Annotated in this window: 220 protein-coding genes, 1 pseudogene and 3 riboswitches (2 of these 224 running past the window's edge); of the genes and pseudogenes, 91 read left to right on the top strand and 130 right to left on the bottom strand. The window is 63.0% G+C overall.

Translation table 11 applies throughout. From position 1 onward, the window contains the following. Positions 1-37, top strand: partial view of a prolyl oligopeptidase family serine peptidase gene (locus tag V3587_RS13855; protein WP_283376783.1) — the final stretch only. Its footprint begins 2,015 nt before the window's first position; 37 of the gene's 2,052 nt are visible here — the last part of the coding sequence; its start codon lies beyond the left edge, outside the window; the stop codon is at positions 35-37. A gap of 4 nt (positions 38-41) precedes the next feature. On the opposite strand, the gene V3587_RS13850 is transcribed toward V3587_RS13855, so the two are convergent. Both V3587_RS13850 and ppk2 read right to left on the bottom strand, forming a co-directional pair. Beyond that, a complete protein-coding gene (locus V3587_RS13850; protein ID WP_095970438.1) occupies positions 42-875 on the bottom strand; it encodes an alpha/beta hydrolase family protein in 834 nt (277 codons plus the stop codon). A 51-nt stretch (positions 876-926) separates the two neighbouring features. Next, positions 927-1,841 carry a polyphosphate kinase 2 gene (ppk2, locus tag V3587_RS13845; protein ID WP_024487730.1) on the bottom strand — a complete coding sequence of 305 codons (915 nt, stop codon included), beginning with the start codon at positions 1,839-1,841 and terminating at the stop codon, positions 927-929. Between the two features lie 145 nt (positions 1,842-1,986). Between ppk2 and V3587_RS13840 the strand changes: the two genes are divergently transcribed. Next, on the top strand, positions 1,987-2,190 hold the full coding sequence (locus tag V3587_RS13840; protein ID WP_003941534.1) for a PspC domain-containing protein: 204 nt from the start codon (positions 1,987-1,989) through the stop codon (positions 2,188-2,190). A 94-nt stretch (positions 2,191-2,284) separates the two neighbouring features. Here V3587_RS13840 and V3587_RS13835 read toward each other — a convergent pair whose 3' ends face one another. The 6 genes from V3587_RS13835 to V3587_RS13810 all read right to left on the bottom strand — a co-directional run bounded on the left by V3587_RS13835 (position 2,285) and on the right by V3587_RS13810 (position 6,952). Next, complete coding sequence (locus V3587_RS13835) at positions 2,285-2,428, bottom strand: hypothetical protein (RefSeq protein ID WP_003941503.1); 144 nt, start codon at positions 2,426-2,428, stop codon at positions 2,285-2,287. A gap of 63 nt (positions 2,429-2,491) precedes the next feature. Continuing rightward, entirely contained in the window at positions 2,492-2,677 is a 186-nt protein-coding gene (locus V3587_RS13830) for a hypothetical protein (RefSeq protein WP_223304379.1), read from the bottom strand. A 212-nt stretch (positions 2,678-2,889) separates the two neighbouring features. Beyond that, positions 2,890-4,335 (bottom strand): wax ester/triacylglycerol synthase domain-containing protein, encoded by a 1,446-nt coding sequence (locus V3587_RS13825; protein ID WP_283376784.1) that lies wholly within the window; start codon positions 4,333-4,335, stop codon positions 2,890-2,892. A 136-nt stretch (positions 4,336-4,471) separates the two neighbouring features. After that, entirely contained in the window at positions 4,472-5,932 is a 1,461-nt protein-coding gene (locus V3587_RS13820) for a wax ester/triacylglycerol synthase domain-containing protein (protein WP_235171602.1), read from the bottom strand. 466 nt (positions 5,933-6,398) lie between these two features. Then, positions 6,399-6,593, bottom strand: coding sequence for a hypothetical protein (locus V3587_RS13815; RefSeq protein ID WP_031331808.1), 195 nt, complete (start codon positions 6,591-6,593; stop codon positions 6,399-6,401). A 236-nt stretch (positions 6,594-6,829) separates the two neighbouring features. Further along, on the bottom strand, positions 6,830-6,952 hold the full coding sequence (locus tag V3587_RS13810; RefSeq protein ID WP_257217655.1) for a hypothetical protein: 123 nt from the start codon (positions 6,950-6,952) through the stop codon (positions 6,830-6,832). Between the two features lie 584 nt (positions 6,953-7,536). Here V3587_RS13810 and V3587_RS13805 point away from each other — a divergent pair. After that, positions 7,537-8,373: a DUF559 domain-containing protein gene (locus V3587_RS13805; RefSeq protein WP_235171601.1), complete on the top strand. Its 837-nt coding sequence runs from the start codon at positions 7,537-7,539 to the stop codon at positions 8,371-8,373. 154 nt (positions 8,374-8,527) lie between these two features. Here V3587_RS13805 and groL read toward each other — a convergent pair whose 3' ends face one another. From groL to V3587_RS13790, 3 genes are all read right to left on the bottom strand, one after another. Next, positions 8,528-10,153 (bottom strand): chaperonin GroEL, encoded by a 1,626-nt coding sequence (groL, locus tag V3587_RS13800; protein WP_003941476.1) that lies wholly within the window; start codon positions 10,151-10,153, stop codon positions 8,528-8,530. A gap of 273 nt (positions 10,154-10,426) precedes the next feature. After that, positions 10,427-10,984, bottom strand: a complete 558-nt coding sequence (locus tag V3587_RS13795) for a DUF6764 family protein (protein WP_124567879.1) — start codon at positions 10,982-10,984, stop codon at positions 10,427-10,429. Positions 10,985-11,065: 81 nt separating this feature from the next. After that, positions 11,066-11,851, bottom strand: a complete 786-nt coding sequence (locus tag V3587_RS13790; RefSeq protein WP_003941506.1) for an HAD-IIA family hydrolase — start codon at positions 11,849-11,851, stop codon at positions 11,066-11,068. Positions 11,852-11,933: 82 nt separating this feature from the next. Between V3587_RS13790 and V3587_RS13785 the strand changes: the two genes are divergently transcribed. Together V3587_RS13785 and V3587_RS13780 are read left to right on the top strand one after the other, a co-directional pair. After that, the gene (locus V3587_RS13785) at positions 11,934-13,079 is read left to right on the top strand and encodes a PucR family transcriptional regulator (RefSeq protein WP_283376785.1); all 1,146 of its coding nucleotides are present in this window, start codon (positions 11,934-11,936) and stop codon (positions 13,077-13,079) included. Between the two features lie 156 nt (positions 13,080-13,235). After that, positions 13,236-14,489, top strand: a complete 1,254-nt coding sequence (locus tag V3587_RS13780) for an NAD(P)/FAD-dependent oxidoreductase (RefSeq protein WP_007733715.1) — start codon at positions 13,236-13,238, stop codon at positions 14,487-14,489. Here V3587_RS13780 and V3587_RS13775 read toward each other — a convergent pair. Further along, the gene (locus tag V3587_RS13775) at positions 14,461-15,852 is read right to left on the bottom strand and encodes an amino acid permease (RefSeq protein ID WP_116057054.1); all 1,392 of its coding nucleotides are present in this window, start codon (positions 15,850-15,852) and stop codon (positions 14,461-14,463) included. The genes V3587_RS13780 and V3587_RS13775 overlap by 29 nt on opposite strands. A gap of 189 nt (positions 15,853-16,041) precedes the next feature. On the opposite strand from V3587_RS13775, the gene V3587_RS13770 reads away from it, so the two are divergent. The 7 genes from V3587_RS13770 (at position 16,042) to V3587_RS13740 (ending at position 23,515) form a co-directional block, all read left to right on the top strand. Next, the gene (locus V3587_RS13770) at positions 16,042-16,512 is read left to right on the top strand and encodes an SRPBCC family protein (protein ID WP_003941500.1); all 471 of its coding nucleotides are present in this window, start codon (positions 16,042-16,044) and stop codon (positions 16,510-16,512) included. A gap of 34 nt (positions 16,513-16,546) precedes the next feature. After that, positions 16,547-16,999, top strand: a complete 453-nt coding sequence (locus tag V3587_RS13765; RefSeq protein WP_235171599.1) for a hypothetical protein — start codon at positions 16,547-16,549, stop codon at positions 16,997-16,999. Then, positions 16,989-18,008, top strand: coding sequence for a DNA polymerase III subunit beta family protein (locus V3587_RS13760; protein ID WP_283376786.1), 1,020 nt, complete (start codon positions 16,989-16,991; stop codon positions 18,006-18,008). Before V3587_RS13765 ends, V3587_RS13760 begins: the two co-directional genes overlap by 11 nt. Positions 18,009-18,080: 72 nt before the next feature. Next, complete coding sequence (locus tag V3587_RS13755; protein ID WP_003941540.1) at positions 18,081-18,794, top strand: phosphatidylserine decarboxylase; 714 nt, start codon at positions 18,081-18,083, stop codon at positions 18,792-18,794. Positions 18,795-18,853: 59 nt separating this feature from the next. Next, positions 18,854-19,684 carry a CDP-alcohol phosphatidyltransferase family protein gene (locus V3587_RS13750; protein WP_029254795.1) on the top strand — a complete coding sequence of 277 codons (831 nt, stop codon included), beginning with the start codon at positions 18,854-18,856 and terminating at the stop codon, positions 19,682-19,684. Between the two features lie 21 nt (positions 19,685-19,705). Continuing rightward, positions 19,706-21,883: an AAA family ATPase gene (locus V3587_RS13745; protein WP_283376787.1), complete on the top strand. Its 2,178-nt coding sequence runs from the start codon at positions 19,706-19,708 to the stop codon at positions 21,881-21,883. 9 nt (positions 21,884-21,892) lie between these two features. Next, the gene (locus V3587_RS13740) at positions 21,893-23,515 is read left to right on the top strand and encodes an amidohydrolase (RefSeq protein ID WP_283376788.1); all 1,623 of its coding nucleotides are present in this window, start codon (positions 21,893-21,895) and stop codon (positions 23,513-23,515) included. Positions 23,516-23,606: 91 nt separating this feature from the next. On the opposite strand, the gene V3587_RS13735 is transcribed toward V3587_RS13740, so the two are convergent. Continuing rightward, a complete protein-coding gene (locus V3587_RS13735; protein WP_095970446.1) occupies positions 23,607-24,515 on the bottom strand; it encodes an aminoglycoside phosphotransferase family protein in 909 nt (302 codons plus the stop codon). A 251-nt stretch (positions 24,516-24,766) separates the two neighbouring features. Between V3587_RS13735 and V3587_RS13730 the strand changes: the two genes are divergently transcribed. Continuing rightward, complete coding sequence (locus V3587_RS13730) at positions 24,767-26,005, top strand: HNH endonuclease signature motif containing protein (protein ID WP_283376789.1); 1,239 nt, start codon at positions 24,767-24,769, stop codon at positions 26,003-26,005. 88 nt (positions 26,006-26,093) lie between these two features. Here V3587_RS13730 and V3587_RS13725 read toward each other — a convergent pair whose 3' ends face one another. Genes V3587_RS13725 through V3587_RS13715 form a run of 3 tightly spaced genes read right to left on the bottom strand, consistent with a single transcriptional unit; the run spans position 26,094 to position 29,184 of the window. Further along, positions 26,094-27,113, bottom strand: coding sequence for a DUF2804 domain-containing protein (locus tag V3587_RS13725; protein WP_095970448.1), 1,020 nt, complete (start codon positions 27,111-27,113; stop codon positions 26,094-26,096). 2 nt (positions 27,114-27,115) lie between these two features. After that, entirely contained in the window at positions 27,116-27,868 is a 753-nt protein-coding gene (locus tag V3587_RS13720; RefSeq protein WP_095970449.1) for an isocitrate lyase/PEP mutase family protein, read from the bottom strand. A gap of 47 nt (positions 27,869-27,915) precedes the next feature. Beyond that, the gene (locus V3587_RS13715; protein ID WP_095970450.1) at positions 27,916-29,184 is read right to left on the bottom strand and encodes a cytochrome P450; all 1,269 of its coding nucleotides are present in this window, start codon (positions 29,182-29,184) and stop codon (positions 27,916-27,918) included. Positions 29,185-29,312: 128 nt separating this feature from the next. Between V3587_RS13715 and V3587_RS13710 the strand changes: the two genes are divergently transcribed. From V3587_RS13710 to V3587_RS13700, 3 genes are all read left to right on the top strand, one after another. After that, positions 29,313-29,948: a TetR/AcrR family transcriptional regulator gene (locus V3587_RS13710; RefSeq protein WP_003945046.1), complete on the top strand. Its 636-nt coding sequence runs from the start codon at positions 29,313-29,315 to the stop codon at positions 29,946-29,948. A gap of 9 nt (positions 29,949-29,957) precedes the next feature. Continuing rightward, positions 29,958-31,382, top strand: coding sequence for a hypothetical protein (locus V3587_RS13705; protein ID WP_283376790.1), 1,425 nt, complete (start codon positions 29,958-29,960; stop codon positions 31,380-31,382). 67 nt (positions 31,383-31,449) lie between these two features. Beyond that, positions 31,450-32,829 (top strand): hypothetical protein, encoded by a 1,380-nt coding sequence (locus tag V3587_RS13700; protein ID WP_283376791.1) that lies wholly within the window; start codon positions 31,450-31,452, stop codon positions 32,827-32,829. On the opposite strand, the gene V3587_RS13695 is transcribed toward V3587_RS13700, so the two are convergent. Next, positions 32,786-33,211 (bottom strand): NUDIX hydrolase, encoded by a 426-nt coding sequence (locus V3587_RS13695; protein WP_095970494.1) that lies wholly within the window; start codon positions 33,209-33,211, stop codon positions 32,786-32,788. The genes V3587_RS13700 and V3587_RS13695 overlap by 44 nt on opposite strands. Before the next feature lie 190 nt (positions 33,212-33,401). Here V3587_RS13695 and V3587_RS13690 point away from each other — a divergent pair, with 190 nt between their 5' ends. From V3587_RS13690 to mnhG, 6 genes are read left to right on the top strand one after another with little or no spacing between them, the layout of a single operon-like run. Continuing rightward, positions 33,402-36,239: a Na+/H+ antiporter subunit A gene (locus V3587_RS13690; protein WP_095970454.1), complete on the top strand. Its 2,838-nt coding sequence runs from the start codon at positions 33,402-33,404 to the stop codon at positions 36,237-36,239. After that, on the top strand, positions 36,236-36,868 hold the full coding sequence (locus V3587_RS13685; protein ID WP_095970455.1) for a Na(+)/H(+) antiporter subunit C: 633 nt from the start codon (positions 36,236-36,238) through the stop codon (positions 36,866-36,868). Before V3587_RS13690 ends, V3587_RS13685 begins: the two co-directional genes overlap by 4 nt. Next, on the top strand, positions 36,865-38,580 hold the full coding sequence (locus tag V3587_RS13680) for a Na+/H+ antiporter subunit D (RefSeq protein ID WP_283376792.1): 1,716 nt from the start codon (positions 36,865-36,867) through the stop codon (positions 38,578-38,580). Before V3587_RS13685 ends, V3587_RS13680 begins: the two co-directional genes overlap by 4 nt. After that, on the top strand, positions 38,577-39,149 hold the full coding sequence (locus V3587_RS13675) for a Na+/H+ antiporter subunit E (protein WP_283376793.1): 573 nt from the start codon (positions 38,577-38,579) through the stop codon (positions 39,147-39,149). The genes V3587_RS13680 and V3587_RS13675 overlap by 4 nt, the downstream gene beginning before the upstream one ends. Then, a complete protein-coding gene (locus V3587_RS13670) occupies positions 39,146-39,415 on the top strand; it encodes a monovalent cation/H+ antiporter complex subunit F (RefSeq protein ID WP_003945061.1) in 270 nt (89 codons plus the stop codon). The genes V3587_RS13675 and V3587_RS13670 overlap by 4 nt, the downstream gene beginning before the upstream one ends. Continuing rightward, positions 39,412-39,756, top strand: a complete 345-nt coding sequence (gene mnhG, locus V3587_RS13665; protein WP_372581417.1) for a monovalent cation/H(+) antiporter subunit G — start codon at positions 39,412-39,414, stop codon at positions 39,754-39,756. The genes V3587_RS13670 and mnhG overlap by 4 nt, the downstream gene beginning before the upstream one ends. On the opposite strand, the gene V3587_RS13660 is transcribed toward mnhG, so the two are convergent. From V3587_RS13660 to V3587_RS13640, 5 genes are all read right to left on the bottom strand, one after another. Then, entirely contained in the window at positions 39,722-41,089 is a 1,368-nt protein-coding gene (locus tag V3587_RS13660) for a phosphatase PAP2 family protein (protein ID WP_095970458.1), read from the bottom strand. The two genes, mnhG and V3587_RS13660, sit on opposite strands and share 35 nt — an antisense overlap. A 107-nt stretch (positions 41,090-41,196) precedes the next feature. After that, on the bottom strand, positions 41,197-42,321 hold the full coding sequence (locus V3587_RS13655; RefSeq protein ID WP_095970459.1) for a glutamate--cysteine ligase: 1,125 nt from the start codon (positions 42,319-42,321) through the stop codon (positions 41,197-41,199). A 90-nt stretch (positions 42,322-42,411) separates the two neighbouring features. Next, a complete protein-coding gene (sodC, locus tag V3587_RS13650; RefSeq protein ID WP_007730117.1) occupies positions 42,412-43,113 on the bottom strand; it encodes a superoxide dismutase[Cu-Zn] in 702 nt (233 codons plus the stop codon). 95 nt (positions 43,114-43,208) lie between these two features. Beyond that, on the bottom strand, positions 43,209-43,808 hold the full coding sequence (locus V3587_RS13645) for a LytR C-terminal domain-containing protein (protein WP_283376794.1): 600 nt from the start codon (positions 43,806-43,808) through the stop codon (positions 43,209-43,211). A 53-nt stretch (positions 43,809-43,861) separates the two neighbouring features. Continuing rightward, complete coding sequence (locus V3587_RS13640; RefSeq protein WP_007730120.1) at positions 43,862-44,212, bottom strand: DUF3263 domain-containing protein; 351 nt, start codon at positions 44,210-44,212, stop codon at positions 43,862-43,864. A 245-nt stretch (positions 44,213-44,457) separates the two neighbouring features. Here V3587_RS13640 and V3587_RS13635 point away from each other — a divergent pair, with 245 nt between their 5' ends. From V3587_RS13635 to V3587_RS13625, 3 genes are read left to right on the top strand one after another with little or no spacing between them, the layout of a single operon-like run. Further along, complete coding sequence (locus V3587_RS13635) at positions 44,458-45,057, top strand: peptide deformylase (protein ID WP_050655096.1); 600 nt, start codon at positions 44,458-44,460, stop codon at positions 45,055-45,057. A gap of 10 nt (positions 45,058-45,067) precedes the next feature. Further along, positions 45,068-46,009: an N-acetylglutamate synthase, CG3035 family gene (locus V3587_RS13630; protein WP_442973148.1), complete on the top strand. Its 942-nt coding sequence runs from the start codon at positions 45,068-45,070 to the stop codon at positions 46,007-46,009. A gap of 16 nt (positions 46,010-46,025) precedes the next feature. Continuing rightward, positions 46,026-46,829 carry an exodeoxyribonuclease III gene (locus V3587_RS13625; RefSeq protein WP_283376796.1) on the top strand — a complete coding sequence of 268 codons (804 nt, stop codon included), beginning with the start codon at positions 46,026-46,028 and terminating at the stop codon, positions 46,827-46,829. A 24-nt stretch (positions 46,830-46,853) separates the two neighbouring features. Here V3587_RS13625 and V3587_RS13620 read toward each other — a convergent pair whose 3' ends face one another. Then, complete coding sequence (locus tag V3587_RS13620; RefSeq protein ID WP_234036814.1) at positions 46,854-47,285, bottom strand: GNAT family N-acetyltransferase; 432 nt, start codon at positions 47,283-47,285, stop codon at positions 46,854-46,856. A 156-nt stretch (positions 47,286-47,441) separates the two neighbouring features. Between V3587_RS13620 and thiD the strand changes: the two genes are divergently transcribed. After that, positions 47,442-48,284, top strand: a complete 843-nt coding sequence (gene thiD / locus V3587_RS13615) for a bifunctional hydroxymethylpyrimidine kinase/phosphomethylpyrimidine kinase (protein ID WP_003945044.1) — start codon at positions 47,442-47,444, stop codon at positions 48,282-48,284. A gap of 4 nt (positions 48,285-48,288) precedes the next feature. Here the strand turns inward: thiD and V3587_RS13610 are convergent, their stop codons facing one another. The 7 genes from V3587_RS13610 to thiO all read right to left on the bottom strand — a co-directional run bounded on the left by V3587_RS13610 (position 48,289) and on the right by thiO (position 54,731). Then, entirely contained in the window at positions 48,289-49,140 is an 852-nt protein-coding gene (locus V3587_RS13610) for an adenylate/guanylate cyclase domain-containing protein (RefSeq protein WP_124567864.1), read from the bottom strand. A gap of 96 nt (positions 49,141-49,236) precedes the next feature. After that, positions 49,237-50,688 (bottom strand): M20/M25/M40 family metallo-hydrolase, encoded by a 1,452-nt coding sequence (locus V3587_RS13605; RefSeq protein WP_283376797.1) that lies wholly within the window; start codon positions 50,686-50,688, stop codon positions 49,237-49,239. A 132-nt stretch (positions 50,689-50,820) separates the two neighbouring features. After that, positions 50,821-51,591 (bottom strand): ABC transporter permease, encoded by a 771-nt coding sequence (locus tag V3587_RS13600; RefSeq protein WP_283376798.1) that lies wholly within the window; start codon positions 51,589-51,591, stop codon positions 50,821-50,823. Beyond that, positions 51,591-52,565, bottom strand: coding sequence for an ABC transporter ATP-binding protein (locus V3587_RS13595; protein ID WP_166810633.1), 975 nt, complete (start codon positions 52,563-52,565; stop codon positions 51,591-51,593). Before V3587_RS13595 ends, V3587_RS13600 begins: the two co-directional genes overlap by 1 nt. 129 nt (positions 52,566-52,694) lie before the next feature. Next, the gene (locus V3587_RS13590; RefSeq protein ID WP_166810632.1) at positions 52,695-53,447 is read right to left on the bottom strand and encodes a thiazole synthase; all 753 of its coding nucleotides are present in this window, start codon (positions 53,445-53,447) and stop codon (positions 52,695-52,697) included. Then, positions 53,440-53,655, bottom strand: coding sequence for a sulfur carrier protein ThiS (thiS, locus tag V3587_RS13585; RefSeq protein ID WP_003944402.1), 216 nt, complete (start codon positions 53,653-53,655; stop codon positions 53,440-53,442). Before thiS ends, V3587_RS13590 begins: the two co-directional genes overlap by 8 nt. Then, complete coding sequence (gene thiO, locus V3587_RS13580) at positions 53,652-54,731, bottom strand: glycine oxidase ThiO (RefSeq protein WP_095973703.1); 1,080 nt, start codon at positions 54,729-54,731, stop codon at positions 53,652-53,654. Before thiO ends, thiS begins: the two co-directional genes overlap by 4 nt. Then, a riboswitch (TPP riboswitch) is annotated at positions 54,731-54,878 on the bottom strand. Its footprint overlaps the gene before it by 1 nt. A gap of 26 nt (positions 54,879-54,904) precedes the next feature. Between thiO and thiE the strand changes: the two genes are divergently transcribed. Continuing rightward, positions 54,905-55,600, top strand: a complete 696-nt coding sequence (gene thiE, locus V3587_RS13575; RefSeq protein ID WP_095973704.1) for a thiamine phosphate synthase — start codon at positions 54,905-54,907, stop codon at positions 55,598-55,600. Between the two features lie 247 nt (positions 55,601-55,847). Beyond that, positions 55,848-55,979, top strand: a complete 132-nt coding sequence (locus V3587_RS13570) for a hypothetical protein (protein ID WP_003944354.1) — start codon at positions 55,848-55,850, stop codon at positions 55,977-55,979. Between the two features lie 227 nt (positions 55,980-56,206). On the opposite strand, the pseudogene V3587_RS13565 reads toward V3587_RS13570, so the two are convergent. Next, a pseudogene (locus tag V3587_RS13565) lies at positions 56,207-56,659 on the bottom strand (NUDIX hydrolase); the annotation flags it as partial. A 161-nt stretch (positions 56,660-56,820) separates the two neighbouring features. Between V3587_RS13565 and V3587_RS13560 the strand changes: the two are divergent. Genes V3587_RS13560 through V3587_RS13550 form a run of 3 tightly spaced genes read left to right on the top strand, consistent with a single transcriptional unit; the run spans position 56,821 to position 61,608 of the window. Beyond that, positions 56,821-58,182, top strand: coding sequence for a hypothetical protein (locus V3587_RS13560; protein WP_283376799.1), 1,362 nt, complete (start codon positions 56,821-56,823; stop codon positions 58,180-58,182). A gap of 14 nt (positions 58,183-58,196) precedes the next feature. Then, complete coding sequence (locus tag V3587_RS13555) at positions 58,197-59,183, top strand: glutamate ABC transporter substrate-binding protein (protein ID WP_283383811.1); 987 nt, start codon at positions 58,197-58,199, stop codon at positions 59,181-59,183. A gap of 7 nt (positions 59,184-59,190) precedes the next feature. Next, positions 59,191-61,608, top strand: a complete 2,418-nt coding sequence (locus V3587_RS13550; protein WP_283376800.1) for a serine/threonine-protein kinase — start codon at positions 59,191-59,193, stop codon at positions 61,606-61,608. Between the two features lie 15 nt (positions 61,609-61,623). Here the strand turns inward: V3587_RS13550 and V3587_RS13545 are convergent, their stop codons facing one another. From V3587_RS13545 to V3587_RS13520, 6 genes are all read right to left on the bottom strand, one after another. After that, positions 61,624-62,823 carry an acetate kinase gene (locus V3587_RS13545; protein WP_283376801.1) on the bottom strand — a complete coding sequence of 400 codons (1,200 nt, stop codon included), beginning with the start codon at positions 62,821-62,823 and terminating at the stop codon, positions 61,624-61,626. Further along, positions 62,820-64,904: a phosphate acetyltransferase gene (gene pta / locus V3587_RS13540; RefSeq protein ID WP_042452123.1), complete on the bottom strand. Its 2,085-nt coding sequence runs from the start codon at positions 64,902-64,904 to the stop codon at positions 62,820-62,822. The genes V3587_RS13545 and pta overlap by 4 nt, the downstream gene beginning before the upstream one ends. 146 nt (positions 64,905-65,050) lie before the next feature. Further along, positions 65,051-66,064 (bottom strand): glucose-6-phosphate dehydrogenase (coenzyme-F420), encoded by a 1,014-nt coding sequence (fgd, locus tag V3587_RS13535; protein ID WP_283376802.1) that lies wholly within the window; start codon positions 66,062-66,064, stop codon positions 65,051-65,053. Positions 66,065-66,159: 95 nt separating this feature from the next. Beyond that, positions 66,160-66,507: a YidH family protein gene (locus tag V3587_RS13530; protein WP_003944317.1), complete on the bottom strand. Its 348-nt coding sequence runs from the start codon at positions 66,505-66,507 to the stop codon at positions 66,160-66,162. Beyond that, positions 66,504-66,977, bottom strand: coding sequence for an RDD family protein (locus tag V3587_RS13525; RefSeq protein ID WP_003944375.1), 474 nt, complete (start codon positions 66,975-66,977; stop codon positions 66,504-66,506). Before V3587_RS13525 ends, V3587_RS13530 begins: the two co-directional genes overlap by 4 nt. After that, entirely contained in the window at positions 66,977-67,726 is a 750-nt protein-coding gene (locus V3587_RS13520; RefSeq protein ID WP_283376803.1) for a hypothetical protein, read from the bottom strand. The genes V3587_RS13525 and V3587_RS13520 overlap by 1 nt, the downstream gene beginning before the upstream one ends. Before the next feature lie 115 nt (positions 67,727-67,841). Between V3587_RS13520 and V3587_RS13515 the strand changes: the two genes are divergently transcribed. Further along, on the top strand, positions 67,842-68,783 hold the full coding sequence (locus V3587_RS13515; protein WP_003944347.1) for an alpha/beta hydrolase: 942 nt from the start codon (positions 67,842-67,844) through the stop codon (positions 68,781-68,783). Positions 68,784-68,813: 30 nt separating this feature from the next. Here the strand turns inward: V3587_RS13515 and V3587_RS13510 are convergent, their stop codons facing one another. From V3587_RS13510 to V3587_RS13440, 15 genes are all read right to left on the bottom strand, one after another. Beyond that, on the bottom strand, positions 68,814-69,179 hold the full coding sequence (locus tag V3587_RS13510) for a nucleoside deaminase (protein WP_283376804.1): 366 nt from the start codon (positions 69,177-69,179) through the stop codon (positions 68,814-68,816). Positions 69,180-69,206: 27 nt separating this feature from the next. Next, on the bottom strand, positions 69,207-70,349 hold the full coding sequence (locus V3587_RS13505) for an LLM class flavin-dependent oxidoreductase (protein ID WP_283376805.1): 1,143 nt from the start codon (positions 70,347-70,349) through the stop codon (positions 69,207-69,209). Then, positions 70,346-71,170, bottom strand: coding sequence for a DUF1684 domain-containing protein (locus V3587_RS13500; protein WP_283376806.1), 825 nt, complete (start codon positions 71,168-71,170; stop codon positions 70,346-70,348). The genes V3587_RS13505 and V3587_RS13500 overlap by 4 nt, the downstream gene beginning before the upstream one ends. Beyond that, positions 71,167-72,537: an NtaA/DmoA family FMN-dependent monooxygenase gene (locus V3587_RS13495; protein ID WP_283376807.1), complete on the bottom strand. Its 1,371-nt coding sequence runs from the start codon at positions 72,535-72,537 to the stop codon at positions 71,167-71,169. Before V3587_RS13495 ends, V3587_RS13500 begins: the two co-directional genes overlap by 4 nt. A gap of 24 nt (positions 72,538-72,561) precedes the next feature. Further along, complete coding sequence (locus tag V3587_RS13490) at positions 72,562-73,680, bottom strand: LLM class flavin-dependent oxidoreductase (RefSeq protein ID WP_283376808.1); 1,119 nt, start codon at positions 73,678-73,680, stop codon at positions 72,562-72,564. Further along, positions 73,667-75,289 (bottom strand): dipeptide ABC transporter ATP-binding protein, encoded by a 1,623-nt coding sequence (locus tag V3587_RS13485; RefSeq protein ID WP_283376809.1) that lies wholly within the window; start codon positions 75,287-75,289, stop codon positions 73,667-73,669. The genes V3587_RS13490 and V3587_RS13485 overlap by 14 nt, the downstream gene beginning before the upstream one ends. Then, entirely contained in the window at positions 75,286-76,176 is an 891-nt protein-coding gene (locus tag V3587_RS13480; RefSeq protein WP_200314180.1) for an ABC transporter permease, read from the bottom strand. Before V3587_RS13480 ends, V3587_RS13485 begins: the two co-directional genes overlap by 4 nt. Continuing rightward, on the bottom strand, positions 76,169-77,167 hold the full coding sequence (locus tag V3587_RS13475) for an ABC transporter permease (protein ID WP_095972401.1): 999 nt from the start codon (positions 77,165-77,167) through the stop codon (positions 76,169-76,171). The genes V3587_RS13480 and V3587_RS13475 overlap by 8 nt, the downstream gene beginning before the upstream one ends. Before the next feature lie 2 nt (positions 77,168-77,169). Then, positions 77,170-78,810, bottom strand: coding sequence for an ABC transporter substrate-binding protein (locus V3587_RS13470; RefSeq protein ID WP_283376810.1), 1,641 nt, complete (start codon positions 78,808-78,810; stop codon positions 77,170-77,172). 137 nt (positions 78,811-78,947) lie between these two features. Further along, the gene (locus V3587_RS13465; RefSeq protein ID WP_310504006.1) at positions 78,948-79,037 is read right to left on the bottom strand and encodes a putative leader peptide; all 90 of its coding nucleotides are present in this window, start codon (positions 79,035-79,037) and stop codon (positions 78,948-78,950) included. Between the two features lie 8 nt (positions 79,038-79,045). Further along, a riboswitch (SAM riboswitch) is annotated at positions 79,046-79,140 on the bottom strand. A 17-nt stretch (positions 79,141-79,157) separates the two neighbouring features. Further along, positions 79,158-79,748, bottom strand: a complete 591-nt coding sequence (locus V3587_RS13460) for a GNAT family N-acetyltransferase (RefSeq protein ID WP_283376811.1) — start codon at positions 79,746-79,748, stop codon at positions 79,158-79,160. Between the two features lie 8 nt (positions 79,749-79,756). After that, positions 79,757-80,866: an FAD-dependent oxidoreductase gene (locus tag V3587_RS13455; protein ID WP_095972403.1), complete on the bottom strand. Its 1,110-nt coding sequence runs from the start codon at positions 80,864-80,866 to the stop codon at positions 79,757-79,759. A gap of 10 nt (positions 80,867-80,876) precedes the next feature. Beyond that, the gene (locus tag V3587_RS13450) at positions 80,877-81,848 is read right to left on the bottom strand and encodes an ABC transporter substrate-binding protein (protein WP_095972404.1); all 972 of its coding nucleotides are present in this window, start codon (positions 81,846-81,848) and stop codon (positions 80,877-80,879) included. Between the two features lie 34 nt (positions 81,849-81,882). Continuing rightward, entirely contained in the window at positions 81,883-82,668 is a 786-nt protein-coding gene (locus V3587_RS13445; protein ID WP_050655070.1) for an amino acid ABC transporter ATP-binding protein, read from the bottom strand. Next, a complete protein-coding gene (locus V3587_RS13440) occupies positions 82,665-83,639 on the bottom strand; it encodes an amino acid ABC transporter permease (protein ID WP_095972405.1) in 975 nt (324 codons plus the stop codon). Before V3587_RS13440 ends, V3587_RS13445 begins: the two co-directional genes overlap by 4 nt. A 191-nt stretch (positions 83,640-83,830) precedes the next feature. Continuing rightward, positions 83,831-83,925, bottom strand: a riboswitch (SAM riboswitch). A gap of 199 nt (positions 83,926-84,124) precedes the next feature. Here V3587_RS13440 and V3587_RS13435 point away from each other — a divergent pair. The 8 genes from V3587_RS13435 to V3587_RS13400 all read left to right on the top strand — a co-directional run bounded on the left by V3587_RS13435 (position 84,125) and on the right by V3587_RS13400 (position 90,561). Further along, the gene (locus V3587_RS13435; protein WP_283376812.1) at positions 84,125-84,892 is read left to right on the top strand and encodes a sulfite exporter TauE/SafE family protein; all 768 of its coding nucleotides are present in this window, start codon (positions 84,125-84,127) and stop codon (positions 84,890-84,892) included. A gap of 37 nt (positions 84,893-84,929) precedes the next feature. Then, positions 84,930-85,745: an HAD-IIA family hydrolase gene (locus tag V3587_RS13430; RefSeq protein ID WP_003944345.1), complete on the top strand. Its 816-nt coding sequence runs from the start codon at positions 84,930-84,932 to the stop codon at positions 85,743-85,745. Between the two features lie 290 nt (positions 85,746-86,035). Continuing rightward, on the top strand, positions 86,036-86,593 hold the full coding sequence (locus V3587_RS13425) for an alternate-type signal peptide domain-containing protein (protein WP_047269467.1): 558 nt from the start codon (positions 86,036-86,038) through the stop codon (positions 86,591-86,593). 4 nt (positions 86,594-86,597) lie between these two features. Continuing rightward, positions 86,598-87,164 carry a hypothetical protein gene (locus V3587_RS13420; RefSeq protein ID WP_064443278.1) on the top strand — a complete coding sequence of 189 codons (567 nt, stop codon included), beginning with the start codon at positions 86,598-86,600 and terminating at the stop codon, positions 87,162-87,164. Continuing rightward, positions 87,161-87,805: a signal peptidase I gene (locus V3587_RS13415; protein WP_214514580.1), complete on the top strand. Its 645-nt coding sequence runs from the start codon at positions 87,161-87,163 to the stop codon at positions 87,803-87,805. Before V3587_RS13420 ends, V3587_RS13415 begins: the two co-directional genes overlap by 4 nt. Then, positions 87,789-88,391 (top strand): SipW-dependent-type signal peptide-containing protein, encoded by a 603-nt coding sequence (locus V3587_RS13410; protein ID WP_218694945.1) that lies wholly within the window; start codon positions 87,789-87,791, stop codon positions 88,389-88,391. Before V3587_RS13415 ends, V3587_RS13410 begins: the two co-directional genes overlap by 17 nt. A 5-nt stretch (positions 88,392-88,396) precedes the next feature. Beyond that, entirely contained in the window at positions 88,397-89,965 is a 1,569-nt protein-coding gene (locus V3587_RS13405) for a hypothetical protein (RefSeq protein WP_283376813.1), read from the top strand. Beyond that, positions 89,965-90,561 carry an alternate-type signal peptide domain-containing protein gene (locus V3587_RS13400; protein ID WP_047269470.1) on the top strand — a complete coding sequence of 199 codons (597 nt, stop codon included), beginning with the start codon at positions 89,965-89,967 and terminating at the stop codon, positions 90,559-90,561. The genes V3587_RS13405 and V3587_RS13400 overlap by 1 nt, the downstream gene beginning before the upstream one ends. 43 nt (positions 90,562-90,604) lie before the next feature. Here V3587_RS13400 and V3587_RS13395 read toward each other — a convergent pair whose 3' ends face one another. Genes V3587_RS13395 through V3587_RS13385 form a run of 3 tightly spaced genes read right to left on the bottom strand, consistent with a single transcriptional unit; the run spans position 90,605 to position 92,725 of the window. Then, entirely contained in the window at positions 90,605-91,828 is a 1,224-nt protein-coding gene (locus V3587_RS13395; RefSeq protein WP_172403504.1) for an O-succinylhomoserine sulfhydrylase, read from the bottom strand. Then, positions 91,825-92,253 (bottom strand): rhodanese-like domain-containing protein, encoded by a 429-nt coding sequence (locus tag V3587_RS13390; RefSeq protein ID WP_283376881.1) that lies wholly within the window; start codon positions 92,251-92,253, stop codon positions 91,825-91,827. The genes V3587_RS13395 and V3587_RS13390 overlap by 4 nt, the downstream gene beginning before the upstream one ends. 46 nt (positions 92,254-92,299) lie before the next feature. Beyond that, positions 92,300-92,725: an Rv0361 family membrane protein gene (locus V3587_RS13385; protein ID WP_095972415.1), complete on the bottom strand. Its 426-nt coding sequence runs from the start codon at positions 92,723-92,725 to the stop codon at positions 92,300-92,302. 230 nt (positions 92,726-92,955) lie between these two features. Here V3587_RS13385 and V3587_RS13380 point away from each other — a divergent pair, with 230 nt between their 5' ends. Together V3587_RS13380 and V3587_RS13375 are read left to right on the top strand one after the other, a co-directional pair. Beyond that, positions 92,956-94,353 (top strand): FAD-dependent oxidoreductase, encoded by a 1,398-nt coding sequence (locus tag V3587_RS13380; protein ID WP_003944405.1) that lies wholly within the window; start codon positions 92,956-92,958, stop codon positions 94,351-94,353. Positions 94,354-94,462: 109 nt separating this feature from the next. Continuing rightward, positions 94,463-95,302 (top strand): amidohydrolase family protein, encoded by an 840-nt coding sequence (locus tag V3587_RS13375; protein WP_234036705.1) that lies wholly within the window; start codon positions 94,463-94,465, stop codon positions 95,300-95,302. Here the strand turns inward: V3587_RS13375 and V3587_RS13370 are convergent. The 6 genes from V3587_RS13370 to V3587_RS13345 all read right to left on the bottom strand — a co-directional run bounded on the left by V3587_RS13370 (position 95,206) and on the right by V3587_RS13345 (position 99,670). Continuing rightward, positions 95,206-95,688 (bottom strand): DUF456 domain-containing protein, encoded by a 483-nt coding sequence (locus tag V3587_RS13370; RefSeq protein WP_050655057.1) that lies wholly within the window; start codon positions 95,686-95,688, stop codon positions 95,206-95,208. The two genes, V3587_RS13375 and V3587_RS13370, sit on opposite strands and share 97 nt — an antisense overlap. Then, positions 95,685-96,920, bottom strand: coding sequence for a formate-dependent phosphoribosylglycinamide formyltransferase (purT, locus tag V3587_RS13365; RefSeq protein ID WP_283376814.1), 1,236 nt, complete (start codon positions 96,918-96,920; stop codon positions 95,685-95,687). Before purT ends, V3587_RS13370 begins: the two co-directional genes overlap by 4 nt. 40 nt (positions 96,921-96,960) lie before the next feature. Then, complete coding sequence (locus tag V3587_RS13360) at positions 96,961-98,466, bottom strand: GGDEF domain-containing protein (RefSeq protein ID WP_235171567.1); 1,506 nt, start codon at positions 98,464-98,466, stop codon at positions 96,961-96,963. Between the two features lie 240 nt (positions 98,467-98,706). Next, positions 98,707-98,853, bottom strand: coding sequence for a hypothetical protein (locus tag V3587_RS13355; protein WP_003944356.1), 147 nt, complete (start codon positions 98,851-98,853; stop codon positions 98,707-98,709). Between the two features lie 361 nt (positions 98,854-99,214). Further along, positions 99,215-99,337, bottom strand: coding sequence for a hypothetical protein (locus V3587_RS13350; protein ID WP_019749478.1), 123 nt, complete (start codon positions 99,335-99,337; stop codon positions 99,215-99,217). A gap of 210 nt (positions 99,338-99,547) precedes the next feature. After that, positions 99,548-99,670 carry a hypothetical protein gene (locus V3587_RS13345; RefSeq protein ID WP_260395586.1) on the bottom strand — a complete coding sequence of 41 codons (123 nt, stop codon included), beginning with the start codon at positions 99,668-99,670 and terminating at the stop codon, positions 99,548-99,550. A 320-nt stretch (positions 99,671-99,990) separates the two neighbouring features. Here V3587_RS13345 and V3587_RS13340 point away from each other — a divergent pair, with 320 nt between their 5' ends. The 3 genes from V3587_RS13340 to V3587_RS13330 all read left to right on the top strand — a co-directional run bounded on the left by V3587_RS13340 (position 99,991) and on the right by V3587_RS13330 (position 104,995). Continuing rightward, positions 99,991-101,724: an ABC transporter ATP-binding protein gene (locus V3587_RS13340; RefSeq protein ID WP_283376815.1), complete on the top strand. Its 1,734-nt coding sequence runs from the start codon at positions 99,991-99,993 to the stop codon at positions 101,722-101,724. After that, a complete protein-coding gene (locus V3587_RS13335) occupies positions 101,721-103,787 on the top strand; it encodes an ABC transporter ATP-binding protein (protein WP_235171566.1) in 2,067 nt (688 codons plus the stop codon). Before V3587_RS13340 ends, V3587_RS13335 begins: the two co-directional genes overlap by 4 nt. Positions 103,788-103,894: 107 nt before the next feature. Beyond that, positions 103,895-104,995: a CaiB/BaiF CoA transferase family protein gene (locus V3587_RS13330; RefSeq protein ID WP_095972495.1), complete on the top strand. Its 1,101-nt coding sequence runs from the start codon at positions 103,895-103,897 to the stop codon at positions 104,993-104,995. Between the two features lie 60 nt (positions 104,996-105,055). On the opposite strand, the gene V3587_RS13325 is transcribed toward V3587_RS13330, so the two are convergent. Then, positions 105,056-106,159 (bottom strand): class I SAM-dependent methyltransferase, encoded by a 1,104-nt coding sequence (locus V3587_RS13325; RefSeq protein WP_095972422.1) that lies wholly within the window; start codon positions 106,157-106,159, stop codon positions 105,056-105,058. Positions 106,160-106,205: 46 nt separating this feature from the next. Next, positions 106,206-107,681, bottom strand: a complete 1,476-nt coding sequence (gene yczR / locus V3587_RS13320; protein ID WP_050655050.1) for a MocR-like transcription factor YczR — start codon at positions 107,679-107,681, stop codon at positions 106,206-106,208. A gap of 61 nt (positions 107,682-107,742) precedes the next feature. Between yczR and V3587_RS13315 the strand changes: the two genes are divergently transcribed. Together V3587_RS13315 and V3587_RS13310 are read left to right on the top strand one after the other, a co-directional pair. After that, complete coding sequence (locus tag V3587_RS13315; protein ID WP_095972496.1) at positions 107,743-107,973, top strand: hypothetical protein; 231 nt, start codon at positions 107,743-107,745, stop codon at positions 107,971-107,973. Between the two features lie 44 nt (positions 107,974-108,017). Beyond that, the gene (locus V3587_RS13310) at positions 108,018-108,488 is read left to right on the top strand and encodes a 5' nucleotidase, NT5C type (RefSeq protein WP_283376816.1); all 471 of its coding nucleotides are present in this window, start codon (positions 108,018-108,020) and stop codon (positions 108,486-108,488) included. A 51-nt stretch (positions 108,489-108,539) separates the two neighbouring features. Here the strand turns inward: V3587_RS13310 and V3587_RS13305 are convergent, their stop codons facing one another. Next, complete coding sequence (locus V3587_RS13305) at positions 108,540-109,829, bottom strand: adenylosuccinate synthase (RefSeq protein WP_095972424.1); 1,290 nt, start codon at positions 109,827-109,829, stop codon at positions 108,540-108,542. Positions 109,830-110,113: 284 nt separating this feature from the next. Between V3587_RS13305 and V3587_RS13300 the strand changes: the two genes are divergently transcribed. The 3 genes from V3587_RS13300 (at position 110,114) to V3587_RS13290 (ending at position 112,114) form a co-directional block, all read left to right on the top strand. After that, positions 110,114-110,788 (top strand): hypothetical protein, encoded by a 675-nt coding sequence (locus tag V3587_RS13300; protein ID WP_283376817.1) that lies wholly within the window; start codon positions 110,114-110,116, stop codon positions 110,786-110,788. Beyond that, positions 110,785-111,555: a site-2 protease family protein gene (locus tag V3587_RS13295; RefSeq protein ID WP_283376818.1), complete on the top strand. Its 771-nt coding sequence runs from the start codon at positions 110,785-110,787 to the stop codon at positions 111,553-111,555. Before V3587_RS13300 ends, V3587_RS13295 begins: the two co-directional genes overlap by 4 nt. Before the next feature lie 70 nt (positions 111,556-111,625). Then, a complete protein-coding gene (locus V3587_RS13290; RefSeq protein WP_007726792.1) occupies positions 111,626-112,114 on the top strand; it encodes a GNAT family N-acetyltransferase in 489 nt (162 codons plus the stop codon). Positions 112,115-112,198: 84 nt separating this feature from the next. On the opposite strand, the gene V3587_RS13285 is transcribed toward V3587_RS13290, so the two are convergent. Together V3587_RS13285 and V3587_RS13280 are read right to left on the bottom strand one after the other, a co-directional pair. After that, positions 112,199-113,437, bottom strand: coding sequence for an HNH endonuclease signature motif containing protein (locus V3587_RS13285; protein WP_283376819.1), 1,239 nt, complete (start codon positions 113,435-113,437; stop codon positions 112,199-112,201). A 92-nt stretch (positions 113,438-113,529) separates the two neighbouring features. After that, positions 113,530-114,027: a winged helix-turn-helix transcriptional regulator gene (locus V3587_RS13280; protein WP_003944415.1), complete on the bottom strand. Its 498-nt coding sequence runs from the start codon at positions 114,025-114,027 to the stop codon at positions 113,530-113,532. 58 nt (positions 114,028-114,085) lie between these two features. Here V3587_RS13280 and V3587_RS13275 point away from each other — a divergent pair, with 58 nt between their 5' ends. Next, entirely contained in the window at positions 114,086-115,501 is a 1,416-nt protein-coding gene (locus V3587_RS13275) for an MFS transporter (protein WP_283376820.1), read from the top strand. Then, a complete protein-coding gene (locus V3587_RS13270) occupies positions 115,498-116,667 on the top strand; it encodes a thiolase family protein (RefSeq protein WP_235171560.1) in 1,170 nt (389 codons plus the stop codon). The genes V3587_RS13275 and V3587_RS13270 overlap by 4 nt, the downstream gene beginning before the upstream one ends. A 30-nt stretch (positions 116,668-116,697) precedes the next feature. Here the strand turns inward: V3587_RS13270 and V3587_RS13265 are convergent, their stop codons facing one another. Beyond that, entirely contained in the window at positions 116,698-117,354 is a 657-nt protein-coding gene (locus V3587_RS13265; protein WP_124567306.1) for a class I SAM-dependent methyltransferase, read from the bottom strand. Between the two features lie 240 nt (positions 117,355-117,594). Here V3587_RS13265 and V3587_RS13260 point away from each other — a divergent pair, with 240 nt between their 5' ends. After that, entirely contained in the window at positions 117,595-118,536 is a 942-nt protein-coding gene (locus tag V3587_RS13260; RefSeq protein WP_124567307.1) for a DUF808 domain-containing protein, read from the top strand. Between the two features lie 4 nt (positions 118,537-118,540). Here V3587_RS13260 and V3587_RS13255 read toward each other — a convergent pair whose 3' ends face one another. Next, entirely contained in the window at positions 118,541-119,485 is a 945-nt protein-coding gene (locus V3587_RS13255) for a helix-turn-helix transcriptional regulator (RefSeq protein WP_283376821.1), read from the bottom strand. Between the two features lie 64 nt (positions 119,486-119,549). Here V3587_RS13255 and V3587_RS13250 point away from each other — a divergent pair, with 64 nt between their 5' ends. Further along, the gene (locus V3587_RS13250) at positions 119,550-120,014 is read left to right on the top strand and encodes a pyridoxamine 5'-phosphate oxidase family protein (RefSeq protein WP_172436671.1); all 465 of its coding nucleotides are present in this window, start codon (positions 119,550-119,552) and stop codon (positions 120,012-120,014) included. Here the strand turns inward: V3587_RS13250 and V3587_RS13245 are convergent. The 3 genes from V3587_RS13245 to V3587_RS13235 all read right to left on the bottom strand — a co-directional run bounded on the left by V3587_RS13245 (position 120,004) and on the right by V3587_RS13235 (position 122,573). After that, a complete protein-coding gene (locus V3587_RS13245) occupies positions 120,004-120,933 on the bottom strand; it encodes a cation diffusion facilitator family transporter (protein ID WP_124567309.1) in 930 nt (309 codons plus the stop codon). The two genes, V3587_RS13250 and V3587_RS13245, sit on opposite strands and share 11 nt — an antisense overlap. Before the next feature lie 91 nt (positions 120,934-121,024). Continuing rightward, on the bottom strand, positions 121,025-122,170 hold the full coding sequence (locus V3587_RS13240) for an FUSC family protein (protein ID WP_283376822.1): 1,146 nt from the start codon (positions 122,168-122,170) through the stop codon (positions 121,025-121,027). After that, positions 122,157-122,573 carry a DUF3151 domain-containing protein gene (locus tag V3587_RS13235; protein ID WP_003944361.1) on the bottom strand — a complete coding sequence of 139 codons (417 nt, stop codon included), beginning with the start codon at positions 122,571-122,573 and terminating at the stop codon, positions 122,157-122,159. Before V3587_RS13235 ends, V3587_RS13240 begins: the two co-directional genes overlap by 14 nt. 125 nt (positions 122,574-122,698) lie before the next feature. Between V3587_RS13235 and V3587_RS13230 the strand changes: the two genes are divergently transcribed. Continuing rightward, positions 122,699-123,589 carry an Rv0361 family membrane protein gene (locus V3587_RS13230; protein ID WP_283376823.1) on the top strand — a complete coding sequence of 297 codons (891 nt, stop codon included), beginning with the start codon at positions 122,699-122,701 and terminating at the stop codon, positions 123,587-123,589. Between the two features lie 98 nt (positions 123,590-123,687). Here the strand turns inward: V3587_RS13230 and fbaA are convergent, their stop codons facing one another. Beyond that, positions 123,688-124,725, bottom strand: a complete 1,038-nt coding sequence (gene fbaA / locus V3587_RS13225) for a class II fructose-bisphosphate aldolase (protein ID WP_095972438.1) — start codon at positions 124,723-124,725, stop codon at positions 123,688-123,690. A 203-nt stretch (positions 124,726-124,928) separates the two neighbouring features. Here fbaA and V3587_RS13220 point away from each other — a divergent pair, with 203 nt between their 5' ends. Then, the gene (locus tag V3587_RS13220) at positions 124,929-125,666 is read left to right on the top strand and encodes a VTT domain-containing protein (protein WP_003944390.1); all 738 of its coding nucleotides are present in this window, start codon (positions 124,929-124,931) and stop codon (positions 125,664-125,666) included. Between the two features lie 29 nt (positions 125,667-125,695). Beyond that, positions 125,696-126,358: a DedA family protein gene (locus tag V3587_RS13215; RefSeq protein WP_003944306.1), complete on the top strand. Its 663-nt coding sequence runs from the start codon at positions 125,696-125,698 to the stop codon at positions 126,356-126,358. 11 nt (positions 126,359-126,369) lie between these two features. On the opposite strand, the gene V3587_RS13210 is transcribed toward V3587_RS13215, so the two are convergent. After that, positions 126,370-127,497, bottom strand: a complete 1,128-nt coding sequence (locus tag V3587_RS13210; protein WP_283376824.1) for a GTP-binding protein — start codon at positions 127,495-127,497, stop codon at positions 126,370-126,372. Positions 127,498-127,541: 44 nt separating this feature from the next. Continuing rightward, complete coding sequence (locus tag V3587_RS13205; RefSeq protein ID WP_124567313.1) at positions 127,542-128,894, bottom strand: LLM class flavin-dependent oxidoreductase; 1,353 nt, start codon at positions 128,892-128,894, stop codon at positions 127,542-127,544. Between the two features lie 91 nt (positions 128,895-128,985). On the opposite strand from V3587_RS13205, the gene V3587_RS13200 reads away from it, so the two are divergent. After that, complete coding sequence (locus tag V3587_RS13200) at positions 128,986-129,981, top strand: GNAT family N-acetyltransferase (RefSeq protein ID WP_283376825.1); 996 nt, start codon at positions 128,986-128,988, stop codon at positions 129,979-129,981. Here the strand turns inward: V3587_RS13200 and V3587_RS13195 are convergent. The 5 genes from V3587_RS13195 to V3587_RS13175 form a co-directional block, all read right to left on the bottom strand. Beyond that, entirely contained in the window at positions 129,944-130,651 is a 708-nt protein-coding gene (locus V3587_RS13195) for an alpha/beta fold hydrolase (RefSeq protein WP_235171555.1), read from the bottom strand. The two genes, V3587_RS13200 and V3587_RS13195, sit on opposite strands and share 38 nt — an antisense overlap. Positions 130,652-130,662: 11 nt before the next feature. Next, complete coding sequence (locus V3587_RS13190) at positions 130,663-131,784, bottom strand: glycoside hydrolase family 76 protein (protein WP_003944321.1); 1,122 nt, start codon at positions 131,782-131,784, stop codon at positions 130,663-130,665. Between the two features lie 57 nt (positions 131,785-131,841). Beyond that, a complete protein-coding gene (locus V3587_RS13185) occupies positions 131,842-132,534 on the bottom strand; it encodes a TrmH family RNA methyltransferase (RefSeq protein ID WP_200314221.1) in 693 nt (230 codons plus the stop codon). Next, on the bottom strand, positions 132,534-133,133 hold the full coding sequence (locus V3587_RS13180) for a DUF6636 domain-containing protein (RefSeq protein ID WP_095972443.1): 600 nt from the start codon (positions 133,131-133,133) through the stop codon (positions 132,534-132,536). The genes V3587_RS13185 and V3587_RS13180 overlap by 1 nt, the downstream gene beginning before the upstream one ends. Positions 133,134-133,200: 67 nt before the next feature. Next, on the bottom strand, positions 133,201-133,983 hold the full coding sequence (locus V3587_RS13175; RefSeq protein ID WP_192712069.1) for an SDR family oxidoreductase: 783 nt from the start codon (positions 133,981-133,983) through the stop codon (positions 133,201-133,203). 34 nt (positions 133,984-134,017) lie between these two features. Between V3587_RS13175 and V3587_RS13170 the strand changes: the two genes are divergently transcribed. Then, positions 134,018-134,461, top strand: a complete 444-nt coding sequence (locus tag V3587_RS13170; RefSeq protein ID WP_283376826.1) for a hypothetical protein — start codon at positions 134,018-134,020, stop codon at positions 134,459-134,461. Between the two features lie 4 nt (positions 134,462-134,465). Here V3587_RS13170 and V3587_RS13165 read toward each other — a convergent pair whose 3' ends face one another. Next, positions 134,466-135,179: a lysoplasmalogenase gene (locus V3587_RS13165; protein ID WP_283376827.1), complete on the bottom strand. Its 714-nt coding sequence runs from the start codon at positions 135,177-135,179 to the stop codon at positions 134,466-134,468. A 49-nt stretch (positions 135,180-135,228) separates the two neighbouring features. Further along, entirely contained in the window at positions 135,229-135,909 is a 681-nt protein-coding gene (locus V3587_RS13160; protein ID WP_095972446.1) for a lysophospholipid acyltransferase family protein, read from the bottom strand. Positions 135,910-135,972: 63 nt separating this feature from the next. Between V3587_RS13160 and V3587_RS13155 the strand changes: the two genes are divergently transcribed. From V3587_RS13155 to V3587_RS13145, 3 genes are read left to right on the top strand one after another with little or no spacing between them, the layout of a single operon-like run. Continuing rightward, positions 135,973-136,536 (top strand): TetR/AcrR family transcriptional regulator, encoded by a 564-nt coding sequence (locus V3587_RS13155; protein ID WP_283376828.1) that lies wholly within the window; start codon positions 135,973-135,975, stop codon positions 136,534-136,536. A 33-nt stretch (positions 136,537-136,569) separates the two neighbouring features. Then, positions 136,570-137,013, top strand: coding sequence for a MarR family winged helix-turn-helix transcriptional regulator (locus tag V3587_RS13150; RefSeq protein WP_095972448.1), 444 nt, complete (start codon positions 136,570-136,572; stop codon positions 137,011-137,013). A gap of 23 nt (positions 137,014-137,036) precedes the next feature. After that, positions 137,037-138,293 carry an MFS transporter gene (locus V3587_RS13145; protein ID WP_003944384.1) on the top strand — a complete coding sequence of 419 codons (1,257 nt, stop codon included), beginning with the start codon at positions 137,037-137,039 and terminating at the stop codon, positions 138,291-138,293. Positions 138,294-138,344: 51 nt separating this feature from the next. Here the strand turns inward: V3587_RS13145 and pyrE are convergent, their stop codons facing one another. The 5 genes from pyrE to clpB form a co-directional block, all read right to left on the bottom strand. Then, the gene (gene pyrE, locus V3587_RS13140; protein ID WP_003944385.1) at positions 138,345-138,878 is read right to left on the bottom strand and encodes an orotate phosphoribosyltransferase; all 534 of its coding nucleotides are present in this window, start codon (positions 138,876-138,878) and stop codon (positions 138,345-138,347) included. A 50-nt stretch (positions 138,879-138,928) separates the two neighbouring features. Then, positions 138,929-139,729, bottom strand: a complete 801-nt coding sequence (locus V3587_RS13135) for an SDR family NAD(P)-dependent oxidoreductase (protein ID WP_095972449.1) — start codon at positions 139,727-139,729, stop codon at positions 138,929-138,931. Positions 139,730-139,774: 45 nt separating this feature from the next. Continuing rightward, positions 139,775-140,647, bottom strand: coding sequence for a hypothetical protein (locus V3587_RS13130; RefSeq protein ID WP_283376882.1), 873 nt, complete (start codon positions 140,645-140,647; stop codon positions 139,775-139,777). 86 nt (positions 140,648-140,733) lie between these two features. Further along, positions 140,734-141,687 carry a hypothetical protein gene (locus V3587_RS13125; RefSeq protein ID WP_283376829.1) on the bottom strand — a complete coding sequence of 318 codons (954 nt, stop codon included), beginning with the start codon at positions 141,685-141,687 and terminating at the stop codon, positions 140,734-140,736. 158 nt (positions 141,688-141,845) lie between these two features. Continuing rightward, complete coding sequence (gene clpB, locus V3587_RS13120) at positions 141,846-144,398, bottom strand: ATP-dependent chaperone ClpB (RefSeq protein ID WP_095972451.1); 2,553 nt, start codon at positions 144,396-144,398, stop codon at positions 141,846-141,848. A 182-nt stretch (positions 144,399-144,580) separates the two neighbouring features. Between clpB and V3587_RS13115 the strand changes: the two genes are divergently transcribed. Both V3587_RS13115 and V3587_RS13110 read left to right on the top strand, forming a co-directional pair. Continuing rightward, the gene (locus V3587_RS13115) at positions 144,581-145,777 is read left to right on the top strand and encodes an FAD-binding oxidoreductase (protein ID WP_283376830.1); all 1,197 of its coding nucleotides are present in this window, start codon (positions 144,581-144,583) and stop codon (positions 145,775-145,777) included. Between the two features lie 16 nt (positions 145,778-145,793). Further along, complete coding sequence (locus V3587_RS13110) at positions 145,794-146,540, top strand: FAD-binding oxidoreductase (RefSeq protein ID WP_019749427.1); 747 nt, start codon at positions 145,794-145,796, stop codon at positions 146,538-146,540. A 3-nt stretch (positions 146,541-146,543) separates the two neighbouring features. Here the strand turns inward: V3587_RS13110 and V3587_RS13105 are convergent, their stop codons facing one another. Continuing rightward, positions 146,544-147,704, bottom strand: coding sequence for a globin domain-containing protein (locus V3587_RS13105; RefSeq protein ID WP_029538575.1), 1,161 nt, complete (start codon positions 147,702-147,704; stop codon positions 146,544-146,546). Positions 147,705-147,939: 235 nt separating this feature from the next. Between V3587_RS13105 and V3587_RS13100 the strand changes: the two genes are divergently transcribed. Beyond that, positions 147,940-149,127 (top strand): nitric oxide synthase oxygenase, encoded by a 1,188-nt coding sequence (locus V3587_RS13100; RefSeq protein ID WP_019749425.1) that lies wholly within the window; start codon positions 147,940-147,942, stop codon positions 149,125-149,127. Between the two features lie 6 nt (positions 149,128-149,133). On the opposite strand, the gene V3587_RS13095 is transcribed toward V3587_RS13100, so the two are convergent. After that, positions 149,134-150,519, bottom strand: a complete 1,386-nt coding sequence (locus tag V3587_RS13095) for a CitMHS family transporter (RefSeq protein WP_411742232.1) — start codon at positions 150,517-150,519, stop codon at positions 149,134-149,136. A gap of 94 nt (positions 150,520-150,613) precedes the next feature. Beyond that, positions 150,614-151,621, bottom strand: coding sequence for a Bug family tripartite tricarboxylate transporter substrate binding protein (locus V3587_RS13090; protein ID WP_095972455.1), 1,008 nt, complete (start codon positions 151,619-151,621; stop codon positions 150,614-150,616). Between the two features lie 168 nt (positions 151,622-151,789). Between V3587_RS13090 and V3587_RS13085 the strand changes: the two genes are divergently transcribed. Further along, positions 151,790-153,472: a sensor histidine kinase gene (locus tag V3587_RS13085; protein ID WP_283376832.1), complete on the top strand. Its 1,683-nt coding sequence runs from the start codon at positions 151,790-151,792 to the stop codon at positions 153,470-153,472. Further along, positions 153,469-154,152: a response regulator gene (locus tag V3587_RS13080; protein ID WP_235171549.1), complete on the top strand. Its 684-nt coding sequence runs from the start codon at positions 153,469-153,471 to the stop codon at positions 154,150-154,152. Before V3587_RS13085 ends, V3587_RS13080 begins: the two co-directional genes overlap by 4 nt. Positions 154,153-154,176: 24 nt before the next feature. On the opposite strand, the gene V3587_RS13075 is transcribed toward V3587_RS13080, so the two are convergent. Continuing rightward, positions 154,177-155,751, bottom strand: a complete 1,575-nt coding sequence (locus V3587_RS13075; RefSeq protein ID WP_050656320.1) for an AMP-binding protein — start codon at positions 155,749-155,751, stop codon at positions 154,177-154,179. Between the two features lie 222 nt (positions 155,752-155,973). On the opposite strand from V3587_RS13075, the gene V3587_RS13070 reads away from it, so the two are divergent. The 5 genes from V3587_RS13070 (at position 155,974) to V3587_RS13050 (ending at position 161,025) form a co-directional block, all read left to right on the top strand. Further along, the gene (locus V3587_RS13070; RefSeq protein WP_235171548.1) at positions 155,974-156,543 is read left to right on the top strand and encodes a hypothetical protein; all 570 of its coding nucleotides are present in this window, start codon (positions 155,974-155,976) and stop codon (positions 156,541-156,543) included. Between the two features lie 126 nt (positions 156,544-156,669). Continuing rightward, positions 156,670-157,866: a Rieske 2Fe-2S domain-containing protein gene (locus tag V3587_RS13065; protein WP_019749418.1), complete on the top strand. Its 1,197-nt coding sequence runs from the start codon at positions 156,670-156,672 to the stop codon at positions 157,864-157,866. A 51-nt stretch (positions 157,867-157,917) separates the two neighbouring features. After that, positions 157,918-159,099, top strand: coding sequence for an acyl-CoA dehydrogenase family protein (locus tag V3587_RS13060; RefSeq protein ID WP_019749417.1), 1,182 nt, complete (start codon positions 157,918-157,920; stop codon positions 159,097-159,099). A gap of 39 nt (positions 159,100-159,138) precedes the next feature. Continuing rightward, a complete protein-coding gene (gene bphC, locus V3587_RS13055; protein WP_283376833.1) occupies positions 159,139-160,050 on the top strand; it encodes a biphenyl-2,3-diol 1,2-dioxygenase in 912 nt (303 codons plus the stop codon). Positions 160,051-160,242: 192 nt separating this feature from the next. Next, positions 160,243-161,025: an IclR family transcriptional regulator gene (locus V3587_RS13050; RefSeq protein ID WP_206029392.1), complete on the top strand. Its 783-nt coding sequence runs from the start codon at positions 160,243-160,245 to the stop codon at positions 161,023-161,025. 1 nt (position 161,026) lies between these two features. Here V3587_RS13050 and V3587_RS13045 read toward each other — a convergent pair whose 3' ends face one another. Further along, a complete protein-coding gene (locus V3587_RS13045) occupies positions 161,027-161,728 on the bottom strand; it encodes a PadR family transcriptional regulator (protein ID WP_019749414.1) in 702 nt (233 codons plus the stop codon). A gap of 226 nt (positions 161,729-161,954) precedes the next feature. On the opposite strand from V3587_RS13045, the gene V3587_RS13040 reads away from it, so the two are divergent. The 3 genes from V3587_RS13040 to V3587_RS13030 all read left to right on the top strand — a co-directional run bounded on the left by V3587_RS13040 (position 161,955) and on the right by V3587_RS13030 (position 163,199). After that, entirely contained in the window at positions 161,955-162,455 is a 501-nt protein-coding gene (locus tag V3587_RS13040) for a flavin reductase family protein (protein ID WP_019749413.1), read from the top strand. Positions 162,456-162,567: 112 nt separating this feature from the next. Beyond that, a complete protein-coding gene (locus V3587_RS13035; protein ID WP_095972459.1) occupies positions 162,568-162,954 on the top strand; it encodes a nuclear transport factor 2 family protein in 387 nt (128 codons plus the stop codon). Further along, positions 162,954-163,199 (top strand): hypothetical protein, encoded by a 246-nt coding sequence (locus V3587_RS13030; protein WP_019749411.1) that lies wholly within the window; start codon positions 162,954-162,956, stop codon positions 163,197-163,199. The genes V3587_RS13035 and V3587_RS13030 overlap by 1 nt, the downstream gene beginning before the upstream one ends. On the opposite strand, the gene V3587_RS13025 is transcribed toward V3587_RS13030, so the two are convergent. After that, positions 163,172-163,657: a flavodoxin family protein gene (locus V3587_RS13025; protein WP_019749410.1), complete on the bottom strand. Its 486-nt coding sequence runs from the start codon at positions 163,655-163,657 to the stop codon at positions 163,172-163,174. The genes V3587_RS13030 and V3587_RS13025 overlap by 28 nt on opposite strands. 119 nt (positions 163,658-163,776) lie before the next feature. Between V3587_RS13025 and V3587_RS13020 the strand changes: the two genes are divergently transcribed. After that, the gene (locus V3587_RS13020) at positions 163,777-164,211 is read left to right on the top strand and encodes a nucleotidyltransferase domain-containing protein (protein ID WP_283376834.1); all 435 of its coding nucleotides are present in this window, start codon (positions 163,777-163,779) and stop codon (positions 164,209-164,211) included. Next, complete coding sequence (locus V3587_RS13015) at positions 164,208-164,819, top strand: AAA family ATPase (protein ID WP_283376835.1); 612 nt, start codon at positions 164,208-164,210, stop codon at positions 164,817-164,819. Before V3587_RS13020 ends, V3587_RS13015 begins: the two co-directional genes overlap by 4 nt. 88 nt (positions 164,820-164,907) lie before the next feature. On the opposite strand, the gene V3587_RS13010 is transcribed toward V3587_RS13015, so the two are convergent. Further along, positions 164,908-166,179 carry a DICT sensory domain-containing protein gene (locus V3587_RS13010; protein ID WP_411742231.1) on the bottom strand — a complete coding sequence of 424 codons (1,272 nt, stop codon included), beginning with the start codon at positions 166,177-166,179 and terminating at the stop codon, positions 164,908-164,910. Positions 166,180-166,416: 237 nt separating this feature from the next. Beyond that, a complete protein-coding gene (locus V3587_RS13005) occupies positions 166,417-166,818 on the bottom strand; it encodes an STAS domain-containing protein (protein WP_283376836.1) in 402 nt (133 codons plus the stop codon). 330 nt (positions 166,819-167,148) lie between these two features. Here V3587_RS13005 and V3587_RS13000 point away from each other — a divergent pair, with 330 nt between their 5' ends. Further along, positions 167,149-168,582, top strand: a complete 1,434-nt coding sequence (locus V3587_RS13000) for an FAD-dependent oxidoreductase (RefSeq protein ID WP_283376837.1) — start codon at positions 167,149-167,151, stop codon at positions 168,580-168,582. A 21-nt stretch (positions 168,583-168,603) separates the two neighbouring features. Here the strand turns inward: V3587_RS13000 and V3587_RS12995 are convergent, their stop codons facing one another. The 5 genes from V3587_RS12995 to V3587_RS12975 all read right to left on the bottom strand — a co-directional run bounded on the left by V3587_RS12995 (position 168,604) and on the right by V3587_RS12975 (position 172,922). Continuing rightward, a complete protein-coding gene (locus V3587_RS12995) occupies positions 168,604-169,254 on the bottom strand; it encodes a uridine kinase (RefSeq protein WP_283376838.1) in 651 nt (216 codons plus the stop codon). Then, positions 169,251-169,553 (bottom strand): hypothetical protein, encoded by a 303-nt coding sequence (locus V3587_RS12990; RefSeq protein WP_019749398.1) that lies wholly within the window; start codon positions 169,551-169,553, stop codon positions 169,251-169,253. The genes V3587_RS12995 and V3587_RS12990 overlap by 4 nt, the downstream gene beginning before the upstream one ends. A 114-nt stretch (positions 169,554-169,667) precedes the next feature. Further along, positions 169,668-170,498, bottom strand: coding sequence for a mycofactocin-coupled SDR family oxidoreductase (locus V3587_RS12985; protein WP_283376839.1), 831 nt, complete (start codon positions 170,496-170,498; stop codon positions 169,668-169,670). Positions 170,499-170,502: 4 nt separating this feature from the next. Further along, entirely contained in the window at positions 170,503-171,300 is a 798-nt protein-coding gene (locus V3587_RS12980; RefSeq protein ID WP_019749396.1) for a mycofactocin-coupled SDR family oxidoreductase, read from the bottom strand. Continuing rightward, positions 171,297-172,922: a flavin-containing monooxygenase gene (locus tag V3587_RS12975; RefSeq protein WP_235171538.1), complete on the bottom strand. Its 1,626-nt coding sequence runs from the start codon at positions 172,920-172,922 to the stop codon at positions 171,297-171,299. The genes V3587_RS12980 and V3587_RS12975 overlap by 4 nt, the downstream gene beginning before the upstream one ends. A 270-nt stretch (positions 172,923-173,192) precedes the next feature. Between V3587_RS12975 and V3587_RS12970 the strand changes: the two genes are divergently transcribed. Then, positions 173,193-173,633: a hypothetical protein gene (locus V3587_RS12970; protein WP_124567334.1), complete on the top strand. Its 441-nt coding sequence runs from the start codon at positions 173,193-173,195 to the stop codon at positions 173,631-173,633. A gap of 7 nt (positions 173,634-173,640) precedes the next feature. On the opposite strand, the gene V3587_RS12965 is transcribed toward V3587_RS12970, so the two are convergent. Further along, positions 173,641-174,300 carry a response regulator gene (locus V3587_RS12965; RefSeq protein ID WP_200314274.1) on the bottom strand — a complete coding sequence of 220 codons (660 nt, stop codon included), beginning with the start codon at positions 174,298-174,300 and terminating at the stop codon, positions 173,641-173,643. Positions 174,301-174,476: 176 nt separating this feature from the next. Between V3587_RS12965 and V3587_RS12960 the strand changes: the two genes are divergently transcribed. Then, the gene (locus V3587_RS12960; RefSeq protein WP_283376840.1) at positions 174,477-174,938 is read left to right on the top strand and encodes a hypothetical protein; all 462 of its coding nucleotides are present in this window, start codon (positions 174,477-174,479) and stop codon (positions 174,936-174,938) included. Between the two features lie 91 nt (positions 174,939-175,029). On the opposite strand, the gene V3587_RS12955 is transcribed toward V3587_RS12960, so the two are convergent. The 9 genes from V3587_RS12955 to dnaK all read right to left on the bottom strand — a co-directional run bounded on the left by V3587_RS12955 (position 175,030) and on the right by dnaK (position 185,358). Beyond that, a complete protein-coding gene (locus tag V3587_RS12955) occupies positions 175,030-176,205 on the bottom strand; it encodes an NADH:flavin oxidoreductase (protein WP_200314276.1) in 1,176 nt (391 codons plus the stop codon). 132 nt (positions 176,206-176,337) lie between these two features. Next, positions 176,338-177,057: an ABC transporter ATP-binding protein gene (locus V3587_RS12950; protein ID WP_050656301.1), complete on the bottom strand. Its 720-nt coding sequence runs from the start codon at positions 177,055-177,057 to the stop codon at positions 176,338-176,340. Beyond that, complete coding sequence (locus tag V3587_RS12945; RefSeq protein ID WP_095972471.1) at positions 177,057-178,907, bottom strand: branched-chain amino acid ABC transporter ATP-binding protein/permease; 1,851 nt, start codon at positions 178,905-178,907, stop codon at positions 177,057-177,059. Before V3587_RS12945 ends, V3587_RS12950 begins: the two co-directional genes overlap by 1 nt. A 1-nt stretch (position 178,908) precedes the next feature. After that, positions 178,909-179,766, bottom strand: a complete 858-nt coding sequence (locus V3587_RS12940; RefSeq protein WP_283376841.1) for a branched-chain amino acid ABC transporter permease — start codon at positions 179,764-179,766, stop codon at positions 178,909-178,911. Then, entirely contained in the window at positions 179,763-180,977 is a 1,215-nt protein-coding gene (locus V3587_RS12935; RefSeq protein WP_095972473.1) for an ABC transporter substrate-binding protein, read from the bottom strand. Before V3587_RS12935 ends, V3587_RS12940 begins: the two co-directional genes overlap by 4 nt. Before the next feature lie 332 nt (positions 180,978-181,309). Continuing rightward, positions 181,310-181,720: a heat shock protein transcriptional repressor HspR gene (locus V3587_RS12930; protein ID WP_003944355.1), complete on the bottom strand. Its 411-nt coding sequence runs from the start codon at positions 181,718-181,720 to the stop codon at positions 181,310-181,312. Further along, positions 181,717-182,889: a molecular chaperone DnaJ gene (gene dnaJ / locus V3587_RS12925; RefSeq protein ID WP_283376842.1), complete on the bottom strand. Its 1,173-nt coding sequence runs from the start codon at positions 182,887-182,889 to the stop codon at positions 181,717-181,719. The genes V3587_RS12930 and dnaJ overlap by 4 nt, the downstream gene beginning before the upstream one ends. A gap of 22 nt (positions 182,890-182,911) precedes the next feature. Then, positions 182,912-183,508 carry a nucleotide exchange factor GrpE gene (gene grpE / locus V3587_RS12920; protein WP_095972475.1) on the bottom strand — a complete coding sequence of 199 codons (597 nt, stop codon included), beginning with the start codon at positions 183,506-183,508 and terminating at the stop codon, positions 182,912-182,914. Then, complete coding sequence (dnaK, locus tag V3587_RS12915; RefSeq protein WP_003944365.1) at positions 183,505-185,358, bottom strand: molecular chaperone DnaK; 1,854 nt, start codon at positions 185,356-185,358, stop codon at positions 183,505-183,507. The genes grpE and dnaK overlap by 4 nt, the downstream gene beginning before the upstream one ends. Positions 185,359-185,620: 262 nt before the next feature. Here dnaK and V3587_RS12910 point away from each other — a divergent pair, with 262 nt between their 5' ends. After that, complete coding sequence (locus tag V3587_RS12910) at positions 185,621-186,196, top strand: hypothetical protein (RefSeq protein ID WP_253253001.1); 576 nt, start codon at positions 185,621-185,623, stop codon at positions 186,194-186,196. Next, complete coding sequence (locus V3587_RS12905; RefSeq protein ID WP_283376843.1) at positions 186,193-187,197, top strand: TIGR03617 family F420-dependent LLM class oxidoreductase; 1,005 nt, start codon at positions 186,193-186,195, stop codon at positions 187,195-187,197. The genes V3587_RS12910 and V3587_RS12905 overlap by 4 nt, the downstream gene beginning before the upstream one ends. Before the next feature lie 33 nt (positions 187,198-187,230). Here the strand turns inward: V3587_RS12905 and V3587_RS12900 are convergent, their stop codons facing one another. From V3587_RS12900 to V3587_RS12875, 6 genes are all read right to left on the bottom strand, one after another. Next, complete coding sequence (locus V3587_RS12900; protein WP_283376844.1) at positions 187,231-188,304, bottom strand: hypothetical protein; 1,074 nt, start codon at positions 188,302-188,304, stop codon at positions 187,231-187,233. A 29-nt stretch (positions 188,305-188,333) separates the two neighbouring features. Then, positions 188,334-188,978 carry an FMN-dependent NADH-azoreductase gene (locus V3587_RS12895; RefSeq protein WP_283376845.1) on the bottom strand — a complete coding sequence of 215 codons (645 nt, stop codon included), beginning with the start codon at positions 188,976-188,978 and terminating at the stop codon, positions 188,334-188,336. A gap of 23 nt (positions 188,979-189,001) precedes the next feature. Next, a complete protein-coding gene (locus V3587_RS12890; protein WP_124567339.1) occupies positions 189,002-190,585 on the bottom strand; it encodes an MFS transporter in 1,584 nt (527 codons plus the stop codon). 104 nt (positions 190,586-190,689) lie between these two features. Then, on the bottom strand, positions 190,690-192,174 hold the full coding sequence (locus V3587_RS12885; RefSeq protein WP_095972479.1) for a dynamin family protein: 1,485 nt from the start codon (positions 192,172-192,174) through the stop codon (positions 190,690-190,692). After that, positions 192,171-194,039 (bottom strand): dynamin family protein, encoded by a 1,869-nt coding sequence (locus tag V3587_RS12880; RefSeq protein WP_283376846.1) that lies wholly within the window; start codon positions 194,037-194,039, stop codon positions 192,171-192,173. The genes V3587_RS12885 and V3587_RS12880 overlap by 4 nt, the downstream gene beginning before the upstream one ends. Positions 194,040-194,162: 123 nt before the next feature. Then, complete coding sequence (locus V3587_RS12875; RefSeq protein ID WP_283376847.1) at positions 194,163-196,448, bottom strand: IniB N-terminal domain-containing protein; 2,286 nt, start codon at positions 196,446-196,448, stop codon at positions 194,163-194,165. A 334-nt stretch (positions 196,449-196,782) separates the two neighbouring features. Between V3587_RS12875 and V3587_RS12870 the strand changes: the two genes are divergently transcribed. The 5 genes from V3587_RS12870 to V3587_RS12850 all read left to right on the top strand — a co-directional run bounded on the left by V3587_RS12870 (position 196,783) and on the right by V3587_RS12850 (position 205,298). After that, positions 196,783-198,516, top strand: coding sequence for an Hsp70 family protein (locus V3587_RS12870; protein WP_283376848.1), 1,734 nt, complete (start codon positions 196,783-196,785; stop codon positions 198,514-198,516). Between the two features lie 14 nt (positions 198,517-198,530). Next, positions 198,531-200,966 (top strand): LuxR C-terminal-related transcriptional regulator, encoded by a 2,436-nt coding sequence (locus V3587_RS12865; protein WP_283376849.1) that lies wholly within the window; start codon positions 198,531-198,533, stop codon positions 200,964-200,966. Between the two features lie 111 nt (positions 200,967-201,077). Further along, positions 201,078-202,322, top strand: a complete 1,245-nt coding sequence (locus V3587_RS12860) for a hypothetical protein (RefSeq protein ID WP_283376850.1) — start codon at positions 201,078-201,080, stop codon at positions 202,320-202,322. A 100-nt stretch (positions 202,323-202,422) separates the two neighbouring features. Continuing rightward, positions 202,423-203,763 carry a S1 family peptidase gene (locus V3587_RS12855; protein WP_283376851.1) on the top strand — a complete coding sequence of 447 codons (1,341 nt, stop codon included), beginning with the start codon at positions 202,423-202,425 and terminating at the stop codon, positions 203,761-203,763. Between the two features lie 224 nt (positions 203,764-203,987). Further along, positions 203,988-205,298, top strand: a complete 1,311-nt coding sequence (locus V3587_RS12850) for a S1 family peptidase (protein WP_095972486.1) — start codon at positions 203,988-203,990, stop codon at positions 205,296-205,298. Positions 205,299-205,409: 111 nt separating this feature from the next. On the opposite strand, the gene V3587_RS12845 is transcribed toward V3587_RS12850, so the two are convergent. Next, on the bottom strand, positions 205,410-206,060 hold the full coding sequence (locus V3587_RS12845) for a glycine zipper family protein (protein ID WP_050655717.1): 651 nt from the start codon (positions 206,058-206,060) through the stop codon (positions 205,410-205,412). Between the two features lie 359 nt (positions 206,061-206,419). On the opposite strand from V3587_RS12845, the gene V3587_RS12840 reads away from it, so the two are divergent. Beyond that, positions 206,420-209,590, top strand: a complete 3,171-nt coding sequence (locus V3587_RS12840; protein ID WP_124567348.1) for a (Fe-S)-binding protein — start codon at positions 206,420-206,422, stop codon at positions 209,588-209,590. A 72-nt stretch (positions 209,591-209,662) separates the two neighbouring features. On the opposite strand, the gene V3587_RS12835 is transcribed toward V3587_RS12840, so the two are convergent. The 3 genes from V3587_RS12835 to V3587_RS12825 form a co-directional block, all read right to left on the bottom strand. Beyond that, positions 209,663-210,127, bottom strand: coding sequence for a hypothetical protein (locus V3587_RS12835; protein ID WP_124567349.1), 465 nt, complete (start codon positions 210,125-210,127; stop codon positions 209,663-209,665). Between the two features lie 46 nt (positions 210,128-210,173). After that, the gene (locus V3587_RS12830) at positions 210,174-211,352 is read right to left on the bottom strand and encodes a DUF6745 domain-containing protein (protein ID WP_283376852.1); all 1,179 of its coding nucleotides are present in this window, start codon (positions 211,350-211,352) and stop codon (positions 210,174-210,176) included. 322 nt (positions 211,353-211,674) lie between these two features. After that, positions 211,675-213,615, bottom strand: coding sequence for a S9 family peptidase (locus V3587_RS12825; protein ID WP_283376853.1), 1,941 nt, complete (start codon positions 213,613-213,615; stop codon positions 211,675-211,677). Between the two features lie 76 nt (positions 213,616-213,691). On the opposite strand from V3587_RS12825, the gene V3587_RS12820 reads away from it, so the two are divergent. Together V3587_RS12820 and V3587_RS12815 are read left to right on the top strand one after the other, a co-directional pair. Beyond that, complete coding sequence (locus tag V3587_RS12820; protein WP_003943683.1) at positions 213,692-214,945, top strand: pyridoxal phosphate-dependent aminotransferase; 1,254 nt, start codon at positions 213,692-213,694, stop codon at positions 214,943-214,945. 508 nt (positions 214,946-215,453) lie between these two features. Further along, the gene (locus V3587_RS12815) at positions 215,454-216,716 is read left to right on the top strand and encodes a YibE/F family protein (protein WP_283376854.1); all 1,263 of its coding nucleotides are present in this window, start codon (positions 215,454-215,456) and stop codon (positions 216,714-216,716) included. A gap of 9 nt (positions 216,717-216,725) precedes the next feature. Here V3587_RS12815 and V3587_RS12810 read toward each other — a convergent pair whose 3' ends face one another. Together V3587_RS12810 and V3587_RS12805 are read right to left on the bottom strand one after the other, a co-directional pair. Beyond that, positions 216,726-218,393, bottom strand: coding sequence for an Hsp70 family protein (locus V3587_RS12810; protein ID WP_283376855.1), 1,668 nt, complete (start codon positions 218,391-218,393; stop codon positions 216,726-216,728). A gap of 149 nt (positions 218,394-218,542) precedes the next feature. Then, positions 218,543-219,862 carry a UDP-glucose dehydrogenase family protein gene (locus tag V3587_RS12805; protein WP_124567355.1) on the bottom strand — a complete coding sequence of 440 codons (1,320 nt, stop codon included), beginning with the start codon at positions 219,860-219,862 and terminating at the stop codon, positions 218,543-218,545. A gap of 108 nt (positions 219,863-219,970) precedes the next feature. Here V3587_RS12805 and V3587_RS12800 point away from each other — a divergent pair, with 108 nt between their 5' ends. Continuing rightward, entirely contained in the window at positions 219,971-220,495 is a 525-nt protein-coding gene (locus V3587_RS12800; protein ID WP_235171520.1) for an arsenate reductase/protein-tyrosine-phosphatase family protein, read from the top strand. Here the strand turns inward: V3587_RS12800 and V3587_RS12795 are convergent. The 9 genes from V3587_RS12795 to V3587_RS12755 all read right to left on the bottom strand — a co-directional run. Beyond that, the gene (locus V3587_RS12795; protein ID WP_235171519.1) at positions 220,467-221,891 is read right to left on the bottom strand and encodes a polysaccharide biosynthesis tyrosine autokinase; all 1,425 of its coding nucleotides are present in this window, start codon (positions 221,889-221,891) and stop codon (positions 220,467-220,469) included. The two genes, V3587_RS12800 and V3587_RS12795, sit on opposite strands and share 29 nt — an antisense overlap. A 130-nt stretch (positions 221,892-222,021) precedes the next feature. Continuing rightward, complete coding sequence (locus V3587_RS12790; protein WP_283376856.1) at positions 222,022-223,347, bottom strand: UDP-glucose dehydrogenase family protein; 1,326 nt, start codon at positions 223,345-223,347, stop codon at positions 222,022-222,024. A gap of 53 nt (positions 223,348-223,400) precedes the next feature. Then, positions 223,401-224,369, bottom strand: coding sequence for a GDP-L-fucose synthase family protein (locus V3587_RS12785; RefSeq protein ID WP_172436646.1), 969 nt, complete (start codon positions 224,367-224,369; stop codon positions 223,401-223,403). Then, a complete protein-coding gene (gene gmd, locus V3587_RS12780) occupies positions 224,366-225,397 on the bottom strand; it encodes a GDP-mannose 4,6-dehydratase (protein WP_095971940.1) in 1,032 nt (343 codons plus the stop codon). The genes V3587_RS12785 and gmd overlap by 4 nt, the downstream gene beginning before the upstream one ends. A 97-nt stretch (positions 225,398-225,494) precedes the next feature. Continuing rightward, the gene (locus tag V3587_RS12775) at positions 225,495-226,292 is read right to left on the bottom strand and encodes a WecB/TagA/CpsF family glycosyltransferase (protein WP_124567360.1); all 798 of its coding nucleotides are present in this window, start codon (positions 226,290-226,292) and stop codon (positions 225,495-225,497) included. 5 nt (positions 226,293-226,297) lie between these two features. Then, positions 226,298-227,464 carry a glycosyltransferase family 4 protein gene (locus V3587_RS12770; protein ID WP_166812191.1) on the bottom strand — a complete coding sequence of 389 codons (1,167 nt, stop codon included), beginning with the start codon at positions 227,462-227,464 and terminating at the stop codon, positions 226,298-226,300. Then, positions 227,461-228,357 carry a glycosyltransferase family 2 protein gene (locus V3587_RS12765; RefSeq protein ID WP_283376857.1) on the bottom strand — a complete coding sequence of 299 codons (897 nt, stop codon included), beginning with the start codon at positions 228,355-228,357 and terminating at the stop codon, positions 227,461-227,463. Before V3587_RS12765 ends, V3587_RS12770 begins: the two co-directional genes overlap by 4 nt. Further along, a complete protein-coding gene (locus V3587_RS12760; RefSeq protein ID WP_283376858.1) occupies positions 228,354-229,565 on the bottom strand; it encodes a hypothetical protein in 1,212 nt (403 codons plus the stop codon). The genes V3587_RS12765 and V3587_RS12760 overlap by 4 nt, the downstream gene beginning before the upstream one ends. Then, positions 229,562-230,686, bottom strand: partial view of a glycosyltransferase family 4 protein gene (locus V3587_RS12755; protein ID WP_317829739.1) — the 3' portion only. 87 nt of this gene lie beyond the right edge of the window; 1,125 of the gene's 1,212 nt are visible here — the last part of the coding sequence; its start codon lies beyond the right edge, outside the window; it ends in the stop codon at positions 229,562-229,564. The genes V3587_RS12760 and V3587_RS12755 overlap by 4 nt, the downstream gene beginning before the upstream one ends.

Genomic DNA, 230,686 nt, shown 5'->3' with positions numbered 1-230,686 from the left:
GCTGACCTACGAGTTCCTCTGGCAGAAACTCGGCTGATCTCTCAGCGGTCGCGCAACCACGCGACGACGCGCTCGCTCACAGCGGTGGGATTGCGTATCCAACCGTTGTGACCGAGTGGTTCGTCGATGTGCGTCATCGTCACTTGGGCCCCGGAGAGCTTGTCCACCAGGTTCTTTGCGGACCGGCGCGGAGCGAGATCGTCCCCTTCGATCGTGATCGACAGGACCGGCAAGGTCAGGCGAGCGATCCGCTCCTCGTAGTCGATATCCGCACCGACGGGTTCCATGCGACCGGTCCTGGCGAACCGGGCCCAATCGGTGATCAGTACCTTCGACTGTCGACCGAAGCCGCCGACGTTGACCCGGTCTCCCGGCCAGAAGCCGGCGATGTTGGCTGTCACCGACATCGCGGACGAACCCAGATAGAGTCCGGGCGCACGGATTCCGGGGAATCCGCGGTGATACGGCGATCCGGAGGCAACCAGGATCAGTCCGCCGAGCCGGCCCCGAATCCTGGACGCGTACATGACCCCGATCTGGCCGCCCATGCTGTGCCCCATCAGAAATGGTGTGCTGGCCGGAAACCGTTCACGCACCACCTCGAACGTCGCCGGACAATCGATCGAGACCAGTTCCTGATATCCGAAAACACTCGACGCGCTCGGGCGCGGTTTGCTGTCACCTTGGCCGCGCAGTTCACCGATGGCCGCATTGAAGCCGGCGTCGACCAGGGCCTGCGCCACCGGATCGTAGAACCCGGCGGGAACTCCGAGCCCGGGCAACATCACCACCACGGGTGCGTCGTCATTCGGTCCGGGAAACAGACGGATCGGGGTCACGGTGCCGTCGGGGAGTTGGATCGGTACGGTCTCCATTCAACTCACACTAACCACCCACGCCGCGGATGGGCAGAGCACACGCGCCGACTATTCGAGGCTTCCCACGATCAGCGGATCCGGAGTACCCACGATCTCGTAATCCTTGTTGTCGTAATCGAACTGACTGAGCACGTGACGCATCGCGTTTATCCGCGCGCGCTTCTTGTCATTGCTCTTGATGACGGTCCACGGAGCGGTGTCGGTATCGGTGAACCGGATCATCTCTTCCTTCGCCGCCGTGTACGCATCCCACTTGTCCAGAGAAGCGATGTCCATCGGCGAAAGCTTCCACTGCCGAACGGGATCGACCTGTCTGATCGCGAACCGCGTGCGCTGCTCCAGCGGGGAAACCGAGAACCAGAACTTGATCAAGCTGATGCCGTCGTCGACGAGCATCTGCTCGAACAACGGCACCTGGCGCAGAAAACGCTCGTGCTCCTCGTCGGTGCAGAAGCCCATGACCCGCTCGACCCCGGCCCGGTTGTACCAAGATCGATCGAACATCACCAGTTCCCCGGCAGCCGGAAGGTGCTGGACATATCGCTGGAAGTACCACTGCGTCGACTCGCGGGCCGACGGCTTCTCCAGCGCCACGACGCGAGCGCCTCGAGGATTGAGGTGCTCCATGAATCGTTTGATCGTTCCGCCCTTGCCGGCAGCGTCGCGTCCTTCGAACACGATGGCGTGCCGTGCGCCGGTTTCCTTCGACCAGTTCTGCAGCTTGAGGAGTTCGATCTGCAGCAGACGCTTGGACATTTCGTACTCGTCCCGAGGCATCCGTGCGTCGTACGGGTAGCCCTCCCGCCAAGTGTCGACCTCGAAACCGTCCGGCGACGTCAGCAGCACCGGATCGTCGTCGTCATTGTCGTCGACGGTGAAGGCGGCGGTGTCGGCCAGATCGACGGCGGTCGAGAGATCCGCGAAGGCGCTGAGGAACGGTCGGCGTTCTGCTAAATCGGTCACCGCCGACAAGTTAGTCTCCCGCAGCAACTGTTCGGTGAAGCTGGGATGAACTACCGGGGTATGACACGGCGGCCTCAAAAGATCAGGGTGCAGATGGGGGTCGTCCCCGATGGTGCGCGGCGCCATCTCGCTTCAGAATTGAAGCATGACATTCGAAAGCAACACACCTCGCCCCTTCACCCGTTCCAACGACAAGAAAATGTTCGCCGGAGTGTGCGGCGGAATTGCAGATTACTTCGGCGCCGACGTAAATCTTGTCCGTCTACTCGCGGTTATCGCCGCTATTTGCACGGGTGGAACCGCGGCTTTGGTATATCTCGCCGCCTGGATGCTCATGCCGTTAGGTTGAGAATTCCGGCAATTGACATGGCGAGAATTACGCGCCGACAAAAAGGTATTTCGGGGCCTACGCGCCAACACGAGCAGGCCCCGAAATCGACAATCTACTTGGCGGCCTTCAACTCTCCACCGCTGAGCGCAGCGAGGGCCTCGAGACCCTTGACGGCCAGGCCACTGACGCTGCCCAACCCCTGACCGATGATCGCACCGACTGAGCCGGCAGCGTCCATGACAGATCCTTCAAGCATGACGTTCTCCTTTAGATGTTCAGTGGTTCACTTGGGACGAGCAAATGACGCCGATCAGAAAACTCAGGGAACGACAGGCGGCGTAAAGCTGAGGGTGTCGAGAGATCCGAAGATTCCACCGGCGGTGTCAGCCAGTGAACCGAAGAGGTTTGCACCGACATTGTCCAAGCCCAGCAGCATTGTCAGCAAAGCCTGCATCGGTGCACCGTCCCCATTCGGACCACCGAGAATATCCATCAACGAACCCATGTTCAGCTCCTCGCGTAGGTGATTCTTTTTACCGTCGGTGACGATTATCGAACCAGTCCGGCGGTAGACACTCGACGTGTCGACAGTCACATTAATCCGCGAGATAACGACTCGATACCACTACGGACAATTACCTTAATTAGGACGAATTCGACAGAAATTTCCCGAACACAAATCGTCGATTCACCACAAGTTCCGACGCAAGTTACTCTTTATCGTTCGACTACCTCACGATTTTGGTCAGAAACTGCCTGCAGAAGCGTCGTGAACCCCACCCGCAACAGTTCGACATAGTGCTCGATATCCGGCATCGTCTCTCGCGAGACGATGACATTGAGCGTCAGAGAACCTCCACGCGCGGCAATGAGGAAGTGGCGCAGAATGTCTCCGTCGACCGGCGCCTGCCCGCCGAGAACTGCCACCGCCGGCGCACCTTCGAAAACATTGCCGTCGACCGATACCGGGACATTGCTGATCGTCGTGTTCTGAATGACCTTGTGCGAAGGGTCCAGCTTGTTGAGCCGACGCGAGAGACCGGTGAGTCTGAGCAGAGCCGCAGGCGAGGTTTCGATGCGTGTGCCGTAACGACGGACGGCTGGGTGCGAACTCCGCCCCTTTGCCATCAGCGCCGAATCCCTGATCAGTGTCAGCCGCTCGACCGGATCTTCGACGTCCGTGTGCAGATCGACCGTCAACAGCGCCAGTTGGTTGGCCGATTCCCATTCGGCTATCTGCCGCATCGATCGGGGAACCATCGCCGCCAACCCACTGGCCGACTTCTCGCCCTTTTCCGACAGGTATGCGTCGAGAGCACCGGCGACCACGGTCAGGAAGATGTCGTTGACCGTCACGTCCGGAACGGCCGCTCGGATCGCTTTGATGTCTGCGCCGTCCAGCGTCAGGAAATCGATCGTGATGTCTCCGCCCAGCACGCCGTTGAATCGGGTCGGTAGGCGGTCGGCCGAGTACGTAGGCAGCTCTCCGGCCTCTTCCGCCTCCCGAACCGTCTCGGCCGCAACCTTTGTCACGGACAGACCCCGGCCGAAACGGATCGCCTGGCCGGGCAGACCCACGACCGTGCGCCCGATCAAATCCAGCGACGAAAGCCCCGAACCGGCACGCTTCGTCTCCGGTTTCGGCGGACCGGAGAACAGAAGGTTGGTCAGATCGCGGATCGCCAGACCGTCACCGGCCCCGTGGTGGGTCTTGAGCATGATCAGCGTCAGATTGCCCGGCAGCTCGTCAATCCCGTGCACGCCGGTCATGACGTGCAACTCCCAAGGCGGCCGGGACAGGTCCATCGGCTCCCCGAGCGAGCGCCCGAGCAATTCACGAACCGGCGCCCACCCGGCAACAGGGGCACGATGGACGTGCACGTGATCATCGACGTCGAAATCGGCCGGGACCCAATAGGGATAGTCCAGATCCAGCGGAACTCGCTGGAGTCGACTCGTGAACAGTGGCCAGTACCCGAATCTTTCGGTGATCCACCGAACCGCGTCGTCGTGCGTCATCTCTGCGAGCGGATGGCCTGTCGTGTCGAAGAAGTAGGCGCAGACCATGTGGCTCAGATGTCCGCCGGACTCGTTGTAGACGAACTCCGCGTCTCGCGGTCCCATCTGAGATACCGCGGCTGGCAACGAGTTCCGAAAGATCATGCATGCCCCTCAATTCCGACGCTGAACGAATGTCCGAATTGTAGCGAGCTGACATGCAGATCCTCGGGGTTCTGCCCGGAATCGTTGGGTATCACCGGATCCAGCAATCGGAAAAGGTGCCTGCGATTCCGATCGATCAGGAGGCAACCTCTTGGTCAGGTGAATCCGCAGTCTGCATCGCGGCTGCCGCCGCCAAATCATCGAAACTTGCTCGCAGTAGTTCGATGTAATGGTGGAGATCGGGCATGGTCGCGGTATCCGCGATGACGTTGAGGGTCAGTCCCCCACCTGCTGCGGCGACCATGAAATGCCGCAGCCCATCCCCGTCGATGGGCGCTTGCACTGCAAGCACAGCCGCGCCCGGAGCGCCGGCAAGCGTCAACCCTTCGACCGAGAGTGGAATGTTACTCACCATCGTGTGCTGGTAACGCGGTCGATCGAGGCTGTGATCGTTCTGCTTGCGCGCATACGCCATCAATCTCATCAACGGCGCCGGCGTGGTCTCGACTGCGGCCCCGGCACGCCTGACCGCGGGATGGGACGTACGCGCCTTCTCCGACCGTGCCGAACTCGAAATGAGCGCCAACCTCTCCAACGGGGACTTGACCTGGGTGTGCATATCCACCAGCAGAGCCACCAACTGATTCGCCGATTCCCACGCTTCGACCTTGCGTACCGAGCGAGGAACCATCGCAATCAAAGAACCGCTTGGCGTTTCATCTTTTTCCGTGAGGTAACGCGTCAGAGCGCCTCCGACAACGGCGAGTAGAACGTCGTTGACAGTGGCACCAGGCACCGAATCCTTGATCTCACGGACCTGCTCCCCGGACATTGTCATCGGTTCCAGTGAGGCAGCTCCACTCACCTTGCCGTTGAATCGAATTGCAGGCCTCTCGTTGAGGCTCTCCACCCATTCTCCGGCCTTCTTCGCAGCGTCAGCATCTCGCTGAGCGCGTCGGTTGCCTGGTACCTGCCTTGCGAAGCGATATATTCGGCCGGGAAACCCCAGTAGCGACTTGGTGAATATCCTCGCTCGCACAAACGGCACAGACGGTTCGGACCCAGCCTGCTGCACCTTGCCCGAAAAGATAGTTTCGCCCAACGTCCTGATGGCGATACCGTCAGCTGCACTGTGGTGAGACTTGAGCACCACCGCCGTCAGTCGGCCCGGCAATTCTTCAAGTCCCTCCAAACCTACGAAGAAGTGCAGTTCCCACGGCGGACGGCGCAGGTCCATCTTGGTGGTCAACAACGCGCTCAACGGCTTTTGCAGTGCTGCCCATCCTGTGTCACTGATCTTGTTGACGTACACGTGCTTTCGGACGTCGAAGTCAGGGTCCGTCACCCAGTAGGGATGGTCCAGTCCCAACGGAGTCCGTTGGACTCGTTGAGTGAACATACGATCACATCCAAGGCGTGCGGTAACCCAGTCCACTGCCTGTTCTGCCGTGAATTCCGCGCTTGGGTGCAACGATGTCTCGAAGAAGTACACAGCGATCAAATGATTCAGGTGACCAGCGCCCTCGTGATAGATGAATTCGGCATCGCGTGGGTTCAGCTGCGCCATCCTTGCGCCTGACGTATTGGACGCGCCCATTGAACTCCTTGTATCGCGGCTGGTTGCCCGCACATTCGCCTGAGTGCAAAGCTTGTGACTATAAATCCGGTGATTGCAAAACCAATGGTCCCCGAAGCCACAAGGCTACGGGGACCAAAGTTTCAAGCAAGTGGAGGTTGTGCAGGTTCGCCTGACTGCTCCGCTACGATGATGTCCTCGACAACCGAACAATATGGTGCAGTCGCTGGAGTGATCACGGCTTCTGTGGAGGATCCTTGATGATCTTGCTTCCAGTGGAAGTGAGACCAAGCATGTTCGATACCCACGTGATCATTCCGGTTATATAGGTTTGCAGCATGACCGATTCCGTTCTTCTATGGCGTGGGGGAAGACGACAGCGCGTTGAAATACTTTACAAACGTGCCCACGAGATCGACCGATCCGAAATCGACGATCTTGGACAGGTAGTCCAGGAAGAGATCGAACATCTTTTCTCCTTCTCCTTCTACAGGCCGGCTACGGAGCCGAGGACCGATTGGACGCTGCCCGCCGCAGCTTCACCGAGCGCACCGCCCATGTTGAGGCTTCCGGTGATCGACACGAAGATTCCGTCAACGACCTTGACCAAGTAGAACAGTGGATCCACGAGGGATCCGACGTCAACGCTTGCGAGCGCACCTATCAAACTAGCTGTGTCCACCGTATTTCACACTCCTTGAGATTGATTTCGTTCACTGGGTAAAGCAATTCACTTCTCAGTCGACGTTCGGGAGCCACCCGAAGTCAACCGAGGCGATAAACGGGGTAAACAAAGCCATCCCGAGAATGTTTTTGATCAACCCCCCGGCCTCGCCCTCGAGAACATCCGCAATCGATCCCAGATCCATCATTCGCTCCTGTCATCAATAACATTGGAAGAAGAACTTGCAGGTTCCGTCAACTGAGGTCGATTGCCGAAACCAACGATCCGGTGACCCCGTCGATTCCCGGCATGAGCGAACCGGACCAGACGTTACCCAGCAGGTCGGTGAACAATGCCGCCGTTGTCTGCAGGAACATGACGATCATATTGAATCCCACGCTTTCGATTGGCCGCGAATACTCACGGAACATTTACATTGGAATGCTTGATGCAGCCCACAAAGAACCGGTCCAAGCAGCAATTAAAGAATCCCAGTCGAACTATGAAACCGAGACCCTCCGGGGTGGGTGCCCACTTCCGCGGCTGTGACTGACATCAAGGTAGTCCAATAGGATCCGGTTTGGGTGCCTTTTGCCCAAGAATTTCAGATGGACCTGAAACCTGTTCCATATTCGCAGGTCTAGCGTCCAAGACGCCTGAAAATCGTTCAAAATGGAATAGCAACCGGAATGCACGTCGTCCGAAAGGCTTAGTACTTGAGGGTATTCAGAACAGAATTATCCACCAAAAGAACTAGCGGTATCCGCACTTCACAGGTTAGCGGACGCGAACAATCGGGACGGAAATATCAAACACCCTTCAACGTTCGGATAGATGAAGCTTCTCGTTCCCCACCTTCTCGATACACGCGTTACGCCGTGAGGTTGTCCACACACACGCGGCCATCCACAAAGTGGCTTCTGAATCCGCGCCGTCAGGCGCTTGCCGCCACAGTGCATACGTGGAAGTTGTCACGAGAAACCAGTTGCTCCAGCAGGGCACTTCGAGCAGTTCGATCTCCCGTTCCACGCGATCAGGGCGACTCCATCGAATCCTGCCGTCGGTGTACTCCACCGAAGAACCTGGATACTTCGAGCGTTGCGTCGCGGTCACACTGTGGAAGCCCGAGGCCGTCCTCAGCCATACCAGCGCGGCCTGGCTGTGGGATCTCCTGCCGGAGGAACCACGCTTCGTCGAGGCCACCGTGGCTCCCAGCGTCCGAGCAGGCAGTCCGCAGTGGGTACGGCTTCACCGACGAACTGGAGTCTCGTCGGATGAGTGGATGGGTTTACCGATCGTGCCGATCGAGCAGTGCTTCATCGACGTCGCGACCACGTTGCCACGGCCCGAACTCGAGGCCTTCTTCGACGCGGCGGTATCGACCCGAGTGCCGTGGAAGTCGATAGCTCAACTGTGTGATGCGAGCCGCGGCAGGCACGGGATCCCCGCCGTACGCGAACAACTCCGCACCTGTTGCCCGCTCACTCGTTCGGAACCGGAGCGAGCAGTCGCCCGTGCGCTGACTGCGCGCAACGTCCATCTGGAGATCAACGCTCGGGTCGGACCCTACTTCGGCGACCTGGTCGACACGCGAGCCCGGGTGATCGTGGAGATCGACGGGCGCGAATTCCACACCGACCCCGCAACTTTCAACAACGATCGACGGCGTCAGAACGCACTCGTTCTCGACGGATGGATGGTGTTGCGTTACTCCGCCGCCACCGCGATGGCCCATCTCGACGCTGTGGCGGACGAAATCATCACAGTGGTCCGAAGACGCCGACACAACCGGGCGTAAGCGCGGGCGTAAACGCACACAGCATCGAGCGTGCAACGGGAAACCGCGATCGCGTCGCAGCAGTGGACAAAAATGCCCACATTCATCTCCAGACAAGCAAAAGCCCGGCCCACCGAATGGTGGGCCGGGCTCTAGGAGCTAGGTGGAGATGGACTCAGAAGTCCATGCCGCCCATGCCGCCGGTCGGATCGCCTGCAGGCGCTCCGGCCTTCTCGGGCTTGTCAGCGACAACGGCTTCGGTCGTCAGGAACAGAGCCGCGATGGACGCTGCGTTCTGCAGTGCCGAGCGGGTGACCTTGACCGGGTCGTTGATGCCTGCAGCGAGCAGGTCGCCGTACTCGTTGGTCGCAGCGTTGAGGCCGTGACCTGCGGGCAGGTTGGAGACCTTGTCCGCAACAACGCCGGGCTCGAGGCCTGCGTTGAATGCGATCTGCTTGAGCGGAGCGGACAGTGCAACGCGAACGATGTTCGCGCCGGTTGCCTCGTCACCTTCGAGCTTGAGGTCGTCCAGTGCGGGAGCTGCCTGGAGAAGTGCAACGCCACCACCGGCGACGATGCCCTCTTCGACGGCTGCCTTTGCGTTACGCACTGCATCTTCGATGCGGTGCTTGCGCTCCTTGAGCTCAACCTCGGTAGCAGCGCCGGCCTTGATGACTGCAACGCCGCCGGCCAGCTTGGCCAGACGTTCCTGCAGCTTCTCACGGTCGTAATCCGAATCGCTGTTCTCGATCTCGGCGCGGATCTGGCTGACACGACCGGCGATTGCGTCGGCGTCGCCGGCACCCTCGACGATGGTGGTCTCGTCCTTGGTGATGACGACCTTGCGTGCCTGGCCGAGGAGCTCGAGGCCTGCGGTCTCCAAGGAGAGTCCGACCTCTTCGCTGATGACCTCGCCACCGGTGAGGATGGCGATGTCGGCGAGCTGAGCCTTACGACGGTCACCGAAGCCGGGAGCCTTGACGGCAACAGACTTGAAGGTGCCACGGATCTTGTTGACCACGAGGGTGGAGAGAGCTTCGCCCTCGACGTCCTCGGCGATGATCAGGAGCGGCTTGCCGGACTGGATGACCTTCTCCAGCAGGGGCAGCAGGTCCTTGACCGTGGAGATCTTGGAGCTGACGAGCAGGATGTACGCGTCTTCGAGGACGGCTTCCTGACGCTCTGCATCGGTGGCGAAGTACGCCGAGATGTAGCCCTTGTCGAAGCGCATGCCCTCGGTGAGCTCGAGCTGCAGGCCGAAGGTGTTGGACTCCTCGACCGTGATGACGCCTTCCTTGCCGACCTTGTCCATAGCCTCGGCGATGAGCTCACCGATGGACGGGTCGCCGGCGGAAATACCGGCGGTAGCAGCGATCTGCTCCTTGGTGTCGATCTCCTTGGCGGTCTCGAGCAGGCGAGCTGTGACAGCCTCGACAGCCTTCTCGATGCCGCGCTTGAGGCCGAGCGGGTTCGCGCCGGCTGCGACGTTGCGCAGGCCTTCACGGACCAGAGCCTGTGCGAGAACGGTAGCGGTGGTGGTGCCGTCGCCAGCGACGTCGTCAGTCTTCTTGGCGACCTCCTTGACGAGCTCGGCGCCGATCTTCTCGTACGGGTCGTCGAGTTCGATCTCCTTGGCGATGGAAACACCATCGTTGGTGATCGTGGGGGCGCCCCACTTCTTTTCGAGAACGACGTTGCGACCCTTGGGGCCCAACGTCACCTTGACAGCGTCGGCGAGGGCGTTGAGGCCTCGCTCGAGGCCACGACGTGCCTCTTCGTCGAACGCGATGATCTTTGCCATTGCGAAGTGATCCTCCGGATAGGGGGTGACACACAAGGTGACCGCTCGTCGGGTCACCTCATCGGCACAAGGCGACCGTTTGACCAGTCACCTCGTTACACGGGCGACCGATTTGCCTGGTCACCCATCTACGCCTGTGGTCTAGTCAGTGCCCGCGACGGACGACCGGGGGTGTCTATGGTTCCCGGTCTCACTGCCTCGACCTGGCACTCACGGTTCGCGAGTGCCAACTGCATTTTTAGCACTCGAGCGTGCCGAGTGCAAGGTTGAGCCTCAGCCCGCGATGCAGAACTGTCCGTTACTCAAATTGACCGCAAACGAGAGCACTCCGACGCAGTCGACGCCGTTGGCATCGGCCGTAGCGCCCGCTCCGTAACCGGCGATGGCGAAGGTGACGTTGCCGTCAGCCGCCCCGGCCCGCGCGATCCCGCCGCCGAGCGCAAATGCCTGCGCCTGACCGTTACCGCGAGAAGCCCCCAGCGCGGTTCCGAAGCCGTTTGCATATGAATTGGAGTACCCGTTGTCGGCGGCGACGCTCACGGCGGTACCGCTCTCGGCAGCACCGGCCTGCGAACGGCCGGCTCCGACGGACTGCGCGCCGCAGCTCGCGGTCCCGGAGACCTGGATGTCATTGGCCGACGGCGGCGAGACACACGTGACGGGGGCTGCCGAAGCAGCTCCCGCACCGGTCAGCGCCAGCCCGGCGGCGAGCCCCATACCTACAGTCATCACAGCCCCTGTTCTCGCCAGGCGGCCCCCCAACCGACTACTGGAAATTCCGCTGACTCGAGAGGATGAGCGACGGAACCAGACTGACGAGATCAAGGGCATAGAAAACTCCTTCGTGGAACAAGTTCATTGGATTCGGGCGCGAGAGTACCCGCTCGAGTGAAGTCCGTCACCCCCGCCTGGTCAAGCCTCGAGGACGACCCCGAGAAGGGCCGGAAGATCCGCGACCGAATCGATGACATGATCAGGCTTCTGAACCGACAGGTCGAGCACTGTTTGCCGAAACTTGCCTGTGCGCACCAGAACTCCGGTCAAGCCGACTCGTTGGGAGGAAAGGACGTCCCCGATCAGATCGTCGCCGACCATCACCGTCGCCTCCGGTTCGACATGCATCAGCTCCGTGGCTGTCAGGAACCCCGTGAGAGACGGTTTACCCACTGCGGCGATATTTACACCTGCCACTTCCTCGAAGCCCGGCAAGTACGTTCCTGTATCGATCCGAAGGCCGTCTACGGTCTCCCACATCATGCCGCGGTGCATCGCGACGACGGGCACACCGGCGAGCAGAAGTTCGAGCACTCGGCTCAGCGCCTCGTGAGTGAACTCCGGGCCGGCGCCGCCGAGAATCACGACCTCCGGATCGGCGTCGTCGAATTCGATTCCCTCGAGATCGGCAGACACGTCACCGTGATTGAGGACCCATGCCCGCGCGTCCGGGTACGTCGCCCGCACGTACTCCCCCGTGAGCCTGGCGGCGGTCACTATCTGGCTCGCCTCGACCTCGATACCCGCATCGCACAATCCCTGCGCGATGAGCGTCGAACTGCGCGAGGTTGTGTTGGTCAGAAACCCACAGGCCAATCCGCGCCGCCGAACTTCGCGTACCGCTTCCCCTGCTCCCTCGATCGGCTGCCAGGACGTGAGCAGGACTCCGTCGATATCGAACAGAACACCTTCGATGTCGGCCATTGCACCAGCCTATATTCGCCATCGAGGTCCTGCCGAGGCGTCGTAACCCGAAATCCGTCGATCGCTCAGTAGGCTCCCACCCATGGACCTGCGCGACGACGACCTCTTCTCCGTTGCCGGTTCTCTGGCCGAATTGCTCGGCGCTCCCGTCACGATCGAGGACGAGAACTCGACTGTCCTCGCGTACTCCGGCGGCGAGCAGGCCGTGGACGAAGCTCGCATCGGCACGATCCTCGGCCGGCAGGTACCCAGTCGATTCCGCCAATTACTCTCCGATGCAGGAGTATTCGATCGCCTCCACCGAGAGAGCGACCCAATCTACGTCGACCTCGAAGACCCTGCGATCACGCCGCGACTGGTCATCGCAGTTCGCGAGAACGATCACCCCGTCGGCTCGATCTGGGTCGCACTCGCCGGAACACCGACGCCCACACAGGAATCGATACTTCGTTCCGCGGTATCCGTCGTGGCCGAGAGAATCGCCTCGGAGCGTGACCGGGTCGACAGCACACGCCGTCGCCAATCCCAGCGCGTCCAAGCTCTGATCGGCGGTGGCGAACCCGCATTCCGCGCCGCAGACGACTTGCGGTTGGCAGGCCCGCTCACCGTCGTCGCCGTCGGAACCGTAGCGGGACCACTGCCGGCGGGGTTGGTCGCGTCCTTGAGCTTGTACCTCGACACTCTGGCCGTCGACGCCGTTGCCGCTCAACTGTCCGAGACCATCTACCTTGTCATCGCGACCGACGAGACCAACGCTCGCCGATTGTCCGCCGACTTCCTCACCCGCGCCCGTGGCCGCGAATTCCTGGCAGTGGCCGTCGGTCGGACAGTGAAGTCTGCAAGCGAATCACATCTTTCGCGCTCGGACACCGACCATGTTCTCGGAGCGCTTCGTCATGGCCGGTCCGGCGGAACCGTCGCGGGAATGAGGGACACGTTGGCCTCCGTTCTCGCCCTGCACGTCGCCGACATCATCGACGGACTCGGCGACGCCACGCCGCTCGGAAGCCTCGAACGTCACGACTCTCAGCACGGCAGCGATCTGGTCGCGACGGCAAAGGCCTTTCTCGAGCACGGCGGTGACGTGGCGAATTCTTCTGCCGCACTGCATGTTCACCCCAACACGCTCCGCAACCGCCTGCGTCGAGGCAAGGAGATGTGCGCCGTCGACCTGACCGACGCCGACACCCGCTTGATTCTGATGCTGCAGTTCAAACTCGCTCGCTGAGCAGGCGTGGCGGCGCGTTGTGCGAATCCACAACGAGCCGACTCCGACGATGGCCGAACGGCCAGTCCTTTTGCCGCCTCCGCGATTCATGCTTGAGAGAAGAGCCGGATGTGACCGGCGTCTCGGTTCGAGCAGAGTCTGTAGAAGGAGTGCGTCATGGGAACTCGTCAGAGCCCCGATCGTGTGGTCGTGGTCGGTGCGGGTGTTGTCGGATTGTCGACGGCCTGGTTCTTGCAGGAACGTGGAGTCGAGGTCACCGTCGTCGATCGCGACGGCGTCGCAGCCGACGCGAGCTGGGGCAACGCCGGTTGGCTTGCCCCCGCATTGACGCTTCCGCTGCCCGAACCCGCAGTGCTCCAATACGGCTTGCGCGCGATGCTCAGCCCGTCGTCCCCGGTGTACGTGCCACTGACCACCGATCTGAAGCTGATTCGGTTCCTGGTCGGGTTCGCGCGCCACTGCACGCCGTCGAAGTGGCAGGAAGCGATGTCGGTCTACACCGAGGTCAACCGAACAGCCTTGGGCGCGTACGACGAACTCGCCGACGGTGGCGTCAAAGAGCTGACGCGCCTGGCCGATCCCTTCCTCGCCGCGTTTGCGTCCGAGAAGGACCGACAGACCTTGGTGGACGAGTTCCATCACGTCGAGGCCGCGGGCGGCGAGGTCGACTTCGACCTCCTCGACTACGACGCGATTCATTCGCTCGAGCCTTCACTCGGTCAGGGTGTGAAAGCCGGTTTGCGTCTGCGTAATCAGCGTTTCATCGATCCCCCGTTGTTCGTGAACTCGTTGGCGGACGCGGTTCGTGAACGTGGTGGAGAAATCGTCAGCGGTTTCGACGTCACGCAGATCGACGATCGGGTCGGCGGAGTCACTGTTCGCAGTGCACACGGTGATTCACGCGACGGTGACGCCGTGGTCATCTCGAGCGGTGCCCGCTTGAACAAGCTCGCAGCACCGTTCGGTGTGCGCAAACTGGTGCAGGCCGGACGCGGATACAGCTTCAGTGTCAAGCCCGAGCACCTCCCCAAGAACCCTGTGTATTTCCCCACCCAGCGCGTCGCATGCACTCCGTTGCACGATCGCTTCCGAGTGGCCGGAATGATGGAATTCCGCAGCCCTGACGCGCCGCTGGATCCGCGCCGCGTGCAGGCGATCATCGATGCGGCCAAGCCGATGCTCAGCGGCATCGACTGGACTGCGCGGGAAGAGGAATGGGTGGGATCACGACCGTGCACTACCGACGGCTTGCCGTTGATCGGAGCCACGAAGTCGCCGCGGGTGCACGTCGCCGGTGGTCACGGAATGTGGGGAATCGCCCTGGGTCCGTTGACCGGAAAGATGGTGGCCGACTCGATGACCGGCGCTCAGACGCCGACCGTCATGCGCCACTTCGATCCGCTGCGCTGACAGCCGGTTTCACCCACTTGTAGTACGCGCCCGTCAGCAGAACCAGCCATCCGGCACCGACGAGCAAAGCAACTCGGGTATCGGCGATGACGCCGAGCAACACGATGACAAAAGCCAGGAACACGATCGCGAAGATCTGACCGTACGGCCACAGCGGCACTGGAAACTTCAGTGCCGCTGTTTCGTCTGCACTCATCTGAGCGCGGGAACGGAACTGCGAGAGCAGGATCATGATCCAGACGAAAATGGTGGCGAAGGTCGCCAGCGAGGCGATGACGAGGAACACCTGGTCCGGGATCAGGTAGTTGAGCAGGACTCCCACCAACAGGGCAACGGTCATGATGACAACGGTCATCCACGGAACACCGTTGGCGGAGACTCTCTTCATCACCTGTGGAGCCTGGCCGGCGTGCGACATCCCGAACATCATGCGACCCGCACCGAAAACGTCGCTGTTGATGGCGGACAGGGCCGCGGTGATGACAACGATGTTGAGGATCGATGCGGCCGTTCCCAATCCGAGGTTCTCGAAGATCTGGACGAACGGGCTGTTGTCGGAGTTGATGGTCTGCCACGGAATGATCGCCATGATGACGGCGAGGGTGCAGATGTAGAAGAGAATGATGCGCACCGGGACCGTGTTGACGGCTTTCCTGATGGTCTGCGCCGGATCCTCGGCTTCGCCCGCGGTGATACCGATGATCTCGGTGCCACCGAACGCGAACATGACGATCGCGAAACACGCGACGAATCCGCCGAAGCCCGTCGCGAAGAACCCGCCGTCCGACCAGAGGTGGCTGATTCCGGCATCGGTGTCGTGAACGCCGAATCCGAACACGATGATCGCGATGCCGCCGGCGATCATCGCGATGATGGCGGTGATTTTCACGAGCGTGAACCAGAATTCCAGTTCGCCGAAAACCTTGACGCTCAACAGGTTTATCGCGCCGATGAAGAAGACCACAGCCAGAACCCAGATCCATCTCGGTACGTCCGGGAACCAGAATTGCATGTACAGGCCGAAGGCGGTGACGTCGGCAAGGCACACGATCACCATCTCGAACGTGTACGTCCACCCGGTCATGAAACCGGCGAGTGGTCCGAGGTGCTTGTTCGCGTACTCGCTGAACGAACCGGAAACCGGGTTACGGACCGCCATCTCGCCGAGCGCTCGCAACACCAGGTAGACCGCGATACCGCCGATCAGGTAGGCCAGGAGCACCGACGGGCCGGCTCGTTTGATGGCCTCGGCGCTGCCGTAGAACAGTCCGGTTCCGATGGCTGATCCGAGGGCGATGAAGCGGATATGGCGCGCTGTCAGCCCTCGCTTGAGGCCATCCTGCGTCGCGGCGTCGCTGTTCACTTCTCGGTACTCCAGTCGGATGGATCGTCATACGTGCGCGAACCATTGTCCGCTACCACCGCGCGTGTTCCCGCACGACCCTGTTGGACGGCCGTACAGTGACCTGACACACATGGTCCATTGACGGATCGCTTACGATCGACAAAAGTGTTTGTAACTTTACGTAGCATCAACTCGACTGGAGAGACTGTGTCCAACACCCTCGAAGCAAGCATCGACATCGACGCATCACCGCAGGACGTGTGGGCAATCGTCGCCGACCTGCAGCGCATGGGCGAATGGAGCCCCCAGTGCAAGGTGATGAAGGTGATCGGCGGGACCGTGCGTGAGGGTGCCAAGACGATCAACGTCAACCGCAAGGGCCTGCTGGTCTGGCCGACGTCGTCGAAGGTCGTTCGTTTCGAACCCAACAAGTCGGTGGCGTTCCGCATCGCGGAGAACCGCACGATCTGGTCCTACGAACTCGAGCCGACCGCTACCGGCACCAAAGTGACCGAGCGTCGCGAGGCTCCCACCGGAACGTCGAAGGTCTCGCAGTTCCTCGTCAAGACCGTCCTGGGCGGAAACGCCGACTTCGAGGTCGAGCTCGTCGAAGGCATGAATGCCACCTTGAAGCGTGTGAAGAGCGAGGCCGAGGCGGCTGCACGCACCTCTGCTTGACCCTCGACCTGGTCGAGGCATCAGGATCCGTTCCATGGATCCCGTGATGACACAGATAGCGCAGGCACAAGAATTGGCGAGCTCCGGCGATCGAGCCGGGGCTCGCTCTGCGTTCGAGAAGGTGTGGGAAGAGATCAGCGCCGCCCCCGATACGCTCCACATCGTCTCCCTCGCGCACTACATGGCCGACGTTCAAGACGATCCGGCTCAGGAGCTCTGCTGGGACCTGCGCGCCCTCGACGCTGCCGATTCGTTGACCGACGCGCGAGCCCAGGAACACCACGCATCGCTGCAGGTCGCCGGTTTCTATCCGTCGCTGCACCTCAACCTTGCTGCCGACTACCGCAAACTCGGACGAGACACCGAGGCCGTCGAGCATCTGACGAAGGCCGAGGCGTCGGTCGGCACACTCGCCGACGACGGTTACGGCCGGATGATCAGGGGCGCCATCGAGCGACTGCGTGCAGAATTGATCCGTGACCACTAGTTCCGCCCTCCTGACGATCGGCGAGATGTCCAGGGCGTCGGCGCTCCCGATCAGCGCCCTGCGGTTCTACGACAAGGAAGGCGTGCTTGTCCCGCATTCCGTCGATCCGCACACCGGTTACCGCTGGTACACCGACGACCAGCTCCGCAACGCACGTGTGATCGCCGGTATGCGACGCGTCGGTGTTCCGATCCGCGACATGATGGCCGTCCTGACCGGGCCGGAACCCCATTCGTGCCTGGACGTCCATCTGCGCAACCTCGAGGACGGTCTCGCCGACGCCCGCGCCGAACTGGGGCGAATTCACCGGCTGATCGATTCGCTACCTGCCTCCGGCGGCGTGGACATCGACTCGTGGGATCTACGACGCGCACTCGACGCCGTGCTGTTCGCAGTGAACGAGGAATCGGAGTTCCCGATACTTCGCGGCGTCCACCTCGACATTCACGACGGCGTCGCTGCGTTTGTCACCACTGATCAGTTCCGGCTCGCAGTCGCCGAGGTGAAAGTTCACTCCGCTCTGACGGTGTCCGCTGTCGTTCCCGTGCTCTTCGCGCGATTGTTACGCGATGTCGCCGGCGTCGTGACGCTGACTTTCTCCGCGCGCACGGTGACTGCGTCGTATCCGGGAGGTGAGGTGTCCAGCCCCCTGATCGAGGACGGAGAGTTCCCCGATCACCGAATCCTGCGCGAGCACCACAACGCCGTCGAACTGAGCGGCGACCACCTTGCCGCCCTGCTCAACGGCACCGAGGACAGTGCCGTCGTCAGCGTCGGCGAAGACGGTGGTGCCCGGGTGGATCCGGGCGGAACGGATCCCCGTGAGAAGTTCCGAGTACTGGTCGACCGGCAGCGACTGCGCGACGCCGCCGCAGCCCAACCGGGGCGGCAACTGGTGATCCGAGTAAGCGGTGCGACGCTCCCGCTGGCGATACGCACCGGCGACTGTGTCGGGTACTACTCGTACTTGATGCCACTACAGCCTGTAGGAGAGAAGGCGTTCACGTAATCTATGGATGCTCTACCACCCCGTACTGTCAGTGCGACCAGCAGAAGACCTACCGAGTAGTTAGAGGAGCCTGTGGCACGCCGACCCACACCCCCCGGAACCCCGCAACCCACCGGGATCGGACATATCGTCGATCTGGTTCGCCATGCGATTCCGCCACTTCATCCCGCCGGCCTGCCGTTCGTGCTGGCCCCGCTGGGAGTTGCAGCTCTGGGCCGCAACCGTAAGTGGGTGCGCCGAGCCGGTCTGACCACCGCCGCCGCATGCGCCACGTTCTTCCGTCACCCGCACCGGGTGCCGCCCAACCGCATCGGCGTCGTCGTCGCACCCGCCGACGGCGAGGTGGCGTTGGTCGACAACGCCGTTCCGCCCGCCGAGCTCAATCTCGGAAGCGAGCCGCGCCCGCGCGTCAGCATCTTCCTGTCGGTTCTCGACGTGCATGTCCAGCGCAGCCCTGTCGGTGGAACGGTCAAAGAGGTCGTTCACCAGGCAGGCAAGTTCCTCTCCGCAGATCTCGCCGACGCCAGCGAGGTCAACGAGCGCAACAGCATGCTGATCGAAACCGCCGATGGTCACGACGTTGCGGTTGTCCAGATCGCGGGACTGCTTGCACGCCGCATCGTCTGCTACGCCGGTGTCGGTGACGTCCTGCCGATCGGCGACACGTACGGACTGATCCGTTTCGGCTCACGCGTCGACACCTATTTCCCCGCCGGAACCACACTCCTGGTCGAGCCGGGACAACGCACGATCGGTGCTGAAACAGTTATCGCGCAACTGCCGTGAAGACGCCGAAGATGAAGTCAGCCGTGAAGAAGCCGGGAGCAGCCCAACCCGGCGCGAAGATGCCCAAACGCACCCAGGCGGTGCGGTTGCTGCCGTCCGTCATCACCATCCTGGCGCTGTGCGCCGGGCTGTCCGCCGTCAAATTCGCTCTCGACGGACAACCCGGTACCTCGCTCGCGATGATCGGCGCCGCTGCCGTCCTCGATTCACTCGACGGCCGCATCGCGCGACTGCTCGACGCCACCAGCAAGATCGGCGCCGAACTCGACTCACTGGCCGACTCCATCTCCTTCGGCGTCGCCCCGGCCCTGGTCCTGTACGTGACCTTGCTGGACGGCACCAGCATCGGCTGGATCATCGCGTTGATCTACGCGGTCAGCATCGTGTTGCGACTCGCACGTTTCAACACTCTGCTCGACGACGACGACGTCCCCGCGTACGCACGTGAGTACTTCGTCGGCGTTCCGGCTCCGGCCGGCGCACTCATCGCCCTCACTCCCCTGGCCGCGACGGCTCAGTGGGGTGACGGCTGGTGGTCTTCGCACTTCGTCGTCATCGTGTGGACGCTCTTCTCGGCTGCACTGATCGTCAGCCGCATCCCGACGCTGGCGATGAAGTCGGTATCCGTGCCGCCGCACATGGCGGCCGGCCTGCTCGTCCTGGTGACGTTGGCTGCAGCCGCACTCATCACCTACCCGTACATCCTGCTGATCGTTCTCATCGCGATCTACCTGGTGCACATCCCGTTTGCCGTGCATTCCAAGCGGTGGGTGGCAGCACGTCCCGAAACCTGGGACATCAAACCTTCCGAACGCCGCGCGATCCGACGCCAACCCAACGTCGGTGGCCGCCGCTCGGCCGCTCGTCTCGGATTGCGGCGACCCCGCTAGTCCACGACGTACTCTCGAGAGGTGACTTCGCCGGAACTCGCCCTCACCGTTCGACTCAACACCTCTGCCGCCGACCTACGCCGCGGGGTCGTGCGCTTGCACCCCGAAGCGTTGGCGGCGTTGGGCATCCGCGAATGGGATGCCATCGCACTCATGGGAGCCCGCGGCACCGCGACCGTCGCGGGCCGTGCGCCCACCGGAACCCCGGCAGGCACGATCCTTCTCGACGACGTCACCATGTCGAACGTCGGCTTGACCGAGAACTCTTCCGTCGTGGTCGGTCCGGTGACGGTGTACGGAGCGCGATCCGTCTCCGTCACCGGCTCGTCCATGGCGACAAATTCGATCAGCTCGACGGTTCTGCGACAAGCCCTTCTGGGCAAGGTCGTCAGCGTCGGCGACACGGTCTCGCTCCTCCCCCGCGATCTCGGCCCGGGTACAAGTACTTCCGAAGCCACCCAAGCACTTTCCCGCACCTTCGGCGTCGCGTGGACATCCGAACTGCTCACCGTAACGGCCGTCGAACCTGCCGGTGGTCCGGTCAGCGTCCAGCCGAATTCGGCGGTCAACTGGGGTTCCGGTTCAGCGGGTGCGCTGACACCGAGTGCGCTTGTCTCCAGTCCCGCGACAGTCGCGATCGAACCCGCGCCATCGGTCCCGCTGGATCACCTCGTCGGCGCGCAGGCGCAGGCGGCCAAGCTGACCGAGTGGCTCGGCCTGGCACTCGACGAACCAGAACTGCTCCGTACGCTCGGCGCCTCCCCGCACCTCGGCGTCCTCATCACGGGCCCCGCCGGCGTGGGCAAAGCCACGTTGGCCCGCTCGGTCCTGTCCTCGCGCAAACTGGTCGAACTCGACGGCCCGGGAGTCGGTGCCACCGAGGCGAATACCCGCCTGCAGCGAATCGTCGACGCCGTTGCTGCCGTGCGCGGCGGTGGTGTACTGCTGATCAGTGACATCGACGCTCTGCTTCCGGACACCGCGGAACCGGTGTCCGCACTGATCCTCGAACAACTGCGCAGCGCCGTCGCCACCCCGGGCGTGGCATTCGTCGCGACCTCCGCCCATCCGGAGACCGTCGACGCGCGCCTTCGCGGCCAGGATCTCTGCGACCGGGAACTCGCACTTACCCTGCCGGACGGCGCAACTCGCAAGGCGTTGCTCGAGCTCCTGCTCCGCCGCGTGCCCACCGGGACTCTCGAACTCGACGCCATCGCCTCGCGCGCACCCGGATTCGTGGTCGCCGACCTCGCGGCGCTCTGCCGTGAAGCCGCTTTGCGAGCGGCGACGCGGGCCTCCAAATCCGGTGACTCTCCGGAGATCACGCAGGAAGATCTTGTCGGTGCCCTCGAAGTGATTCGGCCACTTTCCCGTTCGAGCACCGAAGAACTCTCGATCGGCAGCGTCACCCTCGACGACGTCGGCGACATGGTCGAAACCAAACAGGCGCTCACCGAAGCAGTTCTGTGGCCGCTGCAGCACCCCGACTCCTTCGCACGCCTCGGTGTCGACCCGCCTCGCGGTGTGCTCCTCTACGGCCCTCCCGGCTGCGGCAAGACGTATCTCGTTCGCGCCCTTGCCAGCTCAGGTCACCTCAGCGTCCACGCTGTGAAAGGCGCAGAGCTGATGGACAAGTGGGTCGGCGCCTCCGAAAAGGCCGTACGCGAGTTGTTCCAGCGCGCACGCGATTCGGCGCCCTCGCTGATCTTCCTCGACGAGATCGACGCCCTTGCCCCGCGTCGTGGTCAAAGCTCCGACTCCGGGGTGTCGGATCGCGTCGTGGCCGCGTTGCTGACCGAACTCGACGGCGTCGAGCCGCTACGCGACGTCGTGGTGTTGGGCGCCACCAACCGACCGGATCTGATCGACCCAGCCCTCCTGCGGCCCGGCAGACTCGAACGACTCGTATTCGTACCGCCGCCGGATGCGGAGGCTCGCAAAGCGATTCTGCGTGCTTCCGGCAAGTCGGTACCGCTGGCCGAAGATGTCGATTTGGACATTCTGGCCGTCGATCTCGAGGGATACTCGGCAGCAGACTGCTCGGCTCTCCTGCGTGAGGCTGCACTCGCCGCCATGCGTCGGAGCATGGACGCGGCCGACGTGACGGCCGCGGACGTGGCAACCGCCCGTGAGAAGGTACGTCCCTCACTCGATCCCGAGCAGGTGGCACACCTACAGGCGTACGCGGACAACCGATAAGGACTGACCATGGCTGCTGATCTGGTTCTGTACGGCGACATCGTGACCATGCACGAGGAATCACCACGCGCCCAGGCGCTCGCCGTGACGGGCGGCCGGATCACGGCCGTCGGCGCGCGCACGGACGTCGAGGAACTGGTGGGGCCGGATACCCGCGTCGTCGACGTCGGAGGTGCCACTGTTCTGCCGGGGTTCATCGAGCCGCACGGTCACCCCCTCGAAGAAGCGATCGTGCTCGGGCCTGACGTCGTCGACATCCGGCCCGTCACGATCGCCGAGGCGGATGCCGTAGTTGCTGCCGTCGTCGACACTGTTCGTTCGCGAGGTGCTGCCGGTGCTTCTCTGAATGGTTGGGACCCGTTGCTGCAGAAGGGCCTACCCGACCCGACCATCGACTGGCTGGACTCCGTCGCGCCGGAGCACCCCCTCGTGATCATGCACAACTCGGGTCACGTCGCGTATTTCAACACGGCGGCAGCAGTGCAGGCCGGGATCACCCGCGATACCCCCGATCCGATCGGCGGATCGTACGGCCACGACGCGACGGGCGCACTCGACGGAGCCGCGTACGAAATGCCTGCGGTGTTCGCAGTCGCGGGCCACGCAGTCACCATCGGTGACGACTTCCCCGCACTGGTGGCGGCCGAATGCGCCCGACTGAACGCCGCCGGAATCACCACCATCGCCGAATTGTCGTTCGACCCCAAGATGCGGCCCGCCCTGGCAGCGATAGCCGACGCCGGACTGCTCACCACCCGCCTGCGGCTCTACGAAATGTCCAACGACGCACGCACTACCGAGGCGTCGCCGGGCGACGGAAACGACCTGGTGCGCCAGATCGGCATCAAGGTCTGGTCCGACGGTTCGCCGTGGGTCGGCAACATCGCGACCAGCTTCCCGTATCTCGATACCGAAGCCACCCGCGCGCTCGGGATCGCCTGCAAACACGGGCACGCCAACTACACCGGCGAACAGATCCACGACATCAGTTCCGCCTACTTCGCCAACGGGTGGCAGATGGCATGCCACGCCCACGGCGACGACGCGATCACCATGGTTCTCGACGCGTGGGAGCAACTTCTGAGGGAGCACCCCCGGCCCGATCACCGGTTGCGTCTCGAACACGTCGGCGCGATGCGTCCGGATCAGTTCGTCCGCGCAGCGGAACTGGGCGTCACGGTCAGCATCTTCATCGACCACCTGCACTACTGGGGTGACGTTCTGGTGGATGACCTGTTCGGCCCCGAACACGGATCCGTTTGGGCCGCAGCAGGATCTGCACTCGCTGCCGGACAGCGGTTCACCTTCCACAACGACGGACCCGTCACCCCCGCCAATCCGCTACGGAACATGCACGACGCCGTCACCAGACTTTCGCCCAGCGGCCGCGTAGTCGCGCCTCAGGAGCGGATCCCCGTGGACGCCGCCGTGCGCGCCCACACGGTCAACGCCGCGTGGCAGCTGTTCAGCGAAGATCACATCGGGTCCATCTTCCCCGGCGCCTACGCGGATCTTGTTGTGCTGTCGGCGAATCCCCTCGAAGTCGAGCCAACCGAGCTGGCCGAAATCACGGTGCTCGCCACCTTCCTGGAGGGCCGGACGGTGTACGGGGATCTGAGCGCGATCGGCTGAACGGTCGCCGAACGCCGTAAAAAAGGGCTGTTATCTTTCTCTGCTCGAGTTCCAAGGATCGTTGCGAGAACGGAAACGGCGCTGGGTGGTCTCAGAGTTCGGAGTGGATGTCGTCAATGACCTGGGCAATCGCATGTTTCGCCCAGGTCGTGATCTGCTCGTTCGTGTCGCGGTAGTACGGCAAGGCAACCAATGCAATCGACAGAGCCCATGCGCGGCCACGCGTCCAAGTGTCGTCGTCCACGTCAACACGAAGCCGGAATGTATGCCGAGTGCTCGGCGTCAGCAGAGTCCATGCAATCAGGCAGTCGATTGCCGGGTCTCCGAGAGCGAGCCCACCCCAATCGATCACGGCCGAAAGGCTGCGGTTGCTCACCAGGATGTTTCCCGGGTGCAGATCCGAGTGCATCCACACCGCTGGGCCTGCGTAGTCGATGACGTGGCGCGCCTTTTCCCACGCCACCTCCGTCAGCGCTCCGTTCAGCAGGTCGCCACAGGCTGCAATACTCGCCCGAGTCGCTGAATCTCGTCGCTCAATCGGGTCGGCCCGGTAGGAATGCAGCGACCCCTGTGAGCGCAATCCGAGAGTGTCGATGCGACGTAGACTGTTGACGAAGTCTGCGAGTTGGATGGCCAGGTGGTCATCGACCATGCCGGGCACAGGGTTTCGCCCTGGCACCCACGGGTGCACCGACCATTGCCACGGGTATCCGAAGGCCGCCTCACCCACTCCTACTGGAACGGGCACGGGGACCGGTAGGTACGGGGCCAGATGTGGCACCAACTGTTGCTCCTTTGTGATTCCCTCTGCCGCACCTGGGGTGCGGGGCATACGGATTACCAGCAAATCGCCTAATCTGATCATGACGTTGTCGGTGCCGATCGACTCCACTAAGCGCAACGGCAGATTGGCCCACTGTGGCATCTGACTCGAGAGCAATCGCCGCACCAACGCAACATCGATGTCTGGTTCCTCTATGTGCAACTTCCGAATCTGCATGACATGAGCAAACCACTCCCGCACATTCCGGCAATCAAGAAGTCATGAAGAAGACAACAGTCGCACAGTGCCGACAATGTCCGTCCGCATCACCGACCGCGACACATCCAGACCTCCTTCGCCGTGACTGCCGCACATCGAATGAAGATCCGAAAAGTCCCAAAAATCGGAATTGTCGAAAATTATTGCATAGGAACAGTTTTCGAGATACAAGTCTTGTATTCGAAACTTTGTTCGATTAGAATTTGGGCATGGACAGTCGGGAAGCGTGGCAGCTGGATGGTGAGGGCCTCAAGAGTGAGGTTCTGGATCTGGTGCGCGCCCGGCACGAGTTGCAGTCGCGGATGGTGTTGCTGATCGTCGAAATGTTTTCCCGGGACGTTCTCGGCGGGAAGGGTTTTCGGGCGATCGCACAGTGGTTGCACGGGTCGACGAATCTGGAGATCGGCGAATGCAGCCTGCTGGTCGGGTTGGCGCGGTTGCTGATGCTCGAACCCGTGGTGGGCGATGCGTTTCACCGCGGTGACGTTGATGCGTTGAAAGCCCGTCAGGTGGCGTCGTTTTGTCAGCATCCACCGAAGAACATGACGCCGGCGGATGTCGACAAGGCCCGCGGGATCTTGTTGGGGTTGGCGTCGAAGAACATCGTGGATTGCGATGCGGTGCGGGCGGCGATCCGGCGGATCGAGAAGCAGTACGGCAAGCGCGAGGACGGCGTTCCGGTCGGCGAGGATTCGGAGCGTAACGAGTTCTACGCCTCGAAAGGCTTGTACGGGCGCGTGTCGGTGAAGGGTGACTTGGATGCTGTGAACGGGGCGCGTCTGATCACGTTGTTGTCGAGCCTGTCTGCGCCGACGCCGGAGAAGGACGGGGTCAAGGACACCCGTACTCCGGCGCTGCGGCGTGCGGACGGGTTCTGCGAATTGTTGCGGCGGTACGAGCGGGCGGGGTTGGGTCCGATCGAAGGCGGGGTGAAACCGCACATCACGGTGACTGCGTCGGCAAAAGATATGACAGACCTTAAAGTTCTGAAAGACCTCCTGCCGTCCACTGAGGAGTTGGGGTTCGCGTGGGCGGATTGGGTGGGCCCGATCAGTATCGATACTGCGCGGATGTTGGCGTGCGACTGCACCGTGACGCGGATCTTGTTGGATGCGAATGGTGTTCCGCTCGACTGCGGTAAGGAAGCGAGAACGGCGACGGTGCCGCAGCGGCGGGCGTTGGCGGTTCGGGATGGTGGGTGTGCGTTTCCGGGGTGCGGGACTCCGTCGGGGTGGTGCGATGCTCATCATATTGTTCACTGGAACGATGGTGGCCCAACAGATCTCGACAATCTGATCTTGTTGTGCGGTCATCACCACCGGACACTGCACCACACCGAATGGCGGGTGGAGATCGGGCCGGATCGCAAAACGGTGTTCTACCCGCCGATGTCTGTTGATCCGTATCAGCAGCCGATCGGCGGGAACAGCCCACCCACAGCGGCGTGAACCGCGACAACTGAAGACGTGAGCACCGAGGCACCTCCATGCCTCGGTGCTCGTGCTGTGTTCTGGCGCCTTCGCGGAGACGTAAGCCTTACCAGCGGTTCCGAACCTCCTCGGCAAATCCGAGGAGATCTCGAAGCACCACGGAGATACCGTCGTCGAGGATCACTGTGCCGGAGAACTTTCCGAATACCTGATGCTGAATCGAACGCAGCACCCCGACGTCGAAAGCCGCGGCACGATCGATGATCGGCTCGAAAGTCAACTCGAAGCGACCGTCGTTGCTCGAGAAGTTCCACGGAGCGCCGTCGTACGTTCCCTGCGGGATATCGAAGTCGATCCTGTCCAGTTTGTGCGCCCGTCCTCCGACAAACACGATGTTCTCGCTGGCTGCCCCGGTATCCCCGAAGCCGTACCCGATGTTGAATCCGAACCGCTCGCCGTTCACCAGTCCGGATGCAGAACCCCAGAACCAGGTGTTGTCGTAAGTCCAGACTCCCCTGCCCCAATCGAGAACGCCGAATGAGTCTTCCGAGCGAAATGTGAAGTCGTCGATCCCAATTCGCACGGTCCCGGCAGCGGGCAGGCAGTTGATCTTCTGGTTGTAGTAAAACGATCGGGACGCCTTCGGAAACGGTGTGGCGATCACCATCCGGTCATCGGCAGGACTCGCCAGGAACAAATCGGCACGAAGACCTCGCCCACCGTCGAAAGCCGGGTAGTCGACAATCAAGTGGCGCCCACCGTCCACATGGCGAAACTCGAAGCGAGCTTTACCTTTCGACACCACCACATCACCGTCGTCCGCGCTTTCGGGCAGACCGAGCCTTCCCATCGGGAACGGCAGCATCACGTTTTCGGTGATCTCGTGTGGTGTTCGGAAATCGAGCCAGGAGACTCCGAGCAAGCCCATGTACCCGTTGTCGGCGACGGTCAACGCGATGCCGTAATCCGCAGTGAGAACGCAGTAGTAGTCCCACTCCTTGATCCGGAACTTGGGAGCGGTGATCGCAGAGCGTCGATACTTGCGAATTTCCGATGGGGCCCAACCCGTCTCGACCAAATGTCCGCGATCGTCGAGAAGCGGGCCGGGCGACATCAGTGTCTGCATTCTTACTTCCAGCGTCCCAAGATCTCGCTCGCACGGTTGGCCAAGGCCATCTGGAAGAACGGACCGAAGCTCACACGCGCCACTCCGAGCGGCCCGAAACTTGCCGGGTCATCCTGGTCCGGAATTCCGATCGCATTGATCGGAAGTGGAAGTTCGGACGTCAGGCGGCGCTGGGTCGCGTCGTCATGCCGCCCGACGGGGTAAAGAACGTCGGCACCGGCGTCGGCTGCCAACTTCAGGCGTGCGATGGCGCGATCGACGCGATCGGACTCGTCTCCGACCTGCTTCACGAACAGGTCGGTGCGTGCGTTGACGACGACGTGAACTCCGGCGGCGTCGGCGGCCTGACGAAGCCCACCCACGAAGTCGGCGTGCTCCTGCGCCTCACGCAAGCGTCCGCCTTCACTGTGGACGGTGTCCTCGATGTTGAGTCCGACAGCGCCGGCATCGATCAACCCGTCGATGAGAACTGCCGGCTCGAGCCCGTAACCACCCTCGATGTCCACCGAGATCGGGGCGTCGACCGCACCGGTGATCTGCTTGATCCGGTGTAGAAGTTCGTCGAAAGTAATGCCCTCGTTGTCCGGCTTACCGATGGAATCGGAAACCGGGTGGCTGCCCACCGTCAGGGCTGCAAAACCGGCAGCCACCGCAAGATTCGCCGACCACGCGTCCCACACCGTCGGGAGAATGACCGGGTTGCCTGGCTGGTGCAACGCCAGTAGAGCAGTTGCCTTGTCGTTGATCGAAGTCATGCGGTGGCTCCTCGAGATCGTGGGGTGGTACCTCTCACCTACCGACTCTAGTGAGCGACCGGGCAGCCTGTGCTCTTGTAATCGACCTGGAACTCCTTGATGCCGTTGATCCAACCCGAGCGCAGACGGCGCGGATCACCGATCTTGGTGATGTCCGGGACGTTGTCGGCAATCGCGTTGAACATCAAGTCGATCTCCATGCGAGCGAGGTTGGCACCGATGCAGAAGTGCGCGCCCGTTCCACCGAAGCCCAAGTGCGGATTGGGGTTACGAGTGATGTCGAACGTCATCGGGTTCTCGAACACGTCCTCGTCGAAGTTCGCGGAGCTGTACAGCATCACCACTCGCTGACCCTTCTTGATCGACACTCCTGCCAATTCCGTGTCCTCGAGCGCGGTGCGCTGGAACGCGGTGACCGGTGTCGCCCAACGGACGATCTCGTCGGCCGTCGTCTTGGGACGTTCCTTCTTGTACAGCTCCCACTGCTCAGGGTTGTCCAGGAACGCGATCATTCCGTGCGTGATGGCGTTGCGGGTGGTCTCGTTCCCTGCGACCGCCAGGATGAGCACGAAGAACCCGAACTCTTCCGGGCTCAAAGCGTCGCCGTCGATGTCGGCCTGGACCAGTGTGGTGACGATGTCATCTGCCGGGCAGGTACGACGCGCGTCTGCCATTTGGTACGCGTATCCGAGGACCTCGGTGGACGCGACTGCCGGATCACCTTGGTATTCCGGGTCGTCGTAGCCCATCATCTCGTTGGACCACTTGAACAGCTTGTCCCGATCGTCCTGCGGTACACCGATCAGATCCGCGATCGCCTGGAGCGGCAGCTCGCTGGCAACCTGCTTCACGAAGTCGCCCGGACCTTCGCTCACAGCGGTGTCGACGATGCTCCGTGCACGACGATCCAACTCGTCGCGCATGCCGTTGATCGCGCGCGGCGTGAACAGCTTGGAAATCAGCTTGCGGAGCTTGGTGTGCTCCGGCGCATCCTTGTTGAGCAGAAGATGGCGGAGCATCTCGACGGCCTCGCGAGGCATGTCGTCGGCGAAACGCGCGATCGCGGTGTTCTCCCAGCTCGAGAACACATCACTGCGCTGGCTGACCTCTTTGACGTCAGCGTGACGCGAGACCACCCAGTAGCCCTCGTCCTGGAATCCGCCGACCGTCGGCGGCTGCTCACACCACCACACGGGTGCGTTGCGACGCAGTTCGGCGAACTCCTCGAAAGGGATCCGCTCCCCGAGGACAGCAGGATCGGTGACGTCGAATCCGGCCGGCAGGTCAGGTGTGCGTGTTGTGTCCGAAATGGTCATGGCGTCCTCTGATCGGTCGATTGTGCGCTACACCGCAGAGTAGCTTTCACTAACGGCCTGTCAAGTGAAAGACGGCCAGTCTCGTGCAACCGTCCCGCAAGAGCCCCCGCGGCACTAGGATCCCGGTAATGACAGATACCTCCGGCAGACTGACGCTGCGAGAGAAGCAGAAGCAGCGAACCCGCGCAGACCTCGTGGATGCCGCCGGCGCGCTCTTCACCGAACGCGGATACGCGGCTGTCACCGTCGAGGACATCGCCGGCCGGGTCGGTTGCAGCCGAGCCACCTTCTATCTGCACTTTCCCGGCAAGATCGACATTCTCAAGGCACTCGGTTCGAACACCGTCGTATCCAGCACGCTCGCGATATTCCAGGATCTCGACCACGTACTCGATTCCGGTTCGCGCGAAGAATTCGCCGGCTGGATCAACCGCGCTCTCGACTGGTGCCGCGATCACCACCACATGATGCGGGCGTGGGACGAGGCCATGGTCCTCGAACCCGAATTCCGGACACTGGCACGTGAAGGCATCTCCGCGCTGCCCAACGCGATGCCGTCGTACCTCGCCCGGTGGCCGCAGAATCGACACGACGAGGCGAAACTCCGGGTAGAGCTCCTGCTCACACAAGTCGAGCGCTTCTTCATTCGCTGGGCCGAGCAGGGCGCGATCACCGCGGGTGCGGACGTCGCAGCAGACGTTCTCACCGACATCTGGTTTCCGGCACTCACGCCGCCCACAACCGATGTTGCGGCGCCGCGATAGGTTGGCCCGATGCCACTCGATCTTCGAGCGATCCTCACCACCGTCACCGCACTCCTGTCCGGGATACTCGCGGCGCTGGCCCTGACCAATCCCGTTCTTCGCGACTGGGCCATCGTGGCCTCCCCGTCGGAAGTGGATCGTTGGATCAGCAGTGGACCGACTGCCGTCGGACTCGGCGCCGTGGTTGCCGTGCTCGCGTGCGCCCTCTCTCAGCGTCGCGGTTCCCGTCGGGCAGCCTGGATCGCGATCGCCGTCGGCGTAGCCGTCATCGCGATCGTTCGGGCAGTCGTACCCGAGGTCGCGTCGCTGGACCTGCTGATTGCCTTGATCATCGTCAAAAGTGTTGCAGCCGGGGCGATTCTGGGTTGCGCAGTTGCCGTCAGTTGGGATCGCACTGCCACGAAGAACGCCGTACTCCTCGGTGTGCTTGCCACCTTCCTGGCGGTTCGCACCTTCGCCGGTGGAACAGGCCGGATGAGTACGTCTTCGGTGGGTGAGCCGTCGTGGTGGCTGATCGGTGCCGCAGCCGCAGCAGCGGTCGCCTGCGCAGTCACCGCACAGGCCGGCTTCCGGATCCGGAAACCCGACACGGGCGAAATTCGCATCGCATTGGTGGTGATCGCAGCGCTGGCAATCGGGCATCGCGTGATCGGCGCCGTGGTCGACCGCCAGCAGTACGCATCCGAGGCAACCGCCTGGTTCGTCATGGTTTTGGCGGCAGGCGCTGCGCTCGCGTTGACGTGGATCGCTGCGTACCGTCTCGGCGACACCTCCGGTGCTGGTGGCAAGTTCCTCTGGGCGGCAACCGCACTGGCCGCTGCGTCCGCTCCGTTGTTCGTCGACATCGCGAAGGGATCCGGTCACTGGGGTCAGCTGAAGTCCCCCTGGGTGATGGTGCTCTTCGCGGCCCTGCCGGTCGCCGTCGGATTGCGACTGCACAAGCGAGTTCCTCGGCTCGTGGCCATCGTCGTCCTGGTTGCGGTTCCGCTGTCGGAACTACTGCCCTTCGATTCCGCGCACGGAACATGGTCAATCGCACTGAAGATCGCCGCACTGGGCCTCGCTGCCGGATTGCTGTTCGGTTCCCTGGCTCCCGGCAGCCTGGTCGACGGCACGCTCGGACTCGCGATTCCCTTTGCCGCGATGACCTTCTCGTCGATCGCCATCCTCACCGATCAACTCTCCTTCCCACCGATGATGACGTCGATATACATCCAAGGCCAACTCGACATCGATGCGGTCTCTCCTCACGGCGACGGAGGATTATTCGGACGCGGCGTCGGCATCACCGTCGACTACGTCACCGCTCAGACCGTTGGCGCGGCGGTTCTGTTCACCCTGATCATCGGCTTCTGCGGCACGGCGATCCTCCGACGATCCCACCCTCCTGTCGATACTGCGGAATCTCGGATCGAACCGGAGCCAGTCGACTGACACACCGTCACCGGACTGAGACCTGCTATTGCGGTGCAACTGGTACCGGATTGACTATTTTGGAGCAGTGCCCATCGCCCGCAGGACGCTGCTCGTCGCTCTGAGTGGTGTGACGGCATTCGTCGTCACCGTCGTCGCTTTGGCACCGTTCGTGAACAGCCAGTCGACGTCGATTTCGACGGGCGATCGCTTCTGGTCGATCTCGACCATCGGCGCCGGCGTTCTGGCTGTGGTCGCGGTCGGGACAGCCGCGATGATGGCCCGCTGCCGGTTACGGACCGCGGCCATGACGGTCGTCGGTGGGCTCCTCCTCGAACTGCCCGGGCTCTACGATCACAACTTCGAGGCACTCTCGCCCGTCGGTGCGGGAGTCGCCGTCGGCGCGGTCACGGTTGCCGCCGCTCCGCGGGTCCGAGCCGCTTCGGTCGCGGGAACGATTGTCGCCGTGCATGTCTCGGATTCCTTGCTCGACGAGGACGCAATTCCTCGGCGATATGCGGACTACATCGCCGACAACACAAACCAGTTTCAACCACCCGTAGTGGGAGCGACACTGCTCGCGCTTGCATTGGCAACCGCCTGCGTCGCCGCGTTCTGGTTCCACGACTTCGACAAGGACCACCCCAAGGAACGGATGGCCGTTCGGCCCGTGACGATCGCGGCGGTGCTCACGCTCTTCGGCGTCGCGGCGAATTGGTGGTTCGAGATCACCACAGTCTCAGCAGCGGTACCCCTCCTGCTCGTCGCGCTGGTGATCACGGTGATCTGCGCGCGGGTGTTGGGCGACGGCAGTCGAATCCTGCTGATGTGTACCGCAGCCGTCGCAACTCTGGCGGCGGTGTCGGCGAACCGTCCCGCAACCGAGGCGATGGAGTGGTCGAAGACCCCCGCCTCCACCGCCGTCGTGATCGGAGTCGTCATCGTCGCCGCGGCAGCAATCGGCGCGATCGCTCCCTCGCGGGTCGTCGGCTACGGATTGCTCCTGACGGTGACGGTCGCCGGGATCGTCAGCTACGCCACGTCGCCGTCGCCGAAGATCGGTGACGTTCTCACGATCAGCGATCTTCTTGTCGCCTTCACTGCAGCGGTAGTCACGTATGCGATCGCCAGCGCGATGTACCGAGAGCCACCGCGGACCGGAGCCTCGCGAGCCCTTGTCGGACTGGGTGTCATCTTCGGCCCGACGGCACTGGCACTGCTCGTCTACCCGCAGTTCGACTACGGATGGACGGCGTACACCCCTCTGGACGAGAACAAGCCTTTCAACGGCATCACGACGGTCGGTCCGTTCGAAATCTCGACCGACATCCTGATACTCGACGCCGTCGCACTGATCATCGTGGCCGTCTGCGCCTACACGAGTCTGCGATTGGGCCGGATCAGTCGGTCCGTTCCTTCGCCGATCAGTCGATCAGATCCATCGACGCCAGCCGATGGAACACTTTGAGCGATCCCGGCGCCACCTCGTCCATCGCCGCGTATTCGGAGAGCGTGAAGTAGCGGAACTCGGCGATCTCACTTGTCGGGTGCGGGTCTCCGGCCATCTCCGCCAGATAGCAGCTCATGTGCAGGCCGGTGTCCGCGGAATGACCGAAAGCATGAGCCTCGAAAACGTCGAGGAACGTGACCGTTCCGTCGACCAGATCGACGTCGAGTTCCTCCCTGATTTCTCGGTGCAGCGCCTGCTCGGGCGTCTCGCCCGGGTCGATCTTCCCGCCGGCCATGTAGAACGCGGTCTTGCCCACGGAGCGGGTCTGGATCAGCTTGCGATCGCGAATGTGCGCAAGGGCAGCGGTACGGATGATCGTGGTGGGAGTAGACGAATTCACGTCGTCCAACCTACGTGTATCAGCGGGCGCCGATGATGTCCGAATCGACTCGCTGCACATCGAAACTGCCACGCCCGGTAATATGTACGCAAAGACAACCTCTCCGACTAGGTGAATTGTCTCGTTATTCCGATAGGTTCGATTTTGTTCGGACACCCCGCCGCCCGCTGACAACACGACGGAGTGCCTTTTGCTCGCTATCTTGCTTGCCCATGCCGTTGCCGCCCTCTTGGCTCCGCTTGTGGTGCGCAGGTTAGGGCGAAACGGCTTCTTCCCCCTCGCGATAGTCCCCCTCGCCAGCCTCGGCTGGGTCATCGACAAATGGGGCACCGTCGAGTCGCTGCACATCACCTGGGTTCCCGGCCTGTCGATGGACATCGACTTCAGATTCGACGCGCTCTCGGCCATCATGGCCGTGCTCGTCCTGGGCGTCGGCACGCTGATCCTGATCTACTGCGCCCGCTACTTCAACGACGACGAACCTCGACTCGGAATCTTCGCCGCCGAGATGGTCGCCTTTGCCGGCGCCATGTTCGGGCTCGTGACCAGCGACAACATGCTGCTTCTCTACGTGTTCTGGGAACTGACGACGGTCCTGTCGTTCCTGCTGGTCGGTCATTACGCCGAACGCGCCACCAGTCGCCGCGCCGCGACCCAGGCACTGCTCGTGACCACCGCCGGTGGTCTCGCGATGTTGGTCGGCATGATCATCCTCGGCCAGGTCGGCGGTAGCTACAACCTCTCCGAACTGGTCGCGAACCCGCCGACGGGGTGGCTCCCGTCCGTCGCGATCGTCTTGATCCTGATCGGCGCGCTCTCCAAATCGGCAATCGTGCCCCTGCACTTCTGGCTGCCCGGTGCGATGGCCGCGCCTACCCCCGTCAGCGGCTATCTACACGCTGCAGCGATGGTCAAGGCCGGTATCTACCTTGTCGCGCGCCTGGCTCCCGGGTACGCCGATTCGCCGCCGTGGCGCATCACCATCATCAGTCTGGGTCTGCTGTCGATGATCCTCGCCGGTTGGCGAGCCATGCGCGCATACGACCTCAAACTCGTCCTCGCCTTCGGAACCGTCAGCCAACTCGGCTTCATGATGGTCCTGGTCGGCATCGGTACGCGTGACGCCGCCCTGGCCGGCATGACGATGGTCGTGGCGCACGCGATGTTCAAGGCCGCACTCTTCATGGTGGTGGGCATCATCGATCACACCACCGGCACCCGTGACCTGCGCAAACTTGCTCACCTGGGTAAGGCGGCACCCGCTCTGGCGATCATCGCGAGCCTCGCTGCCGCCAGCATGGCCGGTCTGCCACCGCTACTCGGATTCGTCGGCAAGGAAGCCGCACTCGAATCGGTTCTCGAAACGAACGCGCTCGGCCACTGGTCGTCCATCGCCGTCGTCACGGTGATCGTGTTGGGCTCGATCCTGACCGTCGGCTACAGCGTCCGGTTCATCTGGGGCGCCTTCGGACGCAAGACCCTGAGCAAGCCCAGCCCGGCCGTCAGCAAGATGCACAAGCCGGGCTGGCTGTTCCTGTTCGCGCCCGGCTTGCTCGCCGTTCTCGGTCTGGCCGCCGGCATTCTCTCGCCGCAACTCGAGAAGCTGCTGACGCCGTACTCCACCACGCTGGCCCCTGGCCCGCACGCCGATTACCACCTCGCACTGTGGCACGGATTCAACACTCCGCTGCTGCTCACGTGCATCGTCATCGCCGGCGGTGTCGCGCTCTACATCGCACAGCGTCAGATCAGCCGACTGCACTTCGAGCACCCGCCGCTGGGCAACGCCGACCGTATCTACGACGCGACCCTGCGTGGCATGGACACCATCTCGATGCGCCTGACCGGCGCCACTCAGCGTGGTTCGCTCCCCCGCACGCAGTCGACGATTCTCGCGACGCTGGTCGTCGTGCCGCTGTTCCTGCTGATCATCGACACCAAGGACGCCGGCGTCGACCTACGGATGTGGGATTCGCCGATCCAGTTCACGATCGCGCTAATGATGATCTCGGCCGCCATCGCTGCAACGCTGATGCGCAACCGACTCGCGAGCGTCATCCTCGTCGGACTCACCGGCTACGGCTGCGGTGTGTTGTTCGCGCTGCACGGTGCTCCCGACCTGGCTCTGACCCAGTTCCTCGTCGAAACACTGACGCTGGTGATCTTCGTACTCGTACTTCGGAAGTTCCCCGCCGAAGTCGACGAAAGCAAGGCGATCGGCTTCAAGTGGCCGCGTGCCGCACTCGCCGTCGCCGTCGGAATCACCGTCACCACCATCGCGGCATTCGCCACCAACGCCCGGAACACTCGTCCGATCTACGAACTGCTTCCCGACGCGGCCTACGACCTGGGCAACGGCAAGAACGTCGTCAACGTCCTACTCGTCGACATCCGCGCATGGGACACGCTCGGTGAGATCTCCGTGCTGCTGGTCGCAGCGACCGGCGTCGCCAGCCTCGTGTTCCGCAACCGCCGCTTCGGTATCGCGCCGCGCGTCGCCGACGCTCCCTCCGTCATCGTGGACAAAGCTGCCGCCAACTCCGATACGACGTGGCTGCGCGGCGGAGACCTGATCGATCCGCGGCACCGTTCACTGGTTCTCGAGGTCACCACGAGGTTGATCTTCCCGGCCATCATGGTGTTGTCGATCTACTTCTTCTTCTCCGGTCACAACGCTCCCGGCGGAGGTTTCGCCGGAGGCCTGACGGCGGGCCTCGCCCTCGTGCTGCGTTACCTCGCCGGTGGCCGCTACGAACTCGGTGAAGCAGTACCCATCGACGCGGGCAAGATTCTCGGCCTCGGCCTGGCGCTCTCCGCAGGTACCGCCCTGGTGTCGCTGTTCTTCGGAGCTCCGGCACTCTCGTCGGCCGTCTTCGAGTTCACGCTCCCACTGATCGGCCACGTCAAACTGGTCACCGCACTGTTCTTCGACCTGGGCGTCTACCTCATCGTGGTCGGCCTGGTCCTGGACGTACTCCGAAGTCTCGGCGCCCGCCTCGACGCAGAAATCGAGGTGAAAGCACCATGAGCGCAAACATCGGAATGCTGATCCTGATCGGCGTCCTCACGTCGGCCGGTGTCTACCTGCTGATCGAACGAAGCATCACCCGGATGCTCCTGGGTCTGCTCCTGTTCGGCAACGCCATCAACCTCTTGATCCTGACCGTCGGTGGATCGGACGGGAATCCGCCCATCGTCGGCCGAGATTCGGTCCACGAGGAGATAGCGGATCCGCTCGCCCAGGGCATGATCCTGACGGCGATCGTGATCACGATGGGAATCGCCGGCTTCGTTCTGGCACTGGCGTACCGGTCTTACAAGATCAACACCGCCGACGCCGTCGAGGACGATCCCGAGGACACCAAGGTTCTCAAACGTCGCCTGCCGGCCGACGCTCCCGACCACGACCGCTCCGACGACCCGGTCACCGGTGCCCCGAGCATCGGCGGCGACGCATTCGACAAGGACGGAAACCCTATTCCCCTCGAACAACTGGTCAACCTCGAGGACATCGAATGCTACGACGACCTCCACGACGGCGACTTCGAGGACGAACCGGTACCCGACTGGGCCACCGACCTGGCTCGTAAGAAGGAAACCGAGAAGCGGCGTAAAGACGCTCGCCAAACCGAGATCGAGGGAGGTGGAGGCGCATGACCATCTCGGACAACCTGATGGGAGCCCTTGCGCCCCTACCCGTCCTGATCCCGATGCTGGCCGCAGCCGCGACGCTGGTCGTCGGTCGGCGGCCTCGCTTCCAGCGTGTGATCACCCTGATCGCGCTGGTCGGCGTCGTCGCTGTGTCCGGCCTGCTGCTCTACCTCGCCGACCGCGACGGGACGACCGCTGTTCAGGTCGGCGGCTGGGATTCGCCCATCGGCATCACACTCGTCGTCGACCGTCTATCGGCGATGATGCTGGTGGTCTCGTCGGTGGTGCTGCTCGCCGTCATGATCTACGCGATCGGTCAGGGTATTCGCGACGGCAGCGAGGCCCAGCCGGTCTCGATCTTCCTGCCGACCTATCTGGCGTTGACTGCCGGTATCTCCAACGCGTTCCTCGCCGGTGACCTCTTCAACCTGTACGTCGGGTTCGAGGTTCTGCTTGCCGCGAGTTTCGTGCTCCTGACGCTCGGTGCCAGCGCCGACCGCGTCCGGGCCGGTATCTCGTACGTGATGGTCTCGATGGTGTCTTCGCTGATCTTCCTGGCGGGCATCGCCTTCGCCTATGCGGCGACCGGCACCCTCAACATGGCCGACATGGCCCTGCGCTTCGACAACATTCCGCCGGGCACACGAACGGCCATCTTCGGTGTCCTGCTCGTGGCGTTCGGAATCAAGGCCGCGGTCTTCCCGCTCTCGGCGTGGCTACCCGACTCGTATCCGACCGCGCCCGCACCGATCACCGCCGTCTTCGCGGGGTTGCTCACCAAGGTCGGTGTGTACGCGATCATCCGCGCGCACTCGTTGCTGTTCCCGCAGGGAGAACTCGACAATGTACTGATGGTGTGCGGCCTGCTCACCATGGTGGTCGGCATCATGGGTGCCATCGCGCAGAGCGACATCAAGCGTCTGCTCTCGTTCACACTGGTCAGCCATATCGGTTACATGATCTTCGGTATCGCGCTGTCCACGACGTCCGGGCTCTCCGGCGCGATCTACTACGTCGCCCACCACATCATCGTGCAGACGACGCTCTTCCTCGTCGTGGGTCTGATCGAACGACAAGCCGGGTCGTCGTCGCTGCGCCGTCTCGGCGGTCTGGCTGCGGCCAGCCCGATCCTGGCGATCGTCTTCCTGATCCCGGCCCTGAACCTCGGTGGTATTCCGCCGTTCTCGGGCTTCATCGGCAAGGTCGCACTCCTGCAAGCCGGTGCGTCCGACGCCAGCGCGTTGGCCTGGATCCTCGTCGCCGGCGGCACGATCACCAGCTTGCTGACGCTCTACGCCGTCGCCCGCGTGTGGACCAAGGCATTCTGGCGAGCCCGCGCCGACGCACCCGAAGGTGACCTCGCCGACGTCAGCCCGTCAGCGTTGATCGACGAATCCGAAGAGGACATCGCGTTCGTCGACCGCGAGGACGTCGGCAAGATTCCGCTCTTCATGCTGATCCCGACGGTCGGTCTCGTCATCGTCGGCCTGGCGCTGACGGTGTTCGCGGGCCGGATCATCGACATCAGCGACAGAGCGGCGAAGGATCTGCAGGACCGGTCCATCTACATCGACGCGGTTCTCGGCAACCACCGACCCGTGCCGGTGGACGAAGCTCCCGTCGCTGCAGACGACCCTGCAGCCGTCCCGAACACCGATGTCCCGAACACCGATGTCCCGAACACCGTTGTCCCGAACACCGAGGAGGCTCCGCGATGAAACGCGAACAGGTACTCCGCGTCGGGATCCTGCTGTGGCTGATGGTCGTGTGGATCCTGTTGTGGGGCAACATCAGCTTCGGCAACATCTTCTGCGGACTCGCCGTCGGCCTGATCATCATGGTCCTGCTTCCCCTCCCCCGCGTACCGGTCGAGGGCCGGGTGCATCTGCTGTCGATTCTGCGTCTGCTGTGGATGATCGTGTACTACGCGATCGTGTCGAGTATCCAGGTCGCCTGGCTGGCGATCCGTCCGTCGCCGCCGCCGGTCACCGGAGTTCTGCGGTACCAACTCGGAATCAAGTCGGACCTGGTTCTCACGCTGTGCATCGACGTTCTGAACCTGATCCCGGGCACGATGGTTCTCGAGATCGACCAGAATCGACGCATCGTCTACGTCCATGTGCTCGACGTCGGATCGCAGAAAGCCGTCAGTGCGTTCTACCGCTCGGTGGAGGATCTCGAGCGGTTGTTCATCGCGTCGTTCGAACGTGATTCGGACTGGCAGCCCAGCCCCTGGCACCAGCGCGACTACGAATTCGATGCACCCCGGCAGGAGGACCAACCATGAACGGGTTCATCACCACGATCTTGATCATTTCCGGAGTGATTCTCCTGATCGCCGCAGTACTGACCACGTTCCGACTGCTCGACGGTCCGAGCTCACTCGACCGCCTCGTCGCTCTGGACACGATCATCGCGGTCTCGATGTGTGGGCTCGCGGTCTGGGCTGCGTACAGCAAAGACACGACCATCGTTCCCGCCATCGTGGCGCTGGCACTGGTCGGCTTCATCGGTTCCGTGTCCGTCGCGCGCTTCCGGGTGAGTGACCAGTGATCGGCAACATCCTCGACACGATCGGGGCCGTCTCCATCTTCCTGGGTGCGCTGCTCGCGCTGACCGCGGCGGTGGGAATCGTTCGTTTCCCCGACACCCTGCGTCGTATGCACGCGGCCACCAAGCCTCAGGTGGTCGGACTTGTTCTGGTTCTGATGGGTGCGGTGTTCCTGCTTCGTGGCAGCGTCGACATCTGGATGCTGGTACTGGTCGGCATCTTCACGTTGCTGACCGCGCCCGTCATCGCGCACAGCGTCGGACGCGTCGCCTACCGCGAACAGCGTGAAGAGGACGACCTCATGAAGATCAACGAGCTGGAAGACCCGGACTCTCTCCTGTAGCGGCATCCCACTCACCGTCGCGCTCGCCCCACACTGCAAGAGCGGTGCCGGGGCGGGCGAAGAAGGTGGCGAAGTACGCCACCGACATGAGAACCAGGACAGCCATCAGCAGCGGCCCGAAGATCGCCGGGTACTCGGCCATCTGCACTGCAGCGAATCGGTACGAAAGCAACAATCCCGCGAGCAGTGCCGAGCCGCCGATCAACAGGCGCACTCGGAACCAACCCCAACCTCGCTCCGGATCCCGCAGCGCCGCATCGAGCGTCAGGCACAGGACCGCACCGGCAATGAGGTCGACGCCGTAGTGGAAGCCGAATCCGAGCGTCGCGGTCAGGGTCGCGACGAGCCAGAACGATCCCAGGCTGCGAATCCACCACGGTCCGCTGCGCGAGTGGATGAACAACGCGACCGCCCACGCGGTGTGCAGGCTCGGCATGCAGTTTCGCGGTGCGGCGTCGTCGAACGGCAGCGACGACGGCGACGCGAAGTCGAAGTTGGGCACGATGTTCGGCCAGTAGTCACCGATCTGGAATCCGAAACCACGCGGACCGAAGGCGAACACCGGCCCGACCACCGGGAACAGGACGTAGAAGATCGGGCCGATCAGCCCGATGAGCAGGAACGTTCGCAGCAGGTGATGCGACGGCCATCCCTTGCGTACTTGATAGAGAGCAACCACGATCACTGCGACGGGTAGTTCGACGTAGATCCAGTCGAGCGCTGCGGCACCGACGGGGCCCATGGCGTCGACGATCTGACCCATCACCCACGACGGGTTCCCGAGAGCCTGGTCGGCGAGAAATACGTACTCGTCCCAGACATCGGTGCCGACGAGAATGGTGATCTCCAGCCACGTTTCGGCAACCTTGGCCGCGATGATGAGCAACGCGCCCAGAGCGACGCCGTGCAGAACGCTGAGTCGACGCTCGCCGGACAACTTCCACACCGCGTACACCGCGATGGCCGTCAGAACCCAGGTGCCGCCGGTGCCCATCGTCAGCGGTCCACCCGAGAACCAGCGGATCGCGCCGACGACCACGTCGATGACGACGGCCGCGGATACCGCGTAGATGCGTTCTTTGTTGTTCAGTCCGACCAGTGCGAGAGCGAGGCCGACCCACGGCATCGTCGCCGAACGGGGAACGAGGAAGTAGTCACCGAAGAGGCTTTCCACCGGACCGAGATAGCCCTTGTACGACGCGAACGCCTGCACGCCCAGAACCAGGGCGGTCAATGCTGCTGTGCCGATCAGAAGGAGTCGATGAGAACTCGACCACGAACGATCAGATTGTCCGGGTGCGTCCCCTCGTTGGGACCAACTGTCTATCAACACCGGACAATAGTAAACGGCATGTGAACCGAATATGGACACCCACTGGACAAACGGTTGGTATGCCCGGATTTTCAGTCCGCGAAACTGCCCTTCCCGCGGTGAGCCTGCTAGGTGCCCAGCTCAGCGACCAAGGCGTCGACGACCGCGACAAGATCGCCACCGGTCGCTTCCGCAACGCGGCGTTGACGCTGGTAGGACGCACCACGACGGGGAATGTCCGCCACCGATGCCAACTCGTCCACGCAGCCGAGCGACACCGCGATCGGTGCCAAATCGTCGAGCAGGCGATCCAGATCGTCAGTGACGAGGCACTCGTTCGCGTCGGAGTCGAGGATGATCTCGGCGTCCAGTCCGTATCTTGCTGCGCGCCACTTGTTTTCCTTGACGTGCCACGGCTGCATGTTCGGCAGAGTCTCACCGGCACTCAATCGGCGATCCAGATCGACGATGAGGCAGTGGACCAGCGCAACCAGTGCACCCAGTTCTGCGCGCGTCGAGACGCCGTCGAACACCCGGACCTCGATGGTTCCCCACTTCGGTGCGGGGCGGATGTCCCAGTGCATGCCACCGATCTTGGTGATCACACCGGTCTTCATCTGGTCGTCGATGAACGACTCGTACTCGGCCCAGTTCTCGAACTGGTACGGAAGACCTGCGGTGGGCAACTGCTGGAACATCAACGCGCGATTGGACGCATAGCCCGTGTCCACTCCGGCCCACATCGGCGAGGACGCCGACAGCGCCAGAAGGTGCGGATAGCGCTGCAGCAGTGCATTGATGATGGGGAAAACGCGGTCCGCGGACGAGACACCCACGTGAACGTGCACGCCCCAGATCAGCATCTGCCGACCCCACCACTGCGTGCGTTCGATGAGTTCGTCGTAGTCGGGCGTCCGGGTCACCAACTGCGTCGACCATTGCGCGAACGGATGCGTGCCCGCGCTGATGAGGTCGACGCCGAGCGGATTCGCAGCGCGGCGAAGCAGATCCAGTGATCTGTCGAGATCACTCATCGCCTCGCCGACCGTCGAGTGAATACCCGTGACGAGTTCGACGGTATTTCGCAGTAGTTCCTTGGTGATGTGCGGGGTTTCGGAGCCGGCAAGCTCTTCGACCGCCGAAAACACCTCGGCTGCTGTGTTGGAGAGATCTCTGGTCTTGCGATCGACCAGCGCGATCTCCCACTCCACGCCCAGCGTCGGGCGCGGCGAACCTGGAAATGGAACTACCACGCAGAGAATCCAATCACAGTGTCGGTGAAAACACCGTGCTGGCTACTGCGCGGTAGTCGCCGGAAGTGATGCAAAACTCAGGTGAGTTTGTCAGCTCTTGGTGATGACACCGCAAGCGACGCGTCCGCCGGCGTCACCGGTGTCGAGGGTCTGCTGATCGGGTGCCGGCGCGTAACGCGTCGGGATGTTGCCGAAGTTGTCTGCACCGGCATGGATCATGACGGATGTTCCACCGTTGGCGACCAGTTCGTCGACGGTGAATGCATCGGTCGTGGTGACCAGCGTGGCGGTGCCGTCTTCGAGGACCTGAACCGAAGTGAGGTCGCCGCTGGCCGGATGGCCCGTGTGGCCCTCAGCCTGGAAGTGTCCGCCTGCCGAGAGGAAGTTACCCGGCTCTCCGCCGCTGGGAGCTACGGAATTGGTCTCGCACTTGGCGACCTGGTGGACGTGGAATCCGTGGAATCCGGGGGTCAGGCCCTTGGCGTCGAGGGTGACCTTGACGTCGCTGCCTTCCTGGGCGAACGTGACCGTTCCGACCTTGGCGCCGTCGGTGCCGTTCAGCGTCGCGGTGACCGTCTCGGCAGAAGCGCCGGCGTGAGCCGTCTCCGAGCCGTGGCCGCCCGCGCTTTCGTGCGCGCTGGGATCGGCTGCACCGGTCCACACCGGAGGAGTCGTGCCGGGGACGCTGCTGGGCTCTTCGCTGTTACTGCAAGCGGTCAAGCCGAAAGCGGCAATCGCGACTACAGGGGCAACGACGCGCCAGGACATACGCCGGGTGCTGCTGGGGGCCATCGAACCGCTCCTTTGAGGTGGCGAGAAAGTGCTTCTGATCATAACGGCGCGTGTAGTAGCTGGAACCGACGGGTCAGTTCCACCTTCACGACCGGTCAGTTGGAGGTCACGATCACGATCACGCCAGGTGACGCGTTCGCAATGCCGGCGAATCGTGGCTCTGCGGTGACTCCGAGTTCAGCTGCGATCTTCTGTGCCGCTGCCTTCTCCGCCGCGGACGATCCGTAATACACCGTCGTCGTACTGACGGTGCCCTCGCTGTAGTTACCCGTCTCCTCGACGTTCCAACCTGCTGCCGTCAATTCCTCGGCGGTGCCTGCTGCCAGCCCGGAGACGGTGCTGTTGTTGAGTACTCGAACGCTGACATTCGACGTGTCGGTGCCGCTCGCAGAGCTGGAACTCGTGGTCGTCGCAGTTCCCGAGGGCCGTGACGCCGTGGTGGTGGTCTCGCCCGAAGCGGGTTGGGTCGTCGCTGCCGGCTTGGAGGTGGCAGGGGCCGGAGCGGGGGCGCTCGTCGTGGCAGGCGCCGAGGATTCGGTCTGCTCTGCTGCGGTGTTCTCGTCGCCCGATCCACCGTCGCTCGATCCACCCAGAGAGGCTGCTCCGAGACCGATGAACACGATCGCCAGAGCGATCAACACCATGGCGATTGCGCGAAGCGGAGGTCCGGACGGCTGCTCTTTCGGGGTACTCACGATGTCGACCTTATCGCCAGTGCGTGGACAGCCGGCTCATCTGTACGCGTGATTCAGGTGACCTCGAAGCCGAGGCGACGGGCGGCCCTGGCCTTCTGACGGCTGGCACGCAGACGACGCAGGCGCTTGACCAGCATGGGATCAGCCGCCAAGGATTCGGGGCGATCGACCAACGCATTGAGAACCTGGTAGTAGCGGGTTGCCGACATGTCGAACAACTCCTTGATGGCTTCTTCCTTCGCGCCGGCGTACTTCCACCACTGGCGCTCGAAGGAGAGGATGTCGTGTTCGCGGCGGGTGAGGCCGTCTTCGCCGACCTCGTGCATGCCAGCTGTATCTACTACCGAATCGTCGGCGCCAGTGCCTTCGGACTGGTTCCGACTACGCGCGGTTGCGCCGTCCATGTCACTCCTCGACTGCTGTGCTCGGCGTCAGCGAGACTCGTATGCCCGGTGTTCTTTTCCGACCGATATTCTCGCGGCCGTGAGCTACCCGGTCCCCTGACCCCGAAGGTAACTCACAATTTCCCCCGCGGCCCACGTTCCGACCGAGCAACGAATTACATCGCTGTTCTTCAGCAACCATTGAACCATGATCGAGTGTGCGGGCCGTGATAACTACGCGGGCGCGCCGCACTATCCTTGTCCGCATGGCTATCCTCCCCATCCGAATCGTCGGCGACCCGGTACTGCACAAGGCGACAGAGCCGGTCACTCAGTCCCCGGCCGAGATCGCCGAACTGATCGCAGACATGTACGAGACGATGGACGCTGCCAACGGCGTCGGTCTGGCGGCAAATCAGGTCGGTGTTCCCCTCCGAGTCTTCGTCTACGACTGCCCCGGTGACGACCGCACCAGCGAGCGTCGACGCGGCGTCGTGGTGAACCCGGTACTCGAGACCTCCGAAATCCCGCAGACGATGCCTGACCCGGACGAAGACTTCGAGGGTTGCCTTTCCGTTCCCGGCGAGCAGTTCCCGACGGGCCGCGCCGATTGGGCGAAGGTCACCGGCACCGACGCCGACGGCAACCCGATCGAGGTCGAGGGCACCGGATTCTTCGCGCGGATGCTCCAGCACGAGACGGGCCATCTCGACGGGTTCCTGTACACGGACGTGCTGATCGGCCGTAATGCACGCGCCGCCAAGAAGATCATCAAGCGTTCCGGTTGGGGCAAGCCCGGTCTGACCTGGACGCCGGGCACCGTCGACGATCCGTTCGGTCACGACGACGACGATTACGAAGACTGAGAATTCTGCTCTGAACGGCAACATTTCGATCGGTAGCCGGGTGGTTTTGCGATACAAGCTCCCACCCGGCTATTCGCATCCCATGACCGACGTCATCGGCATCCTCGAAGGTGCCGATCCCATCGCCGTCCGCGCCGGCGACGGTCGGCTGGTCCAGGTCTCCGCCGATCAGGTGATCGCACTCAAGACTCTCTCGGCCCGTCCGATTCGCATCGGTGAGATTCGAAACCTCGAAACGGCGGCCGCGGCGGCATGGCCGGGGGTCGAACAGGCGTGGATCGACGGTTGGTTGCTACGCGCCGGTCACGGTTTCACCGGCCGCGCCAATTCGGCTTTGCCGCTCGGTGGTGCGGGGACGGTTGCCGGCTTCGACGCGAGCACTGTCGAACGGATACGCCAGTGGTTCGGTGACCGCGGCCTGCCGACCCTGCTGCTCCTCCCCGATCGCCTCGGCACTTCTCCGGACGGGTGGACCAGTGAGAAGGAAACCATCGTGATGGCCGCCGATCTGGGCAATGTCACGCTGCCCCTCGGCCCTCCGGTCACCTCGTTCGCCGACCGTCCCGACCACAACTGGCTGTCGACGTACGACGCCCACGGCGACCCGGCGCACGTCGAGGCGGTCCTCACTGCTGTCGTGGGCAGTGCAACTTTCGGCGCGATCGGAAACACCGATACGACGCTTGCCATCGGGCGCGCTGCACTCACCGAGGCGCCCGACCACAGGCGCTGGGTCGGACTCACCGGCATTCACGTCGCCCCCGAACACCGACGCCACGGAATCGGGTCGCTGATCTGCGGAGATCTGCTCTCCTGGGGTCGCGGGAACGGTGCGACGCACGCCTACCTCCAGGTTTCGGCGGAGAACTCCGCGGCGATCGCGCTCTACGAGCGGCTCGGATTCGTCGAACACCACCGCTACCGATACGCCACCGATCCTGTCGGCGGCTGACGCTAGGCTTGCCCTCGTGCGCATCGCTACTTGGAACGTCAACTCCGTCCGTGCCCGTACCGACCGGATCATCGACTGGCTCGGTCGATCCGACGTCGACGTCCTGGCAATGCAGGAAACCAAGTGCAAGGACGAGCAGTTTCCGTACGAGCGCTTCAAGGAAATCGGCTACGAGGTCGCCCACGTCGGTTTGAGCCAGTGGAACGGTGTCGCCATCGCTTCGCGCGTCGGCCTGGACGACGTGCAGATCGGCTTCGAGGATCAGCCCGGGTTCGACAAGGATCCCGAGGCCGACCCGGTCCGCGAGGCACGTGCGATCGGTGCCACCTGCGGCGGTGTGCGGGTGTGGAGCCTGTACGTCCCTAACGGCCGCGAGCTGGAAGACCCGCATTACGCTTACAAGTTGGATTGGCTGGCCAAGCTGCGCGACGACGCGGAGGGCTGGCTCAAGCTGGATCCCGATGCGCAGATCGCCCTGGTCGGCGACTGGAACGTCGCTCCCACGGACGACGACGTCTGGGATCCCGCGTTCTTCGAAGGCAAGACCCACACGTCCGAGCCGGAGCGAGCAGCGTTCACGGCGTTCACCGAGTCCGGGTTCGCGGACGTCGTTCGCCCGTACACCCCCGGCCCTGGCGTGTACACGTACTGGGACTACACGCAGCTTCGCTTCCCGAAAAAGCAGGGCATGCGAATCGACTTCATCCTCGGCTCACCGGCATTCGCAGCCCGCGTCGAAGCAGCCGAGATCGATCGAAACGAGCGAAAAGGCAAGGGCGCCAGCGATCACGCTCCGGTGATCGTGAATCTCGGAGCCTGATCGTCTGTTCGTAGTTGCCGGCGGCTAGTCCTCGACGAGCAATTCCAGGTACTCGGGATGCTCGCCGAGGTACCGCTGAACGTAGGTGCACACGGGCCGTACCGACCATTCACGTTCACGGGCACAGTCCATCGCGAACTGTACGAGTACGGCTGCCAGTCCCTGCCCGCCGTACTCTTCCTTGACGACGGTGTGCATGTAGGCGACCACGTCGCCGGCTTCGGCTCCGCTGCCCAGGATCTCGTCCTCGTCGCGGTATCCGAGGATGCCGACCAGCTCGTCGCCGGAGAGCAGTTCGAATCGTTCGTGCGACGGGTTGTCCACGAGCGTGACTTCCGGTGAGGTTCCGGCCTTCGAGTGTTCGGTGTCGTTCATTGCGGCGACCTCCACGGCACGATGTGCACCTGCGCGATCGGCGACAGCTGCGCTCGCACGCTCTCCATAACTGTGATCCATGCCACTCATAGAATCAGCTACCGACGACGCTGTCCCGGATTCGACCAATTTTTGCACCGGAAGCGACCGGATCGCAATCGCAGTTCGCGAGGTCGTTTGCGCGAGGGGCGGGGCCGAGATGCTGTTTCCCCAGGTCCGATCGGTAGGCTCGTCGTCGTGAAGCTGCTGCCCCTGACCCCCGCCGGACAGACCCCGATTCGGGCATTGACCATCGCCGGAACCGATTCCGGCGGTGGAGCCGGTATTCAAGCCGATTCCCGCACGATGGCGATGTGTGGAGTTCACGCCTGCGTGGCCGTCGCCGCTGTGACGGTCCAGAATTCGGTGGGAGTCAGCGGATTCCACGAGATTCCCCCAGAGATCGTCGCCGACCAGGTGCGCGTCGTGGTCTCGGACATCGGCGTCGGTGCGGCGAAGACAGGAATGCTGGCGTCGACGACGATCATCGAAGCGGTAGCCGCAGTCGCCGCCGAGGTGGGAATCGGCCGCGACCGACCGATCCCGCTCGTGGTCGACCCGGTATGCGCGTCGATGCACGGTGATCCACTGCTGCACGAAGAAGCTCTCGACGCGGTCCGCAACACCTTGATTCCGGCTGCCACGGTGGTCACTCCGAACCTCGACGAGGTCCGGTTGATCACCGGCATCGAGGTCGTCGACGACAAGAGCGCTCGCCAAGCAGCAGAAGCGCTGCATGCGCTCGGCGCTCAATGGTCCATCGTCAAGGGCGGTCACCTTCGTACCTCGGAGCTGTCGACCGACCTGCTGTTCGACGGCGACCGTTTCCTCGAATTCAGCAGTGCCCGGATCGACACCGGCAACGATCACGGCGGCGGAGACACGCTGGCCGCTGCGATCACTTGCGCTCTCGCACATGGCTATTCCGTTCCGGACGCGGTGGCGTTCGGCAAGGAGTGGGTGACCAAATGCCTCGAGGCGTCGTACGACCTCGGCGCGGGCCATGGTCCGGTGTCCCCGCTCTGGCGGCTTCAGGTTTAGTGCGCTAGTTCCGGCGTACGCGCCAGATACCCAGATCGACGGGGACCCCGTTGGGTGTGGTCGCGAAGAACCCTCGCCGCCACGGACGGATCGTGAGATCGAGATCCTCGAGGGTGCCGGCCTCGAGTTCTTCGAGCGTTGTCGCCGACATCATGATGTTGCCGTCGCCGCCCAGGCCCATCATCCGGGCGGCGATGGTCACGTCGACGCCGAGCCAGTCGTCGCCGATCTGGCGCGGGGTACCGGTGTGGAGGCCGACGCGCATGCGTGGGGTGTATCCGTCGAGGTCGACTTCCGCGAGCGCGTCCTGCGCGGTGAACACCGCCTTCAAGGCCGCGTCCGGGCGAATGAACACGGCCATCAGACCGTCACCCATCCGTTTGACGACGTGTCCGCCGTTGTCGGTGATCGGGGTTTCCACGGCCTGCGCCACCGCACGCAGGAGCGTCAGCGTGGCACCGTCACCGGCTTCGAGCGACCAGGTGGAGAAGCCCACCAGATCGGTGAAGACGATGGTCAGTTCTTGATCACCGCGGCCGCGGCCCATCTTTTCCAGCGCTGCCTGCCATACCTGCAGTGCTCCGAGACTCACTTCGCGAGTGGCTGCCGGTTTCTGATCGAGCAACCTGTCAGCGACGCGGGCCACGGCGCGGGCACCGCCGGGGCCGGCGAGCGAGAGCGGATCTCCGAATCCCGGATCACCGGGTAGTGCCCGCCTCAACCGTCGTAGCGCGTCGATGAGCTGCTGCCGACGGTTCAGTTCTGCCGCAGAGTTCAAGACGACGTCGACGACGCCTCGAACGGAGGAGGAAGAAGCACCTGCCGTGTCGGTGTCCTCCGGGGACAGATCAGCCATAACTCAAGCGTAACTCAGAGTTACAGACAGTGTGCTGCCGCGGTTCTCGCACAGTGGCCTCCTGGTCGCTCGCCAGTCGATCATTCGGTCAGTCGATCATTCGGTTCTCGCCTGTGTTCGGGCATCTCCGACGGGAACCCCGTTCGGCCCACTCAAATCCTGGGCATACGTCGCAACTCCGAAGGCTACTGCAGAAGCGTTGGCAGCGAGCGCGTCGCGATCGATGTTCGCGAGGTTGTCCTGGGCACTGTGGTAATTCGGGTCGAAGGTCTCCTCCGCTTCGCCGCCCCACTTCTCGGCCTGAGCCGGTGTCTTGCGCTCGTCCGCGCCGCTGAACACACCGCCCGCAGGGATTCCGATCTCGATGAAGGGGCCGTAGTCGGAGCGTCCGTCGAAGTCCGTTCCGTCCGCCGCAATCCCCCGACTGGCGAGAAAGTCGACGAAGGTGCGCTCGATGCCCGCCGAACCCTCGGGACCCGGCCCCTCCCCTACGGCATCCGAGTTGTCGCCGTCGTAGGCCAGGTATCCGGCATTGGGCGAGCCGAGCATGTCGAAGTTCAGGTACAAGGCGATGTCGGCCCGTTCCTGATCGCTCAGACCTTCCACATAGCGGGTGGAGCCGACCAACCCCACTTCTTCCGCTCCCCAGAACGCGAAGCGCACGGCATTCTCGATGCTCGGTGAGCTTCCCATCTGCAGCGCGGTTTCCAGCACGGCTGCGGTGCCGCTTCCGTTGTCGTTGATTCCGGGGCCTTCCGGCACGCTGTCGAGGTGGGCGCCCACGACAACCACGTTGTCGGTCGCGCCGGTCTTGGTCTGCGCAATCACGTTGCGCGACTTCGTCGTTTCCGTCGACGTGTCGAGAATCAGCGTGAGATCTCCGGGCGCTGCGGCAAGAGCCTCGCCCGACGCCTTGCTCACGCCGCCGGTCGGGATTCGGGCGTCTTCGGGTTCACCCAAGGTAGCCCCGCCCAGCATTGTGTCCTCGTTGTTGGCAACCAACAACGCTGCCGCGCCGCGGTCCGCGGCGATCTTCTGCTTGTCGCCGAACGGGCACACTCCGCGGGTGACCAGCACGATGGCACCGTTCACGTCGCGTCCGTCGTAGTCGGTGGCCTCGCACCCTGGTGTCTCGTCGGCGGGAATCGCCACAAGGCGTGCCGTGATACCGGTCGGTCCCGTGGACGTGGAATACGTCAACGCCCGCACCGGAACATCGGAGCCGTCAGCAGCTTTCAGGGATTCGGTGCCGGGATCGAAGGAGCTGAAATCGAATTCCGGGGTAGTGACGTCGAAACCCTTGTCTTCGAGCAGGTTTGCCACGTAGTCGACACTGGCGTCGTAGCCGGGGGTTCCGGCCGATCGATTGCCGTCGTTGTTACCGGCGATCTTCTCGAGTTGCTCCAGATGCCCGGTCACGGCGTCGACCGTGACGGTCTCGGAGAATGCCACCGGGTCTGTCGGGACGGCTGCTTGACTTCCCGACGAGCACCCACCCACCACGAGTGCTCCAGCCATTGCGACCACAACCACACCGAAGAGTCTCATCTTCGGAGGATATCGGCCGAAGCACAGGAAAGGGACCCAGTACGAATGGTTTTTCGTACTGGGTCCCTACTCTGCTGTCACTCCTCGTTCTCGGTAGGTCTCCCGACAACACCTACCGAGGGAGCGACAAGATCAGGCGTCGCGACGATTCACGATGACAATACTTGCTCCGAAAATCACCAGAACGAAGACCGCGAAGTAGATCAGGCTGCCCCAGGGACCCCAGTGGAAGTCGACTCCACCGCTGCTCGCACTGAGGAAGTGGTTTGCATTCGCGAACGGCAAGAACGGGGTGATCTTCTCGCCGAAGCTGCCGAACAGCCCGAACAGGCTCTCGATGAGCAGCGGCCAGAGCAGAAGCAGTGCAATTGCGCCGGCCGACTGACGGATGATCGATCCGACACCGACAGCGAGGATCACGCACAGGAAGGCGTAGATCGGGATGCCGTAGATCGCGCGCCAGTCACTGCCGCTCGACAAGGTCAATCCGGCACTCGCCTCGGTACCGGCGATGGCTTTGGCCATGGCGTACGCACCGAAGGCGAGGGCAAAGGTCAGCACCGCGCCGAAGGCACCGATGAGGCCGGCTTTGGCGATCAGAACCGAGGCACGGTTGGGAACTGCCTGGAATGTGGTTCGGATTGTCCCGAAGCGGTACTCGCTGGTGACCGCGAGGGCCGCCATGATCATGAGAACCATGATCCCGAAACCCGAGATCCCGGCCGTGGCGACGGCGGTGTCGAGGTCAGGTGCTCCCTGGACGTCCGAGGATGTCAGAGCCGACTTGGCAACGGCGCCCATGATGGCCGCGAAGCCGAGAGCGAGCACAACGATGATGACCGAGCACCACAGCGGGGACTTGGTCGTGGTGATCTTGATACGTTCAGCACTGAGAACAGCCATTACAGTGCACCTCCCATAGCCTGCTGTGTGTTTGCGTGGTGGGCTCCGGCACCCGGATCGACACCGGATGCGTGGTACTGGACATCGTCTCCGGTCAACTTCATGAACGCGTCCTCGAGCGATCCCTGCTGGGAAGCTAACTCGTACAACACGATTCCCTGTGAACCAGCCAGACCACCGATCACATCGGTCGTCGAATCCACGACCACCAACGCCGGCGCAACACCGGAACCGTCCTCACGCACCGTCAACCCCTGCGAGAGCAGCACACTGCGCAACGCATCGAGCTGTGGGCTACGCACCCGCACCGTCGACTCCGACGAACGATCCACGAACTCCGCCACCGTCGAATCCGAGATCAACCGACCCCGACCGATCACCACCAACTGCTCCGCCGTCAACGCCATCTCCGACAGAAGGTGACTCGACACCAACACCGTGCGGCCCTCGGCCGCCAACCGCTGCATGAACTTACGAATCCAGACGATGCCCTCCGGATCGAGACCGTTGACCGGCTCGTCGAACAACAACACCTTCGGATCCCCCAACAACGCACCCGCCAACCCGAGACGCTGCGACATACCCAACGAGAACCCGCCGGCCTTCTTGCCCGCCACCTCGGACAACCCGACCAACCCGAGCACCTCGTCCACCCGGGACTTCGGAATGCCGTTCGAAGCAGCCATCCACTGCAGATGCGCCCGCGCACTGCGATTCGGGTGCACCCACTTCGCATCCAACAATGCACCGACAGTCCGCAGCGGTGTCTTCAGCTCCCGATACGGCTTGCCGTCGATCAACGCCGCACCCGACGTCGGCTGATCCAACCCCAGAATCATCCGCATCGTCGTCGACTTACCCGCACCGTTCGGGCCCAGAAAGCCCGTCACGATGCCCGGCTTGACCGTGAACGACAAATCGTCCACCGCTTTCGTCGGTCCGTAAACCTTGGTCAATCCCCTCAGTTCAATCATGAGGAGAACTCTGCCCTACCGGCAATGACCAGCACATCGGCCACAGGTCTAGTTCCGAGTGGTACTCAGGTAGGACATGAATCCGGGCAATTCGGGCAGAACCCCGAGAAATCACCCGGATCTCGTCCCTCAGGACGACGCTTGAGCCCAGAATCGCTTGGGGATCCGGCCGGCGTGCCGCGCCTCGAAACCTGCCAGAACAGCGTGACGCATCGCCGACGCCATCAACGCGGGGTTCTTGGCCCGCGTCACCGCTGTCGCAAGCAGGACGGCGTCGCAGCCCAACTCCATGGCAAGGGTGGCGTCGCTGGCCGTTCCGATCCCGGCGTCGAGGATGACGGGCACGCCGGCGCGCTCGACGATCATCTCGATGTTGTGCGGATTCGCGATGCCCAACCCGGTGCCGATAGGCGAACCGAGCGGCATGACTGCTGCGCAGCCGACCTCTTCGAGGCGAAGCGCCAGCACCGGATCGTCCGTCGTGTACGGCAGAACGGTGAATCCGTCGTCCACCAATTGTTCTGCGGCGGAAACAAGTTCGATTGCGTCGGGCAGCAGTGTCCGCTCGTCGGCGATGACTTCCAGTTTGACCCAGTTCGTCTCGAGCGCTTCGCGTGCCAACTGCGCCGTCAGCACTGCTTCGGCGGCGCCCCGACACCCGGCGGTGTTCGGCAACGGTTCGATTCCGAGGCGACGAAGCAGGTCCAGAACACCCGTGCCGCCGGCCGCGTCGACTCGCCGCATCGCGACGGTGGTCAGTTCGGTGCCGGAGGCGACAAGCGCTTCCTCGAGCACCGCGAGGTTGGCGGCGCCGCCGGTTCCGGTGATGAGCCGGGAACCGAAACTGCGGCCCGCGATAGTGAGAAGGTCCTGCTCAGCCACCCTGCACCGCCGTGAGGATCTCGATTTCCCAACCACGTCCGACGGATTCGTCCCAGCGCCCGCGAGGAAAGAGCGCACCGTCGACGGCGACGGCGATGCCCTTGCTCGGCAACTCGAGGTGCGTCAGAAGTTCGGTCACCGTGACTGCTCGATCGAACTCGAGATCTTCGCCGTTGACGGTGATCCCGATCGGGACCTGCTCACTCATGAATTTTCCTTAGCTACTGCGAACCGCTCGGGTTCGGTTCCTTTTACCTCGACCAAAGATGTGCCGTTCAACAACGCGAGCGTCGCATCGGCGGTGACGGGCGTCAGCAGGACCCCGTTGCGCCCGTGCCCGGTGGAGACGACGACACGATCGGACACGCGCCCGATCAACGGCAGGTTGTCCGGCGTCATGGGACGCAGGCCTGCCGCGCATTCGTACAGTTCGTATTCGCCGATCGCCGGCATCAGCGCCTCGGCGTCGTTGATCAAGTCCCGTACTCCGGCCATCGTGACCTGTGTGTCCTCACCGGACTCGTATTGTGTTGCGCCGACGACGATTCCGTCGCCTCGCGGGACGAGATAGGCCGGCCGGCCGTGGACGCTGCCACGGATCGTTCGACTGGGTGCCGGGGTGACTCCAGGCCTACTCCGCAGGCGAAGAATCTCGCCTTTGACCGGGCGTACCGGTAGCCCGGGCCACAGCTTGGGTGACGCGATACCGGCGGTGAGCACTACCTGATCGGTATCCAGTTCCGCGAGGTCGTTGACGGCGCGCGCGATCAATTCGACGCCGGTTTCCGCGCAGGCCTTCTGCAGCGCCTCCAGCAGAAGTCTGTTGTCGACGGCGGATTCACCGACGGCCATCAACCCCGACCGGATGCCCCGGCCCAGCATCGGTTCGAGTTCACGGATGCGCGCGCGACCGAGAACTTCGAGTTCGTGCCCCTGCGAGCTCACCCACTCGGCGATGGTCTGCAGGTCCTGCGCGTCGGCAGCATCGAGTGCCACCGTCAGCGAACTGTCCGCGGTGAAGACCGATTGCCCGAATTTTCCGAGCTCCTCACCGAACGCCGGCCACCGTTCCAGGGACGCTGCACCAACCGTCAACGCTGTTTCTTCACCCGGCCAGCCTTCGGAAAGCGGTGCAAGCATTCCGCCCGCCACCCACGAAGCCCCTGATCCAATGGACGGGTCGTACAACCGAACGGACCACCCGTCGCGGGCTGCGCGCCACGCTATGGCGAGACCGATGACACCGCCGCCGACCACTGACACCGTACGAGCGTGTGTACTCACGAAACTCCACCTCCACTTCCTGCGCCGGCATGATCCGGGTCAGGTCTGACGGTCGGGATCTGGTCGCGATCCCCTCTCAGCCCCACGAACCTCACAGTCACGACAAAAAAGTGACTACGACGTTTCAGGACTCCCGTGTCGAACCTTGCTCCCTAGAGGCTACCGTTTGCTCCGTGCACCCCACACATCCCAGTAACGACATCGACCGGCGCGAGCGCCTGGCAGCAGCACGGCTGTACCTGTGCACCGACGCGCGCCGCGAGAAAGGCGACCTCGCGCAGTTCGCCGAGGCCGCTTTGTCCGGCGGAGTCGACATCATCCAATTGCGTGACAAGGGATCCGCCGGTGAGCGCGAGTTCGGCCCGCTCGAGGCCAAGGACGAACTGGTAGCGCTGGGCATTCTCGCGGCAGCAGCGCGACGCCACGGCGCATTGTTGGCCGTCAACGATCGCGCGGATCTCGCGATGGCTTCCGGTGCCGACATCCTCCACCTCGGCCAGAACGACATTCCGGTCCCCTACGCGCGAACCGTTGTCGGTGAAGACGTCGTCATCGGCCGTTCGACGAGCAGTCGCGCGCAGGCCAGTCTGGCCGCCATCGAAGAGGGCGTCGACTACTTCTGCACCGGACCGGTGTGGGCGACACCGACCAAACCGAATCGAAGTGCGTCCGGTTTGGAACTGGTTCGATCGACCGCCGACGCCGCGCCGCCGCGCCCCTGGTTCGCGATCGGCGGTATCGACGAGGAGCGCCTGCCAGAGCTGCTCGACGCCGGTGCCACACGCATCGTCGTCGTGCGTGCAATCACCCACGCGTCAGATCCCCAGGCGGCCGCGCAACGCCTCGCCGCAGCCGTCGCCGGACGCTGAAAACCGGTAACTGGCGACCGTCAACTGTTTGCCGGGCGATTCCGCACAGTTACGGGTCAGCACGCCTGACTCGAAACATGAACGGAAGTTGTCCGATCAGACAACAAACCCCCAGTTCCTAGGTGCGATTTGATGTCCGAAAAGTCGGAATGCGTGATCTTGATCACAGTTGCTCCGATTGCGTGTCACATCCCATTCGGTTTGTTGTAGTTTACCTCCAGTTACTAACTGAACCTAGGAGCACTAAATGGGATCCCTCGACACCGGCTCGCTCAGCACCGAATCGCTCGAAGACCTGAACCTCGGCAAGATCAGCGAGCTGCTCAAGCTCGGTATCACCGCGGTCAGCTTCATCACGGCGCTGAACTCGCTCAGCTGAGCCTCGTTTCGGTCGGGAGACCGAAACACGGAAGGGCCTGACTCCTCAGGAGTCCGGCCCTTCTGCTGTGTATATGACCTGTTGAGACTACGTCGCTACAACTGGGTATTGCTCGCCTCGGACAGGTTCTGATCACTGCCTTCAGGAGAATTACCCGACAACCATCCGAATCCGCCGTCCTCGAGCACGACGGTGTGCGGGTCGCCGTCCACCGACACAACCGGCTCGGTCCGGAGCTCAGGCCACGAGGAACCGAATCCCGGATGCAGCGGCAGTGAGTCGACGTCGGCTTCACGCACCCACCGCAACTCAGTGCTCTCACCGTTGGCAACCGTCGACAGTGGATGCGCAGCATCAGCCACGACGGTGGTGTACGTCCACCCGCTCTCGGCGCGCATCGTCACTACTTCCCCGCGAACGCGGACGGCGTCCTCGGCGATACCTGCCTCTTCGTGTGCCTCCCGGACAGCAGCGTGCGTCGTGCTCTCGTGTGAGTCCCGCGCTCCGCCGGGCAGTGCCCACGTTCCACCCTGATGGCTCCACGCCGCACGATGCTGCAGCAAGACCATGGGTGATCCGTCCGAATCGGGGGCACGCAGAAGCAGTCCAGCGGCTCCGTGTTTACCCCAATGCCGAGTACCGTCCGATCCGATTGACCAACCGTCACCGTCACCACGCATCGACTACCTCGCTCCGCCTGCTCTCGCCGTTGTCCCACACTAACCGTTTCAATCTGCTCCAGGTGTAGGTGATGCTTATATGCTCGCGAAGATGCCCTGAATCATTTCTCGGCGGCATCATTTCTCGGTAGCCCGCCTACAGCAGCGAAGTGAGGTGCTCGATGGTCGACCGTGTCGTCCCGTCCATCGAACCCCGGTCGCTGCCGCCCTCCGAGGCCACGTCGGTATCGGCGGAAGACGAGCGCGCACTTCTGCGGCGCGAACTGCAGGCATTCATGTCGTCCACACCTGGCCGGCTGACCGTCGTCGGACTGATCCTGATCGCGATCACCTTGATCGCCGGACTTCTCGCCACTGCAGCGATCGAGAACCGTCAGGCAAATCTCGACCTCCTCCTCGTCGAAACCGAGCCTCTCGCCAACTCGGCCCAGAATCTCTACAGCGCGCTGTCATTGGCCGACGCCGCCGCGGCCACGGCCTTCATCTCCGGTGGCCTCGAACCCGCCGACGTACGCGACCGATACACGCAGTCGATCGGCGAGGCGTCGGCGGAGATCGTGCAGGCATCGGCTGGCCTCGACTCGACGGATCTTGCCGGCCACAGCGCGTTGACCACCATCTCGACCGACCTGTCCGTCTACACCGGGCTGGTCGAAACCGCACGGGCCAACAATCGCGTCGGAAACCCGGTCGGGGCAGCATATTTGAGCGAAGCCTCGCAGTTGATGCAAACGTCGCTGCTGCCGATGGCTCAGCAACTCCACGCCTCGCAAGAGACTTTGGTCTCCCAGGTACAGCGCGATTTCGAGACTCCACCGTGGTGGCCGATCGTGGCCTTCGTCCTCGTCCTGTGCGCACTGGTGGCTACCCAGGTGTACTTCTCCCGCAAGAGTCGTCGACGCTTCAACCTCGGGTTGATCCTTGCCTCGATTGCCGTTGCGGCAGCTCTGCTGTGGCTGCTCACGGTCGGACTGGTGTCAGCCCTTGCCACCGGGCGCGCTCTCGACGCGGGCGCCGAGCCACTGCACGAACTGACCGAGGCGCGAATCATGGCGCAGCAAGCACGCACAGTCGAGACTCTCACATTGGCGAGACGGGATTCGACCGCCGAGGACAACGTCACGTTCACGCGCAAGGTCGACGCTCTGCGCGACACCCTCGAGCGCCTGCAAAACGATGATCGCGCGCGAGTGAACAGCGACGTGTTGACCGCCGCCCTCGACTCGCGCCAGCAGTGGGTGGCTGCGCACACGCGCATGTACAACAGCCTCGGAAACGGTGACTTCAATTCCGCCGCGGCCATCACCATCGGCGCCGGAGAACAGGATTCGGTCGCGGAGTACGGAAGGCTCGATCACGAACTCTGGCAGGGAATCGTGGATTCGCGGACAAATCTGCGTTCCGACGTCTCGTACGCCTCACGTGTGTTGGCAGCCTCTGCACCGGGCATGACCGTATTGGCAGTACTCGGAGTTGCCGGAATCTTCATCGGATTCTGGCCCCGACTGCGGGAGTACCAGTGACGGGAGTACCGGCAATGCGGAGGAAGATCCCGGCTGCATGCGTCGCGGTTCTGGCGGCGGCGATGCTGGCACTCGCCGGTTGCGGTGCGGACCGAGTAGAAGACCTGAACAACGCGGCCGCCACGTCGTACACGGAACCGCCCCTGCCCGCCGAGGCAACCATCGCGCCCAGCCCGACGCCGACGACTACCGCTTCGTGCACCAATCTCACCGCGAGCCTGCGGCCCACCCCCGCGGACGCATCTCCGCAGCCACCCACGCCGAGCCTCGACGCCATCCGCGCCCGCGGGCGCCTGATCGTGGGCCTGGACACCGGTTCCAACCTCATGAGCTTTCGCGATCCGGCAACCGGGCGCCTCGAAGGTTTCGACGTGGACATCGCCCGCGAGATCGCCCGCGATCTGCTCGGCGACCCCGAGAAGATCGAGTACCGGATCCTGACGTCCGACGACCGGATCGCGGCGCTCCAGGAATCCATGGTCGACGTTGTCGTCAAAACCATGACCATCACCTGTGAGCGGCGCGAGAAGGTCGACTTCTCGACGCAGTACTTCTCCGCCGAGCAACGAATTCAGGTCTTGCAGGGTTCACCGGTGCGCGGCATCGACGACCTGGCGGGTAAGCGAGTCTGTGCCGCCCGGGGAACGACGTCGGCCACTCGAATTCAGCAGCTCCAACCCGAAGCCACCGTCGTCACAGTCCCGATGTGGTCCGACTGCCTCGTCGTCCTGCAACAGGGTCAGGTGGACGCGATCAGCACCGACGACACGATTCTCGCGGGCCTCGCCTCGCAGGATCCGTACCTGATGATGGTCGGCGGATCACTGGGCGTCGAACCGTACGGAATCGGAGTGAACAAGGACAACTCCGACCTGGTCCGATTCGTCAACGGAACACTGGACCGGATCCGCACTGACGGGACCTGGAACCGTATCTACGACCGCTGGCTCAGCGTCCTCGGTCCGTCGCCCGGTCCCCCGCCGGCCGTCTACCGGGATTGAGGCAGACATGACCGAAGAGACCGGCCCCGAGTCCGACGCCACGCAGGCGTCCAAGCGTCCCGAACCCGACGCCACCCAGGCGGTTCACCGCGGGCCTGACTCCACGCAGGCAGTTCACCGCGAGCCTGACTCCACGCAGGCAGTTCACCGCGAGCCTGACTCCACGCAGGCATCCGTACGCCCCGAACCCGAAGCCACCGGCGCCTACGAGCGCCTCGAACCGACCTCGGCCCAGCTACGAGGAACCACGCCGTCCGCATCCTCCTCCCCTACCGGCCGCTCCACCCGATCCCGGCGCAGCCGGTCGGGACGAAAGCTGCGCCTCGGCGGCGGCCTGGTGGAGGTTCCCCCCGTCCCGCAGATCGACCCGGCGTCGGCGGTGATGAGTGACCCGACCGTCCCCGAGCGCAAACGATTCTGTTGGAAGTGCAACGAACCGGTCGGCCGTAAGAGCGCAAGCACCAAGGCAACTCAGCACGGAACCTGCCCCAAGTGTGGTTCGACTTTCGACTTCCGCCCGCTCCTCGAAGAGGGGGAATTGGTCTCGGGTCAGTACGAGGTTCAAGGGCCCATCGCGCACGGCGGCCTGGGATGGATTTACCTCGCGATCGATCGCAATGTCAGCGACAGGTGGGTAGTTCTCAAGGGGCTCTTGCATTTCGGTGATTCCGAAGCCCAAGCCGTCGCGGTGGCCGAGCGTCAGTTCCTCGCCGAGGTCGCCAACCCCAGCATCGTCAAGATTTTCAATTTCGTCGAGCATCCGCGCCCGGACGGCACACCCATGGGGTACATCGTCATGGAGTACGTGGGCGGGCGATCATTGCGCGAGGTGCTGGCCGAATTCCCGGACGGCAAGCACATGCCGATCGAGCAGGCAATCGGCTACGTACTGGAAATCCTTCCGGCGCTGAGCTATCTGCATTCCACCGGCCTGGCGTACAACGACCTCAAACCCGAGAACGTGATGGTCACCGAAGACCAGCTGAAGCTGATCGACCTCGGCGCCGTGTCCGGAATCGAAGACTACGGATACCTGTACGGCACTGCGGGCTATCAAGCACCGGAGATCATCGAGACCGGCCCGACCATCGCCTCCGACATCTTCACCGTCGGAAGAACACTTGCGGTTCTCACCCTCGACATGCCGTCGAAGCACGGACGGTACCTCGACGGTCTCCCCGAACCCGAGGACGAGCCTCTGCTGCGCGACCACGAGTTCTTCCATCGCCTGCTGCTGCGCGCCACCGACCCGGATCCGAAGAAGCGATTCCAGTCTGCCGAGGAGATCGCGGGCCAACTCACCGGCGTTCTGCGAGAGATTCTCGCGGAGCAGACCGGGCAGGAGAATCCCGGACTGTCACTCGTGTTCAGCAGGCAGCGAACGTCTTTCGGCACCGATGAATTGGTCGGGCAAACCGACGTTTACGTCGACGGTGTCAGCCACGACGCTGCTCTCGATCCGCGCGAAGTTGCGCACGCACTTCCCATTCCGTTGGTCGACCCCACAGATCCGAGTGCGCCGTTGCTTGCGGCTGCGGTGCACAGCGAACCGTCTCAGACTCTCGATGCGCTCAAGCATGCCCGTGAGAACGGCATCGACCGAACGTCCGGCACACCGGCGGCTGCCATCTCCGGCGAAGTTCGACTGGCCGAGGCCAAGGCGCATCTCGATCTCGGCGATCCGGAGACCTCGCTGACTGTTCTGGACGAACTCCACCGAACCATCGGAGATCACTGGAAGATCGAGTGGTATCGAGGGCTTGCAGCGTTGCAACTGGACCGATTCGAGCCCGCCTTCAGTCATTTCGAATCGGTCCTGAACGCGCTCCCGGGCGAGGCCGCACCCAAACTCGCGTTGGCGGCAACAGCAGAACTGATCCTCCAGCATTGGGAGAGCGACGACCCGGACCAGTGGTGCCGCTTCTCCGAGAAGTACTACCGCACCGTCTGGCGGACCGAACGGAACTACGTGAGCGCAGCATTCGGGCTCGCCCGACAACTCGCCGATCACGGCAACAAGAAGGCAGCCATCGCAGCCCTCGACGAAGTCCCCACGTCGTCCCGGCACTACAACGTCGCACGGATGTCGAGCGCTCTGACGATGCTGTCCGGCGTTCCGATCGCCGAACTCGACGAATCGACTCTGCGGGAAGCCGCCCGTCGCGTGCGGGCGCTACCGGCTGAAGAGAGCCGAAGTCTGCAGATGCGAACCCTGGTGTTGGGTACGGCACTCGATTGGATTCGCTACGGCAACCGCTCGCACACCGAACTCGAACCCATCCTCGACCTGCCCTTCACCGAGCAAGGTCTACGCACCGGAGCCGAAGCCTGCCTTCGCGCCCTCGCTCGCGCCACGACCTCCCGCACACACCGCTACGCCCTCGTGGACCGGGCGAATGCGGTGCGTCCGCGCAGCAATTTCTGACGGACGCCCCGAGGTTTACAGCGCGGCCACCAAAGCCTTCGCCGCGCGGGCGATCGCCAACTCCTCGTTGGTGGGGACCACCAGCACCTCGACGGCCGACGTGGATGCGGAGATACGACGCTCGTCGCGGCTCTTCGCCTCGTTGAGAGCCGGGTCGACCTCGATGCCCAGACGGGAGAGGCCGGCCAGACTGTCGCGTCGTACGTCGATGTTGTTCTCCCCGACGCCACCGGTGAAGGTGATGACGTCGACGCCGCCGAGTTGAACGATGAAGGCGCCGATGTACTTACGCAGCATGTGGACGTAAACGTCGTACGCAAGTTGTGCGTCGTCGTCGCCGCCCTCGATCAGTGCGAGCAGAGCACGAAAATCATTGACTCCCGAAAGCCCCTTCAAACCGGAACGACGATTGAGGAGGTCGTCGATCTCGTCGACCTTCATTCCCGAGTTGCGGTTGAGGTGCAAGATGATGCCTGGGTCGATGTCGCCGCTGCGGGTACCCATGACAAGGCCCTCGAGCGGGGTGAGGCCCATCGTGGTGTCGATGGCCTTGCCGCCCTTGATCGCCGAGGCCGAAGCGCCGTTTCCGAGGTGCAGGACTATCTGATTCAGCTCGGCCGGATCTTTGCCGAGGAAGTCCGCGACTCGTCCCGACACGTACTCGTGTGAGGTCCCGTGGAAGCCGTACCGGCGAATCTGGTTGGCCTTGGCCACATCCCGATCTATCGCGTACGTGGACGCTGCGGCAGGCAACGTATGGAAGAACGCCGTGTCGAACACGGCTACGTGCGGAACGTCCGGCAGTTCTTCGCGCGCCACCTCGATACCGATCACGTTGGCCGGATTGTGCAGCGGCGCAAGGTTCGACAGATCCGCGATGGCTTTCACGACGCCGTCGTCGATGAGCGTCGGCGAATAGAAGATGTCGCCGCCGTGCACGACTCGGTGACCGACTGCGATGATTCCTGCCTCGCTCAGCGGCCGTCCGACCTCGGCGACGATGTCGAGCACCATCTTCAGGCCCGCTCGGTGATCGGCGATGGCGAGGCTTCGGTCTTCGACTCCGGTGCGGTGGTTGTAGACGATGTGGCCGTCTGGTTCACCGATGCGCTCGATGAGGCCGTGCGCCACCGATTCCGCTGTATCCGGATGCACGAGTTGAAATTTGATGGATGACGAGCCGGAATTGATGACCAGTACGGTGCCGTCGCTCACGCTTGCGCTCCCTGTGCCTGAATTGCCGTGATAGCCACGGTGTTGACGATGTCCTGGACCAACGCTCCACGCGAGAGGTCGTTGACCGGCTTGTTCAGTCCCTGCAGAACCGGGCCGACGGCGATAGCGCCGGCACTGCGCTGCACTGCCTTGTAGGTGTTGTTGCCGGTGTTCAGATCCGGGAACACGAACACCGTGGCCTTGCCCGCCACCAGAGAATCCGGCATCTTCTTGTCGGCGACACTCTGCTCGACGGCGGCGTCGTACTGGATGGGTCCTTCCACCAACAGGTCCGGTCGGCGCTCGCGCACCAAAGCGGTTGCGGTGCGAACCTTGTCGACGTCGGCTCCACTGCCCGAATCGCCGGTGGAGTACGAGAGCATCGCGATGCGCGGATCGATCCCGAACTGCGACGCTGTCTGAGCCGACGAGATGGCTATGTCCGCCAACTGCTCCGACGTCGGGTCCGGGACCACGGCGCAGTCACCGTAGGAGAGCACGCGGTCGGCCAGGCACATCAGGAAGATGCTCGAAACCGTCGAGACGCCGGGGGCTGTCTTGATGATCTCGAACGAGGGCCGGATCGTGTGAGCGGTGGTGTGGGCGGCACCGGAGACCATGCCGTCGGCAATACCCAAGTGCACCATCATCGTTCCGAAGTACGAGATGTCGGCGATCACCTCACGGGCCCGCTCGATGGTCATGCCCTTGTGAGCTCGCAGCGCGGTGTATTCCTGCGCGAAGCGCTCGGTGTACTCGGACTGCGCGGGTGCGAGTACCTGTGCGCCGCTGATGTCGACGCCGAGTTCCGCTGCGCGTCGACGCACACTGGGTTCGTCGCCGAGGATCGTCAGGTCGGCAACCTGGCGCTGCAGCAGTCGGCCGGCCGCGCGCAGGATCCGGTCGTCGTCACCCTCCGGGAGGACGATGTGCTTGCGATCGCGTCGAGCGCGGTCGATCAGCTTGTACTCGAACATCTGTGGGGTCACGACGGACGGGATCGGCAGTGCCAGTCGGTCCATCAGGACGTCGGCGTCGACGCGCTGTTCCATCAAACTCAGCGCGGTGTCGACCTTTCGCTGCGAACCAACTGCCACGCGTCCGCGGGTTTGGGCTGCGGCGCTTGCGGTGTCGAAAGTGCCGAGGGTTGTCGTCAGGATCGGTAGACGCTGTTTCAGACCGGCCATCAACGCCGCGATGGCCGGGTGCGGCGTGATCCCGCCGTTCATGATGATGCCCGCCAGCGACGGAAATCCCTCTGCCTCATGCGCATTGAGCAACGCGAGCAGCACGTCCGAGCGATCGCCCGGTGCGATCACGACCATGCCTTCGACCAGACGCTCGAGGATGTGCTCGGCGGTCATGCCGCCCACCATCACCTTCAGTGCCTCGCGGTGCAGCAGTTCCGGGTCACCCGAATACAACTCGCCGCCGGTGGCCTCCATCAACTCCGCCATCGTTGGCGAGACGAGCAACGGAATCTCCGGCAGGCTCCACGTCGGAACACCGATGTCGGACAGGGCTGCGGTGACCTCGTCGAGCTTGTCGGGATCACAACGGTTGGCGACGACGGCGAGCAGATGGGCGTGGTTGGCGGCCAACTCGGCGGCGCACAGGTGCGCGAGCTGAGCGACCTCCTCGACGCTGCGCCGAGCGCCTCGAACCGCCAACAGGACCGGCGCTCCGAGGTTCACGGCGATGCGGGCGTTGAAGCTCAGTTCGCTGGGGCTTGCGACGTCGGTGTAGTCACTTCCGATGATCACGACGGCGTCGCACTGCTCGGCCACGGTGTGGTACTTCGCGACGATGTCGGCCAGTGCGGCTTCGGGGTCGGCGTGAACCTGCTCGTAGGTGACGCCGAGTGCGTCGGCGTAGGAGAGATCGGCGGTGGTGTGCTCCAGCAGCAGTTCGAGGATGTAGTCGGTTTCCTCGGTCGAGCGGGCGATCGGGCGGAAGACACCGACCCGGGCGACGGTCGCGCACAGCATCTGCAGCACGCCCAGCGCGATGGTGGATTTTCCGGTGTCACCTTCAGGAGAGGCGACGTAGACACTCGACACGGCAGCGGGCGCTTCTGGCATGCCCAACAGCCTAGTGTGGGCCGCCGCCCACCTTGCCACTGATCGTGGTCACGCTCACGCTCGTGCCGACAACCGGCCGCTACGAGAAAGACGAACGGTGCCTGCCACACGTCGAGTGGCAGACACCGTTCAGTTGATCTCGGGAATCAGCCCAGAGCGCGCAGGCGCGGCGCCAGGTCACGCTCGAACAGTTCGAGGAACCGGCGCTGATCATGGCCCGGTGCGTGGAACACCAGGTGATTGAGACCGGCGTCGACGTAGGCCTTGACCTGCTCGACGGCGTCGTCGGGATCGGAAGCGACGATCCAGCGCTTGGCCACCTGCTCGATGGGCAGAGCGTCGGCAGCTGCTTCCATTTCGATCGGGTCCTCGATGCTGTGCTTCTGCTCCGGTGTCAGGGACAGCGGCGCCCAGAAGCGCGTGTTCTCGAGTGCGGCCTCCGGGTCGGTGTCGTAGCTGATCTTGATCTCGATCATCTTGTCGATGTCGGCGACGTCGCGCTCGGCCTTCGCAGCGCCCTCGGCTACGGCGGGAAGCAGTTTCTCGGTGTAGAGCTCCATGCCCTTGCCCGAGGTGCAGATGAAGCCGTCGCCGGCGCGTCCCGCGTACCGGGCGACAACGGGTCCACCGGCCGCGATGTACACGGGAATCCCACCCTCGGGAACGTCGTAGATCGAGGCGCCACGAGTGGTGAAGTACTCGCCTTCGAAGTCGACACGATCGCCCAGCCACAGCTCGCGCATCAGCCGCACGGACTCACGCAGGCGCGCGAAGCGTTCCTTGAACTCGGGCCATTCGCCCTGGAAGCCGGTCGCGATCTCGTTGAGAGCCTCACCGCTGCCGACGCCGAGCATGACGCGCCCCGGGTAGAGACATCCCATAGTCGCGAACGCCTGAGCGATGACCGCCGGGTTGTAGCGGAACGTCGGCGTCATCACGGACGTGCCGATCTGCACGCGCTCGGTGCGCTCACCGACGGCCGTCATCCAGGCGAGTGAGAAGGGCGCGTGTCCACCGTTGTGTCGCCACGGCTGGAAATGATCGCTCACCGCAACGGAATCCATGCCGTGCTGCTCTGCCAGAACTGCCAGCTCTACCAGTTCGCGAGGGCCGAATTGCTCAGCCGATGCCTTGTATCCGAGCTTGAGTTCCTGCGCCACCGTGCACTCCCTTGTCGTCTGTTTCGTTTACTTCTCTGACGTGCTTCTCGTTCTTTGCAGACTATCCAGACACCGCTCGGACTTCTCTGCCTGTCTCAGCGAGCGAGGCTGGTAACCACCGTTGCCACACCGGCTGCGACGGCAACCCCGGCCAATGCCAGTGCAAACAGCCACAATGCGTGCGGTTCCGGCATCGCCGCTCCGTCCTCGAGCGCCTTCTTCACCTGTAGCCAGCGTCGCATACCCACGAGGGCGGCCGCCGCGGCGAGAGCGATCAGCGTCAGACCGAGAGTCGTACGAACCCACCCGGTACTCCATTCCGGCACCAACTGGACGACGGCAATGCCGCCCGCCAGCAAGGCGAGTGAGCTACGCATCCAGGCGAGGAAGGTGCGCTCACTGGCGAGTGTGAAGCGCTCGTCCGGGCGGTTCGGTTCGCTCATGCGTGCTCGCCTCCGTGGGGTGCCACCAGATCCGGGTCCTGACGCCAGTCGTAGACGACCTCGGTGCGCAGAACGATGTCCTGCAACGATCGTCGTCGTCGATCGACCGCCGACCACAGCAATCCGAAGGCGAAGAGTACGCAAAGCACCGCTCGGATGAAGGCCAACGGCCAACGGACCAGCCGGTGACCCGACGTGATCACCCGAAGCCCCATCACGAGGGAGCCGACGGTCCGGCCGGTGGTCGCCCAACAGGCGGTCAGATACGCCACCGAGACACCGAGAAATGCCGTCGTGGACAGGAAGATTCCCGGTTCCGAGAACGTGAAACTCTGCGGCGAGAAGAGCAGTCGGACGAAGGCGAAGCCCACGTACACGGAACCCATCAGGAGCAGGACGACGCCCAGGTCGATCAGTCCGGCGAGTCCACGGGTGACGATGCCGGCCGGGCCGGAACTCTCCTGGGCCACTAGCGTTCGCCTGCGTTCGTCTTCGGATCGGTCTCTGGTGCCGGCTTTTCTGGTGACGGCTTTTCTGGTGACGGCTTTTCTGGTGACGGTGCGTTGTCGCGGCCGAACAGGCGGCCGACGAACCCGGCGACAGCGTCGTCCGCCTGCATGCCCTGCACGCGCGCCCCGTGCACGGCCTCGGTGGAGAGTGAACCGGTCGATTCACGAATCATCTGGGGGAGGTCGACACCCTCGATGACCTGGTCGGCGATCTTGACGAGGTCGATGCGGTTGACCTGGCGTTCGAGGTCGACCGTGTCGACTATGCCGTCGAGGTCGAGGCGGTCGATCACAGCTTTGACGTCGAGGCGGCTTGCGATCTCGTCCACGTCGACCCGGTCGATGATCGGTTCGAGCGAGACCCGTTCGGCAATCTTGTCCACGTCGATGTTCTCGGCGATCTTGTCGATGTCGACGTGATCGACGACGATTTTCGTGATGTCGACTTCGGCCAGAGCAGCGTCGACGACAGCTTTGATCACCGTCCTCAACGTGGAATCGGCAAATTCCGCCGTCGAGCGGATCGCGTCAGTGCCGCGAGTGGTGACCTGGGTGATCGCGTCGTCGAGGGTGCCACCGACTACGGGGATCCGCTGCACCGAATCAAGGGCGAGACCAGCGGTTCTGCGCGCCGCACCGGCCGTGATCGCAGCCAGCCCGAAGGCCAGCCGAATCACGTCGGATTCGGGGTGGTGCGACTGCGATCCCACGCAATTGTCTCCATCTTCTTATACGACTGTTACCCGGACATTCGTCACTCCTCTTCGCATTGTGCCACTGTTGGAAGGCACAAATACGCTGTCCGGCTTGCGCCTGGGGGGAAATATGAAGACACGTCGATTCACGGTTCGGCTGACGATGGCGGTGGCCATGGCCGCCGGCTTTCTCGGCCTCAGCGCGCCGACCGCGAGCGCGGATTCCGTGGTCAGTCGCATCGACGTCTACTCCCCGTCGATGGACCGCTGGATCGCCAACGACGTGATTTCCCCGGCCGGAGGTGGCCCCGCGCCGACCTTCTATCTGTTGACCGGCGTCGGCGGCGGCGAGGACGGAATCTCGTGGTTCAACAACACCGGAGTTCGTGACTTCTTCGACGACAAGCACGTCAACGTGGTCATGCCGGTCGGCGGCAAGTTCAGCATGTACACCGATTGGAACGCCGACGATCCGGTGCTCGGCCGCAACAAATGGCAGACGTACCTCACCAAGGAACTACCGGCGGCGGTCAACGCTCGGTACAACACGACCGGCGTCAACGCTCTGGGCGGTGTGTCGATGGCGGGTGGACCGGTTCTGGACCTCGCGATCCAGTCGCCGGGCACCTACCGCGCCGTCGGCTCGTACAGTGGCTGTCCGCGCGCCGGCGACCCGCTCGGTCAGGCAGCGGTGCGCTCGATGGTCGAGATACTCGGCGGCGGCAACGCAGCCAACATGTGGGGTCCGTGGGGTAGCCCGCAGTGGGCTGCGCACGACCCGCTGATCAACGCCGAGAAACTGCGCGGGACAGCGTTGTTCATCTCCACCGGCAACGGCCTTCCCGGCCCTGTGGACGGAATCAACTCACTGGCCATGGCTGCCGGCGTCGTTCCCGGCGCTGTGCTCGAAGGCATCACCAACATGTGCACCGCCGCTCTGCAAGGTCGATTCGGCCAGCTCGGCATTCCCGCGACGTTCAGCTTCCGACCCGAGGGCACCCACACCTGGGGGCTCTTCGAAGCCGACATGCGTGCGTCGTGGCCGATGATCGCCGGCGCTATCGGGGCGTGAGCTTCACCGCCCTCATCGCAGGCCGTGGCCTCAGGTGAGACTGCGCGCCCAGTCCCGCATACCGGCGGGGCCGGTGCCAGTGGCGTATTCAGCGAACCACACCCGGGTCACACCGAGCGTGATCGCCGCACCCATGCACATCAGACATGGTTCGAGATTGACCGCCAAGGTCAATTCTCCTGACGCTCGAGTGAACCCGAGAGCCTCGTCGGCCTGCAAGATCGCTTGAAGGTCCGCATGGACTACCCGTCGGCCCAGTGCCCGTTCTTGCGTATACGCCCGCCCGAGCACACGGTCGTCGTCGAACACGACTGCGCCGATCGGCATCTCCCCGAGCTCCATGCCCTCACGCGCTACGTCAAGAGCAAGCGCAAGCGCATCTCGAGGTGAAAACATCATTCGACACTAATGGACCAGGCGAGCTCATGCTGCGAGTAGTGCGGGTAGTCCCCATTCCTTGGCCAGCAGCTCGTACGAGCGCAGGCGATCCTCGTGCCGATAGGTCACCCCGGTGATCACCAATTCGTCCGCCCCGGTGAGCTTCTGCAAACTCTCGAGCCTGTCGGCGACGGTGGTGGGTGAACCGACGAACTGCGTGATCAGCCGATCCTCCACCACTGCTCTGTCGGCATCGGAAAGTGGGAGCGCCGTCGCCGGATCGGGATACGGTATTGCTCCGTGCCCGCTGCGGATGCTGTGTGTCCAGTGTCCGAACGTCGACGCCAACTCTCTCGCCGTCGCATCGTCTTCCGCAGCAACAACATCCGCGGACACGACCACGTACGGCTCCGAGAGGACGTCCGACGGGCGGAATGCTGCGCGGTATGCCTCGACGGCATCAAGCGTACTCGACGGCGCCACATGATAATTCGCACCGAACGGCAATCCGAGCCGTCCGGCCAGCTCGGCGCTGGGGCCTGCACTGCTTCCGAACACCCACAATTCGACGTCGGCATCCTCGCCGGGACTGGCGTGCAAGTCGATGCCGTCACGGGTGCGGTGAGTGCCGTTCAGGAGTGAAAGTATGTCGTCGACCTGCTGCTCGAAATCGGGCGCCTGCGCTCCCGGAAAGGCCAGCGCCTCGAACGACGCCTGCAAGCGCGGTGACGTGAGGAGCCCGGTGGGATCGAAGGGCGCCGGGATCACGACGCCCTCACGCACGACCGCCTCACGCTTCGATTCTGCCGGGGCAGGCGTTCCGGCAGCGACGGCGCGAAGTGCCTCCACCCGACGCTGTCCGCTGCGCCCGATACCGAGATCGATACGACCCGGGTACAACGCTTCGACGGTACCGAAGGCCTCGACCACCTGAGCTGCCGTGTTGTTGCCCAGCAGCACGGCAGCCGAGCCGACGCGAATGGTGTTGGTCGCGGCCGCAATCAGTCCGACAAGCACGGCCGGTGACGAGCTCGCTACGCCGACGAAGTGGTGTTCGGCGACCCAGTAACGCTTGTATCCCCACGCTTCGGCAGAACGAGCGAGGTCCAACGAGTTCCGCAAGGCCTGGCGGGCCGTTCCGCCCTCACTGATCGGCGAGAGGTCGAGTACGGACAGCGGCGCGCTCACCTCGGTGCGCTTCCGTCGCGGGTATTCGGTGTCTTCTCGCCGGCTTCCACCGCGAACGGCAAACGATTCTCGGCGGGAGCGACGGGGCACGTCGCGTAATCGGTGAAGGCGCAGGGCAGGTTCGACGCCCGGTTGAAATCGAGGACTACCGCGCCACCGGGCTCCGGTGCGCTCACGTGCAGCGAGCGTGCCGCCGGGTAGGTGGACACACCACTGGTCGCATCGGTGAACAGGATGTGAAAGCCGTTGTCCTTGCCCGCGAACGCAATCAGCGTGTGCGTTTCACCTTCGTGTTCGAAGCCGATGGTTCCCCTGGCGTCGTGATGATGCTCGAGGCGCTCGACGACCGCGCCCGTCGTGACCGTGCGAGCCTCCTCGAAAGCAGTGAAGACACCGTCGATGCGCCACTGCGGATTCGGCTCGAAGGTCGGAATGCCACTGAACCGTGCCAATGCCGGGGCCGACGAATCATGAATCCGCAGTGCCACCTCACCGGTGCGGCGGATGACCTCGACCAGCCGTGCACCCTGCTTGACGATCAGTCCCGGCGCACCCTCGATCGGATTCAGAGTGGCTGAACCGTCCACTGCGACACCGTCGATCGAGAGGTCGTCGGCCGGTGTCGCGGTGACGACAACGGCATTCGCGTCGGCGCGCCATGCACCCGGCAGATCCGCGAAGGTGGAATCGGTGTCCACCAGCCAGTGCAACGCAGTCAAGCTCAGCCAGCCGAGTGGTTCACTGAAGGTGGCGTCGCGCGAGGCATGCCAAACATTCCAATCGCCTGTGAAGGTGCTGGTGGACGTGTCGGTAACGGTCATGATGCGCGGACTCCTTCAGCCTGCTCGTGCGGGTGGCGCAGCCCCAGATGGCTGCGCAAGGTGTTTCCTGAGTATTCGGTGCGGAAACTGCCGCGGTCCTGCAGTTCCGGTACGACCGTGTCGATGAACTCGTCGAGGCCACCGGGGGTGAGGTGGGGAACGAGGATGAATCCGTCGCTCGCGTCGCCCTGGACGTAGCTGTCGATCTCGGCAGCCACCTCGGCGGGACTGCCCACGAACTGTTGGCGGGCAGTCACTTCGATGATGAGTTCACGGATGCTGAGGTTTTCGGCCTCCGCCTTCGCACGCCACTGATCGGCAACCGCTCGCGGATCCTTGACGTGCCGGACGCGTCCGCGGGTGATGTTGACGTCGTCCGACGGATCTTCCTTCGGCAAGGGGCCGTCGGCGTCGTACTGCGAAAGGTCTCTGCCCCACACCTGTTCGAGAAAAGCGATGGCAGTCTGGGGCCCGACCTGCTGCCGACGAATGTGATACGCCTTCTCCTGTGCGTCCGCGGCGTTGTCACCGAGGACGAAGGTGGCAGCGGGGAGAATCTTGAGGTCTGCGTGCGTGCGTCCGTACTTGGCCAAGCGTCCCTTCACGTCGGCGTAGAAGGCCTTGCCTGCTTCGAGCGTTCCGTGTCCGGTGAAGATGGCGTCCGCCTTGGCCGCGCCGAACTCGCGTCCTTCGTCGGAGTCTCCTGCCTGCAACAGAACTGGGTGCCCCTGTGGACTCCGAGGAACCTCGAATCGTCCGGCGATGTCGAACTGCTTACCGGAGTGTTGGAACTGACCGACCTGCTGGTCGGTGGCAAAAATACCGCGCTCACGATCGATGATCGGACGATCGATGCTCCAACTGTCCCACAGCGTCCGCACTGCGTCGACCAACTCGTTGGCTCGTGCATACCGCTCGGCATGCTCCAGATACCCACCGCGGCGGAAGTTCTCGCCGGTGAATGCATCCGAGGAGGTCACCAGATTCCAGGCGGCGCGGCCGTCGGAGAGATGATCGAGCGTCGAGAACTGCTTGGCCAACTCGTACGGCTCGTTGAACGTGGTGTTGATCGTCCCGGCCAGGCCGAGATGCGTTGTCACTCCGGCAACCGCGTTGAGAATACTGAAAGTGTCGGGGCGACCGACCACGTCGAGGTCGTGAATCTTGCCCTGATGCTCGCGTAGGCGCAAACCCTCTGCGAGGAAGAAGAAGTCGAACAATCCGCGTTCGGCACTGCGTGCGAGATGCTCGAAGGAGCTGAACTCGATCTGGCTCTTGGACGCCGGATCGGTCCACACCGTGGTGTTGTTCACGCCGGGGAAGTGAGCGCCCAGATGAACTTGCTTGCGAATCCTGTTCTGTGTCATCGGTGTTCCTGTTCTTTTCTCGCGCTACGCGAACTGATTGACGGGCAACTCGAAGCCCAACCGCTCGCGCAGCGTGGGGGCGATACTCGGTCGCGGATTGAGAGTTCGCACCACGTCCGTCGCAATCTTTTCCACTGCGGCGGCCAGTGCCAGCGGGCGCAGAACTACTCCGTCGATCCCGGCAAGCCCACCGATCTCGCGCAGCAGAACAGTCAAACCCGCGCTGTCACCGCGATAGAACAGCGAGTGTGGGGTGTACGGCGCTCCCGCCCATTCCTCGAGTTCGGCCAAGGCGTCGTCGGCCGCTCCGCGGTCGGCGCCGAGAAGAACGTCGACATCGAGGAGAACCCTGACGCTTCGCCCGAGGGCAGCGGCACTCGAATGGACCAGCTTGGCCGTGGCTTTCGCCTCACCGAGGTCGGTTGCCGAGATCCGAATCAGATCTCCGCGCGCAACAGCGAGGTCGCGAGCCTCCGGTCGACTGGCGTCGACGGCGATCAGTGGCTGCCCCTGCGGGGAGCGCGGTGTGATGGACGGACCCTTGACGGAAAAGTTCTTTCCCTCGAAATCGATGTAGTGCAGCTTGTCGCGATCGATGAATCGTCCGCTCGCCGCGTCACGTATCTCGGCGTCGTCCTCCCAGCTGTCCCACAGCCGGCTGACCACCTCGATCGCCTCGGAGGCTTCTTCCCACGCGGACTCCGGAGCCTGCACCGCCTTCCGGCCGAACAATGCTGCCTGCTCGGCGGTGTCGGACACCGCGACCTGCCAGCCGGCCCGCCCCGCGGAGGAGTAGTCGATACTCGCGACGGCCTTGGAGATGTGGAACGGTTCGGTGTGTGTGACCGTCGCCGTGGGGATCAGGCCGATACGCGAGGTCACAGCACTGAGCCGCGCTGCAGTCGCCACAGCCTCCAACCTGCCCCGCACGGCGTGCCGGCCCTCGGATTGCAGTCCGAAAGAATCCGGGAGGAATGCCAGGTCTACGCCACCCCGATCCGCGGCGGTCACCAGGTCCACCCAGTACGACGGCGTGAACAGATCTTCGGCGCGTGAGTCCTCGCGCCGCCAGGAATACGGATGAGCGCCGGTGCCCTCGAATTCGAGGCCGACCAGGAATGCTCCGGAACTACGCTCGGACATGTTCGGCCTTTCGTGTCGAATGATCCCGCCCGGGGATCGCGTCGAGAAGTGTGCGGGTGTACTCGTTTCGGGGATTGTCGAAAATCTCGGTGGTAGTGCCGATTTCGAGCAATCTCCCGGCCTGCATGACGCCGACGACGTCGCTGATCTGGCGAACTACCGCCAGATCGTGGGAGATGAAGAGATAGGTCAGGCCCAGTTCTCGCTGCAACTCGTCGAGTAGAGCCAGAATCTGCGCTTGCACCGAGACGTCGAGAGCGGATACCGGTTCGTCGAGAACGAGCAGGTCCGGCTTCAGCGCGAGCGCGCGGGCGATCGCCACCCGTTGACGCTGACCGCCCGAGAGTTCGGCAGGCTTGCGACTGAGGAACTGATCGGGAAGTGCAACCTGATCGAGCAACTCTGCTGCACGAGTCTGCTGCTGGCTGCCTCCACCAACCTTGAAGGCCCGCAGCGGCTCCGCCACGATGTCCTGGACGGACAATTTCGGGTCGAGCGATGCATAAGGGTTCTGGTACACGAGCTGGATCTTTCGACGTAGCTCGCGCAAGTCGCTGCCCTTGACCTTCGTGATGTCGTGGCCGTCGAAGGAGATGGTGCCGGCATCCGGCTGTTCCAATCGCACGGCGATGCGCGCCGTGGTCGACTTGCCCGAGCCCGACTCCCCCACCAGCGAGACGGTCTGTCCCCGCGGAACAGTCAGCGACACTTCGTTCACCGCGGTGATCGAACTCCCGCGTCCGACGTTGAACCGCTTGGTGATTCCGGTCAACGTCAACAGCGGGCTCGTGTCCTGGCGGACCGGGCGATCGACCGGTCCCGAGGACAGGCTCGGAGCCGAGTTGAGAAGTTTCTTCGTGTACTCGTGTCGCGGGTTGTCCAGAATATCTGCGGTACGGCCGGATTCGACGATTCTGCCGCCCTGCATGACCAGGATCCGGTCCGAACGATCTGCGGCCACGCCCAGGTCGTGCGTGATCAGGAGCACGGCGGCACCGGATTCGGCAATCCGCTCGTCGAGATGGTCGAGAATGCGTCGTTGAACCGTGACGTCGAGAGCACTGGTCGGCTCGTCGGCGATGATGAGGGCCGGGTTCGCGACAAGCGCGATGCCGATCAGAACTCGTTGCCGCATACCGCCGGACAGCTCGTGTGGGTACTGGCGTGCTCGGATCTCCGGTCGGTCGATACCCGCGCGCTCGAGCACCTCGACGGCGTCCAACCGCGCTTTGCGACGGTCGGCGAGGCCGTGGATCCGCAGGACTTCGGCAACCTGGTCGCCGATCCGCGTCACCGGGTTGAGCGAAGTCGTCGGATCCTGCGGCACCAAACCGACACGCGCGCCGCGGATTCGCTGCCACGCACGGTCGGAGTACGAGTCGATTCGTTCACCTTCGAACTCGACGGTCCCGCCGGTGACGTGACCGCTGCCGGCGAGCAGACCCAATATCGCGTGGGCCGTGGTCGACTTACCCGAACCCGATTCCCCGACCACCGCAACTACTTCACCACGGCCGACGGTGAAGCTCACGCCGGATACCGCGGGCTCGTTGCCGTAGGAGATCTGTAGGTCGGTGACGGAAAGCAACTGATCCTCGGTCGTGCTCATCGTCGGTTGTTCCTTTCGATCTCGTGGCCGATTCGGTGTGCCGAGATGACCACGGCGACAATCGCGAGACCGGGAAGTGTTGTCATCCACCAGGCATTGGCGAGGAAATTGCGTCCCTCGGATACCAGCGATCCCCATTCAGGGGTAGGTGGAACGGCGCCGAATCCCAAGAAGCTCAGTGCCGACACGGCCAGCACAGCCTGCCCGAACTCGACTGCGGACAGCGCGACCACGGGCGCGTAGGAGTTGGGCAGCACATGCCGACGCAGGACACCGAGCCACTGCACACCCGAACTGAACGCGGCCTCGACGTACTGAGCGCCGCGCACCCGCATCACTTCGGCACGCATCACTCGCGCAAAGTTCGCGACCATGCTGACGCCGACCGCGATGGCGACGTTGATGGTGCCGAAGCCGAGTGCGGTCACCAATGCCAGCGAAAGCAGCAGCGCCGGAATGGACAGCAGAACGTCGACGATGCGCATCAGCACGGCGTCGACGACACCACCGACGAAACCCGCAAGCAGACCGATGAGCGATCCCGCCACCAATGCGATTCCCACCGCGACCAAGGTCGCGGTCAGGGACAGCGCGGCACCGTGCACGAACCGCGTGTAGAGGTCACGTCCGAGATTGTCGGTTCCGAACCAGTGAGCCAGGCTCGGGCCCTGCAGTTTGTCGGCAGGGACACCGGACAGCGGATCGCCACTGGCGAAGAATCCGGGTGCGACGGCAAAGCCGATGGCAAGCAACACGATCAGCACCGGAATGACCAGACCAGGCTTGCGGATCCAACCGATGGCAGTGGACCTTCGGCGTGAAACCACTGGCTCCTTCGCCTCGACGCTCGGATCGAGGAGTAGGGGTTCGATCAATGTGTCAGACATGGGCCGGCTCCAGATCGGTCGAGCTTTCGATATTCGACTTTTCGGTGTGACTCTTCTTCGTCTGGATGATCCGTGGATCTATCAAGGGGTAGAAGAGGTCGACCGCGAGGTTGACGAGCACGAACACGAGAGAGGCGAACACGACGACTCCCTGCACCACCGGGATGTCCTGCGCCATCACCGACGTCTGAGTCAGACGCCCGACGCCCGCGCGGGAGAACACCGTTTCCACGACCACCGAGCCGGCCAGCAGCGTGCCGACCAGCACTCCGGCGATGGTGAATGCCGGAATACTCGCCAGTCGCAACGCGTGACGGGTCTGCACACGCCACCGGCTCGCGCCCTTGGCGTACGCAGTCTCCACGTGCGGCGAACGTAGCGTCGACTGCAGGCTGGTCGTGAGCACCTGCGCGATCACCGCGCCGGTCGGGATCGCCAAGGTGATCGCCGGAAGAATCACCGTTGCGAAACCTTTGTCGCCGAATGCCGGGAAGATGTGCAGACGGAACGAGAAGAGCTGCAGGAGAATCAAGCCCACCCAGAAAGTAGGCACCGCCACACCCAGCGGCGGCAGCGAGAACAACAGGTTCGCGAGCCACCGCTTGCGGGTGTAGGTAGCGAAGAATGCAATCGCCACTCCGAACAACACGGCCAGAACCAAAGCGGTGGTTGCCAATACCAGAGTGCTGGGCAGCGCCGAGAAGATGGCGTCCGTCACCGACTGGCCGGTGGAGATGGACGTACCGAAATCACCGCGAAGAGCGTTTGTCAGCGATGTCCAGTACTGCACCCACACCGACTGGTCCAAGCCGTACCGTGCCCGAAGCTGATCGAGGGCAGCCTGATCCACTGCAACACCCTGACCGGACGAGTCGGCAGCCATGCTGACCGGATCGCTCGGCAAGAGGAACAGAATCACGAACGAGATGGTGAAGGCGGCCCACAGAACCACTGCGGCCTGGCCCAGTCGGGTGAGTACGTATCGAGTCATGATTACTTACCCGACAACCATGCGTCGTAGAACTGCAGTCGTGAGGAGGCTTCGAAGTTCAGGTCCTGCACACTCGATCCGGCGCCGATAGCCTGCGAGAGTTCGATGGTCGGAATGGAGAGTCCACGGTCGAGGATCAATTCCTGTGCGGTGGATACCAGTTCGCCGCGTTGGCCGTTGTCCGTGGCTGCAAGCTGGTCTGTGAGTACCTTGTCGAGCTCCGGATCTGCGCCGCGGCGGTTCAGGTTGCGACCCTCGGTGCTGAACGATGCCCGCAGGATGTCGGCATCCGCGCGAGTGCTGTTGTAGTACAGCGAATCGTAATCACCCGACACCCCCTTCTCGGTCCATTCACCGTTCGAGACCAGGTTGAGCTGCAGGTCGACGCCGACCTTCTTGAGCTGCTGCTGTACGAGCTCGAGGATGGCCTGGTTACCCGAGAACACCGGACTGAAGGTGACGCTGAAAGTGAGCTTCTGCCCGTCCTTCTCGCGGATACCGTCGCTGCCGGTCTTCCAACCGGCCGCGTCGAGGAGCTTCGCCGACTTGTCGGCGTCGTACGTCACGATACTGGATTCGTCGCTGTAGAGCGGAGTGGTGTGAGCCAACGGGCTCGTGGCCGGGAAGAACGACGGATCCAGAACGGTGTCGACGAGTTCTTGGCGGTTGATCGCGGGGATGATGGCCTGGCGAACAGCCTGATCGGCGAGAACGCCGCGACTGACGTTGGGCTGGAAGAAGAAGCTCACACCCGGGTTCGGCCTTGTGAGGATTCGTCCACCGGCGCCCTCGATCTGCGGCGCATCCTGTGGAAGCGCATCGCTGACCGCATCGAGCTGGCCGGAGGCCACGCTGCCTGCCCGCACACCGGATTCGGGGACCACCGTGAAGTCGACGCCGTCGAGGTAGGCCTCGCCCTGATGCGCGACCGCGTCCGACGCCCAGTTGTATCCCGCACGCTTGGCGATCTTGACGCTCTTGTCCTGCTGCCAGTCGGTGTAGACGAACGGGCCGGACGCGATCACCGCTGCACCGGGGCAACGCTGCTCGGAAGCCAGCGCGGTGGTGGAATCTGCGAGGATCCCGAGCTGCGGCGTCGAAGTTGCCTGCAGGAACTGAACATTGGGTCCGGAGAAATTGATCTTCGCCGTGTGGGCATCTACGACGTCGGTACCGGTGTACGCGGACAGGTAACTCTTCGCCAACGACGCGTTCGGTCCGAGATTCTTGACCGAGTCGAAGGTCTTCTTCACCGAATCCGCCGTCACCGGGGTGCCGTCGCTGAAGGTGGCGTCGTCGCGAAGAACGAACGTGAAGCTCGCGGCGTCGGGGCTGATCTCCCAACTCTTGGCGAGCCACGGGGTGATCTCTCCGGTGTCGGGATTTTGATCGGTCAGCGAATCCACCACGGTCCGAGTGACATACACGGTCTGGTTACTGCCGGCCTGGGCCGGATCGGCGCAGGTCGGCGCCTGTGACAGTCCGTAGCGAAGGGTTCCGCCGGACTGCGCGGGACCCGCGTCGGCCGCGCTGTCACTTCCGTTGCTGCTGCAACCGGCGAGGACGGTGCCGAGAACCGTGACAGCACCGATACCGGCGATGACGGTCGCGCGTTTACGGGCACCGAATGAGGGCGAAGACACCAAGAACTCCTAAAGAGGCATGCCGAAGAGCGCACCCGCCGCCTGAGACGAAAAAGGCGATCGAGCACGAATCACTTGTGAGAGAGAAGAAAACAGACTTGTCGACGACTCGCCTGAGTGTGAATGACTGACCGAGGTCAGTTGGTACAGAAAGATCCCGCGGTGCGGCACAGGTCTACGTGACGACGCGACCAGGCGGTATCGAAACCGCCTTCGACTGCCTTCATTTCGTGTTCCTCCATCGGTCCTGGCGGTAGCACCCGCACCCGATCACTCGGGGGGTTGCTGCGACTTCAATGAGCCAGGTCTCTCGGTCGCTCTGGATGGTCGTTCGCAAGTGTACGAGGTCAAACCCGGGTGTTGTCAACCCGGTCGGTAGGAATTGCTGCTCGAGTCACATTTTCGAGCACCCGAAGCTGCTTCTCGAACGGGTGGACGCCCACTTCTTCGGGCGAGAGCGAAGCGTCGTAAAGCGGTGTGTATCCACTGGACAGATACAGCGCGACGGCCTCCGGTTGCCGAGGACCCGTCGTGAGGAACACCCGGCTGTATCCGCGAAGCTCGATCTCTCGTTCCAACTCACGAACGACGGCCTTGCCTAGGCCACGCTTCCGATAGTCGACCGACGTCCAGATTCTCTTCAGTTCCGCAGTGGTGGAATCGAATTGACGAAACGCACCGCCGGCGATCGGCCGGCCGTCGTGGGTGAGCACCAACAGCGCTCCCTGTGGGTATGCAAATTCTTCTGCCGGATACGTCGTGAGATCCTCGAGCATCGCTTCGCGAGTCCCGCCGTAACGCGAACTGTATTCGAGGGCCAACTCCGCGATCAGTGGAGCTGCCAAGGGGTCGTCCTGCGAGACCGAGTGGACCTCTACCGCGCCGATACCCGCGAGCTGCCGAGTCCCGAGCTCCAGTGCCACAACACTTTCCTCCATGAATCTGGTCAACGCTCCCCCAGCCGAAAAACTTCCGGAGCGAGAGTGGTTCCGTCGACAAGGTCCGATACGAGTTCACCCAAGGCCGGACCGAATTTGAATCCATGCCCCGAGAATCCCGCTGCCACCGTGACGGCGCCGACTCGGTCGACGACGAAGTTACTGTCAGGTGTGCTCGTGTACAGGCACGTGATCGATTCCACCCGGGTGGAATCGACGCCGGGCAACCACGACTCGGCGTACTCCACCAATCGTTGCTCTCCGGCTGAGTCAGGGGTGTAGTCGCGGGTCTGCGGAGTCACCACCGGCCCGGTCGCGTGTTCACCGATCTTGATGCCGTCCTCGGAACCGAGTCCGTAGATCCCCGCAGTCTCCAACTGCGCACCGGTGTGGTGAACGAAACTCGGCCACTCGACTCCGGGATCGAGCGGTGCGAAGTGCGCCGGTTGTTCCTGTGTCGTGCGTAGCGTCGGCAGCACGATCTCGGAACCGAGACCGCTGTCTGCGATCAGGTCCTCAGTCCACGCACCAGCGGCGATCACGACCTGACGAGCTGCGAGTGTTCCGCCGTCCGTCACCACGTCCACGCCGTACGACGCACGTGCAAGCGCCAACACCCGAACGTCGTGACGGACCTCGGCACCGGCGAACACCGCTCCCGCTTTCAGCGCGGTCACGGCTCGGTCCGCGTGCAACCGGCCCGCATCGGGGTGATGGAGCACGGTGGTGTCGAATCGCAGCCCCGGCCAGCGGGCGGACGCCTCGGCAGGAGTGAGAATCTCGCCCTTGATACCCGCCTCGAGAAGTATCTGCGCCTTGGACTGCACTGCCTGCGGCAGACCGTGATCGACGGCACCGGTCAGTTCCAGGAACCCGATGTCCGTCGTGGCCTCCAACTCCCGCCACAACGGCAGAGCGTCGGCCGCCAACCCTGTGTACAGGTGATTGTCGTACGCCTGACGGTAGATGCGCGACGTACCGTGCGACGCACCGTGCTTGTGCCCCGGCCCGAACTGTTCCAACTGAACGACGCTACGTCCGCGCGCCGCGAGCCGCCATGCGGCGGAGGACCCGACGAGTCCTCCGCCGATGACGATCACATCGAGAATCTCACTCATGGACGAGAGCTCACTTGGTCTTCGGAAGACCGGGCGGGTTGATCAGGGACGTGTCGACGGCTTCATTCGTGATGTTCCAGCGCTCGAGGATCTGCTGGTACGTGCCGTTCTCGATCGTGTGGTTGATCGCGTCGTTGATTGCCTTGATCAGGCCGTTGTCCTTCTTCACCAGCACGGCGATCTGCCCCTGCAGAGTGTCGCCTGCACCGGAGAACTCACCGACAACTTCGGTTTCACCCGACTGCTTGGCGTGGAACTGCGACGACGGGTTCGGTCCGAAGTAGGCGTCGATCCGGCCGGACTGCAGGGGCAGGTAGTAGTCGGTGGTGTTCTGGTAGTAGGAGATGTCGGTGGGCGCCAGGCCGGCCGCGACGTTTTGCTCACTCCACTTGACCAGCAGCGCTTCCTGATTGGTGCCGGAACCTACCGCGATCTTCTTGCCTGCGACATCCTTGGGTTCCTTGATGGAGATCCCGGAGCCCTTCTTGGCTTCGAAAGCGAGGGTGTCGAGTCGGTAGGTGGCGAAGTCGTACTTCTCCTTACGCTCTTCTGTGACAGTCACATTGGAGAGGAAGGCGTCGGCCTCGCCGGAGTCGATGCGGACGAAGTTCTGTGCCCAGTCTGCGGTCTGCAGGTCGACCTTCAAGCCGAGAACGTCACCGATCAGGTAGGCGAAATCGGTCTCGGAGCCGATGAGGGTGGTGTCGTCGTCGGCGTAGAAGCGAAGCGGCGGAGCGGCACCGGCACTACCGGTGACTCGCAGTGTGCCGCGGTCGCGGATCGCCTGAGGAACCTCGGCGGCGATGGAATCCACCTTGTCGGTGGTGATGCGATTCTGGTCGGCTGTGAGGTTGTAACCCGCAGCGGCAGTGACCTGTCCACCGTCCGACTCGGCGTCCGCACTGCTGCACGCGGCGCTGAGCAGTCCGACTGTGGCGATAGCCGAGATCAGGAAGGTCGCGCGACGGGATGGGGAGAACATCAATTTTTCCTTTCGGGAATGTGTCTAGGTCGCGTCAGAGGACGCGGGAGAGAAAAGCCTTGGTCCGTTCGTGGACCGGGTTGTCGATCACCTGTGAAGGTGGGCCCTGTTCGACGATGACGCCGCCGTCCATGAAGACCGCGGTGTCCGCCACTTCCCGAGCAAATCCGACCTCGTGCGTGACGATCACCAAGGTGGCGCCGTCACGAGCCAGCTGAGCCAGGACTTCGAGAACCTCGCCCACCAGTTCCGGGTCGAGCGCCGACGTCGGCTCGTCGAAGAGAATGACCGCCGGCCTCAGTGCCAAAGCTCGCGCAATCGCCACGCGCTGTTGCTGACCACCGGAGAGTTGACGGGGATACTCGTCTGCCTTGTCCCCCACCCCCACTCGCTCGAGCAGTGCGCGGGCCTCGCGGTACACCTCGTCACGATCACGCTTCTGGGCCGAGAGCGGCGCTTCCACCACGTTTTCCAGCGCAGTCAGGTGAGGAAACAGGTTGAAGTTCTGGAACACGAATCCGATGTGTGAACGCTGCTTCAGGATCTCGCGGTCACGCAGTTCGTGAAGCCGATTTCCCTTGCGCCGGTACCCGATCAGTTCTCCGTCGATCCGTACGGTCCCGCGGTCGACCTTCTCGAGGTGATTGAGGGTACGCAGCAAAGTGGACTTGCCGGAACCCGACGGACCGAGAATGACAGTCACCTCGCCCTTGCGGACCAGGAGATCGACACCGGCAAGTACTTCCAGCGCGCCGAACGACTTGTGGATGCCGCGCGCTTCGACGGCGTACACCGTCTCTTCGGCCAACTCTGCGGTCATCGGGTCGCACCTCTCGGAATATCGAGACGCGCATCACGAATCTCTTCGAACTTCTTGCGCGCCTTCTGTATCGGCGTCAACGGAAGGGCACGGGCAGATCCACGGGCGTAGTGGCGCTCCACGTAGTACTGACCGATCGAGAGCAACGTCGTCAGGATGATGTACCAGATGGTGGCGACCATCAGCAGCGGCACAACTCGACCGTTGCGTCCGAAGATGACCTGCACCTGGTAGAACAGTTCGGCGATTGCCATGGTGGAGACGATGGACGTTCCCTTGAACAGTCCGATGACCTCGTTTGCCGCGTTGGGCAGGATGGCCCGCATCGCCTGAGGGAGAACGATCTTGAAGAACTGGCGACTGCGCGGAATACCGAGCGAGTGAGCAGCTTCGATCTGACCGTGATCCACCGAGATGATTCCGGAACGGATGATCTCGGCCGAGTACGCGGCCTGGTGCAGCGCCAAACCGATGACCGCTGCGGTGAATCCGCCGATCACACCACTGACCTGGAAGGTGAAGAACTCGGGTCCGAAAGGTATTCCGAGAGAAAGCGTCTGGTACAGGTACGTGATGTTGAACCAGAAGAGCAACTGCACGATGAGCGGAATGGAGCGGAAGGCCCAGATGTAGGTCCAGGCGATCACCTGCAGGACCGGGTTCTTCGACAGACGGCCGAGTGCCAGGAAAACACCGAGACCGAATCCGAGGATCGTCCCCCACAGGGTCAGTTTGATCGTCACCCACAACGCGGCGAGCACGGATTTCGCGGTGAAGTACTGCGCGAACGTCGGCCAGTCCCAGCCTGGGTTGACGACGAGTCCGTGAATGAATTGGGCAAGCAGTACCAGTACGACCGCGCTGATCACCCAGCGCAGCGGGTGCCAGGTACGAGCAACGACAAGCTCCGAGTCGGGAAGTTGCGGCTCGGCCACCGACTTTTCGGGGCGGACATCGGTGGGCGCGCTCACGGCGCACTACCTGACGGAGTGGACATCACGAATAGACCTTTCGGGAAATGGGAACGCAGCTGTGTGCTCGAGTAAATGCACTCGAGTTACGAAGACGACAGTTCGGTCAGCGACAGTGACACGAAGCCGTGCGGCACAGATCGATGTGACGGCGCCTGTGCGGAGCGTGCGAAGTGGAACCCATGTGATGCCTTCCATCGGTCCTGGCGGTAGCACCCGCTCCCGATCACTCGGGGGGTTGCTGCGACGTCGACGAGCCAGGTCTCTCGGTCGCTCTGGATGGTGAGCAAAGACTAGACGCGAATTGCCGAGTCGTCAAATGTTGTATTTCCCTGCACTGCAAGGGAAATGAAAGGTCGATCAGGTTGAAATCGCACTGATTTCAACGGTGCCTAAAGCCTTGACCGCCGTGTTGAATGGAGTGTTCGAATGAAGACCGGGACCGCCGTCCGGACCGACTTCGCATCTGCCGTACCGTCTGCGGAGTGAGTGGACTCGACGCTTTCTTCATCTTGTTGGCCGGCATCGGCGCGGGCGCGATCAACGCCGTCGTCGGCAGTGGAACACTGATCACGTTCCCCACCCTGGTCGCCTTCGGCATGCCACCGGTCACCGCGACCATGTCCAACGCGGTCGGACTGGTCGCCGGCGGAGTTTCCGGCACCTGGGGCTACCGACGCGAGCTGTCCGGACAGTGGGATCGACTGAAGTGGCAGATTCCGGCGTCGCTCGCCGGTGCCTTACTCGGCTCGTGGTTGCTCATGCATCTACCCGAGAAACTGTTCGAAACCATCGTGCCGGTGCTGTTGATCCTGGCTCTCGCACTCGTCCTCCTCCAACCACGCATCCAGGCTTGGGCCAAGAAGCGTTCCACCGAGGAAACGACGCTGTCCACCTCAAGGCTGATGCTCCTGACCGCGGGCACCTTTGCGGTCGGCATCTACGGCGGCTACTTCACTGCCGCGCAGGGCATCCTCCTCATCGGTGTGATGGGTGCCATCCTCCCGGAAACCCTCCAGCGCATGAACGGCGCGAAGAACCTGCTCTCACTGCTCGTCAACATCGTTGCAGCGGGAATGTACATCACCCTGGCTTTCGACCAGATCAATTGGGCAGCAGCCGGTTTGATCGCTGTCGGCTCACTCGCGGGTGGCGTTCTGGGTGCCCGCTACGGACGGCGCCTGTCCCCCACCGCACTTCGCTACACGATTGTCGTCGTCGGTTTGATCGGGCTGTGGCGACTTCTCGCTTGACCGCCCACATCGGGCGGCTCCCGCACATACTGGAGACATGACCAGTACAGAAGATCAGACCGGTTGGACCTACCTCATGGACATGGACGGGGTTCTCGTCCACGAGGAGCACTTGATACCCGGAGCGGACACGTTCCTGGCAGAGCTGGCGTCGAACGACATCCCGTACATGGTGCTCACCAACAACTCCATCCGCACCCCGCGTGACCTGCGAGCACGCCTGCTCAATTCGGGTCTCGACATCCCGGAGAAGTCGATCTGGACGTCAGCGCTCGCCACCGCGACGTTCCTGGCGAACCAACGGCCGGGTGGAAGCGCCTACGTGGTCGGCGAATCGGGCCTGACCACTGCCCTGCACGACATCGGTTACGTCCTGACGGACAGTGACCCCGACTACGTCGTCCTCGGTGAGACGCGCACGTACTCGTTCGAGGCGATCACCACGGCCATCCGCCTGGTCGAGCGTGGTTCGCGGTTCATCGCCACCAACCCCGACGCGACCGGACCGTCGCGCGACGGCTCGCTGCCGGCCACCGGCTCCGTCGCCGCCCTCATCACCAAGGCAACCGGGCGCGATCCCTACTACGTCGGCAAGCCCAACGCTTTGATGATGCGGTCGGCCCTGCGGTCCATCGGCGCTCATTCGGCCAACACATTGATGATCGGTGACCGCATGGATACCGACATCGTCTGCGGCCTCGAAGCCGGACTGCAGACGATTCTGGTGATGACCGGGATCTCGACCCGCGCGTCGGTAGAGCTCTATCCCTACCGCCCGACCATCGTCCTCGAGTCGGTCGCCGATCTTGTGGGAACAACGACCGATCCATTTCGTAGCAACACAAACAATTGATTCAAATTGCAAAACAAAACCGAAACTCGGTAATTAACTGGTAAAAAACAGCAGATTTGCCAGGTTCCGACTCGTCCGCTTTGTCCAACTGAACAAACCAACGGTTTTATTCGCACCAAACTTACAAACGAGTAGTTAGACGCAGGTCAAAGATCATTTCGACACCGAGTGACAGTTGGACTCCAGTCGTAAAATTGATTTTTCGAAAAGTGGTAACGAATCGTTTGCCGTGTCTGATACTCATGTCTGAATGGCCCCATTTCGGGTCCCAGACATGAAATGAGATTTTCATGAAGAAGCAGACCAAGGGTGCGATCGCTGCTGCGGCGGCCGGTGCTCTCCTCCTCGGCGGTGCCGGCTCGCTCGCAGTCTGGAGCGATTCGGCCGACGTCAGTGGCGGCGGGCCCGTCACGTCCGGCGCCCTCGACCTGAGCTCTTGCGCACCGGTCGGTGGCGGGTGGAACTCCCTCAACCCGACGAAGACCGCGATCACCAACATCTCGGCTTACCGAATAGTCACCACCGAGAGCATCGAATACACCTGCGACGTCACTGTGACCGCAGTGGGCGATCGTCTCGCGGCTGTTCTGACCGCCGATACGGCCGGAATCGTTCCGGGTGCGAACAGCGCCGAGCTTGCCGCTGCTGTCGTGCCCGTGACGACAATCAAGGACACTGGCGGCAACCCGATTTCGCAGATCACCAAAGCCCAGAACGGAACGATCGTCCACGTCGGAGTCCGGCTGAACTTCAACGAGGTGGCCAACCAGGTCGCGCAGAACCAGTCGCTGAACTTGTCGGCGATGAAGTTGGTCGTCACTCAGACAGCACTGACACCGGCCCCGTAATTTCATGAGGAAAAAGGTCTGGGGAGCGATCGCAGTCGCGGTGGCTGCTGTAGCGGTGTTTGCATCGTCACAGCAGTCGCTCGCGCTGTGGTCCGATTCGGCGAGCGCGAATGGCGGTACGGCGACAGCCGCCAGCGTCAACCTCACGGTTGGTACAACTGCCGGAACCAGTGCGGCGTACACCCTGGCGAACTTGACGACGGCCGCGACGCCCGTTGTCCCGGGAAACACGGTGCAAGCACCGCTCACCGTCAAGAATTCGGGGACTGATCCTCTGCAATGGCGAATGCAGTCGACGACCGCACTTACGGGATTCACGTTGACCACGTACGGAGTCGCCAACGAAGGCGCCTGCCCGACCGGCGTGAACACGGCAGCTCCTGCCGTTCCATCCCTGATGTCAGCACCGATGACCGCGTCGCTGCAGCACCCGGTTTCACCGGCGTACATGCCGGATCCGCTCGTGCCTGGCGGCACCTACGTCTTGTGTCTGCGGCTCGCGGTGGACTCTGGTGCGGTCTCCGGTCAAACGAACAAGGCCACCTTCACGTTCCAGGCAGGTCCGGTATGACAAAACACTCGACCAAACGCGGTGAACGTACCGGCCCTCTGTGGTGGGTCACCTCGATTGTCAGCTGGACACTGCTGCTGGCAATTTCGGCAGTCATCGTCGCAACGATTGTCGTTCCCTTCTTTGCCGGAGCACAGCGCTTCACGATTCTGACCGGTTCGATGCGCCCGACGTACAACCCTGGATCACTGGTAGTGGTCAAACCTGTCGATCCGTCCGAACTGGGGATCGGTACACCTATTACGTACCAGCTGGAATCGGGTCAGCCGACCGTCGTCACGCACCGGATCATCGCCACAAGTGAAAACCAGAAGGGTGAAAGAACTTTCATCACCCAGGGCGATGCGAACGGTGAGCCTGACGAGAAGGAAGTACGGCCGGTGCAGATCCGGGGAAAGGTCTGGTACAGCCTGCCTTATCTCGGTTACGTGAACACCTGGCTGACGGGAGAGCAGCGCACCGTGATCGTGGTGATAGTCGTGACCGCTCTACTGCTGTACGCGTCGTACATGATGATCAGCGGCATCCGTGACGGCCGGAAGGAGCGAGCTCGAGCCCGATTGGCTCCTGACCCTGCAACTTTCGCGCCCGCAGACTCCGCCCAGATCGAGAAAGGCCAGCACGATGCCCTCGCGCCCTGACCGTCCGGCCCATCGGATTCGTCACCTGTTGACCAGCACGCGTTTTCGCGCGCTGCTCGCGCTGGGGATGGTGCTTGGTGTCGGCGGAGTGACCACGCTCGCGGCCTGGACGTCTTCCGCCACGGCAACCTCGGGCAACATCACGACGGGTTCTATCAATCTGCAGTTGAACAGCACCGCCCAGCCCACCCTGACCAAGTCCCTGAATTTCAGTGAGCTTGGCAAGTCCGGAATGATTCCCGGTGATTCGAACACCGCTCTGATCAAGGTCAACAACCTGGGCACAGCGTCAACTGTCCCACTGAAGTACACGATCACGTCTACGAGTGATGGTGCGTTGACGACTTCTCTACGAATGACGGTTTCCTCCAACGGAACTGTTGCCAACAAGTGCACTGACGGCACCAACGTGGTGTCCTCGCTCGCGCTGACACTCACCGCGAATCAAGCCATCGGTAGCCCCGACCGCCCACTGGCGGTAGGGGCTACCGAGAATTTATGTGTCTCGGTGCAGCTTCCGACAACACCGACACCGCCGACGAACAGCACGTCGAACATCGTCCTGACCTTCACGGCAAAGGTGTGATGGCAATGGCTCGACACACGAAAAAACATGCAAAGGCCTCGATGCCGAACCGGGTACGGGAAGTCCTGCTCAGTCTGGGAGCCCTCGCAGGCTTGGTATCCATCATCATTTTCATCGCCGGTCTGGCTTTCGGTATCACCCCGCTGATCTTTCGGAGTGGATCGATGTCACCCATGATCGATACCGGTGCTCTCGCATTCGCGCGCACCGTGCCTGCTTCGGAAGTGCTGGTCGGTGACATCGTCAGCGTCTCCGACAGCCAAGGCACGCGCATCACCCATCGTGTGGAATCAATAGATCAGCAGGGCAACAACCTTGCCGTCGCACAACTACGTGGTGATGCAAATCCGATCGCCGATCCCGATCCCTACGTCATCACCGAAGCCGATCGCGTCTTCTTCAGCATCAACCGCCTCGGATACGTGGCAGTCTGGCTGTCCGGACCGAGTGGGCTTGTGCTTGGTGCGATTGCCGTCGGCGGGCTCCTGTACATCGCGTTCCGTCGACGTGAGGCTTCCGACGCGGAGGAACCTCAGCGGGATCGTCAGGACATACGCGGCGACTCCCATGCCCTCAAGGCCATCGTCGCCTTGGCTACGGTCGGTCTCACGGTGGTCGGTGTGTCCCAGATCGGTGGTACCAAGGCGGGGTACACCGACACAGCCACGGCAACAAGCATTCAGTTCGGCACTGCTGCAACCTTTCCCACGTCGCCAAGCACAGCCAGTTGCGCGGTGAATTTTGCGCTCGTTGTTCCGGTCGCGGTGACAATCACCTGGCCCGCGACTGTCGGAAGCTCATACCGCCTCATCGCTCGCGACGCCAGCGGAAACCTTTTGGGGTCGAACGACTACACCGCAACGTCGACCACTGGCTCCATGAAATACGGCTCGGGCGGTACAACAGTCGCGTTCCCGCTCATAGTCGGCACCTACAACATCGAAATCCATGGACTGAGCGGCACGTCGGTCACGCCGTCGTACTCCGGCTACCAATTCAGCATTCTCGTCGGCCTGCTCTACTCGTGTGGCGGTCCGATCAGCGGGACATCTGCTCTCAGTCGATCGACAGCGCCGGCACTGGCGGCAGACGCTCCGAGCACTCCTACTACGGCCGTCACTTCCACGACCGCCTCATCCACCACGCCCACCACGACATTGGCGCCGGCTGCGACAACCACCAGCACAACTACACCTTCGACAACCACCTCGTCACCGGCTACAACTACTCCGTCCACAACGACAACAACAACGACCATGACAACGACACCCACAACAACTACGACCACCCCGAGCGAGGTTCCCATCGGTGCCCCGGCAACCACGACCGGCCTCAGCGCCCAGAAGCTCTCGACTGCCAGCGGAACGGTTGTGTCCGTGTCGAATTCATCGGGCGCTGAGGTATATCGAGGTCCCGTTGACAGCGACGCTGTACTGCATTGGCTCACCGGAACCGATCAGTTGTATGTGATCACCACTGGCGGCGTCACCGTCATCGACACGTCAACGGGAGTCTGGGCCGAATCTCCTGCCCCGAGCGAACTTCCGGACGAGATCAAGGCGCTGGTGCCGTGATGAGAAAGACAACGAAAGCTGCCATGGCAGTTGCCGCGGCCGGAGCCGTATTGCTCGGCGGTTCGGGCACATTGGCGAAGTGGACCGACAGTGCGACCCTGACAAGCGCCGCTGTCCAGTCCGGGACCCTGGATCTGGGAGCATGCGTGACCACGAGCGGCGGGGGCTGGTATTCGCAGGTCTACGTCAACGCGCCCACCAATCCGAATCCACTCGTATATATCCCGGACATCACTACTTACCGGCTCAAGCCCGGATTCAACTACACGTATTTCTGCGATTCGAAGGTGATGGCCACCGGCCCACGTCTGAAAGCGAACGTGACAGTCGACAAGACCAAGTTGAGCGGCGGGCTCGCAGCCGCCAACATCGACCTTCGCACGTACGTCACGGATCAGAGCAACAATCTGCTGTACGACAGCACAGCACCGACGCCGAACCTCATCGCGGTCACGTCGGCCCTGAACAACACCAATCTGACTGCGCAGGTGTTGTTCACGATCTACCCCACCGACACGACAAGCTCAGGTCTCACACTGAATACGACGGCGTTGACGATCGACGTCAAACAACTGGGTCTCACGCCCGCACCGTAGAACGCCTTGCCGTCGGAAGTTCGAGGCAAGGCGCTCCAGCGATTCAGCCGAGTGCTCGCTTCAGATCAGCCAACAGATCAGCCGTGTCTTCGAGCCCGACGGACAGACGGACAACGCCGTCTGTAAGACCCACTGCTGCACGGCCTTCCGGACCCATGGCCCGGTGCGTCGTCGTGGCGGGGTGAGTGATCAACGACTTGGAATCTCCCAAGTTGTTGGAGATGTCGATGACGCGCAGGCCGTTGAGAACCTCGAACGCCCGCTTCTTGCCCTCTCCGTCAGGCGCATCGAGCTCGAACGTGACAACCGTTCCGCCACCGCTCATCTGAGACTTCGCGAGCTCGTGCTGCGGATGCGACGTCAGGTACGGATACTTGACCCACTTGACGCCGGAGTGTCCTTCGAGGAATTCGGCGATCTCGAGTGCCGAAGCCACGGAGTGCCGAATACGGACCGGCATCGTCTCCAGGCCCTTGAGCAGAGTCCACGCATTGAATGGACTGAGCGCAGGACCGGTGTGCCGCATCAGTTCTCGGACGGGACCACTGATGTATTCCTCGGTTCCGAGAATCGCGCCACCGAGCACGCGGCCCTGACCGTCGATGTGCTTGGTGCCGGAGTACACAACGACGTCAGCTCCCAGATCGAGGCTGCGCTGCAGGAGCGGCGTCGCGAAGACGTTGTCCAGCACTACCTTTGCACCGGCAGCATGAGCAAGCTCCGACACCCGTCGAACGTCGACGAGAGATTGCATCGGGTTGGACGGAGTCTCGAAGAACACGGCAGTGGTCGGCACGGACAGAGCCTCTTCCCACTGCGCGTTGTCCTCACCGTCGACGAAAACAACCTCGACGCCCCAGCGCGGAAGGATCTCGTTGCACACCACGAAGCAGGATCCGAAGAGGCTGCGCGCGGCAACCAATCGGTCGCCGTTGGCCAACAGTGCGCCCAACGCCGTGAAGACTGCCGACATTCCGCTGGCCGTCGCAAAGCACGCTTCTGCACCTTCGATGAGACGCAGACGCTCTTCGAACATCTTGACGGTCGGGTTGCCGTAGCGGGAGTAGACAAAATGATCCACCTCGCCTGTGAAGGCTTGTTCGGCGGCTTCTGCACTCTCGTAGACGAATCCGGAGTTGAGGAACAGAGCTTCGGAAGTCTCCTCGAACCCGGTGCGCATCAGTCCGCCGCGAACACCGAGGGTGCCGAGACCGACGTCGTCCGGCAGCGCTCGTTGAAATGCGCCGCCCTGGGGAATTCCGCTCACTGCTGCCTCCACGGCAAGCCGATGGCCCGCCAACCTAAAAGTCCGCGATGCCCGTCGGCGCCCAATGCGCCTTCGAACCCGTCGAGCACGTTGTACGACGGGCCGATACCCGCCGCAGTCGCAGCTTCCGCCGCACCGATGGAACGCTGTCCGGATCGACACAGGAAGATCACCGGACGCTCCGACCCGGAGGAATCGGCGGTGATGCCGGCTTCCTTCAACTGGTCGACGAAGTTGTCATTGCGCGCGCCGGTCGGGTGGCTCACCCATTCGATCAGTGCGGCCTGCTTGCCGAGGGAGGAAACATCGGGGACACCGACGTACTTCCACTCCGCATCGGTCCGCACGTCGACCAGCACGGCGTCGGGGTTTTCGCGGAGCAGCTCCCAGGCTTGCTCCGGCGTCAGATCGCCTGCGTAACTCACGTAGTCCATGTTTTCACAAGACCGCCGCGAGCGCCTGAGCGGGCCGTCAGTTACAGACGACCCAACGGTTGCCGTCACGGGTCAGGGCCCAGGTCGAGACTCGCTCGCCCGCTCCGCCACCGGTGATCGTCACGTCGGCCCGTGCACGATCGCCGTTGACCACGACCCCGTCCACACCCTTCAGTTCGACGGTTCCGTCGACGTCGGCCATCGGACCGTTGCTCGAATTGAAGCTCGCGCAGGTCAGGGTCTTGATCGTCTCCGCGTCATTCCGATTCTCGGCATCGACGTAGTCGGTGACGGAGCGACTCACGCGGTCTGACTCGGTGACGTTCTCCTCGGCCGGCGAGATCCACGACGCGACGAAGATTCCACCCAGGATCAAGGCGACGATGGCGACAGCCAAGAGGAACGGCCCCGCAGACGCCTTCTTGCCGTCGATGTTGTCGGATTCGCGAAGCTCGTCACTCATAGCGCCAATACTCCCCCACAACTTGAAGTTGTGGCCCGTCAAGGAGCAGGCCCCTACCCCGAATACCCGAGACAACGGGAGAATGGGAAGAAAGAATAGGTTTACCCACAACCGATCGAGTGAGAGTGTGGATCCGTTCGGCCGCAACCGAGGCGCTGTGCTTAGGTTCGGCTAAATTGGATACTTGTCGATATGTTGTCCGAACTTCGAAGAAGGTAGCTGTCCTCACGATGACTGACTCCAACCGCCCACTCCGGGTCGCGATCGTCGGCGCCGGCCCCGCCGGCATCTACGCCGCCGACGCCCTCATGAAATCCGACACCGCAGTCTCCGGCCGCGGCGTCAGCATCGACCTCTTCGAGCGCATGCCCGCGCCCTTCGGCCTGATTCGTTACGGCGTCGCGCCTGATCATCCGCGCATCAAGGGCATCATCACCGCCCTGCACAAGGTGCTCGACAAGCCTCAGGTACGCCTGCTCGGCAACATCGACTACGGCACCGACATCACCCTCGACGACCTGCAGTCGTTCTACGACGCGGTCATCTTCTCCACCGGCGCCAACGCCGACCGCGCGCTCGGCATCCCGGGTATCGAACTCGACGGCAGCTACGGCGCGGCCGACTTCGTCTCCTGGTACGACGGCCACCCCGACGTGCCGCGTACGTGGCCGCTCGAGGCCGAGAAGGTCGCCGTCCTCGGCGTGGGCAACGTTGCGCTCGACATCGCCCGCGTTCTCGCCAAGACCGGTGACGAACTGCTGCCGACCGAAATCCCCGCGAACGTCTACGAGGGTCTCAAGAACAACAAGGCCGTCGAGGTTCACGTCTTCGGACGCCGCGGCCCGGCTCAGGCCAAGTTCACGCCTCTCGAACTGCGCGAACTCGACCACTCGCCGACCATCGAGGTCATCGTCGACCCCGAGGACATCGACTACGACGAGGGTTCCGAGCAGGCTCGCCGCAACTCCAAGCAGGTCGATATGGTTGCGAATACCCTGCAGGACTGGGCAATTCGCGATGTCGGAGCCCGTCCCCACAAGCTGTTCCTGCACTTCTTCGAGTCTCCCACGGAGATCCTCGGTGAAGACGGCAAGGTCGTCGGCCTGCGCACCGAGCGCACCCAGCTCGACGGAACCGGCAACGTCAAGGGCACCGGCACGTACAAGGACTGGGATGTCCAGGCCGTGTACCGCGCCGTCGGTTACCTCTCGCAGAACATCACGCAGCTGCCGTTCGACGACCAGGCAGGCACCGTTCCCAACGACGCCGGACGCGTCGTCGCCGACGACAACGCCGAGGGCGCAGCCCGGTTCATGCCGGCCACCTACGTCACCGGCTGGATCAAGCGCGGCCCCGTCGGCCTCATCGGCCACACCAAGGGTGACGCCAACGAAACCGTCGCGAATCTTCTCGAGGATTCCGTCGACTTCGCCGGCGCCGCGAACCCCGACGAGAACGCCGTCATCGAGTTCCTCGAAGGCAAGCAGGTGCCGTACACGACTTGGCAGGGCTGGTACCGCCTCGACGCGCACGAGCGCAGCCTGGGCGAGCCCGAAGGCCGTGAGCGCATCAAGGTCGTCGAGCGTCACGACATGCTGAAGGCGTCGGAGCCCGACCGCGCGAACTGAGTGCGCAGAAGTAACTGAACACAAGCCTTCCACCGGCCCGACGCGACCCAGGTCACATCGGGCCGGTGGTGTGTGCGGGGACCCAAGGCAACAGGGCAAAATAGACCCCGTGTTTGACGCCCATGTGCATATCATCGACCCGCGCTTCCCGCTGGTCGAGAATCACGGGTACCTGCCTGAGCCCTTCACCGTGGCCGATTACCGGGCCCGGATTGCCTCGCTGAAGGGCCTGAGTGTGGACGGCGGCGCGGTGGTGACAGCGTCGTACCAGGGCAATGACCAGGAATACCTGAAAGCCGCATTGTCCGAGCTCGGCGAAGGCTGGGTGGGCGTCACTGCTTTGCCACTCGATGCGACGGACGAAGACATCGTTGCTCTGGACGCGCTGGGAGTGCGCGCCGTCCGGTTCAATCTGCGCCGAGGCGCCACCGACCTGCGTCTGCTCGCCGATCTCGCCAATCGCGCATTCGATCTGGTGGGCTGGCACGCCGAGTTCTACGTCGATGCCACGCTGTTGCTGTCGTTGGAACCCGTCTTCGCCAAATTGCCGGCGGTGAGCATCGACCACTTGGGAATGTCCACCCGCGGGCTGCCGTATCTCCTCAACCTCGTCGACCGCGGAGTACGTGTCAAAGCCACCGGGTTCGGCCGCACCACCATCTCCGACGTCAGCGATGTGCTTCGCCAGATCCACGCGGTCAATCCCGCTGCGCTGATGTTCGGCACCGACCTACCCGGTACCCGGGCACGTCGAGCGTTCGAGGTCCACGACCTGGACGTGATCGCCGATGCCGTCGGCGACGACCTGTCCGCGGTCATGTGCGACAACGCACGCTCCTGGTACCGCTGCGCTCAAGTGAACGCGACGGCTCCCAGCCACAGCCCCGCCGCGATCAGCGCTCCGAACAGTTCCACCAGCATGGACAATCCGACTGCCTTCACCGCGTGAAGCGTCGACGACCAGGCGATGTCGTAGCGACGCAGCCGCGCTAGTTCCGCGAAGTAGGTTCCGACGATGAAACCGAGGAACAACCCCACGACCGGGATCACGAAGAACCCGATGATGCCGACGACGCCGCCGACCACCACCGACAGGTTGGGCACGCCCCCGGACTTCATCCGCTTGCCTGGCCACGTGTACTTCACGATCCCGGTGACCACCAGCGCCAGCGTGGACAGCGCGAACACCGTCCACGCCGTCGCGCCACCGGTCATGATCGCCCACACCAGAATTGCGGCGAAAACGAGAAGTGTCCCGGGGAGAATCGGAACGACGACCCCGATCAGACCGACCAGGATGACCAGCCCGACGAGGACCTCGGCCACAGGACTCATCCGACGGGACGCACCTTCGACGCGGCTTCGCGAGCACGGGTGCGTGCAGTGGGCACATCGGCGGCCGTCGACACGGCAACGCCCATGCGACGACGCGTGAAGCTCTCCGGCTTGCCGAATAGCCGCAGGTCCGTCTCGGGAACCGCGAGTGCCTCGGCGACACCGTCGAATCCGATTCCCTTTGCCTCCACGCCGCCGTAGATCACCGCCGACGCTCCCGGGGCCGTGAGAGTCGTGTCGACCGGCAAGCCCAGGATCGCGCGGGCATGCAGCTCGAACTCCGAGAGTCGCTGTGTCCGCAGGGTCACCAATCCGGTGTCGTGCGGCCGTGGGCTCACTTCGGAGAAGTAGACGTCGTCGCCCTTCACGAACAGCTCGACGCCGAAGATGCCTCGCCCGCCCAGAGCCGTGGTCACCTTCTCGGCGACGTCCCGCGCCGACGCGAGGGCAGCCGCGGACATCTGCTGCGGCTGCCACGATTCGATGTAGTCGCCGGCCTCCTGCAGGTGCCCGATCGGCTCGCAGAACGACGTTTCGACCTGACCGCTCTCCCCGACGGCGCGAACCGTCAATTGCGTTATCTCGTAATCGAAATCGACAAAGCCCTCGACGATCACCCGGCCGTGATTAACACGGCCTCCGGCCATCGCGTAATCCCATGCGGCGTCGAGATCTTCGGCGGATCGAACCGTCGACTGTCCCTTTCCCGACGAGGACATGACCGGCTTGACGACGCACGGGAAACCGATTCGGTCTGTCGCTGCCTGTACTTCGGCAAGCGAGTCCGCGAATGCGTACGGCGAAGTGGGCAGGCCCAACTCCTCGGCCGCGAGCCGACGGATTCCCTCACGGTTCATCGTGAGCTGAGTGGCGCGGGCGGTCGGAATGACCACCGCCCCTCCGCGTTCTTCGACGAGTGCAAGCGCATCCGTCGCGATGGCCTCGATCTCGGGAACCACGAAGTGAGGCTTTTCCAACTCGATGACGGCAAGCAGCGCTTCCGGATCGGTCATGTCGACAGTGTGAGCACGGTGGGCCACCTGATGCCCCGGGGCGTCGGGATAGCGATCCACCGCAATCACTTCGACGCCCAGACGCTGCAGCGCGATGACAACTTCCTTACCCAACTCGCCTGATCCCAACATCATCACGCGAATGGCGTTCTCGGTCAGTGGGGTCCCGAATCGGAGTGGGAGGGTCGGCAGGTGCGAAGGCGTCGAATCAAGCTGCATGGGTGCGACTATATGCCAATCCCGATGCAGGTCAGCGCAGTTATCCGCCGTCGACCACGCCTTCGCGGTCAAATCCTCGCCTGATCGTTCGAGGTACCGCCGGTTTGCGATAGGTGCGGGTGGCCGTGGTCGGCTCGGAATTCTGTTGCGGCACGGCGTCGTTGCCGACGTTGCGCACTTTCACGAGATTGCGTCCGGCGCGCTTGGCGTCGTACAGAGCCTCGTCCGCGACGCTCATGAGGGTGGCCAAGGCGGGCGTCGCGTGATCAACCCACGCGACGCCGACACTGACCGTGCTCGTCACATCTGATTCGGCCGAGTACTCGACCTGCGCGCCGCGGACGGCCTCGGCGACGTCGACTGCTCGGGCAAAGCTGCAGTCCGGAAGCAGAATGGCGAACTCCTCGCCGCCGAGCCTTCCGATCAGATCGCCGTCCGACAATCGGTCAGCGGCTCGTTCGGCGAAGTTCGCGAGAACGCTGTCACCGGTCATATGTCCATGCGTGTCATTGATGCTCTTGAAGTGGTCCAGGTCGAGCATCAGCAGGCCGACCGGGGACTGCGCTCGGGCCGCGTCGGCAAGTTCCGATTCCGCATGTCCGAGAAAAGCACCGCGCGAGAGGACTCCGGTCAGATGGTCGAATTCGACAGCAAGGAAAAGCTCACGCTCGGCAGCGCGACGTTCCTCGGTCGCACAGGCAACCGCGATCGGCCCCAACGCGATCAACGTGACCGCAATGGACGTGATGACGTCCTCGTTCCAAGTCGACGCGGCTTGATCTCCGATATCGAGTCGACCGCTACCCGCCATCATGAGTGACCACACCGACCAGACCACGGAAACGAAGGCAGTGCTCGGAACCGAGATGCGAGTGGCGCACCACAGGAGAGCTGGAATCGGCAGGACCAGCGCGATCGGCCCTTCGATGCTGAGGGCGATCGGTACGCAGGCTGCAGTGGCGAGTAGCGGAACGCTCATAGCGGCGACAGTTCTGGCCGTCAGTTTGGTGCGGAACTCGGCAAGGCTCGACGGGATGGTGAGAGTCAGAATGAGAGGAAGGACCAGCAGGTACGCCATGACCTCGGTGGCACCCCAGTGGACAAACGTGTCGGTGAAGGACTGACCGCGTAAGAGCCGGTCCAAGGCGCCGGCGGTGGCCGCGGTACCAGTCGCCGCGACGAACGAGACGAAGACCATCCACACCAGTGACTGCGAATCGACCAATCGGAACGGTGTTCGCTTCAAGTAGTACAGAACAAGAACACCGACTGTGACTCCGGTGAGGTTCGCCCCGTTCAACTGCAGGGCAAGCGACAGCGAATTGCCGGTGATCAGGTCAGCGCAGACGTATCCGACGGCCGCAGCGATCCACGTTCGCCATTCGATCAGGACCGGCCATCTGACCATCATTCCCAGCAAAATGGCGTTGGCGCACCAGAATGTCGCGAGCAAACCTGGTGGGCGGGTGAGGATGCCGATCAACGAAGCCGCAAGCACGACGGCCAGCACTAGGAGAAGGCGCAGAAAGCGACTCGTCCCTACCATGCGTCACCTCGCGGTCGGCTACCTCTGAATTCGGGAGCACCGGACGTCGCGGTGACCGTATGCCGATGTCGTCGAACCATCGTACGCAGGTGCTGCCACTCGCAGTTCTGTGTTCACATGCCAAAAGGGCAACTACGAATATCTCCGCAAACACGGGTGCCCTCCGGCCACGACAGTGGACAGAGGGCACCTGCATGCAATCCGATTGGCAGAGCCGAATGACCCTGCCGGAAGGGATGACTACTCGGCGGATCCGCTGGACAGACCCGAGAGTGAACCGGTGGACGAGCCCTCGCCCTCGCCGGACAGCGATTCGGTGGGAACGGACTTGAGGAAAGCTCCGAGCGCGGTGAGCAGGGGTCCGAGGGTGCTGAGTGATCCGAACATAGGAGGTTCTCCTGTATGTGAGGTGGTGTGGTGTTCCAGCGCCATTCCGGCCGCAGGCGGTGGCCGAGATGGTTCGGGACCTTCTGCCGCACGGATGGCTGAACCGCCCCCGAACAACATCCCGAGCTGTGACGTAGCGCACTACCGTGGCGCTGACTGCATTTATAGACCGGCTACCGACACTTGTCTAGCTACCAAATAGCTACCAAGGTGAACGGCCAGTAACACTTTCAGTCGTAATTGCAGTTCAGGGCGCACATCTACTGTTCGATCCTTGCAAAAATGTGATTTAGCTCACATTAAAAATGCGGAAAGTGTGGCTCGCAGACAACTGCGAGCCACACTTTCGGACAAACGGGACTTACTTGTCAGCCGCCGATCCGGTCCCAGGGGTGAGCGAGCCACCACCGAGTGCCGTGAACAGGTCCTTGAGTACCGGAATGAACGTCTTGACGACGCCGCTGAAGTCTTCGAATGAACCCATGTCGGGTCTCCTTATGTCGGGATGCAGTTGAAAAGAAGTTGGGACCGAGAACTACTCGGCAGTGGAACCGGCCGAACCCGAGTCGTCTGCCGATCCCGCGTTCAACTTGGTCACGAATGCGAGAACGCTCTTGAGGAAGGCGTCGAGATTCTGAATTGATGTCATGCGACTACTCCTGTGTTGTTTCGGAAGATTTCCAGCGGTCGAACGTCAGGAGTTCGAGCTCGCGGTGTCGAGCCCCTGAATGGTCTTGAGCATGTTGACCAGGGGAAGAAGCTGGAGAATGCCCCAGCCCATACCGTTGGCCTTGAGAAGGTTTCCGAGGGATCCCATGTGTGACTCCTTGCATGAATATCTATGACGCGGCGCACGTTTTGTTCGCTCCGCCCCTTTGTAGCCAAGCTAAACAAGTACGTCCAGTTTGTTTTTGTTCAAACAGAAACGTGACATATTGTATCGATATGTAAACCTGCAGTTCAGGCACTGTGACCTGAATCCAACCTCGAATTCGAATGTGGCAGACATCACAATCAAATAGGACAAAAGGATGCAATCGTCAGAGTCGGTGCCAACCTCGACCACGATCTGTCATACCGTGTGCTTGTGATCAATCGCGAACGAGCGGCAACCCGGCCAATTCACTGGGAACCGTCGTGTTAGCAAAACTGCTCAAGGCGTACCTCCCGCCGTACCGCTGGTTGCTTGCCGGAGTTCTCGCACTTCAACTCTTCGGGGCCATCGCGTCGTTGGTCCTCCCCACGCTCAACGCTCGGATCATCGACGACGGTGTCGCCCGCGGTGACACCGGATTCATCATGTCCACCGGCGGGATCATGCTTCTGGTCTCACTTGCATCGATCATCGCGTCGGTCGCATCGACCTATCTGGCTGCAAAATCGTCGATGGGCTTCGGCCACGACGTTCGCGGCGCCTTTTACAAAGCCGTCGGCAGCTTCTCGGATCGCGAATTCAACAGTTTCGGTGCGCCGACGCTGATCACACGGAACACCAACGACGTCCTGCAGATCCAGGCCCTGGTCATGCTGACGTCCTCGATGCTCGTCAGCGCCCCACTGATGTGTATCGGCGGCATCGTCATGGCCCTGCGCGAGAACTTGCAGATGTCCTGGCTCCTGACGATTTCGGTGCCACTGCTCGGCATCACCGTCTCGGTCGTTGTGGCCAAGCTGATCCCGCATTTCCGGACGATGCAGACGCGGATCGACAACATCAATCGATCACTGCGCGAACAGCTCACCGGTATGCGTGTCATTCGCGCCTTCGTTCGCGAGCCTGACGAGACGATCCGCTTCGACAAGGCCAACAAGGAACTGACCGACACCTCGCTCCTCATCGGTCGGTACCAGGCAGTGCTGCTGCCCACCGTGATGTTGATCGCCAACCTGTCGAGCGTCGCGGTGCTGTGGTTCGGCGCGCATCTGGTCGACACCGGAGACATGCAGATCGGACAGATCAGCGCCTTCCTCGCCTACGTCATGCAGATCCTGATGTCGGTGGTCATGGCGACCATGTTGGCCGTGGTGATCCCCCGCGCGGCCGTGTGCGCCGACCGCATCACCGAGGTACTCGACACCGAGCCGACCGTGCCCGCGCCGGCCCAGCCCCTCCGCCCGACCAGCCCCTACGGCGTTGTCGAGTTCGGTGGAGCCGGATTCACGTATCCGGGAGCAGAAACGCCGGTCCTGTCGAACGTTTCGATGCGATGCATGCCAGGTACGGTCACCGCGATCGTGGGCAGTACCGGTAGCGGTAAATCGACCCTCGTCTCACTCATCCCCAGACTCTTCGACGTCACGGCCGGCGCCGTCCTCGTCGACGGCTTGGACGTCCGCGGCTGGGATCAGGACGAACTCTTCACCAACTTCGGATACGTGCCGCAGAAGGCCTACCTGTTCGCCGGCACGATCGCGAGCAATATCCGCTACGGAAACCCGACCGCCACCGACGACGACATCTGGGCAGCCCTCACCATCGCCCAGGCAGACGACTTCGTGCGGGAACTGTCCGATGGTCTCAAGTCTCCGATCGCCCAGGGCGGCGGCAATCTCTCGGGCGGACAACGCCAACGTCTCGCCATCGCCAGAGCTGTGGTTCGTAGACCCCGGATCTTCGTCTTCGACGATTCGTTCTCAGCACTCGACATGCACACCGATGCTGCGGTCCGGCGCGAACTCCGCACGGTCTCGACTCATTCGACGGTCATCATCGTCGCGCAGCGCGTCGCGTCCATCATCGATGCCGACCAGATCATGGTGCTGGAGGATGGTGCGCCGGTCGGCCTCGGCGACCATCAGTTCCTTCTGGCCAACTGTCCGACGTACCAAGAGATCGTGGCTTCCCAGATTCCCGCGGAGATGAGCGCATGACCAGCCCGCAAGACCCGACATGGAGCGGCCCCAACAGCCAGTACTTCGACGATGCCCCGACGGTGGTGTTCGCCAAGATCCCGAGCGAACCCGAATCCACGGACGGGGATGCGAAGTCGAGTAACCCCGAGAATCCCGACAAAGAGCCGAAGCCTGCGCTGACCGCGACGGACACCAAACCTCGCCACTTCAAAGCGACGATGAAACGGCTTCTCTCGCTTCTTCAGCCACACAAGTTTGCGGTCGTCTGCGTCGTCGCTGCGACGATCGCCAGCATCGCACTCTCCGTCGCAGTGCCGAAGATCCTCGGTCACGCGACAGACCTCATCTTCGCCGGGTTCATCGGTAAGAGCCTGCCCGCCGGACTGACCCGCGAGCAGGCCGCAGACGCCATCCGGGCATCAGGAAATTCGACCTTCGCCGACCTCGTGTCCAATTCGACCGACGTCGTTCCCGGCGTGGGTCTGAACTTCGACGCGATCGGCAAGGTCGTCATGCTCGCAATCGGCGTGTACTTGCTCTCGTCGCTACTTGCCTGGTTGGAAGCATTCCTCCTCAACATCATCGTCCAGAAGACCATCTACAACCTGCGTGCCTCGGTCGAGGCGAAGCTTCACCGTCTGCCCCTTCCGTACTTCGACAAGACGCCGCGCGGCGAGATCCTCAGCCGCGTCACCAACGACATCGACAACATCTCGTCTACGTTGTCGTCGACGTTGACCTCGCTCCTGACGTCGGTGCTCACCGTCCTCGGTGTCCTGACGATGATGTTCGTCATTTCGCCGATGCTCGCCCTGATCGCACTGATCGCGGTGCCGGTATCGGTGCTCCTCGTTGCCAGGGTCGCCAAGCGAGCACAGGTGTTGTACAAGGCTCAGTGGGCCGAGACGGGCAAGATCAACGCACAGATCGAGGAGAACTACAGCGGTCGCGACCTGGTTCGTGTGTACGGGCATCAGGCCGAAGCCGAGCGTGAATTCGCCGAGCAGAACAAGAAGCTCCTCGACGCGTCCTTCGGCGCACAGTTCCTCTCCAGTCTGATCATGCCGGTCATGAACTTCGTCGGAAACATCACCTACGTGCTGCTCGCTGTGGTCGGCGCACTCAAGGTCGCCAGCGGCAACATGTCTCTCGGTGACGTTCAGGCGTTCATCGTCTATTCGCGCCAGTTCAGCCAGCCACTCACGCAGATCGCGTCCATGTCGACGAGCCTGCAGTCCGGGGCCGCGTCGGCCGAGCGGGTCTTCGAGCTTCTCGACGAACCCGAGCAGTCGCCCGACATCGACGTGCCGCTTCTCCCCGAGCCCGCCGGACGCCATCGCAACGTCGGTCACATCGAGTTCGAGAACGTCTCGTTCCGCTACGAGCCGGACAAGCCGTTGATCGAGAACGTGTACCTCACGGCTCGGCCCGGGCAGATGGTCGCCATCGTCGGCCCCACCGGTGCCGGCAAGACCACCTTGGTGAACCTGCTCATGCGCTTCTACGAAGTCGACTCGGGCCGAATCACTCTCGACGACGTCGACATCTCGCAGATGCGCCGCTCCGACCTGCGAAACCACGTCGGCATGGTTCTGCAGGACACGTGGCTCTTCGGCGGAACGATCCGCGACAACATCGCGTACGGCCGGCTCGACGCCAGTGAACACGAGATCCACGAAGCCGCACGCGCTGCCTTCGTCGACCGCTTCATCCACACGCTCCCGGACGGGTACGACACCGTGCTGGACGAGGAGGCGTCGAACATCAGTTCCGGCGAGAAACAGCTCATCACGATTGCCCGCGCATTCCTGTCGGAGCCGTCGCTGCTGATTCTCGACGAGGCGACGAGCTCGGTCGACACACGTACGGAACAGCTTGTGCAGCAAGCAATGTCCGCGTTGCGCGTCGGGCGCACCAGCTTCATCATCGCGCACCGGCTCTCCACCATCCGTAACGCCGATCTGATCGTCGTGATGGAGGCGGGCAAGATCGTCGAACAGGGCACACACGACGAACTCATCGCAGCGGCGGGCGCGTACTTCCGTCTCTACAACGCTCAGTTCGAGGGTGCCGCCGTCTAGTGATCGGCGCCTCCCTCGGCGGACACAGTGCCCCGGAGCACACCTGATCGATCCGACAGGTTACCGTCGGGTCAGAAGTGTTGTCACCGTCTGAATTGGGAGTGCGTGTGTCTGCAGAAGCTGTGGAGAAGAAGGGCCCGCTCGCGGGCATTCGGATCGTGGAATTCGCTGGATTGGGACCGGGCCCGCACGCCGCGACGCTGTTGGCGGACATGGGCGCCGACATCGTCATCGTGCAGCGCGCAGGGCAGATTCCGCAGGACTCGAACGCAACCGACCAGATCAAGCGCGGCCGCCGCATCATCGAGGCCAACCTGAAGGACCCGGCCGACGTCGCCAAGGTTCTCGATCTCCTGAGCCGCGCCGACGTCCTCATCGAGGGCTTCCGCCCCGGCGTCATGGAGCGAATGGGACTCGGCCCCGACGTGGTCTCGGAGCGCAATCCTCGTCTTGTCTACGGCCGCATGACGGGCTGGGGCCAGGAAGGCCCACTCGCCAACGCCGCCGGTCACGACATCAACTACATCTCACTGACCGGTGTCCTCAACGCCATCGGACGCAAGGGTGAACGTCCCGTCCCGCCGCTCAACATGGTCGGCGATTTCGGCGGCGGTTCCATGTTCCTGATCTTCGGCATTCTGTCGGCTCTCGTCGAGCGCTCGACATCCGGTAAGGGCCAGGTCGTCGACGCGGCGATGGTCGACGGAACCCTCGCGCTCTCCCACATGATGTGGGCATTCCGCGGTCGCGGCGTCTGGTCCGACGAGCGTGGCGTCAACCTCCTCGACACCGGTGCTCCGTTCTACGACACCTACGAGACCTCCGACGGCAAGTACATGGCCGTCGGATCCATCGAACCGCAGTTCTACGCACTGCTGCTCGAGGGCCTCGAACTCGATCCCGCGACGCTCCCCCATCAGATGGACACGTCCAAGTGGGACGACATGAAGAAGCTCTTCACCGAAAAGTTCCTGTCCAAGACTCGCGACGAGTGGGCCAAGATCTTCCTCGGCACCGACGCCTGCGTCTCGCCGGTCCTCACGTTCGCCGAGGCTCCGTCCAACGAACACATCGCGGCACGCGGTTCGCTCATCGAACTCGACGGCGTCACCCAGCATGCTCCGGCGCCGCGCTTCTCGCGTACGCCCACCGCGACGCCCGCCGCCCCGGCACGTGAGGCGACGGATATCGACACGGTCTGGACCTAGGGCCTTCGGCCCCGTGCGTGGTCAAGGAGCCTCGGGACTCTCTAACCGCGCACGGGGGCGTCAGCCCAACCTGTAGAACCTGAACATTTCGTGCTCGATCGGCAGCACGTCCACTCTCTCGAAACCTGCTGCTTTGGCATAACTTTCGAGTGTCGAGTGCCTCATCACCGTCCCGGTGGCAATGCTCCCCGGATGCGAAAGACTGTCCGGTAAGCAGCAGGTCAGCGAAAATCCGTACAGCAATTGCTCGATCGGACCCGCCTCGGGATCGAAGGCATCTGCCGTTCGTTCGTCCATCACGATCACCGGGGCGCCGGGCTGGGCAATCGCCCGAGCCGTGGACAGAAATCCCACCGGATCCGGAACGTCGTGAAGGCACTCGAAAGCAAACACGGCGTCGTAGGTCCCGGCATCGGCTCGACCCGTCTCCGGGGCTTGGCCGGCCACGTCGACCAACGAGAAATGAACGCGGTCGTCCACCCCGCGATCGTGGGCGTTTCGGCGGGCAGCATTCACCGAGGCTGCGTCGACGTCGAAGCCGTGCACCTCGATATTCGGGTACCCGAGGGCGAGCGCGATCGACGACCAGCCCTCCCCCATCCCGAGATCAGCGACCTGCCCGCCGCCGAGAAGAATGGCGTGCAGATCGGTGACTACCGGCAGAAACTGCTGACAGAGCTGCTGGAGATACATCGGCCGGTTCAGCAGCGCCTGGCCCTCGCGAGCGTCCGGGCCCATCGATTCCCACGTGACTCCCCCGCCGTGACGATAAGCGTCCAGCAGGCGGGGCATCGACGACGTCGTCGCGACGAACAGCCTCGCCAACGGGGCCAGGAAAAGCAGGTTCTCGTCGTCGACCAGTACATCGGCGTGGGCCTGCGGCAGGCTGTACCGCCGATCGGCATCCGAATTGACGTCCACATAACCAGCCACGGCCTGCTGCTCGAGCCACTCCCGCGCATACCTTTCGACGGTCCCCGTCCGGTCCGCGAGTTCCGTGGACGTGAGCGGGCCGTGATCGCTCAGCGCGCGGTACCAGCCCAACCGGTCGCCCAGATACACAGCCTGCAACTCCGACGCCCCGAGCGTGGCCGCGAACAATCGTTCTGCGAGCGCTTCCGCCGCACTGGTTCCCGCTGCGCCTGTACCGTCTACCGCCGTCATGCCCGACCTCCTGGTTCACACCGCTTTCAGGGTGTGTACCCAGTTCTCAGACGACGACCATTCGTTGGTCTGCCGTGTCGCGATCCGTCGCGAGAGTGTCGTACGCAGCGGCGATGGACGCAACGCCGCGAATGAGGTCCTCGGGAGAACGTGCGTACGGCACGCGAATGAATCGTTCGAACGCACCTTCGACGCCGAAACGGGGGCCGGCGGCCAGGAGTACACCGAAGTTGGGTGCCACGGCAGCCAACGCCGTCGAGACGGGCGCGGACATTCGCATCCAGACCGACATTCCGCCGGAGCCGATGGTGGGACGCCAGTCGGGCAGATGCTCTGCCACTGCACCGAGAAGCACCGCACGCTGTTCTCGCAGAACTTCGCGACGCTGTTCGAGCAACGAGCGGTCGTCGGCGAGCAAGTAGGCGGCTGCCAATTGATCCATGACGGGAGTACCGAGGTCGACCGCGGCACGCGCCCCCACCAACTGGGTGATGAGCGCGGCATCGGCGCGAATCCAACCGACACGTAGCCCGCCCCACAGGGACTTCGCCGTCGAACCGAGCGTCACCACTTCGGTTTTCGCCGCGCCTCGCCCATGTGACGCGACCGGTGCCGGCGGTGGTGCGTCGAGCCACAGGTCTACCATCGTCTCGTCGACGACCAGAGTCATTCGCGTTTCGTGCGCAATCTTCGCAAGCTCTGCGCGACCGGAAGAGTCCATGCAGAGGCCGGTCGGGTTGTGAAAGTCGGGGATCAGGTAGGCCATTCTCGCAGCGGTTTGCCTTGCTGCACTTCGAATCCCGTCGAGATCCCAGGCTCCGGCCGCCGCGAACTCCGGCCGGACCGGAACCGGCACGGGCCGAGCGCCGTTTCGCCGAATCGCTTCCAGCGCATTGGGATACGTCGGGTGATCGACCAGCACCCGCTCGCCTGGTGAGGTGAGCACCGACAGCAACAACCGAAGCGCGTGCTGCGCACCCGAGGTCACCATGATCTGTTCGGCAGTGGTGGGCAAGCCCCGCGCCGTGTAGCGCTGCGCGATCACGTCACGCAAGTCGGCAATCCCGACCGGTTCCATCCCGTGCGTGGGCAGGAAGTTCGGAAGTTCCTGCAGCGCAGACGCATACGCAAGTTCGACCTGGGCGGCGGGAGCTGCCATCGCTGCGTAACTGAGATCGACGACGGGTCCACTCGGCCCCGGTTGGTGGGAGCGGAACATCAACCCGTTCGGCCGCGCGCCGGCGGGCAACGCCACGGTGCTTCGTGAACCCTGCCGGCTGATCAGATACCCCTCGTCTCGTAGCACCGAGTACGAGGACGTGATCGTGGTTCGACTGAGTTCGAGCACCGTCGCAAGTTCACGCTCACTCGGCAGTGCGACCCCCAGCGGAACGCGACCGTCGTGCACGAGCAGGCGGATACCGTCGGCAAGCGCACGGTACGCGGGCCTGCGTCCGGACTCTTCCTGCCAGGACCCCAGATCGCGCGCGAGCGAACGGGCACCGAGAACTCGAGTCATCATGCAGTCCAGTATCGCCAACTTGGCTATGTAACTCAATGCCAGTCGAGTTGATCATATGTCCATGACTACCTTCGCGACCCTGATCGGCATCGGACTCTTCGTGGCCCTCGTCTACTTCTTCGCACCCGCCGAAGGTGAAGGTACCTACATTCGCGTGGAGCAGTTTCGCCTGGCAGCACCCCTCGGCGGCATCTTCCACGACGCAACTCCGGACCGCGAGAACAACTCTGTCAGACCTCCATGCGATTGTGATCAGGGGGAAGAATTCACTGATCTCAGTCCAGTTGCGTAAAACTGGACTCTTTTCGCACTCAGAAAGTCTCCAGAGAGGTTTCCATGCCGGCTTCCAAAAAGATTCTCTACGTCGATCTCGACAACACCCTCGTCAACTTCCAGTCGGGCATCGATCGCCTGACCGACGGCGTCCGGGAGAAGTACAAGAACGACCTCGACGAAGCGCCACACATCTTCTCTCGCATGGACCCACTCGACGGTGCCATCGACGCCTACCACGAACTGGCGCAGCAGTTCGACACCTACATCCTCTCGACAGCGCCGTGGAAGAACCCCACAGCCTGGCACGACAAGGTGCTGTGGGTCCAAGAGCACCTCGGAATGGAGGAAGGCAGCGTCGCGTACAAACGTCTGATCCTCTCGCACCACAAGCACCTCAACCGAGGCGACTACCTCGTCGACGACCGCGGAGCAAACGGCGCAGATCGATTCGAGGGCGACTGGATCAAGTTCGGCAGCACCGAGTTTCCCGACTGGAAGACCGTCACCGCACACTTGTCGAAGCTGGCTTGAACACGAAATCCCCGTCCCTGCAGACAGGAACGGGGATTTCGAGGAATCGAATCAGCGGACGATCTCGCGCCGGACGATCGTCTCGTCGCGGCCGGGGCCGACGCCGATGCAGGAGATGAATGCACCCGAAAGCTCTTCGAGCCGAAGCACGTAGTTCTGCGCATTCTGCGGCAGTTCCTCGAAGGTGCGAGCCTCCGAGATGTCTTCCCACCAGCCGGGCATCTCTTCGTAGATGGGCTTGGCGTGGTGAATGTCGCTCTGCGACATCGGCATTTCGTCGTGGCGGACACCGTCGACCTCGTACGCGACACAGATCGGTACCGTGTCGAGGCTGCTCAGCACGTCCAGCTTGGTGAGGAAGTAGTCGGTGATGCCGTTGACGCGCGTCGCGTAACGCGCGATTACAGCGTCGAACCATCCCGTACGACGAGCGCGTCCGGTGGTGACACCGACCTCGCCGCCCTGCTTCGCCAGGTATGCGCCGTGATCGTCGAACAGCTCCGTCGGGAACGGACCGGAACCGACACGCGTCGTGTACGCCTTCAGGATGCCGAGCACCGTGGTGATCTTGGTGGGACCGATTCCCGAACCGACCGCCGCACCACCCGAGGTGGGGTTGGACGAGGTCACGTACGGGTACGTACCGTGGTCGACGTCCAACAGAGTGCCCTGCGAACCTTCGAGCAGAACGGTCTCGCCGCGCTCGAGGGCGAGGTTGAGCTCCAGACGCGTGTCCGAGATGCGGTGCTTGAAACCCTCGGCCTGCGTGAGGACCTCGTCGACGACCTGCTGCGGGTCGAGTGCCTTGCGGTTGTAGATCTTGACCAGCACCTGGTTCTTGAATTCGAGTGCTGCTTCGACCTTCTGGGTCAGGATCTTCTCGTCCAGGACGTCCGCAGCGCGGACACCGACACGGGCGATCTTGTCCTGGTAGCACGGGCCGATACCGCGGCCGGTCGTGCCGATCTTCTTCGCTCCCAGGAAGCGTTCGGTGACCTTGTCGATGGCCACGTGGTACGGCATGATCAGGTGCGCATCAGCGGAAAGCAGCAGGCGGGACGTGTCCACGCCGCGCTCTTCCAAGCCTGCCAATTCGGTCAACAACACTCCCGGGTCGACGACGACACCGTTACCGATGACGTTGTTGACGGCGGGGGTGAGGATTCCGGAAGGGATGAGGTGCAGTGCGAACTTGTCACCGTTCGGCAGAACCACGGTGTGTCCGGCGTTGTTACCGCCCTGGTATCGCACGACCCACTGAAGCTGCTCGCCCAGTAGATCTGTAGCTTTGCCCTTACCTTCGTCGCCCCACTGGGCGCCGATCAGGACGATTGCCGGCATGACGTTGTCTCCTACGGTCGACGTGCAGCAGTTGTCCCGCCGCATTGGTACTGCCTGGCTTCCGCGCACATGATGCAGCGCCGAACTGTTGCAGTGACCGAAGGAGCAGTCTAGCCCAGAGCACCAGACCAGACCTGACGGTCCAGAATTTGGCGGTGTGACCATCACGATTACGAGTCGACACGGAGACTCGCACTAAGATCGTCGGCAGTGATTCGGACGGCCATTTCGGGGAAGGGTGGCGAGGTCCCACTACCCGAGAAGAAGTCTTGATCGAGCTAGGAGTGGCTTTGACCCCTGTGGTGCTCAAATGTGGCGATTCGCCGGTTCCACTCCCCCTGGGTGAACTCACGTCGTTCACTGTCCCTGAACTTCCGGAGAAGCAGGACTTCGACGAGGCCCTGTCTCAACTGCAGGTCGTCACCGAACCGCGCTTGATCGTCGTCGGTAACGACGGCGCGTTTGCCGCGGCTTTGACACGGTTGATGCGACTGGAGCGACTCAACGTCGAACTCGCCTACGTCACCGAGAACAGGTCCGACGCAACCGACGCGTACAAACTCGCAACGGGTGCGCGAGCTGCGCGCACGGCGTTGAGAGGCACAGTCCACACCGTGCCGCTCATCCGCGACGACGCTGGAATCGCGCTGGTAGGTGCGGCAACTGTCACGGGTCCGGCCGATGCCGCCGAATTGATCGGCGAGGCCTACGTCGACGACAACAAACTGTTCTCCGGCACGGTCCCCGGCATCCGGATAGTGCCGAGTCCCAAGCTCCCCGGCATCAAGGCATCTGTGGATCGCAAGAGTCGCTGGGGCGGGCGACGCTGGCTGGAAGGCCGAGCCATTCAGCTGGGCTCGCCCGCGGCTCGTCTGGTTCGCGACGGGGTGGCCAACCCACGCGATCTCAAGCGTTCGACCTTCTACCGGCATGACAAAACTTGGTTGTTGGTCAGGTGAGAACCGGAGCAGCACGGTCGGCGGTTCGGCCGAGCCCTGTCTTCCTCGGCGTAGTTGCGATCACTGTCATCGCCGGAGTGGTCGCCTGGAACTCGACGTGGGGCTCCATCGCGGGCCGAGCGGGTGTTTTCGTTCTCGTGGTTGCAGGCTGGGTGGTCACGCTGTGCTTGCACGAGTTCGCCCATGCGTATCTGGCGTGGCGTCATGGAGACACCGACGTCGAGGCTCGTGGCTACCTGACGCTCAACCCGCTCAAGTACAGCCATCCGATGCTCTCGATCGGTCTGCCGGTGCTGTTCATCGCATTGGGCGGCATCGGGCTTCCCGGCGGCGCCGTGTACCTGCGCACCGGGATGTTCCCGCCCAAGGTGCAGGCCCGAATATCGCTCGCCGGTCCGTTCACGAACGCCGTCGCCGCCGTGATCCTCCTCGTCGTCATACGTACGTACGGCTCATCGGCCGAGCATCTGACGTTCTGGGCCGGCCTCAGTGTCCTGGCCTTCTTGCAGGTCATGGCAACAGTTTTGAACCTGCTACCAGTCCCCGGTCTGGACGGTTACAACGCATTGGAGCCCTACCTCGCACCCAACACACGGCACCAACTCGACCAGTTCAAGCCGTACGGACTGCTCCTGCTGGTTGCGCTCCTGTTCGTCCCACAGATCAATGTCGTCTTCTTCGACGCGATCTACTGGATCTTCGAATTGAGCGGTGTGTCCGACTACTACGCCATGCTCGGTAACGCCCTCATGCGTTTTTGGACGTGATCGAGTGCGCTGGAGGAGACTCGTGAGAGTCTGACATTTCAGACATTCATTCTTCTTCAGGGGAGCATCGATGATTGCGACGTCATTTCAGTCCGGCGGAGTGGAGTACACCCTCACGCGGGCCGAGATTCGACACGTGGAGGCACTGATCGACTTGCTCGCCGACGACCCGATCGGCAGCACCCGGGAGACGACCAACCCCGAAGCCCGAACGATCTACGAGGACGCGTTCAAGCGAATCGACGAGGATCCGGCTCAACTTCTCGTCACCGTTCTGGTCGGCGACGCGGTAATCGGCACAATGCAATTGACCTTCATTCCGGGTATGAGCCGGATGGGTGCCACGCGACTGCAGATCGAAGCTGTTCGCGTCCACGAGGACTACCGAAGTAAAGGCATCGGCAGTTCGATGATCCGATGGGCCTGCGAAGAAGGTGCCCGGCGCGGCGCGTTCCTGGCGCAGCTCACCTCGGATCAAACTCGCAAGGAAGCTCACGACTTCTACGAGCGTCTCGGATTTGTCGCCTCCCATGTCGGGTTCAAGAAGTCACTGAGCTGACGCCCGGCCGCAAAGACTCCCAAACGCAGGCCCGAGCACCGGGGCACGACTGTGCCCCGTGCTCGCGTCTCGAGTTGTTTCACTTCAGGCTGCTGTCGGTGGACTGTTCCCGCCGATCGGCTGCTGATACGGGTCGATCGACATCGGCGGATAGAACACCGACTTCCGATCCGGGCCGATCTCCACCCGCCACTGCGTGTGGTGCATCGTCCGATGATGATGACCGCACAACAAGATCAGATTGTCGAGATCCGTTGGGCCACCATCATTCCAATGAACAATATGGTGAGCATCGCACCACCCCGACGGTGTCCCGCATCCCGGGAACGCGCACCCGCCATCCCGGACGGCCAATGCTCGCCTTTGCGGCACCGTCGCCGTTCTGGCTTCCTTGCCGCAGTCGAGCGGAACACCATTCTCGTCCAGGAGGATCCGGGTGACGGTGCAGTCGCAGGCCAGCATCCGGGCGGTGTCGATGCTGATCGGGCCCACCCAATCCGTCCACGCGAACCCGAGTTCCTCGGTGGACGGCAGGAGATCTTTCAAGGCTTTGAGGTCGGTCATGTCTTTGGCGCTGGCGGTGACCGTGATGTGCGGTTTCACCCCACCTTCGATCGGACCCAAGCCCGCCCGCTCATACCGCCGCAGTAGTTCGCAAAACCCGTCCGCGCGGCGTAAAGCAGGCCTGCGGGTGTCCTTGACACCGTCCTTCTCCGGTATCGGAGCCGACAGGCTCGAGAGCAGCGTGATCAACCGCGCCCCGTTCACCGCATCCAAATCACCCTTGACTGTGACCCGCCCGTACAGGCCTTTCGAAGCGTAGAACTCGTTACGCTCCGAATCCTCGCCGACCGGGACCCCGTCCTCACGTGTGCCGTACTGCTTCTCGATCCGCCGGATCGCCGCACGCACCGCATCACAATCCGCGATGTTCTTCGACGCCAACGACAGCAAAATCCCCCGGGCCTTGTCGACATCGGCCAGGGTCATGTTCTTGGGCGGATGCTGACAAAACGACGCCACCTGACGGGCTTTCAACGCATCCACATCACCGCGGTGAAACGCATCGCCCACCACGGGTTCGAGCATCAACAATCGCGCCAACCCGACCAGCAGGCTGCACTCGCCGATCTCCAGATTCGTCGACCCGTGCAACCACTGCGCGATCGCCCGAAAACCCTTCCCGCCGAGAACCTCCCGGGAAAACATCTCCACGATCAGCAACACCATCCGCGACTGCAACTCGTGTCGGGCGCGCACCAGATCGAGAACCTCACTCTTGAGGTCCTCGCCATCCAGCTGCCACGCTTCCCGACTGTCCATGCCCAAAGTTTAATCGAACATATTTTCGATAACCAGAGCCAAACCGGACAACTTCAAGAAGACCTACACTCGAGAGCTGTTGAGATGCATCGCTATTCGCGCAACCGCCGACGCGATTCGTTGACAGAGACTCGCAACTCCCCCAAAGGCACTTCACGACCCGACTCACTGCGCACCTCGACGCGAACGCGCTCACCAGTAGCGTCGTCAGCCACCTCCAACGGTCCACCTTTTCCGCCGTGCAGATACTTGTCACCCCACTGCATCAGCGCGAGAACCGCCGGCAGCAGGTCACGGCCCTTCTCGGTGAGCACATACTCGTGCCGCGTCCGCTTTCCAGGCTCCTTGTACGGCACACGCTCGAACAGTCCCGCCTCGGTGAGTTCTTTCAGCCTCGCCGACGCAACCGCCTCGGTGATGCCGACTCGCGACGCGAAGTCATCGAAACGCGTTGTGCCGTAATAGGCCTCTCGCAGAATGAGCATCGCGGATCGAGTGCCGACCACTTCCATGGCCCGCCCGATCGAACAGTGCGTGGCCCGCCAGGCGTCGCGATCTTCGAGCACTCCGGTCAGTCGTACAGCGTCCATGCAATTCACCATACCCCCTGGCTTGCCATAACCATAGCCAGAGTCTAGATTGCTGACTATGGAACTTCATAGCCAGCCGGTGCGGACCGGACCCCTCCTCGCGATACTGTCGGGGGCGCCGTTCGTCGCCAGCCTCGACCTCTTTGTGGTCAACGTGGCCTTCGGCGACATCGCCAAGAGCTACCCGGGTCACTCGCTCGGCGAGTTCAGTTGGATCCTCAACAGCTACGCGATCGTCTACGCCGCGCTGTTGATCCCCCTCGGACGCTGGGCGGACAGGATCGGACACAAACGCGCCTTCATCGCCGGTCTCGCACTGTTCACCCTCGCCAGCGCCGCCTGCGCTTTCAGCCCCTCATTGTGGGCGCTGGTGGCTTTCCGCATCGTCCAGGCGGTCGGCGCCGCGGCGCTCACCCCGGCCAGCCTCGGCCTCCTGATCAGTGCCCTCCCGGCTGCGAAACGTCAATCCGGCGTGCGCATCTGGGCGGCGGCCGGTGCGGCTGCCGCGGCATTCGGTCCCGTCGTGGGCGGCATTCTCGTCGAGGCGTCGTGGCGCTGGGTCTTCCTGATCAACGTTCCGGTGGGGATCGTGTTGCTCTACTTGGCAGTCCGACTCGTACCGGACACGACCCACAAGGACCCAGATGCCGGGATCGACATCGTCGGCGCTGCCCTGCTCACAGTCGGAGTCGGCTCCCTCGCGCTGGCACTCGTACAAGGACCTGACTGGGGGTGGACCGACAGTCGCGTTCTGATCGCCTTCGCCGTGGCCGCCGTGACACTACTCTCGTTCTGGTGGAGCAACTCTCGTCACCGAACTCCGTTGATTGCTCCGGATCTTCTGAAGATCCGCTCGTTTGCCTGGTCCAACGTCACCGCCATTCTGTTCAGCGCAGCGTTCGCCGCCGGCCTGCTCTCGAACATCCTCTGGCTGCAAGAAGTTTGGGGATACTCGGCATTGCGTACCGGCTTCGCCGTCTCACCGGGTCCGCTTCTGGTTCCGCTGTTCGCCATCGCCGGTGGATCGCTTTCGCGCAAGTACTCGGCCGGCCGCGCCGCCGCACTCGGCAGCCTTCTGTGGGCCGTCGGAACGGTATTGGTCCTCGTCTCGGTCGATACGACGCCCAACTACGCGACCGGACTTCTACCAGGCTGGATCATCGCCGGGATCGGTGTCGGTCTTGCCCTGCCGACCATTCTGTCGCAGGCCACGGCGGATCTGGCACCGGCTCGATCGGCCACCGGTAGTGCAATCGTCAGCATGAGCCGACAGATCGGAACCGTTCTCGGCGTGAGCGTTCTGATCGCGGTTCTCGGTTCTGCTGTCGACTACGACACCTTCCGCCAGGCCTGGTGGGTGATCTTCGCCGTCGCGCTCGCGTCTGCTCTGGCATCGCTGGGAATGACACCTGCGACCACACCCACCCCAGTTGTCCCTGCTGAATCCGCCGTCCCTGAAAGGAATTTGTCATGAGAGACGCAGTTATCGTCGAAGCCGTTCGCACTCCGATCGGCAAGGGAAAGGCGAACGGCGCCCTGCACGGCATCAACGCCGTCGACCTCCTCGCCCACAGCCTCACAGCGGTAGTCGAACGCACCGGAATCGATGCAGCACTGATCGACGACGTCATCGGAGGTGCGGTAAGCCAAGTCGGCGAACAGAGCCAGAATGTCACTCGCACTGCCCTTCTCGCCGCCGGCTACCCCGAGTCGGTACCGGGAACCACCGTCGACCGCCAGTGTGGAAGTAGCCAACAAGCAGTTCATTTTGCCGCTCAGGGCGTTATTGCCGGTGCATACGACATCGTTGTCGCGGCCGGAGTCGAGTCCATGAGCCGAGTGCCGATGGGTTCGAGCAGCATCGGGCGCGAATCGCTCGGCGTGGGTTTCGAAGAGCGCTATCCGGACGGTCTGGTACCGCAGGGCATCAGCGCCGAATTGATCGCCGCCAAGTGGGGACTGAGCCGCACCCAACTCGACGAGTTCTCGGCGTCGAGTCATCGGAAAGCCGCGCTGGCAACCGAAAGTGGGTACTTCACCAAGGAACTCGCAACTCTCCCGCAGCTGTCGGTCGACGAGGCCATCCGCCCCGGCACCACCGTCGAGACCCTTGCCGGCCTACGGACCGCCTTCGAATCCGACTACTACGCAGAGCGATTCCCACAGATCGACTGGTCCATCACCGCAGGCAACAGCAGCCCCCTTTCGGACGGCAGTTCGGCGGTGATGATCACGACCAGTGAAATCGCCGCGAAACTCGGACTCACCCCGAAGGCCCGGTTGCACAGTTTCGCGGTCGCGGGCGACGATCCGCTGTACATGCTCACCGCGGTCATCCCCGCTACGCAGAAGGTCCTGGCCCGTGCGGGTTTGACGGTCTCGGACATCGATCTGTTCGAGGTCAACGAAGCCTTTGCCCCAGTGGTCCTCTCGTGGGCAGCAGATACCGGCGTCGACCTGTCCAAGGTGAACGTCCACGGCGGTGCCATCGCGCTCGGCCACCCACTAGGCGGCAGTGGAACGCGGATCATGACCACCCTGGTCAACGCCATGGAACAGCGCGGCGCGCGCTACGGACTCCAGACCATGTGCGAGGCAGGTGGGTTGGCCAACGCGACCATCCTGGAACGCTTGGGCTGAGCACTCTCCCCGATGGACGGCATTCCGACATCAGTGACCGAGTGCCGTCCATTCGGGGTCCGGCTTGCGCGCAACGACCCGGAACACGATTCCACCCCGTCCGGTGCGCTGCACCTCGTCGATCAGGAAACCGGCGTTTTCGAGGTATCCAATCGGTTCGCGGGTGAGATGATCGGCACCGAACCGAACAAAAAGCGGTTCGACAACCTTCATCAAAGTACGAGCCACAATGTTCTTGCTCGGTCCGTGCTCGGCGAGAACGAATCGACCGCCAGGCACCAGGACTCGAAACGCTTCGCTCGCAACTCGGTCCGGATCGGGGATCGTACAAAAGGCGTAGGTGGAGACCAATGTGTCCACGCACTCGTCGGGAACATCGAGTGCTTGCACGTCTCCGAGTCGTAGGTCGACTTCGGTCTTCACTCCCTCGGAGACCTTGAGCCTGGCCTGATCGAGCATCGCAGTCGAGATGTCCACGCCGATGACGTAATCGACGTCGTCCCCGTAGAGCGGCAGGTTCAGTCCGGTACCCACGGCGATCTCGACCACGCGGCCATGCGCCTGATCCACAGCCCATTTCCGGGCGTCACCGAGCACAAAGCGTTCGAAGCGCCCGATCTGTCGGTCGTAGTGCGCCGCCATTGCGTCGAAAGTCTTGGCGACCTGTGCAGTGTCTGGTTCACGCATAGTGCCCCGTTTCGATCGATCTTCTGTGCAGTCTTACACGCGAGCACCGGGTCGGGAAGACCTTTCGTGACGAAGGGCAACCGGCCGAGCGAGGTCGTCCGTGACGGATGCCCCCGGTATCGTTCCAGGTGACCTGACCTCACCTACGACGATCATGGATAGAGACCTCGTGCGATCAAGTAACTGCGTCACCGGTTCGGTCCGGCCACCTTTTCTCACTGATTCCACTGGAGGTCTGTGATGGCCGGCGGACTGTTCGCTCTGCTCGACGACGTCGCGGCCCTGGCTCGCATGGCCGCTGCCTCGATCGACGACGTTGCTGCCGCAACCGGTAAGGCGACGGCCAAAGCTGCAGGTGTCGTGATCGACGACGCAGCCGTCACACCGCAGTACGTCCGTGGACTCGCGGCCGAGCGCGAACTACCGATCATCAAGCGCATCGCCATCGGATCGCTGCGCAACAAGCTGCTGATCATCCTCCCGATCGCTCTGCTGCTCAGTCAGTTCCTTCCCTGGCTCCTGACGCCGCTGTTGATGGTCGGTGGCTGCTACCTCAGCTATGAAGCAGTGCACAAGATCTGGGGTGCGATATTCGGCCACGGTGATCACCACGAAACGGCCGACGAGCACCCTCGCGACGAAGAGGCAGTGGTTTCGGGTGCCGTCCGCACCGACCTGATCCTGTCCGCCGAGATCATGGTGATCGCACTCAACACCATCGCAGGCGAAGGCTTCTGGAGCCGGTTGGTGATCCTTGCCGTCGTGGCGGTTGTCATCACCGTGGTCGTCTACGGCGTCGTCGGACTGATCGTGAAGATGGACGACATCGGCTTGAGAATCGCCGAGACGTCGTCGGGCTTCACCCACAAGGTCGGCCGTGGACTGGTTCGCGGTATGCCTCACGTGATGTCGGTGCTCTCGGTGGTGGGTACTGCCGCGATGCTGTGGGTCGGTGGCCACATCCTGTTGGTCGGCATCGACGAACTGGGCTTCCACCCGCTGTACGACGCCGTTCATCACGGGGAAGAAGCAGTCAGTGACATCGCCGGAGTCGGTGGCGTACTGGCGTGGATCGTCAACACCCTTGCCTCGGCAGCGCTGGGTCTGGTGGTTGGCGCCATCATCGTCGCAGCTCAACTGGGTATCACCCGCCTGTTCGCAAAGCGTTCTGCGACGGCCTGATCGCCTACCTGTGGCGGAGCACCATCTGCTCCGCCACAGTTCGCATCCCTTCACGCAACGACGAGGGTGCGAGCACCTCGACGTCGGCTCCCAGCCCGATCAACTGTGAGAGCGCGACGGCTTCGCTCTCGAGTTTCAGCCCGGCGCCCACCCATCCGTCGTCGTCCTCGGGTCCCACTTCGACAGCAGCCGCAAGCTCGCCCACCACATCGGGGAGCCGGCGCCTGCCCTCTGGCGACAACCGCACCTGGCAGCCGAAACGAAGCAGCGACCGGTCGAACTCGGCCATCGACGCAGCCCACCACGACGGCAGATCGAAATCCACCGGCCGGGTGAACGAATCATCTTCTACCACCGTATTTTTGATGCGGCCGACTCGAAACGACAGCGTTCGACCGTTCATCCCCGCCACCAGATACCAAACGCCGGCTTTGATGACCAGCCCCAGCGGTTCGACCGTCCGCTCCCGATCGCGGTAGACGAAGCGCAGTCGACGCGAGACCAGCACAGCGGATGTGACGATCGGAAGCGCAGAGATGTCGTCGACGCCGCCGAACCAGCCCGGGACGTCCACCAGGATTCGGTCCTGCCACAAGCGCGCACTCTCGCGCAGCGGACCGGGCAGGGTGCGGAGTAGTTTGGCCCCTGCCGAACCGACGGCGTCGGATCGCCCGAGGTCCGCAGCGATGGACGGTACGCCCAACAGCATGAGTGCCGACGTCTCGTCGTCCGTCATGCCGGACAGCTTGGACTGCCAACCGTCGAGCAGATGGATGCCGCCGCCGGGACCGCTCTCGGTCCAGATCGGCACGCCGGCAGCCGACAACGAGGCCACGTCGCGGTAGATCGTCCGCACCGATACACCGAACTCGTCGGCCAATTGAACTGCGACGACGCCAGGGCTGCCCTGCAAACGCAACATGAGTTGGAGCAGTCGCGCAGATCTCATGGTGCGAACATTACCGAGAATCACTGACAGAAGTTGTCAGGAATAGGGGTGCACAATGACCGTCATGGTCACCTGGAAGCAATTCTCCGAAGAAGTTCCCACCCTTGCCGACGCGGTTCAAGCGCGGTTCACAGCCCACAAGCATCACGTCCTCGCAACGCTGCGCAAGGACGGTTCACCGCGGGTCAGCGGCACCGAAGTCGAAATCCTCGACGGACGGTTGGTGCTCGGTTCGATGTTCGGCGCTCTCAAGGCGAAGGACCTCGTCCGTGACGGGCGCTACGCCCTCCACAGCAATCCCGGCGAGCACACGATGGAAGGCGGCGATGCGAAGATCGCCGGAATTGCACGCGAGGTGACCGGCGACGAGTTCGAAGCCGTTCTGGAAAGCTACACCTACGAGGTTCCGAAACCCCTGCACCTCTTTGTCCTCGATATCGACGAGGTGGTGCACACGACCGTCGACGGGGAACACATGTACGTCGACCTCTGGAAGCCGGGCAAGGAGATCACCCGCTTCACCAAGTGACGTTCTTCTCGCAATGCTCGCCGTTGGCACACGATTCCACCTGGACAGTGGCGTGGGAAAGACCGTGACTCTCGAGGACGGTGCGCGCGGATTCCAGAACGTTCGACGAATTCGCGTCACTGGTCAGGTGGACCGTCGCGACATCCATCCCGGTGGTGAGCGTCCAGACGTGCAGGTCGTGGACACCCATCACGCTCGGCAGTGCGGCCAGGTCGGCCTCGACAGCTTCGACGTCGACGTCGGCAGGCGACGCCTGCGTCAGAATGCGCAGCGATGCTGCAGCCAGTTTGATCGCACGCGGCACCACCCACAGCGAGATGAGAACACCGACGACGACGTCCGCCCACGTCCAGTTGAACACCAGGACAAGGCCACCGGCGATCAGAACGCCGACGCTACCGACCGCGTCGGCAAGCACTTCGAGGTACGCGCCACGCACCGCGAGGCTGTCCTTGGAATCGCCGCGCAGCATCAGCATCACGACGATGTTCGCGGCCAGACCGGCGGCAGCAGTGATGATCAGGGCGCCGCCGGGAATCTCGGGTTCGTTTCCAATCCGGCCGATTGCCTCGTAGAAGACCCAGGCCGCAACGGCCAGCAGCATCACCGCGTTGGCCATGGCGGTCAACACCTCGGCGCGGTGCCAACCGAAAGTCCTGGCAGCGGTGGTGCTGCCCTTCTTCGCGAGCAACAACGCTGTCAGTCCCATGGCCATACCCACCACGTCGGTGAGCATGTGACCGGCGTCGGCGAGCAGAGCCAACGAGTTGATCAGGATGCCGACCGTGGCTTCGAGCACGAGGAATGCAACGAGAATCGCAAGCGCGATCGCCATTTTCCTGATGCGTTGCGGTGACGGTCCTACGCCGACCGAATCTGCTGCCGAGTGGCCATGTGAATGACCGTGCCCTGCTCCCATTTGTCCTGTTCCCTCCCAAGTCCTTCTCAGAGCATATGCATACATTCGCATACATACAATGAGTTGCTCAGTGAACGGGAACCGGCAGAGGTCAGTGATCCGGCTCGTACGCGGGATGAGGCACAGTGGGCGGCAGGGTGGCGATCGACGAGATGCGCTTCATGCCTGCTACCTGCAAGAGGTCGACGACCAGCGAGCGAATCTGGGCGAACACCACGGTCGAGGACAGTCCTGCGTTCTCGACTATCGCCGGTTTCAGCTCCTTTGCGACCGAGCGCAGGACGCGCGCTGCTTCGGCCTGATCAGGCTGCTCCCCCGGCTCCGCCAGGATCATCTCTTTCAGAACTTCGACGGCTTTCGACAAGCGCTCCACCTGAGCTACCAGACGCGGATCGAGGATCTCGTCGTCCCTGACCAACGTCAGCGAACGACGCGCGAGCACTCGAATGTTGCGCATCGCGTTGTCGATGGGATCGGCTGTCGCCATGAGCCTTTCGAGGCGCGGTCGACTGTTCCAGTACAGCGGGGAGATTCGGCTGATCTCGCGCCCGCCGAGAAGGTTGCTGCGCAATCCGTCGATGGCAGCTTGAGTTGCGCGCGCCTTCTGCAGCGCCTTCACGATCGGGTCAGGGTCGTTCGCAACAAGCCCGTCTGCCACCAATTGCAGTACCTCGGAAGCGGTTCCGAGGATCGATGCAGCATCCTTGCGTGCGCGTCGTACCGGGTGGGTGGGGATGATCGCGACCACAGCGATGCCCACCAGGCCACCGACCAGGGCATCGATCATGCGATCGGGTCCGCCACTGCCGCCCGGCGGGATCAGCGTCGCCACCAGCACCGCCGAGTTTCCCGCCTGCATGGAGAAAATCGGTCCGCTGTTCAGAAGCACCGCCACGGACATCGCCAGAACAACGACCAAACTGATCTGCCAGGGCCCGCTCCCGATGCCGGAGATGATCAGGTCACCGATTCCGATACCGACCGTGACTCCCGCAACCAACTCGAACGAGCGTCGGAGTCGGGCGCCCAACGACAGACCGAGCGAGACCACGGCGGCAATCGGCGCGAAGAACGGCGCATGGTGCCCGATCACCGTGGTGGCAACCCACCACGCCAATCCGGCCGCCAAGGCACATTGAATGATCGGTAGCGCCGACGTCTGAAGCCGACGCACCGATTTGCGAGCCCGGTCCTTGATACCGGCCCGGCTCGGACGGAAACTGCTAACCGAGGCCAAGCGCTTCGGCGGCGTTGGGATCGCAGTCTTCGAGCAGATCGAGGCAACGCGCGTACTCGTCGGCTTCACCGATCGTCTTCGCGGCCTTGGCCAGGACGGCGACGCAACGCAGGAAGCCACGGTTCGGTTCATGGCTGTACGGCACGGGACCGAAACCCTTCCAACCGTTTCGACGCAGTTGGTCCAGTCCGCGGTGGTAACCGGTACGCGCGTAGGCGTAGGCCGTGATGGTTTCGCCCTTGTCCAGGGCAGCCTCGGCGAGGTAGGCCCACGCGATGGAGGCAGTGGGATGGTCGGCCGCGACCTGGGCCGGGTCAGCGTGGTTGAGCAGTGCCGATTCCGCTTCGTCGTCGCCGGGAAGCAGGGTGGGCTTGGGTCCGAGCAGGTCACCGAATTGGGTCATGCGCTCATTGTGCCCGCTACGCCTTTCTGCCACAGGACCGCCTCGCCGACGGTCGGAGTTATGCAGGCTACATACCGGTCGTTACCCTGACATGGTCATTGCTGCATAAGACCGAAGGGTTACCCGTGCCGGACTCGAAAGACGACAACTCGACAAAGAGCGCAGCCCCGAAGGGTGCGCCCGAGAAGTCGGCCCCGACCGAACCTGCGACTGTGGCGATCCAGAAGGCAGACAAGAACTCGAAGGCCGGCAAGGATTCGAAGGCAGACGGCGACGCCAAGGCCGCTAGTGCGCCAACGGTCGCGATCCCCAAGGCAACTCAGGCTCCCACGGCAACTCCGGCTCCCACGGCAACTCCGGCACCCACAGCAGCCCCGACACCCCAGCCGAAACCGGAGCCCGCCACCGTCGCGATTCCGAAAGCCTCGCGGCCGACACCACCGCCCCGGCAAGCTCCGACCCCACCACCACCGGCGCCGCAGCGCGCCGCGCCTCAACGTGTTGGTGCCGCAGCGACCCCACCTCCGGCCCAGCCGATGCCGACCCGTATCGAGCCCGCCGCGCCGGAGAAGACCAAGCGCAGCGGCAAGGGCTGGTACATCGCGGCAGCAGCGGCCGGCGTGGCCGTCCTCGCGGCGATCGGCGTCGCCGTATTCGTCTCGTCCAACAGCGGTAGCGGTGAAAGCTCACCCGAAGCCCAGGTCCAGACCGCCATCTCGACGTACGTCGACGCTCTGCAGACCGGCGATCTGGCAACGCTGCGAACGTCGACCTGTGGGGCGTTGGGCGAGTACTACCGCACCATTCCCGACACGGCGTTCGCTCAGGTCCACGACAATGCCGTCGCGCAGAAGACGATCCCGCAGGTCGGGGCTGTCGACGCGGTTCGCATCACCGACGACACCGCGATCGCTCAGGTCCAGGCAAGTTTGCCGAGCACGGGCGAGCAGTCATGGCGCACATTCGACCTCGAGCGCCAGGACGGCACGTGGAAGGTCTGCGATCCCAGCAAGTAACTACCTGAACAGACAATGAGTACCTGAACAGACAATGCGCGCCGGCGAGAATTTCGCCGGCGCGCATTTTGTTCTGTGTAGCTCAGTTGTGAAGCCGATCAGCCTGCCGAGACCGAGCGTCCGGCCGACTTCAGGTCGTTGCACGCCTCGACGACGCGGGCCGTCATGCCTGCTTCGGCCTTCTTGAGGTAGCTGCGCGGGTCGTATGCCTTCTTGTTTCCGACCTCGCCGTCGACCTTGAGGACGCCGTCGTAGTTGGTGAAGAAGTGTCCTGCGATCGGACGGGAGAACGCGTACTGGGTGTCGGTGTCGACGTTCATCTTGACGACGCCGAAGTTCAGCGAGTCCTCGATCTCCGACTTCAGCGATCCCGATCCACCGTGGAAGACGAAGTCGAAGGGCTGCGAACCGGAAGCCAGGCCGAGCTTGGCAGCGGCGACCTTCTGGCCCTCTTCGAGAACCTCGGGCTTGAGCTTGACGTTGCCCGGCTTGTAGACGCCGTGGACGTTGCCGAAGGTGGCAGCGAGCAGGTACTTGCCCTGGTCACCGATGCCCAGAGCGTCGACCGTCTTCTCGAAGTCCTCGCTCGAGGTGTAGAGCTTGTCGTTGATCTCGGCCTCGACGCCGTCTTCTTCGCCGCCGACGACGCCGATCTCGACCTCGAGGATGATGCGTGCAGCCTTCGAGAGGGCGAGCAGTTCCTTGGCGATGGCCAGGTTCTCGTCGATCGGGATAGCCGAGCCGTCCCACATGTGCGACTGGAACAGCGGGTTACGACCGGCGTCGACGCGCTCCTGCGAGATCGCGAGCAGCGGACGCACGTAGGTGTCCAGCTTGTCCTTCGGGCAGTGGTCGGTGTGCAGCGCGATGGTGACGTCGTACTTTGCGGCGATCACGTGTGCGAACTCGGCGAGCGCAACAGCACCGGTGACCATGTCCTTGACGCCCAAACCGGAACCGAACTCGGCGCCGCCCGTCGAGAACTGGATGATGCCGTCACTGCCGGCGTCCGCGAAGCCCTTGATGGCTGCGTTGATGGATTCGGAGCCGACACAGTTGATGGCGGGGAAGGCAAAGGAATGCTCCTTGGCCCGACCAAGCATCTCGGCATAGACCTCGGGAGTTGCGATAGGCACGGCGGGAGTCCTCCATATACGTGTCGTTCGGAGCGCTCGGCGATGTGAAAGCGCTTCGTGTGGTCCTAGCAGTATGGCAAGTCCGACTCGTCACGTCTCTTTGCGGTCTCGGCCACCACACAAGCCCGGTATCAGTCACCGCCGCCGACGCGATGACCTGCGGTGGTGGGAAACACTCAGATTCGGCCGGTACTCTGGCCCCCGTGAATGTGCAGGCAGCAACTGAATCCGTGACGAACCTGGCCTTGCTGCCCGGCTTCCTCGATCCCGTGAACCTCTTGAATTCCTTCGGAACGTGGGTTCTGGTGGGATTGCTTCTGGTGGTCTTCATCGAATCCGGCCTGCTGTTTCCGCTCTTGCCCGGCGATTCGCTCCTCTTCACCGCGGGGCTGATCGCGGCTTCCAAGTCCACCGAGATCGAACCGTTCGCACCTCTGTGGGTGCTCTTGGTGACCATTCCGATCGCCGCGATTCTGGGCGACCAAGTCGGGTTCTACATAGGCGCCAAGGGCGGAACTGCCCTGTTCAAGACGGACGACGCGCGGTTCTTCAAGAAGAAGTACATCGACGAGTCGCACGCCTTCTTCGAAAAGCACGGCCCGATCACCATTATCCTGGCTCGGTTCGTGCCGATCGTGCGTACTTTTGCACCGGTGGTCGCCGGTGCTTCGAAGATGAAGTACTCACTGTTCCTGACCTACAACATCGTCGGCGGCATCCTGTGGGGTGCCGGTGTGACTTTGCTCGGCTACCTCCTGGGGCAGATCGAATTCATCCGCGACAATGTCGACTACATCTTCATCTTGATCGTCCTGGTGTCGGTTCTGCCGATCGTCTTCGAAATCGGAAAGCGAATTCTGGCGTCGAGACGTGGTGAAACGGCGAATACTTCCACTACGGACAATTCGACGGTGACAGTCCCCGAAGACCCCACCCCCTGATTGCAGAACGAGGCGAAGAACTGACCACGATGACGCTCGCATCCGGCAGTTTCTCCCCACTCGAGACTGCCGGGCCTCTGTTGGTCTGGATCATCGTCGTCACGTTCGTCTTCATCGAGTGCGCGATCATCCTCGGATTGTTTCTGCCCGGTGATTCGCTACTGATCACAGCCGGAATCGTGCTTGCCGGTCACGAATCCGGTGCAGGCCACGTGTGGGCGCTGTCGGTGGGCGCGATGATTGCCGCCATTGCGGGTAACCAGGTCGGGTACGTCATCGGCCACCGAACCGGCAATCACATCAAAGCCCGCAAGGGCGGCAAGTACTTCACCGAGAAGAATTTGCACCGCGTCAACATCTTGTTGGAAAAACACGGGTTCTGGGCGGTCCTGATTGCCCGCTGGGTTCCGTGGGTGCGCACCCTGTGCCCGATGGTCGCCGGCGCAGCCAAGATGAACCACACGCGCTACACCATCGCGAGCACCATCGGCGCGATCATCTGGGCGCCGGTGCTCTTGCTGCTCGGTTTCTACGGTGGCTCTTTCCTCGATCGCGTTCCGTGGTTGCTACCCGCCGTGCTGATCGTGATGATGGTCAGCCTGGTCATCGGTACCGCGTTGGGTATCTGGCAGTACCGCAAGGAGATGGCCCGCCCCGCCGAAGACGTCGAGGTCGAAGAAGTCCTCGACTAGAAGCGCACGGCTCAGTGCCCGTGGCTCCGGTCCCACGCCGGTAGCGGGTCCTCGTAGCGCGTCCAGGCCCGCGGCCCTTCGCGTAGTTCGTCATCGGTCAGCAGGGCTGGATCGAGGATTCGTGACGGCGCCGCCGGGTCGAGTTTCACTCCGATGAACACGATCTCCTGCCCCGGTACCTCCGCTGCCGACGCCCACAGTTGAGCCGGTTCGATGACGAGGTTGGGGCCTGCCTGCGACCAGATCGCGGCGAACTCGGGCCGACTCGCGATCCAGCAGAAGCCTTTGCTTCGCAAGAGGCCCGCGAACTGACCGAGCGCAGCCTCGAGCCTGGACGGATGAAAGGGGCGCGAGGCGCGATACGTGACGCTGCGTATTCCGTATTCCTCGGTTTCCGGAGTGTGCCCACCGGCCAGTTCCTCGTCCCAACCGGGTACTTGCGCAGCGAGTTCCGGGTTGTAGAGACCGGTTTCGAGGACGCGATCGAGGGTGACTTTGCCGTGGTCGGTGCGAATCAGTTGCGCGGTGGGGTTGAGCCTGCGGAGCGTTGCCTCGACGGTTCCCGCCGCCCGCTGGCTCACCAAGTCGGTCTTGTTCAGCAAGATGACGTCGGCGAACTCCACCTGATCGACCAGGAGATCGGAGATGCTGCGTCCGTCCCCCTCCCCGGCTTCGAGGTTGCGCTCGTCCAGTCGCTCGCCTTTTGCCAGCTCGCCGAGGAAGGTCGAAGCGTCCACCACGGTCACCATCGTGTCGAGCTTCGCGAGCGAGCCGAGGCTGAAGCCGTCCTCGAATTCCCAGTCGAAGGTGGCTGCCACCGGCATCGGTTCGGAGATGCCGGTGGATTCGATCACCAACTGATCGAATTGCCCCTCTCGGGCCAGAGCGCCGACGGCGTCGATCAGATCCTCACGCAGCGTGCAGCAGATGCATCCGTTGGTCAGCTCGACCAACTTCTCCTCGGTGCGATCGAGGTGGCCCTGGCCTGCGACCAGGGCCGCGTCGATGTTGATCTCGCTCATGTCGTTGACGATGACGGCGACCCGCAGACCGTCGCGATTGGCGAGGATGTGGTTGAGGAGTGTGGTCTTGCCTGCGCCCAGAAATCCGGACAGCACGGTCACAGGTAGCTGCTTCATTCCTTAATGATAACCATTGTCATTATCGACAACGGGAAGCGGGCCTACTGCACTGCGGACGCACTCCCAGAGAACTGGCTCTCGGGCCTCGGCAAACCGAAATGATCGCGAAGCGTCGTACCCGAGTATTCGGTCCGGAACAAACCGCGATCCTGCAGGATCGGAACCACACGCTCGGTGAAGATCTCGAGCCCACCCGGGTAGTACGGCGGCATGACGTTGAATCCGTCAGCAGCACCGCTGGTGAACCACTCCTCGATCGTGTCGGCCACCTGCTCGGCGGTTCCGGCAAATACCCGATGTCCGCGCGCACCCGCCAAACGATGAAGCAGACCCCGAACCGTCGGACGCTCACGCTCGACAATGCCGGCAATCACCTGCAATCTGCTTTGCTTGTTGTCGGTGACATCACCTGCCGCCGCGAACAATTCGACGGGAACCGGCGCATCCAGTTCCAGATTCCGAACATCGGTTCCGGTGAGTGCACCGAGCTGCGCGAGCCCGTACTCCGGCGAAGTCAACTCGTTGAACTCGCGCTCGAGTGCCTTGGCCTGCTCTTCGGTGTCACCGATGAACGGGCTGATTCCGGGCAGGATCTTGACGTGATCGGGGTTGCGCCCGAACTGAGCGGCCCTCGACTTGATGTCGGTGTAGAACGCCTGAGCATCGGAAAGTCTCTGGTGCGCTGTGAAAATCGCCTCCGCGTACTGACCGGCAAACGCGCGACCGTCGTTGGACGCACCGGCCTGCACCAGCACCGGGTATCCCTGCGGCGTTCGCGGTGCGTTGAACGGTCCCCGCACCCGAAGATGCCGGCCGACGTAATTGATCTCGTGAATCTTGCTTCTGTCCGCGTAAATTCCGTTCTCCCGGTCCAGCCTGATCGCGTCGTCCTCCCAGCTGTCCCACAAGCGCACCACCGCGTCGACGAATTCCCGTGCACGCGAGTACCGGTCACCGTGGTCCGGATGCTTGGCCAGTCCGAAGTTGGCTGCTGCCAGGTCGGTGCCGGTGGTGACGATGTTCCACCCCGCGCGTCCGTTGGAGATGTGGTCGAGCGAGGCGAACAGCCGAGCCAGGTTGTACGGCTCGTAGTACGTCGTCGACGCCGTCGCGATCAAACCGATCCGCTCGGTCGCTACTGCGATGGCTGTCAACAAGGTGATCGGCTCCAACGTCCCCGCTGGACCGTGCTCGACGTCGCTGCGCAACGCGGGACCGTCGGCGAAGAAGATTCCGTCGAACTTCGCTGCCTCAGCTGTGCGCGCGATCTCCTGGAAATAGGTGACGTCGAACAGTCGTTCCGGGGTTGTCCACGGATGACGCCACGCCGCTTCGTGATGGCCGGCGGGGTGGATGAACGCGTTGAGGCTCAGTTGGCGCGGAGAATCAGACATGCCTGAATGCTGGCAACTGCCGCCGCCGTCCGACAGGGTTAGGGTTCGCGTGATTCCAACTCAGGGTGGGCAGCTCGGTATCGTCACAAGGGTGAGCCGCGTAGTCGTAGCCGAGTTCGTACCGTCCGAGGACTCGGCACCTGTTCTTCGGCAATGGTGTGAGGTGTTCTCCGAAGGTCAACGCCGGCTCTCCGGAACTGCGCCGACAGCGGCGGTCCTGGCGGACATGATCGAGGCCGAAGGCGATTCGATCGATGTGTGGCGTTGGATCGCACGCGACGCCGACACCGACGAGGTTCTCGGTATCGCCCAGGCACGACGAAATTCAGCCGAAGCCGATCTCGCAGAGTTTCGGATGTACGTGACGCCCCATGCGCAGCGACGAGGAGTAGGACGAGCGTGTTCCGAACTCGTCGAGGTCGACATCACCGGGTTCGGCGTGCGGAGAATCAGGGTCACCGCGCTCGTGGGAAGTGCGGCCGAACACTTCCTGCACAAGTTCGACGGCCATCGTGTGCTGCTTCGACTGGCCAACCAGGTGCAGCACCTCAGCCCTCCCACCGCAGAAAGCGATCGCCCCGGCTATCGAATCGTCAGTTGGCGCAACCGAACCCCCGACGAGCTTGTCCACTCCTTCGCGGAGGCATTGAATCGACTTCTCGACGCACCGGGCGCCGAACTGCAGATGCCCGAACGTAATTGGGGAGCCGACGAGGTCAGATCCTGGGAACAGAAGATGACGGGTGACTCTCAGATACTCCTGGTGTGCTGCGCGGTCGACGGCGTCGGCGAAGTGGCCGCAGCGACAGTAGTGACGGTGGACGAGCACGACTGCACCCACGCTTCGCAGCACGACACCGTGGTACTTCCCCAACATCGCGGGCATGGCCTCGCTCAGTGGGTCAAGGAGCAACAAGCGGCTGTGTTGGCAGCTGAATTTCCTTTGCTGCAAAAGATTCACACGACGGTGAACACGGAAAATCATCCGATGCTGACCGTCAATCGGAGCCTGGGATATCGGACTGTTGCGGAGCGGATCCTGGTGGAGATCAGGAGAGTCGAGAGTGCGTCGCACAAGCCTCGGTGACGCTCGTCCTCCACAGGCCCGGGTGCGACTGCCAGAAGTTGTGCGCGACACCGTCGACGATCTCGAAACTACCGTTCGGCACCAGCGCGGCCAGTTGCTGCAACGGCCACGACGGGCGAATGTCGTCGGCTGCCGCGAGAAATGTCATGGGCACGGGTGAGTCGGCCAACTGCCGAAACAGCTGTGGTTCATGAATCCATTCGACGAACGATTCTTGAAGCGATTGCCAGACAACAGGTTCCCAAGGTATCTGCGGGTCCGGCTCGATCCCCGCTTCGTACTGCTTCGACCATGTCCGGTCCTTGTGGAGGCCGTGCCCCGCGATTCCGACGACGCCGGACACCGATTCCGGACAGTCGAGTGCGTACCGCACTGCCAAGTCGGATCCCCACGAGTGCCCCAACACGACCCAGCTGTCGATCTCGAAGGTGCGCCGGACCAGTTCGAGGTCCGAAACCGCCTGCGTCATCGAATGAGCGCCGCCTCGGGACCGACCTACTCCGCGCGGCTCAGGGCACCACGCGCGCATTCCTTCAGGGACCAGCTCGTCGTGAGCAAGATAGTGAACGCATCCCGGGCCGCCGGAGAGAACCAGAACGTCCGACCCCGACCCACCGACGTCGATGTGAAGACGAACGCCGTCGGTGTCGATCACGTGCCGGGATTCCATGACGGAAAAGCCTAGCGCTTACGCGGGTATCCAGCCGCCGAGACGACAAAAGCCGCTTCCATGAGCATCCACCCACCCACCTGCACCGAGAGGTCTCGCTCGGGGACGCTCGACGAGCGCACCGTTCCGGCGGCGAAGGTGGCGATGTCGCCGGACAGACTCGGCAACTGAGCATCCTTGGTCCAGTCGTGCCCGAACAGCGGCAGACCTTCGATCTGCAGTCTGTTGTTCCAGGCGGCTTCGGCGGAGGACAGAACGATCTGCGCTGCGAGTTCGCGCGCTCGCAGGTCCTCGTGCGTCTCCCAGGACAGGTTCACCACCACAAACGCGAGGTAGCGGGCCAGGATTGCGTTGAACAATCCGCCGTCGCCTCCGCCGCCGCCCGTGATGACTCCGTACTCGGTCATGCCGTCGTACACGGCATCGACGAGTTTGTGGACTCGCTCGCGGTGACGCGGCTCGCCCAATCGCGTCGACAACTCGGTTTCCAACCCCAGCGTGACGCCTTGACAGTACGAGTAGATCGCGCGCTCGAGGGTGCCGTCGCGGCGGATACCGTCGAAGATCAGTCCGGAGTCCGGATCCCGCAGCGTTTCGTCGATCCAGTCGGCCGTTGCTTGCGCACGCCAGAGTTTTCCGGTGCGCGCCAGCATGATTCCGGCGGGTCCGTTTGCCGGGGTGTTGTAGAAGTCGGAACCTTTGCACCACGGAATGCCGCCGCCGTCGGCCGGGGACCACGAATCGAAGAGTTGCGATTCGAGCGCCTGGACCGCGGTCCGGTGATCGACCGAGAACATGCGTTGAGCACGTTCGAGCGAGAGGCCCAGCCACGCCATGTCGTCGTAGTAGTTGTTGGTCCACGCCGAGACGTTGCGGACCCGCACACTGCGGGCAACCTTCGCCACCCGGCGACGACGCTTGGGCGTCGGGTCACGTTCGAGTGCGTCGATTGCAGTATCGAGCAGGTGCGCCTGCCACCAGTAGTGCCAGGGCTTGAACATCCGCTCGCGCCGAACTGCAGGCCAGGCAACCACGCCGAGTGCTGTCCGGGGCATCCCCCACAGGCGCCGAAGGTGACGACTGACTATCGCGCCCTCAGCCGCATCGGCCCGCTCTGCCCACACTTCCTGCATAACTACCTATCCTGTCTGGTCGAGCCGCTACGCGCTAGCCGGAATACGAGAGCGAGATCAGCGGGAATCGGCGAGATCGGCATGCTCACGGACCCACGCGTGCATCGCGATACCGGCCGCGACTCCGGCGTTGATGCTGCGGGTCGACCCGAATTGCGCGATCGAGACCGTCATGGACGCAACCTCTTTCGCATGATCGGTCACTCCGGGGCCTTCTTGACCGAACAGCAGGATGCACTCTCGCGGCAGGCTTGCCGTTTCCAGCGGCACCGACCCCGGAGTGTTGTCGACGGCCACGATCGTGAGTGAATTCTCACGGGCGTACTCGACGAGTTCGCCGATGTCGGCGTGGTGAACGATGTGCTGGTATCGATCGGTCACCATGGCGCCCCGCCGATTCCAGCGCCGACGCCCCACGATGTGGACGGCGGCTGCGGCAAACGCGTTGGCCGTGCGGACTACCGTGCCGATGTTGGCGTCGTGCGCGAAGTTCTCGATGGCGACATGCATCGTGTGACGGCGCGAGTCGATGTCCTCGACTATCGCTTCCCGCGTCCAGTACCGGTACTCGTCCAAGACGTTTCGACGATCACCCTCGACCAGCAGCACCGGGTCGTAGCGCTCGTCGGTCGGCGGTTCCGTGTCGTGTTCCTCGGCCCACGGTCCGACACCGTTGGGATTCTCGCCCCACTCGGTGGGTCCCGGTTCACCGGCCCCGCCGGAGACGTCGTCGGCTGCGACTTCGGTCATCAGAACACCTCGTTGGAATCTGCAGCCACGGTGAAGCCGTGCGTGGTCTGATCGTTGACACACGAGACGTCTGTCGCGGTGGTCGTGCAGGTGAAACCCAGTTTGCTCAGCGGTTGACCGGCGGCCAACACCGGATCGGCGTCGGGGCCGCCGGAGGTGTACACCTCACCGCCCGAACACATGAAAGCACCTTCGCCCTCGTCGGTGACGCGAATGCCGTTGCCCCAGTTGACCATGCAGCTTTCCGGCCGCGGCGGGACCGGGGTGGTCGTTCCCTCGCACCCGGCTTCGATTCTGGTGGGCAACTTGATGATGCCGCACTGGAAGTTACCGTCGGGAGTGGTGAAGTAGTACGACTCGTTGCGCTCGAACTGCACGTCCGTGAGCGTCGTCGTCGGCGGCAGCGTCGTGGTCGGTGGTTCGGTGGTCGTGGTGACGACGGGCGCGACGGTGGTTGTTGTCGTCGGTGTCGCGGTCGTGGTGGTCGAACTGGGCTGCGCCGCTACGGTCGGTGCCGAATCCGCCTCCCCGCCGCACCCTGCGAGCACGAGCGCCGATCCGACGCCCAACAACACGAACCCCACCCGAACACGAACCACCCGACTACCTCCACACACGTCACCTTGGCCCAGCAACAGCCGACAGTGCACTCTATCGTGCGGCCGACTAAGTGCTGGTGACGCGCTTGTTCATCAGCCGTGAGAGCCACGCGGGCGAGAACCGCGACGCACTGAGGAAGAGCTTCGCCTGAGTTCCGACCGGGTAGTGAACCTTGTGCATCCGTCCGGCGCCGCGTGTGGCCGCCCACAGTTCCTGCGCGACGTCGGTTGCAGTCAGCTTGATACCCAACGATCTGGTGGCTCCGGTGTCCATTCCAGTGACCATCGCGGTCTGGACGAACAACGGCCAGAGCGCGAGAACACGGATGTCGTGCTGTGCCCATTCCAGATCGAGCGCCTCGGTCAGGCCGCGGATCGCGAACTTGGTTGCACCGTACGTCGCCAGTTCGGGCTGGCCGTAGATCGCCGAAGCGGAGCACAGATTGACCACCTGGGCGCCGACGGTATCGCGGAGGTACGGGAAAGCCGTGTACGTGCCGTTGAGGGTGCCGGTGATGTTGATGTCGACCATCCGGCGATGCGCCGCAAGAGAAATATCCTCGAACCGTCCCGAGGAGAGCACGCCCGCATTGTTGATCAGGATGTCCAGACGCCCGGACTCCCCGGCAAAATCGGCCAGACACTGCGCCCATCCGTCCGGATCGGTGACGTCCAGGACACCTGTCACGACACTGCCGCCGAAACCGTCGATCTCGGCCTGCAAGGAGGCAAGGCCGGCGTCGTCGATGTCGAACGCACCGACGCGGTATCCGTTGCGCGCGAACAACAGCGACGTCTCCCGCCCGATTCCAGCCGCAGCACCGGTGATGAAGACGTTCGGTTCGCTCATCCGGTCAGGCTATCCTGGATGTGGAGGAAATCTGATGAATCACCGTCGCGTCGTACACACCGTGTGTTTCATCGCGGTGGGGCATCTGATCGTGCTCGCCGTGTGGCTCGGATGGCTGGTCGAGCACACCCCACCTGGCACGCTGCCCTATCAGATCGGCGGGTTGCTCGCCGCTTTCGGCTCGGTTCTCGGATTCGGAATGGCATGGGCCAACCGCCCGACCCGCGCCGAGCGCAAACTCGAAAAGCACGGCCTCGAAGGGTGGGCACGAATCGACACCGTCACACCCCTGCGCCGAACTGTCGACGGCGAATTGGCCAAGCTCGCACTCCACCTCACGGTTCCAGGTTCCGATTCGTACTCGGGCCGGATCGAGTACGAGATCCGACCCGAGTACAAAGACAAGATCACTCCCGGATCCACGGTCACCGTCATGGTGGACCCGAAGAACCGAGACCGAATCATGCTGTGCCCGTGAAAGACTAGACGCTCTTCTTGCGTCCCAGCGCCAACATGCCTTCCACCAGCATCAGCTGCGCTCCCGCGTACGACGCCAGGATCACACCCTCGGCAGCAGCGCGGCCGGCGGTCCCGCGGATGAACAGACGACGCACCACGATCAGCCCGTCGGACGCGGTGAAGAGCACTCCGCCCAATCCGAGCCACGAGCGTCGATCCTTGTTCGGGACGACCACGTCGAGCACGGCCTTCGATTGCGGTGCCAGAGCGGGGTCCGCCGACAACGTCGAGGTGGTTCCCAACATCAATCCGTATCCGGTGAGCGGCGTCGACACGCTCGGCGCCTTGGCACGGAGCAGACCGGACGCCGTCGACCAACCGCTGATGCGGGGCCGCATGGCAGCGCGGGTCGGCCGAGCGCCGCGCCGCAGCAGGAGCGCCGAGTAACTGGCCTGCATCACCGCGAACGAGGACGCGCCCTTGATCAGACGAGCATCGTTGTCCGGGTCGATCATGAACACGTCGCCGACAGTCGCAGCGGCGAGGCCGGCCAGAAGCAGTGCGGTATCGGCAGTTTCCGTCTCCGAGCGCTTGCGCAGCACTCGGGCAGCGAGGGCGGGTGCAATCAGGGGCTTCGCGATCTGCTGAACCCGCTCGTTACCGACTACTGCCCCGACCACGGTCGCTGCCGTCGCCGCCGCAAAAACTGCGTGCTCGATGCCCCACTTGCCCGCCATCACAATCCTCCTGTTGGTTACACGTCCAACAGCGACCGTACTGGGTCACTCAGGCGGCATCGCCGGATTTGACGTCCGCGCCGTAGACATCGACGTATTCCTGCCCCGATTGCTCACAGAGAACCGTCATCAATTCGTCCGTCGCCGCGCGCACGACGGCCTGGTAGCCCCGAAGTTCGCGGTACCGCGAGAAGTCGATCGGCTCCCCTACCGTGATCCGGACCTTGCTGAAGCGCCACATCCGCGTCCCCGGCGGGTTGACGGCGTCGCCGCCGTGCACGACGACGGGAATGACCGGTGCTCCGGTTTCCAGGGCAACGCGAATCGCTCCGGTCTTTCCCTTGTACAGGCACCCGTCGGGTGATCGCGTTCCCTCGGGATAGATCCCCCAGACCCCGCCCTTGTCGAGAATTCCGATGGCCGTGTCCAACGCCGCACGGGAGGCGTCGGCGCCGCTACGATCGATCGGCACCTGACCCGCCCCACCGAAGAACCAGCGCTGCATCGCGCCCTTCACACCGGTCCCGGTGAAATATTCACTCTTCGCGACGAAGGTGATGCGTCGGCGCACCATGAGAACCAGGAAGAACGAGTCGACGACTGCCCGATGGTTGCCGGCGAGAATCACCGGCCCCTTCTTGGGGATGTGGTGCTGGCCCTCGATCGTCGGCCGCCCGAACAGCCAGAGGACCGGGCCGATCAGGACGTATTTGAACAGCCAGTAGAGCACAGGGCATCACCTTCTCCGTCTAGTAGACAGTGTCTACGTTCAAGATAGTAGACACTGTCTTCCATGACTGTCAGCAGCCTTCGCGAAACACTTGTCGCCACCGGCGTCGAGATTCTCGATGTCGACGGCGCCACGGAACTGACGCTACGGGAGATCGCGCGGCGCGCGGGCGTGTCGCACGGCGCCCCGCGGAGATACTTTCCGACCCACAACAGCCTGCTTGCCGCAATCGCCTCACACGGCCTGCGCGATCTCACCGACAGACTCGATCCCATCCTCGCCGGCAAACAACCCGCTCGTAGCCGATTGATCTCGGCAGCAATCGAATACGTGTCATTCGCCCAGGAGCGACCCGCAATGTTCGAGTTGATGTTCCGCCACGACCTCCTCGAGGGCGCAGGCAGCAACCTCCGGGAGTCTTCACTCCCACTCTTCGCCGCCCTGCAATCCCTGACCGACGAGGCCGACGCCTCCGATCCCACCACTTCCGCACTGAACATCTGGACGGGAACCCACGGCATCGCAGTGCTGGCGGCAAACCGAAGCCTCACGCTCGTCTACCCCGACCTCGACATCACAGCGCTGGTTACCACGACTGTGACGAACCACCTTTTACGGACTCGTTGATTTACATAGTTACCCTATGCAATAATATTTCTCGTGTCCGATGACCAGCAGCAACTGCACGAACTACTCGTCGACCTCGTGAGCAATACACACCGCTTCGCGAAGCTGGCAGGTTCGTTCGCGTCCGAGCAGTACCCACGCGCCTGGCTGCGCGCACTCTCACTTCTCGAGGAGTACGGCGAAATGCGCATCAGCGATTTCGCCCGGCTCGACAGATGCTCGCAGCCCTCCGCCACCGCATTGCTACGCAAACTCGGCGAACACGGTTACGTCGAACGCCGGGCCGACCCGGAGGACGCCCGCGCAGTGCGCGTCGCCATGACCGAGAAGGGTCGAAAGATATTGAACGACGGCCGAAACGAGATCGCCGACGCCCTGGTACCTCACTTCGTCGAACTCGAGCCCGAACAGATCAAGAAGCTGGCTGACGGATTGGCCGAATTACGCTCCATCATCAAGACTTCCGACCCCAGCTGAAATACCCACCACTGAAAAAGGAGGTGGCCGTGAGCAACACGACCGCGACATCAACGCACCAGAACGAGGCTCCGCCGAGCCTCCTGAAGCAACCGAAAGCGGTGTGGGCGGTAGCTTTTGCCAGCGTCATCGCCTTCATGGGCATCGGTTTGGTCGATCCGATCCTCAAGCCGATCGGCGAACAACTCGACGCCACACCGTCGCAGGTTTCGCTCCTGTTCACCAGCTACATGCTCGTGACCGGCGTGGCCATGCTCATCACCGGTGTGGTGTCCAGCCGCATCGGCGCCAAGAAAACACTTCTTGCAGGCCTTGCCATCATCATCGTGTTCGCTTCTCTGGCAGGCGCTTCCAGCACCATCGGGCAGATCGTCGGATTCCGTGCGGGCTGGGGACTCGGCAATGCACTGTTCATCGCAACGGCACTGGCGGCCATCGTCGGCGCGGCCAGCGGCGGCGTCGCACGTGCGATCATCCTGTACGAAGCTGCACTGGGCATCGGTATCGCGGTCGGACCGTTGGTCGGCGGCGTTCTCGGTGACATCAGCTGGCGCGCACCGTTCTTCGGCGTCGCAGCCTTGATGGCAGTTGCCTTCATTCTCATCGTCGTGATGCTTCCGAGCGCACCCAAGCCCGAACACCACACATCCATCGCTGCGCCGTTCCAGGCTCTGCGGCACCGCGGGCTACTCACTGTTGCCATCACCGCACTGCTCTACAACTACGGATTCTTCACGCTGCTCGCGTACACACCGTTCCCCCTCGACATGGGGGCGTACCCGATCGGATTCATCTTCTTCGGCTGGGGCCTGATGCTGGCGATCTCGTCGGTTTTCCTCGCCCCTCGCCTGCAAAGACGCTTCGGCACCCTACCGATGATGATGCTGGCGCTGACACTGTTCGCACTCGATCTCGGCATGATGGCGCTCTTCACCGAGAACAAGATCGTCCTGATCGTCGGCGTCGTCCTCGCCGGTTTGTTCCTCGGCGTGAACAACACACTCATCACCGAAACCGTCATGATCTCGGCTCCCGTGGAACGGTCGACCGCCTCGGCTGCTTACAGCTTCGTTCGATTCGTCGGCGGCGCCGCAGCCCCGTGGGTTGCCGGCAAGCTCGGCGAGTCCAACGTCCACATGCCGTTCTGGGTCGGCGCGGTGCTCACCCTCGCCGCCGTGTTCGTCCTGTCGAGCGGACGCAAGGTCCTCGCGCACGTCGACGACCACGATCCCGCGCCGCACAGCGTCGACGAAGCACTCGCCGTCACCGTCGGCGACTGACCCCTGTGAGTGGTTAAGGAGTGCAGGGACCCCTTAACCACTCACGGGGCGTCAGCTCAGGTTCAGATCTTCCAGGCCCAACAGCGAGCGGTACTCGACGCCCTCCGCACCGATCACCGCATCCGCACCCGTCGCGCGATCGACGACCGTCGCGACTCCGACCACGGTGGCCCCCGCCTCGCGCAGGGCCTTCACTGCTGTCAGCGGCGAATTGCCCGTGGTGGTCGTGTCCTCGACAACCAGGACACGCTTGCCCACGATGTCCGGGCCCTCGATCTGACGCTGCATCCCGTGTGCCTTGGCAGCTTTGCGAACGACGAACGCGTCGATCGGGCGTCCGGGAGCGTGCATCACCGCCATCGCAACCGGATCGGCGCCCATCGTCAAACCGCCGACGGCGTCGAAATCCCAGTCCGCGACCAGTTCACGCAGCAGCGAGCCGATCAGCGGCGCCGCCTTGTGGTGAAGTGTCGCGCGGCGAAGGTCGACGTAGTAATCGGCTTCCTTGCCCGAGGACAACGTCACCTTTCCGTGTACAACAGCCAATTCGCGCACCAGCGCAGCCAAATCCTCACGATCGCTCATGAGTGCTCAGCCTACCGACCACTGCCTTGTGTTCGGCTTCTGCCTCTGAGCTAGGTTCGCCCGCGGCCTCGGCCGACGATGTTCGTCAGCCGACGAACCAGACCCTTGGGAACCAGACGCCCAGCCGTGGTGAGGACCTTGTACTGGACTCCCGGAATGCTGATGACCTTGTCGTCACCGAGATCCTTCATCGACGCCGCAACCACCTGGTCGACGCTCAGCCACATCGGCTTGGGGATCGTGGACATCTCGATACCCGCACGCTCGTGGAACTCGGTGCGGATGAAGCCCGGGCACAGTGCCTGCACGCGCACTCCCGTTCCAGCCAACCCGCCGGACAGTCCCTCCGTGAACGAGATCACGTACGCCTTGCTTGCCGAGTACGTCGAACCGCGCCCGGACAACAGCCCCGCGACGCTCGCGACGTTGACGATCGTTCCGTGCGCCGACGCGATCATGCTGGGCAGCGCCGCGCGGGTCAGCCGCATCACGGCGGTGACGTTGACGTCGAGTTGCGACTGCAGCAGCGCCGGATCGGCGGTCCAGAACTCGCCGGAGGTGCCGAATCCGGCGTTGTTCACCAACACCTCGACGCCCTTCTCCAAACGAAGCGCGACCGTGTCGCGTCCGGCCTCGGATGCGAGATCGGCAACCAAAATCTCCGACTCGGTGCCGAACATCGTCTTCAGCTCGGACGCGAGGTCATGCAATCTGACCTCGTCACGCGCGACGAGAACCAGGTCGTATCCAAGGGAGGCGTATTTCTTGGCGAAACCGGCGCCGAGACCAGAGGTAGGTCCGGTCACCAGGGCAACGGGACGCACAGGGCGATCCGAGTGGGAAGTCGACATACCGGCCACGCTAGTGGTTATCGGGACGGGACGGGAACCTGAAGGTCAGTCGACGGGGCGAATTGTGCCCGAGCGCTGCGACGCCGGACGCTGAGCCGGCTTGTCGGCCGTCTCGGGCTTGCGCAGCGATTGGTCCTGACGTGGCGCAGATTCACGCGGTCCAGATTCACGCGGCGCGGACTCACGCGGCGTGAATTCACGAGGCGGCTGCTCCTGACGCGAACGGGGCTGCTCTACCGGATCCTGAGCGGGGCGAGACTTCTCGGCCCCCGGCCGCGGACGGCTCGGATCGTGATCGACCTCGAGTTCGTTGGGATCGGTGACGGGGGGCAGTACGTGCAAGATGCCGGACAGCCGCGCAACCGACTCGATTGCCGCGTCCCAATCCCGGCCGTTGCTGGTCACCGGCAGCGAGCCGAGCGTCCACGGCCCTTCGCTCCACAGCATGCTGATCGACGGCGGAACGGATTCGGTGAACGCCACCATGCGCTGATCACAGACACGACGAGCAATCTCGAGATCCGTTGCGAAAACCACCCGGGAACCGATCGCACCCAGCAGGTTCAGGTCACCGTCTTTGGGCGGAGCTGTCGACTTCAACCGGAGATCGATGTCGACGTCGGACCCGATCTCGCGGCGAACGGCCACGATGGTCGCGGTCTCTTCCAGGTCGAACAGCACGAACTGCTCTCCGCGGCGACGGCCTCGGACGACGTCGGTGGCTGTGAGGTAGTCCTGCTTGGCCATGACCGCGCGATGCCATTCGCCTGCCAGCTGATCGTCGGTAGCCGTGTACGTGTAGCCCTGAGCCTTCGCCCAGATCTGACGCACTCGCCCTGATTGATCTCGCCTCGTCCTGTCGACGTACAGAAGCGCACCCGCGCCTGCGAGTGCAATTGCTGCCAGTCCGAACCACATTCCAGTCATCACCCTCCAGGGTAGCGACTCGCGGCTTCAACCTCCCGCGACACCCTGGTGGACTCGCCCGATGTGTCGTGAACGACTCAGTTGCCGAACTTCGGCAGCGACGCACTCAGAATCGTGTTGGCGGTCATCGTCCCGTTCTCCACCGGCGTTCCGTCGACGACGATGTTGTCTCCCGGTTGCAGATCGGCGATGGTGGCGCGGTTGAGCGCGATGAGCGTGGTGTCCGCAGTGGTCAGGATCGTCACCTGCGAGCCGCCGATCGAATCGATGACCAATGTGCCGCCGTCATTCGACTTGACGGTGCCGACGGCTCCCCCGGCGTCACCGATGACTTCGCCGAGCCCGCCCGGAAGCTGGCTGAGCGGGGAATCCGTCGTCGGAGTCGGTGCCGTGGTGCTCGCCTTCGGCGGTGTGGTGGTCGGCGCCTGCGTCGTGGTGGTCGGGGGAACGAAAGCGGTCTGGGTGCCCTTGTCGTTCGAACCGAACGCCGAGAACGCGACGATCGCGATCACGGCGACCAGGATCCCGACCACGCCGGCGGCCACCCATGTCGCGAGCTTGCGCTTCTTGCCGCCTCCCGACGACCCGTCCTCGATGAACGGCTGTTCCGGCGGGACACCACCGCCACCACCGGCAACCGGATACTGCTGTGTATTTCCGTACTGCTGCGTATTTCCGTACTGATCCGTGGTCCCGTACTGCTGGGCCGTGTACGGCGGATAGGCCTGCGTCGCTCCGGGCGGCGGAGCCTGCGGATCGAACTGCGGGTTGTAGGCAGGGAACGCCTGAGTGGGATTCGGCTGCTGCCCCTGCTGCCCCAAGTACTCCGTGTTCTGATCCGGGCCACCGTAGGGATACTGCTGTGCCCCCGGCTGCTGACCGAAATACTCCGTCGGCTGGTTCGGATTCTGGCCGGACACCGTCCCGTACTGCTCCGTCGGCTGGTCGGGCGTACGCCCCCACACCTCGGTGGCCTCGGGATCCTCACGGCGCGGCCCATCCGAGTTACGCGGATCGTTCTGATCGGTCATGCCTGGCTCACCTTCGGTTGGGTCGAAAGAGCGTCGAAGTCGTTCGGAGAGGCGCGGGTGCACTCATCCCCGGTTCGAGCATCCAGCCATCCAGGGTAGAACAAAATGCGAATGCCCCGCCGATCCAAGTGGATCGACGGGGCATTCCGCTTACCGAATCAGGAGAGAACCAACTGATCCGCGTCCTCGCTGACACCGACGTGCACGGTGTCGCCGTCCTGGACCTTGCCTGCCAGGAGCAGCTTGGCGAGCTGGTCGCCGATCGACTGCTGAACGAGTCGACGCAGAGGCCGAGCGCCGTACAGCGGGTCGTAGCCGCGCACTGCGAGCCACATCCGAGCCGCACCGTTCACCTCGAGGGTGAGACGACGCGCAGCCAGACGCTTCTGCAACTGCTCGAGCTGGATGTCCACGATGTGCTCCAGCTGCTCTTCGGAGAGCGAATCGAAGATGACCACGTCGTCGAGACGGTTGATGAACTCCGGCTTGAACGCGTGGCGTACCGCGTCCATGACCTGCTCCCGTGTGCCACCGGATCCCAGGTTGGAGGTCAGGATCAGGATGGTGTTTCGGAAGTCCACCGTGCGGCCTTGACCGTCGGTGAGTCGGCCTTCGTCGAGCACTGCGAGCAGGACGTCGAACACGTCGGGGTGTGCCTTCTCGACCTCGTCGAAGAGGACCACCGAGTACGGGCGTCGCCGCACAGCTTCGGTGAGCTGGCCGCCGGCTTCGTAGCCGACGTATCCCGGAGGGGCACCGACGAGTCGGGCCACCGAGTGCTTCTCACCGTATTCGCTCATGTCGATGCGGATCATCGCGCGCTCGTCGTCGAAGAGGAAGTCCGCCAAGGCTTTGGCGAGCTCCGTCTTACCGACGCCGGTCGGGCCGAGGAACAGGAAGGAACCGGTGGGCCGATTGGGGTCGGCGACACCTGCTCGGGCGCGGCGAACCGCATCCGAGACGGCGACGACGGCGTCGGTCTGGCCGACGACTCGCTTGCCGAGTTCGGACTCCATGCGGAGCAGCTTCTCGGTCTCGCCTTCCATCATCCGGCCGGCGGGGATTCCGGTCCAGGCTGCGACCACGTCTGCGACGTCGTCCGGCCCGACCTCTTCCTTGAGCATCACGTCACCGTCGGAGGCGGCTCCGGAAGCGGCTGCTGCCTCTTCCAGTTCCTTCTCCAACGCCGGGATGCGGCCGTAGCGCAACTCTGCTGCCTTGCCCAGATCGCCGTCACGCTCAGCGCGTTCGGACTCTCCTCGCAGGTTTTCGAGCTGTTCCTTCAGCACGCGCACCGAGTCGATGGCCTGCTTTTCGTTCTGCCAGCGGGTGCTGAGCTGATTGAGCTTTTCGCGGTCGTCGGCGAGTTCCTGACGCAGCTTCTCGAGCCGTGCCTTGGACGCGTCGTCGGTTTCCTTCTCGAGTGCCACTTCTTCGATTTCGAGTCGGCGAACCGTGCGTTCCACCTCGTCGATCTCGACGGGCCGCGAGTCGATCTCCATACGTAGTCGCGATGCGGCTTCGTCCACGAGGTCGATGGCCTTGTCCGGCAGGAACCGCGACGTGATGTAGCGGTCCGACAGCGCGGCAGCAGCCACCAACGCGGAGTCGGTGATGCGCACGCCGTGGTGCACTTCGTAGCGCTCCTTGAGGCCGCGCAGGATGCCGATGGTGTCCTCGACCGAGGGCTCACCGACGAGCACCTGCTGGAAACGACGCTCGAGTGCTGCGTCCTTCTCGATGTACTTGCGGTACTCCTCGAGTGTGGTGGCACCGACCAGCCGCAGCTCACCGCGGGCGAGCATCGGCTTGATCATGTTGCCTGCGTCCATCGCGGATTCACCGGTGGCTCCGGCGCCGACGATGGTGTGCAACTCGTCGATGAAGGTGATGACCTGTCCGGCGCTGTTCTTGATGTCGTCCAGAACTGCCTTGAGACGTTCCTCGAATTCACCGCGGAACTTGGCACCGGCGACCATGGACCCGAGGTCCAGGGAAACGACGGTCTTGCCTCGCAGCGATTCCGGGACGTCACCCGCGACGATGCGTTGGGCCAGGCCCTCCACGATCGCGGTCTTACCGACGCCGGGCTCACCGATGAGGACCGGGTTGTTCTTCGTACGACGCGAGAGCACCTGCACGACACGACGAATCTCGGTGTCGCGACCGATCACCGGATCGAGCTTGCCGCTTCGCGCGGCTTCGGTGAGGTCGGTGGAGTACTTCTCCAGCGCTTGGTAGGTGCCTTCCGGCTCCGGGCTGGTGACGCGAGCGCTGCCGCGGACGGTGGTGAAGGCTTCACGCAGTGCGTCCTGGGTGGCGCCGTGGCGCACGAGCAACTGGGCGACGTCGGAGTCGCCGCCGGCCAGTCCGTAGAGGACGTGCTCGGTGGAGACGTATTCGTCGTCCATCTCGGTGGCGAGGTGCTGAGCAGCGGTCAGTGCCGCGAGTGCCTCGCGTCCGAGTTGTGGAGTGGAGCTTGCGCCGGTTGTCTTGGGCAGGCGGTCGACGATTGCCTGAGCTTCACGGTGTACGACCGTGGGGTCGACGCCTACGGCTTTGAGTAGTGGGGCAGCGATGCCGTCGGTCTGGTCGAGCAATGCGACCAGCAGATGGGCGGGCCGGATATCGGGATTACCCGCCGACGACGCCGACTGCAGTGCAGCCGTCATCGCAGCCTGGGTCTTGGTTGTTGGTGTGAACGAGTCCACTTGTCACCTTTCTGGCGAAGTCGAACGGGAAGAGCCGCGACCGGTTGGTATTGCGACTGTGTCACTATGCTCAACGCGGACAAACTTGAGTCTATTCCGCTCAAGTTTGTTTTCGCCAGACCGAGTTGGTTTCGTAGGTCACATTTTCGGCCGTACTAGAATTGTGGCGAGAGTTGCAGCTGGTGCGAAAGGGGGATGGATTGGATCCGACAGTGATCGCCCGTCTGCAATCCAGCCTCGATTCTCTGACCGACGACGAAGAGAGCCGCGCGCACTTCTCGGCAGTGTTCTACACCGGCCTCTTTGCGGAACATCCTCTGTACCGCTCATTGTTCCCCGCCGGGATGGAATCGCAGGGCCACCGTTTCTTCAGAGCCGTCGAGTTCGTCGTGAAGAATCTGCATCAGCACCGCCGAATCCGAAAGTTCCTCACGCAACTCGGCCGCGACCACCGTCGCTACGGTGTCGAGCGTGAGCACTACGAGGCCGCAGGCGTCGCTCTGAAGCGCGCGGTTCGGTCGATGTACGGCACGAGCGCGCACAGCCGCTACAAGTGGACGCCGGAACTGGACGAGGCCTGGTCGCAGTTCACCGACCTCGTCGTGAGCACGATGGCCGACGGCGCCGAATCCGATACGACCCCGGCGCTCTGGGGCGCAACCGTGGTCAGCCACGAACGAGTCCTCGACGATCTGGCGATAGTGCGCCTCGAAGCCGACCCACCCATTCCGTACGGGGCGGGACAGTACGTCGGCGTTCAGATTCCGCAGCGCCCGAAAATGTGGCGGTACTACTCACCGGCGATTCCGACCAACCCTTTCGGTCAGCTCGAGTTCCACATCCGCAAGGTGTCGGGAGGATGGGTCAGCCCCGCGATCGTCAGCGAAACCAACGTCGGTGACCGCTGGGTCATGTCCACTCCCCTCGGCGGTCTCGAGGTCGACTTCACCAGTGACCGTGACGTTCTCATGATCGGATCCGGCACCGGCATCGCTCCACTGCGGGCCCAGGTGATGGAAATGTCCCAACGCGCGAACAACCCGCGGGTGCATCTGTTCGTCGGCGGCCGCTACCCGTGCGACCTCTACGACCTCGAAACCCTCTGGCACATCTCGCTCAGCAACCCGTGGTTGACCGTCGTACCGGTTTCCGAAGAACCCGAAAACCCTTGGTGGCACAACGGACCGGTGCTCGAACCACCCTTCGGAATGCACAGCCGGCTGATCGGACCGATCGGAAAAGTGGTCGCGCAGTTCGGCTCGTGGGCCGACCGTCAGGTGCAGATCTCGGGGTCACCGTCGATGATCAAGACGACCGTCTACGCCTTGCGTGCCGGCGGAACTCCGCTCGACCAGATCCGGCACGACCCGCTCTACTGACTACAGGAGAACTTTCATGGCCCAGCGAACCTGGTCGAGCACAGTCGTCGAACATCACCGTCTCCGTGAGGATCTGGCGGTTGTCCGCCTGGTCGGCGATGTCGTCCCCTTCCGCCCCGGCCAGTACGTCGATGTCAGCGTCCCGCAGAATTCGCGGTTGCTCCGTCGGCTCTCCCCCGCCCTGCCTCCCTCACACGACGGGAAGCTGGAGTTTCACGTCAAGACGGTTCCCGGCGGTTGGGTCAGCGGTTCGATAGTCAAGGACACCCAGCCCGGTGACGTCTGGCAGATCCTCGACCCGCGCGGCAACCTGTCCGTCGACGAGAACGGACCCACCGTCATCATGGTCGCGGGCGGAACCGGCTTGGCTCCGCTCCGGTCGATCATTCTCGATCTGGCTCAGACCTCGAACCCGCCGCAGGTGTACCTCTTCTTCGGTGGCAGAACGCTTCGCGATCTCTACGCAGCGGACATGCTGTGGCTGCTCGCCGACCAGTTTCCGTGGTTGCAGCCCATTCCTGTCGTCGAAGATCTCTCCGACGGCGGCCCGCCCGACGGATGGTTCGACCGGTTGAACGTCGACATCGGATTCGGCGACGATCATCTCATCGAGGGAACGCTCGCCGACGTCGTCGCGTCGTACGGTGCGTTCACCGAACATCAGGTCTTGGTGTGCGGGTCAGCAGCAATGGTTCGATCGACGCGTGATCGATTGATCGAGGCCGGAACGCCGGCCGAAGTCATTCAGTTCGATCCTTACTGACGGTCAGTACGTCGGATCATTGCGAACGGTGTCGACGTCGATGCCCACTGCGCGCAGCCTGAATTTGGTGCTGTTGACCATGGATTCGCTGCCGACGACCTGAATGTCGTAGCCCGCCCAGTCACCGAACGAGGTCACGACCTTGCCGACCTTGCCGACGATGCGCCTGGCCATGCCGATCGGGGGCAGCGGTTCCGCTTCGGTGTGCCACCACGGATTCTCGTCTTCTTCGGAGACCGGGACAATCGTGAGCCACGGGTGCTTCTCTGCCAACTTCCACAGGTATGGAAGGTCGTACAGATCGCACGGATGCTGTCCGGAGTAGAACAGTTGGACCTTGCGGGTGTTGCCGCGTCGGATCAGCTCGAGTATCTGAGCGCGCAGCGGAGCCACTCCGGTTCCCGACGCGATCATCAAGAGGTCCTTGGAGTTCTCCGGAATCCCCAGGGCGCCGATGGGCGAACCGACCACCCAGGTGTCACCGACAGCGGTCTGGTTCACCATGACCGGGCTGACCCACCCACCGGTGACCTGCCGAACGTGGAACTCGAGGATTCCGGTCCCGTCGTACGGCGTGGCCGGCGAGAGGTAGCGCCACATCCGCGGCCTCGCGGCGACCTGCACGCTGACGTACTGACCGGCGCGGTACTCCATCGTCTGGTCGAGCTGGAGCCGCACGACGGCGACGCCCTTGATGACCGGACGGCATTCGACGACCGTGGCACTCCAGGCGGGCGGTCCGTCTTCCGCGTTGGCGGCATCCATCATCGCGGCCGAGATGATCGCGAGCGCGTTGCGCCACGCGCTGTCCACCTCGTCGGTCCACATTTCTGCGCCACCGAAAGTTTCGAGTGCTTCGATCAACGCGTTCCCGACTGCCGTGTAGTGCTCGTCGGTGACGCCGTACTTACGGTGATCGCGGCCGAGCTGCGCGAGGTACTCGAGTATCGCGTCGGACTCGTCGAGGCGCTCGACGACGTGGGCGATAGCGCCGACAAGCCGGTCCCGCTGCACATCCATCGCTGCCGGAAAGAACTCCCGGGTTTCGGGCGATCGAGCGAACAGGATCGAATAGAAGGTACGGGCGAGCCGTTCCGGACCATCTTCCACCGCAGCGACGGATTTGAAGCTCGACCGGACCAGAGAGATTGCTTGCGAATCCACGCTCATCCTCGTCCCGACTAGACGCGGCAAGACCCGCCGCGGAATTTCGTCTGCAGCTTATGTCACAAATGTCTGACTCGTAAATCATTCTGGACAAGTGTCACAATGCGACCCCATTTCGCGGTGTGACCGTCCCTTTCTTATTCTTGCGTGCAAGATAAACAAGAGCTTCGACACTCTCGATCGCCGAGCTAACGTTCAGCGAAATCTCAACCAGCCAAACAGGAGTCGTGCCGTGGATTTTGTTCGACAGGACGAATTGCCCACCGATAGCGGGCTTACGTCCCAGATCGCCTCCACTACCCCGACGCTGACCGAGCTTCAACGTCGGGAACTCGAGTGCGTCGAATTTTTCGACTCTCCGGAACTGGGCCACCTCCCGACGTCTCGGCGGCGCGAGGCCTTGCGTGAACTCCATCGGACCGGCACCTACACGCACACAGCGGAGGAATTGCTCGTCGGCGCCAAACTCGCCTGGCGAAACCACGCCCGGTGTGTCGGTCGCGCCCATTGGCGGACCCTCAAGCTCATCGACGCCCGCGATGCCGTCACCGCTTCCGCTCTCGCAGAAGCGTGCTGGGAGCACCTGCGTCTGTCGACGAACGGTGGCGCTCTGCAGTCCGTCGTGACGGTCGGCCCCCTTCCCCGCGAGGACGGCCAGGAGTACCGCATCCTCAGCCCGCAACTGATCCGCTATGCCGGCTACCGTCAGCCGGACGGCAGCATCCTGGGAGACCCCTGGCACGTCGATCTGACCGCTCAGGTCACCGCGATGGGATGGAAGGGCGCCGGTACGGCGTTCGACGTTCTCCCCGTACTGATTTCGGTTCCCGACGAGCCCTTGCAGTATTTCGACGTTCCGACGGACCTCGTACTCGAGGTCGAGATCGAACATCCCGAATACAGCTGGTTCGCTGATCTGGGGCTTAAATGGCACGCCGTTCCCGCGGTCTCGGACATGAATCTCGACATCGGCGGAATCGTCTATCCCTGCACACCGTTCAGCGGTTGGTACGTCAGCACCGAGGTCGGCGCACGCAACTTCAGCGACACCGATCGCTACAACATGTTGCCCACCATCGGAGCGATGATGGAGCTCGACATGAGCCACGACCGCACGCTGTGGAAGGACCGCGCACTGGTCGAACTGAACCGCGCAGTTATCCACAGCTACCGCAAGGCCGGCGTCATCATGGTCGACCATCACACTGTCGCAAAGCAATTCATCGATCACATCGCGCGCGAGGACAAGGCCGGGCGCAAGTGCCCGACCGACTGGTCCTGGGTGAACCCGCCCATGTCCAGCTCGCTCACACCGACGTTCCACCGCCTGTACGACGAGCCAGATCTCGACATCCGGCCCAACTTCGTCACGAAAAAGAAGAAGGGCACCGACCAAGGCCGGTGCCCCTTCCACAACTGATCGCGCTCAGAAGGGGATCTGCCCCAATCCGACGCCGACCACGAGCATCGTGATCGAGATCAGTCCGGCTCGCCACAGGACCTTCTTGTGGTGATCCGCCAGGGACACACCCGCGAGCGTGACCAGCAGCAGGATCGCCGGGACCAGCGGACTCTGCATGTGTACGGCCTGCCCGGTAATCGACGCGCGCGCCATCTCCACCGGCTCGATGCCGTACTGCGCTGCAGTCTCGGACAGTACCGGGAGCACCCCGAAGTAGAACGCGTCGTTGGTCATGAAGAACGTGAGCGGAATGCTCAGGACGCCCGTGATGACGGCAAGGTGCGGGCCCATGGCGTCGGGGATGACCTGCAACAACCACTCCGCCATTGCCTCGACCATGCCGGTTCCCTGGAAGACTCCGGTCAGCACGGCCGCTGCCAGGACCATCGCGACGACCGAGACGATGCTCGACGAGTGGCGGGCGATCGCTTCGCCCTGATCCTTGACCGCCGGGAAATTCACCGCGAGAGCGATCGACGACGCGATCATGAACAGCACCGGGATGGGCAGGATATCCATCACGAGCACCACGAGAAGGATCGTCGTCAGCGCGGCGTTGAACCAGAGCAGCTTCGGTCGCAAGGTGTCCCGCTTAGGGTCGAGGCCGTCGATGAAGCGTCCGGTATCGCCGCCGTCGTCTTCGGAGTCGTTCGAGCCGCCGGTGCCGGCGCTACCGGTGCTGGAACTTCCACCGTTTCCGACCTTTTCGAGGATGCGCTCAGAAGTCAGGACCAAAGTCCCGATCCTGCGGCGTTCCATGATCCCGAGGTGAATCGCGAATCCGAGCACCATGATCAGGCCGACGATCAACGACGGCACCATCGGGACGAAGACGTCGGACGGTGAGAGTCCCAGCGCACTCGCCGCTCGGACGGTCGGGCCGCCCCACGGAATGATGTTCATCGTCGCGTTGGACAGGCCGGCGATCACCGTCAGGACGACGGGGCTGACACCGAGTTTGACGTAGAGCGGTAGCAGCGCGGAGGTCACGATGATGAATGTCGTCGAACCGTCGCCGTCCAGGGACACCACCATCGCGAGCACCGCGGTTCCGACCACGAGCCGCATCGGATCGTCCCGCACCATCCGCAAGATGAGTTTGACCAGCGGATCGAACAGTCCGACGTCGATCATGATTCCGAAGAAGATGATCGCGAAGAACAACAGAGCCGCGGTGGGTGCGAGCGACTTGATGCCGTCGGTGATCATGTCGCCGATTCCGAGCCCCGCCCCGGCAAGTAGTCCGAAGGCCACCGGAACCAGGGTCAGTCCCACCACCGGGGTCGCGCGTTTGGTGAGGATCAGGAACATGAACACCGCAACCATGAGGAAGCCGAGTGTGACGAGCATGATGAACTCCTTTTGTGCTGAGTTGCCGAGAAAAACGGCACGGCAAATCGAGCCGGTGACCTTCGTGGAGGTGAAACGAAACTTTCGGTTGTGCTCAGTTCGCGCCGGGCGGATCGAGCGTCGCGTCGACGAACTGGGCTTGATCGGCGAGGAAGGCGGAGAACTCTGGTTCGGTGAGAACCGCACTGTTCCAACCATTTCGGCGAGACAGCTCGTTCCACCGCGGGCTTGCCGCCAGATCCCGCACCAAATCCTGCAAGCGCTGACGCTGATCGTCGCTCAGACCCGGCGGCGCCATGAGCCCTCGCCAGTTGGTGAACGTGACGTCGACGCCCGACTCCGCCATGGTGGGCGCATCCACCGCCGGGGTGCGCTCCGGCGAGCTGACCGCAAGAACCCGAACCGTGCCTGCCGCAATCTGATCCAGGTACTCACCGATTCCGGTTGCAGCGACGTCGACCTGCCTGGTGAGCAGCGCGGGGAGCAGTTCTCCGCCGCCGTCGAAGATGCGATAGGGAGACAGCGACGGATCTATCCCGACTGCCCGTGCGAACAGAAGGCGGAACAACCCGTCAGGTCCACCTTCGCTCGAACCACCACCGATCGAGATCGACGACGGATCCGCCACCCAGGCCTGCGTCAGCTCCGCCAGAGTTTTGTACGGCGAATCTGCCGGAACCAGTAGGGCTTCCGGTTCTTCGACCAGTCTCGCGATCGGCGTCACGTCGGCAAGAGTGTGCTTTGACGGCAGAATCTCGAGCGAACCCAGAACACCGAGCCCCATGACCATGAGCAGATCGGGATTCCCGCTTTCGAGAGCCAACCGGTTGAGTCCGACGATGCCGCCCGATCCGGGCAGTACAACGACGTCGGAGTCGACGGTTCCCTCGTCGGCCAGTGCCTGCACCATGGTCCGGGCGGTCAGGTCGTAACCACCACCGGCCACCGAGGGCACCAGTACTCGCAGTTCTTCGGAACTCTCACCCGCTCGGCCACCGGCGAAGAAGGACTCGACCGGAGTGCATCCGGTCGAGAGCACGAGAGTCATCGCGCAGGCGCCGAGCAGGGCGATATGCCTGCTCAGCCGCTTCGATGCCTTCATGTCGCTGCCCTTGTCTGCTGGTTGTCTGCTGGTACCGCTGTGTGAACAGGTTTCATACTGACGCACTTTGTGACTGGGGTCACCATTGGGAAAGCAAATTGATTTGTGCTCATTGTGCTCACGAACGGCCGCTTTCCCGACATCGAACCGAAGGCTAGGGTCTGGCTGGTGTCCTCAGGAAACGAGCAGGCCGAGCGAGAGCGCAGGTCTCCACTGCGTGCGCGCATGCGTCCGCGCCGGCACACTCTGGCGTCGCAACTCCTCGAGCTGCAACTTCTGATCGTCGTCGCGGTTCTCGTGTGCGTCACTGCCCTCTCCCTCGCTCAATCGTCCGCGAGTTTTCAACGCGAGGAGGGCCGTCGCGCACTCTCCGCAGCGGAATCGCTCGCAGCCAATCCCGCGGTACGCGAACTACTCCCCCAGGCTCAGACCCGCCTGCGCTCCGGACTACAGGGTTCGGTCGACTCGGTGCGCGCCATCTCGGGCGTCACCTACGTCTCGCTTGCCGACTCCGACGGCACTGTCGTCATTTCGACGCGCCCCGGTGATGTCGGCATCGATGCACGTCAGACCCAGGATCGGTCGTGGACAGGCTTGGTCGCCACGCCATCCGGCAAGGCCGTGGAAGCGCACGTTCCGATCCTCGGAGGCGAAGGCACGATTACCGGAACCGCGATCGTCGGCATCGAGTATCCCTCGATCTGGGCGCGACTGCTGCAGTCGGCGCCGAACCTCCTGGTGTACCTCGCGGTGGCCTCACTCCTCGGCGGCGTCGGTTCGATCCTGTTGGCCCGCAGGGTCAAACGGCAGACCCTCGGCATGGAGGCCGGGGAGATCCTGGACCTGGTTCGCCAACGAGAGGCGATGTTGCGTGGCCTCAAGGAAGGTGTCATCGCATTCGACGCGCAGGGAAAAGTGGTGCTGATGAGCGACAGTGCTCACCAACTCCTCGACATCCCACGCGGGAGTGCCGGTAGATCGGTGCGGGACCTCGGCCTCGACGACCGCCTCCAGAGTGTACTGACCTCCGGCACAACCGAATCCGATCAGTTGGTTCTTGTCGGTGATCGACTACTGGTCCTCAACACCGTCTTGATCGAATCCAAAGGCCGCACTATCGGGTCGGTCACCACTTTCCGCGACCGCACCGAATTGCGCTCCGTGGAAGAGGAACTCGACGTGACCAGAACCAGCACCGACGCACTACGCGCACACATCCACGAGTTCGACAATCAACTGCACACCATCTCCGGCCTCGTCCAGCTCGGCGAATACGACGAGGTGGTCGGCTACGTCGAAGGCTTGACCATGGAGCGCGCGCAGGTCAGTGCATCCGTCACCGACAAGATCGCCGACGTCGGTACCGCTGCACTCGTGATCGCCAAGATAGGTGCCGCTGCACAGGGACTGGTCACGGTCGAACTCACCGAAGACACACATCTGGAGGCGGTGGACCGCAGGCTCGGACGAGATCTCGCGACGGTGGTCGGAAACCTCGTCGACAATGCCGTCGACGCCGTCGGTGAGATGACGGAAGCCTCGCGCCGCAAGGTTCGGTTGTCGATTCGCGACCGCGGTGCAGCCGTCGAAGTGCGAGTCGAGGACGCCGGCCCCGGTATCGCGCCGGAGAATCGCGACAGGGTCTTCGGTCAAGGGTGGAGCACCAAGGGACAGTCCAGTGACGGACACGGTTTCGGCTTGGCACTGGTGCGCCTGACGTGTCGTCGACGCGGTGGCGACGTCACCGTGAGCACGTATTCGACAGCAGGAATCGAGATACCGGGTATCGAGACAGAGGACATCGAGTGGACTGTCTTCACTGCGGTCCTACACGACGGAGAGGGCGCATGATCCGGGTACTGGTGGTCGACGACGACTTCATGGTGGCGAAGGTGCACAGCGGATTCGTCTCGCGGATAGACGGTTTCGAAGTGTGCGGCGTTGCCCATTCGGCCGAGGCCGCGCTGACCGCGGTCGGTGAGTTGCAACCCGACCTGGTTCTACTCGACGTGCACCTGCCCGGTACCACGGGACTGGATCTGATCGCCCCGTTTCGCGAGCTGGCACCGGAGCTGGACGTTCTCGTCATCACGAGTGAGCGCGAGGCGGGCTCGGTCAAGAAAGCACTGCGCAGCGGCGTCGTGCATTACCTGATGAAGCCCTTCACGTTCGAGGTTCTCCGTGAGCGGCTCGAGCGATACCGATCGACCTACGCGAACCTCGACAGTACCGGCGAAGCAGAACAGGACGCGGTGGACGAGGCTTTCGGAGTGGCCGGTGGCGCAGCGGGGGCGTCGTCCCTCAAGGGGCTACCGAAAGGACTCAGCCCCGAGACCCTTCAGTTGGTCGAGACAGCTCTGCGAGACGACACCGAACCCGCCTCGGCAACAGACATTTCCGAGAGGGTCGGTATCTCGCGCGCAAGCGCGAGGCGCTACCTCGAGTATCTCTACGAGTCCGGGCGGTCCACCACCTCGCTGAAATACGGAGTGGTGGGCCGCCCGGAGCGTCGATACGTCTGGAAACGCTGACCCTTCGCTACACGACGCTGGTTCCTAGACTGCGCGGGCGCTGGTCTCCCAGTACCGCGCGCGCAGGGCCTTCTTGTCGAGCTTGCCCAGTGGTGTCAGCGGTAGGGAATCCACGAAGTCGACGCTCTTGGGCGCGTGAACCGAACCCTTGGCCGCCTTCACCTTCTCGACCAGTTCCTCGGTGTCGACGGTCAGTCCTGCTCGAAGTACGACACAGGCCTTGACGGCTTCGCCCCACTTGTCGTCCGGCACACCGACTACCGCCACCGATGCGACGGACGGATGCGCCGAGATCACGTCTTCGATCTCGCGAGGGAACACGTTGAAACCACCGGTCACGATCATGTCCTTCTTGCGATCGACGATGGACATGAACCCGTCCTTGTCCTTTCGCGCGATGTCGCCGGTGTGTAGCCAACCGCCCCGGAACGCCTCGGCAGTTTCGGCCGGCTTCTTCCAGTAGCCCTTCATGATCAGCGGGCCGCGCACGCAGATCTCACCGAGTTCTCCCTGCGGCACCTCGTTGAGGTCGTCGTCGAGCAACCGGACGTCGAGCCACGGCACCGGGCGCCCACAGGTAGCGAGGCGGGCCGGATCGTCAGCGAGGTGTTCTTCCTTGCGCAACACCGAAATTGTCATGCCGCACTCGGTCTGACCGTAGAACTGGAAGAAGATCTGACCGAACTTCTTGATGCCCTCCTGCAACCTGGCAGGAGACATCGCGGACGCCCCGTAGAACAGCGTCTGCAAACTGGAGACGTCCCGCTTGGGCAGATCGGGGTGGTCCATGAGCATGTAGATCATGGTGGGCACCAACATGGTTGCCGTGATCTTGTGCTTCTCGATCGCTTCGAGCACAGCACCGGGCTCGAAGGCAGGCAGGACGATCAACGCACCGCCGCGCAGCAAGGTTGGGATGAAGAACGCTGCGCCGGCATGCGAGAGTGGCGTGCAGATGAGGAAGCGGTTGTCCTCGGGCCATTGCCACTCCGACATCTGGATCTGATTGAGCGCTGCACCCGAACGGAAGGATCCGACAACACCTTTGGGCTTGCCGGTCGTTCCACCGGTGTAAACCATGCTGCTGGCGTCTTCGGCGTCGACGTGCGCGGCCTTCAGCGGCGCGGGCTCGAACGTGGCAGCCAGCGCGAGGATGTCGATTCCCACCTCGGACGGACCCATCGAGAGCACGTTGGTCAACGAGGGTGAGGACGCCTTCAACTCGGCGGCACGCTCTTCGAAGGCATTGGGATCGAAGATGAGGGTCTCGATCTCGGCGTCGTCGACGATGTACTTGTGGTCGTCGAGCGATCCCATCGGGTTCAAGGCGCTCGCCCGGCAGCCGGTGATCATGGTTGCGCCCATGCTGATCAGGACCTCGGGGCGATTCTTCGAGAGCATCGCGGTGCTGGTGCCCTGAGTGATTCCCAGTGACGCGAGCGCCTGGGCGAAGCAGCTGATCTGATCGCGCATCTGACCGCCGGTGAGGATCACGTCGCCGAGGTACAGCGCGGGCTTGTCGTGATTGCGTTCCAGAGCGGTGATGAGCAGGTCCGGACCGTATACCGGTCGGTGCAGGTCAGCGAACTCGTCTGTCATCTGGTCTTCCTTCTGCTCGGCGCGTGCAGTCATCGAGATGTGCTCCCGGTCACGGATACGATATCCAGAATTGCACAAAACTGGAACAGGTTCCACCTCTTCGATCGAATCCGAGAATGCTCCCGATCAGCGGGAAGCCCGTCGTCACCCGCCAGAGCGGTGGTTAGCGTCGATGTACCCACCGAGACGACAGCGTCTCGGTCGCGTCCAACGGAGAGTGTCATGACTACCAAGCTCGGTACCGCCCACTTCACGGCAACTGCTCCCCGTACCGCCACCACGCTCCTCTCCGATTTCGACTCGTTGTACGGCACCGTGCGCTCCGCACGCGACGGGTCCGTCGTCGAGCAGGATGTGGTGTTCTTCGGACGCCCCGACCCCGGCGCACGGCTCACCGGATCCGTGAGGCCACTGGGTTCGACACTCGAGCGAATCACCGAATACCACGATCAGACCGGGCATCTGGTGGCCGAGGTCTTCGTGCGGGAAGCCCCGACCACTGACGCCGGCGCCGATTCCGTTGCTGCCCTTGCTGATTTCGCCGCTCGGCGTTACGGATCCGCATCGCTACGACGGTTCCGCGGACGGTGCACCGCGACCTCCTCGGGAGCAGACCTGAACTGCTCCGTGACGGTGCTCGCCACGTACGAGAAGGACCACGAGAGCGTCACCGACGTAGCTCTGGTCGCCACCGATCCCACCGGGGTTGTCACTGCCCGGGCCTGGGCGACTCTCGCCGTCGACAATGCTGCGACTCTCGCCGTCGACAACGCGGAGACACTCGCCGGCTGAATCCCTGCAGGTCACCGAGTGGGTGTTCCATCCAGCGGGAACTGCCGTATCTCCAGCGGACGCTTCGTCGTTGTATGAGACGGATCACATCACTGGAGCGTCGCAAGACGCGGCTCGGAGGAAGACATGGCACTCGGAACCGGCCCACTCACCACTACGGACGCCCCGACGCAGTCGGGCGCCGGCGAGGAAATTCGAGAAATCGAAGCGGCAGCGCCTCCCGCGCGGTTCGCACGTGGATGGCACTGCCTCGGACTCAGCAAGACCTATCGCGACGGTCAGCCCCACCAGATCGAGGCATTCGGCACCAGCCTTGTCGTCTTCGCCGACAGCAAGGGCGACATCAAGATTCTCGACGCCTACTGCCGCCACATGGGTGGCAACCTCGCTCATGGAACCGTCAAGGGCGATTCGATCGCCTGCCCGTTCCACGACTGGCGTTGGGGCGGTAACGGAAAATGTACGGCGATCCCCTACGCACGACGCGTTCCGCCGCTGGCCAAGACGCGGGCGTGGACCACACTCGAGAAGAACGGTCAGCTGTTCGTCTGGCACGATCCCCAGGGAAATCCCCCGCCCGCCGAGGTCACGATTCCCGACATCGAGGGCTTCGGAAGCGATGAGTGGAGCGACTGGAGCTGGAACACGCTCACCATCGAAGGCTCTCATTGCCGCGAGATCGTGGACAACGTCGTGGACATGGCCCACTTCTTCTACGTTCACTACTCCTTCCCCAAGTACTTCAAGAACATCTTCGAAGGTCACGTCGCGAGCCAGTACATGGAATCGGTGGGACGTGAGGACATCATCAGCGGCACCAACTACGGCGACCCCAACGCTGTGCTCCGTTCGGATGCTTCGTATTTCGGTCCGTCGTACATGATCGACTGGATCAAGAGTGAAGCCAACGGGCAGATCATCGAAACCGTTTTGATCAATTGCCACTACCCCATCTCGAACAATGCGTTCGTGTTGCAGTACGGCGCGATGGTCAAGAAACTTCCCGGTATGGACGACGAGTCCACTGCCGCGATGGCTGCGCAGTTCACCGAGGGCGTCGAGATGGGATTCCTTCAGGACGTGGAGATCTGGAAGAACAAGGCTCCGATCGACAACCCGCTGCTCTCCGAGGAGGACGGCCCGGTTTACCAGTTGCGGCGCTGGTACAACCAGTTCTACACCGACGTCGAGAACGTCACGGAAGACATGACGAAGCGCTTCGAATTCGAGATCGACACCACCCGTGCCGTGGAGAGCTGGAAGCGGGAAGTCGCCGAAAACGTTGCCGCACGTGACGCCCAGGCGCTCGAGACAACCTCCTGATCCGCAGTCGAAAACACTGCTGAAACAACCTGACTGGATGCAAGGAACAACATGACGTACGAAGTGCTCGAACAGATCAATGCGATGGCCGACGACATCTTCGCCGAAGGTATCGAGGCCGAGCGGATCGGCCGGGTGGCCGACGACACCGCCAAGAAGATGAAGGCAATCGGTTCCATCCGCATGCTGCAGCCCAAGGAACACGGCGGCATGGAAGCGCACCCTCGCGAGTTCGCCGAGACCGTCATGCGCATGGCTTCGCTCAATCCCTCGGCCGGCTGGGTCCACGGGATCGTCGGAGTTCACCCGTGGCAGCTTGCGTTCGCGGATCCCAAGGTGCAGCAGGAGATCTGGGGATCGGATCCCGATACCTGGATGGCTTCGCCGTACATGCCCGGCGGTATGTGTATCCCGACCGACGGCGGCTACAAGTTCTCCGGCCGCTGGCAGTTCTCCTCCGGCACCGACCATTGCGACTGGGCATTCCTCGGCGCGATGGCGTGCGACAAGGACGGCAACATGGAGATGCCGCCGCGCATGCTCCATGTGATCATTCCGCGCACCGACTACGAGATCATCGAAGACTCGTGGGATGTCATGGGACTTCGCGGCACCGGTTCCAAGGACCTGGTGGTCAAGGATGCCTATGTCCCGGATTACCGTGTCATGGACTGCGACGAGGTCATCGACGGAACGGCAGTACGCAAGTACGGGCGCACCGAGACGCTGTACCTGATGCCGTGGTCGAACATGTTCCCTCTCGGCATCACTGCCGCCACGATCGGGATCTGTGAGGGAATGCTCTTCCACGCCAACGAGTACCAGGCCGATCGCATCAACGCGCAGGGCACGGCGGTCAAGGACGACCCGTACACCTTGTTTGCCATCGGTCAGGCAACTGCCGACATCCGGGCCGCCCGCGACACCCTGCTTGCCAACGTCGACCGCATGTGGGATCGGGTGGACGCCGGTAAGGAAGTGACTTTCGAGCAGCGCGCCGAGGGACGTCAGACTCAGGTGCAGGCCGCCTGGCGCGCAATCAATGCAATCGATCAGGTCTACCCGCGTTGCGGTGGCAACGCACTACGGATGGACAAGCCGCTCCAGCGATTCTGGCGCGACGCTCACGCGGGACAGCACCACGCAATTCACGTTCCGGGCACCGTATTCCACGCCGCCTCACTGAGCCGTCTCGGCGCAGATCCGCAGGGTCCGCTGCGGGCGATGATCTGATCAGACTTCGACACGAGAAATCGACAGGAACAGAACACGATGACACACACCGACATCAAGGGACTTGGCTACGTCAAGATCTCGACCAACGACATGGCACGTTGGCGCACTTTCGCTTTCGATGTTCTCGGATTCGCCAAGGGCAGTGGGCCGGACGAGAACGCCCTCTACCTACGACTCGACGAGCGTGCTGCTCGCATCGTCGTCGTCGAGGGTGAGCGCGACGAGATCGTCAGCATCGGTTGGGAGGTCGCCGATCACGCCGCACTGCGCCGCGTTCAGGAGGCCCTCGAGAAGAACGGCACCGAGGTCGAGCAGCTTTCGCTTGCCGAGGCAGATGCTCGACGGGTCGAAGAGGTCATCGCCTTCACCGATCCCGGTGGAGCAGCCATCGAGATCTTCCACGGAGCGATCCTCGACCACAGCCCCGTGGTGACGCCCTTCGGCGCTCGATTCGTCACCGGCTCACAGGGTCTCGGCCACGTCGTGCTCCCGGTGATGGACAGTGCCGCGAGCTTCGACTTCTACACCGAGGTGCTCGGCTTCTACCCACGCGGCGCGTTCCGTCTGCCGGCACCGCCCGAATTCGGCCCGCTGCGAATCCGTTTCATGGGCGTCAACGAGCGTCACCACAGCTTGGCCCTGTGCCCGGCACCGCACGGCGGCGCACCCGGCCTGATTCACATCATGGTCGAGGTGGACACCCTCGACGCCGTCGGCCAGGCTCTCGACCGAGTGATGAAGGACGGATTCTCCGTGTCGTCGACCCTGGGTCGTCACACCAACGACAAGATGATCTCCTTCTACGTCCGCGCACCCGGCGGCTGGGACATCGAGTTCGGCACCGAGGGCGCGAAGGTGGATCAGGACTCGTACTCCTCCGAGGAGATCACCGCTGACAGCTACTGGGGCCACGACTGGTCCGGAAGCGAACCACTGGCAGCTATGTAGTACCCGCCCGGTAGTAAACCGACGAAGGGGGCTTGTGCGAATGCTCGCGCAAGCCCCCTTCGTCGTTTCCACCATGACGCGCCCGAAAACAGACCGGTGATCCACTTCACAAATCCGCAACTCTATGACACTATTTCTAATTGAAATAGCCAGTTCACTGGTTGTGGAGCTCTATGAGAAGTGAGGTACACGATGACACTGCAGGCTGTGGATGCTTTAGGCGGAGATTCGGCCCCGACAGCAATTCTCGATCGCGTCTCGCTGGTTCTCGACGCCTTCGACGGTCCCGGCAGGTTGACGCTCGCTCAGGTCGTTCGGAGCACCGGCCTTCCCCGCTCGTCTGCCCACCGCATGCTCGAACGTCTCGTCTCGATGCGTTGGCTGCGTCGTGACGGCCGCGACTACGAACTCGGTATGCGCCTCGTCGAACTGGGATCGCTCGCGGTTCATCAGGACCGCCTCCACGCTGCAGCCATGCCGCTTCTTCACGAGCTCTACCGCGTCACCGGTTTCGTGGTCCACCTCGGCATCCTCGACGGGCCCGATGTGGTCTACATGGAGAAGATCGGCGGACGCCTCGCCGCCGCGGTGCCGACGCGTGTGGGTGGTCGACGCCGCGCCGAGACCACTGCGATCGGTCAGGCACTGCTCGCGTTCGGTTCGCCGAAGTCCTCGGGTTACGCACTGCCCCACCTCGCCAGAATCCGCGAGTCAGGGGTTGCATTCGAATCCGGAAACGGCCTACCGGGATTCAGCTGTCTTGCGGCACCGATCGGCCCCATCGGCCGCGCTGTTGCCGCGGTATCCATCTGCGCGCCGTCGAAGGCCCTCCGCCTCGACCACGTCAGCGCAGCGCCGGTCCGTATGGCAGCCGCTGCCATTTGGCGAGGCATCGACGGCGGATCGCTGAGTGTCACTCCGACGTTGCAGCGTCGTCACCTGTTGCGCAACATGCCGACCGCAGCCGGAGCCTGACTCAGATATTCGAGCCGTTGCCGGTGAGCCCGGCCTGCTCGAGTGCCAACACGTATTCCTCGACGTTCTTCCATCTGCCGGGTGTCGAGGGCAACGGTGATCCCAGTCGGTCGTGCTCGGCAACGTTCGCGAACTCGGCGGACGCACGGTCGATGTCTTCGAGTAGTTCGCGAGCAAGTTCGATCTCTGCGCGGAAGTACCGTTCCGACCAGCGCAGTGTCATGACCGGGAACGACCACGCCGGCTCGTTCTCGGCATGATCTGCGTGAAGTTTCGCGCGTCGAATCTGCTCTTCGACATTGGCGATGTGGGCTTCCACCAGGGCCTTCAGTCGTTCAGGCTCGTTGAGATGTCCCATCCACAGACGCAACATCACGCCGTGCTTGAGCACCGGAACTTCCACCGGCGCCTCGCGTGACCACGTCCGGACGGCGTCAGTTCCCGACTGGGTGATCGAGTAGAGGCGCTTGCCCCGCACCCCCGGCTCGGAGACGACCCGGGACTCCACGAATCCGATGCTTTCGAGCTTCTTCAGCTCTGCGTAGACCTGGCTGATGGACGGGCTCCAGTAGAAGAAGCCGACACTCCAGTCGGCCCACTTCTTCAAATCGTTTCCGGTCAGTTCCTCCCCGAACGTCAGCATCCCGAGCACTGCCCAGCTGGTAGCGGGAAGTCCTCGGGACACGTCATCAGGTTCGGACATGCCCGAAGTCTAACAATCACTGGTGATTTGCTGGTTTCGTAGAATCCGAACGGACCGCTGAGCGGGATCAAATTTGCGTGAGGCCCCTCCACCTGGCACTCGGTCGGCCCGGACCCGTGCCGAGAAGCCATTGCTGCCATTGAGTGGGACTGCCGCTGGATTACCGCCGCGCCGCCACACATCGTTGTTTCCGAAGCTGTTTGCAGAGTTTGAACAAGGAGACGACATGACCGTGGAAAACGCCGAGCCGCCAGTTCTGGACGGACGCACACTTCGCAACGTGATGAGCAATTTCTGCACCGGCGTCACCGTCATCACCGCTCACGATGGAGAGTCGCCCCTCGGCTTCACCTGCCAGTCTCTGGTCTCGGTATCTCTCGATCCCCCGCTGCTCTCCTTCTGCCCGGCGAAGACGTCGACGAGTTGGCCGAAGCTTCGCGAAACAGGGACTCTCTGCATCAACGTCTTGGCACACGATCAGCAGGACATGTGTTCGGCGTTCGCACGCGGCGGGACGGACAAGTTCCTCGGCGTCGAATGGGATGCCGCCGGCAACGGCGCTCCGGCGCTGAGCGGCGCGCTCGCCCGCATCGAAGCAACGGTCGAGCAGGAGCACGACGCCGGTGATCACACCATCGTCGTCGCACGCATCACCGATCTGAACGTGCTGCGCCACGACGGTCCGCTTCTGTTCTACCGCGGTGGGTTCGGACGCTTCGACGCCTGAGCGCTCAGGCTGTCCCGCTGCGTGGGAGATGCCGGCGCCGAATCGAGACAGCACCGATAGCGTCCGAAGTAGTTGTCAGACCCTGAACTTCTCGACTGATCGGACTAACTCGATGACCACTCTCGAACCAGACACCACGGCCGCGATCACGGCGACGGTTACCACCTACCTCGACGCCGTGGCTCGCGGATCGTCAGCGGACATCGCCGCCCTCTACGCCGAGAACGCGACACTCGAAGACCCGGTCGGCAGTGAACCCCGAGTCGGCAAGGCAGCGATCACCGAGTTCTACGGCGCTCTCGAGGGCGGTTCGCAAGAGACGGAACTGCTGACCCTGCGGGTGAGCGGATCCAGCGCGGCCTTCCACTTCCGCGTCGTCACGCCGGTCGGCGATCAGATCTACGAGGTCGAACCGATCGACGTCATGACTTTCGACGCGGACGCCAAGATCACGAGCATGCGTGCCTTCTGGTCACCGGCCGATCTGATCGCACGCTGATGCGTCAGGTCAGTTGCCGCAACTGCGGAAATCGTGTCCTGGTGGAGAAGTACAGCGACGCGCACACCAGCGTCCAATGGCTCGAAGAGTCGCAAGAGGTGTGCCCGGAACTGGGGCGCGAGAACGGCCGTGCCAATGCTCAACGGACGTGTGGTGCTCTGCGCCAGACGATCAACGATCTCGCCGACGCCGGAGAGCTCGAGATGAGCCTGCGCAGCTATCCAGTGCCGGGCAAGCTGTCCTGAACGCTTCCGCGTAGCACTTCGGCGAACGTGCGCGCCGATTCCAGGTCGTCGGCGTTCGGCCGCCCCTTGCGGATTCCGCCGAACAGCTTGAACGGAAAATACGTATCCCACGCACGGGACGAGAAGGCGGCGACCACATCGAAGCCCTTCTGTTCGAGCAGCTGAACCAGCGGACGCGAGAAGCGATGAATCCCCTTGTCGGGAAAACCACTGGTAGCAAAGACAAAAGCCTTGGATCGTCGTTCTACGGCGAGCGAGTCGATGAACGAGCGTAGATCTTCGTGGTACGAGCGCAGATAGATTCCGGACCCGAAGCCCACGAGGTCGTAGCCGGCGAGCTCCGCGGAGTCGATCTCGCCCGGTTCGACCACGCGAGCATCGAGAACCTCTGCGATGACGTCGGCGATCCGCCGCGTATTGCCGTGAGAGACAGAGGTGCACACGATGATTGCCTTCATCGACTGCCTTCATTCGTCGTGGACATATGCGTTTTCTCCCCAGGGTTGGTCACGGAACTCCCCCAAGGATATGGGCAGGAATAGGATCGATTGCCCATTGGTGAGGAAAGATACCCGGCATGTCAGCACGATTGAAAGGACGTAGGCGCGCGGTCAACGCGTTGATCGTCGACGTCGAACGATGGGCCGCCGAGCACGATGACGTCAAAGCTGTAGCCCTGGTCGGGTCCTACGCGCGCGGCGCGGAGCGTATGGCGAGTGATGTCGATCTGATGATCCTGGCCGAAGATCCGGACGCGGTTGTGAACGGGGATTGGTTCATGCAAATCCGTCCCAACGCGCGGTTCGTCCGCGCCGCGAACTGGGGGCCGGTCCGAGAGCGGCGTTTCCGCCTGCGGTCCGGACTCCTCGTCGAACTGAACTTCGCCACCGAAAGCTGGGCGGACGTTCCCCTCGACGAGGGCACTCGACGCGTTCTCGCGGACGGCCACCGAATCCTGTACGACACGGGACCTCTCGATGTCGCCACGGGCGCGGCAAGAACTCCTCGATGAGCACCGCGACGGCCTTCGAAATCCTGGCCACCGAAATCTCCGCCTTGCGCGGCTCTCCCCTCGTCGCGATCGACGGTGTCGACGGGAGCGGCAAGACGACATTCGCGAAAAATCTTGCAGCACAGCTGAATGCACGCCCCGTCATCGTCATTCACGTCGACGACTTCCTCAATCCGCCGGAGATTCGTCATCGCAGAGGTCGGCAATCGCCGGAAGGCTTCTGGCTCGACAGCTACGACTACGACGCCCTCGAACGCCATGTTCTCGACCCACTGACACCGGGAGGAACCCGCGAGTACCTGCTACGACGGGACAGCGCCGCGTACCTGCATGCAGCCGATGGAGCGATAGTCCTCGTCGAGGGCCTGTTCCTGCATCGTGACGAACTCGCCGAAAGATGGGACTACTCGATTTTCCTCGACGTGCCCTTCGAGGTCACCGCGCAGCGAATGCACCTTCGCGACGGAACGAACGCAGATCCGGAACATCCGTCGATGAACAGATATGTCGGTGGCCAACGGCTCTACTTCGCGGCCGCACGACCCTGGAGCCGAGCGGACTGCGTCATCGACAATTCAGACCCGAAAATGCCAACTCTGCAGCAATAGAAACGTGGCGCGGCGCCCGTCCAGTCCTTAGCCACGATCAACGCTCTGGCAGCGCTCGCGGCGAACTGCGAGAACATCGGCACCGGGTTCACGAATTCGTCTTGGGGTAGCGACGAAGGATAGAGTGCGCTGCCTGGGTGACGGTGGTGCGATCGTAGGTTTGCACGAAGTCGAAGGTACGCTCAAGATCTGGCCCGTTGTCATGAAGATCTCGCGCCGACAGCATCGCCGCATGATGTGGTCCCAGAGTGACGACCGTCCACTCGTTGACAAGATCATCACCTGGGTCGAGCGGTGCGTGTTGCACTTTACCGTCGAGCATCACGGACAGTCCGACACCGTAGACACCGGCGAACCCAACGGTATCGGCGAGGTGACGCCACCGTGCTGCTGTGGATGCGGTGAAATGCTCGGCTTGTTGAAAGGTGCCCAGAACAAGCATCGAGGAACCCGATGTGGCGGCTTGCGTTTCGAGGGACTTACTCAGTTGGATCAACAGTCGCTTGGTACCGCGCCGGACCTGGCTGTGAGCAGACACGATCGAGTAGGGAGTGCCGACGTCGGGGATGGGATCACTCCACACCGGACTGTCGGGCATCGCGACGACCGGTTCGGACAACAGTGAACTCGGATCGTCGACTGCGGGATACAACTCACCCGTTCCGTATGTGGCTCCGATAGTGATTGCGGCAAGACGGGCGGATTCCGAGTCGACACCCTCGGCAAGGATAATCGCGTTCGATCGCTCGACGTAGGCACCGAGCGCATGTACCGTCGTTCCGACTTCGAAATATGCTGCCTTGGAAAGTAATTCCGCGGAAGTGACAATGATGTCGGGTTCGACCAAAGACAGCAGCGTCGCCGAGTGCTTGTCGATGCCGACACCATCGAGTGCAATCAGACGCCCACACGCGCGGGCTTCTCTGATCACTGCCAGAGAGTTGTGGGGATCGGTAAGCACCGATGCGCTGTCAACCGTGATGACGATCCGTTGCAGATTTCTCGTCGTTCCTTCGATACCAGAAGCGTTCAGAGCTGCTCGGGAAGCCGAGTCAACGGCCACCAGTAACGGCAGGCGATCCGCGACGGTGCATGCGAGTGTAGTACGGGACATGGCCAGTTTGTGACTGTCGAATTCCGAGCGTTGCTGCATCAATTGCGAGGCGCGGCGAAGGGCATGCGCCGAACACAGAGAGGAATTGTCAGGCCCACGCAATTGCAGCTCGGCACCTGCAAGTGCGTGGTCGTCGAGGCGGCGTATCGGTGCGAACTGCATGCTTACTTCCAGACCAATCACATCGGAGAACTGGGTGATCGGAGAATTCGACGATGTCGAACCGTTGCTGGTGTCATACGCCATGGTGTGGCTCTTCACTACGAGTCGGGACCACCAAGCGTTCATGCGGCCGGACGCGTCGATGGCGGCGCCGGCTGCTCGACACTGAAAGAGACTACCGCAAATCACGGCGCAACCCGGTGACGACTACCTGATCGCGCGCCACAAAGTGCACATCGAGACGCAGATCAGACCAGGAAACCAAGTCAACGCGTGTCGAGCACTGCTCACTTCACATCGTTCGTCGGAGTTGTTTCCGGCTCAAGCACCGAGAGCATCAGCAGTCGATGCGGCATCGCCCGCAATGAGTTCGGAGGCACCGAGAGCCTGGAAAATCATGGAGACCGCGCGCGTCGGGGCAAACAAGCGAATGCGGTTGTTGCCACGCCCCGCAGCGTCGACAACGGCATTCGCCACTCCGGACGACATGAAGGTCACGCCGGAGAGATCGATGTGAATATCGGTGCCGACCAGGAGAAGTCGGTCGAGCGCATGCACCAATTCCACACGCTGACCCATGTCCAATTCTCCGGAAAGCCTCAGTACCGCATAGGAAGGGGTGTAGCTTTCCACGTCGATACTGTACCGATACCCTTCTCGGCCGGCGCTGTCGAAGAGATCGAGAACATTTGCAGCTGAAGAACGTTCGTTGATCGTAGTCATGAAAGCCTCTTGTCTGGACTCGGCGTGCCCCACCGCCCGAATCAGCGATGAATCACTGTGCGTCGGATAACCAACGGTGTCGGTCACTGCGTTCCAGACGAACTCTGCCACCGGCAGGTTTCGCCGACACATCTACATTCATAACGCTAGGGTCTCGAAATTGTCACAGCGCGATGTCGCACTTTGGCGCCACCCCCGATGCACTGAACGCGTATACCCCACCCGGCCCCGACGTCTCTGCGGGGCGTCTCTGCGGCGTCAATCACTAGCTTTCTCGCTCATCGGGAAGGTGGGTTCGCCGCACCACCATTCCGCAATACCTTCTGTGACATGGATAACATTGTCGACGTACTCGTCATCGGATCGGGCGCTGCCGGATCGGCCGCAGCGCTCCAAGCACACGCTGACGGCGCGTCGGTGGTGATTCTGGAGAAGAGCGGACGCGATGCCGCGGGCGGCAATACTCGACTGTCCGGCAGTGGATGGTTCGTCAACCAGGACCCTGCTGCCGCCCGCACCTTCCTGCGTTCGTTGAACGGATCGTTCACCGTTGCCGACGATGTCATCGACGCCTGGGCAGAGAATACGCAAGGACTGTCCGACTGGCTCCGCAGTCTGGATGCATCTGTAGCGATGACCGGCGATTTCCATTCCACGGCGGAGTACGGCGAACTCGACGGAAGTTCTTGTTACGCAGGGATGGACACCATCGAAGGGAAGATGGGCAATGAACTTCTCTACCGCTTCCTCGTTTCCGCTCTCGCTGAACGCGGCATCACCACTCTTTTCGACACCGAAGCCACCAGACTCTTGACGGATGAATCCGGATCGGTGACCGGAGTCGAGGTCCGTTCGAGTGAACAAACTTCGGAGATCCAGGCGCGCCGGGGCGTCATTCTTGCCACCGGAGGATTCGAAGCGAATCCGGCCATGGTGCGCGACTACTTGCGTCTGGAGAATCCGAAGATCTGGGGCTCACCGTCGGCAACCGGCGACGGCCACCGCATGGCGCAGGCAGTGGGCGCAGATCTGTGGCATATGAACAACATGATGACCATTACGGGAATCCCCGGTGATCCCGAGAATCCCACGGGTTTCTTTCTCGCGCTGTGGAATGCACATAATTACGTGTTCCTCAGCCGGGAAGGTCGACGTTTCACCGACGAGTCAGCCGAAATGCGGCACGGTCATGTGTTCAGAGAGGGCTCTTACCAACACTTTCCAGTGCAACCGATGAACATCGTCTTCGACGAGACGATGCGGTTGGCCGGACGATTGAGCCCCAGCCGTGACGCACTGCCCGTCGGACACAGAGTCCTCGACGAAGGGTACGAGTGGAGTTCGGACAATCAAGCCGAGATCGACAAGGGTTGGATCGTCAAGGCGGACACGCTTGCCGAGCTCGCCGAGAAGCTCGGACTGGACCCCACAGTCGTGGAAACGAGCGTGCGCCGCTACAACGAGGCGTGCACAGACGGCGTAGACCACTCGTTCGGTCGCAAGCCCGAGACTTTGGCTCCGATAGCGACCGCTCCGTTCTACGCCGTCTCCGGGCCACCGCTGCTGGGATGGAGTAGCGGTGGGCCGCGCCGCGACGGTCATTCCCGCGTACTCGACACCGCCGGTAGCCCGATTCCGGGACTGTATGCGGCGGGCGCGGTGAGTTCCACCTACAGCGCGGCAAAGGACGGTGGATTCCACATTGCCGACGCCTTCGCATTCGGCCGTGTCGCCGGGGCCCACGCTGCCGCGCGCCAAGCTTGATACCGTCGGCCTTTCGACTGACTAGCTGCGCACAATCACGTGGCTCGTCAGTTGTGGTCGATCGTCACGCAGATGAATCCTCTGCGCCGGATGAAACCGGGATTCGTACCGGGACACTATCGCCTCGGCGGTCCCGTAATAGCTCACATCGCGCGGACGAACCTTCGCACGCCGCAAGGACTCGTCGAAGCTGGTTTCAACCCAGATTCGTAGGTCGAACTGATCTCGCATCAGTCCCCGAAAAAGCAGAACTCCCTCGACGAGCACGATGGCACGATCTGGAACCCGGGCCTTCGTTACCACCGATTCGTCTGTCTCCGGATCAGTCGAGACGTAGGAAATGTCGGAAACTTCGGCCGACCGTAGCGGCACCAGCACACGACTGCTGAGGATCGAATAGTCGTACGCATCCTCGAGATACCCACGCACCGTGTCGGGATTGTTGTTTCGTACGGCTTTCGCAGTCGAGAACTCGTCGCCACGGATCGTGACGACGTCATGGCCCGCCGTCGAGATACCGTCAGCCAACTCTTCTGCGATCGTCGATTTTCCGGACGCCTCGATTCCCGAGAGCCCGACGACAGTGCGTCCGAAGCGTGCTTCGTGGCACCGTACGACGTGCTCGACAAGAGAACCCGAATCATCCGCGCCGAAGGTCTTCTGCCGATTCACACCCGAGCGGCCTTGACCTCGTCGAAGAACGCGATGACGGCGGCTTCATTCTCCGGCGGGACCGTCATTGACGCCCGTGGACCCGCTACCGCGATGGAGTCGTCGGCGAGCCGGTTTCCGATGGTGAGCTTCAGTCCCGACTTCGACGGTTTCGCCTTCACCGCAATGTGTTCGACATGCCAGCGAGCCACTTCGCTCGTGCTCGCAGCGGTGCGGTCGAAGACCTCCACCGTGCGGTGGTCGAGGACCATGACGATGTTGGTCCCGACGGTAACTTCCAGATAGCGTCGTTCCGCCACGGTGTGCGCCTTTCGGTCAGTTGAACCCGACGCTACACACCGTGGCAGATCTCAGCGTGACATAACTCCGCTATTCAAAACTTCAGCTGTTCAGAACTTCTGTTGTTCAGAACTTCAGCGGGATGAACTACCCGCATCCACCGGCAGGGCGACCGACGTGATGTAGCGGGCCTCGTCGGAAGACAGGAATAGAGCAGCGTTCGCTACGTCCACCGGTTCGATCCACGGAATGGCGAGCATGTTCATCGTCATCGCGGCCGCAGCGAATTCCTCCCGCGTCGGGTTCTCGAGATCGGGGCGGAACTTGCCGCGCACCAACGGGTTCTGAATCATCGGGGTGTCGACGTTGGTGGGATGGACCGTGTTGACCCGCACGTTGTACGGCGCCAGTTCCTTTGCCAGCGAACGCATCAGACCGACTACACCGTGCTTGGCTGCGGTGTAATGCGCAACCCCGACCAGCCCCCGAAGTCCGGCGATGGAGCTCGTGAGAGTCATCGATCCCCCACCTCGCTCGATCAAGTGCGGAGCCGCGACCGTCGTGGTGTGCCACACCCCGGTCAGGTTCACGTCCAGCATGGTCTGCCACATCGTTTCCGACATGGTCAGTGCCCCGTCGGAGGACGTGATACCGGCTGTAGCGCACACGATGTCGAGTCCGCCGAGCGCTTCGACCCCCGAGTCCACCGCACTACGTAGTGCCTCGAGATCCCGAACGTCCACTACCGCAGATTCGACCTTTCGCCCCATCGCCCGGATCTGCGCAACGGTCTCGTCGAGGTCGGCCTCCGTTGCGGGCGGCGTGACTGTCGTTTCCACCGACGTGCACACGTCGACCGCGATGATGTCCGCGCCCTCTTCGGCAAAACGCACGGCCTGTGCCCGCCCGATTCCCCGAGCCGCACCCGTGATCAGCGCGATCTTGCCTTCCAATCGAGAAGTCATCAATTCACACTTTCTGGGTCAGGCCGGCGTCGACGACCAACTGACAGCCGGTCATGTAACGGGACTCCGCGGATGCGAGAAACAGGACGGCATTGCTGACATCCACCGGATCGACCCAGGGAACGGGCAACAGGTTGCGTGCGCTCAGTACTGCAGCAGCATCTGCTTCGGTGGGATTCTCGATGTCCGGGCACAGGTTCGCGAACACTCGCTCGTTGATGATCATCGGGGTACGTACCGAACCCGGATGCACGGAGTTGACGCGAATGCCCTCCGCCCCCAACTCGTTGGCCAGCGTTCTGGCCAGACCCACCACAGCGTGCTTGGCGGCGCTGTAATGACCCGCTCCGGCAATACCTTTGATTCCGGCGGTCGAGCTGACCAGAACGACGGATCCACCGTCGCCGAAGTGCGGAACACAGGCCTTGACGGTGTGCCACGCCCCGGTGAGATTGACGTCCAGTGATCGGTTCCACACTGCCGGTTCGATGGTCCACGACGGCCCCGGTGTGTCGTAGACGCCGGCGTTGGCGACCACGACGTCCAGACCCCCGAGTTCGGTAACGCACTCGGCCACTACTGCGGCCAAGCCGTCGAAGTCCCGAATGTCCGCCACACCGGTGACCGCGACACCGCCTCGATCACGCACTGCCTGAGCGGTTTCCGCCAACCCCGATTGTGCCTGTTCGACGTCCAACGCGATCACGGACGCGCCTTCTTCGGCGAGCCGCTCGCAGTGTGAACGTCCCATTCCGCCGGCAGCACCCGTTACGAGCACCCGCTTGCCTTCGAGACGACTCATGCGTGCACCGCGCTGTTCAGCTCGAAGCCTCGGTATCCCGCTGCTGCCACGTCTGCACAGATGTCGGAGTAGACACCGAAGCCTCCGATGAAGGGCATGAAGATCCTCGGCTTTCCCGGGATGTTGGCTCCCATGTACCAGGAGTTCGCGGATGGAAACAATGTTGCCGACGCCCGACGCGAGCACTCCTCGAGCCAGGTGTCCACGGCTTCGGCGCTCGGCTCGATGGTGTCGATGCCGTTGGAATCGAGATGGTCGATCGCGCCGGCGATCCAGTCGACGTGCTGCTCGGCAGCGAGGATCATGTTCGACAGCACACTCGGGCTACCGGGTCCGGTGACGATGAACAGGTTCGGGAAGCCGTGCACTCCCAGGCCGAGATAGGTTCGCGGACCCGCATGCCAGTTCTCTCGCAAGGTCTCGCCGCTGCGGCCACGGATCTCGATGCGATCGAGTGCCCCGGTCATCGCATCGAAACCGGTGGCGAACACCAATGCGTCGAGCTCGTAGTGGGCGTCGGCCGTCTTGATCCCGGCCTCGTCGATTGCCTCGATCGGTGCACTCTTGAGATCGACCAGGCTCACGTTGTCGCGGTTGTAGCTCTGGTAGTAGTCGGTGTCCGTCACGATCCGCTTGGTCCCGATGGGATGATCGTTCGGGATCAGCAAGTCGGCGATGGCCTGATCTTCGACCACCGATCTGATCTTGGCCTCGGCAAACGCTGCTGCCGTGGCGTTGGCGTCGATGTTGCTGGTCTGGTCGGCGAAGGTTTTGGCGAACAGGACACCGCCGAGCTTCCACCGCTCTTCGTAGGCCGCGTTTCTCTCGGCCTCGGACACCTCGAGCGCACTGCGCGGGTCCGAGACGAACGGTGATCCACCGCCGCTGCGCTTGGACAGTGCTCGACGCTCGGCGTAGTCGGCCTTGATCTCGGCGCGCCGCTTGTCGTCGAGCGGTGTGTTTCCCGCCGGCACACTGTAATTCGCGGACCGCTGGAACACGAAGAGGTGCTCGGCTTGCTCGGCGATCAAGGGAACGGACTGGATGCCCGACGATCCGGTACCAATCACTCCCACTCGCTTGCCGGTGAAATCGACGCCCTCGTGCGGCCAGAAGCCGGTGTGGAAGACCTCACCGCCGAAAGTCTCCCGACCTGCAATGTTCGGAACGTTCGCGGTCGAGAGGCTGCCAGTGGCGCACACCACGAAGCGTGAGGTGACGTCATGACCACCGTCGGTGCGCACTCGCCACGTCGACGAAGCCTCGTCGAACTGTGCGCTCTGAACACGGGTATCGAAGGTGAACCCACTGCGTAGGTCGAAACGATCGGCAACGTGATCGAGGTAGGACAGGATCTCCGGTTGCGCGGCGTACTTCTCGCTCCAGTCCCACTCCTGTTGCAGCTCTTCGGAGAACGAGTAGGAGTAGTCGAAACTCTCGACGTCGCAGCGTGCGCCCGGGTAGCGGTTGAAATACCACGTGCCGCCCACTCCGGAGCCCGCTTCGAAGCCGTGGACACGCAACCCCTGCTCGCGAAGTCGGTGCATGGCGTACATGCCGGCGACGCCGGCGCCGATGACTACGACGTCGAGTGGTGCGGTGGAGAAGTCAGGATCGGTCATGGTGGTCACGCTACGAGTGGGTTGGTTGGTAGAGGAACGGGTTCTCCCGCTGGGTGGGCGGAGCCTCCACCCCATGACACTGGGTGGGCGGAGCCTCCACCCCATGACACTGGGTGGGCGGGCGAGGCGGGTTTGTCCACCGATCGGAGGACACCGATGTCGTCCGGCACTGGGACCGGTAGGCGGACAGACCCGAAGGGAATTGGGGGCCATAGTTGTCTCATCACCGAAACACACGGTCACCGAGACCGACAAATCGAGGAGAACATGATGAGCACCAACACAATTCGACCCGAAGCAATTTCCTTCTCCGGCCTCAGCATGGCAGCTCTGGTTGCCCGCGCCGCCGGTGCGAACACGGTGAAGTCGATAACCGACACATCCGTCACGACGGCGATGATCAGCAATTCGGGTCGCGGGGCCCTGTATCTGGTCGACGCGTCCAATCCGAACGGCGACTGGGTCGTCCCGCCGGCGGACTACATCCTCCCCAACACGAACGTCAACGTAGTCGCCACCAGTAAGAACCAGAACGACTTCCCCATCGTGCTCACGTACCGCTCCGACGACGGTGGAGTGTTCGTCTTCAGTGCCACCAATTCGAAGACCAGGGCAGATGTCGGCGGTACGTACGCCACCGACGACCACGACGTCACGGTGACGATGACCTCGGGTTACCCGGCCATGAATGTCACCTACGTGATCCGGTGACGCTTGCTCACTCCAACAGACCCTGTCGCATCGCAGCGGCGACGGCGGCGCCTCGATCGTTGACTCCGAGTTTCTCGTAGAGGCGCTGTACGTGGGTCTTGACAGTGGAGGGCGCGAGAAAGAGCTGTGCGGCGATGGCCGGGATGCTTGCGCCCTGCGCGATCAATCCGAGAACCTCACGTTCGCGGGCACTGAGCGTCGGACCGGAAGGTTCACTGCGACGCCGGACCTCCCCCACCAATCCGGCGGCGATGCTGGGCGGCAACACATCTCGGCCCGCGGCACAGTCGAGTACGGCGCTCACGATCTCGGCGCGAGTGGATTCCTTCGGCAGGAACCCGGCAGCGCCGGCTTGCAGAGCCTGATAGACGACGGACGACTCGTCGTGAGCGCTGAGCAGTAGCACCCTGGTCGGAAGCTCGTCTCTGACCACTGCGGCGGCGACCTGAGTTCCGTCCAGGTGCGGCATCCGGAAATCGAGCAGCGCCACCTTCGGGCGTAGTTCGCGGATCATTGCGAGCGCTGCTGCGCCGTCGTCGGCCTCGCCCAGGACGTCGATGCTGTCACTGCCGGTCAGAGCCCGAACCACGCCCTCACGGAACAGCGGGTGATCGTCGCCGACCACCACGGAAACCTTGCCGACCACCGGCTTCGTGCCTTCTCGCATTGCTCACTTTCTCACGCCCGTATCAGCAATGCGAGCACTTGCGCCTCCCCCGATCGGGGGACAGACGATTCAACCCCGCCGCGGCCCCGTCGGCGGACATACAGCAGCACTCATTCGCGACAAGATTGATTCATCGCCGAGAACGGCAACCACACACCATCCCAGGAGCAGACATCATGCGTACCAACACCACTCGCCTCGTAGCAGTCACCGCAATCGCCCTCGCTCTCGGCGGAACCGCTCTGGGAACCGCAGCGATCGCCAACGCCGGCACCATGCCGACCGACGGCCCGACGGTTGCCATGACCATCACCAACAACACCGACAACCCGATGCTGCTGGACAGCGCGTCCAACCCCTACGGACAGTGGATCAACGGCCCCCGCTCCTACCTCGCCCCGCACACCACCGAGATCGTCACCGCGTACAGCAGCGATCCCCGAGGCATCGGTGTCGACGTCACCTACAACGTGGCCGACGGCGTCCAGACCGTGATGGCGGCCAACAACTACGCCGGCAACCCCACCCTCGACGGGACCCGCATCATCGGCGACCCGACGCACGTCATCCTCACCGACTACATGGCCACCGGCTACCCCACGATGAATGCCTCCTACGACGTCTTCACGCAGAACTGAACCAAGCGTCGAAGCACCCACGAACTTGATCCGCTACGGCCCACGACCCGGTATCCGCATGGATGTCGGGACGTGGTGTGCGCTGACCAGCTCAGACGCGTTCGACCAACACGCAGCGGGCACCACTGAAGATAGTGGGCATGCACTTGTTGCAGTGGATGCACAGTGAATGGGTATCGGATTCGGCTGCGATCCGATTGATCAGATCCGGTTCTCTGAGCAGCGCCCGTGCCATGGCGACGAACTCGAATCCCTCCGCCATTGCCGTATCCATTCCAGCCTTGTCCGTGACACCGCCGAGCAGCACGAGCGGCAGCTTCACCGCAGCACGGATCTGCCGAGCCTCTTCCAACATGAACAGCGGCTTGTACGGATAGGTATGCAACATGCTCTTACCCACCAACTGCACACCGAGTCGAACAGGTTGCGGCATCGCGGCGGCAAACTCGCGGATCGGCGCATCGCCCTTGAACAGGTACATCGGGTTGAGCAGTGAGCTACCCATCGTCAACTCGAGCGCATCGACGCTTCCGGATGCTTCGAGCCACTGCGCCACCTGGATTGCTTCGTCGACCCAAAATCCTCCTGGCACACCGTCGTCCATGTTCAGCTTGGCCAGGATGGCGATCTTGTCGCCGACGGCATCGCGCACACTGCGCGCGGTGTCGAGTACGACGCGAGCCCGGTTCTCCAGTGATCCGCCGTAGGAGTCCTTACGACGGTTGAGTTTCGGGCTCAGGAACGAGCTCGCGAAATAGTTGTGACCGAAGTGGATCTCGACGGCGTCGAATCCTGCCTCGACGGCAAGTCGCGCAGCGCTCCCGTGCGCCGCCGCAATTCTGGTGATGTCCGCTGTCGTGGCAGTGCGAATCATCCTCATGCTCAACGGATTGAACGAACTCGACGGTGCCAGCGCGGGCAGTCCGGTCGACTTCTGGTTCGCCACGGGACCGGCATGCCCGAGCTGCGCCGACGCAGCAGCACCTTCGGCGTGAATGGCATCGGTGAGCCGCCGTAGCCCGGGGAGAGCATCGGGCCGCATCCACAGCTGACCGTATTCGGTGCGTCCTTCCGGTGCGACGGCGCAGTACGCGACGGTGGACATCCCGACCCCACCGGCTGCCGGGCGTCGATGGAATTCGATCAGCTCATCCGTGACCAGGGCGTCGGGAGTTTTGCCTTCGAATGTCGCGGACTTGATGATTCGATTTCGAAGGGTCACCGGGCCGAGCTTTGCCGGGGCGAGTACGTCGGGAGCAGCGGTCATCAAGTTTGCCTCTCGCGGGAGTTGTTTGCAGGACGGTAAATCCACGGCCGAGAGATGGCCAGCGACCGTGCCACGGAGCGGGAAACGACTTCAGCCCGGCCGAGGTGGCCGGGCTGAAGTCGTCAGTGCCGTTCAGACTCGTCCGAAGTACGCATCCTTGAGCACTGCCAGGTCGTCGATGTCCTTGGCGTCGGCGTCGAGAACCACCTTGCCGATGTCGAGGACCGTCACGTGATCGGCGACGCTCATCGCAGCCTCGACTGCCTGCTCGACCAGCAGAACAGCCAGGCCGGTTTCCTTGAGTTGTTGGACGCGGTCCATCACCTCACCGACGATCACGGGAGCGAGACCGCCCGAAGGTTCGTCGAGAAGGAGTAACCTCGGCTGCGCCATCAGCGCTGCGCCGATCGCGAGCATCTGCTGCTGACCGCCCGACATGGAACCGGCGGGAAGCGAACGCTTCTCCCCCAGGATCGGGAACATCTCGTACATGGACTCGACGGACTCCATGAGTTCGCTGCGCTTCACCTTGCGGGTATAGCCACCGAGCAGGAGGTTTTGTTCGACGGTCTGCTTGTGAAAGACCCGCTTGCCCTCCTGCACGTATGCCATTCCCTGCCGCACCCGCTTGTGCGCGGGAACTCCGGTGATGTCGGCGCCGTCCATTTCGACGGTTCCAGAAGCCACCTTGTTGAGGCCGGACAGGGCACGCAGCGTGCTCGTCTTGCCGGCTCCGTTGCGTCCGAGCAGGGCGGTCACCTGACCGGGATAGACGTCGAACGAGACGTCCCAGACGACGCGCAGATCGCCGTACCCGGTCTGCAGGTTGCGGACCTTCAGAATCGGTTCCATCACTTCACCTCACTGGTCTGATGGTCCACCGCGCCGATTTCTTCGAGAAGCGCTTCCTCATCGCCGGACTTCACTCCGAGGTACTCGCTCAACACGCGTGGGTGATGTTCGATCGTCGCGGCGTCACCGGTAGCGATCACCTGTCCCTGAGCCAGTACCACGATCTCGTCGGCCAACGAGAGGACGAGGCGGAAGTTGTGCTCCACCAACACCACTGTGGCCCCGGCATCACGCAGCACCCGGATCAGGTCTGCCAGGCGTTCGAGTTCGTCCTCGTCGAGTCCGGATGCCACCTCGTCGAAGAGGACGACCCTCGGCTCGGCGATGACGGCGCGAGCAACCTCGAGCATGCGTCGCATCCCCAGGGGCAGCGACGTCGCGATCTCGTTGCGTAGGTGCGACATCCCCACGAGTTCGAGGACACGCTCGGCCTCGACGATGTCGGCCTTTGCGATCCTGCGGAAGCTGGGCAGACGAAGCACGGCCGACGCCATCGACGCGCGGTGCACCGAATAGCGTCCGGATGCAACAGCTTCCAGAACCGTGATGTTCTCCGGAATCGTCGGAGTCTGGAATGTCCGCGCCACACCCACACGGGCCACCTTGTGCGGCGACGACTGCGAGACCACCGTGTCACCGATCGTGATCACACCCGCATCGGCGGTGTAGAACCCGCAGATCATGTTGAGCATGGTCGTCTTGCCTGAACCGTTGGGTCCGATCAACGCGGTGACCTTACCGGCCTCGGCCGTCAACGTTGCCGCATTGAGTGCCTGGTTACCACCGAATGCCTTGGACACTCCGTCGACCACCAACCGAGCGCCGTTGATCGCCGCAAGTTCCGGTGTCCCACCGCCGTTTTCCTTTGCAGTGACTACGCCCAGGCCGGCCTTGCGATCGAGTTTCGAGACGATCGCTCGTCCGACCTTGGTCAAACCACCGGAGAGCAGCACGCCGCCGATGATCAGGAAGCCGCCGTAGAAGATCAGCGAGTACTCCTGGAACGCCGTCGACTGGTTGGGGCCGAGCTGCATGATCGCGGCACCGACAACGGCGCCGTACACACTTGCCGCCCCGCCCAGGATCGACGCCGCCAGAACTGCTGTGGCAAAGGTGAACCCGAAGGCCTCCGGCGAGATGAACAGGTCGGTGTTGGCGAACAGCGCACCCGCCAGACCCGCCGGGAACGCACCGATCGCATACCCGAGCAGCTTCATCCGGAACACCGACACACCCTGCGACGACGCCAGAACCGGCGACTGCTTGAGCGTGCGGAACGCGATGCCGTGGCGTGAGACCACGAGGTTGCGCATCACCGCGAACCAGAGGACGGTCACGACGACGACCACCATGTAGTACTGCTGAGTATCGAGTTCGGAACCGAAGAGCGTCGGCGGTTCCATACCGGTGAGGCCGTTTCGGCCGCCGGTCTTACCGCCGAAGATCGCCAGTACGTCCGGTACCAGCAGGACCAGGAAGAACGACGTCATCGCCAGGGACCAGTTGCCCAGGCGCAGACCGGGAACACCGGTCAAGATACCGACCGCCAGCGCCACAGCTCCGGAGGCAGCGAGCTGGAGCAGAATGTCGGTGTGACCGGCCTGGGACATCAGACCCGCGGTGTAAGCACCGGCCGCGTACATCGCGGCCTGGCCGAGCGCCAGTTCACCGGCGAAGCCGAGGCTCAGGTTCAGGCCACTGACCACAAGTGCCAGGATGCAGGCCAATTGAATCTGCCGTGATGTCGACAGATCCAGCCCGAGGACCGGGAGCAGCAAGATCACTACCGCCAGGACCAGCGGGATGATCCAGCTCGGAAGGGAACGGAAAGTCCGCCACGCGCTTACCATTTCACACCACCCGTTCTCGGACGTTGCCGAACAGGCCGGCAGGTTTGACCATCAAGATGACGATCAGCACCGTGAAGACGGCGATATTGCTGTACTGACTTCCCGCCCACAGAGCGGTGAACGATTCCACCAGGCCGACGGTCAGTCCGCCGATCAAAGCGCCTGGCAGAGAGCCGAACCCGCCGATCGCCAACGCCACGAATCCCTTGAGGGCCAGCGCGGCACCCAATGTCGCAACTGCAAACGTCTTGGGGCCGACCAGCAGTCCGAGGACACCGGCCAATGCACCCGAGAAGGCAAACGCACCCAGCGCCAAACGTCGGACGTTGACTCCGCGCAGCATCGCCGCTTCACGATCCTCGGAGATACCGATCAGAGCCAGACCCGTCATGGTTTTCTTGGAGACGTAACTCAACCCGATGACCAGTGCGATCGCCGCAACAAGCAGAGCGATCTCGACCGGGTAGGTGCGGCCGCCGAGTAGGGTGATCGGTTCGTTCGATCCGAAGAACGGAACCGTGAGAGGTTCACTACCCCAGATCAATTGAGTTGCACCATTGAGCAGAGTGGCAACACCAAGCGTGGTGACCAACTGGTTCTGGTGATCGGCCACCGGTCTGATCGCGACGATCTCCTCGACCGAGGCGAGGAGCATCACGGTCACGGTTGCCATGACGGCCACCACGAGAACGGGGAGTTTCAGGGTTACCAGACCCGTGTAGGCGACGAAGGTGCCCACCATCATCAGCTGAGCTTGAGCGAAGTTGAAAGTGTTGGACGAAACGAAAACGATGTTGTACCCGATGGCAACCAGCACGTCGACCGCGCCGAGCGCCAATCCGGACCACAGAATGGTCATGACGCAGCCGGGTTTCCGAACTGACCGTTGAGGATCTTCGTCGGGCTGATGAACTTCAGCTCACTGGTATCCGGGTTCGGGCCGTGGTTGTCGGAGCTGAAGTTGTAGCGCGAGAGGAATGCGGTCTTGGCATTCTCCTGGACCTCTGCGGTTTCCAGTGCTTCGGCGAGCTTCTTCGGATCGGTCGAACTGCCGACCTTCTCCGCTGCCGCCGCGACGAGGGGGAATGCGTCGTAGTTGTCCGCGAGGATCAGCGTCGACGGGATCGAGCCCAGCGACGCCATCGTGTCCACCATCGTGGTGACGAGCGCGTTGTTCGGATCGAACACCGTGCTGGTGAACACCTGCGTCACGAGGTTCTTCACCTGTGGGGTGCCGAGCACACCGGCGGGCGGATCGTTGGCGATCAGGTTGGTAGCCGAGACCGACGTGTTGCCGATCAACGGCACGTCCCAGCCGAGTCGCTCCAGGCTCTGCAACACGTATCCGAGCGGGGCGCCGTACGCGTCCAACGCGATTGCCGTTGCACCGGCATTCTTCAGCGACTGCAACTGAGCCGTCATGTCCAGCGCGGCGGCGTCGTACTCCTCGTTGCCCGCAGCCTTCAAGCCGACCTTCTCGAGCGCACTGGTCATCTCCTCGCCGAAGAGTTCACCGTAGGCGGTACTGCCGTGCAGGACTCCGACGCTGCTGTAGCCCTTGGTCTTTGCATACTCGGAGATGCCGCGAGCGGTGTCGGTCGCACCCGGAGCCAGGTCGAAGTTCAGCGGGAACTTCGAGGGGTCCGTCGAATCGGGAGAAGGCGCCATGCTCAGCGAGAGGATGTTGTTCTGCTTGAGGATCGGGAGAACCGCAGCCGCAATCGACGAAGGACCCGAGTTGAGGTAGAGGTCAGGCTTGTTCCCCGAGTTGATGGCTTCGCGCAGCTTGGTGACGGCGATGGTTGCATCACCCGCGTCGTCGACAGTGGTGAGCTCGATCTGACGGCCACCGATTCCCCCGGCCTCGTTCTGGACCTGAACGCCGGCCTTGGTGGCCAGCAGCGAGGTCTGCGAGTTCGCCGCGAGAACGCCCTGTGCACTGATCCCGCCGGTCAACAGCACTCGGTACGGCGAATCCGCGCCACCTTCGGACTCCGAAGAACCACTACACCCCGCGAGAGCCAGAGCCGTCACGGCTACTGCCGCAACAAGAATGGGCCGACGATTCATGTCTGCACTCCTAGAACACATGTATGCACCGAACGTCAGGCGAATACCTGACGAAAGAAGGGTCGACCGGTGGACGCGCCTGATTTGGAGCACCAGCCGACCAAGCACCCGCTTGATGATCTAGCAAGCAGTTGCTTGGGTTGGAGCATAGAATGTGATCTGGATAACGTCAAACGAGTAAAAGAGGATTCATGGAAGCGGACGCTATGCACATTCAGGTCGCCTCGACAGACCGATTCCCGCTGGGTGGAAACGCCAAAACGGCCCCACGCCCTGCGGGATTCGATGAAATGAATCCGACAGGGCGTGGAGCCGTTTGTGACTAGGTCCGACTACCGCTGGTTGCGGGGTTTCCAGACCACCAACGCGTTGTTGCGCGGAATCGGAACGAGGTCCCGGCGGTAGCCCGCATGGACTTTCGCGATCTCCTCGGCCAATTCGCGGACGCGATGCTGCAAAGCCTCGACCTGGTTGGTCAGTTCGATGATCCGTTTGATTCCGGCAAGGTTGACGCCCTCGTCCTGCGAAAGCCGTTGCACCTCACGAAGAAGCGCAACATCACGCGGGGAGTAGCGTCGTCCTCCACCAGTGGTTCGGTGGGGGGTGACCAAACCGAGTCGATCGTAGTTACGCAAGGTCTGCGCATGCATTCCGGCCAACTCGGCTGCCACCGAGATCACGAAGATCTGGGCGTCAGGATCGACCGTCGCATCCCATTGATTCTGCGGTCGTTCGGTCATCATGCACCGGCCCACCCGGCCCGTGGATCGAACCCGCTCGCCTTCTCGGCTTCGAGATAGGTCTTCAGCGCTTCGATCGCCGGGTCGTCCAACTTCTGCGGGACGGATACCTTGACGGTGACCAGAAGATCACCAGCACCATCGGGACGCTTGGGGATACCGCGTCCGCGAACTCGCAGAATGCGTCCGTCCACCGTCCCGGCCGGAACCTTCACCCCGACACGGCCCTCCAGGGTCGGCACGGACAGTGTCGTGCCGAGCACCAGTTCGCCGTAGCTCACCGGAACCGTCAGAGTCAGGTCGTCACCGTTGCGGCCGAAGACGCTGTCGGGCTTGACGCGAATGTTGACGAACAGGTCACCGGCCGGTGCTCCGCGGAGGCCCGCTTCGCCCTTGCCCTTGAGCCTGATCTTCTGACCGTCACTCACGCCGGCGGGCACGCGAACCGTGATGGTCCGTGTCCGGTTGGTGACGCCGCTACCGTGGCAGTCCTCGCACGGCGAGTCGATGATCGAGCCGGTTCCCCGGCAATCGTCGCACGGCTCACTGAATCCGAAGGCGCCCTGGTTCCGGCTGACAACGCCGGTTCCGTTGCAATGCGGGCACACTCGCGGGCTGGTGCCTGGCTTCGCGCCGCTGCCGTGGCACGTAGTGCACGACGTCGGACTTGTCAGACGAAGTGGGACGGTGACACCGAGCGCTGCTTCACGGAAGGCGAGCGTCGTCTCGGTCTCGAGATCCTTGCCTCGACGCGGGCGGTTGGGTGCGGCTGTGCGCTGGCCCGCTCCCCCGCGGTTGAACAATCCGCCGAAGATGTCGCCGAGGCCCGAGTCCTGCGCGCCGGCACCGCTGCCGAACAGATCGTTGATGTCGAAACCGCCGGCGCCGGGGTTGAATCCGCCGCCGCCTTGAGCGCGGGGGCCGAAGCCTCCGCTGGCAAAGAGGCGCCTGGCCTCGTCGTACTCCTTGCGCTTGTCCGGATCGGACAGAACGGCATGAGCTTCACTGACGGACTTGAAACGCTCTTCGGCCTTCGCATCGTCAGGGTTGGCGTCGGGATGAAGATCCCGAGCCAGCTTGCGATACGCCTTCTTGATTTCGTCGGCCGTCGCGGTGGACGAGACGCCCAGCTCCTTGTAGAAGTCCTTCTCGATCCACTCCCGTTGACTCACTGGGCGTCTCCTCCTCTCACTCTTACTTCGCTTCTTGTTCTGAACCGTCTGCAGGCTTGTCGCCTACCCGGTCCGTCACGGCCACCATCGCGGTCCGAAGGACCCGGTCGCCGAGCTTGTAACCCTTGCGCATGACCGTCCCGAGTACGGGGTCGTGGCCTTCGCCTTCATGCTGCACCGCTTCGTGGAGTGCGGGATCGAAATCGTCACCCTCGTTACCGAAGTCGGTCAAACCCAGACCCGTCAGGGTCGTGTTGAGCTTGTCCGCGAGTGCACGCAGTGGACCCGATTCGAGGTCACCGTGTGCCCGAGCGCGATCCAGGTCGTCGAGGATTCCGATGAGTTCGGTGATGACCGAAGCCCGCGCGGTTTCCTTGATGACCTGCTTGTCACGCTCGACGCGACGACGGTAGTTGGTGAACTCCGCCTGAAGTCGCTGCAGATCCGCAGTTCGTTCGGCGAGCTGATCGGTGGCGGATGCTTCCTCCACGATCGACTCTGCTTCCTGAACCACCCCTGTGTCTTCCGAGTCGAGCGGCGGCAGGGATTCCCCCGCCGCCTCTCCCTGTGCACCGGTCTCGGGGTCGACCGGGTTGTTCTCGGGGTTGTCCGAGGTCACTTCTTGTCCGAGTCGGTGGGCTCGTCGACAACCTCGGCGTCGACGACGTCGTCGTCATTGCCTGCGCCGTCGGTGTTTCCGGCCTCGTTCGCAGCGGAAGCCTCGTAGATGGCCTGGCCCAGAGCCTGCGACTCGGTGCCCAGCTTCTCCACTGCGGTCTTCACTGCAGCGATGTCGGTGCCTGCCAGGGCGTCGTTGACGTCCTTGACCGCTGCCTCGACCTTGGTCAGGATCTCCTCGGATACCTTGCCCGCGTTCTCACCTTCACGCTGCTCCTTGACGAACTTCTCCGTCTGGTGGACCAGCGACTCGGCCTGGTTGCGAACCTCTGCCTCTTCGCGACGGGCCTTGTCTTCCTCGGCGTGAGCCTCGGCGTCCTTGACCATGCGCTCGATCTCTTCCTTGGACAGACCGGAGCCGTCCTGGATCTTGATCGTGTTTTCCTTGCCGGTGCCCTTGTCCTTCGCCGTCACGTGCACGATGCCGTTGGCGTCGATGTCGAAGGTGACCTCGATCTGCGGAACGCCACGCGGGGCGGGCGGCAGATCGGTGAGCTCGAAGGAACCGAGCAGCTTGTTGTGCGAAGCGATTTCGCGCTCACCCTGGAAGACCTGGATCTGCACCGAAGGCTGATTGTCGTCAGCGGTGGTGAAGGTTTCGGAACGCTTCGTGGGGATCGTGGTGTTGCGCTCGATGAGCTTGGTCATCACGCCACCCTTGGTTTCGATACCGAGGGAAAGCGGCGTGACGTCGAGGAGCAGAACGTCCTTGACCTCACCCTTGAGCACGCCGGCCTGGAGTGCGGCGCCGACTGCGACGACCTCGTCCGGGTTGACGCCCTTGTTGGGCTCACGGCCACCGGTCAGTTCACGAACCAGATCGGAGACGGCCGGCATACGGGTGGAGCCACCGACGAGCACGACATGGTCGATGTCCTTGACGGCGATTCCGCTGTCCTTGATCACTGCCTGGAACGGCGCACGAGTGCGATCGAGCAGGTCCGAGGTGATCTTCTGGAACTCGCTGCGGGTGAGCTGCTCGTCCAGGAAGAGCGGGTTCTTGTCCGCGTCGACCGTGATGTACGGGAGGTTGATGGAGGTGCTCTGCGAGCTGGAGAGCTCGATCTTCGCCTTCTCCGCAGCCTCACGCAGACGCTGCAGCGCCATCTTGTCCTTGGTCAGATCGATGCCGTTCTGAGCCTTGAACTTGTCGACCAGCCAAGCGACGACGCGCTCGTCCCAGTCGTCGCCACCGAGGTGGTTGTCACCGGAGGTTGCGCGAACCTCGACGACGCCGTCGCCGATTTCGAGCAAGGAGACGTCGAAGGTGCCGCCACCGAGGTCGAAGACCAGAATGGTCTGCTCGGTGTCACCCTTGTCCAGTCCGTATGCCAGTGCAGCCGCGGTGGGCTCGTTGACGATACGAAGGACGTTGAGGCCGGCGATCTGGCCGGCTTCCTTGGTTGCCTGACGCTGTGCGTCCTCGAAGTACGCGGGGACGGTGATGACGGCGTCGGTGATGTCTTCGCCGAGGTAAGCCTCCGCGTCACGCTTGAGCTTCATGAGCGTGCGGGCGCTGATTTCCTGCGGCGTGTACTTCTTGCCGTCGATTTCCACGTTCCAGTCAGTGCCGATGTGGCGCTTGACGGAGCGGAGGGTGCGGTCGACGTTCGTGACTGCCTGGTTCTTCGCGGGCTGACCGACGAGAACCTCGCCGTTCTTGGCAAATGCGACCACCGAGGGGGTGGTACGTGAGCCTTCGGCGTTGGCGACCACTACGGGCTCGCCGCCCTCCAGCACTGCAACTACCGAGTTGGTCGTACCGAGATCGATACCGACTGCACGAGCCATAGTGTTCCTACCTTTCGTTCTGCGGTTCTCTGCCCGAGTGGTTGATCTCGAACATGACCGCGAGTTTTTCGCTTGGTGAGCGTCCTCCGCTCAAGTTTGCCTCCGACCGTAGCCGGGAGTCAACTCGAAGTTGAGCCGAGGGCGCTCAAGCTTGTCGAAATGGTCAACTACAGCCCACGTAGATTTGTTCCCGCCTTCCCCGAAAAGCCGAAAAAGTGTGCCACATCACTTCCAGATCTGTACGAATGGCTACGATCGGCCGGTGACCGATCCCGACAATCCTCCCGTTCGACCTGCTCGACCGGCGCCGGCGCGCCCAGCCCCCGAGCGACCCGACGTCTCGGTTCGGCCGCTCCGACCTGCAGCGAACGACGAGACGCCCAAAGCCGTGACGTTGTCTACTTCCGCCTGGATCGGCTCGTTCGTAGTCCTGGCCGGTATCGCCGGAGTGGTAGTCACCAGTCTCGACGACGTCCGGTCAGCCCTCGAGGAATCGACTGCGCGCGACAATCCCGGATACTCGTCCACCGACATCTCCGATGCCGTGACGGTCGTCCTGGTGGGCAGCGGCGGCGGCGCTCTCGTCCTGGTCCTGCTCGCACTCATGAGCCTTCAACTCCTCCGTGCCCGCAAGAACGCCGGGCGGGCGATGACGGCGATCGTGGGAGTCGTGAGCATCGCGGCCGGACTCGGCTTCATGTCTCTGGTCGACGGCGCTGCGGATATCGGCGCTGGAGTTCTGAGATGGGGTCCGATTCTCTACTGCGTCCTTGTCGCAGTGGCGGCGATCGCTCCGTTCACTCCCGGTGTCAGCACCTGGCTGCGAGTACGCCGATGAAGGTTCACGTACAACTCGACTCCGCGCCGGGCGCGGGCGCTGCTCGCAGCCGTGAACTCGCGGAGACCGGCGCCGGCGGCCTGTTCACCTTCGAGGGACCACACGACGTGTTCTTCCCACTCGTCGAAGCGGCACCGGCCGTCGACCTCGACCTGATGACCAACGTCGCCATCGCGTTCCCCCGCAGTCCCATGCATCTGGCGCATTCGGCCAACGACCTGCAGTTGCTCAGTCGCGGGCACTTTCGCCTGGGTCTCGGATCGCAGATCAAACCGCACATCGAAAAACGCTACAGCGCAACGTGGTCGCGTCCAGCGGCCCGCATGAAGGAGACGGTCGCCGCGGTCAAGGCGATCTTCACGGCATGGGAGAACACCTCGACGCTGAACTTCCGCGGCGAGTTCTACACCCACACTCTGATGCCACCGACGTTCGATCCCGGCCCCAATCCCTATGGGCCGCCGCCCATCCTGATGGGGGCACTCGGGCCGGTGATGACCCGAACGGCGGCGGAGGTGGCCGACGGACTACTGGTCATGCCGTTCCACACACACCGCCATTTCCTCGAACGAACACTTCCGGCCGTCGATGCCGGTCTTCGTGAATCTGGCCGCACCCGAGAAGAATTCACGATCATCCCGCAGGTCATCGTCGGCGTCGGCCGCGGCGACGAACAACTCGCCGCGGCTGCACGAGGCGTCCGAGCCCTGCTCTCGTTCTACGGTTCGACGCCCGCATACCGTCCGGTGCTCGACGTCGAAGGGTGGGGCGAGGTCCAACCGGAACTCAATGCCCTGTCCAAGCGAGGCGGCTACGCCGACATGGCATCACTGATCACCGATCCGATGCTGACCACGCTCGCCGTCGTCGGCACCCCCGAAGAGTGTGCGGCCGAGATTCGGCGGCGGTTCGGCGAGCATGCCGACGAGGTGTGCTGCTACTTCCCCGGTTACGACGCAGAACCGGCCGACGTGGCGTCGCTGATCTCGGACCTGAGGTAATTGCGAACTCAGATAGGCAGGCCTACAGGCAAATTACTCGAAATCGAATGATTCCGACAGCTGCTGAAGAGTAAACGGTTGCCGCAATTTGGCAACCACGTTCTGATTCGCGAACATTCCCTTCTCCCAGACCGCTTGCTCACGGGGCCGAGCATCGAGCCAACGCACACGAACCAGGTATTCGCTCAGTTCCTCGTCGTCTGCGTTCTCGCCCAAGCTATTCGCGCGCACGGGACACTCGAGTAGAGGAATCGACTTTCCTTCTATCTCCACATTGAAATCAGCCACCCTGACGGCTGGTTCTTCGACAACGCCGACACCGACGTATCCCGTCGAGGGTATCTCTGCCCACACGCGCGCGCCTTCAAAAAGCTTGAACATAGCTTTTCTATATTTGTCCCCCTGACCCGCTGACACATACCCGTACTCCCGCATGTCGTCCCAGTTGCGGTGCCGACCCTCCCCAATCGCCACGAAGAAATCCACACCGTTCCACGTTGGCTGCTTCTTGTTTCCCGCGCCTGCCTGTGGGAGATCGAGAGCCGGGTCCGACATCCAAGACCGGGCGAGGTATTCGCGATCCTCGTCGAACAAGTACTCAAAAAACAGGACGTTGATCGGGACGCCATAGCCCCGGACATACTCGACGATCTGCTCAGTACTCGAATCAAGACCAGTAGCCACGATCACGAGATGATGATCGTTGTTCACTACTTCAGGCACTTCGGATTCGAACCGATCAATGAATGCCGAAGCAAAATCTTCACCAGGGTGATTCTTTTCAAATAAGTCACTCACGGCTTCGAAGGACAGGTCACGCACCCAGAAACCGTATTCCAGTGCCTGAGCGACGACGTCGCGTGGAGTTCGGTCCTTCTTCAGTTCGATTACGTATAGGTCTCCTTCCGCGTCGATGGCGAGGAGATCGATCCGTTTGGCAAAATCCGTCATCACTTGTGGGCCGATGACCAGCAGATCACCGAGGCCGAGTATCTCGATGCGACTTTCGATAATCTTTTCGAGCCGAGCCTCGGACTCGATTACTCGGGGTGGCACGCGCAGGACATCGGTTCCGTCAACACGCCACAATCCGAATTTTACAGGCATCGCGACAGAGTATCCGGTCGACCGAGAACTCAGGCACCCAAGGTACGGGCCAGCTCGGTCAACGATTCCCGGGCAGCGCGCAGGCTTTCGTCACCCTGCTCGATCAGAGGTGCCATCGCCGGAATACGGTGCGCCAACGTCAGTTCCGCGGTGATGACGGAGACATCCATTCCCATCGACACCCCGAGCACCTGCACGAGTGGCGGGACGGTGTGATCGTTGGCCTCGTTCCCCGAACCCGGCCCATAGGTGTTCCCACGGCTGGACACGATCACCACCGGCTTACCGGCCAGCGGCTGAGTGCGCGTGTCGAAAGGCACCGTCGTCCCCAGGACGTGTACGTAATCGATCCATGCCTTCAACGTGGACGGGATCGACCAGTTGTACATCGGTGCACCGATCACGACTACGTCCGCAGCGATGAGTTGCTCGATGATCCGAGCCTGCAGTGCTTCCGCGGCGGGATCCGGAATCTCCCCATCGACTCGCAAGCGTGGTGCGTAGTGCAGGGCCGCATCCGCGAGGTGCGGCAACGGATCCCGATGCAGGTCCACCGTCACCGTCGTGTGATCCGGGCTGTTCTTCGACCACTGCCGAGCGAACAGGGCAGTCAGATCACGCGAGGTCGAGTTGTGGAGTTCGGCAGACGAATCGATGTGAAGTAGCTGTGGCATTCCTCATCACTACCAGAGCGCGCTCAACTCTTCTCCGCGGCGAGATCGGATTCTGCCGCGTACTGCGCCAGCAGAACACGTTCGCGCTCGCGATGCGGATAGAAGAACGTCACCACCGCGGCCCCGGCGCACACGATGATGATCGCCGCGATGTAGGCGTTTGTATCCCCGTCCAGGAAGGCGTTTTTGGCGGCGGTCATGATTTGGTCCGCGTATTGCGGGTAGCGTTCCGCCAGAACTTCGGCGCTGGAGAAAGATTTGGTGAGCGCGGCCTGAGTTTCGGGAGTCACCTCCGATGCGTTCGGTGATGACGAGATCGCATTACCCAACGATTTTGCGTACCCGGCCGTGAGTATTCCGCCGAGAATCGACTGCATGATGGCCCCGCCCAGGTCGCGTTGCAGGTCCGACGTTCCCGACGCCATACCCGCGCGATGCACGGGAACGGATCCGGTCAGCGAACGAGATGCCGGTGTGCCGGCCAGGCCGACGCCGATGCCGACCAGTGCGTAGGCCAGCGCGACCTGCCAGTACTGCGTGCTTTCGTTCCACAGGAACAGCGCGACGAACAACCCCAGAACGACGAACAAGTAGCCGGAGAGCAGCGTGACGCGGGCGCCGTACTTTTCGATCATGGTCGCCGAGCGCGGCGCAACGATCACCATCGCCAGCGCAGCCGGAATGATCGCCGCACCGGCTGCCAGCGTCGAGTAGCCGAGGACGTTCTGCAGGAACTGCTGGCCGATGAACATCGCACCCATGAGCGAACCGAACACGACCAAACCGCCCACCGCCGCGACCCAGAAGGTCGGGCGCGCGGCTACGTGAAGATCGAACAGCGGATTGACCGCGCGTCGCTGTTGCAGGAAGAACCCGATACCCGCGACGACCGCTATTGCCCCGAGCACCAGAGCCAACGTGCCCGAACCCTTCACCGGCGCGAAGTTGATGGACAACACCAGCGCCCCGATGAAGACGATCGACACTGTGCCGCCGAGGTGATCGACCCGCTCGGTCGTCTCGTTGACGTGAGCGGGCACCAACACCAGCGAACAGATCAGGGCCACGAGAGCCAACGGAAGGGTGACGAAGAAGACCGAACCCCAGTGAAACTGCTCGAGCAGCGCCCCCGAGACGATCGGACCGAGTGCTGAAATCGCGCCACCGATTGCCGACCACATGGCAATCGCCTTGGTTCGTGCCGGCCCGGCCCACAGCGCCGTGATGATCGCCAGCGTCGTCGGGAATGCCAGACCTGCCGACACGCCCCCGACTATCCGAGCGAGGAACAGCACTTCGAAGTTCCCGGCGAATCCCGCCACGATCGACGCCGGAATGGACAGCGCCATACCGGTGACCAGCAACATCTTGCGGCCGTATCGGTCTCCCAAGGCCCCCAGGTAAAGCACCGTTCCGGCCAGGCCGAGCGAGTACCCGACCGCGATCAGGTTCAGTTGCGTCTGGCTGGCGTCGAAGGCCCGCCCGATGTCCGGCAGCGCGACATTCGCGACCGAGAGGTTGAGGTTCGCAACCGCAGCGACCAGGATGAGCGTCCCCAGGACGAGGGTGGCTCGATCCGGTGAAGCGGACTTGATGTCACTCGCCATGCGCGTGCTCCCATCGAGGTGGGACCCGGACCTGGGAGTTATGCCCGGATCATCCCGAACTCAAGATAGAACCCTCTCCAAGCGCTCGTACAGTGAACGGGTCCCTATTCGGGCACAATTTCAGCCAAGACGCCCTCGGCGCTGCGGGCAGCAACCAGGCAGGCGCGCGAGGTAAACCTGTCGAAGAGCGGATGCCTGGACAACTCGCGCCATCGCCGGACAGCAGCGGTAGCCCGCGCACGCTGCACCTCCGGCGATTCTTCCGGTTCGCAGCCCAGACGATCACTGGCCCGGATTCCGTAGCCACCGATCAGTCTTTGCAGTTGTGCCAGGTCGTCGGGTGGCAGATCCGTGTGTACCGAACGAAGTCGCCCGAGCAGTCGAAGTTCGTGGAAACCGTGAACGTCGGCGAGCAACCGTTGTGCCTCTGCCGCGATCTGATCGCCTTCCTCACTCGGATCGGCTTCGAGGATCCGGCCCAACGTCACCAGAGCGGTGTGCGATTTCAGTTGATCCGCGCGCTGCCCGAATTGAACGTCGATCACCTGACGCAGTTCGTCCAATCCGCTTCGCTCCAACAATTCCGCGGCCAGGGACGGGGAATCAGTGGCGCCCAGCTTGATCGACGTCACGGCGAGACGAATTCCGAAGAGCCCGAACCGATCGGCCAACTGCGCGCGCATGGCCGCGTCGACCGGAAGCGGACTGTCCTGCCTGGCAAAACGGTCCGCGGAGAGCAGCGCAAGGCTCAGATCCTCGGCCGGAACCTGCGCGAGCGCCGAGAAGGCCGCGAACTCACTCTGCCGCATCGTCCGAGCAGCGAGGGCGAGCAAACCTGCCACCGGAACCACCGACTGGCACAGGCCGGTTCGCTCCAACTCCTCGGCAAATCGTGCCGCGACGTCCTTCGCCGAGGACAACGCGTCGAGTCGGCCTGCGCCGACCTCGTCAGCGCGCGAGAGAACACCGATCACTCCGAGCGGGCCGGATTCTCCGCCGACATGATCAGCGATCTTCCCGAGGAACTGCATGTCGCTGGCGTTCAGGGCGCGCAGCAGATAGACCACTGCATCCGCGCCCGGTGCCCCGCCGTCGGGAACAAGCATGTCCCACGTTCTGGCCGAAACCTCGGTCGAGAGCGACGAGGTACCAGGGGTGTCGATGATCGTCGTGCGAGCCAATGCCGAAGACGGCCAGTCGACGTCGATGCGGTCCACCGAGTCTGCGGTGTACTCCCCCAGATCGAACGTGAGCCTGCCGTCGCGGCGCGTCACCGGCACGTTGAACTCGGCACCGTTCTCGGCCGTCGCGGTCACCTGCGGCGTTGTCCCGTTCCGATACCAGGTGACGACGCGCGTGCATTCGGTCGCGTCGGTCGGCGCTATATCCTGTCCGACAAGCGAATTGAGCAGCGTCGACTTACCCGCCTTGAGGGAGCCGGCGAGCGCCACTCGGAGTGGCTCGTCGAGCCTGGCTGCACATTCTTCCAACTGGGCTCGCGTCTGCGGCTGGTCCGCGTAGACCCGTCTGGCGTGGTCGATCAGTGCGTGTGCCGACTCCACGGCGGTCAGAGCAGTCGCGGCATTCATGCGTTGGTCACCTTTGCCGAAGCAGGAGCGGGAGTTTCGCCGATCAGCGTTGCGGCAACGGCATCAAGCTCTGCGACGACGCGCATGTCGGTCTCCAGACGCTTGATACGAGCTGCATGTTCACTCGACTCCAACTGCGCGGCTTCCTGCGTGGCGCGGAGGGATTCGTTGATCGAGCGCAGCGCCTGCTCGGCGATGTCGGTGAAATGATCCCGCAGAAGCCGCTGCACCAGGCGGAGGCGATCCTTCGACTCCTTGCCCACCTGGAAGCTGACGTCGTCGGCAAACCGTCGGATAGCCGCTTTCGCCTCGGCCCGACGCTTGAGCACCTGCGCTTGCTTGTCTTCGCGATAAGCCTTGGTACCCAGCAGAACCCCGGCTCCGATCGAGATCGGGTTGACCAGTGCCATGCCCATCATCGTGGTGATCAAGCCGAACATCAGGACGCCGCCGTACGAGCCGCGCATGCCGACCAGGACCTTCTGAGTGATCCCGATTCGGCCGGATTCGAGGTCCGACAGCGCGCCAACCGGTTCCAGGAAACCGTCGGTGTCGGCAACGTCGAGATGCGGGAGCGCGACGTCGCCGGTCTCCGCAAAGTGCTGCGCCACAACCTCTGCCAACCATTGAGCTCGATCGTGAGCCCACACGAAGTTGTCTCCGATAGCGGTGGCAATCTCCTGTTCGAGCCACTCCCCTACTACGTCCCAGTCCTTACCGGGATCGCCTTCGTCGACAGTCTCCTCGGCCTGGCGGGTGACCCGGCGCAACCGGTCCCGGAGGTCGTGATCGATGTCGGCGGCGAGGTCTGCAATGCCGTCGCCGAGGCTCTGTTGCCAGAGTGAGGTCTTCTTGTGCAGTTCCTCGGCCGCTGCTCGAGCACGCTGCAGGCCGGCGACCGCTGCCTGAGCTGTCGACGGATCCTTCAACGCCGCAAGCTCACTGCCCATCTCCAACGTCAGATGCGCTGCCGCGGAACGGACGTCCATCGCAACGGCGCGTCGAGTGTTCGACTCGGCACGCGCAACGACGTTGTCCCGCAAGAACTGATAGAGGTCCAAAAATCCGGATTCCGCTTCGAGTTCCTTGTCCCCCAGCCTCAGAGCGTGCGACCGCAGTACCGAGGAGATCGGAATGAGCGGCAGGTCCAACCCGGCTCGCTGGAGATGTCCGCGATCGGCGTCGAGGATCTGCCGCCAGTGCGGGTACAGATCGGTCTTGCTGATCAACCCGGCTACCGCAGGACACAGATTGACGACCTGGCGGATGAATCCCAGCTCCGGTTCGGTGAACTCCTGGCTGGAGTCCGACAGAACCAACACTGCATCGGCCGCAGTGATCAATCCCAATGTTCCTGCAGCATGAGGATTTCCATGACCACCGACACCGGGGGTGTCGATCAGAACCAAACCGTCGGCCAACAGAGGACTGGGAACACCCACTTCCACACGCAGAACTTCACGCCCTTCGGCGCGAGGCGTGGCCGGCGTGATCCCCATCAGTTCTTCGAGTGGGAGGGGCACCCGAATGGGCGCCGCACCCGGATCGGCGAGAATCAGTTCGGCGACCGCGTTCTCCGCGTGCTGAACGACCGTCGCCACGGCAGTGGTCTCGTCGTCACCGACCGAGCACACGTCGATGCCGAGCAGAGAATTGACGAACTGGCTCTTGCCCTGCTTGAGGGGTCCGACCACCACGATACGAATACGCGGATCATTGACTCTGACCTGAGCATTCTCGAGTCGGCGCACCAGATCCGTTCGCCCGAAATCCTTCGCCACGACTGCTGTTCGTTCGAGCAACGACGCCGTCGACGACGCGACGCGCGCCTTCCGACTGCTTACCTGACTCGCTGAATCACTCATGAGCTTCGTTGACCCGCAATTCTTCCCGACTCGAATATCCGGCCCTGCGAACGCATAGCGCGCGCAGGGCCGGATTTGTTACATCAGGTCATTTTGACCGATTTCAGTTCCTGCGTCAGCAGATCAGGGATGCAGGTGATCGACAACCGCAACCGGGTCGATGTGATCGACCGGCGCTGCAACCGAATCCTCGGCGAAGAGCGAGTGCCCGGTATCGGCGCTCAGTCCCGAATCGGAGCCCGAACCGAAAGCATCGGTCGCATCGATCGACGACCACGGGTTCAGCGCACCGGTCAACGAACTCGTCAGGTCGGACACTCCGCTGACTGCTCCACCGAGTGATCCACCCAGGTCAGCGCCGCCGCCGCCGCCAACGGTACCGCCACCGTCGACGGTGCCACCAGCAGCCGCGGCTGCGTCGGCACCGATCGAACCCGTCACGTCGGTAGCTGCTCCGACAGCCCCGCCGAGCGATCCACCGAGGTCGGTGACGCCGTTCAGTGCTGCGCCGAGCGACCCTCCCAAACCGGCTGCCGCGTTCGTGGCTGCGTCGAGACCTGCGGTTGCGTCGAGACCTGCTGTTGCGTCCAGAGCACCGCCCACCGTCGCTCCGAGATCGCCGGTCACAGCGCCGAGGTTCAGTCCGTCCGCCGCGATACCTCCGAGGTCGACGGAAGGCAGTTCAGCGGAGATCGGGCCAAGGTTCACTGCGCCGAGGTCGACGGAAGGCAGGTCGGCGCCGATCGAACCGGTGTCGATTCCGCCGAGGTTCAGTGCCGTGTCCAGCGCTCCACCGAGTGCACCTTCGGCACCGAGAACGCTGTCGAGTGAGCCCCCCAGTCCGAGGCCGGCGCCCAGCGCACCGTCCAGCGCGCCGGTGAGGTCCGTGCCCACGGAACCGACAGCACCCAAGCCACCTGCACCTGCGAGAGCGGTGTCGAGAGCCGCAGCCACACCGGCGGCCAAGCCTGCTTCGCCGCCCAGGCCGAGTGCACCACCGAGGTCGATTCCGGTAAGTCCACCTGCGCCCAGCGCCGCGTCGAGTGCGCCGCCGAGTCCACCTGCGAGCCCGGCATCGACGCCGAGCGCTGAACCGAGGACGCCTTCGAGAGCCGTCGACAGATTCGCGCCGCCGCCCAGAGCCGCTGCGAGGTCTGCTCCGAGACCGCCTTCGATGTCGAGTGCTCCCCCGAGCAATCCGCCCAGTGCGCCGCCCAGGTCGGCTCCGACCGTTCCGCCGGCGCCGAGGGCACCGGAGAGTGCTGCGCTGAGCTGAGCGCCGAGGTCCGCGCCGCCGCCGAGTACGGCGTCAAGGTCGAGTCCTCCGCCGAGGCCCAGTGCTGCGTCGAGTGCGCCGCCGAGTGCAGTTTCCAATCCGCCACCGACGCCGAGTGCGCCGCCGAGCGCGCCGCTCAGGGCAGCACCGAGGTCGAGGCCGCCTGCGATATCGGTGAGGACGCTGACATCCGTGATCGCTCCGAGGACGCCGCCGAGCGATGCACCCAGATCGGCGCCGATCGTGCCGCCGGCTCCCAGGACACCGGAGAGCGCGCCGGACAATGCCGTGCTGAGGTCGCCCGTCAGAGCGCCGGCCAGATCCAGGCCGCCGCCGAGGGCAAGGGCGGATTCCAGAGCGCCGGTCAGGCTCGCCCCCAGTTCGCCGCCGATGTCGAGAAGACCACTGAGGTCTGCTGCGCCGCCGAGGAGTCCACCGAGAGCCAGTCCGAGATCGGCTCCGAGATCGCCACCGATGGCGAAGACGGGTGCGAGAGCTCCGCTGAGCCCTGCCGTCAGGTCGAGTCCGCCGACCGCGCCGATCGCGGCGTCGAGGGCTGCTCCCAGTTCCGCGGTCAGGCCGCCGGTCACCCCGAGGGCACCGCTCAGAGCCGCGCTGAGCTGTCCGCCCAGATCGAGAGCTCCCTCGAGATCGAGTGCACCACCCAGACCGAGACCGGCTTCGATGACAGCGCCGAAGGCTGCACCGAGGTCGGCACTGATCTCGCCGCCGATGGCAAGCGCAGCACTGAGGGCTGCTGCGAAGTCGCCGACCAGGTCGAACTGGCCGCCGAGGGCTCCTCCGACTCCGAGGCCCGCGCCGGCGCCGAGACCCAGGCTGCCGCCCAGACCGCCACCGAGACCACCGGTGAGGCCGCCGCCGATTCCGAGTCCGCCGCCGATCGCACCGGCAGCGGACGCGCCGGCGTTGACGATCGCGGACAGGTCGGCGCCGCCACCGGCAAAGAGGCCGGACTCGGCGACCAGCGGAGCGACCGCGACGATGTCGGCGGGGCTGACGTCGCACAGACCGGCAGCATTGAGGGCCGCAGTCGGGTTGGCGCAGTAGTTGGCAGCTGCCTCGTCGTCACGAAGTAGCCCGAGGATGAATTCGAGTACGGCGTTCGTTGCCATGGCGGGTTCTCCTGAAGTTCGTTGACCGGGTTGTTGCCGGTGGGTTGTTGCCGGTGATCCGGAAACTGGTGCGCTGCCAGAGGTAGCGAGTGGAATCAACGCTAAGAACTTTTGCGGTGGGGGCCAACGGGGTGCACCCCCCTCATCTGCAGGGGCGGACGGGGAAGTCCCCTATGGGCTACGCCCGGTCGGATTAGGGGATTTGCCCCGATTAGGGGATCGGCCCCCTACTTCTTCGCGACGCCTCCGATCCGGTAACGATCTTGGTCCTGAAACCGACATCGCAAACAACCGCGACAGTCCTTCTGTCGCCCACGACCAGGGGAGTTCGTTCATGGCGGCAGGGCTCGGCATCAGCATCGGTTCGGCCACTCTCGTAGCTGTCACTGACGGCTCGACCGGTGAAACGCAACAGGTCCGCTTACCCAGTGCACTGCAATTGGACGACGGATCCGTCATCACCGGATTTGTCGAGCGCGTCGGCGACCCCATTCCGATACTTGCCGCCGACGGTACCGAGTACCGTGGCGAGGCTCTCGCGGCAACAGCGGTAGGCGCGCTCGTGGGCCAGGCGGACGGCGATGAAGGGACAACCGTTGTCCTGGCTCACCCGGTGGCGTGGAACCGCCACACAACACGCACCATGGAGTCCGCGCTGGACGATGCCGGTGTTCACGGGGCTACTCTCGTCGCCGAACCTGCGGCCGTCATGGCGTGGCTCGCCGCTTCCGGAACCGCTGTCAACGACGGTCTGACCGTCGTCTACGACCTCGGCGCTCGCTCGCTCGACGTCACGATGATGTCCACGACCGGCGGACGGAGCGAAATCTTCGGAAAGCCACTGCGCAGCGAGGACATCGGCGGCGACGAATTCGATCACCTCGTCACCGTGCACCTGCTCGATGCGGTTTCCGACCACTTCGCAACCCTTGATCCCTTTGCTCCCGAGACGATTGCCGCGCTGGAAACTCTGCGCGAGAATGCCCGCGCAGCCAAGGAGGAGCTTTCCACCGAGACGGAAACCGTTGCTCGAGTGGCGCTTCCCGGCGCCCTGAGCGACATCCGACTCGTCCGTTCCGAGCTCGAGGATCTGATCCGGCCCGCCCTCACCGAATCGGTGGCTTTGGTGCGTGAAAGCCTGCGATCTGCCGGCGTCGAGTCCAGTGACGTAAATCAGGTTGTTCTGGCCGGAGGAAGCTCGTCCATTCCCCTAGTCGCCGAACTGTTGTCTGCGGAGCTTCGTGTCCCGGTGATCGCCGACGCCGATCCAGCGTCGTGCGCGGCGTCCGGCGCCGCGGCCCTCGCACTCGACGCCAGAGACTCGCACGTGCCGGCCGCCGCCACTGCAGTGATTCCCGTCGAGCCGTCGCGCAAGCCCGCACCGGTTCCCACCTTCTCCACGCCGTTGATTGCCGAGCCGACCGAAGAAGAGAACACGGCGACTCGACGCTCGTCGAGAGTGGGTGTCGTTGCTGCAGTGGTGGGAGCATTCATCGTGCTCGCCGCAGGCGGACTCGGAATCGGAACAGCCATGGACAAGATCAACATTCCGTCCAGTTCGGCGAACACCACCAACGAGTCCACCTCGTCCACCGCTTCGACCACACCGGGCTCTACTCCCGGCAGCACCACGGCAGCCGAAGCAGCAGGCACCGGATCCACGACTGCGAACAACGGTACTCAGAACAATCAGCCCGGATCTCCTGCTGCCGCAGCGGGTTCGACGACGGCGCCAGGGGCAGTGCCGGTTGCCGGCGCACCGGCTGGATCCGCGCCCGCACCGGGCGAGACCGCTCAGTCGGCGCCTGCACCTGCCGCACCCGGCGCCCCGGCTCCCGCACCAGCCCCCGCCCCCGGCCCGGCACCCGCGCCCGCGCCCGCCCCGGGAGCAGGCGTCGGAACCGGTATCGGTGATGCTGCGACCGGCATCGGCAACGGAGTCGGCGGTCTGGTCGACGGCGTCGGGAACGGAGTCGGCGGCGTGGTCGGAGGCCTCGGTAACGTCGTCGGTGGTGTCGGCAACGTGGTCGGTGGTGTCGTCGGCGGCGTCACCGCGCCGATCCGCTGACCGGACGGCTTTCGATGAACCGTGACAGCGGCGCCGAATCGTCCTACATCGCGGGACTTTTGCGCGGCATCGACCTGACTGCATCGCCACTGCGCCTGTTCGTCACCGGGACCGACGCCAGCGCTCGACCCCAAGTGACGAGAGCGGTGCGGAAGAGAATCGAATCGGGTGACAAGCCCGTGGTCACCGCAGTCACGCTTGACGCCCCGGTCGATGCGATCGTGGTGATCGCGGACGCGCAGGCTCTGACCTCCGACGAAATCCGCGCCCTGAACGAACTGGTTCACCGTGACGACCTCGGAGTTGTCATCGCCTCCGATCGGATCGATCCTCCACTCGCACCGATCTATTCGAACATCTCGAGTTTCGGCACCGTCCTTCATCTGAACCCGTTGAACCAATCCGACATTCGGAAGATCGCCGCAGAGCGAAGAGTTCCGCTCGACGACCGTGCCGTGCTGGCGCTCGAGCACCTTGCCGGTGGTTCCTTCGGGGCCGTCGAAGCGTATTTCGCCGCCGCCTCGGCGGGCCGCCCGGAAATGGCGACAGCCGTACGCACACACATCCTCCATCAGGTCACAGCTCTGCATCCGATCGAGCGGGAGATCCTCGAGGTTTCACTCGCCGTCCCGGACATCGACGCCTTCGAACTCGATCTGGGACAGGAGAAGTTCAGCCTCACAGCGGCATTCGACCGAGCACTGGCGACCGGCCTTTTCGGTTCCCGATCACCTCTCGTCGCAAGCGTGCTGGCCGAGTCGACCAGCACCGCGCGCATCCGCAGCGAGCTGATCAGAATCGTCGAATCACGCGCGCACGCGCGAACTCTCGACGTCGACACCGCGCGAAAACTTTTCGACTCCGGCATCCGCCACCGCGACCTCGCGGCCGTACTACGAGACGCAGTCGACGGCAGCACACCGGCGGTCGCGGCAGATCTCCTCCGTCGCCTGAATTCGATCGAGGCTCTCGGCCTGGCCGACACGCTTCTGTACGCCCAGGTCTCGGCTCGAAGTGGTGACCTCGACACCGCTTGCCGCCTGGCCGATTCCGTCATCGCCGAACCCGATCCCGGCAACGCGCAACTGGCGGCGGCGGTACGAATCCGCGCAGCTTCATCCGCGGCGTGCGGCCAACTCGGCGCCGCTGCAGATCTCTACACCTGGCTCGGTCCGGAGCGCACCGGAACCGAATCCCCCTTCGCCGCAATCACCTTCCTCGGCATCGGCAAGGTCGACGACGCGAACGCAGCACTGACCGGAATCACCGGATCACCGTCGAGTTCCACGGTCGGCGCTGCGACCCTGGCCAATGGGCTGATGCAGTCGGTGACGGGAGTCGCACCGACTGCGCTCAACACGATGTCGCGCGCGCTCTCGCTCCCCGGCGGAGCAGACACATCTGCATTCCAGCCGGATTCCGCCCCGGCACTGGTAGCTCTTGCACTCCTGCACAACGGCGCCCACGAACGGGCCGCCACTGTCGTCTCGGCCGCGATCGCCGCCGTCGACGCAAGCAGCCACACGTGGGCACGGCTCCACATCCTTCGCGCCTGGATCGCGATGGTCCGCGGGCAGGACGCGGTCCTCGAGGGCCTTCCGGACGAGGTGGTCCGCGGCCCCCTCCGCGAGCGCGACTCACTGTTTCTACACGCGCTGATCGTCGGCCTCGCTCGTCGCACCGGCGATCTCGCTCAGTTACGTCGAGCTTGGTCGGGCGCGGCCGGCGCCCTCTCTTCGTGCAGCGTAGATCTCTTCAATCTCCTCCCCGTCGGTGAACTGTGGCTTGCCGCAGTGCGACTCGACGAGACCGAGCAGGTCGAGCATCTGGTCGACGACGCGCGCTCGCTCCTGCGCGCACTCGGTGAGCCGCCGCTGTGGTCTTCGCCGCTTCATTGGTACGGCGTCCAGGCATCGATCCTCGCGCAGTCACCCGCCGACCTCCTTCCGCATGCGCACGCACTCGCGGAATCAGCCAAAACCCACACGTACGCAGCCGGTTTGGCGACCGCAGGCCGCCAGTGGCTCCTCCTCCTCCAGGGCAGCGTCGACGCCGACGATGTCGAAGCCGCGGCGCGGACGCTGAGTCGGATCGGACTCCCCTGGGACGCAGCCCGCCTCGCCGGCGAAGCAGCGCTCCGCACACCGGACACCAAATCGGCGACGGCATTGCTCCACGTCGCGCGCTCGCTACGCACAGCGTCGACGGCCGAGACGAACGGAACCGATTCGGCCGACAATGCGGCGCCACCGTCGGTACTGACCGAGCGCGAACAAGAAGTTGCCGAACTCGTCGTCGTCGGCCTGACGTACCGGGAAATCGGCGAACGTCTCTACATCTCCGCCAAAACCGTCGAGCACCATGTCGCACGCATCAAGCGTCGCGTCGGCGCGCAGTCTCGTTCGGAACTGCTCACCATCCTTCGTAGCATGACACCGGCGAACAAATAGTTAGCTGAATATTGTCCGGACGGTTGCATTTATCCGTTCAAGTGATAGTTTTCACAGGAATCAGGGCATACATACCGAGCAAAGTTCGGTAACTGTGAAACGGGGATCGCTATGAAGTGGGGAGTCGGACTCGCCGTCGGCAACAAACAAAGCATTGCCGCGATCGCGAAACCCGACTCGGCACCAATGATCCTCGAACGCGAATCGGTGCTGCACCACGCTCCTGACGGCACCGTGCAGCTAGGTGGAACCGCGACAGGATCCGCCGGCTTGCGGGGGTTCCTCGACAGGGTCGGAACTGACGATACCGACAACTTCTCCGAGCACATGACCCGAGGAGAGGAACTCGTAGCGACAGCGATGTATTGCCTGGTCAAGGAGGTCCGGACACTCACTGAACAGAGTCCGAACATCTCCGCGGTGATCCCGGCTGGCTGGTCGAACGATTCTGTCGCCGCGCTACGTGACGCACTCGACAGTATGGATCTCGACGGCGTCGACCTGATTCCGGAAGAGGAAGCCTCCGCGGCTTGGCTCGCGGATCCGGAGGCCGCCGACAGAGCAGCTCGCGGAGCAGCAGCGTTGGCCGCGCCTTTCGCGATCGCCCCTACCCAACCCGAACCCGAACCAACCGACCTGGCCGAGCCGGAGGGAGTCCCCGAGGAGTTTCCACCGTTCGTCCTGATCGAGCCGGAGCCGGAAAGTGACGCAAAGGTCCCGGTCGCGAAAGCACCGAGCGTCGACGGCTGGCTGAATCGTCAGTGGCAGCCGGAGCGCCGACCGATCATCGTTGCAGCAGTCGCCGCAGTCTTTCTGACGCTGTCGGGTTCCGCGGCAGCGCTCGTCATCTGGCACACGTCGACGGTTCCGGCGCCTCGGATTCTCGACGCACAATCTCCCTTGTCCCCCGGCACCACGCCTGACACCGCACCGAGCCCGTCCGGCGGGGCATCGCAGTCAGCGACCTCGCTCCCGTCTCAGGTACCCGCGCTCGGAGTACGACCGACGACGCCGTGGTCACCCGAACCGGAATCGCTCTCGCCCGACCCCTTGCCGACATCCGAGATTCCGAGCGTCGGCGTCGAAAAATCGCCGACGGGCACCGCGACCGTGCAGCAAGGTTCGCCGATCACCGTGCAGATCCCCCCACTTCGGATCGAGAATCTACCGCCGGCGGTCGGACCGCTGGATCCGGTTACCCCGGACAACCCCACCGCGACCGACCCCACGAATACACAGTCGACGCCGACACAGCCCTCCAACCCGACCGACACAACCGATCCGGTGGTTCCGAATCCCGACATGCCCGTCATGCCCGTGGCCCCGAGACCCGGAATGCCAAGTCAGCCAGAATAATTCAGCTGTCCGAGCGGAGGCGCACATTCGTTGTCGGAACTTTTCCCCTATGGTGGGTGCGGTACCTACCGGCTCGGTGCCGGGGACTTGAAGGGATTTCATGCGTAACTCGTTGGCGATCCGCACCGCTGTGGTCGGCGCCTCGGCACTACTGCTCGCAGCTCCATTCATCGCGACGGCATCGGCAGAGCCCGCCTCCGATACGCAGGTCGAACAGCTCGAAGCCGATCAGCTTCCGGCTGAGTTGGTCGAGGCGATCGCACGCGATCTGAAGATCTCCCCACAGGAGTATCTGGACCGCGCCGCCAAGGCTCAGGAACTCGGCGCATACGCCCAGGAGTTCAAGTCCGAGCGCCCTGGCGACTACGCCGGCTCGTGGATGGGACTCGACGGTCAGCCCGTCGTAGCCGTCACCACCACCGAAGCTGCTCGCATCGCCGCCGACGACGGTTACCGCACGCACGTCGCCCCTGTCTCCGCCGACACCCTCGAGAAGACGCTGGCCGACGTCAACGGTTGGATTGCCGGGCTGCCCAAGGAAATCTCACGCGCAGTCAATTCGGCGACGATCGACGTCTTGAACAACCAGGTCGTCATCGACGTCGCGAACAGCCCTGTCGGGCAGGCGCTCAATCTTCCGACCCTGCTCGAGAACACCAAGATCGTTCTCAGCCCGGACGGTGGCGGATCGGTCGAGCCCGGAGCACTCGGCGGCGACACCTACATCACGTCGACTGGCCCCATTCGTGAGACGCCGACCGAGAACATCTCGGTCTGCTCGTTCGGGTTCAACGCCGTCGACGATCAGAACAATGCACTCAATATCAGTGCCGGACACTGCAATCCGGCCGAGGGCTCGAAGTCACCGGTCTACCTGCCGAACCACGCGAACGTCGACGACAGTCAGTTGATCGGCGCGTTCTCACAGTCTTCCGTCGGCAACAACTCCGGCGATCTCGATTACTCGGTCATCAAGTTCGACCAGTCGGGTATCGACGCAGGCCTCGACCGCGCTGCCGTCCGCGGCGCCAACGGGACCACCCTCGCCATCACCGGAACAGCACGTCCCGTGATCGGCGCTCCCATCTGCAAGTCCGGTCAGACGTCCTCGTTCACCTGTGGCGTCGTGGCAGCCGATCGCGTCGAAACACAACTGGTCATGGCCGACGGTGATTCACGAACCGTCCGCGGATTCGCCGGTACCGCGTGCACCCTCGCCGGGGACAGCGGCGGCGCCATCGTCTCCGGAACCTTGGCGCTGGGTATCACCAGCGGCTCCAACAGCAGCGGCGCACCGAGTTGCAACGAGGCGAACCTGGTACTGGCAACCTCCGGTGGAACCTCGAACCTGGGTATTCCGGTCGGAGACATCCTCGATGCGGCAGATCGCGCATCCGGTGGCGGTGTCGGTTCCGGTATCCGCGTTCGCACTGCCGGTTGACCAACCCCTGATTCACGCTCTGTGCCCGCCGATCTGTTCTCGATCGGCGGGCACAGTGCTGTTATCGGTCGGGATCAGCGCTGTGTGCTCATGTAACGGGTGGGAATAGCGCGTTCGAACCCATATAGTCATGGTCGACTGTGATCGGCTCACCACAAGTCCGTGAGCCGTATCCGTGTGCTCCCAGGGGGGTGGTACGCGGTCAACGAAGTGGAAAGGCCCTCATGCGAAGCTCCATCGCACGTCGTGCCGCAGTGTTCGGTTCGGCCGCGCTGCTGCTCCTCGGACCGATTACCGCGGTCGCGAACGCAGAACCGAACGAATCCGGAGTATCCGACCAGGCAGCCCATCTGCCCGTCGAACTCGCCGACGCTCTACAGCACGACTTGGCGCTGACGCCCGACCAGTTCGTCTCGCGTTCCGAACTCGCACAGAAGCTCGCGGAGTTCGCCGCCATCGCGCGCGTCCAGTTCCCCGACTCCTTTGCCGGCGTGTGGCTCGACGACCTCGGCAAGGGCGTCGTCGCTCTCGCTGACGGTCGCGACAAGGACGCCGCCCGCGAGGCCGCCGAAAAGGCCGGCTTCGAGGTCAAGGACGTCGCGCAGAGCGAGCAGGCTCTGCAGAGTCAGCTCTCGGCACTCAACTCGTGGCTCGATTCGCAGCCTGCCGAGGTCGCGGACCTCGTGCGTGGCATCGCCGTCGACGTGGTCGGCAACGGAGTTGCCCTCACGGCCGATCCGGCCGCCGGCATCGAATTGCCTGAGTTCCTGAAGCGGACCGTTGTGCACACCGCTGCTCCGCTGCTGGTTCCCCCGATCGTCGCGGACCTCATCCCCGCAACCGGATCCGCAACCGGCGACGCCGCACTGGGCGGAGACGCCTTCGGCGCGACCTCAGGCAACACCGGACTGCGTTGTTCATTCGGCTTCAACGGCACCGACGGTTCCGGACGCACGGTCAACATCAGCGCCGGCCACTGCGATCCCAACCGCGCCGCTGCCGGTACCTCGAACTCGAGCCAGGTCTTCCCGATGGTGAACAACCAGACCGGGCCCCGCGTCGGATACTTCGCCAAGAGCAGCTTCGACGGGCGCGACTACTCGATCATCAACATCGACGACAACGCGAAGTACCGCTTCGAGAACAACAGCGTTCGGGTTCCGTTCAACCGTTCGGTCAACATCACCGGTACCGCCGATCCCGTAGTGGGCGCCCCGGTCTGCAAGGCCGGATCGACCACGGGCTTCAGCTGCGGCGTCGTCACCGGCGTCAACCGCGTCGCCAAGGTTTTGGATCACACCCTCGACAACGGCTTCACCACCAACATCTGCGTCCTGCAGGGTGACAGCGGTGGTCCCATCGTCTCCGGAACATTGGCCGTCGGCATCACGAGTGCGTCCAATGTCGCCACCTCTCCCCTGTGCGAGATCGCTCAGGCCGAGACATTGTTCGGGCAAGAAGCACCCACGCAGTATGCGACGCCGATCAACGACATCCTCGCTGCCAATCCGGGCCTGAAGGTTCGCGACTACTGATCGCACGCATTCCCCGAGACAGCAAAACGGGCGCCACACCTTCTGAAGGTGTGGCGCCCGTTTCGGCGTTCGTGACGTCTTACCGGAAGAGCTGCTTACTGGAAGAGCTGCTTACTGGAAGAGCGTTGTTCCGGCCGGAGCGTTCAGGACCTTGATCAGATCCATGCCCGCAACGATTGCGGTTCCGCCACCGGCGAGGATGGTACCGGCGACTCCACCGATACCGGCACCGGTGACCATGCCGGGGAGGCAGCCGATAACCAGGCCGGGCAGACCCACGATGCAACCGATGACTGCACCGACGATCGTGCCGGTGAGGCTACCGATCTGCGTGGCAAGCCCGAGCTGTGACTGAAACTTCTCGATTGCCTTCTGATCCTCGTCAGGCGAAGCAACCGGGGTGAACTCGGCAGCGACCGGCTTCGGCTTGGAGCTGGCCGGGTCCAGGTTCGGCTTGAGGGTGAGGGTCTTGCCGTCCTCACTGACGGTCTCGTCGAACGGGAACTGAACGTCCCCGAGGTTGAACGCGAGCGGCAGACTCACGAGAGTCGCGCCCTGGCTGTTCTGCAGGTCGACGTGTGTTCCGTCACCCGATACCCGGAATGCCCCGGCATCGATGGTGGTGACAACAGCCTGGTCCACGACCTCGGCGGTGTACGAAACGTCGGGTGACGTCTCCGGAGCTGCGTAAGAAGTACCTGCAGCGATGCCCGTAGCGGCAATGGTCATCGCTGCGACGGCCGCAGCTTTACGAATGAACATTTTCAATCCTCCCCGGGATCGGGCGGGCGTCAGTCGATGACTCACACCACCCGTTTCCCCTGTGCGTGACGGGCGTAACGATAACAGCCGGTCGGTTGTCCTCACCTGCTCGGAACCCGAGTTAGGGCTGCCTGACAGATGTACACCTGACGGGCACCGCCTAACGTGACGACCAGACATGTCTGCGTCTGACCAAGCCCGTCCGACGCAGAAGATTGATCTCTCCAGGCCACGAGCGGTTACCAGCCGGTACCTACAGGCTGGTAATGCTAGTTACTGGCGGGTAACATAACGCAGGTTAGTATCAGTGGGCTGTCCCGAGGTGGCCGACGCGTCGCCCTGAAACGAAAGGCCGCGACATGAATGCCCTGACGATTACGTTGGGCACGATTGGTGCTCTGCTGAGCTTGGTGTGTTGGTACATCTTCCTCTCAGGCGCGCTGAGGATGTTCAACACCGTGCGCATCGGCCAGTCGGCACCCGATCGATGGCGCCCGTTCTTCCCTCGCTTCAAGCAGATGATCATCGAGTTCATCGCGCACACGCGCATGAACAAGTTCCGCAGCGTCGGCTGGGCTCACTGGCTCGTCATGGTCGGCTTCCTCGGCGGATTCCTTCTGTGGTTCGAGGCCTACGGCCAGACGTTCAACCCCGAGTTCCACTGGCCCATCTTCGGTAACACGTGGGCGTGGCACCTGTGGGACGAGATCCTGGGCCTCGGCACCGTCATCGGTATCACCACGCTGATCGTGATCCGTCAGCTCAACCACCCGCGCCTGCCCGCACGCCTGTCCCGTTTCGGTGGCTCCAACTTCAAGGCCGCTTACGTCATCGAAGGCATCGTCCTGCTCGAGGGCCTGGGCATGATCATGGTCAAGGCCGGCAAGATCGCCACCTACGGTCACGCCAACCCGTGGACCGACTTCTTCACCATGCAGGTCGCAAAGCTGCTTCCCGCCAGCCCCGTCATGATCTCGGTGTTCGCGTTCGTCAAGCTGATGACCGGCATGATCTGGCTCGCCATCGTGGGCCGCAACATCACGTGGGGCGTCGCGTGGCACCGCTTCTCGGCGTTCTTCAACATCTACTTCAAGCGTGAAGACGACGGGACCGTCGCGCTCGGCGCGGCAAAGCCCATGATGTCCAAGGGCAAAGTCCTGACGATGGAGAACGTCGACCCCGACACCGACACTCTCGGCGCCGGAAACATCGAGGACTTCTCCTGGAAGGGCTGGCTCGACTTCACCACCTGCACCGAGTGCGGGCGTTGCCAGTCCCAGTGCCCTGCTTGGAACACCGGAAAGCCGCTCTCCCCCAAGCTGCTCATCATGTCGCTGCGTGACCACGGCTACGCCAAGGCCCCGTACCTGCTGGCCGGTGGACGCAAGGACATGGGCGGCGACGAGATCGGTCTCGTCGACGCCGAAGGCAACGTCAAGGAAGCCGCACTCGCAGCCATCCCCGAGGCAGCACGGCTCGAGGCAGACCGCAAGCTCGTCGGTGAAACCGTCGAAGGTGAGATGGCCCCGGTCATCGACGCCGAAACCTTGTGGAGCTGCACCAACTGCGGCGCCTGCGTCGAACAGTGCCCCGTCGACATCGAACACGTCGACCACATCATCGACATGCGTCGCTACCAGGTCCTGATCGAATCGGAGTTCCCCTCCGAACTCGCCGGCCTGTTCAAGAACCTCGAGAACAAGGGCAACCCCTGGGGCCAGAACTCCAAGGACCGTCTCAACTGGATCAACGAGATGGACTTCGAGATCCCCGTCTTCGGCAAGGACGCCGACAGCTTCGAGGACTACGAGTACCTCTTCTGGGTCGGCTGCGCCGGCGCCTACGAAGACCGTGCCAAGAAGACCACCAAGGCCGTCGCCGAACTCCTTGCCACCGCGGGAGTGAAGTTCATGGTCCTCGGCGCCGACGAAACCTGCACCGGCGACTCCGCACGTCGTGCCGGCAACGAGTTCTTGTTCCAGCAGCTCGCAATGCAGAACATCGAGATGCTCAACTCGGTCTTCGACGGTATCGAGCAGAAGAAGCGCAAGATCGTCGTCACCTGTGCGCACTGCTTCAACGCTCTCGGCAACGAGTACCCGGAGGTGGGCGGCGACTACGAGGTCGTGCACCACACTCAGCTGCTCAACCGTCTGGTGCGCCAGAAGAAGCTGATCCCGGTTGCATCCGTGAGCGAAGACGTCACCTACCACGACCCGTGCTTCCTCGGACGCCACAACAAGGTCTACGACGCTCCCCGTGAACTCATGGAAGCGTCAGGCTCCAAGCTCGTCGAAATGCCGCGCCACGGCGAACGTTCCATGTGCTGTGGCGCCGGTGGCGCCCGCATGTGGATGGAAGAGAACATCGGCAAGCGCATCAACGTCGACCGCGTCGACGAAGCGCTCTCCACCAACCCCAAGAAGATCGCCACGGGTTGCCCGTTCTGCCGCGTCATGCTCACCGACGGCGTCACTGCCCGCCAGGAGCAAGGCCAGGGCGAAGGCGTCGAGGTCGTCGACGTCGCGCAGCTGATGCTGAACTCCGTCACCCGCCTCGATCCCGCCCAGCTCGGCGAGAACATCAAGGTGATCCCGCGTGAGAAGGCACCGGTCGCTGCCGAGGCAAAGGCTGAGACCGTCGAGCAGGATCGGGTCGCCGAAGTCGAGGAAGCCGCCGCGACTCCGGAAGCCAAGGCTGCACCGGCAGGCAAGGGTCTGGCCATGAAGGGCCTTGCCAAGGCACCAGGCGCAAAAGCTCCCGGCGCCAAGGCACCCGGCAAGGGCCTCGGAATGGCCGGCGGGGCAAAGGCTCCCGGCGCCAAGAAGGCAGCTCCCGCCGCAAGCGCGGAAGCTCCCGCTGCCGAAGATGCTGCACCGGCCGCACCCGCGGCAAAGCCCAAGGGGCTCGGTCTTGCGGGCGGAGCCAAGGCTCCCGGCGGCAAGGGACTGCAGATGAAGGGCGCCGCCAAGGCACCCGGAGCAAAGGCCGCTGCAGCACCGGCAGCGGAAGCTCCGGCAGCGGAAGCTGCTGAGGCTGCTGCACCCGTCGCCAAGCCGAAGGGTCTGGGCCTGGCGTCCGGTGCCAAGGCTCCGGGTGGCAAGGGACTGCAGATGAAGGGCGGAGCCAAGGCTCCTGGCGCGAAGGCTGCTCCGGCTGCCGCTGCGCCTGAAGCACCTGCTGCTGCGGCTGCGCCTGAGGCGCCGACGGAGGCTCCGGCTGCCGAGGCTCCCGCTGCCCAGGCGGAGGCCCCGAAGGCTCCACCGGTCGCCAAGGCAGGCGGGCTCGGATTCAAATCGGGCGCAAAGGCGCCCGGTGCCCGGAAGGCAGCTCCGGCTGCAGCTCCCGCACCTGCTGCGGAGGCACCGGCAACGAAGACCGAACCCGTGAAGGCAGAACCCGCTGCAGACGCACCTGCCGAGGCGTCTGCACCCGCGGAAGCTGCGGCACCCGCTGCGGCGCCGCCCGCCCCCAAAGCAGGCGGACTCGGCTTCAAGGCCGGTGCAAAGGCTCCCGGCCGCAAGAAGTAAGCGCACCACTCGCGAATGCCCTCACCGTCATGGTGGGGGCATTCGCTTTGTCTGGAGCCCGAGGTCGGCCTGTCAATCTGCGACAAGCATCACCGCACCACGCGCACCACGCGCACGCCCGACGCCCCTTTCCTGCTGCCGTCCGATGACGTAGCGCCCCGGAGCGATTCCGGTCGCGCCGTGCTCCGGATGGATGAGGTAAGCGGTCACCTGGGTGTCGAGCACGCCGAGTGCAAGGCCCCGAGCGTCTTTCACCGGTGTCGACCACGCGCACTCCCCTACGTCTGCAACCAGACTGTGAGGGTTCCCGCCCGCCGCGCTTCGCAGCAGTTCCACTCCCGAGAGTGGAACGTTCACGGATCGAGTCCACGGTAACGGCGTGACGATATTTGCGAGCAGCGAAAACGGGATCACGATGAGATCGCCCTGCGCTTGAAGACCGTCGACGACAGGAATGGACACTTCCTTGTCGAGATAGTCGAAGACGTCGAGGCCGGTGAGGGTGGTGAGAGCGGACAAGGTCATGTTCGAGTTCATAAGTATCACCAAGGGGTTAGAGGGTTCGAGGTTGTGTGTGTGAGGTTCAGGTTCGACGAACGAGGCGTGCATAGTCGGCACCGGTGATGCCGTAGGTCCAGCCGGCCGCATCCAGCGCGGACGTGAACCATCCGGGCACATGCAGTCCGTATCGCCGCCGATACCCGTCGCGTTCCAGAGAGCCGTTGACCGCGAGCAGGATTCGCCCACTTCGGCCCCAGCCTTCCGGCGACGCGTAGAGCTGTAGCAGGCAACCGACATTGCCCGGATCATCGGTTTCGTCGACCAGTGTCAGTCCGGCGCTCTCGATGTAGGTATCCCAGCCGATGCGTTCGATCGCGCACCGACGGATCTCGACATTGCGCTCCAGTGCGATCCGTTCGGCGGACGGGTCGAGCACCACCCAGTCGGGAACGATCGCCCCGTGCAGAACGAATGCATGTGCGCCGTCTCCGAATTCAATTGCAGGGCCATCAGAATGGTGCAGTCGTCGCTCTCCCAGCGTGCTGCCCGGTATCGGTTCGCTATGCACGGCGCCGGGTCGTTCAGCCATGATGCACAGGTTGTCGAACGCCCACCACCACCCGGTCGAGTCAGCGAGTGCGGTCTGCACGTCCAGGAGTTCACGATCTTCCGAATCGAAGGTCGCGAGACCGTATCGACGGAACGTGTCGTAGTACGCGATTCGATGGGCTTCCTGCTGTCCGTACCAGGTCACTCCGCCTGCCATCGGGGTCGACATCGTTCGTATCGCGACCGCGACTCCGTCGAACAGCGTGGTGTGCAACGATTCCCAAACGGACGCCCTGATCAGGCGCTGCCTCTGCCGGCGTTCTATCTGCCAGTCAGCCTTCCGACCTTGGATACTCGCGTTCATACGTCGGCGCGATGACGCGAACATGCTCGCGATATGTCCGGACGGGCAGTCGAGTCCGGCGCCGTCGAAGGACATCGTGGTCGACAAACCTTCGGCGGCGATCAGATCCGAACCGGCACGGGGAGACGGAATCCAGACAAACTCCGGTTTCGGGAGTCCGGATCGCCGATATAGTTGCGCGACAGCAGATTCTGCAGTGGATCGATCGGCCGGACGTGTACACAAGCCGCGTTCGAGCCATACATCGCGGACTGCTTCCAAGGCCTGATTGTCTACATCGAAGATATCGATGTTCTCGGTCGATGTCGCTCGACGTGACGTCGACGAGCGAAACGGTGCGGCGCTCACGCGACGGTGGCGGTGTCCGCCTTTCCTGTAGTCATAGTTCTACAGCGTGGCACGCAAACGCTCCGGACGCAAGGGTTTCCTGGAGTGTGACGCCGAGAACCGGCCACCGATCCCCACACCGAACACCCTCTCCAGCGCCGCGAAACCGGTTCGAAATCCACGACGTTCGTGGGTTCGCCGGCCGCGTCACACACGGCCGACCGGTACCCACCGGTCGCAGCGCCGAGGACGTGCGCTGGAACGAGAAGCTCCGCGAAGACCAGCTCGGTGGCGCGGGGTGGCAGGTCGGTCATTGCGGCCCTCGCACGCAGCCGCGGGGCCGTCAGCTACTGGTCGCAGGCTTCCACAGCTCCAGCGTCGGGATGTCCGGTGGGGTGAACCCGAGCACCTGCCCGTAGAAGGACAACTCGGCGTTGCGTGAGCTGATGATGGTCGACTGCTTACGGAATCCGTGCGATTCACCCTCGTAGGCCAGGTAGGCGTGCGGAATACCCTTGGCCACCAGTGCATCCCGGAATCGTTCCGCCTGCGAGGGCGGCACGATCGGATCGTCGAGGCCCTGGAGCAACAACACCGGGCAGTTCAACCCGTCGACGTTGTTGAGCGGAGCACGTTCGGCGTACAGGTCGGCAGATTCCGGCAGTGGACCGATCAACCCGTCGACGTAGCGCGACTCGAAATCGTGAGTTTCCTGCACGAACAGGTCCAGTTCTGCCACCCCGAAATAGGAAGCACCACAGGCGAACACGTCGGACGTGGTCAGTGCGGCCAGAACAGTCCATCCGCCGGCAGATCCACCCTCGACGGCGAGGCGGGCCGGATCTGCGAGCCCCTGCTCGGCCAATCCGGTGACGGCGGTGACGACATCCTGCACGTCGACGACACCCCACTGACCGCGCAATCGATTACGGTACTCACGTCCGTATCCGGTCGACCCGCCGTAATTCACATCCACCACTCCGATTCCGCGGCTGGTGAAGAAGGCGTAGACGAGATTGAGGGCCGGTGCGACGTGCGCCGTCGGGCCGCCGTGAACAAATGCGACGTACGGCGGCAGTTCGCCGTCGAGTCCTTTGTATCGCGGACTGCGCGGCGGATACGCAACGGCGTGAACTTCTCGCCCGTGTCCGTGAGCCACGACTGCTCGCGCTTCCGGAAGATATGCAGACTCGGGCAATTCTTCGACCGACGAACGGATTTCGGTCAGTTTTCCGGTACCGAGGTCCAGTTCACGTAGCGCGCCCGCCAGTTTCGCGCCTCCCGAGACGAGCAGCAACCGGTCGCCGCGAACCTGCATGAGGCCGATACTGGTGACCCCGGGGATCTCGATGTCGCGTAGTTCTCCCGACGCGGGATCGAGCACCCCCAGGGTGTCGGTTCCCACGGTGCGCGCGGTGAGAAGGTGGCCGTTGTCGAGTTCGACGAACCAGCGCGCACCGAAACGCCACTGTGGCCCACCGAAATCCGCCTCCACCGGGCAGATCGGGGTGATCTCGGCGCCGACGCGATAGATGTTCCACCAGCCGCTGCGATCGCTGATTGCGAAAAGTTCGTCGTCGGTGATCCACTCCGGTTGCAGGACCGACTCTTCGGGTCCGCCGATCAGTACGGAGTAGTCCTGAGCGACGCCGTCGACTAGTGGAGCTACGCGCAGTTCGGTACCGTCCCAGGGCATTTGCGGATGGTTCCACGCGATCCAGGCGATCTTGGTTCCACTCGGCGAAAGCCTCGGTGACGAAAGGAAGTCCGAACCGCCGACGATCGAGCGGATCTCGCCGGAACCGTCCAGCGGAATCGCGCAGATATCGCGAGTGATCGCCCCGTCCTCCGCGTGCGCTTCCCGAACCGCCCACACCTCACCGTTCACGATCTGCAGGTCTGCGTATCGCAACGCGGCCGGCGACGCCGGTTCGGGCGTAAGAGCCCGCGGAGTGACTCCTTCGAGGATGTACACCCGTTGATCGGAGAATTCACTGAAGACCAGTTTTCCGGACTCCGTGACAGTCCAGGCGCCACCGCCGTACTCGTGAACCCTCGTCCGCGCGTTCCACGGCGCCGGGAGGATGTCGACTGGTTGGTTGTCGAGACCGGATCGACGAATCGACGTCCGACCACTCTCGGTCGGACGAATTTCAGCCCACCAGATCTCGTCGCCGACGTATCGTCCGCCCTCGACAGGGTGGCCACCTGCAGCCAGATCAGCTGCTCCGATCGGAGAAGTCCACGATCCGTACGGGGCTGCAATCTGCTCGCTGGGGGTCATCGCTCGACAATAGCCAACTGGTCGCGCGACACGGTCCCCGACAATGCACTTGCACAGTGGTGGAATCATGTAACTCGTGAGCACACCAGAACCCGTCCGCCACCGTCAGCCGCAGCGCGAGCTGGAGCAGTCGTCGAAGCTCCAGAACGTCCTGTACGAAATCCGTGGACCGGTGCACGCGCATGCCGCCCGGCTGGAGGCGGAAGGGCACCGGATCCTCAAGCTCAACATCGGCAACCCGGCACCGTTCGGATTCGATGCCCCCGACGTGATCATGCGAGACATGATCGCTGCGCTGCCCTATGCGCAGGGCTATTCGGAGTCGAAGGGCATTCTGTCGGCGCGGCGCGCAATCGTGACGCGCTACGAACTGGTTCCCGGCTTCCCCGAGCTCGACGTAGACGACATCTACCTCGGCAACGGTGTCTCAGAGCTGATCACGATGACCATGCAGGCCCTCCTCAACAACGGTGACGAGGTGCTGATCCCGGCACCGGACTATCCGCTGTGGACCGCGATGACGAGCCTGTCCGGCGGTACACCCGTCCACTACCTCTGCGACGAGGCGAACGACTGGAATCCCGATATCGCCGATATCGAATCCAAGATCACCGACAAGACCAAGGCTCTCCTCGTCATCAACCCGAACAACCCCACGGGTGCGGTGTACTCGATGGAGGTTCTGCAGCAGTTGGTCGATCTGGCGCGCAAGCATCAGCTCCTGCTCCTCGCCGACGAGATCTACGACAAGATCCTCTACGACGACGCAAAGCACATCTCGCTGGCGACGCTCGCCCCTGATCTGCTGTGCCTGACGTTCAACGGCCTCTCGAAGGCCTACCGTGTCGCGGGCTACCGCTCCGGCTGGGTCGCGATCACCGGGCCGAAGGATCATGCGGCCGGCTTCCTCGAGGGTCTCGATCTCTTGGCGTCGACGCGGCTGTGCCCCAACGTCCCCGGACAGCACGCCATTCAGGTGGCCCTCGGTGGACACCAGAGCATCGAAGACCTGATCCTGCCCGGCGGTCGTCTTCTCGAGCAGCGCGACGTCGCCTGGGAGAGACTGAACATGATTCCGGGCGTTTCGTGTGTCAAACCACGCGGCGCGCTCTACGCCTTCCCTCGTCTGGATCCGAACGTCTACGAGATCCACGACGACGAGAAATTGGTGCAAGACCTGCTACTCCAGGAGAAGATCCTGATGGTTCAGGGCACCGGGTTCAATTGGCCCAATCACGATCACCTTCGGATCGTCACGCTCCCGTGGGCCCGAGATCTTGCCGTCGCCATCGAGCGATTCGGCAACTTCCTCACCAGTTACAAACAGTAGATTCTCCGGCTGAATCCGGCTGAAATCGAGTAAACAATTCGTTGTACAAATGCCCCGTAAACGTAAAACGACGGGGCATTTGTGCGACCTTGGTCACATTTTTCGCAAACCACACGGTTTGATTGACACTTTAACTATTTAGTGACCTGCCCTGATGTGAAAACAGTCCAACCGGTACGTGATTCGTTGCGGAATTGGTAGTTGGACAACGCGCCAAATCGGTTTGAAATTGGGTACATTAGTTATCAGCACTTCGGTGCCGCGAGCACCTGGTATCCCTCCCCCCCTGTGGATACCAGGTTGGTGGCGGGGACAACCCCCCCTGTTCCCCGCCACCCAGCTCGACCAATCTCCGTTTCACACCCCCTCATCGGTAGCACCGGTTTTCACGGGCACTGCCTTTCGTCGGCACTGCCTTTCACCGACACTGCCTTCAGAAGCTGACCATTCGCTTCGGAGCCGATAACATTGCACCGGTGCAAATCCCCAGTCCGACACTCAGTTTCCGATGAGTCACGGCCACGGCCACGGTGGACCCATTCAGATCGGCCCCACCGCCTCACGCGTCGTCATCGGCTTGCTCGTCGTCATCGGCATGATCGTCGTCGCGGCAGCAATCGCACTGTGGCCGGACAAGAACACCATCCCCGTCCCACTCCCTTTTCAGAATGCCGACGGCAGCTCGGTGGAAACCGAGGGGGGCACGGTCACCATGCAAGACCTCGGCGACTGCGGGAGTTCCTCCGCTGGAAGGGTATTCGTCGGCGCCCCGCAACCGCCGCCCACGTCGGCCTATCAATGCCAGCGGAGCATCGTCGACATCGAATCCGGGCCGAATGCCGGAACCAAGACACTGCTCGAGGTCATCCCGGGCGCCGGTCAACCGGATCTACGAGTCGGTGACCACATTCGTCTCGTGCGTCAGACGGACCCGAACGGCAATACTCAGTACTCCTTCGAGGACTATTCGCGTGGACTCCCGCTGGCACTGATCGCTTTGGCGTTTGCCGTAGTCATCATCGCTGTTGCGCGGTGGCGCGGATTGCGCGCTCTCGTCGGACTGGTGATCGCATTCGGCGTTGTCGTCGGATTCCTCCTGCCCGCCTTGCTCGACGGCAAGCCTGCGATACCGGTTGCACTGGTCGCCGGCGCGGTGATCTTGTACGCGGTTCTCTATCTGGCGCACGGTGTCTCACTCAAAACCAGTTCGGCATTGCTCGGCACCCTCGCCGCGATGGTGCTCGCGGCGGTTCTCTCCTATCTCTGTATCGAACTGACCCATCTCACCGGGTTGTCCGAAGAGCAGAACACCAATGTGCAGACATACATCGAACACATCGACATCACGGGCCTGCTGCTGGCGGGCTTCATCATCGGATCGCTCGGTGTTCTCAACGACGTCACCATCACCCAGGCATCTTCGGCATTCGAGTTGGCCGAACTCGACAAGCACGCTCCTCGCCGAAAGGTGTTCAGTGGGGCGATGCGGGTCGGACGCGATCACATCGCCAGCACTGTCTACACCTTGGTCCTCGCGTACGCCGGCGGAGCGCTGCCACTGCTGTTGCTTTTCAGTGTCAGCGGGCGCCCACTCCAAGACGTGTTGGTCGGTGACGCCGTCGCGATCGAAATCGTCCGGTCCGCGGTCGGCGGAATTGCTCTGGCTCTTTCGGTTCCGCTCACCACCGCAATCGCCGTCATTCTCGCGCGCCCGCCCGGTAGTGCGGTCAAGACCGGCCCCACGTCAGGTGGACGCCACTCCAAACGCTGACACAGGGTCTCAGAGTCCGGGGATCGGCGGGAGGACCGGCAACAGAATCGGCGGCAGTCCCGGAATGTAGATCGCGGGCGGCGGAGGTGCGGGTGCAGGCGCCGGCGGCACATAGGTGTCCTGCACAACCGGCGGGGCCTCGACCACCGGTGGCGCTTCCTCCGTCGTGGGCGGGGGCGGAGTCGTCGTGGGCGGGGGCGGCGGAGTCGTCGTGGTTGTCGGTGCCGTCGTGGTCACCTCGGTTGCCACAGGTCCGGCTTCGTCGGAATCACCGAAGACCTTTCCGCCATAGCCCAACCCCAACCCGACGATGACGACTGCCGCGATCACACCGGCGCCCAGGCCGGCGAAACGCAGCGGATTCCTCGGTTCCGTGGACGTGGTTTCCGCAGTCTGTGTACCGGCAAGCCACGACGGGTGCGCGGTTCCTGCTCCTACTCCCTCGTCTTCGCGGACCGCCGAGTACGCCTGGGCGTCAACCATCACGGCCTCGGTGTCGGCGTCACGTTCTGTGCCGAATCCGTCCGTGGCCGGGTCGCTGACGGCGACCGCGAGATCTGCGGCCGGATCGAATCGTTGCTCGTGTCGGTTCGGTCGCGGCTGCGGCAGGTCCGCGGCATACGGACTCGACATCTGTTCCTGTGGAACAGACTTCGTCTCGGCAGCGACCTCCGGCCGTTCCGATTCGGGGAGCGTAGCGACTCCTCCATGACTGAACGCCTGTACCGGGACAGGCACCTCTGCCGGTGTGTGAATCGGATAGGGCGCGAAGATCGGTGCCACCGCAGGGGCCTGGACCGGTGCAGCGACAGGTCGTGACGACGGCGCCAGGGACGACTCCGCGATCAGTGCAGCGCCTTGCGCAGCCACCAGTTCAGGCTGTTCTTGCGCGATGACGGGGCAATCCAGCCACGCAGCGAGCGTCGCCCGCACGATCGGGATGCGCGCACCGCCACCGATGAGGACAATCGCGTCCGGGTTACGGCCGGACGTTGCGATGACCTCCCGTATTTCTCGGGCAAAGGCCTCCACCGACGTGATGACCAACGAATCGAAAACTTCCCGCGACAGCAGGAGAAGCCCACCGGGACCGGGCAGGCACACCGCGCTCCGTGTGGACAGTTGTTCCTTGGCAAGTCGGCATCGCGACTGCAGTTCGGAGTCGCCGCCCGGGTCGGCCGGCGTCGAGATTCGGCGGCGTACGGTCTGGTCGGAGTAAACGAGGTCGTCGAAGTGGTCGCCGCTGATCCGAGTCGACCGAGCAGTCACGACGGTAGACCTCGAATGCCTGTCCACAACGCTGATCGTCGATCCCGAGCTACCCATGTCGACGACGACAAGCGTGCTCTGGTCGGTCAGCGCACCGGGTTCCTCGAGCATCCGAAGCGTGGCTGTAACTTCGGGAATCAACTCGAAGTTGCCGATGCCTTTCTGCTCGAACGCGGCCTGGAGTGCACCGGCTTGCGCTTGATCGCGGTAGGCGACGACCGTATGACTGCCAACGCCGACATTCTCGGCCAATGCCACCTTCGTTGCTTCTGCGGCGATTTCCTCGGGAACGTCGCGTCCGCGATCGACCGCTCTCGATCGAAATACCGGACCACGGTGGTCGGGCGTCCCCGGGCGCGCCAAACGCACAGCGCTGGCTCCCACCGTCACACCCAATACCAAGTTCATGATCCACCTTCGTCGACCGTGGACGGGTCCTGTCAGCAGACCCCGTCATTCCCCGGCCGGAAGTCTACCCACTAGGGGTGGTCTACAAGGTTCGCGCATCGCATCTAACGCCTAATCGCAGCTACTTTTTCGCTACCTGGACGTCCGACCTACCGCCCCAATCCGCGATAGTTCCATCCAGCAGCACGCCAGACCTCCGGATCGAGGCAATTTCTGGCGTCGACGATGACGCGTCGACGAACGAGCGGATCCAGATCGGCGGGCACGAGCGAGGCAAACTCGTCCCATTCGGTCGCAATCAAGACGACATCAGCGTTCTTGCAGGCGTCTGACGTGGAGGTTGCGTAGTGAAGGGTGGGAAAGAGTCGGCGAGAATTGTCCATTGCCTTCGGATCGAAGACGGTGACTGCCGCCCCGTGCAACTGCATCATTCCTGCGACGTTGAGTGCAGGCGAATCGCGCACATCGTCGGATTCCGGCTTGAATGCAGCCCCCAGCACCGACACGTTAGCTCCCAGCAAACCATCATCACAGGCCGCCGTCACCAGCTCGACGGCTTTCGTGCGTCGTCGCATGTTGATGCTGTCGACCTCGCGAAGGAAGTACAACGCTTGGTCCACACCCAGTTCTCCGGCCCGCGCCATGAAGGCCCGGATGTCCTTCGGCAGACATCCTCCGCCGAACCCCAACCCCGCGTTCAGAAACCGTCTGCCGATCCGATCGTCGTATCCGAGAGCGTCAGCCAACATCGTCACGTCGGCCCCGGTGGCCTCGCACACCTCCGCAATCGCATTGATGAAGGACACCTTGGTGGCGAGAAATGCATTCGCCGATCCCTTGACCAACTCGGATGTCGCCAGGTCGGTCACGAGAAACGGCACCCCCGCGCCCAATATCGCGGCATACACCTCACGAAGAACACCTTCGGCGTTTCCCGGTCGATCACGATCGATCCCCAGAACCAACCGATCAGGCCTCAAAGTGTCCGCGATGGCGTGCCCCTCACGCAGGAACTCCGGATTCCAGGCCACCTCTACTGCTGCGCCCGCCGGCGCGCCGGCACGTAGTCGCTCGCCGAGAGCGGCAGCCGTACCTACCGGAACCGTCGACTTGCCGACGATCAGAGATGGCCGTCGCAACAACGGCGCCAGCAGATCGATCACCGAATGAACGTGGCTCAGATCCGCGCCGTACTCCCCTTTCTTCTGCGGAGTCCCCACACCGACAAAATGAATGTCGGCAAAATCTGCGGCATCGGCATAGGACGTCGTGAACCGGAGCCGACCCGACTCCAGATTCTTCTCCAGCATGTCGGTCAGACCCGGCTCGAAGAACGGGACCTCCCCACGGGACAACTTGTCGACCTTGGACTGGTCGATGTCGACCCCCAGCACGTCGTGACCCAATTCGGCCATACACACAGCGTGGGTCGCGCCCAGGTATCCCGTTCCGAACACGGTCATCTTCATGTGTTGTTGGTATGCGTCCGAACTTTCCGAAACGCATACGCCAGATGGGCGCGAAACCAACATCGGGCGTACGACGAGTGCGTCGCGCGTGCAACCTATGCTTCTGCCATGCACGTTCTCTTCGTTTGTACGGGAAACATCTGCCGATCACCCACGGGCGAACGCCTCGCACGTGCATATGCCACCGAAGCCGGGATCACCGGATTCACCGCGTCGAGTGCTGGAACCCGGGCGATGGTCGGGCACCCGATCGAGCCGACGGCTGCGAGGGTTCTCGCGGGGCTCGGCGGCGACCCCACGGAGTTTCAAGCTCGACGCATGACAACAGCGCTGGCCTCGGACGCCGACCTCATTCTCACGATGACCGAAAGTCAGCGAGACAAAGTCCTGGCGATGGCTCCGGCGCGGCTGAAGCGCACGTTCACCCTTCGAGAAGCCGCACGGTTGGGCTCGCTCGCGGATGCAGGAACGGTCGACGACCTCGCCGCCGCCAGGCCCCGATTTCGTGCCACCGAACCCGAGGACGTCCTGGATCCGATGGGTAAGGAAGAGAAGGTGTTTCACGAGATCGGACTTCAGATCGCCGATCTCGTCGGCCCACTGCTCAGCCGACTTCGCTTCGGTGAGCGCTGAGCGAGGTCACCGCGGTCAACTGCGGTAGCGACTTGTCCGACTCGTAGTAATAGCTGTACTCGTACGCATTGCGTCCGCGAGACGGCGTCATCGTGATGACAGTGCCGAGGACGTGCGCACCCACACTCTGTAGGTTTCCGACCGCGCGCGCCAGTTGATCGCGCTTCGTGGAGCCGTGTCGGGCGATCACCAGAGCGCCGTCCGACATCGCGGCCAAAACCGCGGCATCCGTGACGGGGAGCAACGGCGAGGCGTCGATGATGACGTAGTCGTAGCGCGCCCGCAGTTCCCCGAGAACATGTTTGGCCGTGTCCGTACCGAGTAGTTCGCTCGGGTTCGGGGGGATCGGTCCGGAGGCGAGCACAGTCAGCCCGTCGAACTCGGTCGGCTGAAGCACATCGTCCAGCGTCGCTCGACCGGAGAGCACCGAACTGACGCCGACACTTCCGATCAATCCCAAGTACTTCGATACTCGCGGCTTGCGGAGGTCGCCTTCCATCAGGCACACCGATTTGCCGGCCTCCGCCAAGACGAGAGCGATGTTCACGGCCGTGGTCGTCTTACCCTCTGAGGGAAGCGAACTCGTGACGACGATGACACGTGGTGGATGGTCCACCTCGAGGAACTGAAGGTTGGTGCGCAATTCACGGAAGGCTTCGGCACTCACGGAATTTCCGTCACTGAGAGCGATCGCGTGATTGGCCTCGACGTCCTTGTCGAACGGGATCGTGCCCACCATCGCCGAACCCGCAATCTCTTCCACCGTTCGACGATCCTTCACCGTGTTGTCGAGCCGATCACGAATCAACGCAAGCGCGATTCCCGACACCAGTCCCGCCACGGCTCCCAGAGCGAGGTTGCGTGAAGTCTTAGGTGACACGGGAACAGACGGTTCTTGGGCCTGCTGCTCGACGACCACACGCGCAGGCGGCGTTCCGCCGTTCTCAGGCGTCTCCAGTTCCTTTGCCAGTGAGACGAATTCGGACGACAGAGTATCTGCAATCTCCCGTGCGAGTTCCGGTGAAGGATCCTTGACTCCGAGGTCGATCAGCACAGTGTCGGGCGCCGACGTCGCAGTGACCTTGGACGCCAACTCGTCAGCCGACATCCCGCCGACCACTCTCGGCCCCAGTGCGTCGATCGTCCGCTGCGCGAGAGTTCGGCCGGTCAGGAGTTTTGTATAGGACAGAACACGCTGCTGTGACAGCTGGCTACCTTGAAGCGCCTCGTTGACCGAGGTACCCGCCGACGTCGAAACGAAAAGCCTCGTCGAGGCCTGGTAGACGGGCGTCGAAAGAAGAGAAGCGCCAAGGGCTCCCAGGATTCCGAGCACCGTTACAGCAGCGACGATTCGCCATCTGGCTTGCAATATCTTCAGGTAGTCGACAATTTCCATCTTGATGTCTCCTTCGGCTCACGCATGCCCACTGCGGGTCTGAGCGGTTCTTGCCGGTCAGACCGCGAGGGCGAACCGGGCTTTCTCAACTTCGATATCGATCAACTGCAGCAGGCACGATGCCTGGTACTCACGGACGTCCCAATCCGCGGTATGTCCAACCAGCGCCTCGCCAGTCGTCGGGGGAAAGGCAATTGCGCCCGTCGACGATCACCTTCTTGCGAACCACCGAATCAAGATCGGACGGCTGCAACTTCAAGAATTGGGGCCACTCGGTCAACACCAGGACGACATCAGCACCTTCGCAGGCCTCCAACGCATTTGCCGAATAGGTCAACGTCGGGAACAGCGCACGCGAATTGTCCATGGCCTTCGGGTCGTACACGTTCACCGCGGCGCCTTGGAGCTGAATCTGGCCCGCGACATTGAGCGCCGGCGAGTCACGAACGTCGTCCGAGTCCGGCTTGAACGCGGCACCCAGAATTGCAACTCTCGCGCCGAGCAGCGATCCGCATGCCTCCCGTGCCAATTCGACCATGCGTGTACGTCTGCGCATGTTGATGTTGTCGACTTCGCGAAGAAACGTCAGTGCTTGGTCGGCACCTAGTTCACCGGCGCGAGCCATGAATGCACGGATGTCCTTCGGTAAGCAGCCTCCCCCGAAACCAATTCCCGCGTTGAGAAATCGACGTCCGATCCGAACGTCGTATCCGATCGCGTCGGCGAGCACTGTGACGTCGGCACCAGCAGCCTCGCACACTTCGGAAATGGCGTTGATGAACGAGATCTTCGTGGCCAGGAATGCGTTCGCTGATGCTTTGACCAACTCCGCCGTAGCCAGGTCCGTGACGAGAAAGGGAATCCCCTCATCGACAAGGTCTGCATACACTTCGCGCGCAACAGATTCCGCGCGTCCGTGTCGATTGCGGTCGACCCCGAGCACCAGACGATCGGGATGCAATGTGTCCTGGACGGCAAATCCCTCACGGAGAAACTCGGGATTCCACGCCACTTCGACGGCGTCGCCGCTCGGTGCCAGTTCCCGCGCGCGCTTACCGAGCCGTTCCGCGGTGCCCACCGGTACCGTGGACTTCCCGAAGATGACCGAGGGCTTGGTGAGTAGCGGTGCCAGAGTCTCGATCACGGCATCCACGTAGATCATGTCCGCAGCGAACTCGCCCTTTTTCTGCGGCGTACCGACCCCGAGGAAGAACACGTCCGCAAATTCAGCGGCTTCCTCGTAAGACGACGTGAACTTCAGTCTTCCTCGATCGATATTTCTTCGTAGAACCTCACGCAAACCTGGCTCGTAGAAAGGAACTTCCCCTGCTGCCAATTTCTCCAGCTTTGCCGCGTCGACATCCACTCCGAGGACCTCGTGACCGAGTTCGGCCATACAGGCCGCGTGTGTCGCGCCCAGGTATCCCGTGCCGAAAACTGCTATGCGAGTGCTCATGGTGCTCGATCTACTTTCTCGAGAGTGTGTGAAGTGTTGATGGGATGGGAAATTCACGTACGTAGGGCACCGATGTTGTCGCGGTACCACGAGACCGTCGACGCGATCCCTTCGCGCAATCCGATGGTCGGCCGCCATCCAAGCTCTCGAATCATGCTCACGTCCAGAAGTTTCTGCATCGTTCCGTCAGGCTTCGAGGTGTCCCATCGCGTCTCGCCGGTGTATCCGACCTCGTCGGCAACCATCGAAGCGATCTCACGAATTGTGTGATCCTCACCGGTTCCGACATTGACATGCGATGCACCGTCGTAGTTGTCGAGCAGATGCAGACACGCCGACGCCAGATCGTCGACATGCAGAAATTCACGGCGAGGATTGCCACTCCCCCAGTTGACAACCAACGGCACTGCGGACGACTGCGCCTCGTCGTAACGCCGAACGAGGGCGGGAAGTACATGCGATCCGCGCGGCGAGAAATTGTCGCCCGGGCCGTACAGGTTGGTGGGCATCGCCGAGATCCAGGATCGACCATGCTGTCGTCTGGCAGCTTGGACATGGAGTATTCCCGCAATCTTTGCAATTGCATAGGCATCGTTGGTCGGCTCGAGATGCCCGGTGAGCAGGTACTCCTCCTTGATCGGCTGCGGCGCCAATTTCGGGTAAATGCACGATGATCCGAGGAACAGGAGACGCTCGACGCCGTGTGCAAGCGCAGCGTCGAGCACGTTCACCTGGATCCGAAGATTCTCCGACAGGAAGTCGACGAGGAACGCGCTGTTCGCCGCAATTCCACCAACTTTTGCTGCTGCGAGGATCACATTGGTCGGCTTTTCGCGGGCAAAGAAATCGAAGACAGCGTCCCGGTCACGCAAATCGAGTTCGGCGGACGACTTTCCGAGAAGGTTCGTGAAGCCTTCGGATTCCAGGTGCCGCCACACCGAGGAGCCGACCAATCCTCGATGTCCGGCTACGTAGAACGGTGCGCCTCGATCGAGCGCTCGCGCTGCGAACGAATCACTCATCGCGTCGCCAACCAGTCGGGAAGTGCCGGAGTGTCGATCCACGGGCGCCCCTCATGTTCGAGCGCTTCGATGTCTGCGTCGACCATGATCCGGGCCAGTTCGGGGGTGTGCACTCCGGCCTTCCACCCGAGTTTGCGCTCGGCGTGGCTCGGATCCCCGATCAAGGCGTCGACCTCAGTCGGACGAAGGTACCGCTCGTCGAATCGCACGTGATCTTCCCAGTTCAGACCCGCATGTTCGAAAGCGACTGTCAGGAAGTCGCGCACCGAATAGTTGCCACCGGTGGCGAGCACAAAATCCTCAGGCTCGTCGACCTGCAACATGCGCCACATACCCTCGACATACTCCGGCGCATATCCCCAATCACGAATCGCGTCGAGATTACCCATGTACAGATGATCCTCGATCCCTGCCTTGATACGCGCCACCGCACGCGTGATCTTGCGCGTCACGAACGTCTCACCGCGCCTGGGAGACTCGTGATTGAACAGAATCCCGTTCACCGCGAAGATCCCGTACGCCTCACGGTAGTTCTTCGTAATCCAGTACGAGTACACCTTCGCCGCACCGTAGGGAGAGCGTGGATAAAACGGCGTCTCCTCGTTCTGCGGCGGTGGCGTCGCACCGAACATCTCAGAACTCGACGCCTGGTAGAACCGGCAGTCGAGCCCCGCCATCCGAACCGCCTCCAGAAGACGGATCGACCCCACACCCGTCGTGTTCCCCGTGTGTTCGGGTTCGTCGAAGCTGACCCGGACGTGAGACTGCGCAGCAAGGTTGTACACCTCGTCCGGCTTGATCTGCGCGAGCAGCGTCACAAGGCGCGCTCCGTCACTGAGGTCACCGTAGTGAAGGAAAAGCCGCGCATCCACATGGTGGGGGTCCACATAAATGTGGTTGATCCTCGAAGTGTTGAACGTCGACGATCTACGGATCAGTCCGTGAACCTCGTAGCCTTTGGAGAGCAGCAACTCGGCGAGGTACGAGCCGTCCTGCCCCGTGATTCCGGTAATCAGTGCGCGTTTCATCCTGCGTTCCTTCCGTTGCGGGACAGCCCGCCTGATAGTTGCGAAACCACGGTTGTGGTCCGTATTCCTCCGAATCGACCGGCAGTCTTGATCTCGCTCATGCGTGTCCTCTCGAACGGCCGAGGAACTTTCGAATGTCGCGCGATGCCAACCGGACGAATGTCGAGTTACCGAACAGGTAGCGCCGCCACAGACGTTTGGGTTCCGATGCAAGTCGATACAACCACTCGAATCCCGAATTTCGTACGAAAGACGGTGCCTCAGAAACGGTTCCGGCCAAGAAGTCGAAGGCCGCGCCGACACCGACGGCCACGTAGTCGGTTCGATCCGCTATCGCCTTCGTGACAAAATCCTGTTTCGGCGCTCCCAAGCCGACCCACACGATGTCCGGCGCCGACGGACCGACCTTCGTGATGATGTCATCGACGAACTCCTTGCTGAACGCGGCAAACGGCGGGGCGTAAGTGCCAGCCACCGTGATGCCCGGGTACAACTCTTCCACTCGATCCGTCAAAAGACTCAACGTCTCTTCTGTCGTGCCGACAAAATGGTGACGAAGGCCGTAGCGGCGCCCCTTGTCCAAGGTGGCCTCGAAGAACGATGGACCCCGGACTGGTCGAACACCGACGTGATCGGAAGCGGTGGCGCCGATAAGGCGCATCACCCAACTGACCGGGGTTCCGTCTGCGAAGTTCACACCGGGGCCCTTCAAAATCGCGGAGTAGTCACGATCGTTGTGCGCCGCCGACACGCAGTAGGAATTCGACAACCTCACGGAGACTCCGGTTCCCGCTCCCTCTCGTCTGTCGTTGACTACCCAATCAGTAGCTCCCTCGAGGTTGGTCGCGGCAAACGGAATGCCACCCACCTCGATGACCTCGAACGGACTGCTCATCTGTCTCACCACTTTTCAGCGTTCCCTTGTTGACGTTCATTGCACTGGCCGTAGCTGCGCGACAAGACCGATTTCAACCGAGATCGAGTCCAATCACGCTGCGGTTCAAAGAGAGAAAGCTCTGTCTCGACAACCGATCGAGCGATACGCGAGACGAGAGTCGACGCCGGCGCAACCGGGATCGCCACGGCGTTCCTACCGGCCAGTGTCGGTACACCGCCGAGATCCAAACAGACCACCGGCAGGCCCACGGCCGCTGCTTCGGCCGCCACCCAGCCGCCCGAATCGTGCATGCTCGGGAAGAGCAGAACGGAGGAGGCCCCCATCTCGCCCACCACTTCCGATCTGTCGCGCCACCCGCGAAGCGTGATCTGACCGCGGCGATACGGAAGCGACATCTCAATCCGCCCACGGGCGGGTCCCTCCCCGACAAAGGTCATGGACCACTCGGTGCCCAGCTGCTCGAGCGCATCCAGAATCAGATCGATTCCTTTGTACTGCAACAGTCTTCCTACGAACAAGAGTCTTCGTTTCGGCCTGGGTACCGTTTGCTTCTCGATTCCGTCGTAGTCCAGGACACAATTGGGTTGGACGACGACGTTGCGTGCCCGCGGTGCGCCACGTCCGCTGTCGGAGTTCATCGCGATGAAAGTGTCGACTCGTCCTGACATGAAGATGTGTGTCAGTGACCGAGCGGCTTTCGTCGAGCAGGTCCGAACTGCCGTGGTTGCCAGATACCGCAAACCGATGCGCTTGGCGAGTGGCATCGGCGGGTAGGTGTTGCCCCCGGCAGGCCCCCATACGAGTCGTGCGCCGCCGGCTCCACCGAACAGCACCGGTGGGGGCAGCCAGTCGGACGCGAACGTTGCATGGTGCAGGACGTCGAAGTGTGCCGCTTCACGACGAACGAACAGTGAAGTGTGCCAGAGCCATCGGAGATATCGACCGTACGATCCGGCTTCTTCCGCGGTCAAAGTCGCTATTCGTACGACACGAACTTCGCAACCGAGCTGTTCACATTCTGATTCCAATGTGGGGGCCTCACCGGAGCGAGTCACCACCGTGATCGACTCACACAGTTCGGAAGCCGCCGAGAGAAGCGCCCAACCCGCCCCGGATTCACTCCCCTGATTCGGATCGCAGGCGTATGCCGTCATCAACAACCGTGTCATCGCGCTACCTCGAGCCTCTGTGCGCGCGGCATCCGTGAACCGCGGTGGCCGAATTGCTCTGAGAACCAACCGATGTTTCGTGCACCGTTGTCGAGAACCACGCGTTTGATCCGTGGGCTGATCAGGGCAGCGGGGATCAAGGTCGCCGACGCGAGTACGAGCAAAGCGCGTTTGGCAATCTGAACCGTCAGCAGTGGCAGTCCGAGCTGTCCCTGACAGACCGCGAGGATTCGTCCGTTGTTGACGTACCGGGCGAAGAGCCAGGAGTCCCGACGCCGTTCCTCGTCGACGGGTTCGTACGCAAGCGCCTCGTCGCACCACAGCAGCCGGACACCGCCGGCACTCATCCGGAGCGTGAACTCGGTGTCCTCGCCGCCAGGTAGATCCCAGTCGTCACTGAAGTTCAAGCCGTTCAAAGCTTTCAGGTCCAACAACAGATTTCCAGCACCTGCCGACGCAACCGGCGTCCCGGTCGAATGTCGAACGCGAGTGTGCAATGGAAGTTCCGAGGCGGGCAGGCCCACCGGAATCACGGGACCGGCCACAGCACCTGCGTCGAAATCTGCGGCGCAGGTGAGGAGATTCGACAGCCAGTCGAAGTCGACGTACTCGTCGTCGTCGACGAAGATGATGTACCGACGATTTCGTGCACGGGCGAGATCGACCAGCGCACGTCGTGCCGGAGATACCCCGCCGAATCCGAGATACAATCGTTCGATCCCGTCGGCGACATATATCGGCGTCGTGGATTCCGGATCGTTGTCGCCCACCACGATTTCGGCCTCGACGCCGGCGCCCTCGATCGACGCCTTGACACTCTCGACGCACACAGCAAGTGAGGCTTCTCGACGGAACGTCAGAATCGCGACCATGACGCCGCTCAGGTTCTTCATGAGAGATCAACTTTCGGTCGAGAGGTGTGGTTCATCGAGACCAGGAGTGCGACGCTCGCGCTGACACATGCCGACAGCGCCAAGGCTCCAGCGACATAGACGGCATCGTCGGACAGTCCGGCCCCGAGAACGATCAGAAACTGCACCGGCAGCAGCACTGCGCGGAATGTGTTGAGGGTTCCGGTCTTGTCCAGGACGCGGATCGACGTGCCGATGCCCAGAAGAATCCCGTTGAACGCCACCGCCAGCCCGCACATCAGAATGACCGGTATCAAGTTCGGAAAGTGCGTCCCGACCAGATGATCCATCAATCGCACTCCCGAGAGTCGAATCTCGAGCGTGAGACAGATCAGCGAAACGCAGATGATCGAAACCCAGAAGACCTGCAAGCCCACTCGGCGACCGAGTGCCATGCACTCGGCCGGGCTCATCGCTTCGACACCACTGCCGAACTTGCGCATCAGAATTGGCGAGATGCCCGCGAACATCAAGGACAGTGGACCGAGCAGTGTCTGGGCAGTTCTGATCTCACCGATCATCGAGATCGACGCCACCACGGTCAGTATCAAGAACATCGCCTGCTGCGCAGCTGATCCCATCAATATCTCGATCGCAAACGGCACGGATCTGTACCGGTGAGTGCGTGAGTACCTGATTGACGGCACCGGCGGTATCAGACGCATGGTTGCGTGACCGAGAACGAGCGCGACGAAGACACCGACCGTATAGGTCACGAGTGCAAGTGTCAGATTCTCGACCAGGAAAGCTGCTATAAGGACGAACGAGAGTGTCACGATCTGTATCGACGCAGAGATCCAACTCGCACCGTCGTGCATCAGCATCGTGCGTATCACGTCGAACACCACGAAACCAGCTGCAGCCAAGGCGTATACCGTGAGATTCATCGAGTCCGAGCCGGCAATCAGGAACAGAGCCCACACCGATGTCACTGATACCGCCGCCAGCGCGATCGTGGGTGCCAACGCCGGTCCGCGCTCGTCGGTCCTCGCCCCTCGTGACAGCCAGACGTCGACGCCGATCGCTCGCCCCAGTGCCAGTGCCAACAGACCCGCCGATTGAATCACGGCAATCTGTCCGACTTCGATCGGACCGCCGAGTCGTGCCACCGAGGTGAGGACGACAAAAGTGAGGATGCTCGAAAGCGCCTGATCCGCCATGAATGTCACATGTCGAGTGCGATCGTTCACGATCTCACCTCGTTGATGAGCTCACGCATCGACGTCGATGCCTTGCCCGATGTGAAGCGATTCGAGTAGTGACGATATGCGGATTTACGTATCGCCGATCGGTCGCCCGCTCCGAAGATCCGGTCGAGGGCCTCGCGAATCGACGACTCATCCAAGGAATGGAGAGGCGTTCCGCCAGGTCCGACGATGTCCGCGAGAGCGCCGCTGGTTGCGTAGATGACCGGGGTGCCAACCGACATCGATTCGATCGCAACGCGTCCGAACGGCTCTGCCCATTGAGACGGCACCACGGACGCCGCACTGTCGCGGAGTATCTCGATCACATCTTCGTGTGAAGTGAATCCGGCCAGCGTGACGTTGTCGCGAGCTGCGCTGATGCTGGAGATCTCGGCGTACTGCGGTCCGTCACCGAGCACTGTGAGCGAGGGACTTCCCTCGTCCTGTGGCCAGTTGCGCACCAGGTCCAGGACACCCTTCTCCGGTGTCAGTCGGCTCACGCAGACAACCGAATCAGTGCTCCGAAACGCGGGTTCGTTTTCTTCGAATCCGAAGTTCGGACGAACCACGACGCGATCGGAATCGATCAGTGGCCCCTCGATCAGCCGCGCTGTCATCGCGCTCGTTGCCACGAACCTGTGCTGCTTCCATCCCAAGACGCTCAGCTTGACTGCCGCAGCACTCAAGTAGCAGACAAGGCTCTGAAGTCGGCTGTTGCCGTAGCATCCGTTGCGGACACAGCTCGAGAAGTAGTTCGTGGAACCACATTCGGTGCACGTGCCATCCCCGCGCAACTTGGCTGACGGTGTGGCCAGGCGGTAGTTCCGAACCGCCTGCAGCGTAGGAATTCCGGCTGCTCGCGCAGCCACGAGCAACGAGGCCGAAAACGCAGGCCAGAGATTGTTGACGTAGACGACGTCGGGCCGCTCCGAACGGATAATACGAAACGCGTCGACAAGTACCCGCGGGCTGAATACTGCTGTGACTGCCGCCCACGGTCCCCCGGAGATCTCGGAGTTGTCCGTGGTGCACCGAACCGTCTCGTATCCGATCGATTCGAGGAGCTTGGATTCGTTCGCAAAGCTCTGTTCCTCGCCACCCGGGTTCCGATAGATCGCATGGAA

The sequence above is a fragment of the Rhodococcus sp. IEGM 1306 genome (assembly GCF_036541985.1).
GTDB lineage: Bacteria > Actinomycetota > Actinomycetes > Mycobacteriales > Mycobacteriaceae > Rhodococcus_F > Rhodococcus_F qingshengii.
Note: the sequence above shows the minus strand (reverse complement) of the source record. Positions and strands in the feature narration are given on the sequence as shown.

Bases quoted from the DNA above. Each gene is read 5' to 3' on its own strand.
- V3587_RS13850 (WP_095970438.1), bottom strand. From the start codon at position 875: ATGGAGACCGTACCGATCCAACTCCCCGACGGCACCGTGACCCCGATC.
- V3587_RS13840 (WP_003941534.1), top strand. From the start codon at position 1,987: ATGACATTCGAAAGCAACACACCTCGCCCCTTCACCCGTTCCAACGAC.
- V3587_RS13835 (WP_003941503.1), bottom strand. From the start codon at position 2,428: ATGCTTGAAGGATCTGTCATGGACGCTGCCGGCTCAGTCGGTGCGATC.
- V3587_RS13830 (WP_223304379.1), bottom strand. From the start codon at position 2,677: ATGGGTTCGTTGATGGATATTCTCGGTGGTCCGAATGGGGACGGTGCA.
- V3587_RS13825 (WP_283376784.1), bottom strand. From the start codon at position 4,335: ATGATCTTTCGGAACTCGTTGCCAGCCGCGGTATCTCAGATGGGACCG.
- V3587_RS13820 (WP_235171602.1), bottom strand. From the start codon at position 5,932: ATGGGCGCGTCCAATACGTCAGGCGCAAGGATGGCGCAGCTGAACCCA.
- V3587_RS13810 (WP_257217655.1), bottom strand. From the start codon at position 6,952: ATGTTCCTGCAGACAACGGCGGCATTGTTCACCGACCTGCTGGGTAAC.
- groL (WP_003941476.1), bottom strand. From the start codon at position 10,153: ATGGCAAAGATCATCGCGTTCGACGAAGAGGCACGTCGTGGCCTCGAG.
- V3587_RS13795 (WP_124567879.1), bottom strand. From the start codon at position 10,984: ATGCCCTTGATCTCGTCAGTCTGGTTCCGTCGCTCATCCTCTCGAGTC.
- V3587_RS13790 (WP_003941506.1), bottom strand. From the start codon at position 11,851: ATGGCCGACATCGAAGGTGTTCTGTTCGATATCGACGGAGTCCTGCTC.
- V3587_RS13785 (WP_283376785.1), top strand. From the start codon at position 11,934: ATGGACCTGCGCGACGACGACCTCTTCTCCGTTGCCGGTTCTCTGGCC.
- V3587_RS13780 (WP_007733715.1), top strand. From the start codon at position 13,236: ATGGGAACTCGTCAGAGCCCCGATCGTGTGGTCGTGGTCGGTGCGGGT.
- V3587_RS13765 (WP_235171599.1), top strand. From the start codon at position 16,547: ATGGATCCCGTGATGACACAGATAGCGCAGGCACAAGAATTGGCGAGC.
- V3587_RS13750 (WP_029254795.1), top strand. From the start codon at position 18,854: ATGCCCAAACGCACCCAGGCGGTGCGGTTGCTGCCGTCCGTCATCACC.
- V3587_RS13740 (WP_283376788.1), top strand. From the start codon at position 21,893: ATGGCTGCTGATCTGGTTCTGTACGGCGACATCGTGACCATGCACGAG.
- V3587_RS13735 (WP_095970446.1), bottom strand. From the start codon at position 24,515: ATGCAGATTCGGAAGTTGCACATAGAGGAACCAGACATCGATGTTGCG.
- V3587_RS13730 (WP_283376789.1), top strand. From the start codon at position 24,767: ATGGACAGTCGGGAAGCGTGGCAGCTGGATGGTGAGGGCCTCAAGAGT.
- V3587_RS13725 (WP_095970448.1), bottom strand. From the start codon at position 27,113: ATGCAGACACTGATGTCGCCCGGCCCGCTTCTCGACGATCGCGGACAT.
- V3587_RS13720 (WP_095970449.1), bottom strand. From the start codon at position 27,868: ATGACTTCGATCAACGACAAGGCAACTGCTCTACTGGCGTTGCACCAG.
- V3587_RS13715 (WP_095970450.1), bottom strand. From the start codon at position 29,184: ATGACCATTTCGGACACAACACGCACACCTGACCTGCCGGCCGGATTC.
- V3587_RS13710 (WP_003945046.1), top strand. From the start codon at position 29,313: ATGACAGATACCTCCGGCAGACTGACGCTGCGAGAGAAGCAGAAGCAG.
- V3587_RS13705 (WP_283376790.1), top strand. From the start codon at position 29,958: ATGCCACTCGATCTTCGAGCGATCCTCACCACCGTCACCGCACTCCTG.
- V3587_RS13685 (WP_095970455.1), top strand. From the start codon at position 36,236: ATGAGCGCAAACATCGGAATGCTGATCCTGATCGGCGTCCTCACGTCG.
- V3587_RS13680 (WP_283376792.1), top strand. From the start codon at position 36,865: ATGACCATCTCGGACAACCTGATGGGAGCCCTTGCGCCCCTACCCGTC.
- V3587_RS13675 (WP_283376793.1), top strand. From the start codon at position 38,577: ATGAAACGCGAACAGGTACTCCGCGTCGGGATCCTGCTGTGGCTGATG.
- V3587_RS13670 (WP_003945061.1), top strand. From the start codon at position 39,146: ATGAACGGGTTCATCACCACGATCTTGATCATTTCCGGAGTGATTCTC.
- sodC (WP_007730117.1), bottom strand. From the start codon at position 43,113: ATGGCCCCCAGCAGCACCCGGCGTATGTCCTGGCGCGTCGTTGCCCCT.
- V3587_RS13640 (WP_007730120.1), bottom strand. From the start codon at position 44,212: ATGGACGGCGCAACCGCGCGTAGTCGGAACCAGTCCGAAGGCACTGGC.
- V3587_RS13635 (WP_050655096.1), top strand. From the start codon at position 44,458: ATGGCTATCCTCCCCATCCGAATCGTCGGCGACCCGGTACTGCACAAG.
- V3587_RS13620 (WP_234036814.1), bottom strand. From the start codon at position 47,285: ATGGATCACAGTTATGGAGAGCGTGCGAGCGCAGCTGTCGCCGATCGC.
- V3587_RS13610 (WP_124567864.1), bottom strand. From the start codon at position 49,140: ATGGCTGATCTGTCCCCGGAGGACACCGACACGGCAGGTGCTTCTTCC.
- V3587_RS13605 (WP_283376797.1), bottom strand. From the start codon at position 50,688: ATGAGACTCTTCGGTGTGGTTGTGGTCGCAATGGCTGGAGCACTCGTG.
- V3587_RS13600 (WP_283376798.1), bottom strand. From the start codon at position 51,591: ATGGCTGTTCTCAGTGCTGAACGTATCAAGATCACCACGACCAAGTCC.
- V3587_RS13595 (WP_166810633.1), bottom strand. From the start codon at position 52,565: ATGATTGAACTGAGGGGATTGACCAAGGTTTACGGACCGACGAAAGCG.
- thiS (WP_003944402.1), bottom strand. From the start codon at position 53,655: ATGAGTGAGCAGGTCCCGATCGGGATCACCGTCAACGGCGAAGATCTC.
- V3587_RS13570 (WP_003944354.1), top strand. From the start codon at position 55,848: ATGGGATCCCTCGACACCGGCTCGCTCAGCACCGAATCGCTCGAAGAC.
- V3587_RS13560 (WP_283376799.1), top strand. From the start codon at position 56,821: ATGGTCGACCGTGTCGTCCCGTCCATCGAACCCCGGTCGCTGCCGCCC.
- V3587_RS13555 (WP_283383811.1), top strand. From the start codon at position 58,197: ATGCGGAGGAAGATCCCGGCTGCATGCGTCGCGGTTCTGGCGGCGGCG.
- V3587_RS13550 (WP_283376800.1), top strand. From the start codon at position 59,191: ATGACCGAAGAGACCGGCCCCGAGTCCGACGCCACGCAGGCGTCCAAG.
- pta (WP_042452123.1), bottom strand. From the start codon at position 64,904: ATGCCAGAAGCGCCCGCTGCCGTGTCGAGTGTCTACGTCGCCTCTCCT.
- V3587_RS13530 (WP_003944317.1), bottom strand. From the start codon at position 66,507: ATGAGCGAACCGAACCGCCCGGACGAGCGCTTCACACTCGCCAGTGAG.
- V3587_RS13515 (WP_003944347.1), top strand. From the start codon at position 67,842: ATGAAGACACGTCGATTCACGGTTCGGCTGACGATGGCGGTGGCCATG.
- V3587_RS13510 (WP_283376804.1), bottom strand. From the start codon at position 69,179: ATGTTTTCACCTCGAGATGCGCTTGCGCTTGCTCTTGACGTAGCGCGT.
- V3587_RS13500 (WP_283376806.1), bottom strand. From the start codon at position 71,170: ATGACCGTTACCGACACGTCCACCAGCACCTTCACAGGCGATTGGAAT.
- V3587_RS13495 (WP_283376807.1), bottom strand. From the start codon at position 72,537: ATGACACAGAACAGGATTCGCAAGCAAGTTCATCTGGGCGCTCACTTC.
- V3587_RS13490 (WP_283376808.1), bottom strand. From the start codon at position 73,680: ATGTCCGAGCGTAGTTCCGGAGCATTCCTGGTCGGCCTCGAATTCGAG.
- V3587_RS13485 (WP_283376809.1), bottom strand. From the start codon at position 75,289: ATGAGCACGACCGAGGATCAGTTGCTTTCCGTCACCGACCTACAGATC.
- V3587_RS13480 (WP_200314180.1), bottom strand. From the start codon at position 76,176: ATGTCTGACACATTGATCGAACCCCTACTCCTCGATCCGAGCGTCGAG.
- V3587_RS13475 (WP_095972401.1), bottom strand. From the start codon at position 77,167: ATGACTCGATACGTACTCACCCGACTGGGCCAGGCCGCAGTGGTTCTG.
- V3587_RS13465 (WP_310504006.1), bottom strand. From the start codon at position 79,037: ATGAAGGCAGTCGAAGGCGGTTTCGATACCGCCTGGTCGCGTCGTCAC.
- V3587_RS13460 (WP_283376811.1), bottom strand. From the start codon at position 79,748: ATGGAGGAAAGTGTTGTGGCACTGGAGCTCGGGACTCGGCAGCTCGCG.
- V3587_RS13455 (WP_095972403.1), bottom strand. From the start codon at position 80,866: ATGAGTGAGATTCTCGATGTGATCGTCATCGGCGGAGGACTCGTCGGG.
- V3587_RS13450 (WP_095972404.1), bottom strand. From the start codon at position 81,848: ATGTTCTCCCCATCCCGTCGCGCGACCTTCCTGATCTCGGCTATCGCC.
- V3587_RS13445 (WP_050655070.1), bottom strand. From the start codon at position 82,668: ATGACCGCAGAGTTGGCCGAAGAGACGGTGTACGCCGTCGAAGCGCGC.
- V3587_RS13430 (WP_003944345.1), top strand. From the start codon at position 84,930: ATGACCAGTACAGAAGATCAGACCGGTTGGACCTACCTCATGGACATG.
- V3587_RS13425 (WP_047269467.1), top strand. From the start codon at position 86,036: ATGAAGAAGCAGACCAAGGGTGCGATCGCTGCTGCGGCGGCCGGTGCT.
- V3587_RS13420 (WP_064443278.1), top strand. From the start codon at position 86,598: ATGAGGAAAAAGGTCTGGGGAGCGATCGCAGTCGCGGTGGCTGCTGTA.
- V3587_RS13415 (WP_214514580.1), top strand. From the start codon at position 87,161: ATGACAAAACACTCGACCAAACGCGGTGAACGTACCGGCCCTCTGTGG.
- V3587_RS13410 (WP_218694945.1), top strand. From the start codon at position 87,789: ATGCCCTCGCGCCCTGACCGTCCGGCCCATCGGATTCGTCACCTGTTG.
- V3587_RS13405 (WP_283376813.1), top strand. From the start codon at position 88,397: ATGGCTCGACACACGAAAAAACATGCAAAGGCCTCGATGCCGAACCGG.
- V3587_RS13400 (WP_047269470.1), top strand. From the start codon at position 89,965: ATGAGAAAGACAACGAAAGCTGCCATGGCAGTTGCCGCGGCCGGAGCC.
- V3587_RS13385 (WP_095972415.1), bottom strand. From the start codon at position 92,725: ATGAGTGACGAGCTTCGCGAATCCGACAACATCGACGGCAAGAAGGCG.
- V3587_RS13380 (WP_003944405.1), top strand. From the start codon at position 92,956: ATGACTGACTCCAACCGCCCACTCCGGGTCGCGATCGTCGGCGCCGGC.
- V3587_RS13370 (WP_050655057.1), bottom strand. From the start codon at position 95,688: ATGAGTCCTGTGGCCGAGGTCCTCGTCGGGCTGGTCATCCTGGTCGGT.
- purT (WP_283376814.1), bottom strand. From the start codon at position 96,920: ATGCAGCTTGATTCGACGCCTTCGCACCTGCCGACCCTCCCACTCCGA.
- V3587_RS13360 (WP_235171567.1), bottom strand. From the start codon at position 98,466: ATGGTAGGGACGAGTCGCTTTCTGCGCCTTCTCCTAGTGCTGGCCGTC.
- V3587_RS13355 (WP_003944356.1), bottom strand. From the start codon at position 98,853: ATGTTCGGATCACTCAGCACCCTCGGACCCCTGCTCACCGCGCTCGGA.
- V3587_RS13350 (WP_019749478.1), bottom strand. From the start codon at position 99,337: ATGGGTTCATTCGAAGACTTCAGCGGCGTCGTCAAGACGTTCATTCCG.
- V3587_RS13345 (WP_260395586.1), bottom strand. From the start codon at position 99,670: ATGGGATCCCTCGGAAACCTTCTCAAGGCCAACGGTATGGGCTGGGGC.
- V3587_RS13335 (WP_235171566.1), top strand. From the start codon at position 101,721: ATGACCAGCCCGCAAGACCCGACATGGAGCGGCCCCAACAGCCAGTAC.
- V3587_RS13325 (WP_095972422.1), bottom strand. From the start codon at position 106,159: ATGACGGCGGTAGACGGTACAGGCGCAGCGGGAACCAGTGCGGCGGAA.
- yczR (WP_050655050.1), bottom strand. From the start codon at position 107,681: ATGATGACTCGAGTTCTCGGTGCCCGTTCGCTCGCGCGCGATCTGGGG.
- V3587_RS13315 (WP_095972496.1), top strand. From the start codon at position 107,743: ATGACTACCTTCGCGACCCTGATCGGCATCGGACTCTTCGTGGCCCTC.
- V3587_RS13310 (WP_283376816.1), top strand. From the start codon at position 108,018: ATGCCGGCTTCCAAAAAGATTCTCTACGTCGATCTCGACAACACCCTC.
- V3587_RS13305 (WP_095972424.1), bottom strand. From the start codon at position 109,829: ATGCCGGCAATCGTCCTGATCGGCGCCCAGTGGGGCGACGAAGGTAAG.
- V3587_RS13290 (WP_007726792.1), top strand. From the start codon at position 111,626: ATGATTGCGACGTCATTTCAGTCCGGCGGAGTGGAGTACACCCTCACG.
- V3587_RS13285 (WP_283376819.1), bottom strand. From the start codon at position 113,437: ATGGACAGTCGGGAAGCGTGGCAGCTGGATGGCGAGGACCTCAAGAGT.
- V3587_RS13280 (WP_003944415.1), bottom strand. From the start codon at position 114,027: ATGGACGCTGTACGACTGACCGGAGTGCTCGAAGATCGCGACGCCTGG.
- V3587_RS13275 (WP_283376820.1), top strand. From the start codon at position 114,086: ATGGAACTTCATAGCCAGCCGGTGCGGACCGGACCCCTCCTCGCGATA.
- V3587_RS13270 (WP_235171560.1), top strand. From the start codon at position 115,498: ATGAGAGACGCAGTTATCGTCGAAGCCGTTCGCACTCCGATCGGCAAG.
- V3587_RS13265 (WP_124567306.1), bottom strand. From the start codon at position 117,354: ATGCGTGAACCAGACACTGCACAGGTCGCCAAGACTTTCGACGCAATG.
- V3587_RS13260 (WP_124567307.1), top strand. From the start codon at position 117,595: ATGGCCGGCGGACTGTTCGCTCTGCTCGACGACGTCGCGGCCCTGGCT.
- V3587_RS13255 (WP_283376821.1), bottom strand. From the start codon at position 119,485: ATGAGATCTGCGCGACTGCTCCAACTCATGTTGCGTTTGCAGGGCAGC.
- V3587_RS13250 (WP_172436671.1), top strand. From the start codon at position 119,550: ATGGTCACCTGGAAGCAATTCTCCGAAGAAGTTCCCACCCTTGCCGAC.
- V3587_RS13245 (WP_124567309.1), bottom strand. From the start codon at position 120,933: ATGGGAGCAGGGCACGGTCATTCACATGGCCACTCGGCAGCAGATTCG.
- V3587_RS13235 (WP_003944361.1), bottom strand. From the start codon at position 122,573: ATGACCCAATTCGGTGACCTGCTCGGACCCAAGCCCACCCTGCTTCCC.
- V3587_RS13215 (WP_003944306.1), top strand. From the start codon at position 125,696: ATGACGCTCGCATCCGGCAGTTTCTCCCCACTCGAGACTGCCGGGCCT.
- V3587_RS13210 (WP_283376824.1), bottom strand. From the start codon at position 127,497: ATGAAGCAGCTACCTGTGACCGTGCTGTCCGGATTTCTGGGCGCAGGC.
- V3587_RS13205 (WP_124567313.1), bottom strand. From the start codon at position 128,894: ATGTCTGATTCTCCGCGCCAACTGAGCCTCAACGCGTTCATCCACCCC.
- V3587_RS13195 (WP_235171555.1), bottom strand. From the start codon at position 130,651: ATGGAATCCCGGCACGTGATCGACACCGACGGCGTTCGTCTTCACATC.
- V3587_RS13190 (WP_003944321.1), bottom strand. From the start codon at position 131,784: ATGCAGGAAGTGTGGGCAGAGCGGGCCGATGCGGCTGAGGGCGCGATA.
- V3587_RS13185 (WP_200314221.1), bottom strand. From the start codon at position 132,534: ATGACCGAAGTCGCAGCCGACGACGTCTCCGGCGGGGCCGGTGAACCG.
- V3587_RS13175 (WP_192712069.1), bottom strand. From the start codon at position 133,983: ATGAGCGAACCGAACGTCTTCATCACCGGTGCTGCGGCTGGAATCGGG.
- V3587_RS13170 (WP_283376826.1), top strand. From the start codon at position 134,018: ATGAATCACCGTCGCGTCGTACACACCGTGTGTTTCATCGCGGTGGGG.
- V3587_RS13165 (WP_283376827.1), bottom strand. From the start codon at position 135,179: ATGGCGGGCAAGTGGGGCATCGAGCACGCAGTTTTTGCGGCGGCGACG.
- V3587_RS13155 (WP_283376828.1), top strand. From the start codon at position 135,973: ATGACTGTCAGCAGCCTTCGCGAAACACTTGTCGCCACCGGCGTCGAG.
- pyrE (WP_003944385.1), bottom strand. From the start codon at position 138,878: ATGAGCGATCGTGAGGATTTGGCTGCGCTGGTGCGCGAATTGGCTGTT.
- V3587_RS13135 (WP_095972449.1), bottom strand. From the start codon at position 139,729: ATGTCGACTTCCCACTCGGATCGCCCTGTGCGTCCCGTTGCCCTGGTG.
- V3587_RS13130 (WP_283376882.1), bottom strand. From the start codon at position 140,647: ATGTGGTTCGGACTGGCAGCAATTGCACTCGCAGGCGCGGGTGCGCTT.
- V3587_RS13125 (WP_283376829.1), bottom strand. From the start codon at position 141,687: ATGACCGATCAGAACGATCCGCGTAACTCGGATGGGCCGCGCCGTGAG.
- V3587_RS13110 (WP_019749427.1), top strand. From the start codon at position 145,794: ATGGCCCAGCGAACCTGGTCGAGCACAGTCGTCGAACATCACCGTCTC.
- V3587_RS13095 (WP_411742232.1), bottom strand. From the start codon at position 150,519: ATGCTCGTCACACTCGGCTTCCTCATGGTTGCGGTGTTCATGTTCCTG.
- V3587_RS13090 (WP_095972455.1), bottom strand. From the start codon at position 151,621: ATGAAGGCATCGAAGCGGCTGAGCAGGCATATCGCCCTGCTCGGCGCC.
- V3587_RS13080 (WP_235171549.1), top strand. From the start codon at position 153,469: ATGATCCGGGTACTGGTGGTCGACGACGACTTCATGGTGGCGAAGGTG.
- V3587_RS13075 (WP_050656320.1), bottom strand. From the start codon at position 155,751: ATGACAGACGAGTTCGCTGACCTGCACCGACCGGTATACGGTCCGGAC.
- V3587_RS13070 (WP_235171548.1), top strand. From the start codon at position 155,974: ATGACTACCAAGCTCGGTACCGCCCACTTCACGGCAACTGCTCCCCGT.
- V3587_RS13065 (WP_019749418.1), top strand. From the start codon at position 156,670: ATGGCACTCGGAACCGGCCCACTCACCACTACGGACGCCCCGACGCAG.
- V3587_RS13060 (WP_019749417.1), top strand. From the start codon at position 157,918: ATGACGTACGAAGTGCTCGAACAGATCAATGCGATGGCCGACGACATC.
- bphC (WP_283376833.1), top strand. From the start codon at position 159,139: ATGACACACACCGACATCAAGGGACTTGGCTACGTCAAGATCTCGACC.
- V3587_RS13050 (WP_206029392.1), top strand. From the start codon at position 160,243: ATGACACTGCAGGCTGTGGATGCTTTAGGCGGAGATTCGGCCCCGACA.
- V3587_RS13045 (WP_019749414.1), bottom strand. From the start codon at position 161,728: ATGTCCGAACCTGATGACGTGTCCCGAGGACTTCCCGCTACCAGCTGG.
- V3587_RS13040 (WP_019749413.1), top strand. From the start codon at position 161,955: ATGACCGTGGAAAACGCCGAGCCGCCAGTTCTGGACGGACGCACACTT.
- V3587_RS13035 (WP_095972459.1), top strand. From the start codon at position 162,568: ATGACCACTCTCGAACCAGACACCACGGCCGCGATCACGGCGACGGTT.
- V3587_RS13030 (WP_019749411.1), top strand. From the start codon at position 162,954: ATGCGTCAGGTCAGTTGCCGCAACTGCGGAAATCGTGTCCTGGTGGAG.
- V3587_RS13025 (WP_019749410.1), bottom strand. From the start codon at position 163,657: ATGAAGGCAATCATCGTGTGCACCTCTGTCTCTCACGGCAATACGCGG.
- V3587_RS13020 (WP_283376834.1), top strand. From the start codon at position 163,777: ATGTCAGCACGATTGAAAGGACGTAGGCGCGCGGTCAACGCGTTGATC.
- V3587_RS13015 (WP_283376835.1), top strand. From the start codon at position 164,208: ATGAGCACCGCGACGGCCTTCGAAATCCTGGCCACCGAAATCTCCGCC.
- V3587_RS13010 (WP_411742231.1), bottom strand. From the start codon at position 166,179: ATGGCGTATGACACCAGCAACGGTTCGACATCGTCGAATTCTCCGATC.
- V3587_RS13005 (WP_283376836.1), bottom strand. From the start codon at position 166,818: ATGACTACGATCAACGAACGTTCTTCAGCTGCAAATGTTCTCGATCTC.
- V3587_RS13000 (WP_283376837.1), top strand. From the start codon at position 167,149: ATGGATAACATTGTCGACGTACTCGTCATCGGATCGGGCGCTGCCGGA.
- V3587_RS12985 (WP_283376839.1), bottom strand. From the start codon at position 170,498: ATGACTTCTCGATTGGAAGGCAAGATCGCGCTGATCACGGGTGCGGCT.
- V3587_RS12980 (WP_019749396.1), bottom strand. From the start codon at position 171,300: ATGAGTCGTCTCGAAGGCAAGCGGGTGCTCGTAACGGGTGCTGCCGGC.
- V3587_RS12975 (WP_235171538.1), bottom strand. From the start codon at position 172,922: ATGACCGATCCTGACTTCTCCACCGCACCACTCGACGTCGTAGTCATC.
- V3587_RS12970 (WP_124567334.1), top strand. From the start codon at position 173,193: ATGAGCACCAACACAATTCGACCCGAAGCAATTTCCTTCTCCGGCCTC.
- V3587_RS12965 (WP_200314274.1), bottom strand. From the start codon at position 174,300: ATGCGAGAAGGCACGAAGCCGGTGGTCGGCAAGGTTTCCGTGGTGGTC.
- V3587_RS12960 (WP_283376840.1), top strand. From the start codon at position 174,477: ATGCGTACCAACACCACTCGCCTCGTAGCAGTCACCGCAATCGCCCTC.
- V3587_RS12955 (WP_200314276.1), bottom strand. From the start codon at position 176,205: ATGACCGCTGCTCCCGACGTACTCGCCCCGGCAAAGCTCGGCCCGGTG.
- V3587_RS12950 (WP_050656301.1), bottom strand. From the start codon at position 177,057: ATGGAACCGATTCTGAAGGTCCGCAACCTGCAGACCGGGTACGGCGAT.
- V3587_RS12945 (WP_095972471.1), bottom strand. From the start codon at position 178,907: ATGGTAAGCGCGTGGCGGACTTTCCGTTCCCTTCCGAGCTGGATCATC.
- V3587_RS12940 (WP_283376841.1), bottom strand. From the start codon at position 179,766: ATGACCATTCTGTGGTCCGGATTGGCGCTCGGCGCGGTCGACGTGCTG.
- V3587_RS12935 (WP_095972473.1), bottom strand. From the start codon at position 180,977: ATGAATCGTCGGCCCATTCTTGTTGCGGCAGTAGCCGTGACGGCTCTG.
- V3587_RS12930 (WP_003944355.1), bottom strand. From the start codon at position 181,720: ATGATGACCGAACGACCGCAGAATCAATGGGATGCGACGGTCGATCCT.
- dnaK (WP_003944365.1), bottom strand. From the start codon at position 185,358: ATGGCTCGTGCAGTCGGTATCGATCTCGGTACGACCAACTCGGTAGTT.
- V3587_RS12905 (WP_283376843.1), top strand. From the start codon at position 186,193: ATGAAGGTTCACGTACAACTCGACTCCGCGCCGGGCGCGGGCGCTGCT.
- V3587_RS12900 (WP_283376844.1), bottom strand. From the start codon at position 188,304: ATGCCTGTAAAATTCGGATTGTGGCGTGTTGACGGAACCGATGTCCTG.
- V3587_RS12895 (WP_283376845.1), bottom strand. From the start codon at position 188,978: ATGCCACAGCTACTTCACATCGATTCGTCTGCCGAACTCCACAACTCG.
- V3587_RS12890 (WP_124567339.1), bottom strand. From the start codon at position 190,585: ATGGCGAGTGACATCAAGTCCGCTTCACCGGATCGAGCCACCCTCGTC.
- V3587_RS12885 (WP_095972479.1), bottom strand. From the start codon at position 192,174: ATGAATGCCGCGACTGCTCTGACCGCCGTGGAGTCGGCACACGCACTG.
- V3587_RS12880 (WP_283376846.1), bottom strand. From the start codon at position 194,039: ATGAGTGATTCAGCGAGTCAGGTAAGCAGTCGGAAGGCGCGCGTCGCG.
- V3587_RS12875 (WP_283376847.1), bottom strand. From the start codon at position 196,448: ATGGCAACGAACGCCGTACTCGAATTCATCCTCGGGCTACTTCGTGAC.
- V3587_RS12870 (WP_283376848.1), top strand. From the start codon at position 196,783: ATGGCGGCAGGGCTCGGCATCAGCATCGGTTCGGCCACTCTCGTAGCT.
- V3587_RS12865 (WP_283376849.1), top strand. From the start codon at position 198,531: ATGAACCGTGACAGCGGCGCCGAATCGTCCTACATCGCGGGACTTTTG.
- V3587_RS12860 (WP_283376850.1), top strand. From the start codon at position 201,078: ATGAAGTGGGGAGTCGGACTCGCCGTCGGCAACAAACAAAGCATTGCC.
- V3587_RS12855 (WP_283376851.1), top strand. From the start codon at position 202,423: ATGCGTAACTCGTTGGCGATCCGCACCGCTGTGGTCGGCGCCTCGGCA.
- V3587_RS12850 (WP_095972486.1), top strand. From the start codon at position 203,988: ATGCGAAGCTCCATCGCACGTCGTGCCGCAGTGTTCGGTTCGGCCGCG.
- V3587_RS12845 (WP_050655717.1), bottom strand. From the start codon at position 206,060: ATGTTCATTCGTAAAGCTGCGGCCGTCGCAGCGATGACCATTGCCGCT.
- V3587_RS12840 (WP_124567348.1), top strand. From the start codon at position 206,420: ATGAATGCCCTGACGATTACGTTGGGCACGATTGGTGCTCTGCTGAGC.
- V3587_RS12835 (WP_124567349.1), bottom strand. From the start codon at position 210,127: ATGAACTCGAACATGACCTTGTCCGCTCTCACCACCCTCACCGGCCTC.
- V3587_RS12825 (WP_283376853.1), bottom strand. From the start codon at position 213,615: ATGACCCCCAGCGAGCAGATTGCAGCCCCGTACGGATCGTGGACTTCT.
- V3587_RS12815 (WP_283376854.1), top strand. From the start codon at position 215,454: ATGAGTCACGGCCACGGCCACGGTGGACCCATTCAGATCGGCCCCACC.
- V3587_RS12810 (WP_283376855.1), bottom strand. From the start codon at position 218,393: ATGAACTTGGTATTGGGTGTGACGGTGGGAGCCAGCGCTGTGCGTTTG.
- V3587_RS12805 (WP_124567355.1), bottom strand. From the start codon at position 219,862: ATGAAGATGACCGTGTTCGGAACGGGATACCTGGGCGCGACCCACGCT.
- V3587_RS12800 (WP_235171520.1), top strand. From the start codon at position 219,971: ATGCACGTTCTCTTCGTTTGTACGGGAAACATCTGCCGATCACCCACG.
- V3587_RS12795 (WP_235171519.1), bottom strand. From the start codon at position 221,891: ATGGAAATTGTCGACTACCTGAAGATATTGCAAGCCAGATGGCGAATC.
- V3587_RS12790 (WP_283376856.1), bottom strand. From the start codon at position 223,347: ATGAGCACTCGCATAGCAGTTTTCGGCACGGGATACCTGGGCGCGACA.
- V3587_RS12785 (WP_172436646.1), bottom strand. From the start codon at position 224,369: ATGAGTGATTCGTTCGCAGCGCGAGCGCTCGATCGAGGCGCACCGTTC.
- gmd (WP_095971940.1), bottom strand. From the start codon at position 225,397: ATGAAACGCGCACTGATTACCGGAATCACGGGGCAGGACGGCTCGTAC.
- V3587_RS12775 (WP_124567360.1), bottom strand. From the start codon at position 226,292: ATGAGCAGTCCGTTCGAGGTCATCGAGGTGGGTGGCATTCCGTTTGCC.
- V3587_RS12770 (WP_166812191.1), bottom strand. From the start codon at position 227,464: ATGACACGGTTGTTGATGACGGCATACGCCTGCGATCCGAATCAGGGG.
- V3587_RS12765 (WP_283376857.1), bottom strand. From the start codon at position 228,357: ATGAAGAACCTGAGCGGCGTCATGGTCGCGATTCTGACGTTCCGTCGA.